The 227,238-nt window shown below is 63.3% G+C and carries 204 protein-coding genes, 1 other RNA gene and 2 pseudogenes (1 of these 207 running past the window's edge); 124 read left to right on the forward strand and 83 right to left on the reverse strand.

What is annotated here, in order from left to right; translation table 11 throughout:
• Positions 1–90: 90 nt before the first annotated feature.
• A complete protein-coding gene (locus tag N805_RS23030; RefSeq protein ID WP_019472731.1) occupies positions 91–1,485 on the reverse strand; it encodes a VOC family protein in 1,395 nt (464 codons plus the stop codon).
• A 221-nt stretch (positions 1,486–1,706) separates the two neighbouring features.
• Positions 1,707–2,597 (reverse strand): LysR family transcriptional regulator, encoded by an 891-nt coding sequence (locus N805_RS23035; protein WP_019472732.1) that lies wholly within the window; start codon positions 2,595–2,597, stop codon positions 1,707–1,709.
• A gap of 135 nt (positions 2,598–2,732) precedes the next feature.
• Here N805_RS23035 and N805_RS23040 point away from each other — a divergent pair, with 135 nt between their 5' ends.
• Together N805_RS23040 and N805_RS23045 are read left to right on the forward strand one after the other, a co-directional pair.
• Entirely contained in the window at positions 2,733–4,223 is a 1,491-nt protein-coding gene (locus N805_RS23040; RefSeq protein ID WP_019472733.1) for an aldehyde dehydrogenase family protein, read from the forward strand.
• Between the two features lie 162 nt (positions 4,224–4,385).
• Positions 4,386–5,672, forward strand: a complete 1,287-nt coding sequence (locus N805_RS23045) for an NAD(P)/FAD-dependent oxidoreductase (protein WP_019472734.1) — start codon at positions 4,386–4,388, stop codon at positions 5,670–5,672.
• Positions 5,673–5,848: 176 nt separating this feature from the next.
• On the opposite strand, the gene N805_RS23050 is transcribed toward N805_RS23045, so the two are convergent.
• A complete protein-coding gene (locus N805_RS23050; RefSeq protein ID WP_019472735.1) occupies positions 5,849–7,276 on the reverse strand; it encodes a mechanosensitive ion channel family protein in 1,428 nt (475 codons plus the stop codon).
• 319 nt (positions 7,277–7,595) lie between these two features.
• Between N805_RS23050 and ycaC (N805_RS23055) the strand changes: the two genes are divergently transcribed.
• From ycaC (N805_RS23055) to N805_RS23070, 4 genes are all read left to right on the forward strand, one after another.
• Entirely contained in the window at positions 7,596–8,225 is a 630-nt protein-coding gene (gene ycaC / locus N805_RS23055) for an isochorismate family cysteine hydrolase YcaC (protein WP_019472736.1), read from the forward strand.
• A gap of 116 nt (positions 8,226–8,341) precedes the next feature.
• Complete coding sequence (locus N805_RS23060; RefSeq protein WP_019472737.1) at positions 8,342–8,650, forward strand: hypothetical protein; 309 nt, start codon at positions 8,342–8,344, stop codon at positions 8,648–8,650.
• Between the two features lie 39 nt (positions 8,651–8,689).
• Entirely contained in the window at positions 8,690–9,508 is an 819-nt protein-coding gene (locus N805_RS23065; RefSeq protein WP_019472738.1) for an alpha/beta fold hydrolase, read from the forward strand.
• Between the two features lie 377 nt (positions 9,509–9,885).
• A complete protein-coding gene (locus N805_RS23070; RefSeq protein ID WP_196305303.1) occupies positions 9,886–11,727 on the forward strand; it encodes an amidohydrolase in 1,842 nt (613 codons plus the stop codon).
• Positions 11,728–11,866: 139 nt separating this feature from the next.
• Here the strand turns inward: N805_RS23070 and N805_RS23075 are convergent, their stop codons facing one another.
• The gene (locus N805_RS23075) at positions 11,867–12,778 is read right to left on the reverse strand and encodes a LysR substrate-binding domain-containing protein (protein WP_019473573.1); all 912 of its coding nucleotides are present in this window, start codon (positions 12,776–12,778) and stop codon (positions 11,867–11,869) included.
• Positions 12,779–12,913: 135 nt separating this feature from the next.
• On the opposite strand from N805_RS23075, the gene ycaC (N805_RS23080) reads away from it, so the two are divergent.
• Positions 12,914–13,543, forward strand: a complete 630-nt coding sequence (ycaC, locus tag N805_RS23080; RefSeq protein WP_012274792.1) for an isochorismate family cysteine hydrolase YcaC — start codon at positions 12,914–12,916, stop codon at positions 13,541–13,543.
• Between the two features lie 351 nt (positions 13,544–13,894).
• On the opposite strand, the gene N805_RS23085 is transcribed toward ycaC (N805_RS23080), so the two are convergent.
• The 3 genes from N805_RS23085 to N805_RS23095 all read right to left on the reverse strand — a co-directional run bounded on the left by N805_RS23085 (position 13,895) and on the right by N805_RS23095 (position 18,354).
• Complete coding sequence (locus tag N805_RS23085) at positions 13,895–14,188, reverse strand: hypothetical protein (protein ID WP_019473574.1); 294 nt, start codon at positions 14,186–14,188, stop codon at positions 13,895–13,897.
• Positions 14,189–14,878: 690 nt separating this feature from the next.
• The gene (locus N805_RS23090) at positions 14,879–16,666 is read right to left on the reverse strand and encodes a monovalent cation:proton antiporter-2 (CPA2) family protein (RefSeq protein ID WP_019473556.1); all 1,788 of its coding nucleotides are present in this window, start codon (positions 16,664–16,666) and stop codon (positions 14,879–14,881) included.
• 197 nt (positions 16,667–16,863) lie between these two features.
• Positions 16,864–18,354: a YifB family Mg chelatase-like AAA ATPase gene (locus N805_RS23095; protein ID WP_019473555.1), complete on the reverse strand. Its 1,491-nt coding sequence runs from the start codon at positions 18,352–18,354 to the stop codon at positions 16,864–16,866.
• Between the two features lie 257 nt (positions 18,355–18,611).
• On the opposite strand from N805_RS23095, the gene N805_RS23100 reads away from it, so the two are divergent.
• Complete coding sequence (locus N805_RS23100) at positions 18,612–20,630, forward strand: DUF4034 domain-containing protein (RefSeq protein ID WP_019473554.1); 2,019 nt, start codon at positions 18,612–18,614, stop codon at positions 20,628–20,630.
• A 95-nt stretch (positions 20,631–20,725) separates the two neighbouring features.
• Here the strand turns inward: N805_RS23100 and N805_RS23105 are convergent, their stop codons facing one another.
• On the reverse strand, positions 20,726–20,989 hold the full coding sequence (locus N805_RS23105; protein WP_026034671.1) for an accessory factor UbiK family protein: 264 nt from the start codon (positions 20,987–20,989) through the stop codon (positions 20,726–20,728).
• Positions 20,990–21,350: 361 nt separating this feature from the next.
• On the opposite strand from N805_RS23105, the gene glnK reads away from it, so the two are divergent.
• From glnK to sutA, 3 genes are all read left to right on the forward strand, one after another.
• On the forward strand, positions 21,351–21,689 hold the full coding sequence (gene glnK / locus N805_RS23110) for a P-II family nitrogen regulator (protein ID WP_002555808.1): 339 nt from the start codon (positions 21,351–21,353) through the stop codon (positions 21,687–21,689).
• 46 nt (positions 21,690–21,735) lie between these two features.
• Positions 21,736–23,067: an ammonium transporter gene (locus N805_RS23115; RefSeq protein ID WP_016502193.1), complete on the forward strand. Its 1,332-nt coding sequence runs from the start codon at positions 21,736–21,738 to the stop codon at positions 23,065–23,067.
• A 429-nt stretch (positions 23,068–23,496) separates the two neighbouring features.
• Positions 23,497–23,826: a transcriptional regulator SutA gene (sutA, locus tag N805_RS23120; RefSeq protein WP_019473552.1), complete on the forward strand. Its 330-nt coding sequence runs from the start codon at positions 23,497–23,499 to the stop codon at positions 23,824–23,826.
• 258 nt (positions 23,827–24,084) lie between these two features.
• Here the strand turns inward: sutA and N805_RS23125 are convergent, their stop codons facing one another.
• Genes N805_RS23125 through lptM form a run of 6 tightly spaced genes read right to left on the reverse strand, consistent with a single transcriptional unit; the run spans position 24,085 to position 28,704 of the window.
• A complete protein-coding gene (locus N805_RS23125; protein ID WP_019473714.1) occupies positions 24,085–24,780 on the reverse strand; it encodes an HAD family hydrolase in 696 nt (231 codons plus the stop codon).
• Positions 24,777–25,676 (reverse strand): tyrosine recombinase XerC, encoded by a 900-nt coding sequence (gene xerC / locus N805_RS23130; RefSeq protein WP_019473713.1) that lies wholly within the window; start codon positions 25,674–25,676, stop codon positions 24,777–24,779. Before xerC ends, N805_RS23125 begins: the two co-directional genes overlap by 4 nt.
• Positions 25,676–26,386: a DUF484 family protein gene (locus N805_RS23135; protein ID WP_019473712.1), complete on the reverse strand. Its 711-nt coding sequence runs from the start codon at positions 26,384–26,386 to the stop codon at positions 25,676–25,678. The genes xerC and N805_RS23135 overlap by 1 nt, the downstream gene beginning before the upstream one ends.
• A gap of 13 nt (positions 26,387–26,399) precedes the next feature.
• Positions 26,400–27,230 carry a diaminopimelate epimerase gene (gene dapF, locus N805_RS23140; RefSeq protein WP_019473711.1) on the reverse strand — a complete coding sequence of 277 codons (831 nt, stop codon included), beginning with the start codon at positions 27,228–27,230 and terminating at the stop codon, positions 26,400–26,402.
• A gap of 4 nt (positions 27,231–27,234) precedes the next feature.
• A complete protein-coding gene (gene lysA, locus N805_RS23145; RefSeq protein WP_019473710.1) occupies positions 27,235–28,482 on the reverse strand; it encodes a diaminopimelate decarboxylase in 1,248 nt (415 codons plus the stop codon).
• A gap of 9 nt (positions 28,483–28,491) precedes the next feature.
• Positions 28,492–28,704, reverse strand: a complete 213-nt coding sequence (lptM, locus tag N805_RS29435) for an LPS translocon maturation chaperone LptM (protein WP_016502186.1) — start codon at positions 28,702–28,704, stop codon at positions 28,492–28,494.
• Positions 28,705–28,894: 190 nt separating this feature from the next.
• On the opposite strand from lptM, the gene cyaY reads away from it, so the two are divergent.
• From cyaY to rnk, 3 genes are all read left to right on the forward strand, one after another.
• Positions 28,895–29,227 carry an iron donor protein CyaY gene (gene cyaY / locus N805_RS23155; protein ID WP_019473709.1) on the forward strand — a complete coding sequence of 111 codons (333 nt, stop codon included), beginning with the start codon at positions 28,895–28,897 and terminating at the stop codon, positions 29,225–29,227.
• 1 nt (position 29,228) lies between these two features.
• A complete protein-coding gene (locus N805_RS23160; protein ID WP_019473708.1) occupies positions 29,229–29,456 on the forward strand; it encodes a DUF1289 domain-containing protein in 228 nt (75 codons plus the stop codon).
• A gap of 144 nt (positions 29,457–29,600) precedes the next feature.
• Positions 29,601–30,011 carry a nucleoside diphosphate kinase regulator gene (gene rnk / locus N805_RS23165; RefSeq protein WP_016502183.1) on the forward strand — a complete coding sequence of 137 codons (411 nt, stop codon included), beginning with the start codon at positions 29,601–29,603 and terminating at the stop codon, positions 30,009–30,011.
• Positions 30,012–30,139: 128 nt separating this feature from the next.
• Here rnk and N805_RS23170 read toward each other — a convergent pair whose 3' ends face one another.
• Entirely contained in the window at positions 30,140–32,989 is a 2,850-nt protein-coding gene (locus N805_RS23170; RefSeq protein ID WP_019473825.1) for a class I adenylate cyclase, read from the reverse strand.
• Positions 32,990–33,156: 167 nt separating this feature from the next.
• On the opposite strand from N805_RS23170, the gene N805_RS23175 reads away from it, so the two are divergent.
• A complete protein-coding gene (locus N805_RS23175) occupies positions 33,157–33,609 on the forward strand; it encodes a YaiI/YqxD family protein (RefSeq protein ID WP_019473824.1) in 453 nt (150 codons plus the stop codon).
• Between the two features lie 127 nt (positions 33,610–33,736).
• On the opposite strand, the gene elbB is transcribed toward N805_RS23175, so the two are convergent.
• The gene (gene elbB / locus N805_RS23180; protein WP_019470984.1) at positions 33,737–34,405 is read right to left on the reverse strand and encodes an isoprenoid biosynthesis glyoxalase ElbB; all 669 of its coding nucleotides are present in this window, start codon (positions 34,403–34,405) and stop codon (positions 33,737–33,739) included.
• Positions 34,406–34,517: 112 nt separating this feature from the next.
• Here elbB and N805_RS31085 point away from each other — a divergent pair.
• Positions 34,518–35,096: pseudogene (locus tag N805_RS31085) on the forward strand (sterol desaturase family protein); the annotation flags it as partial.
• A gap of 549 nt (positions 35,097–35,645) precedes the next feature.
• On the opposite strand, the gene N805_RS30245 reads toward N805_RS31085, so the two are convergent.
• Positions 35,646–36,290 (reverse strand): DedA family protein, encoded by a 645-nt coding sequence (locus N805_RS30245; protein WP_019470982.1) that lies wholly within the window; start codon positions 36,288–36,290, stop codon positions 35,646–35,648.
• Positions 36,291–36,503: 213 nt separating this feature from the next.
• On the opposite strand from N805_RS30245, the gene ppk1 reads away from it, so the two are divergent.
• The gene (ppk1, locus tag N805_RS23195) at positions 36,504–38,759 is read left to right on the forward strand and encodes a polyphosphate kinase 1 (RefSeq protein WP_019470981.1); all 2,256 of its coding nucleotides are present in this window, start codon (positions 36,504–36,506) and stop codon (positions 38,757–38,759) included.
• Here ppk1 and ppx read toward each other — a convergent pair.
• Positions 38,746–40,248, reverse strand: a complete 1,503-nt coding sequence (gene ppx, locus N805_RS23200) for an exopolyphosphatase (protein WP_019470980.1) — start codon at positions 40,246–40,248, stop codon at positions 38,746–38,748. The genes ppk1 and ppx overlap by 14 nt on opposite strands.
• A gap of 254 nt (positions 40,249–40,502) precedes the next feature.
• Between ppx and trxA the strand changes: the two genes are divergently transcribed.
• From trxA to N805_RS23235, 7 genes are all read left to right on the forward strand, one after another.
• Positions 40,503–40,832: a thioredoxin TrxA gene (trxA, locus tag N805_RS23205; RefSeq protein WP_019470979.1), complete on the forward strand. Its 330-nt coding sequence runs from the start codon at positions 40,503–40,505 to the stop codon at positions 40,830–40,832.
• 227 nt (positions 40,833–41,059) lie between these two features.
• Positions 41,060–42,319 carry a transcription termination factor Rho gene (gene rho / locus N805_RS23210; protein WP_003253661.1) on the forward strand — a complete coding sequence of 420 codons (1,260 nt, stop codon included), beginning with the start codon at positions 41,060–41,062 and terminating at the stop codon, positions 42,317–42,319.
• Between the two features lie 213 nt (positions 42,320–42,532).
• On the forward strand, positions 42,533–42,853 hold the full coding sequence (locus N805_RS23215; protein ID WP_019470978.1) for a type II toxin-antitoxin system RelE/ParE family toxin: 321 nt from the start codon (positions 42,533–42,535) through the stop codon (positions 42,851–42,853).
• Positions 42,850–43,164, forward strand: coding sequence for an addiction module antidote protein (locus tag N805_RS23220; protein ID WP_019470977.1), 315 nt, complete (start codon positions 42,850–42,852; stop codon positions 43,162–43,164). Before N805_RS23215 ends, N805_RS23220 begins: the two co-directional genes overlap by 4 nt.
• Before the next feature lie 123 nt (positions 43,165–43,287).
• Entirely contained in the window at positions 43,288–44,754 is a 1,467-nt protein-coding gene (ubiD, locus tag N805_RS23225; protein ID WP_016502174.1) for a 4-hydroxy-3-polyprenylbenzoate decarboxylase, read from the forward strand.
• The gene (locus N805_RS23230; protein WP_019470976.1) at positions 44,754–45,722 is read left to right on the forward strand and encodes a CDP-6-deoxy-delta-3,4-glucoseen reductase; all 969 of its coding nucleotides are present in this window, start codon (positions 44,754–44,756) and stop codon (positions 45,720–45,722) included. Before ubiD ends, N805_RS23230 begins: the two co-directional genes overlap by 1 nt.
• 246 nt (positions 45,723–45,968) lie before the next feature.
• Positions 45,969–46,619, forward strand: a complete 651-nt coding sequence (locus N805_RS23235) for a gamma-glutamylcyclotransferase (RefSeq protein WP_019470975.1) — start codon at positions 45,969–45,971, stop codon at positions 46,617–46,619.
• A gap of 116 nt (positions 46,620–46,735) precedes the next feature.
• On the opposite strand, the gene N805_RS23240 is transcribed toward N805_RS23235, so the two are convergent.
• The gene (locus tag N805_RS23240; protein ID WP_019470974.1) at positions 46,736–47,713 is read right to left on the reverse strand and encodes an NADPH:quinone oxidoreductase family protein; all 978 of its coding nucleotides are present in this window, start codon (positions 47,711–47,713) and stop codon (positions 46,736–46,738) included.
• A gap of 157 nt (positions 47,714–47,870) precedes the next feature.
• Between N805_RS23240 and N805_RS23245 the strand changes: the two genes are divergently transcribed.
• Positions 47,871–48,275 carry a flagellar basal body-associated protein FliL gene (locus N805_RS23245; RefSeq protein ID WP_019470973.1) on the forward strand — a complete coding sequence of 135 codons (405 nt, stop codon included), beginning with the start codon at positions 47,871–47,873 and terminating at the stop codon, positions 48,273–48,275.
• A 582-nt stretch (positions 48,276–48,857) separates the two neighbouring features.
• On the opposite strand, the gene N805_RS23250 is transcribed toward N805_RS23245, so the two are convergent.
• From N805_RS23250 to N805_RS23265, 4 genes are all read right to left on the reverse strand, one after another.
• Positions 48,858–49,970, reverse strand: coding sequence for an ABC transporter permease (locus N805_RS23250; RefSeq protein ID WP_019470972.1), 1,113 nt, complete (start codon positions 49,968–49,970; stop codon positions 48,858–48,860).
• A gap of 1 nt (position 49,971) precedes the next feature.
• Complete coding sequence (rbbA, locus tag N805_RS23255) at positions 49,972–52,692, reverse strand: ribosome-associated ATPase/putative transporter RbbA (protein WP_019470971.1); 2,721 nt, start codon at positions 52,690–52,692, stop codon at positions 49,972–49,974.
• On the reverse strand, positions 52,689–53,648 hold the full coding sequence (locus N805_RS23260; protein ID WP_019470970.1) for an HlyD family secretion protein: 960 nt from the start codon (positions 53,646–53,648) through the stop codon (positions 52,689–52,691). Before N805_RS23260 ends, rbbA begins: the two co-directional genes overlap by 4 nt.
• A gap of 95 nt (positions 53,649–53,743) precedes the next feature.
• Positions 53,744–54,193 (reverse strand): EVE domain-containing protein, encoded by a 450-nt coding sequence (locus N805_RS23265; RefSeq protein WP_019470969.1) that lies wholly within the window; start codon positions 54,191–54,193, stop codon positions 53,744–53,746.
• 179 nt (positions 54,194–54,372) lie between these two features.
• On the opposite strand from N805_RS23265, the gene N805_RS30825 reads away from it, so the two are divergent.
• A complete protein-coding gene (locus tag N805_RS30825) occupies positions 54,373–54,525 on the forward strand; it encodes a hypothetical protein (protein ID WP_019470968.1) in 153 nt (50 codons plus the stop codon).
• A gap of 19 nt (positions 54,526–54,544) precedes the next feature.
• Here the strand turns inward: N805_RS30825 and N805_RS23270 are convergent, their stop codons facing one another.
• The 4 genes from N805_RS23270 to N805_RS23280 all read right to left on the reverse strand — a co-directional run bounded on the left by N805_RS23270 (position 54,545) and on the right by N805_RS23280 (position 55,935).
• Complete coding sequence (locus N805_RS23270) at positions 54,545–55,153, reverse strand: 5-formyltetrahydrofolate cyclo-ligase (RefSeq protein ID WP_026034408.1); 609 nt, start codon at positions 55,151–55,153, stop codon at positions 54,545–54,547.
• Positions 55,154–55,238: 85 nt separating this feature from the next.
• A non-coding RNA gene (gene ssrS, locus N805_RS30250) (6S RNA) lies at positions 55,239–55,418 on the reverse strand.
• 17 nt (positions 55,419–55,435) lie between these two features.
• Positions 55,436–55,756 carry a cell division protein ZapA gene (locus N805_RS23275; RefSeq protein WP_019470966.1) on the reverse strand — a complete coding sequence of 107 codons (321 nt, stop codon included), beginning with the start codon at positions 55,754–55,756 and terminating at the stop codon, positions 55,436–55,438.
• Positions 55,753–55,935 (reverse strand): TIGR02449 family protein, encoded by a 183-nt coding sequence (locus tag N805_RS23280; protein ID WP_029886233.1) that lies wholly within the window; start codon positions 55,933–55,935, stop codon positions 55,753–55,755. Before N805_RS23280 ends, N805_RS23275 begins: the two co-directional genes overlap by 4 nt.
• A gap of 181 nt (positions 55,936–56,116) precedes the next feature.
• Here N805_RS23280 and N805_RS23285 point away from each other — a divergent pair, with 181 nt between their 5' ends.
• The 10 genes from N805_RS23285 to gcvP all read left to right on the forward strand — a co-directional run bounded on the left by N805_RS23285 (position 56,117) and on the right by gcvP (position 68,544).
• Positions 56,117–56,671, forward strand: a complete 555-nt coding sequence (locus tag N805_RS23285; RefSeq protein ID WP_019470965.1) for a YecA family protein — start codon at positions 56,117–56,119, stop codon at positions 56,669–56,671.
• Between the two features lie 21 nt (positions 56,672–56,692).
• On the forward strand, positions 56,693–58,027 hold the full coding sequence (gene pepP / locus N805_RS23290; RefSeq protein WP_019470964.1) for a Xaa-Pro aminopeptidase: 1,335 nt from the start codon (positions 56,693–56,695) through the stop codon (positions 58,025–58,027).
• Positions 58,024–59,223, forward strand: a complete 1,200-nt coding sequence (gene ubiH / locus N805_RS23295; RefSeq protein WP_019470963.1) for a 2-octaprenyl-6-methoxyphenyl hydroxylase — start codon at positions 58,024–58,026, stop codon at positions 59,221–59,223. Before pepP ends, ubiH begins: the two co-directional genes overlap by 4 nt.
• Positions 59,220–59,702 (forward strand): DUF4442 domain-containing protein, encoded by a 483-nt coding sequence (locus N805_RS23300; protein ID WP_016489741.1) that lies wholly within the window; start codon positions 59,220–59,222, stop codon positions 59,700–59,702. Before ubiH ends, N805_RS23300 begins: the two co-directional genes overlap by 4 nt.
• A gap of 9 nt (positions 59,703–59,711) precedes the next feature.
• Positions 59,712–60,929: a 2-octaprenyl-3-methyl-6-methoxy-1,4-benzoquinol hydroxylase gene (locus tag N805_RS23305; protein WP_177313746.1), complete on the forward strand. Its 1,218-nt coding sequence runs from the start codon at positions 59,712–59,714 to the stop codon at positions 60,927–60,929.
• A gap of 120 nt (positions 60,930–61,049) precedes the next feature.
• Complete coding sequence (locus N805_RS23310; RefSeq protein ID WP_016489739.1) at positions 61,050–62,051, forward strand: extracellular solute-binding protein; 1,002 nt, start codon at positions 61,050–61,052, stop codon at positions 62,049–62,051.
• Between the two features lie 160 nt (positions 62,052–62,211).
• Positions 62,212–63,834 carry an ABC transporter permease gene (locus N805_RS23315; protein WP_019470961.1) on the forward strand — a complete coding sequence of 541 codons (1,623 nt, stop codon included), beginning with the start codon at positions 62,212–62,214 and terminating at the stop codon, positions 63,832–63,834.
• Between the two features lie 123 nt (positions 63,835–63,957).
• Entirely contained in the window at positions 63,958–65,040 is a 1,083-nt protein-coding gene (gcvT, locus tag N805_RS23320; RefSeq protein WP_019470960.1) for a glycine cleavage system aminomethyltransferase GcvT, read from the forward strand.
• Positions 65,041–65,091: 51 nt separating this feature from the next.
• Positions 65,092–65,475 (forward strand): glycine cleavage system protein GcvH, encoded by a 384-nt coding sequence (gene gcvH / locus N805_RS23325; RefSeq protein WP_019470959.1) that lies wholly within the window; start codon positions 65,092–65,094, stop codon positions 65,473–65,475.
• A gap of 195 nt (positions 65,476–65,670) precedes the next feature.
• On the forward strand, positions 65,671–68,544 hold the full coding sequence (gene gcvP, locus N805_RS23330) for an aminomethyl-transferring glycine dehydrogenase (RefSeq protein ID WP_019470958.1): 2,874 nt from the start codon (positions 65,671–65,673) through the stop codon (positions 68,542–68,544).
• Positions 68,545–68,654: 110 nt separating this feature from the next.
• On the opposite strand, the gene N805_RS23335 is transcribed toward gcvP, so the two are convergent.
• The 3 genes from N805_RS23335 to N805_RS23345 all read right to left on the reverse strand — a co-directional run bounded on the left by N805_RS23335 (position 68,655) and on the right by N805_RS23345 (position 71,252).
• Complete coding sequence (locus N805_RS23335) at positions 68,655–68,969, reverse strand: DUF2388 domain-containing protein (protein WP_016502153.1); 315 nt, start codon at positions 68,967–68,969, stop codon at positions 68,655–68,657.
• An 88-nt stretch (positions 68,970–69,057) separates the two neighbouring features.
• The gene (locus tag N805_RS23340; RefSeq protein ID WP_019470957.1) at positions 69,058–70,731 is read right to left on the reverse strand and encodes a GspE/PulE family protein; all 1,674 of its coding nucleotides are present in this window, start codon (positions 70,729–70,731) and stop codon (positions 69,058–69,060) included.
• A gap of 215 nt (positions 70,732–70,946) precedes the next feature.
• Positions 70,947–71,252: a hypothetical protein gene (locus N805_RS23345; protein ID WP_019473414.1), complete on the reverse strand. Its 306-nt coding sequence runs from the start codon at positions 71,250–71,252 to the stop codon at positions 70,947–70,949.
• A gap of 126 nt (positions 71,253–71,378) precedes the next feature.
• Here N805_RS23345 and N805_RS23350 point away from each other — a divergent pair, with 126 nt between their 5' ends.
• Entirely contained in the window at positions 71,379–71,849 is a 471-nt protein-coding gene (locus N805_RS23350) for an Lrp/AsnC family transcriptional regulator (protein ID WP_003253717.1), read from the forward strand.
• Between the two features lie 54 nt (positions 71,850–71,903).
• Here N805_RS23350 and N805_RS23355 read toward each other — a convergent pair whose 3' ends face one another.
• Positions 71,904–73,271 carry a CYTH domain-containing protein gene (locus tag N805_RS23355; protein ID WP_019473413.1) on the reverse strand — a complete coding sequence of 456 codons (1,368 nt, stop codon included), beginning with the start codon at positions 73,269–73,271 and terminating at the stop codon, positions 71,904–71,906.
• A 115-nt stretch (positions 73,272–73,386) separates the two neighbouring features.
• Between N805_RS23355 and argE the strand changes: the two genes are divergently transcribed.
• Both argE and argA read left to right on the forward strand, forming a co-directional pair.
• On the forward strand, positions 73,387–74,529 hold the full coding sequence (argE, locus tag N805_RS23360; RefSeq protein WP_019473412.1) for an acetylornithine deacetylase: 1,143 nt from the start codon (positions 73,387–73,389) through the stop codon (positions 74,527–74,529).
• A gap of 124 nt (positions 74,530–74,653) precedes the next feature.
• Complete coding sequence (argA, locus tag N805_RS23365) at positions 74,654–75,952, forward strand: amino-acid N-acetyltransferase (RefSeq protein WP_016502147.1); 1,299 nt, start codon at positions 74,654–74,656, stop codon at positions 75,950–75,952.
• 149 nt (positions 75,953–76,101) lie between these two features.
• On the opposite strand, the gene N805_RS23370 is transcribed toward argA, so the two are convergent.
• Positions 76,102–77,478 (reverse strand): glutamine synthetase family protein, encoded by a 1,377-nt coding sequence (locus tag N805_RS23370; protein ID WP_019473411.1) that lies wholly within the window; start codon positions 77,476–77,478, stop codon positions 76,102–76,104.
• A gap of 574 nt (positions 77,479–78,052) precedes the next feature.
• Between N805_RS23370 and N805_RS23375 the strand changes: the two genes are divergently transcribed.
• The 7 genes from N805_RS23375 to N805_RS23405 all read left to right on the forward strand — a co-directional run bounded on the left by N805_RS23375 (position 78,053) and on the right by N805_RS23405 (position 86,351).
• Positions 78,053–79,411: a glutamine synthetase family protein gene (locus N805_RS23375; RefSeq protein ID WP_016489727.1), complete on the forward strand. Its 1,359-nt coding sequence runs from the start codon at positions 78,053–78,055 to the stop codon at positions 79,409–79,411.
• 48 nt (positions 79,412–79,459) lie between these two features.
• A complete protein-coding gene (locus tag N805_RS23380) occupies positions 79,460–80,821 on the forward strand; it encodes an aspartate aminotransferase family protein (RefSeq protein ID WP_019473410.1) in 1,362 nt (453 codons plus the stop codon).
• A gap of 169 nt (positions 80,822–80,990) precedes the next feature.
• Positions 80,991–82,088, forward strand: a complete 1,098-nt coding sequence (locus N805_RS23385; RefSeq protein ID WP_019473409.1) for a polyamine ABC transporter substrate-binding protein — start codon at positions 80,991–80,993, stop codon at positions 82,086–82,088.
• 158 nt (positions 82,089–82,246) lie between these two features.
• Complete coding sequence (locus N805_RS23390) at positions 82,247–83,341, forward strand: polyamine ABC transporter substrate-binding protein (RefSeq protein WP_019473408.1); 1,095 nt, start codon at positions 82,247–82,249, stop codon at positions 83,339–83,341.
• A gap of 60 nt (positions 83,342–83,401) precedes the next feature.
• Entirely contained in the window at positions 83,402–84,544 is a 1,143-nt protein-coding gene (potA, locus tag N805_RS23395) for a polyamine ABC transporter ATP-binding protein (protein WP_019473407.1), read from the forward strand.
• Positions 84,541–85,461 (forward strand): ABC transporter permease subunit, encoded by a 921-nt coding sequence (locus N805_RS23400; protein ID WP_019473406.1) that lies wholly within the window; start codon positions 84,541–84,543, stop codon positions 85,459–85,461. The genes potA and N805_RS23400 overlap by 4 nt, the downstream gene beginning before the upstream one ends.
• On the forward strand, positions 85,458–86,351 hold the full coding sequence (locus tag N805_RS23405) for an ABC transporter permease subunit (RefSeq protein ID WP_016489721.1): 894 nt from the start codon (positions 85,458–85,460) through the stop codon (positions 86,349–86,351). Before N805_RS23400 ends, N805_RS23405 begins: the two co-directional genes overlap by 4 nt.
• Positions 86,352–86,415: 64 nt before the next feature.
• Here the strand turns inward: N805_RS23405 and N805_RS23410 are convergent, their stop codons facing one another.
• The gene (locus N805_RS23410) at positions 86,416–86,871 is read right to left on the reverse strand and encodes an REP-associated tyrosine transposase (RefSeq protein ID WP_028614094.1); all 456 of its coding nucleotides are present in this window, start codon (positions 86,869–86,871) and stop codon (positions 86,416–86,418) included.
• Between the two features lie 296 nt (positions 86,872–87,167).
• Here N805_RS23410 and N805_RS23420 point away from each other — a divergent pair, with 296 nt between their 5' ends.
• From N805_RS23420 to N805_RS23505, 18 genes are all read left to right on the forward strand, one after another.
• Positions 87,168–88,256 carry an efflux RND transporter periplasmic adaptor subunit gene (locus tag N805_RS23420; RefSeq protein ID WP_019470555.1) on the forward strand — a complete coding sequence of 363 codons (1,089 nt, stop codon included), beginning with the start codon at positions 87,168–87,170 and terminating at the stop codon, positions 88,254–88,256.
• Complete coding sequence (locus N805_RS23425) at positions 88,253–89,320, forward strand: efflux RND transporter periplasmic adaptor subunit (RefSeq protein ID WP_028614096.1); 1,068 nt, start codon at positions 88,253–88,255, stop codon at positions 89,318–89,320. Before N805_RS23420 ends, N805_RS23425 begins: the two co-directional genes overlap by 4 nt.
• Positions 89,317–92,370, forward strand: coding sequence for an efflux RND transporter permease subunit (locus N805_RS23430; protein ID WP_028614097.1), 3,054 nt, complete (start codon positions 89,317–89,319; stop codon positions 92,368–92,370). Before N805_RS23425 ends, N805_RS23430 begins: the two co-directional genes overlap by 4 nt.
• Positions 92,371–92,619: 249 nt before the next feature.
• Positions 92,620–92,802 carry a sulfur starvation response protein OscA gene (oscA, locus tag N805_RS23435; protein WP_016489716.1) on the forward strand — a complete coding sequence of 61 codons (183 nt, stop codon included), beginning with the start codon at positions 92,620–92,622 and terminating at the stop codon, positions 92,800–92,802.
• Between the two features lie 48 nt (positions 92,803–92,850).
• Complete coding sequence (locus N805_RS23440) at positions 92,851–93,858, forward strand: sulfate ABC transporter substrate-binding protein (protein WP_016502136.1); 1,008 nt, start codon at positions 92,851–92,853, stop codon at positions 93,856–93,858.
• A 187-nt stretch (positions 93,859–94,045) separates the two neighbouring features.
• Positions 94,046–94,864, forward strand: coding sequence for a sulfate ABC transporter permease subunit CysT (gene cysT / locus N805_RS23445; RefSeq protein ID WP_012274724.1), 819 nt, complete (start codon positions 94,046–94,048; stop codon positions 94,862–94,864).
• Positions 94,865–94,875: 11 nt separating this feature from the next.
• Positions 94,876–95,748 carry a sulfate ABC transporter permease subunit CysW gene (cysW, locus tag N805_RS23450; protein WP_016502135.1) on the forward strand — a complete coding sequence of 291 codons (873 nt, stop codon included), beginning with the start codon at positions 94,876–94,878 and terminating at the stop codon, positions 95,746–95,748.
• A 3-nt stretch (positions 95,749–95,751) separates the two neighbouring features.
• Positions 95,752–96,741, forward strand: a complete 990-nt coding sequence (locus tag N805_RS23455; RefSeq protein ID WP_046811336.1) for a sulfate/molybdate ABC transporter ATP-binding protein — start codon at positions 95,752–95,754, stop codon at positions 96,739–96,741.
• Positions 96,742–97,124: 383 nt separating this feature from the next.
• Positions 97,125–97,925, forward strand: a complete 801-nt coding sequence (locus tag N805_RS23460) for an energy transducer TonB (RefSeq protein WP_028614098.1) — start codon at positions 97,125–97,127, stop codon at positions 97,923–97,925.
• 30 nt (positions 97,926–97,955) lie between these two features.
• The gene (locus tag N805_RS23465; RefSeq protein WP_019472476.1) at positions 97,956–98,675 is read left to right on the forward strand and encodes a MotA/TolQ/ExbB proton channel family protein; all 720 of its coding nucleotides are present in this window, start codon (positions 97,956–97,958) and stop codon (positions 98,673–98,675) included.
• Between the two features lies 1 nt (position 98,676).
• A complete protein-coding gene (locus N805_RS23470; RefSeq protein WP_019472477.1) occupies positions 98,677–99,078 on the forward strand; it encodes an ExbD/TolR family protein in 402 nt (133 codons plus the stop codon).
• Between the two features lie 294 nt (positions 99,079–99,372).
• Entirely contained in the window at positions 99,373–99,954 is a 582-nt protein-coding gene (locus N805_RS23475; protein ID WP_019472478.1) for an alpha/beta hydrolase, read from the forward strand.
• Between the two features lie 64 nt (positions 99,955–100,018).
• Positions 100,019–100,849 carry a sigma 54-interacting transcriptional regulator gene (locus N805_RS23480; protein WP_019472479.1) on the forward strand — a complete coding sequence of 277 codons (831 nt, stop codon included), beginning with the start codon at positions 100,019–100,021 and terminating at the stop codon, positions 100,847–100,849.
• Positions 100,850–101,024: 175 nt separating this feature from the next.
• Positions 101,025–101,810 carry a MetQ/NlpA family ABC transporter substrate-binding protein gene (locus tag N805_RS23485; RefSeq protein ID WP_019472480.1) on the forward strand — a complete coding sequence of 262 codons (786 nt, stop codon included), beginning with the start codon at positions 101,025–101,027 and terminating at the stop codon, positions 101,808–101,810.
• 325 nt (positions 101,811–102,135) lie between these two features.
• Complete coding sequence (locus tag N805_RS23490; RefSeq protein WP_019472481.1) at positions 102,136–102,801, forward strand: amino acid ABC transporter permease; 666 nt, start codon at positions 102,136–102,138, stop codon at positions 102,799–102,801.
• Positions 102,782–103,441, forward strand: coding sequence for an amino acid ABC transporter permease (locus tag N805_RS23495; protein WP_019472482.1), 660 nt, complete (start codon positions 102,782–102,784; stop codon positions 103,439–103,441). Before N805_RS23490 ends, N805_RS23495 begins: the two co-directional genes overlap by 20 nt.
• A complete protein-coding gene (locus tag N805_RS23500) occupies positions 103,438–104,211 on the forward strand; it encodes an amino acid ABC transporter ATP-binding protein (protein ID WP_019472483.1) in 774 nt (257 codons plus the stop codon). Before N805_RS23495 ends, N805_RS23500 begins: the two co-directional genes overlap by 4 nt.
• A complete protein-coding gene (locus N805_RS23505) occupies positions 104,208–105,080 on the forward strand; it encodes a transporter substrate-binding domain-containing protein (protein ID WP_019472484.1) in 873 nt (290 codons plus the stop codon). Before N805_RS23500 ends, N805_RS23505 begins: the two co-directional genes overlap by 4 nt.
• A 133-nt stretch (positions 105,081–105,213) precedes the next feature.
• On the opposite strand, the gene N805_RS23510 is transcribed toward N805_RS23505, so the two are convergent.
• Positions 105,214–107,577: a penicillin acylase family protein gene (locus N805_RS23510; RefSeq protein WP_019472485.1), complete on the reverse strand. Its 2,364-nt coding sequence runs from the start codon at positions 107,575–107,577 to the stop codon at positions 105,214–105,216.
• A gap of 86 nt (positions 107,578–107,663) precedes the next feature.
• Here N805_RS23510 and N805_RS23515 point away from each other — a divergent pair, with 86 nt between their 5' ends.
• Positions 107,664–108,230, forward strand: coding sequence for a sugar O-acetyltransferase (locus N805_RS23515; protein ID WP_019472486.1), 567 nt, complete (start codon positions 107,664–107,666; stop codon positions 108,228–108,230).
• On the opposite strand, the gene N805_RS23520 is transcribed toward N805_RS23515, so the two are convergent.
• The gene (locus N805_RS23520; protein WP_019472487.1) at positions 108,209–108,778 is read right to left on the reverse strand and encodes a DUF6436 domain-containing protein; all 570 of its coding nucleotides are present in this window, start codon (positions 108,776–108,778) and stop codon (positions 108,209–108,211) included. The genes N805_RS23515 and N805_RS23520 overlap by 22 nt on opposite strands.
• Before the next feature lie 216 nt (positions 108,779–108,994).
• On the opposite strand from N805_RS23520, the gene N805_RS23525 reads away from it, so the two are divergent.
• The gene (locus N805_RS23525; protein WP_019472488.1) at positions 108,995–109,921 is read left to right on the forward strand and encodes an alpha/beta hydrolase; all 927 of its coding nucleotides are present in this window, start codon (positions 108,995–108,997) and stop codon (positions 109,919–109,921) included.
• On the opposite strand, the gene N805_RS23530 is transcribed toward N805_RS23525, so the two are convergent.
• Positions 109,922–110,674, reverse strand: a complete 753-nt coding sequence (locus N805_RS23530; protein WP_019472489.1) for a DUF2059 domain-containing protein — start codon at positions 110,672–110,674, stop codon at positions 109,922–109,924.
• Between the two features lie 113 nt (positions 110,675–110,787).
• Here N805_RS23530 and N805_RS23535 point away from each other — a divergent pair, with 113 nt between their 5' ends.
• Together N805_RS23535 and N805_RS23540 are read left to right on the forward strand one after the other, a co-directional pair.
• On the forward strand, positions 110,788–111,420 hold the full coding sequence (locus tag N805_RS23535; protein ID WP_026034581.1) for a 2OG-Fe(II) oxygenase: 633 nt from the start codon (positions 110,788–110,790) through the stop codon (positions 111,418–111,420).
• Positions 111,407–111,910, forward strand: coding sequence for a DUF523 domain-containing protein (locus N805_RS23540; protein WP_019472491.1), 504 nt, complete (start codon positions 111,407–111,409; stop codon positions 111,908–111,910). The genes N805_RS23535 and N805_RS23540 overlap by 14 nt, the downstream gene beginning before the upstream one ends.
• Positions 111,911–112,032: 122 nt before the next feature.
• Here the strand turns inward: N805_RS23540 and N805_RS23545 are convergent, their stop codons facing one another.
• Positions 112,033–112,521, reverse strand: coding sequence for a transporter substrate-binding domain-containing protein (locus tag N805_RS23545; protein WP_019472492.1), 489 nt, complete (start codon positions 112,519–112,521; stop codon positions 112,033–112,035).
• Positions 112,522–112,744: 223 nt separating this feature from the next.
• Between N805_RS23545 and N805_RS23550 the strand changes: the two genes are divergently transcribed.
• On the forward strand, positions 112,745–113,221 hold the full coding sequence (locus N805_RS23550; protein ID WP_019472493.1) for a DUF4399 domain-containing protein: 477 nt from the start codon (positions 112,745–112,747) through the stop codon (positions 113,219–113,221).
• A gap of 47 nt (positions 113,222–113,268) precedes the next feature.
• Here the strand turns inward: N805_RS23550 and serA are convergent, their stop codons facing one another.
• The gene (serA, locus tag N805_RS23555; protein WP_019472494.1) at positions 113,269–114,498 is read right to left on the reverse strand and encodes a phosphoglycerate dehydrogenase; all 1,230 of its coding nucleotides are present in this window, start codon (positions 114,496–114,498) and stop codon (positions 113,269–113,271) included.
• Positions 114,499–114,668: 170 nt separating this feature from the next.
• Between serA and N805_RS23560 the strand changes: the two genes are divergently transcribed.
• The 4 genes from N805_RS23560 to N805_RS23575 all read left to right on the forward strand — a co-directional run bounded on the left by N805_RS23560 (position 114,669) and on the right by N805_RS23575 (position 118,790).
• On the forward strand, positions 114,669–116,066 hold the full coding sequence (locus tag N805_RS23560; protein ID WP_019472495.1) for an FAD-binding oxidoreductase: 1,398 nt from the start codon (positions 114,669–114,671) through the stop codon (positions 116,064–116,066).
• Positions 116,067–116,091: 25 nt separating this feature from the next.
• Positions 116,092–116,757 (forward strand): fumarylacetoacetate hydrolase family protein, encoded by a 666-nt coding sequence (locus N805_RS23565; RefSeq protein ID WP_019472496.1) that lies wholly within the window; start codon positions 116,092–116,094, stop codon positions 116,755–116,757.
• A 120-nt stretch (positions 116,758–116,877) separates the two neighbouring features.
• Positions 116,878–117,798 (forward strand): SdiA-regulated domain-containing protein, encoded by a 921-nt coding sequence (locus N805_RS23570; protein WP_019472497.1) that lies wholly within the window; start codon positions 116,878–116,880, stop codon positions 117,796–117,798.
• 89 nt (positions 117,799–117,887) lie between these two features.
• Entirely contained in the window at positions 117,888–118,790 is a 903-nt protein-coding gene (locus N805_RS23575) for an SdiA-regulated domain-containing protein (protein ID WP_019472498.1), read from the forward strand.
• Positions 118,791–118,894: 104 nt separating this feature from the next.
• On the opposite strand, the gene rpiA is transcribed toward N805_RS23575, so the two are convergent.
• Positions 118,895–119,569 (reverse strand): ribose-5-phosphate isomerase RpiA, encoded by a 675-nt coding sequence (rpiA, locus tag N805_RS23580; protein ID WP_019471122.1) that lies wholly within the window; start codon positions 119,567–119,569, stop codon positions 118,895–118,897.
• Positions 119,570–119,703: 134 nt separating this feature from the next.
• On the opposite strand from rpiA, the gene ilvA reads away from it, so the two are divergent.
• Both ilvA and N805_RS23590 read left to right on the forward strand, forming a co-directional pair.
• Entirely contained in the window at positions 119,704–121,218 is a 1,515-nt protein-coding gene (gene ilvA, locus N805_RS23585) for a threonine ammonia-lyase, biosynthetic (protein WP_019471123.1), read from the forward strand.
• Between the two features lie 38 nt (positions 121,219–121,256).
• Positions 121,257–121,682 carry a DUF2269 domain-containing protein gene (locus N805_RS23590; RefSeq protein WP_019471124.1) on the forward strand — a complete coding sequence of 142 codons (426 nt, stop codon included), beginning with the start codon at positions 121,257–121,259 and terminating at the stop codon, positions 121,680–121,682.
• A gap of 129 nt (positions 121,683–121,811) precedes the next feature.
• On the opposite strand, the gene N805_RS23595 is transcribed toward N805_RS23590, so the two are convergent.
• Positions 121,812–122,468, reverse strand: coding sequence for an HAD family hydrolase (locus N805_RS23595; protein WP_026034424.1), 657 nt, complete (start codon positions 122,466–122,468; stop codon positions 121,812–121,814).
• Positions 122,469–122,609: 141 nt separating this feature from the next.
• On the opposite strand from N805_RS23595, the gene N805_RS23600 reads away from it, so the two are divergent.
• Together N805_RS23600 and ptsP are read left to right on the forward strand one after the other, a co-directional pair.
• Positions 122,610–123,089, forward strand: coding sequence for an RNA pyrophosphohydrolase (locus N805_RS23600; protein WP_003249017.1), 480 nt, complete (start codon positions 122,610–122,612; stop codon positions 123,087–123,089).
• Between the two features lie 22 nt (positions 123,090–123,111).
• Entirely contained in the window at positions 123,112–125,391 is a 2,280-nt protein-coding gene (gene ptsP / locus N805_RS23605; protein WP_019471126.1) for a phosphoenolpyruvate--protein phosphotransferase, read from the forward strand.
• A gap of 134 nt (positions 125,392–125,525) precedes the next feature.
• On the opposite strand, the gene N805_RS23610 is transcribed toward ptsP, so the two are convergent.
• The gene (locus N805_RS23610; protein ID WP_019471127.1) at positions 125,526–126,272 is read right to left on the reverse strand and encodes an NRDE family protein; all 747 of its coding nucleotides are present in this window, start codon (positions 126,270–126,272) and stop codon (positions 125,526–125,528) included.
• Between the two features lie 129 nt (positions 126,273–126,401).
• On the opposite strand from N805_RS23610, the gene N805_RS23615 reads away from it, so the two are divergent.
• The 3 genes from N805_RS23615 to N805_RS23625 are packed head-to-tail and all read left to right on the forward strand — an operon-like array spanning position 126,402 to position 129,030.
• On the forward strand, positions 126,402–127,184 hold the full coding sequence (locus tag N805_RS23615; RefSeq protein ID WP_016502104.1) for a sulfite exporter TauE/SafE family protein: 783 nt from the start codon (positions 126,402–126,404) through the stop codon (positions 127,182–127,184).
• Positions 127,185–127,200: 16 nt separating this feature from the next.
• Positions 127,201–128,010, forward strand: coding sequence for a prolipoprotein diacylglyceryl transferase (lgt, locus tag N805_RS23620; RefSeq protein WP_019471128.1), 810 nt, complete (start codon positions 127,201–127,203; stop codon positions 128,008–128,010).
• A gap of 48 nt (positions 128,011–128,058) precedes the next feature.
• Positions 128,059–129,030, forward strand: a complete 972-nt coding sequence (locus tag N805_RS23625) for a thymidylate synthase (protein WP_019471129.1) — start codon at positions 128,059–128,061, stop codon at positions 129,028–129,030.
• Positions 129,031–129,153: 123 nt separating this feature from the next.
• On the opposite strand, the gene cadR is transcribed toward N805_RS23625, so the two are convergent.
• On the reverse strand, positions 129,154–129,597 hold the full coding sequence (gene cadR, locus N805_RS23630; RefSeq protein WP_016489679.1) for a cadmium resistance transcriptional regulator CadR: 444 nt from the start codon (positions 129,595–129,597) through the stop codon (positions 129,154–129,156).
• Positions 129,598–129,680: 83 nt separating this feature from the next.
• Between cadR and N805_RS23635 the strand changes: the two genes are divergently transcribed.
• The 5 genes from N805_RS23635 to N805_RS23655 all read left to right on the forward strand — a co-directional run bounded on the left by N805_RS23635 (position 129,681) and on the right by N805_RS23655 (position 136,867).
• Entirely contained in the window at positions 129,681–131,933 is a 2,253-nt protein-coding gene (locus N805_RS23635) for a heavy metal translocating P-type ATPase (RefSeq protein WP_019471130.1), read from the forward strand.
• A 9-nt stretch (positions 131,934–131,942) separates the two neighbouring features.
• Positions 131,943–132,812, forward strand: a complete 870-nt coding sequence (locus N805_RS23640; RefSeq protein WP_028614099.1) for a LysR family transcriptional regulator — start codon at positions 131,943–131,945, stop codon at positions 132,810–132,812.
• A gap of 229 nt (positions 132,813–133,041) precedes the next feature.
• Entirely contained in the window at positions 133,042–134,100 is a 1,059-nt protein-coding gene (locus N805_RS23645; RefSeq protein ID WP_019471132.1) for a putative 2-aminoethylphosphonate ABC transporter ATP-binding protein, read from the forward strand.
• A 1-nt stretch (position 134,101) separates the two neighbouring features.
• Positions 134,102–135,823, forward strand: a complete 1,722-nt coding sequence (locus tag N805_RS23650) for a putative 2-aminoethylphosphonate ABC transporter permease subunit (protein WP_019471133.1) — start codon at positions 134,102–134,104, stop codon at positions 135,821–135,823.
• A gap of 18 nt (positions 135,824–135,841) precedes the next feature.
• Complete coding sequence (locus tag N805_RS23655) at positions 135,842–136,867, forward strand: putative 2-aminoethylphosphonate ABC transporter substrate-binding protein (protein WP_019471134.1); 1,026 nt, start codon at positions 135,842–135,844, stop codon at positions 136,865–136,867.
• Positions 136,868–136,981: 114 nt separating this feature from the next.
• Here the strand turns inward: N805_RS23655 and N805_RS23660 are convergent, their stop codons facing one another.
• Both N805_RS23660 and N805_RS23665 read right to left on the reverse strand, forming a co-directional pair.
• Positions 136,982–138,346 (reverse strand): GTPase/DUF3482 domain-containing protein, encoded by a 1,365-nt coding sequence (locus tag N805_RS23660; RefSeq protein WP_019471135.1) that lies wholly within the window; start codon positions 138,344–138,346, stop codon positions 136,982–136,984.
• Positions 138,339–139,730: a DUF2868 domain-containing protein gene (locus N805_RS23665; protein WP_019471136.1), complete on the reverse strand. Its 1,392-nt coding sequence runs from the start codon at positions 139,728–139,730 to the stop codon at positions 138,339–138,341. The genes N805_RS23660 and N805_RS23665 overlap by 8 nt, the downstream gene beginning before the upstream one ends.
• Before the next feature lie 54 nt (positions 139,731–139,784).
• Here N805_RS23665 and N805_RS23670 point away from each other — a divergent pair, with 54 nt between their 5' ends.
• Positions 139,785–140,300 (forward strand): dihydrofolate reductase, encoded by a 516-nt coding sequence (locus N805_RS23670; protein ID WP_019471137.1) that lies wholly within the window; start codon positions 139,785–139,787, stop codon positions 140,298–140,300.
• A gap of 35 nt (positions 140,301–140,335) precedes the next feature.
• On the opposite strand, the gene N805_RS23675 is transcribed toward N805_RS23670, so the two are convergent.
• The gene (locus N805_RS23675; RefSeq protein ID WP_019473235.1) at positions 140,336–141,727 is read right to left on the reverse strand and encodes an L-cystine transporter; all 1,392 of its coding nucleotides are present in this window, start codon (positions 141,725–141,727) and stop codon (positions 140,336–140,338) included.
• 244 nt (positions 141,728–141,971) lie between these two features.
• Between N805_RS23675 and N805_RS23680 the strand changes: the two genes are divergently transcribed.
• Positions 141,972–143,027 carry a phosphorylcholine phosphatase gene (locus tag N805_RS23680; RefSeq protein WP_019473234.1) on the forward strand — a complete coding sequence of 352 codons (1,056 nt, stop codon included), beginning with the start codon at positions 141,972–141,974 and terminating at the stop codon, positions 143,025–143,027.
• 174 nt (positions 143,028–143,201) lie between these two features.
• Here the strand turns inward: N805_RS23680 and ilvD are convergent, their stop codons facing one another.
• Entirely contained in the window at positions 143,202–145,043 is a 1,842-nt protein-coding gene (gene ilvD / locus N805_RS23685; protein ID WP_019473233.1) for a dihydroxy-acid dehydratase, read from the reverse strand.
• A 271-nt stretch (positions 145,044–145,314) separates the two neighbouring features.
• On the reverse strand, positions 145,315–146,511 hold the full coding sequence (locus tag N805_RS23690; protein WP_019473232.1) for a class I SAM-dependent rRNA methyltransferase: 1,197 nt from the start codon (positions 146,509–146,511) through the stop codon (positions 145,315–145,317).
• Positions 146,512–146,743: 232 nt separating this feature from the next.
• On the opposite strand from N805_RS23690, the gene N805_RS23695 reads away from it, so the two are divergent.
• Together N805_RS23695 and mutM are read left to right on the forward strand one after the other, a co-directional pair.
• Positions 146,744–147,562, forward strand: coding sequence for an HDOD domain-containing protein (locus N805_RS23695; RefSeq protein WP_177313769.1), 819 nt, complete (start codon positions 146,744–146,746; stop codon positions 147,560–147,562).
• A gap of 3 nt (positions 147,563–147,565) precedes the next feature.
• Positions 147,566–148,378, forward strand: coding sequence for a bifunctional DNA-formamidopyrimidine glycosylase/DNA-(apurinic or apyrimidinic site) lyase (gene mutM / locus N805_RS23700; RefSeq protein WP_019473230.1), 813 nt, complete (start codon positions 147,566–147,568; stop codon positions 148,376–148,378).
• A 135-nt stretch (positions 148,379–148,513) separates the two neighbouring features.
• Here the strand turns inward: mutM and N805_RS23705 are convergent, their stop codons facing one another.
• The 3 genes from N805_RS23705 to N805_RS23715 form a co-directional block, all read right to left on the reverse strand.
• Positions 148,514–148,765, reverse strand: a complete 252-nt coding sequence (locus tag N805_RS23705) for a YfhL family 4Fe-4S dicluster ferredoxin (protein WP_019473229.1) — start codon at positions 148,763–148,765, stop codon at positions 148,514–148,516.
• A gap of 94 nt (positions 148,766–148,859) precedes the next feature.
• A complete protein-coding gene (coaD, locus tag N805_RS23710; RefSeq protein WP_019473228.1) occupies positions 148,860–149,354 on the reverse strand; it encodes a pantetheine-phosphate adenylyltransferase in 495 nt (164 codons plus the stop codon).
• 151 nt (positions 149,355–149,505) lie between these two features.
• Positions 149,506–150,936: a coniferyl aldehyde dehydrogenase gene (locus N805_RS23715; protein ID WP_019473227.1), complete on the reverse strand. Its 1,431-nt coding sequence runs from the start codon at positions 150,934–150,936 to the stop codon at positions 149,506–149,508.
• A 150-nt stretch (positions 150,937–151,086) separates the two neighbouring features.
• Here N805_RS23715 and N805_RS23720 point away from each other — a divergent pair, with 150 nt between their 5' ends.
• Entirely contained in the window at positions 151,087–151,752 is a 666-nt protein-coding gene (locus N805_RS23720; RefSeq protein WP_026034649.1) for a TetR/AcrR family transcriptional regulator, read from the forward strand.
• A 35-nt stretch (positions 151,753–151,787) separates the two neighbouring features.
• Positions 151,788–152,642: a sulfurtransferase gene (locus N805_RS23725; protein WP_019473225.1), complete on the forward strand. Its 855-nt coding sequence runs from the start codon at positions 151,788–151,790 to the stop codon at positions 152,640–152,642.
• Between the two features lie 138 nt (positions 152,643–152,780).
• Here N805_RS23725 and N805_RS23730 read toward each other — a convergent pair whose 3' ends face one another.
• The 6 genes from N805_RS23730 to N805_RS23755 form a co-directional block, all read right to left on the reverse strand.
• Positions 152,781–153,773, reverse strand: a complete 993-nt coding sequence (locus N805_RS23730; protein WP_019473224.1) for a hydrolase — start codon at positions 153,771–153,773, stop codon at positions 152,781–152,783.
• A 60-nt stretch (positions 153,774–153,833) separates the two neighbouring features.
• Positions 153,834–155,207 carry a M16 family metallopeptidase gene (locus N805_RS23735; protein WP_026034648.1) on the reverse strand — a complete coding sequence of 458 codons (1,374 nt, stop codon included), beginning with the start codon at positions 155,205–155,207 and terminating at the stop codon, positions 153,834–153,836.
• Positions 155,200–156,501 (reverse strand): M16 family metallopeptidase, encoded by a 1,302-nt coding sequence (locus N805_RS23740; RefSeq protein ID WP_019473222.1) that lies wholly within the window; start codon positions 156,499–156,501, stop codon positions 155,200–155,202. Before N805_RS23740 ends, N805_RS23735 begins: the two co-directional genes overlap by 8 nt.
• A gap of 94 nt (positions 156,502–156,595) precedes the next feature.
• On the reverse strand, positions 156,596–157,198 hold the full coding sequence (gene rsmD / locus N805_RS23745) for a 16S rRNA (guanine(966)-N(2))-methyltransferase RsmD (protein ID WP_019473221.1): 603 nt from the start codon (positions 157,196–157,198) through the stop codon (positions 156,596–156,598).
• Positions 157,198–158,688: a M16 family metallopeptidase gene (locus N805_RS23750; RefSeq protein WP_028614100.1), complete on the reverse strand. Its 1,491-nt coding sequence runs from the start codon at positions 158,686–158,688 to the stop codon at positions 157,198–157,200. Before N805_RS23750 ends, rsmD begins: the two co-directional genes overlap by 1 nt.
• Positions 158,681–160,036, reverse strand: a complete 1,356-nt coding sequence (locus N805_RS23755; protein WP_019473528.1) for a M16 family metallopeptidase — start codon at positions 160,034–160,036, stop codon at positions 158,681–158,683. The genes N805_RS23750 and N805_RS23755 overlap by 8 nt, the downstream gene beginning before the upstream one ends.
• Before the next feature lie 231 nt (positions 160,037–160,267).
• On the opposite strand from N805_RS23755, the gene ftsY reads away from it, so the two are divergent.
• From ftsY to rpoH, 4 genes are all read left to right on the forward strand, one after another.
• Positions 160,268–161,830: a signal recognition particle-docking protein FtsY gene (ftsY, locus tag N805_RS23765; RefSeq protein ID WP_028614101.1), complete on the forward strand. Its 1,563-nt coding sequence runs from the start codon at positions 160,268–160,270 to the stop codon at positions 161,828–161,830.
• Between the two features lie 2 nt (positions 161,831–161,832).
• Positions 161,833–162,504 (forward strand): cell division ATP-binding protein FtsE, encoded by a 672-nt coding sequence (ftsE, locus tag N805_RS23770; protein ID WP_012274659.1) that lies wholly within the window; start codon positions 161,833–161,835, stop codon positions 162,502–162,504.
• Positions 162,501–163,526 (forward strand): permease-like cell division protein FtsX, encoded by a 1,026-nt coding sequence (gene ftsX / locus N805_RS23775; RefSeq protein WP_019473971.1) that lies wholly within the window; start codon positions 162,501–162,503, stop codon positions 163,524–163,526. The genes ftsE and ftsX overlap by 4 nt, the downstream gene beginning before the upstream one ends.
• Before the next feature lie 111 nt (positions 163,527–163,637).
• Positions 163,638–164,492: an RNA polymerase sigma factor RpoH gene (gene rpoH, locus N805_RS23780; RefSeq protein ID WP_003249083.1), complete on the forward strand. Its 855-nt coding sequence runs from the start codon at positions 163,638–163,640 to the stop codon at positions 164,490–164,492.
• Between the two features lie 179 nt (positions 164,493–164,671).
• Here the strand turns inward: rpoH and mtgA are convergent, their stop codons facing one another.
• Positions 164,672–165,382 carry a monofunctional biosynthetic peptidoglycan transglycosylase gene (gene mtgA / locus N805_RS23785; RefSeq protein ID WP_026034526.1) on the reverse strand — a complete coding sequence of 237 codons (711 nt, stop codon included), beginning with the start codon at positions 165,380–165,382 and terminating at the stop codon, positions 164,672–164,674.
• Positions 165,383–165,446: 64 nt separating this feature from the next.
• On the opposite strand from mtgA, the gene N805_RS23790 reads away from it, so the two are divergent.
• The 4 genes from N805_RS23790 to trmB all read left to right on the forward strand — a co-directional run bounded on the left by N805_RS23790 (position 165,447) and on the right by trmB (position 167,720).
• Positions 165,447–165,818 carry a DUF423 domain-containing protein gene (locus tag N805_RS23790; RefSeq protein ID WP_019472079.1) on the forward strand — a complete coding sequence of 124 codons (372 nt, stop codon included), beginning with the start codon at positions 165,447–165,449 and terminating at the stop codon, positions 165,816–165,818.
• Between the two features lie 102 nt (positions 165,819–165,920).
• The gene (thiS, locus tag N805_RS23795) at positions 165,921–166,121 is read left to right on the forward strand and encodes a sulfur carrier protein ThiS (protein ID WP_033692437.1); all 201 of its coding nucleotides are present in this window, start codon (positions 165,921–165,923) and stop codon (positions 166,119–166,121) included.
• Between the two features lie 54 nt (positions 166,122–166,175).
• A complete protein-coding gene (locus tag N805_RS23800; RefSeq protein ID WP_016489647.1) occupies positions 166,176–166,988 on the forward strand; it encodes a thiazole synthase in 813 nt (270 codons plus the stop codon).
• Between the two features lie 9 nt (positions 166,989–166,997).
• Positions 166,998–167,720, forward strand: coding sequence for a tRNA (guanosine(46)-N7)-methyltransferase TrmB (trmB, locus tag N805_RS23805; protein ID WP_004575478.1), 723 nt, complete (start codon positions 166,998–167,000; stop codon positions 167,718–167,720).
• 630 nt (positions 167,721–168,350) lie between these two features.
• Here trmB and N805_RS23810 read toward each other — a convergent pair.
• The 9 genes from N805_RS23810 to N805_RS23850 all read right to left on the reverse strand — a co-directional run bounded on the left by N805_RS23810 (position 168,351) and on the right by N805_RS23850 (position 174,909).
• A complete protein-coding gene (locus N805_RS23810) occupies positions 168,351–168,677 on the reverse strand; it encodes a DUF3392 domain-containing protein (RefSeq protein WP_019472081.1) in 327 nt (108 codons plus the stop codon).
• A gap of 9 nt (positions 168,678–168,686) precedes the next feature.
• Positions 168,687–169,862, reverse strand: coding sequence for a radical SAM family heme chaperone HemW (hemW, locus tag N805_RS23815; protein WP_019472082.1), 1,176 nt, complete (start codon positions 169,860–169,862; stop codon positions 168,687–168,689).
• Positions 169,859–170,455 (reverse strand): RdgB/HAM1 family non-canonical purine NTP pyrophosphatase, encoded by a 597-nt coding sequence (gene rdgB, locus N805_RS23820; RefSeq protein WP_019472083.1) that lies wholly within the window; start codon positions 170,453–170,455, stop codon positions 169,859–169,861. Before rdgB ends, hemW begins: the two co-directional genes overlap by 4 nt.
• Positions 170,452–170,886, reverse strand: coding sequence for a DUF4426 domain-containing protein (locus N805_RS23825; protein WP_019472084.1), 435 nt, complete (start codon positions 170,884–170,886; stop codon positions 170,452–170,454). Before N805_RS23825 ends, rdgB begins: the two co-directional genes overlap by 4 nt.
• Positions 170,887–170,908: 22 nt before the next feature.
• On the reverse strand, positions 170,909–171,529 hold the full coding sequence (gene metW, locus N805_RS23830) for a methionine biosynthesis protein MetW (RefSeq protein ID WP_003249106.1): 621 nt from the start codon (positions 171,527–171,529) through the stop codon (positions 170,909–170,911).
• 7 nt (positions 171,530–171,536) lie between these two features.
• Entirely contained in the window at positions 171,537–172,676 is a 1,140-nt protein-coding gene (gene metX / locus N805_RS23835) for a homoserine O-succinyltransferase MetX (protein WP_019472085.1), read from the reverse strand.
• Between the two features lie 88 nt (positions 172,677–172,764).
• Positions 172,765–173,355, reverse strand: coding sequence for a YggT family protein (locus N805_RS23840; RefSeq protein WP_019472086.1), 591 nt, complete (start codon positions 173,353–173,355; stop codon positions 172,765–172,767).
• A gap of 10 nt (positions 173,356–173,365) precedes the next feature.
• Positions 173,366–174,184 carry a pyrroline-5-carboxylate reductase gene (gene proC, locus N805_RS23845; protein ID WP_019472087.1) on the reverse strand — a complete coding sequence of 273 codons (819 nt, stop codon included), beginning with the start codon at positions 174,182–174,184 and terminating at the stop codon, positions 173,366–173,368.
• Positions 174,185–174,222: 38 nt separating this feature from the next.
• Entirely contained in the window at positions 174,223–174,909 is a 687-nt protein-coding gene (locus N805_RS23850; RefSeq protein ID WP_019472088.1) for a YggS family pyridoxal phosphate-dependent enzyme, read from the reverse strand.
• Positions 174,910–174,974: 65 nt separating this feature from the next.
• Between N805_RS23850 and N805_RS23855 the strand changes: the two genes are divergently transcribed.
• The gene (locus N805_RS23855; RefSeq protein WP_019472089.1) at positions 174,975–175,973 is read left to right on the forward strand and encodes a type IV pilus twitching motility protein PilT; all 999 of its coding nucleotides are present in this window, start codon (positions 174,975–174,977) and stop codon (positions 175,971–175,973) included.
• A gap of 111 nt (positions 175,974–176,084) precedes the next feature.
• On the opposite strand, the gene N805_RS23860 is transcribed toward N805_RS23855, so the two are convergent.
• Complete coding sequence (locus tag N805_RS23860; RefSeq protein WP_019472090.1) at positions 176,085–176,711, reverse strand: C40 family peptidase; 627 nt, start codon at positions 176,709–176,711, stop codon at positions 176,085–176,087.
• 166 nt (positions 176,712–176,877) lie between these two features.
• Here N805_RS23860 and N805_RS23865 point away from each other — a divergent pair, with 166 nt between their 5' ends.
• Positions 176,878–177,294 (forward strand): NINE protein, encoded by a 417-nt coding sequence (locus tag N805_RS23865; protein WP_016489634.1) that lies wholly within the window; start codon positions 176,878–176,880, stop codon positions 177,292–177,294.
• 66 nt (positions 177,295–177,360) lie between these two features.
• Here N805_RS23865 and N805_RS23870 read toward each other — a convergent pair whose 3' ends face one another.
• The 3 genes from N805_RS23870 to N805_RS23880 all read right to left on the reverse strand — a co-directional run bounded on the left by N805_RS23870 (position 177,361) and on the right by N805_RS23880 (position 182,204).
• The gene (locus N805_RS23870; RefSeq protein WP_019472091.1) at positions 177,361–178,059 is read right to left on the reverse strand and encodes an SPOR domain-containing protein; all 699 of its coding nucleotides are present in this window, start codon (positions 178,057–178,059) and stop codon (positions 177,361–177,363) included.
• 1 nt (position 178,060) lies between these two features.
• Positions 178,061–179,797: an arginine--tRNA ligase gene (gene argS / locus N805_RS23875; protein WP_019472092.1), complete on the reverse strand. Its 1,737-nt coding sequence runs from the start codon at positions 179,795–179,797 to the stop codon at positions 178,061–178,063.
• Positions 179,798–179,984: 187 nt separating this feature from the next.
• On the reverse strand, positions 179,985–182,204 hold the full coding sequence (locus N805_RS23880; protein WP_019472093.1) for a primosomal protein N': 2,220 nt from the start codon (positions 182,202–182,204) through the stop codon (positions 179,985–179,987).
• Positions 182,205–182,371: 167 nt separating this feature from the next.
• On the opposite strand from N805_RS23880, the gene rpmE reads away from it, so the two are divergent.
• From rpmE to N805_RS23895, 3 genes are all read left to right on the forward strand, one after another.
• A complete protein-coding gene (rpmE, locus tag N805_RS23885; protein ID WP_016489630.1) occupies positions 182,372–182,587 on the forward strand; it encodes a 50S ribosomal protein L31 in 216 nt (71 codons plus the stop codon).
• A gap of 2 nt (positions 182,588–182,589) precedes the next feature.
• A complete protein-coding gene (locus tag N805_RS23890) occupies positions 182,590–183,411 on the forward strand; it encodes a thermonuclease family protein (protein WP_019472094.1) in 822 nt (273 codons plus the stop codon).
• Positions 183,412–183,589: 178 nt separating this feature from the next.
• Positions 183,590–184,858 carry a malic enzyme-like NAD(P)-binding protein gene (locus N805_RS23895; RefSeq protein ID WP_026034527.1) on the forward strand — a complete coding sequence of 423 codons (1,269 nt, stop codon included), beginning with the start codon at positions 183,590–183,592 and terminating at the stop codon, positions 184,856–184,858.
• Positions 184,859–185,082: 224 nt separating this feature from the next.
• Here N805_RS23895 and N805_RS23900 read toward each other — a convergent pair whose 3' ends face one another.
• A complete protein-coding gene (locus N805_RS23900; protein ID WP_371113227.1) occupies positions 185,083–187,533 on the reverse strand; it encodes a penicillin-binding protein 1A in 2,451 nt (816 codons plus the stop codon).
• A gap of 193 nt (positions 187,534–187,726) precedes the next feature.
• Between N805_RS23900 and pilM the strand changes: the two genes are divergently transcribed.
• From pilM to N805_RS23955, 12 genes are all read left to right on the forward strand, one after another.
• Positions 187,727–188,608, forward strand: a complete 882-nt coding sequence (pilM, locus tag N805_RS23905) for a type IV pilus biogenesis protein PilM (RefSeq protein WP_019472097.1) — start codon at positions 187,727–187,729, stop codon at positions 188,606–188,608.
• Positions 188,605–189,141, forward strand: a complete 537-nt coding sequence (locus tag N805_RS23910) for a PilN domain-containing protein (RefSeq protein ID WP_019472098.1) — start codon at positions 188,605–188,607, stop codon at positions 189,139–189,141. The genes pilM and N805_RS23910 overlap by 4 nt, the downstream gene beginning before the upstream one ends.
• Positions 189,138–190,154, forward strand: coding sequence for a pilus assembly protein PilP (locus N805_RS23915; RefSeq protein WP_026034528.1), 1,017 nt, complete (start codon positions 189,138–189,140; stop codon positions 190,152–190,154). Before N805_RS23910 ends, N805_RS23915 begins: the two co-directional genes overlap by 4 nt.
• Complete coding sequence (locus N805_RS23920) at positions 190,078–191,346, forward strand: type IV pilus secretin PilQ (RefSeq protein ID WP_019472100.1); 1,269 nt, start codon at positions 190,078–190,080, stop codon at positions 191,344–191,346. Before N805_RS23915 ends, N805_RS23920 begins: the two co-directional genes overlap by 77 nt.
• Before the next feature lie 4 nt (positions 191,347–191,350).
• The gene (aroK, locus tag N805_RS23925; protein WP_026034530.1) at positions 191,351–191,869 is read left to right on the forward strand and encodes a shikimate kinase AroK; all 519 of its coding nucleotides are present in this window, start codon (positions 191,351–191,353) and stop codon (positions 191,867–191,869) included.
• Positions 191,870–191,966: 97 nt separating this feature from the next.
• Entirely contained in the window at positions 191,967–193,064 is a 1,098-nt protein-coding gene (gene aroB, locus N805_RS23930) for a 3-dehydroquinate synthase (RefSeq protein WP_026034531.1), read from the forward strand.
• Between the two features lie 15 nt (positions 193,065–193,079).
• Positions 193,080–194,684 (forward strand): SPOR domain-containing protein, encoded by a 1,605-nt coding sequence (locus N805_RS23935; protein WP_019472103.1) that lies wholly within the window; start codon positions 193,080–193,082, stop codon positions 194,682–194,684.
• A 130-nt stretch (positions 194,685–194,814) separates the two neighbouring features.
• The gene (locus N805_RS30610; RefSeq protein ID WP_132844974.1) at positions 194,815–195,039 is read left to right on the forward strand and encodes a hypothetical protein; all 225 of its coding nucleotides are present in this window, start codon (positions 194,815–194,817) and stop codon (positions 195,037–195,039) included.
• A gap of 19 nt (positions 195,040–195,058) precedes the next feature.
• Positions 195,059–199,504, forward strand: coding sequence for a glutamate synthase large subunit (gltB, locus tag N805_RS23940; protein WP_019472104.1), 4,446 nt, complete (start codon positions 195,059–195,061; stop codon positions 199,502–199,504).
• Positions 199,505–199,627: 123 nt separating this feature from the next.
• A complete protein-coding gene (locus N805_RS23945) occupies positions 199,628–201,046 on the forward strand; it encodes an FAD-dependent oxidoreductase (protein ID WP_019472105.1) in 1,419 nt (472 codons plus the stop codon).
• 237 nt (positions 201,047–201,283) lie between these two features.
• The gene (gene hemE, locus N805_RS23950; RefSeq protein ID WP_019472106.1) at positions 201,284–202,348 is read left to right on the forward strand and encodes a uroporphyrinogen decarboxylase; all 1,065 of its coding nucleotides are present in this window, start codon (positions 201,284–201,286) and stop codon (positions 202,346–202,348) included.
• Between the two features lie 115 nt (positions 202,349–202,463).
• On the forward strand, positions 202,464–202,811 hold the full coding sequence (locus N805_RS23955; protein WP_016502036.1) for a YgiW/YdeI family stress tolerance OB fold protein: 348 nt from the start codon (positions 202,464–202,466) through the stop codon (positions 202,809–202,811).
• A gap of 81 nt (positions 202,812–202,892) precedes the next feature.
• On the opposite strand, the gene N805_RS23960 is transcribed toward N805_RS23955, so the two are convergent.
• Entirely contained in the window at positions 202,893–204,170 is a 1,278-nt protein-coding gene (locus tag N805_RS23960) for an MFS transporter (RefSeq protein ID WP_371113226.1), read from the reverse strand.
• 75 nt (positions 204,171–204,245) lie between these two features.
• Here N805_RS23960 and N805_RS23965 point away from each other — a divergent pair, with 75 nt between their 5' ends.
• From N805_RS23965 to N805_RS23980, 4 genes are all read left to right on the forward strand, one after another.
• Positions 204,246–205,145, forward strand: coding sequence for a LysR family transcriptional regulator (locus N805_RS23965; RefSeq protein ID WP_019472108.1), 900 nt, complete (start codon positions 204,246–204,248; stop codon positions 205,143–205,145).
• Between the two features lie 76 nt (positions 205,146–205,221).
• On the forward strand, positions 205,222–205,995 hold the full coding sequence (locus N805_RS23970) for a ParA family protein (RefSeq protein WP_016502033.1): 774 nt from the start codon (positions 205,222–205,224) through the stop codon (positions 205,993–205,995).
• A gap of 69 nt (positions 205,996–206,064) precedes the next feature.
• The gene (locus N805_RS23975) at positions 206,065–206,373 is read left to right on the forward strand and encodes a type II toxin-antitoxin system HigB family toxin (protein ID WP_016502032.1); all 309 of its coding nucleotides are present in this window, start codon (positions 206,065–206,067) and stop codon (positions 206,371–206,373) included.
• Positions 206,363–206,719: a helix-turn-helix domain-containing protein gene (locus N805_RS23980; RefSeq protein ID WP_019472109.1), complete on the forward strand. Its 357-nt coding sequence runs from the start codon at positions 206,363–206,365 to the stop codon at positions 206,717–206,719. The genes N805_RS23975 and N805_RS23980 overlap by 11 nt, the downstream gene beginning before the upstream one ends.
• Positions 206,720–206,722: 3 nt before the next feature.
• On the opposite strand, the gene trxC is transcribed toward N805_RS23980, so the two are convergent.
• The 7 genes from trxC to betI form a co-directional block, all read right to left on the reverse strand.
• Positions 206,723–207,157 (reverse strand): thioredoxin TrxC, encoded by a 435-nt coding sequence (gene trxC / locus N805_RS23985; RefSeq protein ID WP_019472110.1) that lies wholly within the window; start codon positions 207,155–207,157, stop codon positions 206,723–206,725.
• A 136-nt stretch (positions 207,158–207,293) separates the two neighbouring features.
• Complete coding sequence (selO, locus tag N805_RS23990; RefSeq protein ID WP_019473141.1) at positions 207,294–208,754, reverse strand: protein adenylyltransferase SelO; 1,461 nt, start codon at positions 208,752–208,754, stop codon at positions 207,294–207,296.
• Between the two features lie 45 nt (positions 208,755–208,799).
• The gene (mscK, locus tag N805_RS23995; protein ID WP_019473140.1) at positions 208,800–212,108 is read right to left on the reverse strand and encodes a mechanosensitive channel MscK; all 3,309 of its coding nucleotides are present in this window, start codon (positions 212,106–212,108) and stop codon (positions 208,800–208,802) included.
• A gap of 35 nt (positions 212,109–212,143) precedes the next feature.
• Entirely contained in the window at positions 212,144–213,886 is a 1,743-nt protein-coding gene (locus tag N805_RS24000; protein ID WP_019473139.1) for a potassium/proton antiporter, read from the reverse strand.
• 267 nt (positions 213,887–214,153) lie between these two features.
• On the reverse strand, positions 214,154–215,851 hold the full coding sequence (betA, locus tag N805_RS24005) for a choline dehydrogenase (protein WP_028614102.1): 1,698 nt from the start codon (positions 215,849–215,851) through the stop codon (positions 214,154–214,156).
• A 77-nt stretch (positions 215,852–215,928) separates the two neighbouring features.
• Positions 215,929–217,401 (reverse strand): betaine-aldehyde dehydrogenase, encoded by a 1,473-nt coding sequence (gene betB, locus N805_RS24010; protein ID WP_016502024.1) that lies wholly within the window; start codon positions 217,399–217,401, stop codon positions 215,929–215,931.
• A gap of 39 nt (positions 217,402–217,440) precedes the next feature.
• Positions 217,441–218,097, reverse strand: coding sequence for a transcriptional regulator BetI (betI, locus tag N805_RS24015; RefSeq protein ID WP_019473137.1), 657 nt, complete (start codon positions 218,095–218,097; stop codon positions 217,441–217,443).
• A 534-nt stretch (positions 218,098–218,631) separates the two neighbouring features.
• Here betI and N805_RS24020 point away from each other — a divergent pair.
• Positions 218,632–220,578, forward strand: a complete 1,947-nt coding sequence (locus tag N805_RS24020) for a BCCT family transporter (protein WP_229609090.1) — start codon at positions 218,632–218,634, stop codon at positions 220,576–220,578.
• A gap of 210 nt (positions 220,579–220,788) precedes the next feature.
• Here the strand turns inward: N805_RS24020 and N805_RS24025 are convergent, their stop codons facing one another.
• The 4 genes and pseudogenes from N805_RS24025 to gpmI all read right to left on the reverse strand — a co-directional run bounded on the left by N805_RS24025 (position 220,789) and on the right by gpmI (position 226,032).
• Positions 220,789–221,556: a divergent polysaccharide deacetylase family protein gene (locus N805_RS24025; RefSeq protein WP_026034640.1), complete on the reverse strand. Its 768-nt coding sequence runs from the start codon at positions 221,554–221,556 to the stop codon at positions 220,789–220,791.
• Between the two features lie 8 nt (positions 221,557–221,564).
• Positions 221,565–222,880 (reverse strand): annotated as a pseudogene (locus tag N805_RS24030) (S41 family peptidase).
• A 78-nt stretch (positions 222,881–222,958) separates the two neighbouring features.
• A complete protein-coding gene (locus N805_RS24035) occupies positions 222,959–224,266 on the reverse strand; it encodes a murein hydrolase activator EnvC family protein (protein ID WP_019473134.1) in 1,308 nt (435 codons plus the stop codon).
• 230 nt (positions 224,267–224,496) lie between these two features.
• The gene (gpmI, locus tag N805_RS24040; protein WP_019473133.1) at positions 224,497–226,032 is read right to left on the reverse strand and encodes a 2,3-bisphosphoglycerate-independent phosphoglycerate mutase; all 1,536 of its coding nucleotides are present in this window, start codon (positions 226,030–226,032) and stop codon (positions 224,497–224,499) included.
• Positions 226,033–226,238: 206 nt separating this feature from the next.
• Between gpmI and N805_RS24045 the strand changes: the two genes are divergently transcribed.
• The 3 genes in view from N805_RS24045 to secB are tightly spaced (at most 39 nt apart) and all read left to right on the forward strand, a layout consistent with a single transcriptional unit that may run on beyond the window.
• A complete protein-coding gene (locus tag N805_RS24045) occupies positions 226,239–226,652 on the forward strand; it encodes a rhodanese-like domain-containing protein (protein WP_016502017.1) in 414 nt (137 codons plus the stop codon).
• A 1-nt stretch (position 226,653) separates the two neighbouring features.
• The gene (gene grxC / locus N805_RS24050; protein WP_003249204.1) at positions 226,654–226,908 is read left to right on the forward strand and encodes a glutaredoxin 3; all 255 of its coding nucleotides are present in this window, start codon (positions 226,654–226,656) and stop codon (positions 226,906–226,908) included.
• Between the two features lie 39 nt (positions 226,909–226,947).
• On the forward strand, positions 226,948–227,238 hold the 5' portion of the coding sequence (gene secB, locus N805_RS24055) for a protein-export chaperone SecB (protein ID WP_016489596.1). It continues 195 nt past the right edge of the window; only the first 291 of its 486 coding nucleotides appear in the window; the start codon lies at positions 226,948–226,950; its stop codon lies beyond the right edge, outside the window.

A 227,238-nucleotide genomic window follows, 5' to 3' on the forward strand; every position in this document is an offset into this window, starting at 1 on the left:
GGCTCGCCCGCTCCCACAGGGATCGCACAGGCTTTAATACTGTGCATTACCTGTGGGAGCGGGCAAGCCCGCGAAGAGGCCCGTACGGTTTTACATCGAACCCAGGTTCAACGCCTGCGCACAGGCCTGCAGCGAGCGGCGCTCGCTTTGTGCATACAGCGCCAGCTCATCCTGCACCTGCAGCCCCAGCGCCGCTTCGAACGCATCGCGGTTGGCATTGCTGCCGTACTCGGCCTGCGCATCGTCGCCCAGGTTGGACTGGAAGATCCCCGCTGCGCTCACCGGCAGGAAGTCCTCGTACACCAGCGCCTCGAAGTGCACATGGCCAGCGTCGATCAGCCCTTGCAGGGTGGTCGGGCGGCCTTCCTGGTCGCGCGCAGCCAGGCCTTTTTCAGTAGCGAAGTAGCGGAAGTACGCCAGGCCCTGTTCACGCATCTGCGCCAGGTCATCCGGGAATTCGGCAAAGGTATCTTTGAGCAAGGTCATGTAGCGCTCGGCATTGGCTTCGGCCGGTGCGCCACCCAGGGCAGCGCGGGTGGCGTCGAGCAGCTTGTCGTACAGCTGGCGACCTTTTGGGGTCAGGGCTGCACCGCGTTGCTCGATTTCGCCAAAGCGCGCGGTGTGGCTGCCTTCGCTACCCTGCTGGTCGCTGAACGCGACCTTTTCCTGCAAGGCCTTGAAGCTGGTCTGGCGCAGCAGGATCGGGTGGCGGCGGGTGGGCGGGCCTTCGACCACGGCCTTCGGCGGGATGCCCTTGGCCGGCATGCCGAGCTGGATTGCATCGATGTCCAGGGTGCGTGGGGTCAGGTGGTTGATGTGCGGGCCCTTGAAGGCCACCACATCGGCAATCAGGCGGTGCTGGTCGTGCAGTTGCTGGTACTGCTCGGCGGTGACGGTGGCGTCCTGGTGCCAGCGGAAGGTGTGTAGCGCTTCCTGCACGAACGCTTCGGCATCGGCTGCGTTCAGGCCGCCATCGCGTTCGCACTGGGCGATCAGTTCGAGGGCACGGGTGGTGAAGATCTGGCGCTTGGCCAGGATGCTCTGAGCCAGCTCACGCAGCTGCGGGTTGTCGATCAGCTCCAGGCGCAGCAGCGAGGTGAACACACGGAACGGGCTGACGTGCAGCGACTGCTCATGTACCGCGCGAAAAGCGGTGGAGTGCACCGGCACGCCGGCGGAGCTGAGGTCGTAGTAGCCGACCGGCTGCATGCCCATGACGGCGAACAGGCGGGCGATGGTGGCCAGTTCTTCGGCGGTGCCGACGCGGATGGCGCCGTGGCGCTCGTGGTCCAGGCGCTCGATTTCGCCGGTCCAGCGCAGGGCCTCGGCAACCTTGGGCTGCTGGGCCATGACCTGCTGGTTGATTTCGCTCACCAGCTCCAGCAGCGTGCCGTACAGCGGCACTTCCTGTTTGTACATGAGCGACATGGCGGCAGAGAACTGCGCGCGAATGCTGTCTGGGCTGACGAAATCGTGGGCGGGCATCGCTAGCTTCCTGGTTGGGTTCGGACGCTTACATGAAAGCTGGGAATGCACTTGGCTCACAAGCGAAAAAAAGTGAGTGTGTCATTCCTTTTTTGATCGACCTTCAGGGCCCTATCGCCGGCAAGCCAGCTCCCACAGGCACAGCACAAGTTTCAGCAACTGTGCTGTTCCTGTGGAGCTGGCTTGCCGGCGATAGGGCGCGCAAAGCGGCCTCGGCAATCTCAAGGCTGAAGCTGCTCGTGAATCCACTCCACCAACGCCCGCACCTTGGGCACTTCCGCCGCATGCTCGGCATACGCCAGGTAATGCGCCCCGGCACTGGGCATGGCATGGTTCCACGGCACCACCAGGCTACCCTCGGCCAACTCCTTCGCCGCCAGGTAACGCGGCACCAGCGCCACCCCGCACCCAGCCTGCGCCGCGCTCAAGGCCATATAGAACGTATCAAAGCGTGGCCCGTGGTAGGCGCTGACGCTCTGCAGCCCCAGCTCCAGGAACCACTCATGCCAGGCCTCGGGCCGTGAGGTGCTTTGCAGCAGCACCAGGTCGGCCAGTTCTGCAGCATCGCCCAGCGTGCGTCCGGCCAGCAGCTCCGGCGCACACACCGGCACCACCTCTTCGCGGAACAGCTCCACGCAGGTGGCCCCCGGCCAGGTGCCCTGGCCATAGAAGAACACCACGTCCGCCGAGCCCTGCAGCAGGGCGAACGGCTCCATCTCGTTGCGGATGTCCAGGTGGATGTTGGTGTGGCGCTTGCCAAAACCCTTCAGGTGCGGGATCAACCAGCGCACGCCAAAACTCGGTTGAGTGGCTACTTTCAATATCTCGGTCTGCTCGCCGTAGGTGAGCACGTAGCGGCTGGACATATCCACCTGGGTGAGGATCTTGTTGACCTCGGCCAGGTACAGGCTGCCGGCCGGGGTCAGTTGCAAGCGCCGGCGGATGCGCAGGAAAAGGTGGTGGCGCAGCATGTCTTCAAGCTGCGCCACCTGCTTGCTGACAGCGCTCTGCGTCAGGTGCAGTTCTTCGGCGGCACGGGTAAAGCTCAAATGGCGGGCTGCAGCCTCAAAGCACTGCAGGGCGGTCATGGAAGGCACCAGGCGTTTGGACATAGCGGTCTCTGCGGCTCAAATCATTACCTGACGGAATGATATGCGGAATAAAGGTCGTTTGTTGTACCTATGTGATCGGATTAATACTGATCCACATCATTTTTCCACCCCATCACCGATGTAGGAGATGCACAAATGGTTGCTGGATTGCTCGAGCGCCTTGGCGTTGCCGCCGAGGCTTACACCCAGGGCGACTACCCTGTTCACACGCCGATCGACGGCAGCCAGATCGCCTCGGTAAAACTGCTCGGCAAGGCCGAGACCATCGCCCGCATCGACCAGGCCCAGAGCGCTTTCGACGCCTGGCGCACTGTGCCGGCCCCGCGCCGTGGCGAACTGGTGCGCCTGTTCGGCGAAGTGCTGCGTGAGCACAAGGCCGACCTGGGCGAGCTGGTCTCGATCGAAGCCGGCAAGATCACCCAGGAAGGCCTGGGCGAAGTGCAGGAAATGATCGACATCTGCGACTTCGCCGTTGGCCTGTCGCGCCAGCTGTACGGCCTGACCATCGCCTCCGAGCGCCCGGGCCACCACATGCGTGAAACCTGGCACCCGCTGGGCGTGGTTGGCGTGATCAGCGCCTTCAACTTCCCGGTCGCCGTCTGGGCCTGGAACACCGCCCTGGCCCTGGTGGCCGGTAACTCGGTGGTGTGGAAACCGTCTGAAAAGACCCCGCTGACCGCCCTGGCTTGCCAGGCGCTGTTCGAAAAAGCCCTGAAAGCCTTCGGCGATGCCCCGGCTGGCTTGGCACAACTGGTGATCGGCGGCCGTGAAGCCGGCGAAGCCATGGTCGATGACCCGCGCGTACCACTGGTCAGCGCCACCGGCAGCACCCGTATGGGTCGCGAAGTCGGCCCACGTGTGGCTGCCCGCTTTGGCCGCAGCATCCTCGAGCTGGGCGGCAACAACGCCATGATCCTGGCGCCGAGCGCCGACCTGGACCTGGCCGTGCGCGGCATCCTGTTTTCGGCTGTCGGCACCGCCGGCCAGCGTTGCACCACCCTGCGCCGCCTGATCGTGCACCGCTCGATCAAGGACGAAGTGGTTGCCCGCGTCAAAGCCGCCTACGGCAAAGTGCGTATCGGCGACCCGCGCAAGGACAACCTGGTGGGCCCGCTGATCGACAAGCTGTCGTTCGACGCCATGCAGGGCGCGCTGGCCAAGGCCCGCGACGAAGGTGGCCAGGTGTTTGGTGGCGAGCGTCAGCTGGCCGACCAGTACCCGAACGCCTACTACGTGTCGCCTGCCATTGCCGAAATGCCGGCGCAGAGCGAGGTGGTGCGCCACGAAACCTTCGCCCCGATCCTCTATGTGCTGGCCTACGACGACTTCGAAGAGGCCCTGCGCCTGAACAACGAAGTGCCACAAGGCCTGTCGTCGTGCATCTTCACCACCGACATCCGTGAGGCGGAGCGCTTCCAGAGTGCTTCGGGCAGCGACTGCGGTATCGCCAACGTCAACATTGGTACCAGCGGCGCCGAGATCGGCGGTGCGTTTGGTGGCGAGAAGGAAACCGGCGGTGGTCGTGAGTCGGGTTCGGATGCCTGGAAAGGCTACATGCGTCGCCAGACCAACACCGTGAACTACTCGCGCGAGCTGCCGCTGGCGCAGGGTATCGTGTTCGACTGATTCGATGCTGCATGGCCGGGGGCATAGCCCCCGGTTCGCGGGTAAACCCGCTCCCACAGGGACAACACAGTTTTCGGAACCTGTGATGACCCTGTGGGAGCGGGTTTACCCGCGAATGGGCCGCCCCGCGGCCCCAACAAGAACAAATTGCTGGAGCCGGCCATGTCCGAACTGCGTCAACAATGCTTGTGGGAATTCGTCAGCAAACCGACCGTTGCCGCCCAGGCCCTGGCCGGTGAGCACAAGGCCGATGTCTGCGTGATCGGCGGTGGCATCACTGGTCTGTCGGCGGCCATCCACCTGCTCGAACAGGGCAAATCGGTGATCCTGCTGGAGGCCTGGAAGATCGGCCACGGTGGCTCCGGGCGCAACGTCGGCCTGGTCAACGCCGGCACCTGGATCCGCCCCGACGACGTCGAGGCCACCCTCGGCCAGAAGCAGGGCAGCCGCCTGAACAAGGTGCTCGGCGAAGCCCCAGGTGAAGTGTTCGCCATGATCGAGCGCCTGGGCATCGACTGCCAGGCCCAGCACAAAGGCACGTTGCACATGGCGCACAACGCCACCGGCATCGCTGACCTCGAAGCCCGCCACGAACAATGGCGCCGCCGTGGTGCCGACGTGGAGCTGCTGACCGGCGCCCAGTGCCAGGAATACTGCGGTACCAACAAGATTTCCGCCGCGCTGCTCGACCGCCGCGCCGGCACCATCAACCCCATGGGCTACACCCAGGGCCTGGCGGCTGCCGTGGCGCGCCTGGGGGGCAAGCTGTTCCAGCAGTCTTCGGTCGAAGGCCTGGAACGTGATGGCGATGGCTGGCGGGTGAAGACTGCGCGTGGCTCGGTGCGCGCCGACAAGGTGGTGATTTCCACTGGCGCCTACACCGAAGGCGACTGGAGCAACCTGCAGAAGCAGTTCTTCCGTGGTTACTACTACCAAGTGGCGTCCAAGCCGCTGCAGGGTGCAGCAGCCGACAAGGTGCTGCCACATGGCCAAGGCTCGTGGGACACCCGTACCGTGCTCAGCAGCATCCGCCGCGACGACCAGGGCCGCCTGCTGCTCGGCAGCCTGGGCCGGGTCGACAACAAGCCGGCGTGGTTTGTGCGCAGCTGGGCGGACCGCATCCAGAGCCACTACTACCCGGAGCTGGGCAAGGTCGAGTGGGAAATGCACTGGACCGGCTGTATCGACTTTACCCCTGACCACCTGATGCGCCTTTTCGAGCCGGCGCCGGGGCTGGTCGCGGTTACGGGTTACAACGGGCGGGGCAACACCACGGGTACCGTGATCGGCCGTGCGTTTGCCGAGTTTCTGCTCAAGGGTGAGGCGGACAGCCTGCCGATTCCGTTCTCGCCAATGAGCGGCGTGAGTGCGCCTTCGCTGCGGACTGCGTTCTACGAATCCGGCTTCTCGCTGTACCACGCGGGGCAGTGCCTGAGGGTTGTCCTGTAAGACCTGCACTGCTTTTGTAGGAGCGGCCTTGTGTCGCGAAAGGGGTGCATAGCGCCCCCAGGATCTCAGCTTCGCCGCATGAACTGCTGGGGCCGCTTTGCGGCCCTTTCGCGACACAAGGCCGCTCCTACATGGACCGTACCGGCCGGTAGGGAAAGGTTTGGGCCGGCGCAGGCCTACTTGTGCAACCAGCTGAGGAAGCCGCCTTTCTTGATCAGGGCCGGCTTTTGCAGCAACAACGACTCCCGGCTTTGCCGGCGGAACCGCTGCAGTTTGCTCAACGCCGTCTGCACCTCGCCACGCTGCTGCAAACAGCTCTTCACCTGTTCCTTTTCGATGCGGTACAGCACGCAACCGGTCAGTGTGCGGAACTCGGCGAACGAGTCATCCTCATCGATGATCCCCTCGATCCCCAGCACTTCACCCGGCCCCATGCGCCCAGCCTCGATCCGCTTGTCGCCATCACGCACCGACGCCGACACCACCCCGCTGCCAATCACCAGCAGGTGCTCGGAATGCTCGCCCACGCCCAGGATCACCTGGTCCGCCAGGTACTCCACCGCCGTCATGCGCTGGCTCAGCGCGTCACGCTCCTCATCGCTTAGCGAGCGGAAAACCCGCACTTCGTCCAGCACCTCGCGCTGGCGGCTGCGCGGCGGCAGGGCGAGGTCCACGTTCCACATCACCCCGCTGGCCTCCAGGTGCCGATGGGCAAGGTCGAACAGCTGATTGCGCGCGTCGCCCTTGGCGCCCGCATCGGCCACGAAGCCGCTGGCCTCGTACTCCACGGACTCCAGCGTCGAGGCCTTCACCGTCACCTTCGGCTTTGGGGTCGCAAGGATGGCACTCACGCCCTGCAATGCCTTTTCCAGCGCATCGAACACTCGCTTGGGCCGCACCTTGGCCGGCACCACCACGCTGATCGACACCCCATGCACATCGGCCGGGCGGCTGTGGTTGAGCAGCCGCGCCTTGGCCGCGACCGAGTTGGGGATCACCGCCAGGCTGCCGGTGCCGGTCAGCAGCCGCGTGGCGCGCCAGTCGATGTCCAGCACCTTGCCTTCGGTGCCGTCGATGGAGATTGAATCGCCAATCTGATAAGGCCGCGTGGTGTTCAGCACGATGCCGCTGAACACGTCGGCCAAGGTGCTCTGTAGTGCCAGGCCGATGACGATGGCCATCACCCCGGACGTGGCCAGCAGGCCTTTCACCGGCAGTTGCATCACATAGCCCGCGGCAGCCACTACAGCGACCAGAAAGATCAACGCCCCCAGCACATCCTGCAGCAACCGCCCGCCGTGGCTGCCACGGGCCACCAGCAGCAGGCCGAACACCACCGTGACCGTGCGCGCGCCAAACAGCCACCAGCCGATGGCCAGCACCGTGGCCATGAGGTTGCGCGAAACATCGTCGGGCCAGGGTGGTGGTTGCAGCGGGCTCATGCCGGCGGCCACCAGCACCGAGCTGAACAGCAGGAATATCACCAGGCGCGTGCCGATGCGCCAGGCACGGCGCTGCATGGGGATGACTTGCCAGAGCACGAGGTCGAGCAGGATGAGGGTAGTGCCGAGCAACAACGGGGACGACTGGATGAACGCCAGCATGGTGGTCTCGGGGGTGAGGGGAGGGCTGTGGGTAGTAATAGAGCAGGTTGCTGCTGCAGGCAATGGGGCCTGCACTGGCCCCTTCGCGGGTAAACCCGCTCCCACAGGGACTGCGAATGACTTGCAGGATGCGCGAACCCTGTGGGAGCGGGTTTACCCGCGAAGAGGCCAGCAAAACTAACGCCAATCTATCGTTCCTAAAACAGAACGCTAAAGCCAAAAACCGCTATCTACCGCTCCAAAGGTGATGGTTTTAATCTTCTCCCATCAACGCGAAACACCCACTTACTGAAGACATAAACCCTTAGGAGCAACGACCATGACCAACTTCAAATACAACCGCCTGAACAAAGACGACGCCGCCGTACTGCTGGTCGATCACCAGGCTGGCCTGCTGTCCCTGGTCCGCGACATCGAGCCGGACGCGTTCAAGAACAACGTGCTGGCCCTGGCTGACCTGGCCAAGTTCTTCAACCTGCCGACCATCCTCACCACCAGCTTCGAGCAAGGCCCCAATGGCCCACTGGTGCCGGAACTGAAAGCCCTGTTCCCGGACGCCCCGTACATCGCCCGCCCAGGCCAGATCAACGCCTGGGACAACGAAGACTTCGTCAAGGCAGTTAAGGCCACCGGCAAGAAGCAGCTGATCATCGCCGGCGTCGTGACGGAAGTGTGTGTTGCCTTCCCGGCCCTGGCGGCCCTGGAAGAAGAGTTTGATGTGTTCGTGGTGACCGACGCCTCCGGTACCTTCAACGCCATGACCCGCGACGCCGCCCATGACCGCATGAGCCAGGCCGGTGCGCAACTGATGACCTGGTTCGGCGTAGCGTGCGAGCTGCACCGCGACTGGCGCAACGACGTTGAAGGCCTGGCCGCGCTGTGCTCCAACCACATCCCGGACTACCGCAACCTGATGACCAGCTACAACGCCTTCAACGCCGGCAAGTAAGCCGACCGCCCCGGGCACCGCCAGTCGGTGCCCGCCAAGGGCAGCACACCCATCCAATCCTCCGCCCGTCCAACGTTGCACAGTGGATGCGGGCAAGCTCATCCCAAGGAACGCCGATGAACACCGCACTCCAGCACAACCGTGAAGTGGTGACCGTATGCCTGCAACACCAGGTTCTCGCTAGCCCGACGGGCGCCACGCCGGCCCAGCCGCCGCGCTGGAAGCAGGCGCTGCTGACCTACCTGGTGATCTGCCCGATGACCATGGTCATTCCGCAACTGCTGGCGCCGTTGTTTGCACGCTTCCCGCAGCTGGGCGGCCCGATTACCGGCAACCTGATCGTCAACCTGTTCGTCATCCTGCCCGTGGTGTTCTACATCATGCCTTGGGTAACCCGCCGCTGCGCCAACTGGCTGCGCGGCTGAGCGGCGCCTTTACCTCAATACTTTCAAGGAGATACCGACATGAGCACGTTCGTTACCCGCGATGGCACTTCGATCTATTTCAAGGACTGGGGCAGCGGCAAGCCAGTGCTGTTCAGCCACGGCTGGCCACTGGATGCCGACATGTGGGATTCGCAGATGGAGTTCCTGGCCAGCCGCGGCTACCGCGCCATCGCCTTCGACCGGCGTGGGTTCGGCCGTTCGAGCCAGCCGTGGAACGGTTACGACTACGACACCTTCGCCGATGACATCGCCCAGCTGATCGAATACCTCGACCTGCGCGACGTGACCCTGGTGGGCTTTTCGATGGGTGGCGGCGATGTCAGCCGCTACATCGCCCGCCACGGCAGCGAGCGGGTGGCCGGGTTGGTGCTGCTGGGTGCGGTGACGCCGGTGTTCGGCAAGCGCGAAGACAACCCTGAAGGGGTCGACCTGTCGGTGTTCGAGGGTATCCGTGCCGGCCTGCGTGCCGACCGTGCGCAGTTCATCGCCGATTTCGCGACGCCGTTCTATGGCCTGAACCATGGGCAGCAGGTGTCCCAGGGCGTGCAGACGCAGACGCTGAACATCGCGCTGATGGCGTCGATCAAGGGCACGCTGGATTGCGTGACGGCGTTCTCCGAGACCGACTTCCGGCCGGACATGGCCAAGGTCGATGTGCCGACTTTGGTGATTCATGGTGACGACGACCAGATCGTGCCATTCGAGACCACCGGCAAGCAGGCGGCGGAGCTGATTCGTGGGGCTGAGCTCAAGGTGTATGCCGGGGCGCCGCACGGGTTTGCGGTGACCCATGCGCAGCAGTTGAACGAGGACTTGCTGGCGTTTCTCCAGCGGTAATTGTGCGAGGCATTCGCGGGCTCGCCCGCTCCCACCAGTACTGCACAGCATCTGAAACCTGTGATTTCCCTGTGGGAGCGGGCAAGCCCGCGAAGAGGCCAGCCCTGGCAGCACAAATGTTGATCAGGGCTAACCTTCTACAGCCCACCGCACATCCATCCAAGCCCTGACCCAGCATCAACCGGCATGCTCCGCAGTTGCGCCTGCCGCTGCCGCACCCAGAGACGGAGAACACCATGTCCCAGGACCGCAACGACAAGACCCGTCGCCAGTTCCTCGCCACCAGCACCGTGCTCGGTGCTGCCGGCGCGCTCTGGTCCGCATTGCCTTTCACCGGCCAAGCCGGTTCCGCTCACGCATCCACCCAAGGAGGTTCCATGACCGCCGACCTGATTCTGTTCAACGGCAAACTGCACACCGTTGACCGCGAAAAGCCCACCGCGACCGCCGCCGCCATCAAGGACGGCCGTTTCATCGCGGTGGGCAACGACGCCGAGGCCATGGCCCACAAGGGCGCCACCACGCAGATCATCGACCTCAAGCAGCGCACGGTCATCCCCGGCCTGAACGACTCGCACCTGCACCTGATCCGCGGTGGCCTGAACTACAACCTGGAGCTGCGCTGGGAAGGCGTGCCGTCGGTGGCCGATGCCCTGCGCATGCTCAAGGACCAGGCCGCGCGCACGCCAACCCCGCAGTGGGTGCGGGTAGTCGGTGGCTGGAACGAATTCCAGTTCGCCGAAAAACGCATGCCCACCCTGGAAGAAATCAACCAGGCTGCGCCCGACACCCCGGTGTTCCTGTTGCACCTGTATGACCGCGCGCTGCTCAACCGCGCCGCGCTAAAGGCTGTCGGCTATGACAAGGCCACCCCGAACCCGCCGGGTGGCGAAATTCAACGCGACAAGTTCGGCAACCCGACCGGCATGCTGATCGCCCGCCCGAACGCGATGATTCTCTACGCCACCCTGGCCAAAGGGCCGAAGCTGCCGCTGGAGTATCAGGTCAACTCGACGCGCCAGTTCATGCGTGAGCTGAACCGCCTGGGCCTGACCAGTGCCATCGACGCCGGCGGCGGTTACCAGAACTTCCCCGACGACTATTCGGTGATCCAGGAGCTGGCCGACAACAACCAGCTGACCGTGCGCATCGCCTACAACCTGTTCACCCAGAAGCCCAAGGAAGAGCTGGACGACTTCAAGAAGTGGACCTCCAGCGTAAAGCTGCACAGCGGCACCGACTTCCTGCGCCACAACGGCGCAGGCGAAATGCTGGTGTTCTCCGCCGCCGACTTCGAGGACTTCCTCGAACCGCGCCCGGACCTGCCACAGACCATGGAAGAAGAGCTGGAGCCGGTGGTGCGTCACCTGGTCGAGCAACGCTGGCCGTTCCGCCTGCACGCCACCTACAACGAATCGATCACGCGGATGCTTGACGTGTTCGAGAAGGTCAACCGCGACATCCCGTTCAACGGCCTGCCGTGGTTCTTCGACCACGCCGAAACCATCACCCCCCAGAACATCGAGCGCGTGCGGGCGCTGGGTGGTGGTATTGCCGTCCAGGACCGCATGGCCTTCCAGGGTGAGTACTTTGTCGACCGCTACGGCGCCAAGGCTGCCGAGCAGACCCCGCCCATCAAGCGCATGCTCGACATGGGCGTGCCGGTGGGTGCCGGTACCGATGCCACCCGCGTGTCCAGCTACAACCCGTGGACCTCGCTGTACTGGCTGGTCAGCGGCAAGACCGTCGGCGGCATGGAGCTGTACCCGGAAGGCCTGGACCGCGACACTGCACTGCAACTGTTCACCCAGGGCAGCGCGTGGTTCTCCAGCGAGCAGGGCAAGAAGGGCCAGATCAAGGTGGGCCAACTGGCCGACCTGGCGGCGCTGTCGCTGGACTTCTTCAGTGTCGATGAAGAGGCGATCAAGGGCATCGAGTCGGTGCTGACCATCGTCGATGGCAAGGTGGTGTACGGCGCTGGCGAGTTCGACAGGCTCGGCCCGCCGCAGGTGCCGGTACTGCCGGAGTGGTCGCCGGTGGCCAAGGTGCCGGGGCACTGGCGCGTCGGTACGCCATCGTTGGCAGCCGCCGTGCACCAGTGCAGCGGGCCATGCGGGGTGCATGCGCACAGCCATGAGAAGGCACGGCATTCGAGTGTGCCGGTGAGTGACTTCCAGGGCTTCTGGGGTTCGCTGGGTTGTTCCTGCTTTGCTTTCTGAGCTTCTTTGCCTGCATAAATGACGGCCGCTTCGCCGGACAAGCCCGCTCTCACAGGTTCACCACCCATCCCGAGGGCAGTGGGGTAACTTGTGGGAGCGGGCTTGTCCCGCGAAAGGGCCGTTACTGTCAGCAACCGACTCAAGCCATGTCGCTGATCGCGAACTCCTCAGCCAGGTGATCGATCAGCGCCCGCACCGATGGCAGCAGCCCGCGGCGCGACGGGAAGATCGCATGCACGATGCCACACCGCGGGTGCCAGTCCGGAATCAGCTCAACCAGCCGCCCTGCCGCCAGGTCCTCGCGCACCGCCACCCGCGGCAAGTGCGCGATTCCCACCCCGGCCACCACGAAATGGCGCAAGGCAAACAGGTCGTCAGTCACCATGCGCGGCGTATGCGGGATGACGATACTGCGGCTGTTGTCCTCACCCTGGAACAGTTCCCACTGGTACTCGCGCTGGGCGCTGCCCCAATGCACGCTGGGTAGCGTGCCCAGCAGCTGTGGGTCAAACCCTTTGGGTAGTTGCGCCAGGTAGTGCGGCTGGCCGACCAGGCACTGGGTGCTGTTACTCAGCACCTTCATCACCATGTCGGTGTTCTCCAGCGGCGGAAAGCGCACGCGCAGGGCGATGTCGAAGCCCTCATGCAGCAGGTCGACACGGCGGTTGGTGCTCTCGATGAACAACTCCACCTGCGGGTACTTGAGCATGTAGCGGGTCAGCATCGGCCCGACCCAGGAGTTGAGCAGGGTGGTGGGGCAGCTGATGCGCACCAGCCCGCGTGGCTCGCTGCGGTTGCGCTCGATGATTTCCGCCGCGCCCTCGGCCTCCACGCGCATGGCCAGGCAACGGTTGTAGTAGGCCTGGCCGATCTCGGTCAGCGAGCAGTGCCGGCTGGTGCGGTGCAGCAGCCGCACGCCCAGGCGGTCTTCAAGGTCGGCGATGCGCCGGCTGAGTTTCGACTTGGGCATGTCCAGCGCCCGCCCGGCCGGGGCGAAGCCGCCGTGCTCCACGACTTGGGTGAAGTAGTAGAGGGAGTTGAGGTCTTCCAATGATCGTTCTCCAAACGGAACGCTAAGGACGGTTTTCGCAGTCTAGTGCAGCAAAGGTGATGATTTTAATCTGTGCCCATCAACGCGAAACACCCCGGATTGCTTAAAAATTCATAACCCTTAGGAGCACAGACCATGAGCAAATTCACCTACAACCGCCTGAACAAAGACGACGCTGCCGTACTGCTGGTCGACCACCAGGCTGGCCTGTTGTCCCTGGTGCGTGACATCGAGCCGGACAAGTTCAAGAACAACGTACTGGCCCTGGCTGACCTGGCCAAGTTCTTCAACCTGCCAACCATCCTCACCACCAGCTTCGAGCAAGGCCCTAACGGCCCGCTGGTGCCAGAGCTGAAAGCGCTGTTCCCGGATGCGCCGTATATCGCCCGCCCAGGCCAGATCAACGCCTGGGACAACGAAGACTTCGTCAAGGCGGTGAAGGCCACTGGCAAGAAGCAGCTGATCATTGCCGGTGTGGTGACTGAGGTCTGCGTAGCCTTCCCGGCGCTGTCGGCGCTGGAAGAAGAGTTTGATGTGTTCGTCGTGACCGATGCCTCCGGCACCTTCAACGAAATGACCCGCGATGCTGCCCATGACCGCATGAGCCAGGCCGGTGCGCAGCTGATGACCTGGTTCGGCGTGGCCTGCGAGCTGCATCGCGACTGGCGCAACGATGTCGAAGGGCTGGCTGCGCTGTGTTCCAACCACATTCCGGATTATCGCAACCTGATGACCAGCTACAACGCGTTGACTGCGGGGAAGTAATCAACCAATAGCGGTACGCACAAAGGCCGGCTCTCTCTATAGGGGGCCGGCTTTTTTTGTTGCACTTTGTTCCATTCGTTGACCTGTATGGGCGGCGTTGTTAGCGTTTCACTTGAGCGCGAAGCCAGTTGTCATTCAGCGGCAGTAACTGGTTCAGGAACCCCATCGATGGCTGAATCATCAGTGTAGGGTGAGACCTCCACACCCCGGCTTGAGGTGTGTATATGAATAGCAAGCATCTGATGGGGCCACTGGAAACAGTGGCCCTTTTCTGTGGCTGGTGCTGACATCCGGATCAACGCGGTCCCTGTGGGAGCGGGTTCACCCGCGAAGAAGGCGATACAGGCAGCATCAATTCATGGGCTGTGACTCAATCCCATCCAGCAGTGCCTCGACCAACCCTTCTGCCATTTCGAGTGCATTCAGGTTGCTCCAGAACAGGCTTTTGCCGGTGTCATCCAGATGCTCCAAGGCTTTGTAGCCGCAGTCGTAGGCGCCGCGCAGGTACTGGGCGACATGCACCAGGGCATCGTGGGCGGAGATGCCCGGGTTTACTGTGAACAATGGGGGATGGCCGGCATCGCAGCGGCTGAAAGGGCGTTGTGTGGTTTCGGGAAGGGGTGGATCGGGGACGATTCTTTTCATTGCAGTGACCTCACAGGGTTGACCTGCAACCATCCGTTTCCACACGAAGGGTGGCAGCTGTACGCGGGGTGGAAAACCGGTCGGAGGCAACCCGGTAGGCCATACGGCCTCCCGCGCACAGCTGCCATTGAAGACAGCACCTCAGATCAGACGGGTTTCCACACCCGATCGCTGAACCGACAGCGACCCGGTCAGCCTAGAGAGCAGGCCTTCCCCGGACAATCAGACGGGCGTCGACACGGTGTGTAGGATAAATCCTCGGGGGCGGCGTTAACGTAGGAAATGGTTGGCCGGGAAGTAGGACCTTGCTGAGAATCGGACGATTCTGTGATGGTTTTTTTGGGGGCGCGTAATGGCGGCGAGGTGATCGTCAGGAGGTTGCAGGATGGCCTCCAGGTGCCAGGCGATAGTTTTTTGGCGCCTGTCAGATCGAGCGCCGCCCGCGCGGCGCATCGCGAGCGAAGCTCGCTCCTACGTTTGTTTCGGGCCAGTTTCGCCTGTGACAGGCGCGCGCGACCGCCTTGTTTGTATGACGCGATATCGAGCCATGCACCAAGGCGTTCGCGCGCAATTCCCACAGGAATAATTGGCCCGAAACAAACGTAGGAGCGAGCTTCGCTCGCGATGCGCCGCGCGGGCGGCGCTCGATCTCATAGGCGCCACAACCCTCAAGGCGTACGACAAAAACCCTCAATCCGCATCCGAATCAAACAACCGCTCCAGCTCCACCCGCGCCTCCTTGGCCGTCTGCATCACCTTGGCCCGGTCATCGCGTACCTGCCCCTGGGCCACCAGCACTTCTTCGTCATGCTGGGTAAACCGGGCGATACGGTCCGCCGCCTGTTCATCGCTCAAGCCCAACCCCACCAGTGCCCTGCGGGTCATTTCCAGGCTGGAGTAGAACGTCTCGCGAATCGGCTCGGCGCCTGCATCCACCAACTTGTGCACATGCTGGCGGTTACGTGCCCGGGCCAGCACTTTCAGGTGTGGGTACAGGCGTTTCACCCGTTCAGCGGTATGAATGGCCGCTTCTGGGTCATCGATGGTGATGATGAAGTACTCCGCTTCACCCACCTTGGCGGCGTGCAGCACCTCGGGGCGCAGCGGGTCGCCGTAGAACACCGGCACCTGTTCGAACATGCGGGTCATCTCGATGGCGTCCACCGAGGTTTCCAAGGCTATGAACGGGATTTTCTGTGCCCGCAGGATGCGCGCGACGATCTGGCCCATGCGGCCCATGCCGACGATCACCACCCGCGGCGTATCCGTCTGGATCTGCTTGTACTGCTCGGGCACTTCACGCGCCGGTTGCGGGCGTTTGAGGGCGCGGGCGCAGCCCAGCATCAGCAGCGGGGTGATGGCCATGGACAGGGTAATGGTCATCAGCAGCAGGTCGTAGGTCTGGGTGTCGAACAGGCCTTGGTCCTTGCCCAGCTTGAACACCACAAAGGCGAACTCGCCACCCGCCGCCAGCACCATGCCCAGGCGTAGGGCGCTGGCGCTGTTCAGGCCACCGACCAGGCGGCCGACGCCTAGCAGCAGCACCAGCTTTACCGCCACCAGCAGCAGCGTCAGGCCTAGTACCACCAGCGGCATGTCCAGCAGCAGGCGCAGGTTGGCACCCATGCCCACGCTGATGAAGAACAGCCCCAACAGCAGGCCCTTGAACGGTTCGATCTGAGATTCCAGCTCGTGACGGTATTCCGAGTCGGCCAGCAGCAGGCCGGCGAGGAAGGCGCCAAGGGCCATGGAGATGCCGGCTTCTTCCATCAGCCAGGCTGTGCCGATCACCACCAGCAGCGCGGTGGCGGTGGACACTTCCGGCAGGCCGGTGCGGGCCACGGTGCGGAACACCGGGCGCAGCAGGTAGCGGCCACCGACGATCACCACGGCGATGCTGGCGAATACCTTCAGGCCGTGTTGCAGGCTGTCGCCATGGCTGGTGTCCGGACCACTGGCGGCCAGTAGCGGCACCAGGGCGATCAGCGGGATCGCGGCGATGTCCTGGAACAGCAGGATGGCGAACGCCAGGCGGCCGTGCGGGGCGTTGAGCTGCTTGCTCTCGGCCAGGCTTTGCAGGCCAAGGGCGGTGGACGACAGCGCCAGGCCCAGGCCGAGCACGATGGCTGCCGGCAGCGTCTGGCTGAAGCCGAACAGGGCAATGGCACCGATCAGCGCGCCGGTCAGCAGCACTTGGGCGGTACCCACACCGAACACCGACTTGCGCATCAGCCACAGGCGCTTCGGCGACAGCTCCAGGCCAATGATGAACAGCAACAGGACCACGCCCAGCTCGGAGATATGCGCCACGCTTTCGGTGTCGTGGATCAGGCCAAGTGCTTGCGGGCCGATGGCCACACCGGCCAGCAGGTAGCCGAGCACGGCGCCCAGTTGCAGGCGCTTGGCCAGGGGGACGGCGACGACTGCGGCAAGCAGAAAGATCACCGCAGTTTGCAGAAGGCTGCCTTCGTGTGGCATCGGCTCTTACTCCATGAGCTGCCGGGGCAGCGTTTGAACAGTTTGGCCGACGATTCTGAGGGGTGAGGTGGCGTCAGACAATCAGCTGTCCGGGAGAAATATTGTCCCGTAAAAAGGGACAGTTACCGCAGGCCGCTTTCAATTGCAGATTCTGCTGGTGGGGCAAAATTTCGGGGCCGCTTTTCAGCCCCGGTAATCTAACTGCTCCCCGGCCGATATTGCAGGGCCTCGGCCAGATGTGGCCGGCCGATCGCCTCACAACCCTCCAGGTCCGCCAGTGTTCGTGCCACTTTCAATAACCGGTGCGCCGCCCGCAACGACAAGGTCAACCGTTCGCAGGCCCCCTCCAGCCACGTCTGATCCGCCGCCGTCAATCCGCAATGGCGGCGCAACCCTTCGAGGTCGAGAAACGCATTCACACACCCTTGGCGGCGCTGCTGTACCTCCCGCGCCTGCGCCACCCTGGCGGCCACATCGGCACTGGCTTCACCACAGGGCTGGTTGTTCAGCGTGGTGCTCTCGCGGGCCACGGTCAGGTGCAGGTCGATGCGGTCCAGCAGCGGCCCGGACAGCTTGTTGCGGTACCGCGCGATCTGCTCGGTGCTGCAGCGGCAGCGGCCAGTGGGGTCGCCCAGGTAGCCGCAAGGGCACGGGTTCATCGCCGCCACCAGCTGAAAGCGCGCCGGAAAGCGCACCTTGTCGCGGGCCCGGGCAATCACGATTTCGCCCGACTCCAGTGGCTCGCGCAGCACTTCCAGCACGCGCCGCTCAAACTCTGGCAGTTCATCGAGAAACAGCACGCCATGGTGGGCGAGGGTGATTTCGCCCGGTTGCGGCCGGCTGCTGCCACCGACCAGTGCCGGGCCGGATGCGGAGTGGTGAGGGTGGCGAAACGGTCGCTGCGGCCAACTGCTCAGCGGTGTATGCCCGCTGACCGACTGGATGGCCGCCACCTCAAGCGCCTCGTGCTCGTCCAGCGGTGGCAGCAGCCCGGGCAGGCGGCTGGCGAGCAAGGTCTTGCCGGTGCCGGGTGGCCCGGTGAACAACAGGTTGTGCGCCCCAGCCGCCGCTAGCATCAACGCGCGCTTGGCCGCCAGCTGGCCCTGTACCTCGCTCAGGTCGGGGTAGGGGCGTTGATGCAGGATCAAGCCATTGGCCGCGTATGGCGGCAATGGCACCTGGCCGTTCAGGTGGGCGACCAGCTCCAGCAGGTGGCCCACCGCATACACCACCAGCCCGCCGGCCAGGCTGGCTTCCTCGGCATTCTCGCGCGGAACCACCAGCGCCCGGCCCGCCTCGCGTGCCGCCAGGGCCGCCGGCAGCACGCCTTGCACTGCCCGCAATTTGCCCGACAACGCCAGTTCGCCCAGGCACTCGACTTCTGCAAGGCTGGCCGTTGGCACCTGGCCGTCGGCGGCAAGGATGCCCAGGGCAATGGCCAGGTCGTAGCGCCCGCCATCCTTGGGCAAGTCGGCGGGGGCCAGGTTCTGGGTAATGCGCCGCTGCGGGTAGTTCAGCCCGGAGTTGACGATGGCGCTGCGTACGCGGTCCTTGCTTTCCTTGACCGTGGTTTCTGGCAGGCCGACCAGGGTGAGATGGGGCAGGCCGTTTGCCAGGTGGGTTTCGACGCTGACCGAAGGTGCCTGCACACCTACCTGGGCGCGGCTGTGGACGAGGGCTAGGGACATGGACGCTCCGTTGTCGCTGAAAGGGGCCGCTTCCTGCGGCCTGGTCAAGGATAGCGATGGTTGCCACGGCAGGCGCAACAAGTGTGCGTCGTGGTTTTACAGGGCAGGGTTTTTCCCTGTGTTTTCTTAAAATTCGGCAAAAAATGGATCCAATAATCTTTGCGCAGGTGCCCGGTATGGCTTAGTGTTGTTCGGCAAATGCCGTTGCCATGGGATGGCACAGCGTCTTCTTTCAAATGGACTTGAGGTATTGCGCCGTGCAAACGCTCACCCGCACGCGCCAGGTCATCCGCGAACTGGTGCAGGCCAATTCATTCATTGAACTCACCCGCTTTTTCGACAGCCTTGAGGCGCAATGGCGCCAAGCCGCGCCTGGCGAATTTCCGGCCTACCTGGCGGCCATCGAAGGGCACATGCTGGTTGACCTGGAAAACCAGGGTGACAGGGCCCTGAGCCAAGTGCTCAAAGCCTGGATTGATGCCTGCCCCAAGGCTTACCACCCGCAGGTGGTAATGGGCATGCACTGCTTCCACCGGGCCTGCCAGGTGCAGGATGGCGGCCAACGCAACGCTGCACGCTTGCTGGCCGTTGAGCAAATGTGTGAAACCGCGACCGCGCACCTGTTGCGCGCAATGGACCGCTGCGCACAACCCGTGGCAGCGGCCATTGGCATGCTGCGTGTCAGTGCGCATCTACGCGAGCCTGGCTGGTTGATCGAACTGTTTCAGGGGCAACCTGCGCGGTACAGGCCCAGTGCCCATGCCGATGTGGAAGTGCAGGAAGCCGCGGCACCCTTACTGGTGAAGCACGGGCTGCTGCCCCTGGCCGAGCTGCCCCAAGCGTTACCGGCATGCCTGAGCAGGCGGGCAGATCACGAAAACGAAGCACCGCGCTATTACTGGTTGCGCCATGCGCTGGTGGCGCGCCCAGGTTGTTTCGAAGCGGTCCAGGCCCTCGCCGTTTACCTGCTGCCCCGTTGGGGTGCCAGTTTCGATGCGCTGGAGTTGTTGGCTGATGGACCGTTGTGCGAGGCATGGGACGAAGCGCTGCGCAATGCGTTGCGCTGGATGGCCGTCGAAGAACGGCTGAAGCTGCCGCATGCCGAGCAGTTGCAGGCCGTCGCCGGTTGGCAGCAACTGTTCGATGCCTGGTTGCAACGCCCGCTAAGGCCCAGGGAAAGCGCCGTCGTGCTGGCTTGGCGTGGCGCGCTGCGTAGCAGTGCCTTGCAAGACCATGCCGGCGGTATGCGCGATTTCGCCGCGAGCTTGGCCTGCAACGCCGATCACGGTGCCATCCCAGCCATGGGCGAGCCCTTTCGCTGTTTGGTCGGGCTGATACTGTGCGATGGCATGGCAGATGAACATCAACTGTTGCGCACCGCCATCGAACGCCTGTGTGAAGGCCGCACGCATGCTGGCGCCTGTGCAATGCGTGCTGCCGGTCATCGCTTCGGCCTGTGGGGGCTGCCACGCTCGGCCGAGCAGGCAAGGCTGTGGTCGCAGGTGGCGGTGAAGCGCCAGCGCGCGGGCCTCGCGCCAGGCTTCGAGGTGCTCGCTGTGGCGCGGCTGCTGTGGGCTGCCAACCGGCATGAGGTGGCTTGTTACCTGTATGAGCGCTGTGCCGAGCTGAGCTTGCCGGGGGCTGCCCTTGGCTTGTACGAGCTGCACAGCGGCGGCCTGGGCAACACCCCGGCGGACTATCTGGATGACGAGGCGGCTGAGCATTGGCTGCAGCGTGCGGTAGAGGCGGGCAGCAGGCAGGCCAAGTACAACCTCGCCTGCCTGCGCATGGAGGGCGATGAGGACCTGAATGAGCGAAGTGCCATGCTGGCCGTCAGGCGCCTGCTGGTCGATGCGTTGGGTAATCCGCAGACCAATGCGCGTGCGCGCTTGCACCTGGGTATTCTGTTGCGCCAATTTGGCGAAGCTCAAGAGCGGGCCGAGGCCGTCGCCTACCTGTCGAGCCTTGTCGAGCACCCGGACCCGTGGGTTGCCGGGCGCGCCAGCGCCGAACTGGGGTTGGCCTGGATGCAGGGGCGCGGCACCCGCAAGCAGAGCCGTTTTGCTGCCATCGAATGGGCCAACCGGGCAGTCAGCTTGCAGCCAGGGGATTCGGCCATTGAAGGCATCCAGGCTGAAATCCTCAACTCACACAACCGGGTGAAGACGTTGGTTACCCAGTGTGGTGCGGCCCTGTTTCGCGGCACCTTGCATCCCAGCGAGCTGCCGCCGAAACAGGCAGTACCCGAGCCGGCACGCCTGCGAGCCTCGGCCTGATACCGTGGCATTGACCGCGCCGGGCTGAACGTTGGTGACTTTACCTTAAACATTATGTGCGCTGACTTTCATGGGAACGCACTGTGTATCGCATGTTAGTCCTGCGCTTCGGGGGGCATCCGTGCTTCCAGCTCGGCTACTTGTTTTTCCAGCGCCTCGAGGCGAGCGCGGGTGCGCGCCAGCACGACCATCTGGCTGTCGAATTCGTCACGGCTGACCAGGTCCAGCTTGCTGAAGGCACCTTGCATCAGCACCTTGAACTGGCTTTCCAGTTCTGCACGGGGCTGGGCGGTATCGCTGCTGAACAGGCGCGAGGCCTGGTCGCTCAGGGCATCGAGAAGGGCTTTGGGCGCAAGCATGGGGCAGTCCAATGAAACTGAGAATGGCCGGCAGTGTAGCACGCACAAACCGGACGTTTGGGTGCACGTTTTTCGCGCAATGCGCCCTGCCGGTGCGCACCGAAACTGTGCATGTTTCCCATGCTGGCGACTGGCCAATCCCGACCCTTTCGCATAACTCGCTGTTTTCCGGTGATTTGCCGGAACTGGCAAGGTTTCTGCAAAGACCTGTACGAGCCATGCACTGATGCAGTTCCTTGTGACCAAGCAGTGCGCACGCGGAGCCGGATGCCGACGACGCGTTACAAAGCCAACCGCTGCGCTTAGACTTGAGACGGGTTTGTTTTCCTGGGGCAAGTCCACCAAATCGGGAGAGAGTTTCATGAAGCTAGTCACAGCCATCATCAAGCCGTTCAAGCTGGACGACGTGCGCGAGTCGCTGTCGGAAATCGGCGTGCAGGGCATCACTGTTACTGAAGTCAAAGGCTTCGGCCGGCAGAAGGGCCACACCGAGCTGTATCGCGGTGCTGAATATGTGGTCGATTTCCTGCCCAAGGTGAAGATCGATGTCGCCATCGATGACAAGGACCTTGATCGGGTAATCGAAGCCATCACCAAGGCAGCCAACACCGGCAAGATTGGTGACGGCAAGATTTTCGTGGTGAATCTGGAGCAGGCGATCCGCATCCGTACCGGCGAAACCGATACCGACGCGATCTAAGCAATAACAACGCCTCACCAAACCCAACGCCCCAGGAGAAAACAACATGACTCTGCGTAAGATCGCAGGGCTAGGAGCCCTATTGTCCCTCGTAATGCCCGGGCTTGCCCTGGCAGAGGAAGCTGCCCCAGCGCTGAACTCCGGCGACACCGCCTGGATGCTGACTGCAACGGCGCTGGTGCTGTTCATGACTATCCCGGGCCTGGCCCTGTTCTATGGCGGCATGGTGCGTTCCAAGAACGTGCTGTCGGTGATGATGCAGTGCTTTGCAATCACCGGCCTGATGAGCATTCTGTGGGTCGTCTACGGCTACAGCATGGCCTTCGATACCACCGGTATGGAAAAGGGCGTGCTCAACTTCAATTCCTTCGTCGGCGGCTTCTCCAAGGCCTTCCTCAGCGGCGTCACGCCCGAGAACCTGACGTCGGCCACTGCACTCTTCCCTGAGGCGGTATTCATCACCTTCCAGATGACCTTCGCCATCATCACCCCGGCACTGATCGTGGGTGCCTTCGCCGAGCGCATGAAGTTCTCCGCGATGCTGGTGTTCATGGGCATCTGGTTCACCCTGGTGTATGCGCCGATCGCGCACATGGTGTGGAGCGGTGACGGTGCACTGATGTGGGACTGGGGCGTACTGGACTTCGCCGGCGGCACCGTGGTGCACATCAACGCCGGTATTGCAGGCCTGGTCTGCTGCCTGGTACTGGGCAAGCGCAAGGGCTACCCGACCACCCCGATGGCCCCGCACAACCTGGGCTACACCCTGATGGGCGCGGCAATGCTGTGGATCGGCTGGTTCGGCTTCAACGCAGGCTCCGCCGCCGCCGCCAACGGCACCGCTGGCATGGCCATGCTGGTCACCCAGATCGCCACCGCTGCTGCTGCACTGGGCTGGATGTTCGCCGAGTGGATCGGTCACGGCAAACCCAGCGCCCTGGGCATCGCTTCGGGTGTGGTTGCCGGCCTGGTTGCCATTACCCCGGCTGCAGGCACCGTGGGCCCTATGGGCGCCCTGGTGATCGGCCTGGCTTCGGGTGTGATCTGCTACTTCTGCGCCACCACCCTCAAGCGCAGGCTCGGCTATGACGACTCGCTGGATGCCTTCGGCGTGCACGGCATCGGCGGCATCATCGGTGCGATCCTTACCGGTGTGTTCGCAGCCCCGGCGCTGGGCGGCTTCGGTACCGTTACCGACATCGGCATGCAGGTCTGGATCCAGGCCAAGGGCGTGATCTTCACCGTGGTCTACACCGCCATCGTCACCTACGTGATCCTCAAGGTCCTGGATGTGGTGATGGGCCTGCGGGTCAACGAAGAAGAAGAGTCGGTCGGCCTCGACCTGGCTCAGCACAACGAACGCGGCTACAACCTGTAACTGCGACGCGGTAAAAACTTGCCCGGCTTGCCGGGCATTTTTTTGCCAGAATTTCAGCATTTCGCGCTTGGCAAACGGTTTATCCGTCACGTTCGCGACGTAGGTAAAAAACTTACAAGTCGTAGGGCGTTTATGGAGCTTTGCTTTTTCCACGGGCGCGCTAGAATGCGCGCCGAAGGGTGTTTGACGTGTAGTCCACACACTTCGCCAGCCTTTGCTAGGCTTGCCAATAGCGTGTGGCCAGCAGGGGCTAGATGGATTTGTCAGGTCCTGCCAGGAGCAGGGCCTGCTGGGTGCCGCCTCCCATCAGGAGCGCCGACCCAAGGGCAGTGGCCTAACCCACGGCCAGTTGAATTTTCACTGGTGGCTGCCGGTCTACGGCTGCACTGGTCTATAACTAACCTGCTTTCGCAAGTCATGAGGTAGAACATGAGCGACGACGATCTGGAAAACGACGACCTCGAAGTAGGCGATGAAGACGAGGCTGATGAGGGCCTCGAAGCGGCGGCTGACGACGGCGTTGAAGACGCTGGCGATGACGACAGCAGCCCGGCACCTGCTGCCAAGGGCAAATCCAAGGCGGCTGTCTCGGTAGACGAGATGCCGAGCATGGAAGCCAAGCAGAAAGAGCGTGATGCACTGGCCAAGGCGATGGAAGAATTCCTTTCGCGCGGTGGCAAGGTGCAGGAAGTCGAGGCCAACGTGGTCGCCGACCCGCCCAAGAAGCCGGACAACAAATATGGCAGCCGCCCTATCTGAGTGGCTGAACGCAAAAAAGCCCGCCGTCGCTGCGGGCTTTTTTGTGCCTGTGAGTTTTGTGCTGGCTGTACTGGCCCTATCGCCGGCAAGCCAGCTCCCACAGGATCACCGAGGGCTTCAGCCTTGCGCGATCCCTGTGGGAGCTGGCTGTACTGGCCCTATCGCCGGCAAGCTCCCACAGGATCACCGAGGGCCTCAGCCTTGCGCGATCCCTGTGGGAGCTGGCTTGCCGGCGATAGGGCCGCACAGCGGCCCCTGTCAGCGCCAGCGCGAAAGGACGTCGGGCAGCTGCGACAGGCGCTGGATCTCGGCATCCGGTGCCTGTTCACCGGTCCAGGCCTTGCCCTGGGGGTTGAACCATACGGCCCGTAGCCCGGCGCGCTGGGCGCCTGCGATGTCATCGCCGGGGTGGTCGCCGATGTGAACGGCGGTGCTGGCGTCCGCCTCGCCGCGGCGCAGGGCTTCCAGGAACGGTGCCGGGTCCGGCTTGCCAATGCCGAGGTCCTCGGCGCACAGGGCAAAGCGGAAGTAGTCCGCCAGCCCCAACCGGCTCACGTCGGCGTTGCCGTTGGTGACCACGCCCAGGATGTAATGGTGACGCAGGATCTCCAGCACCGGCTGTACCTCGGGGAAGATCTCCACCTGGTGGCGAGCATGCAGGAATACTTCAAAGCCTTCGTTGGCCAGCGCCTGCGCTTGCTTCTCGCTGTAGCCGACTTCTTCCAGGGCATGGAACAGCACCCGTCGGCGCAGGGCGCTGATGCGGTGCTTGAGGCCGGGCTCGGCCTGTACCAGGCGCTCGCGGATGGCAAACAGGTGCTCCACCGGCACGCCGCCCAGGATCGGGGCGTTGGCTTCGAGCCAGTCGCGCAGCACGACTTCTGCGCTGGCAATGACCGGCGCGGTGTCCCACAGGGTGTCGTCGAGGTCGAATGTGATCAGCTTGATGCTCATGAGTCTGTGCCTTTGCTGCGTTTGGCCCGAGGGTGGGCGCTGTCGTACACCGCGGCCAGGTGCTGGAAGTCCAGGTGGGTGTAGATCTGCGTGGTGCTGATGTCGGCATGGCCGAGCATCTCTTGCACCGCCCGCAGGTCCTGGGACGATTCCAGCACATGGCTGGCGAAAGAATGGCGAAGCATGTGCGGGTGCAGGTGCTGGCCCAGCTCGCGCTCACCCGCCTTCTTCACCCGTTGCTGCACAGCCCGTGGCGTGATGCGGTTGCCCTGGCGGGTGATGAACACCGCGCGGTCACGCGGGTTGCCGATGCCGCGCAGGCGGTACCAGGCCTGCAGCGCCTCGCGGGCCTTGCGGCCAACCGGCAGCACACGCGCTTTGCCACCCTTGCCCAGCACCTGCACCAGGCCGGCGGCGAGGTCGATGTGATCGAGGTCGAGGTTGGTCAGCTCGGACAGGCGCAGGCCAGACGAATAAAACAGTTCAAGAATGGCCTGGTCACGGCGGGCGATGAAGTCGTCGTCGACGCCGCCATCAAGCAGCTGCAGGGCGCGGTCGGTGTCCAGCACCTTGGGCAACCGGCGCTCACCCTTGGGCGCGCTCAGGCCGGTGGCCGGGTCGTGCTGGCACAGGCCTTCGCGGTTGAGGTAGCGGTACAGGCCGCGCACCGCCGACAGCAGCCGGGCCAGGCTGCGTGAAGACTGGCCGTGGTGGTGCAGGCGGGCGATCAGCTGGCGCAGTTGCTGGATCTGCAGCGCCTGCCAACCGGCAATGCCGTGTTCCTTGCAGTAGCCGATGACCTTGTCCAGATCGCGACGGTAGCCCACCAACGTGTGCTCCGACACCTGGCGCTCGTTGCGCAGGTGTGCGCAATAAGCCTCCAGCTGGCGTTCCATCAGCGTACCGAGCGCAGGGTCTGGGTAACGCGCGGTACAACGCGGCCGAGCACTTCGGCGATGTAGCCGAGGAACAGGGTGCCGACGCTGCTCTTGTAGTGTTGCGGGTCGCGGCTACCGATAGCCAGCACCCCGTGCAGCCCCTGATATTCGAGGGTGGCCACGGCGCTGGAACCCACCTCCCGGCGCTGTTCTTCACCGAACAGGAACGCCAGCTCGTGTTCACGCAGGTTGCCACTGACCGTCTTGCCGCCGCCCAGCAGGGCACCGATGGCCTGTTGCGCCTCGGTGTTGCTGACCCAGCGCCCGACCGGCGCAACGTTGTCGCCGAACAGGATGAGGCTGACGAAGGGCACCTGGAATTCCTGGCGCAGGCTGTCTTCGACCGCCATCACCACTTCTTCCAGGGTGCCGGCATCGAGCAGGTCGAGGATCAGCCGTCGAGTCTTGTCGAACAGCCGGTCGTTGTCACGGGCCACGTCCATCAGTTGCGACAAGCGATGGCGCATCTCGATGTTGCGGTCGCGCAGCAGCTTGAGCTGGCGTTCCACCAGCGACACGCTGTCGCCACGCTGGTGCGGGATGTGCTGTTCGATCAGCAACTCGTCGTGCTCGGCGAAGAAGGTGGGGTGGGCGCGCAGGTAGGCGACCACCGCTTCGGCATCGAGCTCGGCGGACTGCTGGGGTACAACCTTGGGCTGATCGGTCATGGCGGTTACTCGCTTAGAGACGAACCTGTCCTTCGTAGACGCGCACGGCAGGGCCGGTCATCAACACGGGCTTGCCGGGGCCGGCCCATTCGATGTGCAGGCGGCCACCGGGCAGGTCGAGGGACACCGGGGAATCCATCCAGCCTTGGCTGATCGCTGCTACGGCCGCGGCGCAAGCGCCGGTGCCGCAGGCCTGGGTTTCGCCCGCGCCGCGTTCCCACACGCGCAGGTTGGCGCGGTGGCGGTCGATGACCTGGAGGAAGCCGGCATTCACCCGCTGCGGGAAGCGTGGGTGGTTTTCGATCTTCGGGCCCAGCTCATGCACGGGGGCAGTATGCACGTCGTCGACGCGCAGCACGGCATGCGGGTTACCCATGGACACGGCGGCAATCGAATGCAGCTGGCCGTCGACTTCCAGTGGGTAGTTTGGCGCCTGCGCGTCAGCGACGAAGGGGATTTCGGCAGGGATGAACCGCGGTGGGCCCATGTCGACACTCACCTGGCCGTCGTTCTGCACGTCCAGCACGATGATGCCGCTTTTGGTTTCCACGCGGATGCGCTTTTTCGCGGTCAGGCGCTTGTCCAGCACGAAACGGGCGAAGCAGCGCGCACCGTTGCCGCATTGCTCCACTTCAGAGCCGTCGGCGTTGAAGATGCGGTAGCGGAAGTCCACTTCCGGGTTGTTCGGTGCCTCGACGATCAGCAGCTGGTCGAAGCCGATGCCGGTATGCCGGTCACCCCATTGCTTGGCGTGCTTTGGCTGGATATGCGCGTGCTGGCTGACCAGGTCGAGGACCATGAAGTCGTTGCCCAGGCCATGCATCTTGGTAAAACGCAGCAGCATGGGCTTACTCCGGCAGCAGGCTTTCGCCAGCATACAGTTCGGCGATGGTCTCGCGGCGGCGAACTTCGAACGCCTGGTCGCCGTCGACCAGGATTTCAGCGCAACGGCCACGGGTGTTGTAGTTGGAGCTCATGACAAAACCATAGGCGCCCGCCGACTGTACGGCCAGCAGGTCGCCTTCGGCCAGGTTCAGCACACGGTCCTTGCCGAGGAAGTCGCCGGTCTCGCAGATCGGGCCGACCAGGTCGTAGGCACGGCCTTCGCCCTCGCGTGGGACGACCGGGCTGACACCCATCCAGGCCTGGTAGAGGGCCGGGCGAATCAGGTCGTTCATCGCTGCATCGATGATGGCAAAGTCCTTGTGTTCGGTGTGCTTGAGGTATTCCACGCGGGTCAGCAGCACGCCGGCGTTGGCCACGATGTAGCGGCCCGGCTCGAACACCAGGGCCAGGTCACGCTTGCCCACGCGCTCGCGAATAGCCTTGATGTAGTCGGCCACCAGCGGGGGTTCTTCGTCGCGGTAGCGCACGCCAACGCCGCCGCCCAGGTCCAGGTGGCGCAGGTGGATGCCGCAGTCGGCGAGGCGATCGACCAGGTCCAGCAGGCGGTCGAGGGCATCGAGGAACGGCTCCACAGTGGTCAGCTGCGAGCCGATGTGGCAGTCGACACCGACCACTTCCAGGTTCGGCAGCTGCGCGGCACGCACGTAGATGGCCTCGGCGTCGGCGATGGCGATGCCGAACTTGTTTTCTTTAAGGCCGGTGGAGATGTACGGGTGGGTACCGGCGTCAACGTCCGGGTTTACCCGCAGCGACACCGGGGCAACCTTGCCCATCTCGGCGGCCACGACTTGCAGGCGCTCCAGCTCGTCGGTGGACTCGACGTTGAAGCAGTGCACGCCCACTTCCAGGGCGCGGCGCATGTCTTCGCGGGTTTTGCCAACGCCGGAGAACACCACGCGGTCGGCGCGCCCGCCAGCAGCCAGCACGCGCTCCAGCTCACCGCCGGAGACAATGTCGAAACCTGCGCCCAGGCGCGCCAGCACGTTCAGCACGCCAAGGTTGGAGTTGGCCTTGACCGCGAAGCACACCAGGTGCTCGGCGCCTTGCAGGGCGTCGGTGTAGCTGCGGTACTGGGCCTCGATGTGGGCGCGCGAATACACATAGGTGGGGGTGCCGAAACGTTCGGCGACGGCCGACAGGGCCACCCCTTCCGCGAACAGCTGACCGTCGCGGTAGTTGAAAGCGTTCATCTGGTTTCCTTACTGCGCAGGCGACTGCTCGGGCTCGGACTGCAGCTCGGGCTGCTGCGCTGGCGCCGGGGCCGGCTTGGCTTTTGGCTGGTGCTGGTGCGACTTGTGCGCTTTGCCGTTATCGCCGTCTTCAGGCAGATACAGCGGGCCTTTCTGGCCGCAGGCCGAAACGAGGCAGGCAACAGCGACCAGCGCCGCGAAGGAGGAAATCAGGCGCTTCATGGGTGAAATCCTTAGAAAAATGCAGTATTGCGCCCGAGTATACCGAGCGACCGGCGGCTTGCCTATGCAAGGGCCGGTCCGCCGGGCGGGCTATTCTTACCGCCTTCAATGGCTAATCTTTGCATTCGGCGCCAAGCGCCCGTATCTTGCCCGGCTTGCCTGTAACGCAGCCAATTTCGAGGTTCCTGCAATGAGTTTGAGTGAAGCGCGTTTCCATGATCTGGTCGACGCGACCCAACAGGCCCTGGAAGACCTGTTCGACGAGAGCGGCATGGACCTGGACATGGAGAACTCCGCCGGTGTTCTCACCGTCAAGTTCGAAGGTGGCGCCCAGCTGATCTTCAGCCGCCAGGAACCGCTGCGCCAGCTATGGCTGGCCGACCGTTCGGGTGGTTTCCACTTCGACTACGACGAAGAGAGCAAGAAGTGGGTGTGCGAGAAGAGCGACGAGCTGTTGGGCGAGATGCTCGAGCGCATCGTCTGGGAGCGGGCTGGCGAGAAGCTGGACTTCGACGAGATCTGACATGAGCAGCGTCCAGGCCCGGCCACCCAAGCCGCTCTACAGCAACGTCAGCCCCGCCGTGCCATCGCCGTGCATCAGCGTTTGCCGGCTGGACGAGCAGCGGGTGTGCACCGGCTGCCAGCGGCATGTGGAGCACATTCGCGAGTGGCGTTCCGCCGATGACGAACGGCGTCGGCAGATCTGCCGCGAGGCCCAGGCCCTGCGCGACCAGGCTAAGCCACACTCATAGCAAGGGCTTGAGTATTTGCCCGGCTGTGGTAGTGTCGGGTTTCTGCGTCGGTGACGCCAAAGCCTTCACAAACCCCGCCCTTGGGCGGGGTTTTGCTTTATCTGCACGACGAAAATCGCCTGTTCAAAGGAGTCTGACTGGATCATGAGCACCAAGCCTTCCCTCATCCTCACCCGATTGGACGTACAGCGTCTGGAGCGTCTGATCGACAGCCTCGACGAGAGTACGCCGGGTGTGCTCGCCCTGCAGGACGAGCTGGACCGCGCCGAGCAGGTGGTCGGTCACGAGGACGTGCCAGCGGGCGTGGTGACCATGAACTCGCGCGTGCACTGCCGTGAGGAAGCCAGCGGCAAGGACTACCACCTGACGTTGGTCTATCCGAAGGACGCAGGGCCGGAAGGCAATGTCTCGGTCCTGGCACCGATCGGCTGCGCTTTGCTGGGGCTTTCGGTGGGCGAGCAGATCGACTGGCCGGCACCGGGTGGCAAGACCCTCAAGCTGAAGCTGCTGGAAGTGGAGTACCAGCCAGAAGCGGCGGGCGATTACGACCTGTAAGGGCAAGGGGGCCGCTGCGCGGCCCATCGCCGGCAAGCCAGCTCCCACAAGGGTTGCACAAGGCCCGAGGCCGGCACCGTACCTGTGGGAGCTGGCTTGCCGGCGATGGGCTGCAAAGCAGCCCCCGATCACTCACTTAGCACCTGCTCCAACCCCTCATTCAACGCCTGCTCCAGCACCCGCTTGTAGCTCAGGTACACCTGCGTCGCCCCCAGCCGATCATCCAGCAACTCGGACAAATCCAGGTCGGTGATGTAGCACCGGTACTGTCCGGCCCCGCGCCGTTGCCCGATGATCTGCCTGGCCACCACCGCATACAGCTGCCCACCATGCTCCAGCTCGGAAAACTCTTGCTGGTCGCAGTACAGCGTCACATGCGCCGCACCCGCCACGCCGGCCTGGATGATGGCCTGCACCTCATAGTAAGGCTGGCCGCTGCCTTCGACCGGAGCCTGGCGCGGCTCGATGCTGCGCGCCTTGCCAGCGCCGGAAGGCAACAGTTGTGCGTAGTGGATGTCCAGCGAGGCAGCGCGCTGGGTATCCAGCGGCAGCCGGGCATCACGGCGCATCACCACCGAACGCAGGAAACGCTGCAGCGGCAGCAGCAGGTGGGCTTCGTCATGCAGGGGAAGGCGCTGCTGCCACAGGGCATTGTACTCATCCAGCACATACAACTCGGCCCAGCCACCCTGCAGGCGATAGAACACCTGGATGCAAGCCGGGCGGCCCTGTTCCAGCACCAGGCGCAGGTCATGGTCCAGCAGGGCATTGGTATCCAGGTACAGCGGGCTGTAGGCGCTACGCTCTTCGCCCAGGTGGGCCAGCAGTGCCTCGTGCTCGGCCAGGGTGGCCAGGCCTATGTGCCCGGCCATCAGCTCCAGCACATGGGTGTGCTGAGCCACCTCTAGCAGGTAACGGTGGTTGGCGCCCTGGTCCAGCAGCAGCTGCACCGTGTCGAAAATTTCCTCCACGCGCTGGCCGATGGCTTGTGCGCGACTCTGGCAAAAGCAGCGCACCCGCACCCGTGGTCGGTGGCCGCGCAGCACCGGGCTGTTGAGGAAGTCGCGCAAGCAACGCACCAGTGCATGTTCGCCGTCGTAGCGCTGGACCAGCACTTCGTTCCAGCTGTTCAGGGTGACCTGGTCCAGGGTCAGGACCAGGTTCTCGCGCACGCCTGCGTAGCTCAACGAGTCGGTACGCTCGGTGGTCATCAGGATGTTCAGGTCGCGGTGATGGCGCAGCGGGTCGATGGCGACGTTGACCAGCAACAACACCTCGTCGGCAACGCTGGGCTGCAGCAGGCGCACTTCGCTGACGATCGGCAAGGGCAGGGGAATACTGTGCTGCAGGCAACCGATCAGGTTGAACAGCTCGAATTCACTGAGGTCGCTGGCGCCCGGGTGCAGCGCCACGCGCGTGCTGCTGTCGATCACGCCGTTGCGATGGGCCCACGCCAGCAGCTCCAGCAGCTCGCGGCAGCGTTTTATCGGGCTGAAGTGCTCCACCTCGTGGGTGCTCAGGTTGCCGCTGTACAGCTCCCAGTGGTAGCTGCCGGGTTCCTTGCGGTTGGGCGCCTGGACCAGCGTCACGGTGCCTTCGGCGAGGTCCGGGGCGATGCCGGGGTTGATCACCTCGACCTTGCCGGCGCGGCGCTCAAAGGCCGCATACAGGCGCCGGCCCAGCACATTGAGGTCGCGCTGCTCGGCGCGGCTGCTGGCGTTTTGGGTGCTGGCGAACTGGCTGAGGAAGCGGTAGCTATGGTTCAGCTCCGCCACCAGTTCGCGGCGCTCGACAGCGACTTGTTGCACTTTCCACTGGCTACGGCTGTCCAGCAGGGCCAGCTGGCGCTCGTCCCAGCCCCACTCGTCTGCCAGCCGTTGCAACAGCCGGCGCTGCCAGCCATTGGTGCGGCCCTGGTCGCTGAGCTTTTTGTTCACCTTCAGGTACAGGCTGCGCCTCACCAGCTCCAGGCGCGCGGGCTCGCCACGTTGCAGCAGGTAACGTTCGATGCGTCGGTACACCATCACATACGGGTCCAGCTCGTCGAGGTCGAGCTGGTTGGCGAACACCGCCTGCTTGTAATCCAGGCTCAGGCAGCGGACGGCCGGGTGCTCACTGGCGTAGGCCTCGGTCAGCAGCAGCTTGAGTAGCGACTTGTAGGGCGAATCGATGCCCTTGAACAGTTGCCACAGGCCGGCACCGACGAACTCGCCGGGCGGAACGTGCGCCAGGTTGCCCAGGTCGAGGGCGTCCTGGCTGCGGATGAAGCGCTTGGTCAGCAGGGTCTGGGTGTAGGTGTGGTAATTGTGTTCCTGGTAGACGGGTACCAGCCACCACAGTGGTGTACGCCCTGCCAGCCATAGGGTAGTGCGATAGAACTCGTCCAGCAGCAGGTAGTGTTGAGTGGTGCCGCAGTCGTCGGAGCCCAGTTGGCCATCGCGCTGGCCTTGGGCAAAGCCTTGCGTGTCGATCAGGAAGAAGTGCGCCTCGGCGCCCAGGCTTGCCGCCCAGTCCTCCAGCAATTGGCACTTGCGGCGCAGTTCTCCCAGCAAGTGCTCGGGCAAGCCGGGCGCATGGCACACCCACAGGTCCATGTCGCTGTGCTCGGCCTGGGCCAGTGAGCCCAGGCTGCCCATCAGGTACAGGCCATGGATCGGGCGTGGCGGGTTGCCATGGCGGGCCTTGTAGGTGAACGAGCGGGCCAGGCGCTGGGCCTCGACCACCAGCTCGGCACCTGGCTCGTAGCCCGATACGCCCGCAGGCGTGCTGCCCGAGACGTAGCCCGGCAACAAGGGGTGGTTCACGTGAAACAGCAGCGGCAGCAGCGTCAGTACTTGCTGCTGGCGTGTCGACAAACCTTCCATTGCCCGTTGCAGGCGCCCCTGGTTCAGCTGCAGGAAACGCGCACGCAATGTCGCCAGGACCTTGCGATCGATGCCTTCGTCCAGGTCGGGGCGGATTTCGTGAGGGTGGTTCATTGTGCGCTCGGGCAGGCCAGTAAAGCTGTGGCGAGTTTAGCTTGAGTGGCGGGGCCGGATAAGCGGTAATTGGGATTTTTGGCGCCATTTTCCCAGCGCTCGCCTGCTCCAGCTTTCGCTGCGCTTCAGGCATTATGGGCGCGTTGAGTTCATGTAGAGAATTTCCGATGCGTGTATGGATCGATGCCGACGCCTGCCCTAAGGCGGCCAAGGATCTGATCGTCAAGTTCGCCCTCAAGCGCAAGTTTGAGGTGGTGATGGTTGCAGGGCAGGCCGTGGCCAAGCCGGCGTTCGCGATCGTGCGCCTGATCGTGGTACCCAGCGGCATGGACGCAGCCGACGACTACCTGGTCGAACACGCCGTGCCGGGCGAGCTGGTGATCTGCAGTGATGTGCCGCTGGCTGACCGCCTGGTTAAAAAGGGCGTGACCGTGCTGGACCCGCGCGGGCGCGAATTCGACGAGCGCAACATGGGCGACCGCCTGGCGGCGCGCAACCTGTTCACCGAGTTGCGTGAGCAGGGCCAGGTGGGGGGAGGGCAGGCGGCTTATGGTGAACGTGAAAAGCAGGCGTTTGCCAATGCGCTGGACCGGATCATTGCCCGGCTGAGTAAAACCTGATGCGGGGCTGCTTTGCAGCCCATCGCCGGCAAGCCAGCTCCCACCTCGACCGCGTTGACCTCAAGCCATGCCCTATTGCTGTAGGAGCTGGCTTGCCGGCGATGGGCTGCGCAGCGGCCCCAAGGGCTTACTGGTCACCCTCGTGCGTGAGTTCCAGGATTCGGTCCACCAGCTTGTAGATCCCGCCCGCCGCTTCGCTGATCGACTTGGCCTCCATGTAAGCCGGGGTAGTCACCAGCTTGCGCTGGGTGTCTTCGACAATGTCGTGTACATCGCACTCTTCATGGGTGCCGCCCATTTTCTCGACAGCCGCCGCAGTGCCTGCGTCGCTACCGATGGTGCAGACCACGCCCGGCCCGTAGATCTTCGCGGCCAGTGCCGGCGAAATGCAGATCAGGCCAACCGGCTTGCAGGCGTCGGCAAAGGCTTCGGCCAGGGCGAGCACGTCTGGGTTGACGCTGCAGTTGGCGCCTTCCACGGCGAAGTTGGACAGGTTTTTCGCCGCCCCGAAACCGCCCGGCACGATCAGCGCATCGAAGTCATCAGCCTTGGCTTCGCGGATGTCCTTGACCTCGCCGCGGGCAATGCGGGCAGACTCCACCAGCACATTGCGCGACTCGGGCATTTCCTCGCCCGTCAGGTGGTTGATGACATGCATCTGCGCAATGTTCGGCGCGAAGCACTGCACCTGCGCACCGCGCTGGTCGAGGCGCAGCAGGGTGATCACGCTTTCGTGGATTTCGGCGCCGTCATACACGCCACAGCCGGAAAGAATCACCGCTACTTTTTTTGTCATGCTCATTACTCCAGTGTCGAGGCGCTAAATGTCCTCTAGTTTGGCAGATGTCGCCATAGGGGTTGCCGCAGGTGCGGCCTAATCTTGATGGATACCGCCTGAGGCCGTACCCATGGACCTGATACTGCTGGCCGTGCCGTTCTTCTTCGTGCTGATCGCCGTGGAGCTGGTGGCCGACCGTGTGCGTGGCCAGCGCAACTTTACCCTGGCCGACTCGATCAACAGCCTGAGCACTGGCGCGCTGTCGACCAGCACCGGGTTGCTGACCAAGGGGGTAGGGCTGCTGACCTACGCCCTGGCGTTCGAGCACCTGGCGCTGTTGCGCCTGCCGCCCGAAGCCTGGTGGGTATGGCTGCTGGCCTTCGTGCTGTACGACTTCTGCTACTACTGGCTGCACCGCCTGGGCCATGAACGCAACGTGCTGTGGGCCGCGCATTCGGTGCATCACCAGAGCGAGGAGTACAACCTCACCACCGCGCTGCGCCAGACCAGTAGCGGGTTCATCTTCTCGTGGGTCTTCTACCTGCCGCTGGCGTTGCTGGGCGTGCCGCCACTGGTGTTCATCACCGTGGCATCGCTCAACCTGCTGTACCAGTTCTGGGTGCATACCCGGCACGTTCCCAAGCTTGGCTGGCTTGAGTGGGTGTTGATCACGCCTTCCAACCATCGCGTCCACCATGCGCAAAACCCTGCTTACTTGGATCGCAATTACGGCGGCGTGTTCATTCTCTGGGACCGTCTGTTCGGCACCTTCAAAGAGGAAGACCCGGCCGAGCCGGTGGTGTTCGGGGTAACCACGCCGCTGGCCAGCTGGAACCCGCTGTGGGCCAATTTGCAGTTCTACGCCCAGCTCTGGCATGACGCCCGGCGCACTGCCAGCCTGTGGGACAAGCTGCGCATCTGGTTCATGCCCACTGGCTGGCGCCCGGCCGATGTGGCCGCACGCTATCCTCAGGCCAAACAGGACCTGACGGTGTTTCGCAAGTTCGAGATTGCCCTGGACCGCCCGCAACAAGCCTACGTGGCCATGCAGTTCGTGGTCTATGTGGCCTTGGGCAGCTACCTGATGGACGTAGCCGAAGGCGTGCCGGTCGCCGCGCTGGTGCTCGGCTGGTCGCTGATGGCGTTTGGTCTTTTCGTATTGGGCGCGTTGCTGGAGAACCGGCCCTGGGCTGCACGCCTGGAGCTGGCGCGGCTGGTGGTGAATGCGCCGGCGCTGTACCTGGCCGGCGCACTCGGCCTAGCGGTGGTCGCGCCGCTGGCCTGGTTCCTTCTCGTGGTCTACAGCCTTCTCAGCCTCTGGGGCCTGGGCCTGGTCCGCCGCCTTGCGCTCCGCGCGCAGGGCACGGAAGCGCCTGCGCAGCCACAGCAGGGCGCCCAGACCCAGCAGGCCACCGAGCACCCATAGCTCGTAACGCTTCACGTTGCCCAGCAGGCCTTCGAGGATAGCGCCGAAGTGGTAGGCGGCCGCGCCCAAGGCAATTGCCCAGATGGCCGCGCCAATACCATTGAGCAGCAGGTAACGGCGCGGCGGGTAGCCCGACAGGCCAATGGCCACGGGCATGACCGTACGTAGGCCATAAACGAAACGGAAGCTCAGCACCCAGATGTCGGGGTGGCGGCGGATGTGGTCCAGCGCCCGGTCACCCATTGCTTGCCAGCGCGGCTTGCGCGCCAGGATCCTGCGCCCGTGGCGGCGGCCCATGAAGTACCACAGCTGGTCGCCGGCATAGCTGCCCAAGAACGCCACCAGGCACACCAACTTGATGTCCATGTACCCACGGAACGCAAGAAAACCCGCAAGCACCAGGATGGTCTCGCCTTCGAAGAAGGTGCCTAGAAAAAGGGCAAAGTAGCCGAAATCCTGCAGGAATTGTTGAAGCATTTTCTGAGGTGCTGGCGAAATGAACGCGCAGCCTACCCCTTCGCGCGCATTCGTGAAAGTGTCCAAATGTGTCTCGACGTGAACAATTCCTACACAGACAATGCCAGAGGCCACGCGCCATGGCTTGCCCTGGTGTGTAACACAGGCGTCATAATGGGCGCTTATCTTGCCGCTCAATTGATGATAGGGCGTTAACGTCCTCAGGAACGCCAGATGAATAACGAAGTGCTCACCCCTGTCGCGATCAAGGAAGCCCAGGAGCTCCCAGAAGAGATGGTGCAGACCCCGCCAGACCTGCCGCCGGCGCCCGAGCCCGAGCCCGTGGAGGAGCAGCTGGCCGAGCCTGTGGCTGCGGCACCCGCGCCCGCGCCGGCCCCGGCAATCGCCGTCCCTGGCCTGGACGACAGCAGCCTGTACATTCATCGCGAACTCTCGCAGCTGCAGTTCAACATCCGGGTGCTGGAACAGGCCCTGGACGAGAGCTACCCACTGCTCGAACGCCTCAAGTTCCTGCTGATCTTCTCCAGCAACCTCGACGAGTTCTTCGAGATCCGCGTCGCCGGCCTGAAGAAGCAGATCAACTTCGCCCGTGAGCAGGCCGGCGCCGACGGCCTGCAGCCGCACCAGGCGTTGGCGCGCATCAGCGAGCTGGTGCACATCGAGGTGGAGCGTCAGTACGCGATCCTCAACGACGTGCTGCTGCCGGAGCTGGAAAAGCACCACATCCGCTTTATTCGCCGCCGTTACTGGACACCCAAGCTCAAGACCTGGGTGCGCCGCTATTTCCGCGACGAAATCGCCCCGATCATCACCCCGATCGGTCTGGACCCGACCCACCCGTTCCCGCTGCTGGTGAACAAGAGCCTCAACTTCATCGTCGAGCTGGAGGGGGTCGATGCCTTCGGCCGCGACTCGGGCCTGGCGATCATCCCGGCGCCACGCCTGCTGCCGCGGGTCATCCGCGTGCCTGAAGAGGTTGGCGGCCCGGGTGCCAACTACGTGTTCCTGTCGTCGATGATCCACGCCCACGCCGACGACCTGTTCCAGGGTATGAAGGTGAAGGGCTGCTACCAGTTCCGCCTCACCCGTAACGCCGACCTGGCGCTGGACTCCGAAGAAGTCGACGACCTGGCCCGCGCCCTGCGCGGCGAGCTGTTCTCGCGCCGTTACGGCGACGCCGTGCGCCTGGAAGTGGCCGACACCTGCCCGAAACACCTGTCGGACTATTTGCTCAAACAGTTCAGCCTCAGCGAAAGCGAGCTGTACCAGGTCAATGGCCCGGTCAACCTTACCCGCCTGTTCAGCATTACCGGCCTGGACAGCCACCCGGAGCTTCAGTACACGCCGTTCACCCCGGCGATCCCCAAGCTGCTGGTGAACGCCGACAACATTTTCAGCGTGATCAGCAAGCAGGACATCCTGCTGATGCACCCGTTCGAGTCCTTTACCCCGGTGGTCGACCTGCTGCGCCAGGCCGCCAAGGACCCGCACGTGCTTGCCGTGCGCCAGACCCTGTACCGGTCCGGGGCCAACTCGGAAATTGTCGATGCCCTGGTGGATGCTGCGCGTAACGGCAAGGAGGTCACCGCGGTGATCGAATTGCGCGCGCGCTTCGATGAAGAGTCCAACCTGCAGATGGCCAGCCGCCTGCAAGCGGCTGGTGCGGTGGTCATTTACGGGGTGGTCGGCTTCAAGACCCACGCCAAGATGATGTTGATCCTGCGCCGCGAGCAGGGCGAGATCGTGCGTTATGCGCACCTGGGCACCGGCAACTACCACGCTGGCAACGCCCGCCTGTACACCGACTACAGCCTGCTGACCTCTGACGATTCCCTCACCGAGGACGTTGGCAAGCTGTTCAGCCAGTTGATCGGCATGGGCAAGACGCTGCGCATGAAAAAGCTGCTGCACGCACCGTTCACCCTGAAGAAGGGCATGCTCGACATGATCGCGCGGGAAACCCAGTTTGCCCTCGAAGGCAAGCCGGCGCACATCATTGCCAAATTCAACTCGCTGACCGACGCCAAGGTTATCAAAGCGCTGTACAAGGCCAGCCAATCGGGTGTGAAGATCGACCTGGTGGTGCGTGGCATGTGCTGCCTGCGCCCAGGTATTCCGGGGGTTTCACACAATATCCAGGTGCGCTCGATCATCGGCCGCTTCCTTGAGCATACGCGGGTGTTCTACTTCCTCAATGGCGGTGAGGAGCAGATCTACCTGTCCAGTGCCGACTGGATGGAGCGCAACCTCGACAAGCGCGTCGAGACCTGCTTCCCGGTGGAAGGCAAGAAGCTGTTGCTGCGGGTGAAGAAGGAGCTGGAAAGCTACCTGACCGACAACACCCACGCATGGACCCTGCAGCCAGACGGGCGCTACGTGCGCAGCACCCCGACCGGCAACCAGAACCCGCGCAGTGCCCAGGCGACCCTGCTGGAGCGCCTGAGCAACCCGGTCCTCAACGTACGCTGAGGACGAAGCCTACCCGGGCCAGCCACTCCGCCTCGTTGGCGAAGTCGGCCTGGGTCAGCTGGTTCTGCTCCAGCCAACCTTCAGGGAAGACGACATCCAGGCTGTTGTCCCCGCCCTTCAGTACGACCTTTGGCATCTGTTGGGTGCCGCGGATGTGGTGGAACAGGATGGCAAAGCGCAGCAGCACGCACAGGCGCAACAGCTTGACTCCTTCGTCACCCAGTTCGGCGTAACGGTCTTTGGGAATGTTGCGGCGGTGGCCGCGAACCAGCAGGGCCATCATCTGCTGATCTTCCCTGGAAAAGCCCGACAGGTCGGAGTGTTCGATCAGATAGGCGCCGTGCTTGTGGTAGTGGTAATGGGCAATGTCCAGCCCGATTTCGTGCACTTTCGCTGACCATCCCAGAAGATCGCGCCAGTTTCCGTCTTTCAGGTCCCAAGCGTCGGCCACTTGGTCGAAGGCATGCAAAGCCTTGCGCTCGACCCGTGCAGCCTGGCCCTGATCCACGTGGTAGCGCTCCATCAGCGAGTTAAGGGTGCGCTCGCGCACGTCCTCGTGGTGGTGGCGGCCAAGCAGGTCGAATAGCACGCCTTCGCGCAGGGCGCCGTCGCAGTGGTCCATGCGCTGCAGCTCCAGCGCGTCGAAGATCGCTTCGAGAATGGCCAGGCCTGCGGGGAAGATGGTGCGGCGGTCCGGCTTGACGCCGTCGAAGTCGATCTTGTCGACCTCGCCCAGCTTGAACAGCTTGCGTTTGACCCAGGCCAGGCCCTCGGCGTTGACCTCACCATTGCCCAGGCCACCGGCCTTGATGGCGGCGCCGATGGCGCGAATGGTGCCGGACGAGCCGATGGCCTCGTCCCAGGTCAGGCGATGCAGGGCATGCTCGATGCTCATCAGTTCCAGGCGCGCGGCCGTGTAGGCCTGGGCGTAGCGGGCCGGGGTGATCTTGCCGTCGCGGAAATAGCGCTGGGTGAAGCTGACGCAGCCCATCTGCAGGCTTTCGCGCAGCAGCGGTTCGAAGCGCTGGCCAATGATGAACTCGGTGCTTCCGCCGCCTATGTCCGCCACCAGGCGTTTGCCAGGGGTGTCGGCCAGGGTGTGCGACACGCCCAGGTAGATCAGGCGCGCCTCTTCACGGCCGGAGATGACCTCCACAGGGTGGCCGAGGATGGCTTCGGCGCGCTGGATGAACTCGTTACGGTTGCGCGCTTCGCGCAAGGCATTGGTACCGACGATACGCACGGCGCCTGCCGGCATGCCGTTGATCAGCTGGGAAAAGCGCTTGAGGCAATCCAGGCCTCGTTCCATTGCCTCTTCACTGAGTTTGCGCTCTTCGTCGATGCCGGCGGCAAGCTGAACCTTCTCGCCGAGCCGCTCGAGAATGCGGATTTCTGTATGGTGGGCCTTGGCCACGACCATGTGAAAACTGTTGGAGCCAAGGTCGATGGCGGCGATCAGGGACAGGTTCTTCGCGATGGTATGCGGCATGATCTGGTTGTTCTCGGTCGTTAACCCGGCAATCGTGCCACGATAGCAGGCTGTCGCCAACGCGTGACACGCAGCCGATGTGCTGGCCTTGATGCAAGGCAATGTGCCATTCGATTCTATGACGGCTGTATGACAGTTTCGATTCGCGGCGTCTTGCACAACTATAGTTACACTCAATCGTCCGCGGCTTCCTGTAGGCGGCGGGTGCGGCTATGATGGGCAACGTTTTTTTGCTTACGACCCTGGAGATATCCATGAGCAGCGATCTGATCAAACATGTCACCGACGCCACCTTCGAGGCCGAAGTCCTGAAAGCCCAAGGCCCGGTGCTGGTCGACTACTGGGCTGAATGGTGCGGCCCATGCAAGATGATCGCGCCAGTCCTGGACGACATCGCTACCACCTACGAAGGCAAGCTGACCGTCGCCAAGCTGAACATCGACGAAAACCAGGAAACCCCGGCCAAGCACGGCGTGCGTGGTATCCCGACGCTGATGCTGTTCAAGAACGGCAACGTCGAAGCCACCAAGGTTGGCGCGCTGTCCAAGTCGCAGCTGGCCGCATTCCTCGACGCCCACCTGTGATGTAAAAAAGCCCCGCAAATGCGGGGTTTTTCTTTTTCAGAGCACTAGACGCAGAAAAAAGCAAGTGTTACATTCGGCCTCGCACTGCTTTTCCGGTGCCCTCTACACGCCGTCGCCGAAGCATCCCTAATTCGAATCAGTACGCGATCCTGTCGCCATCTAGCGGCGCGGCCTCATTAAGCCAGAAGCTTAATTCTCCCTTCTTACATGATTACGTCACTCCCCTTATGAACCTGACTGAACTCAAGCAAAAGCCGATTACCGATCTTTTGGAAATGGCCGAACAGATGGGCATCGAGAACATGGCCCGTTCGCGCAAACAGGACGTGATTTTCGCCCTGCTGAAGAAGCATGCGAAGAGCGGCGAAGAGATTTCGGGTGACGGCGTGCTGGAGATTCTCCAGGATGGTTTCGGTTTCCTGCGCTCGGCTGATGCGTCCTACCTGGCCGGCCCGGACGATATCTACGTCTCGCCCAGCCAGATCCGCCGTTTCAACCTGCGTACCGGCGACACCATCGTCGGCAAGATCCGCCCGCCGAAGGAAGGGGAGCGTTACTTCGCTCTGCTGAAGGTTGATACCATCAACTTCGACCGTCCGGAAAACGCGAAGAACAAGATCCTGTTCGAAAACCTGACGCCGCTGTTCCCGAACAAGCGCCTGAAGATGGAGGCCGGTAACGGCTCCACCGAAGACTTGACCGGTCGCGTCATCGACCTGTGCGCCCCGATCGGCAAAGGCCAGCGTGGCCTGATCGTCGCCCCGCCAAAAGCGGGCAAGACCATCATGCTGCAGAACATCGCGGCCAACATCACCCGTAACAACCCCGAGTGCCACCTGATCGTCCTGCTGATCGACGAGCGCCCGGAAGAAGTGACCGAAATGCAGCGCACCGTGCGCGGCGAAGTGGTTGCCTCCACCTTCGACGAGCCGCCAACCCGCCACGTGCAGGTTGCCGAAATGGTGATCGAAAAGGCCAAGCGCCTGGTCGAGCACAAGAAGGACGTGGTCATCCTGCTGGACTCCATCACCCGTCTGGCGCGTGCCTACAACACCGTGATCCCAAGCTCCGGCAAGGTACTGACCGGTGGTGTCGACGCCCATGCCCTGGAGAAGCCGAAGCGCTTCTTCGGCGCCGCGCGTAACATCGAAGAAGGCGGTTCGCTGACCATCATCGCCACCGCGCTGGTCGAAACCGGCTCGAAGATGGACGAAGTGATCTACGAAGAGTTCAAGGGCACCGGCAACATGGAGCTGCCACTGGACCGCCGCATCGCCGAGAAGCGCGTGTTCCCGGCCATCAACATCAACCGTTCCGGTACCCGCCGCGAAGAGCTGCTGACCGCCGACGACGAACTGCAGCGCATGTGGATCTTGCGCAAGCTGCTGCACCCGATGGACGAAATCGCCGCCATCGAGTTCCTGGTCGACAAGCTCAAGCAGACCAAGACCAACGACGAGTTCTTCTTGTCGATGAAGCGCAAGTAAGCTTCGCAGGCATCACGCAAAAGCCGGGGAAACCCGGCTTTTTGCTGTTTGTCACAAAAGACCGTTCGCCAGCACGCCGAACGAAGGCCAACATGCTGCTTGTGGCGTGGGGGCCTGCCTGATCCAGGCATTTGCCTCCTGCCTCCCGAAGACCAGCGAAGCCGGGCTGGTTGATGAATCGTCACACGGATGTCTCTTATAAGGTACACTTGGATGTACGCAGTTCATCACGTTCTATCCGCTAATGATGTGGATGTTTACCAGGCATGGCTGAACACCATTCGTGACACAAGGGTGAAGGCGCGAATCACTACAAGGGTCGACCGGGCGGCGCAGGGCTATTTTGGCGTGACCCAACCAGTGGGTGATGGCGTGTTCGAGATGAAACTGGACTTCGGGCCAGGCTATCGCGTCTATTACGCCATCTCCGGGCGGAAGATCATTTTCCTGCTCGGAGGTGGCACGAAAGACCGGCAGCAGGCCGATATTGATCAAGCCAGATCTCTGTGGCAGAGGCATAAGGTAGCGCTATGACCGGCACACGCTCGCATGAAGAAAGTGTTCTCGAAATGCTCCGCAAGGATGAGTCTTTCGCCATCGATTATCTTGCGGTTGCGCTTGAAGAAATCGATGAACCTGGTGGCGCCGCAGGTTTTCTGACGGCGGTTCGACGCGTAGCGGAAGCGCGTGGTGGGATGGCTAATCTGTCCCAGGCCACGGGGCTTGCGCGTCCAAACCTCTATCGAGCCTTGGCTGCTGATGGGGACCCAAGATTGTCGACTGTGTTGAAGGTGCTGCAGGCCCTTGGAATCGGGTTGTCAAAGGTTGTATCGCATAATCGGTGAGGCGCAAGGTAAGCGTCCCGACCAAGGCCTGAAGCGGCCACCAATGCATTTTTGCCCCCAAACAATGCCCGAACGGCGCTACACTCTGCACCCCGACCGATACGGCCAACACGAGGCTTTTGCATGCAGTATCGCGACTTGCGCGACTTCATCCGTGGCCTGGAACAGCGCGGCGAGCTCAAGCGCATCCAGGTTCCGATCTCCCCAGTCCTGGAAATGACCGAGGTCTGCGACCGCACTCTGCGTGCGAAGGGCCCGGCATTGCTGTTCGAAAAGCCCACCGGCTTTGACATCCCGGTGCTGGGCAACCTGTTCGGCACCCCCGAGCGCGTGGCCATGGGCATGGGCGCCGAGTCGGTCGAAGAACTGCGCGAAATCGGCAAGCTGCTGGCCTTCCTCAAGGAGCCAGAGCCGCCGAAGGGCCTGAAGGACGCCTGGTCCAAGCTGCCGATCTTCAAGAAGGTCGTGTCGATGGCGCCGAAGGTCGTCAAGGACGCGGTATGCCAGGAAGTGGTGGTCGAGGGTGATGATGTCGACCTCGGCGCACTGCCGATCCAGCACTGCTGGCCAGGCGACGTGGCGCCGCTGATCACCTGGGGCCTTACCGTTACCCGCGGCCCGAACAAGGACCGCCAGAACCTGGGCATCTACCGCCAGCAGGTCATCGGCCGCAACAAGGTCATCATGCGCTGGCTGAGCCACCGTGGCGGCGCCCTCGACTACCGTGAGTGGTGCGAGAAAAACCCCGGCCAGCCGTTCCCGGTTGCCGTGGCCCTGGGGGCTGACCCGGCGACCATCCTGGGTGCCGTGACCCCGGTGCCGGACACCCTCTCCGAGTATGCCTTCGCCGGCCTGCTGCGCGGCAATCGCACCGAGCTGGTCAAGTGCCGTGGCAGCAACCTGCAGGTACCGGCCACCGCCGAAATCATCCTGGAAGGCGTGATCCACCCGGGCGAAATGGCCCCGGAAGGCCCGTATGGCGACCATACCGGCTACTACAACGAAGTGGACAGCTTCCCGGTGTTCACCGTCGAGCGCATCACCCACCGGCAGAAACCGATCTACCACAGCACCTACACCGGCCGCCCGCCAGATGAGCCGGCGATTCTCGGTGTGGCGCTGAACGAAGTGTTCGTGCCGATCTTGCAGAAGCAGTTCCCGGAAATCACCGACTTCTACCTGCCGCCAGAAGGCTGCTCGTACCGCATGGCGGTGGTGACCATGAAAAAGCAGTACCCAGGCCACGCCAAGCGCGTGATGCTGGGTGTGTGGTCGTTCCTGCGACAGTTCATGTACACCAAGTTCGTTATTGTCACCGATGACGATATCAACGCCCGTGACTGGAACGATGTGATCTGGGCCATCACCACACGCATGGACCCCAAGCGTGATACGGTGATGATCGACAACACGCCGATCGACTACCTGGACTTCGCGTCGCCGGTATCGGGGCTGGGGTCGAAGATGGGCCTGGACGCCACGCACAAGTGGCCGGGCGAGACTACACGCGAATGGGGACGGGTCATCGTCAAGGACGAAGCCGTCACCCGCCGTATCGATGAGCTGTGGGATCAGTTGGGAATAGATTGATGCAGGTAACGTTGCAGCCGTCCGGGGCGGTGCTGGCGCTCGAACCCGGGGAACGGATCCTGGATGGAGCGCGGCGGTTGGGCTATGACTGCCCGAATAGCTGCCGCAATGGCAATTGCCATGTCTGCGCCGCGTTGTTGGTCGAAGGGCGGGTACGCCAGGACGGCGAAGTCCGTGACCATGGCGAGCTGTTCACCTGCATTGCCGAGCCGCTGGAGGACTGTGTGTTGCTCTGGGATGGTGTGCTCGCCCTGGGTGAGTTGCCGGTGCGCAAGCTGGCGTGCAGCGTCACTGAGTGCGTCGACGTGGGTGGCGATGTCTGGCGGGTGCGCCTGCGTGCACCAGCCGGCAAGCCACTGCGTTACCACGCCGGGCAGTACCTGATGATCGAGCGCGAGGGCGGCAAGCCGGCCGCGTTTTCGCTGGCCTCCGCACCCCACGCCGGGCGTGAGCTGGAGCTGCACGTGCTGGCCCGTGAGCCCAGTGCATTGCAACTGATCGAGCAGCTCAAGCGTGACGGCCTGGCACGCATCGAAATGCCGTTTGGCGACACCCACCTGGCCGAGCTGCCCGACGGGCCGCTGGTATTGATTGCCGCCGGCACCGGCATGGGCCAGATGCACAGCCTGCTCGAGCATTGCCGAGCCAACGGTTTCAAGTACCCGGTACACCTGTACTGGGGTGTGCGCCGGCCCGAAGACTTCTACCAGATCGAGCACTGGGACGAATGGCAGCGCCTGCCCAACCTGTTCCTGCACCAGGTCGTCAGTGACCTGTGCGGCTGGGAGGGCCGTTGCGGCATGCTGCATGAGGCGGTCTGCGAGGACATCGCCGACCTCAATACGGTGCATGTGTATGCCAGCGGTTCACCGAACATGATCTACGCCACCCTCGACGCCCTGGTCGAAGCCGGCATGGATGCACACCGCATGCGTGCGGATGTGTTTGCCTACGCCCCACGCGGTTAATAACCGAAGTTGGAACAAGTGGGTATAAGGCGGTAATTGTTACCGCCTTGGCTAATAACTTTAACCGTTGCCGAAACAGTACTTCCCCAGTCGTCGGAACCGCGCATTAAAGTATTGCCCCAGGGCTTGAGTATTCCTGCATTTCTGGCCTATGGTTACTGCAAGCGCCCTTGGTACACGGCTTGGGGCCGCAGTTTGAGCGAATCTCGCTACATCTGTAGTTCACAGGGATAATGGCGGCAGCTTATGTCGGCAATTGAAAGTATGTCTTGGCAAGTTTCATATCCTCCTTCACTCGACTTTGGTCAGCAACATACTCGCGACCAGTTGTTCAACTCCATGAAGACGACCATGTCTCGACATCAGGGCGGGCCGGTGTGGCTGTTTGCCTACGGTTCGCTGATCTGGCGCCCGGAGTGCAATTCGGTGGAGCGCCAGCGCGCGCGGGTACATGGATATCACCGTGGCCTGTACTTGTGGTCGCACGAGCATCGCGGCACCCCGGAAACACCCGGCCTGGTGTTCGGCCTGGACCGTGGTGGTTCCTGCAGCGGTTTTGCCTACCGGCTGGAGGAGAGCAACCTGGACGACTCGCTGATGGCCCTGTGGCAACGCGAGATGCCGTACCCGGCCTATCGGCCGCACTGGCTCAATTGCCGGCTGGGCGATGGCAGCAAGGTACAGGCCTTGGGCTTTGTGCTGGAGCGGCATTTGCCTTGCTATGCGGGCAACCTGCCGGATACCTTGCTCAGCCAGATCCTGGCCAGTGCCAAGGGGCGTTATGGCACCACGCGCGACTATGTCGAGCAGACCTTGAATGCCTTGCGCAGCCACCAGATGCCCGATCGCAACCTGGAGGCGCGGTTCAGGCGTTGCCATAACCTGCGTGAAGTTTGAGTTTTTGGGGCCGCTGTGCGGCCCATCGCGACACAAGACCGCTCCTACAGGGATTTGCGTTGCGCTGTAGGAGCGGCCTTGTGTCGCGATAGGGCTGCAGGGCAGCCCCAGAAAAATCAATGCATCCGCACCACCAACTTACCCACAGCCTGCCGCTGCCCCAGCTTCTCGATGGCAGCCCCGGCCTCGGCCAGTGGATAAGTCTGCGACACCAGCGGCTTCAACTTACCTTCGGCATGCCAGGCAAACAGCTGCTTGAAGTTGGCCGCATTATCCTCGGGCTGGCGCTGTGCGAACGCGCCCCAGAACACCCCCAGCACCGCCGCGCCCTTGAGCAGCACCAGGTTGGTCGCCAGTTGTGGAATGCTGCCGCTGGCAAAACCCACCACCAGCAGCCTGCCATTCCAGGCCAGCCCGCGCACTGCCTGCTCGAACAGCTCGCCGCCGACCGGGTCGTAGATCACATCCACACCCTGGCCGCCGGTCAGGCGCTTGATTTCTTCGCGCAGGCTGGCTTGGCTGTAGTCGATCAGCTCATCTGCCCCGGCCGCCTTGGCCACGGCCACTTTTTCGGCACTGCTGGCCGCCGCGATCACCCGCGCACCCATGGCCTTGCCGATTTCCACCGCCGCCAGACCGACCCCGCCGGATGCGCCCAGTACCAGCAGTGTCTCGCCTGCTTGCAATTGGCCGCGCTGGCGCAGGGCGTGCATCGAGGTGCCATAGGTCATGCCAAACGCTGCAGCGGTGGTGAAGTCCATGCTGGCCGGAATTGGCATCACGTTGTAGAACGGCACCGCCACCTGCTCGGCGAACGCACCCCAGCCGGTGAGTGCCATGACCCGGTCGCCGACCTTGAACGCGCCGGCTTTTTCCCCAACCGCGGCCACCACGCCCGCGGCTTCGCCGCCGGGTGAGAACGGCAGTGGTGGCTGGAACTGGTATTTACCTTCGATGATCAGGGTGTCGGGGAAGTTGACACCGGCGGCCTGCACATCCAGCAGAATCTCGTTTTTCTTCGGCAGCGGGCTGGCCACGTCTTCCAGTACCAGATCACGCGCCGGACCCAGGGTTTTGCACAACACAGCTTTCATCGGGGCTATTCCTTTGCGGGTAGTGGCCGATAAGTGTAGGAGGGCCGCTTGCCGGGTCAACGAGCATGGCCCGCCCTGATGGGCCGGCATAAGCCCCGGCTTGGGTTTGAGCGGCGTGCTGGGTAAGCTGGCGCCAACTGTATTGAGGAGCGAATTCGTGAAAGCGTGGATCTTGATGGTGCTGGCGCTGCTGCTGCCGGCTGCGGCCATGGCCGAAGAAGCCAAGGAAGGGGCGCCCAAGGTTGCTTACATCAGCCTGAGCCCACCCTTTGTGGGTAACTATGCCCTCGACGGCGGCCCGCGGCTGCGCGTGTACAAGGCCGACGTGGCCCTGCGCGTGACCGGCGACGAAGCGGCCAAGGCGGTGAAGCATCACGAACCGCTGATCCGCAACCAGCTGGTGGCACTGTTCACCCAGCAGACCGTGGACAGCATGAGCAATGTCGAGTCCAAGGAGCACCTTCGCCAGGAGGCGCTGAAGCAGGTGCAGCAGGTGCTGGAAGCGGAAGAGGGCAAGCCGATCGTCGAAGACCTGCTGTTCAACAACCTGATCGTGCAATGAACTGAAACCTTATGAGGCCAATCGCCGCTGCAACACGGTGATAGCGGCCTCGTTACGGCGCTGGTATTCCAACCGGCAACGGAAAAAGCATTCAGGCCGAAGCGAGGTGAGCTCCGGTTGTAGGCGTTTTCTGTCTTATCTGTAAGCCCGCCAGTTTTCAGTTTCTGATGCCATAGCCACGTTAAATTGTGGCTTGTCTCCAGTTGCTCGAGAGTATTGGCGATCGCTAGACTGGACAGGTGTCAGGTCAAGTCACGGCATGGTGGTGGTCGGGAATTCCTCACCTTCACAATGAGGCCTGAGCATTTCGCGGCAGTAAGGGCTGCTGTTGGCTTCAGCCTGGGCTTCACATATCCGGCAACAGTGCCGGCTGTTGTCAGTGGTGCGCTGGATACGCAATAATCGCCCTGTTCCCGCAAGGGACTTGCGAGACTCTGTGGATCCTGGTTCAACCAGCTATTACAGAGCCGGGCAGGTAAATGGCGATGACAAGCCAACCTGTCTGTGATCAGGGCGCCGAAAGGCGCCCTTTGTCTTTGTGCCAGTTTTCCAATTTCCTGACCGGAATGATATCGCACGCCCTCATGACGCCAGGCTACGGCGAAACCGCGTCAGGGCGACGCTGAAAAACACCAGGCCGATCAGCGCCAGCGCCAAAATATCCGGCCATACCACCGCCCAGCCGGCATCCCGGAACAGGATCGCGGTACCCAGGCTGACAAAGTGCGTCGACGGCGACCCCTGCATCACCCATTGCAGCCATTGCGGCATGCTGTCCAGCGGTGTGCTGCCGCCAGACAACAACAGCATCGGGATGATCACCGGGATGGCCAGCAGGCCGAACTGCGGCGTCGAGCGTGCCAGGGTGGCGAGGAAGATGCCCAGCGCGGTACTGGCGAACAGGTACAGCGCGGTCACGGCCAGAAACAACCCCATCGAGCCGGACAGCGGCACACCCAGCGCGCCTTTCACGACCACCACCAGCGAAACCCACGTGCAGATCACCACCACCAGCGCGTTGCTGCCGATTTTTGCCAGCATGATTTCCAGTGCGGTGAGCGGCAGCACCAGCAGGTGGTCGAGGGTGCCATGCTCACGCTCGCGCAGCAGCGCGGTGCCGGTGAGGATGATCGCCAGGATGGTGATGTTGTTGACGATCTGGATCACCGCCAGGAACCAGCCCCCCTCAAGGTTGGGGTTGAACAGCGCCTTGGGGTTGATCAGCACCGGGCTTTGCACGTTGCCGCGCTGGCTGTAGTCGAGCAGCTCGCGCTCGAAGATGCGGCCGATGTAGCCGGCGCCCATGAACGCCTGGCTCATGGCCGTGGCGTCGACGTTGACCTGCAGCTCCGGCGAGCGCCCGGCCAGCAGGTCGCTCTGGAAGTTCACCGGTACGTTGATCACGAAGGTGTACTCGCCGCTGTCCATGGCCTGGTCCAGGCGTGTTGCGGGCAGCGGCACGGCGGGTTGGAACTCGGGCGGTTGCAGGGCTTGGGTCAATTTGCGCGACAGCAGGCTGTGGTCTTCGTCCACTACCGCGACGCTGGCGTTGTGTACGCCGATCACCGAGCCGGCGGCCGGCATGTAGATCGCCACGCTGAAGGCATACAGCAGGAACAGCAGCAGCACGCTGTCATGGCGCAGGCTGGTCAGTTCTTTCAAGCCCAGGCGCAGGGTGTGGTTAAGGCGCGACATGTCAGGCCTCCTGCTTCTTCAACATGGCCAGGCTCAGGCCGGTGAACGCAGCGAAGAAGCCCAGCAGGATCAGGCACTGCGGCCACAGCTCGCGCAGCCCCAGCGCCTTGGTGAAGGTGCCGACCGCGATGTCGAGAAAGTAGCCCGCCGGGAACAGCTGGCCCATCACCGCCGCTGCGCCGTCCAGCGACGAACGTGGCACGATCAGCCCGGAAAACTGGATGGTCGGCAGGCTGGTGATGATCATGGTGCCCAGGATGGCCGCGATTTGGGTGCGGGTGAAGGCCGAGATCAACAGCCCCAGGCTGGTGGTGGCCAGCAGGTAGGCCACGCCACCACAGGCCAGGGCCAGCACGCTGCCCTTGAGCGGCACGGCGAACAGCCAGCAATTCATGGCCACCAGCAGCGCCAGGTTGACCAGGCTTACGATCAGGTAAGGCATCTGCTTGCCCAGCAGAAACTCCAGGCGGGTGAGGGGCGTGGCATAGAAGTTGGTGATGGAGCCGAGTTCTTTCTCGCGGACAATGCCCAGCGCGGTGAGCATGGCCGGAATGAAGGCCAGGATCAGCGCCATCACGCCCGGGCCGATGGCATTCACGCTGACCACGTCCTGGTTGTAGCGAAAACGCGTTTCCAGGCGCACCAGGTCCTGGCGCGGCTGCGGCTGGGGGCTGGCCTTTGCCAGTTGCTCAAGGTTGGCCTGGTGCACGGCTTCCACGTAGTTGCGGCTGGTTTCGGCGCGGAACGGCATGCCGCCGTCGAGCCAGGCCGCCACCACCGGTTGGCGCCCGGCGTACAGGTCGCGACCAAAGCCGGGCGGAATCTCCAGCGCCAGTTTGATTTCCGAGCGCTGCAGGCGCTGGTGCATCTCGCGGCTGTCACGGATCGGCGCCTGTTCGGCAAAATAGCGTGAGCCCCGGAAGGCTTCGAGGTAGGTGCGGCTTTGTGGGCTCTGGTCCTGATCGTGCACGGCGAAGGCAAGGTTTTCCACATCCAGCGAAATGCCGTAGCCGAAGATCACCATCATGAACAACGCGCCTGCCAGGGCGAAGGCCAGGCGCACCTTGTCGCGCAGCAGTTCCTTGCCCTCGCGGCTGGCCACCGCCAGCAGGCGGCGCAGGCTGAAGCCCTGGCGCAGTGGCGGGGCGGCCGTGGCTGGCTGCTCCAGCACGGCGTTGTCCGTGGCTGGCGGCGCGAGCTCCTGGGCCTGCTCCAGGCAGCGCACGAACGCGTCCTCCAAAGTGTCACCGTGGTACTGGCGCTGCAGGGCATCGGGGGTGTCGCAGGCCAGTACCCGCCCGGCATGCATCAACGAGATGCGGTCGCAGCGCTGGGCTTCGTTCATGAAGTGGGTGGAGAGGAAAATGGTCACGCCCTGTTCGCGTGACAGTTCCACCAACAGGCGCCAGAAGTCGTCGCGAGCGGCCGGATCGACGCCGGAGGTCGGTTCATCGAGGATCAGTACTTCCGGGCGATGCAGCACCGCCACCGCCAGCGACAGGCGCTGGCGCAGGCCAAGGGGCAGGGCGCCGGACGGCTGGTCGGCGATAGCGGCCAGGTCGAAGCGCTCGATCAGCTCATCGATGCGCTGGGCGCTCTCGGCTTTGGGCAAGTCGAACAGGCGGGCATGCAAGGCCAGGTTCTGCCGGGTGCTGAGCTCGCCATACAGCGAGAAACTCTGCGACATGAAACCGACCCGTTTGCGCGTGGCCAGGTCACTGGCGTCCACCGGGCGCCCCAGCAGGCTGGCGCTGCCCTCGCTGGCCGGCATCAGCCCGGTGAGCACTTTCATGGTGGTGGTCTTGCCGCAGCCGTTGGAGCCGAGGAAGCCGAAGATCTCGCCACGGCCAATGGCGAAACTGACCTTGTTTACCGCTGTGAAGTCGCCAAAGCGCAGGGTCAGGTCGTGAGCCTCGATGGCGACCGGGCCATCTGTGGCCGGGCGCGGCGGGATGTGCAACGGTTGATGCTGCGCCTTGCCCGCACCTTGGTAATGGGTGAAGGCGTCGTCCAGCTTGCCGCTGGGGGTGACTGCGGCCAGTTCGTGGCTTGGGCCTGCGGCCAGCAGTCGGCCGCCATCGAGCATCAGGCAATGCTCGAACTGTTCGGCTTCTTCCATGTAGGCGGTAGCCACCAGCAGGGTCAGTTGCGGGCGCTGTGCGCGAACCTGCTCGACCAGCTCCCAGAAGCGCCGCCGCGACAGCGGGTCGACGCCGGTGGTGGGTTCGTCGAGGATCAGCAGGTCCGGCTCGTGAATCAGCGCGCAGCACAGGCCCAGCTTCTGCTTCATGCCACCTGACAGCTTGCCAGCCGGGCGCTGGGCAAAGCGCTGCAGGTCGGTGGCCTGCAACAGGTTGGCCATACGCTGTTCACACTCGCGGCGGCCCAGGCCGAACAGGGTGGCAAAAAAGCGTATGTTCTCGCTGATCGACAGCTCCGGGTACAGGTTGTTGCCCAGCCCTTGTGGCATGAACGCCACTTTCGGGTACAGCGCCGCGCGATGACGGCGCTGGCGGATCGAGCCACCCAGCACCTGCAGCTCGCCCTGTTGCAGGCGTTTGACCCCTGCAATCAACCCCAGCAAGGTCGATTTGCCCGCGCCATCAGGGCCGATAAGCGCGCAACGGGTGCCCGCAGGCAGGCTGAAGCCGAGGGTGTGCAGGGCCACCAGGTCGCCGTAGCGGTGGCGGATGCCCTCGGCCAGCAGTGCCGGGGCGTTCATTGCAGGTTGGCCGGCCAGTCCACCTCAGCCGTGCGCACATAGCCGGCGCCTGGCATACCCGGTTTTGCTTGTGGCACTGCGCCGGGGTCGGTCAGGCGAAGCTTGACCCGGAATACCAGCTTTTGCCGCTCGTCGCGGGTTTCGACCTGTTTGGGGGTGAACTGGGCCTTGGCTGCGACAAAGGCCACCTTGGCCGGCAGAGCGCGTTCGGGCAGGGCGTCCAGCACGATGCGCGCCTGGTCACCTACGGTCAGCTGGCCACTGGCGGCGGCCGGCAGGTACAGGTTCATGTACTGGTCGCTAGGGTCGATCAGCATCAGCACGCGGCCGCCGGCACCCAGCACTTCACCGGGCTCGGCCAGGCGCAGCTGAATGATGCCGTTGATGGGCGCCCGCAGGCTGCTGTCGTCGATTTCGCTGGTGAGCTGGGCGACCTGGGCTTGGGCGGCGCCGATGGCGGCCTTGATCGCTGCCAGCTGGGCGCGGGCGGCGACCACGGCGGCGTTGGCGGTGTCAAAGCGTGCCTGTTGCTGGTCGAGCAACTGTTGGCTGGCGTACTTGCGCTGGAAAATTTCGCGCACGCGCTTGAGTTCCTGGCTGGCCAGCAACAGTTCGCTTTGCCGCAGCTGCACACTTGCCTGGGCAGCGGCGTAGTTTTCCCGGGCGCGCAGCACTTCGGCTTCGGCCTGGGTGCGCTGGGCTTGCATGGTGCGGGTGTCGATACGTGCCAGCAGCTGGCCGCGGGTGACTTTGTCGCCTTCGTCGACCAGCACTTCGGCCAGACGGCCGGGGATTTTACTGGCGATCTGTACTTCGGTGGCTTCGAGCCGGCCGTTGCCCATGCTCAGGCCGTCGGGCAGCTGGTCGTGGAGCGACTTCCAGTACCCCAGCCCTGCGGCTGCAGCGAGCAGTGCGATCAGCGCGGCGGCGAATATTCTGGGGGCGTATCGGTTCATCGTTCTGCATCCTTGCGCTCATCCACACTACATCATGGCGCGGGGCCGTTCGTGGCGTGTTGATATCGGTCAAACCCTTGACCTTGGCCACTGTTTCAACGCAGCGCGACAATCACCGCCCATTGTTCGGGGGTGACCGGCATCACCGACAGGCGGCTGCCCTTTTGCACCAGCGGCAATTCGGCCAGGCCGGCCTGCTGCTTCAGCCAGCCCAGCTCCAGTACCCGTGGCAGGGTTTGCACATGGGCCACATCCACCGCGCTCCACGGGTTCTTGTCGGCCGTGGCCTTGGCGTCGTAGTAGTGGCTTTGTGGGTCCAGCGCGGTGGGGTCGGGGTATGCCGCACGGGTGATTCTGGCAATACCGGCAATGCCCGGTTGCGGGCAGCTGGAGTGATAAAAGAAGAATTCGTCACCCACGTTCATGGCCCGCAGGAAATTACGCGCCTGATAGTTGCGCACGCCGTCCCAGCGCGCTTCGCCCAGGCGGCTGAGGCCTTCGATGGAGAGTTCGTCGGGCTCGGATTTCATCAGCCAGTAGGCCATGGATGCTGCTCCTGAAAAGGTTTGAAATAACCTGTTGCACGAAACCGACAGCCGGTTGGCGTCAAGGTTTGCTTGCGGACGCAGGTTGTCGGAAAATGCGCCCCGTTTAAAGCGCGACGCGCTGGCGATACCCTGAAAATCGCCGAGCACTGAACAGTTTGCCTGGGGGGCAATCTTCGATGAATCAACGCAAAAAGCCGGATCTGCTGTGGATCCTGGTGTTCATTTTTGGCCTGGGTGTGGTCACTACCGGTTATGCGCAGGGTTTGTGGGAGCGCAAGCTGGACAACGCCTACCAGATGCCGGTCGACGCCAGCCAGCCACAACGTTGATGCCCCCCGCTGGCGCCGCTCAACGCGGTGCCAGGTACCAGCTACGGTCCGAGACCGTCCCCTGCAGCGGTACATCCCAACTGGCCTGCGCCAGCCGCTCGACTTTCTGGCATTCGTGCGCCAGCCCCAGCAGCAACGGTTTTTTCCAGGTTTGCCGACGCGCCTGGTAGGCCAGGCTGCGATCATAAAAGCCGCCACCCATGCCCAGGCGCCCGCCCACTTCGTCAAAACCGACCAGCGGTAGCAGGATCAGGTCCAGCGCCCAGACCGGCCGCTGACGCCTGCGGTCCGTGACCGGCTCGGGAATACGAAAGCGGTTGGGCTTGAGCTTTTCGCCCTGCTCGAACCGCTGGAACACCATGTGCGTGCGCGGCCAGGCGTGCAGCACCGGCAGGTAGGTGCGTTTGCCGCGACGCTGGGCTTCGCGCATCAGCAGGCCAGGGTCGATTTCGCCGTCGTTGGGCAGGTACAAGGCAATATGCCGGGCGCGGCGGAACAATGGGTGTTGCGCCAGCTGGCGGTACAGGCCGAGGGTGGCCTGGCGTTGCTGGGCAGGGGTGAGGGCGCGGCGGGCATTGCGAAGCAGGCGACGGAGCTGGGGGCGGGTGAGCGGCGCGGTGTCGGTCATGGCACGGGCGATCCCAGGATTGCTGGCCGGCACTGGAAGGTCGGCCAAAACGAATTGCCCGCCTGAGGGGCGGGCAAAAAAATTCAGGCTCCCCGGTCAGACCGCTGTCGGTGTAGCCCTTGAACCCGAAAGTTCAAGGTGGAGATTGCAGGGGGCGTTAAGGCTTTCCGTCGGGCGGACATGCACACCGGCCCCAGCGTGCAACCCCCGTGGTTGTGCGTATCGGCTCAGGGACATAACCGACTGGCGCATCCACCAGGGAGTGGCGCCAGTATACCAATCTCAGCCAATTTTGGTATCCGTGTCGTCGGACAATGCCTTATCTACCCGATCCAGCAGGTCGCGCACCTGTTCGCGGTTGGTGCCGCTGACCGGGGCATCGGTGCGGTCTTCCTGGCGGTGCAGCATTTCGTGGGTAATGTTCAATGCCGCCATGACCGCGATGCGGTCGGCGCCAATCACCTTGCCGCTGCTGCGGATCTCGCGCATCTTGCCGTCCAGGTAGCGCGCGGCGCTGACCAGGTTGTTGCGCTCCTCCGGCGGGCAGATGATCGAGTATTCTTTGTCGAGGATCTGCACGGTGACGCTATTGCTTGAACTCATGAGTCTTGCTCCAGAGCCTTGAGGCGTAAGATCATCGACTCGACCTTGCGCTTGGCGATCTCGTTCTTTTCGATGAGGTGGGCGCGCTCTTCGCGCCAGGATTTTTCCTGAGCTACTAGGAGTGCATTTTGCCGTTTTAGTTGCTCGACGCGTTCGATCAGCAACTCGAATCGGCTCATCAGTGCCTGAAGGTCGTTCTCTTGCGTGGGTTGCACTCGATTCGCTCCGTCGTTGAGTCACCTGGCGATGATGCCTCTCCCTGGGCCGCGACAGCCAGTGCCGATGGTCTTGGCGCGCCTGCCGGTGCTAGGATACAAGGTCTCCATTCTAGTCATTGCGCCGTCTGGCGCCTAGCTGCCCATGCCCAATACCCAATCGCCTTACATCGCCTTCGCCATGCTGCTCTCGAGCAATGGTCATCCTGTCACCCCGGCCGAACTGCACGGCCTTTTGATCGGCCGCAGCTGCGCCGGTGCCGGTTTCGACGCCGATGCCTGGCTGGCCGATGCCGCGCAGTTGCTGGAAACCGAGCCCGGTGACACCGTGCGCAACGCCCTGATCGGCCTGCAGGAAATGGTCAAGGGTGAACTGACCAGCGACGACATGGCCATCGTCCTGCTGCTGCCTTCCGACGACGCCGCCCTGAGCGACCGCGCCACCGCGCTGGGCCAGTGGTGCGAAGGCTTCATTACCGGCTTTGGCCTGAATGCCGGCGGCAAGGACTTGTCTGACGAAGCCAAGGATGTGCTGCAGGACCTGGTGGCCATTTCCCAGGTACAGGAAGCCCTCGAAGAGTCCGAAGACGGCGAGAGCGACTACATGGAAGTCATGGAATACCTGCGCGTGGCGCCTCTGCTGCTGTTCTCCGAGCTGGCCAAGCCGGCCGCACCCGCGCCCAAGCCATCGCTGCACTGATCAACCGGGGGTAGTCTGCCCATGAGCCACATTCCCAAGGGCGAGTATGCCCGTCGGCGCAAGGCGCTGATGGCGCAGATGGTCCCCAACAGCATCGCCATCCTGCCCGCTGCCGCAGTTGCCATCCGCAACCGCGACGTCGAGCACGTATACCGCCAGGACAGCGACTTCCAGTACCTCAGCGGCTTTCCGGAGCCTGAGGCGGTCATTGCGCTGATCCCGGGGCGTGAACATGGCGAGTACGTGCTGTTTTGCCGTGAGCGCAACCCGGAGCGCGAGCTGTGGGACGGGCTGCGGGCCGGCCAGGAAGGCGCAGTGCGCGATTTCGGCGCCGACGATGCCTTCCCCATCACCGACATCGACGAGATCCTGCCGGGCCTGATCGAAGGCCGCGAGCGTGTGTACAGCGCCATGGGCAGCAACCCCGAGTTCGACCGGCGGCTGATGGACTGGATCAACGTGATCCGCTCCAAGGCCCGCCTGGGCGCCCAGCCGCCGAACGAGTTCGTTGCGCTGGATCATCTGCTGCACGACATGCGCCTGTATAAATCGGCAGCGGAAGTGAAGGTGATGTGTGCCGCTGCAGCCATCTCGGCGCGGGCGCACGTGCGGGCCATGCAGGCCTGCCGGGCAGGGCTGCACGAATACAGCCTGGAAGCCGAACTGGACTATGAGTTCCGCAAGGGCGGCGCAAAGATGCCCGCCTACGGCTCGATTGTCGCGGCCGGGCGCAATGGCTGCATCCTGCACTATCAGCAAAATGACGCCCCGCTCAAGGATGGCGACCTGGTACTGATCGACGCCGGTTGCGAAATCGACTGCTACGCCAGCGACATCACCCGCACCTTCCCGGTCAGCGGGCGCTTTTCGCCCGAGCAGAAGGCCATCTACGAACTGGTGCTCAAGGCCCAGGCCGCGGCGTTTGCCGAAATCGCCCCGGGCAAACACTGGAACCACGCCCACGAGGCGACCGTGAAGGTCATTACCGAAGGCCTGGTCGAGCTTGGCCTGCTTTCGGGCGAGGTGCAGGCGCTGATCGACAGCGAGGCCTATCGCGCCTTCTACATGCACCGTGCCGGGCATTGGCTGGGCATGGATGTGCACGACGTGGGCGAGTACAAGGTGGGTGGCGAGTGGCGTGTGCTGGAGCCCGGCATGGCGCTGACCGTCGAGCCGGGCATCTACATAGGCGCCGACAATCAGGCCGTGGCCAAAAAATGGCGCGGCATTGGTGTAAGGATCGAGGACGACGTGGTAGTGACCAGGCAAGGTTGTGAAATCCTGACTTCGGGCGTGCCGCGCACGGTTGCCGAGATCGAGGCGCTGATGCAGGCCGCCCGCAAGGACGCGGCATGAGTCGCGTGAACCTGGCGATCATTGGCGGTGGCCTGGTAGGCGCAAGCCTGGCGTTGGCCCTGCAGGCCGGGGCCAAGGCGCGCGGCTGGAAGATCTTGCTGATCGAGCCGTTCGCACCCGGTGACAGCTTTCAGCCCAGCTACGATGCGCGCTCCTCGGCGTTGTCGTTCGGCACCCAGCAGATCTACCAGCAGCAGGGCCTTTGGCAGGCCATCGGCCGGCGTGCCGAGCCGATCCGGCAAATTCACGTGTCTGACCGTGGTCGCTTCGGCGCCACCCGTCTGGATGCCCAGGAAGAAGGCGTACCGGCGCTGGGCTACGTGGTGGAAAACGCCTGGCTTGGCCAATGCTTGTGGCAAGGGCTGGACAGTGACGTGGTGAGCTGGCGCTGCCCGGCGGAAGTGACCTCGATGCAGGCGATCGAAGGCGGTTACCGCCTGGGGTTGAATGACGACACCCAGCTGGAATGCGACCTGGCGGTACTGGCCGACGGTGGCCGCTCCGGCCTGCGCGAGCAGTTGGGCATTCACGTACGCCACACGCCGTACCAGCAGAGTGCGTTGATCGCCAACATCACCCCGGGTGAAGCCCACGGTGGCCAGGCGTTCGAGCGCTTCACCGAAGAAGGCCCCATGGCCCTGCTGCCGTTGCCGGATAACCGCTGTGCACTGGTGTGGACACGCCAGGGCATGGATGCGCGGCGCCTGGCCGACATTGATGAGCGCAGCTTCCTGCGCGAGCTGCAAGGCGTGTTTGGCTATCGCCTGGGCGCGTTGCGCCAGGTCGGCGCCCGGCACCTTTACCCCTTGTCGCTGATCGAGGCCCAGGAGCAGGTGCGGCCGCACCTGGTGGTCCTGGGTAATGCCGCGCACAGCCTGCACCCCATTGCTGGCCAGGGCTTCAACCTGTCGCTGCGCGATGTGCAGTCGCTGGCCGACGCATTGCTGGCCGGCCCGCAGCAGCCTGGCGACCTGGCCACGCTGCAGGCTTACGCCCAGCGCCAGCGCCTGGACCAGGCCGTGACCATCGGCTTTTCCGACCAGGTCACCCGCCTGTTCGGCAGCAACCAGCCGTTGCTGGCCGCAGGGCGCAACCTTGGCCTGCTCGGGCTCGACCTGCTGCCGCCGGCCAAAAGCTGGTTCGCCCGCCAGGCCATGGGCCTGGGCACCCGCCCCGATCCGCGGGGGCAGGCATGAGCAACCCGCGTAAACTGGCACGCCGTGCGCGTATGTTGCGCTGGATGCTCAACCTGTACCCGCCGTACCTGGGCGCTGGTATCCGCGTGCAGTCCATCAGCCCGGACCTGCGCAGCGTCAAGGTAGCGATGAAGCTGACCCGCTGGAACCGCAACTATGTCGGCACCCAGTTCGGCGGCAGCCTGTATTCGATGGTCGACCCTTTCTACATGTTGCTGCTGATCGAGCAGTTGGGCCGCGACTATATCGTCTGGGACAAGGCCGCCAGCATCGATTTCATCTCGCCGGGCAAAGGCCCGGTGTATGCCGAGTTCCACGTCGATGACGCGCTGCTGGACGACATCCGCCAGCAGACCGCCACCGGCAAGAAGTGCCTGCCGCGATTGCAGGTCGATATCCGCGATGGCGCCGGCGAGCTGGTAGCGCGGGTCGATAAAACCCTATACGTGCGGCTCAAGCCGCAAGCGAGGCTGGCGTAAGGCATGGAAATGCGCGCAGATCTGTTGATTGTCGGTGCCGGTATGGTCGGCAGCGCACTGGCCCTGGCGTTGCGCCACAGTGGCTTGCAAATCCTCTTGCTCGATGGCGGCCCGCTGACGGTCAAGCCCTTCGACGCCCAGGCGCCGTTCGAGCCACGTGTCAGCGCGCTGTCGGCGGCCAGCCAGCGCATCCTCGAGCGCCTCGGCGCGTGGGACGGCATCGCCCAGCGGCGTGCTACGCCGTATTCCGACATGCAGGTGTGGGATGGCAGCGGCACCGGGCAGATTCACTTCTCGGCCGCCAGCGTGCACGCCCAGGTGCTTGGCCATATCGTCGAGAACCGGGTGGTGCAGGATGGCCTGCTGGAGCGCCTGCACGACAGCGACATCGGCCTGCTGCCCAACGCGCGGCTGGAGCAGTTGCGTCGCTCGGGGGACGAGTGGTTGCTGACCCTGGCTGATGGCCGGCAACTGCGTGCACCGCTGGTGATCGCCGCCGACGGTGCCAATTCGGCGGTGCGGCGCCTGGCTGGCTGCGAAACCCGCGAATGGGATTACCTGCACCATGCCATCGTCACCAGCGTGCGCTGCAGTGCCGGGCATCAGGGCACGGCCTGGCAGCGCTTCACCGATGAGGGGCCGTTGGCGTTTCTGCCGTTGACCCGCGATGGCCAGCAGGATTGGTGCTCGATTGTGTGGTCGACCACCCCGGAGCATGCCGAGCAGTTGATGGCACTGGATGACGCCGCCTTCCTGCAGGCCCTGGAGCGTGCTTTCGAGGGGCGCCTGGGTGACGTGCTGCAGGCCGACCCGCGGGTGTGCGTGCCGCTGCGCCAGCGCCACGCCAAGCGCTATGTGGATGAAGGCCTGGCCTTGATCGGCGATGCTGCGCACACCATCCACCCGCTGGCGGGGCAGGGCGTCAACCTGGGCTTCCTCGATGCTGCGGTGCTGGCCGAAGTGCTGGTCAATGCCTGCGAGCGCGGTGAGCGGCTGGCAGATGTGAAGGTGTTGAGCCGTTACGAGCGGCGGCGCATGCCGCACAACCTGGCGCTGATGGCGGCCATGGAGGGCTTTGAGCGGTTGTTCCAGGCCAACCCGCTACCGTTGCGCTGGTTGCGTAACAGCGGGTTGAAACTGGTGGAGCAGATGCCGGAGGCCAAGGCGGTATTCGTGCGCCAGGCGCTGGGGTTGAGTGGCGATCTGCCGGATCTGGCCAAAGCCTGAAGGCTGCTCCTGCAATGGGCGGTGCAAGCTCTGCAACATCCGGTAACTGCTAGGTAGATGAGCCAGAAAATGGGATTCACTACCATTCGCACCTCTCAAACGATCCGAGGAGTGCTTCCCATGTTGCCACGCAAGCCCCTACTGGCCGCCCTGGCCCTGACCCTGTTCGGTGGCACTGCCCAAGCGGCGGACGAAGTGGTGGTGTACTCCTCGCGCATCGACGAGCTGATCAAGCCGGTGTTCGATGCCTATACCGCCAAGACCGGGGTCAAGATCAAGTTCATCACCGACAAGGAAGCCCCGCTGATGCAACGCATCAAGGCCGAGGGCGACAACGGCGTGGCCGACCTGCTGTTGACCGTCGATGCCGGCAACCTGTGGCAAGCCGAGCAGATGGGCATCCTGCAGCCGATCAAGTCCGACATCATCGACCAGAACATTCCGCCGCAGTACCGCGCCTCGTCCCATGACTGGACCGGCCTGAGCCTGCGCGCCCGCACCATCATCTACTCCACCGAGCGGGTCAAACCCGAGGAGTTGAGCACCTACGAAGCCCTGGCTGACAAACAGTGGGAAGGCCGCCTGTGCCTGCGCACGGCGAAGAAGGTGTACAACCAGTCGCTCACCGCCACCCTGATCGAGACCCATGGCGAGGCGAAGACCGAGCAGATCGTCAAAGGCTGGGTCAACAACCTGTCCACCGACGTGTTCTCCGATGACAACGCGGTGATCCAGGCCATCGAGGCCGGCCAGTGCGACGTGGGCGTGGTCAACACCTACTACTACGGCCGCCTGCACAAGCAGAACCCGAACCTGCCGGTGAAGATCTTCTGGCCCAACCAGGGTGACCGTGGCGTGCACGTCAACCTGTCGGGTATTGGCCTGACCAAGCACGCGCCACACCCGGAAGCGGCGAAAAAGCTGGTGGAATGGATGACGGGCGAAGACGCGCAAAAGCTGTTTGCCGACATCAACCAGGAGTTCCCGGCCAACCCGAAGGTGAAGCCTTCCGAGGAGGTGGCGGCGTGGGGCAGCTTCAAGGCTGACAGCATTCCAGTGGAAATTGCCGGCAAGCGCCAGGCCGAAGCCATTCGCCTGATGGATCGCGCTGGCTACAACTAAGCGCCAGGCCTTATCCTTCCGGGGCCTTTCAGGGCCTCTTCGCGGGTGAACCCGCTCCCACAGGGATCGCACAATACTTGTATCTTGTGCAGCCCCTGTGGGAGCGGGTTCACCCGCGAACGACCGCGCAGCGGTCGCCATCGCACTCGAGATTTCAGCCTTGCCCCACACCCCCCAACGCCGCTGGTACTTCCCGGTCTCCCTGATCGCCGCCCTGGTGCTGCTGCCCTTGAGCGTCCTGCTGTTGTCCTGGCAGTCGATCGATATGCAGATCTGGTCGCACCTGCTCGACACTCAGATGAGCCGCCTGTTGGGCAATACCCTGACGCTGGTGGTGGGCGTAGGTATCGGCGTCACCCTGTTGGGGGTCAGCCTCGCCTGGCTCACCAGCCTCTGCGAATTCCCCGGCCGGCGCTGGCTGGACTGGGCGCTGATGCTGCCGTTCGCCATCCCGGCCTATGTGCTGGCGTTTGTCTTCGTCGGCCTGCTGGACTTCGCCGGCCCGGTGCAAAGCGCCCTGCGCGAAGCGTTCGGGCCGATGCGCCTGCCGCGGGTGCGCTCCACCGGCGGGGTGATCATCGTGCTGGTGCTGGTGTTCTACCCGTACGTCTACCTGCTGGCGCGCACGGCCTTCCTGGCCCAGGGCAAGGGCCTGATGGAGGCGGCGCGCGTACTCGGGCTATCGCCCCTGCAGGCATTCTGGCGTGTGGCCTTGCCGATGGCCCGGCCGGCCATCGGCGCCGGCATTGCCCTGGCCTTGATGGAAACCCTGGCCGACTTCGGCGCGGTGGCCGTGTTCAATTTCGACACCTTCACCACCGCCATCTACAAGACCTGGTACGGCTTCTTCAGCCTGTCCAGCGCCGCCCAGCTGGCCAGCCTGTTGTTGCTGGCAGTGATGCTGGTGCTGTACGGCGAGCGCCGTGCCCGGGGTGCCAGCCGCAGCGGCAACGAGCGGCCGCGGGTGCAGGCGTTGTACCACCTGCGTGGGGTGAAGGCGTTGCTGGCCAGTGGCTGGTGCCTGCTGGTGTTTGCCTGCGCCTTCGTCATCCCGCTGCTGCAGCTGCTGGTGTGGTTCTGGCAACGCGGCCGGCATGACCTGGACGAGCGCTATGTCGGCCTGGTGTTGCACACCCTGTACCTGGGCAGCATGGCGGCACTGGTCACGGTGAGCGTGGCGCTGGTGCTGGCCTTTGCCCGGCGGCAGGCGCCGACGGGGGGTATCCGCGCCGGGGTCGGCCTGGCCAACCTGGGCTATGCCTTGCCCGGCTCGGTGCTGGCAGTGTCGATCATGCTGGCCTTCAGTTACCTCGATAACCACTTGGTCATCCCGCTGTCCAGCTGGTTGGGCGGGGCAGGCAAGCCGCTGCTGCTGGGCAGCCTTGCCGCCTTGCTGTTGGCCTATCTGGTGCGCTTCATCGCCGTGGCCTACGGGCCGCTGGAAAGCAGCCTGGAGCGTATCCGCCCGTCACTGCCCGAGGCCTCCCGTAGCCTGGGCGTGGGTGGGCCCAGATTGTTTTTCAATGTGTATCTGCCGCTGCTGGTGCCCGGTGCCCTCAGCGCCGCCTTGCTGGTGTTCGTCGACGTGCTCAAGGAAATGCCGGCCACCTTGCTGATGCGACCGTTCGGCTGGGACACCTTGGCGGTACGGGTGTTCGAGATGACCAGCGAGGGCGAATGGGCACGTGCCTCACTGCCCGCACTGACGCTGGTGCTGGTGGGCCTGCTGCCGGTCATCGGCCTGATCCGCCGTTCGGCACATCGACCCGGTCGCAGTCACTGAGGGTGCCAGCCTGCGTCCTTGCGGCTACAATGCGCGGCATTCGCGCGGTGGGTCCTACAAGAAGAGCTGACGATCAAACGTCATCGACCGCCGCCGCTTCGCCACGCCCGGAAGGAGAAACCCATGGGACAGCGCACGCTTTTGTATGACCTGCACCTGGCGCTTGGCGCCAAAACGGTCGATTTCGGTGGCTGGGACATGCCCCTGCACTATGGCTCGCAGGTCGAGGAGCACCACCAGGTGCGCAGCGATTGCGGGGTTTTCGATGTGTCCCACATGACCGTGGTCGACGTCGATGGCAGCGACGCCACTGTCTGGCTGCAACGCCTGCTGGCCAACGACGTGGCCCGCCTCGACGAAACCGGCAAGGCGCTGTACAGCCCGCTGCTCCATGCGCAGGGCGGGGTGATCGACGACTTGATCGTCTATCGCACGGAAAACGGCTACCGCCTGGTCACCAACGCCGCCACCCGGGCCAGAGTGCTCGATTGGCTGCAACAGCAGCGGGCCGGGTTTGCCGTGGACTTCCAGGTCCGCCCCGATCTTGCCATTCTCGCCATCCAGGGCCCGCGTGCCCGCGAAAAGGTGGCAGCCCTGCTCAGCCCCACGCGCGCAGCACTGATTCGCGAACTGCGCCCGTTCGAAGGCGTCGCCGAGGGTGACTGGTTTATTGCCCGCACCGGGTATACCGGTGAAGACGGCCTGGAGATCATGTTCCCGGGCGATCAGGCGGTGGCATTCTTTAACGACCTGGTCGGCGCCGGCATCGCCCCCAGTGGCCTCGGCGCCCGTGACACCCTGCGCCTGGAAGCCGGCATGAACCTGTACGGCCAGGACATCGACGAAGCCCACACCCCGCTGACCTCCAACCTGGGCTGGAGCATCGCCTGGGAGCCAGCCGAGCGCGACTTCATCGGCCGCGCCGGCCTGCTGGCGGAAATCGAACAGGGTGTGCAGGAAAAACTGGTCGGCCTGGTGCTGGAAGAGCGCGGCGTGCTGCGTGCCCATCAGGTGGTGCGTGTGGCCGGGATTGGCGAAGGGGAGATCACCAGTGGTAGTTTCTCACCTACGCTGAGCAAGTCCATTGCCCTTGCGCGCGTACCCATGGCTACCGGTGACCGGGCCGAGGTGGAAATCCGCGGCAAATGGTACCCGGTGCGGGTGGTCAAACCGACCTTCGTGCGCCACGGCAAAATCCTGATCTGAACATTTTTTAACCGGCGGGCCTACCGCTGAGCCAATCGAGGAATTCAAGACATGAGCAATATCCCCGCCGACCTGCGTTTTGCCGAAAGCCACGAGTGGGCTCGCCTGGAAGCCGACGGCAGCGTGACCGTGGGTATCAGCGACCACGCCCAGCAAGCCCTGGGTGACGTGGTGTTCGTGGAGCTGGCTGAAGTCGGCAAGGTATTCGCTGCTGGCGACGCTGCTGGTGTGGTCGAGTCGGTCAAGGCTGCGTCGGACATCTACGCCCCGATCGGTGGCGAAGTGATCGCAGTCAACGAAGAGCTGGCCGACAGCCCGGAGCAGCTCAACGAAGAACCTTACGCAGCGTGGATCTTCAAACTGAAGCCAAGCAACCCGGCCGAGCTGGACAAGCTGCTGGATGCTGCTGGTTACAAGGCCGCCATCGGCGAGTAAGACCGCGTCGCCTGCTTCGCGGGCGCGCCCGCTCCCACAGGGATAGTGCCCGCCGCTGGCCTTTGATTAACCTGTGGGAGCTGGCTTGCCGGCGATAGGGCCGGCACTGGCAAAGCAAGTTTCCCCGCAGAATCGGCAATCCCTTCCTAGACTTGTAAGTCTCCATGAGACCTGGTCTAGGAAGAGAGCGTCGTCATGTCCCAGTCGCCATCCCTGCATCAACTGCAAGAGCTCAACCCTTTCCTGCGTCGCCACCTGGGCCCCGATGCCGCAGAGCAGCAGGCCATGCTCAACGTGCTGGGTGTCGCCAGCCGCAATGAGCTGATCGAGCAGACCGTACCGCCAGACATCCGCCTCAATCGCCCCCTCGACCTGCCAGCGGCACTGGACGAACAGGCCGCCCTGGCCAAACTTGCCGGCTACGCCGCGCAGAACCAGGTCTGGACCAGCCTGATCGGCACGGGCTACCACGGCACCATCACCCCCACGGTCATCCTGCGCAACGTGCTGGAAAACCCCGGCTGGTACACCGCCTATACGCCGTATCAACCCGAAATCGCCCAAGGCCGCCTGGAGGCGCTGCTGAACTTCCAGCAAATGGTCATCGACCTTACCGGGCTGGCGCTGGCCAATGCCTCGCTGCTCGATGAAGCCACCGCTGCTGGCGAGGCCATGGCCCTGGCCAAGAGGGTGGCGCGCAACAAGAGCAATGCCTTCTTCGCCGACCAGCACTGCCACCCGCAGACCCTGTCGGTGCTGAAGACCCGCGCCGAGGGCTTTGGCTTCGAACTGATCGTCGACTCTGTGGATAACCTTGGTAATCACGCCGTGTTCGGCGCTTTGCTGCAGTACCCCGACACCCACGGCGAGGTGCGCGACCTGCGCCCGCTGATCGACCATCTGCACAGCCAGCAGGCACTGGCTTGTGTGGCTGCCGACCTGCTCAGCCTGGTGGTGCTGGCGCCCCCCGGCGAGCTGGGCGCCGATGTGGTACTGGGCTCGACCCAGCGCTTTGGCGTGCCGATGGGCTACGGCGGCCCCCACGCGGCCTACTTCGCCTGCCGCGACGACTACAAGCGTGCCATGCCGGGGCGCATCATTGGCGTGTCGCGCGATGCCCGTGGCAACACGGCGCTACGTATGGCCCTGCAAACCCGCGAGCAGCATATCCGCCGCGAGAAGGCCAACTCCAACATCTGCACGGCCCAGGTGCTATTGGCCAACATTGCCGGCTTCTACGCGGTGTACCACGGCCCTGAAGGCCTGCAGCGCATCGCCCAGCGCGTGCACCGGCTGACATTCATTTTGGCTGCGGGCCTTGAAGCCAAAGGCATCCAGCGGCTCAACCAGCATTTTTTCGACACCCTCACCCTGGATGTCGGCGGCACCCAGGCAGCCATCATCGAAAGCGCCGAAGCTGCGCACATCAACTTGCGCATTCTTGGGCGCGGGCACCTGGGCGTGAGCCTGGACGAAACCTGTAACGAGCACACGGTGCTGCGCCTGTTCGATATCTTCCTGGGTGTGGACCACGGCCTGGAGATTGCCGCCCTCGACCAGCTGGCCCTGCCCGAAGGCATTCCCGCCGGCCTGGTGCGGCGCACGCCGTTTCTCGCTCACCCGGTGTTCAACCTGCACCACAGCGAAACCGAGATGCTGCGCTACCTCAAGCAGCTGGAGAACAAGGACCTGGCCCTGAACCAGTCGATGATCCCGCTGGGGTCGTGCACCATGAAGCTCAACGCCACCAGTGAGATGATCCCCATCACCTGGCCCGGCTTTGCCCAGATGCACCCCTTCGCGCCGGCGGCCCAGGCCACGGGTTACAAGGCGATGATCGATGAGCTGGAAAGCTGGCTGTGCGCAATCACCGGCTTCGACGCCATCTGCATGCAGCCCAATTCTGGTGCCCAGGGCGAGTACGCAGGGCTGATGGCCATTACTCGCTACCATCGCAGCCGCCATCAGCCACAGCGCACGTTGTGCCTGATTCCCTCGTCAGCCCATGGCACCAACCCGGCGTCGGCGCAAATGGCGGGCATGGAGGTGGTGATTGTGGATTGCGACGACCACGGCAACGTCGACCTGGCCGACCTCAAGGCCAAGGCCCACGCGGCCGGGGAGCGCCTGTCGTGCCTGATGGTCACCTATCCGTCCACGCACGGGGTGTACGAAGAGGGCATTCGCGAAATCTGCGAAGTGGTCCACCGGCACGGCGGCCAGGTGTACATGGATGGCGCCAACCTCAATGCCCAGGTGGGCCTGACGCGTCCGGCCGACATGGGTGCCGATGTCTCGCACATGAACCTGCACAAGACCTTCTGCATTCCCCACGGCGGTGGGGGCCCAGGCATGGGGCCGATCGGCATTCGCGCGCACCTCACGCCGTTCGTTGCCAGCCACCCGGTGGTACCGGTGCCCGGCCTGGACCCGAACAACAGCGCGGTCAGCGCCGCGCCCTGGGGCAGCGCGAGCATCCTGCCGATCAGCTGGATGTACATTGCCATGATGGGGCCGCAGCTGGCCGATGCCAGCGAGGTGGCGATCCTGTCGGCCAACTACCTGGCCAGCCAGCTGGGCGGCGCCTTCCCGGTGCTCTACCGTGGGCGCAACCAGCGGGTGGCGCATGAGTGCATCCTCGACCTGCGGCCGTTGAAGGCACTGACTGGCATCAGCGAGGAGGACGTGGCCAAGCGCCTGATGGACTATGGTTTCCATGCCCCGACCATGTCATTCCCGGTGCCGGGTACGCTGATGGTGGAGCCGACCGAAAGTGAGTCGAAGGCCGAGCTGGACCGGTTCGTCGAGGCGATGCTGGCGATTCGGGCAGAGATTGGCGAGGTGCAGGAGGGCAACTGGCCGGCGGAGAACAACCCGCTCAAGCATGCGCCGCATACCCTGGCTGATGTACTGGGAGTGTGGGACAGGCCGTATAGCCTGGAGCAGGCGGTGGCGCCCAGTGCTCACGTGCGCCAGCACAAGTACTGGCCGGCGGTAAACCGGGTGGACAACGTGTATGGGGACCGGAACCTGTTCTGCGCGTGTGTGCCGGTGGAGGCATATCGCTGAGATTGGTGCTGGGTTTTTCGCGGGCTTGCCCGCTCCCACAGGCATTGCACAAGACTCAGCCTTGTGCGGTCCCTGTGGGAGCGGGCAGGCCCGCGAAGCAGGCGACGCGGTTACTCGGCTACCGCATTCTTGGCCAGGATGGCATTGGCCAGCTCCATGTCGGAAGCTTGCATGCCTGGGTGCTCTGCCCGCGCCTGGCGCATGGCCGCTTCCAGGAACGGCCCGCGGATCGCGCCTTCGCTGGCGACGAAGCTGCTGGCGTCATCCTGCGCGGCCACAACCAGTTTGTGATCCCGCGAAGTCAGGTAGCTCGATGCCGTGGTTGCACCGGAAGTCATCACGTTACGCCAGAAGGTATCGGCCATGGCCGAGCCGATAGGCAGCGAAAGCAAGGCAGCGGCAGCGATGGCGGTTTTGAGACGCATGTTGAAACACCTCGAAGGGTGAGGGTTGAAGATGCGCGGTTGGATCTTTCCGGGCAGGGCAAGTTCCTTGAATACAAAGGACTTTTCGTCAGCTGCAGACGCGCAGCACTTCCTCGGTACGGGTTTGCCCACAAGCCACTTTGGCCTCGCCGCAACGGTGCAGGTCAACCAGGCCATCGGCCAGCGCCTGGCGCCGCAATTGGGTCAGGTCGGCGGTCGGGCCAATCAATGCCCGCAGGCTTTCGCTGGGCTGCAGCAGCTCGAACAGCCCCGTACGCCCATGAAAACCGGTGCCACGGCAGGTTAGGCAACTGGCTGATGGATTCGCCACACAGTCTGGGCACACAGTACGCACCAGGCGCTGGGCCATGACCCCGACCAGCGTGGCCTTGATCAGGTAGTCGGCCACACCCAGCTCTTGCAGGCGGGTGATTGCAGCGCAGGCGTCATTGGTATGCAGGGTCGACAGTACCAGGTGCCCGGTCAGGGCGGCCTGCACCGCCACCAAGGCCGTTTCGCGGTCGCGGATTTCGCCAACCATGATGATGTCCGGGTCCTGGCGCAGCATGGCCCGCACGGCACTGGCAAAACCCAGGTCCAGCGCGGGCTGCACCTGCAGCTGGTTGAAGGCCGGCTCCAGGCGCTCGATCGGGTCTTCGATGGTGCACAGGTTGACCTGCGGCGTGGCCAGCAGCTTGAGGCTGGCGTACAGCGTGCTGGTCTTGCCGGAGCCGGTGGGGCCGGTGACCAGGATGATGCCCTGACGCTGGCGCAGCAGGCCTTGCCACTGAGCCAGCAGCGGCCCTTCCAGGCCGAGGCGGTCGAAGCCCTCGTGCAATTGGTGTGGGTCGAACAGGCGCAGTACCAGCTTTTCGCCGAACGGGGTCGGCAGGGTCGACAGCCGTAGTTCCACTTCACCGCCGCCCGGCAGCCTGCTTTGCAGGCGGCCGTCCTGCGGCCGGCGCTTTTCTGCAACGTCCATGCGGCCCAGGTGTTTCAGGCGGCTGACCAGCGCCAGGGTGACCCCGGCGGGGAAGGCATACACGGTGTGCAGCAGGCCATCGATGCGGTAGCGCAACTGGCCCTGTTCGCGTCGGGGCTCCAGGTGGATATCGCTGGCGCGCTGCTCAATGGCGTATTGCAGCAGCCAGTCGACGATATGCACGATGTGCGCGTCGTCGGCGCTGGCTTCGGTCTGGCGCTTGCCCAGTTCCAGCAACTGTTCGAGTTCGCCCAGGCTGGCCGATTGCTGGTGCTGCGCGCGCTTTACCGACTGGGCCAGGCGGTGAAACGCCTGCCCTGACTGGCGGATCTGTATCGGGCTGGCCAGCACGCGACGAATCGGCCGACCCAGGCTGCGGGCCAAGTCTGCGTGCCAGTCGTCCTGATAGGGCTGGGAGCTGGCCACGCTGATGCCGGAGGAGTCGTCGGCGACGATAAGGATGCCGTGGCGTTGGGCGAAAGCAGGGGATACCAGGCCGGCGACCTGGGGCAGGTCGAGTTGCATGGGGTCGATGCGCAGGTAGGGTTGGCCGACCTTGTTGGCCAGCCATTGGCAGAGGCTGTCCAAGTCCAGCAGTTGGCCGGGCTGTCGGCGGTCTTCCAGGCAGCAGGCGGCGACTTGTTCCAAGGGATGGGCGGTGGGGTGTGCGGCGGCGTGTTCGAGCACTTGCAGGGTGTCGGTGGCGTGCAGGTACTGGTCGGCGAGCAGGGCCTGGAGCACGTGCTTCAGGTCGAGTTCCAGGTTGTCGGGGGTGTGCATGGTTGGCGTCCGTGCCTGATGGGGAAGTGCTGATCAAGGCTAGCCGGGCAGCGGGAGGGCATCGAAGGTGAAGGATTTCAGGGTTTTGCAGCGCCTGTGCCGGCCTCTTCGCGGGTAAACCCGCTCCCACAGGTACTGCACAGGTTACGAGGTCTGCGCGATCCCTGTGGGAGCGGGTTTACCCGCGAAGAGGCCGGCGCAGGACAGCAGAGGGTTCAGACCACTGCCAACGCCACCCGATGCACATTTGTCAGGCTCACTTCACCCACACACACCAAGTTACGCAGTTTCTGCGCAATCACTTCGGCCCGGTGCCAGCTCAGGCCGCCAATGCCGACTTCGATATCCAGCCAGTCATCCTGCTGGCTGACGTGCACGCTGTGCGGGGTCAGGAACTGCAGGGCAAACAGGTTGAGCACGCGGCACAGGGTGTCGGGCTCGGCGTCGGCCTGCAGGCGGTAGTGCACGGTGCTGTGGGCGTTGCTGGCGGCCCAGGCGTCGGTACGGGGTTGTGCGTTCATGCTGGTCTCCGCAAATGTGGGAGAAATTCTTGCACGTCAGCGGCGGCATTTTTTCGCTATGATTTGATCATTTTGCTGTATTGATGAATTGATCAATTCGGATAATGCCGCTCAGGAGGTTGAATAATGCATAGCGAGCTGGACGCCTACGACCGCCGTATTCTCGAACTGCTGCAAGAGGACGCTTCGCTGTCCAGCGCGCAGATCGCCGAGCGCGTGGGGCTGTCGCAATCGCCGTGCTGGCGACGTATACAGCGCTTGAAGGAAGAGGGGGTGATTCGCGGGCAGGTAACCTTGCTGGACCGCAAGAAGGTCGGCCTGAACACGCAGATTTTCGCCGAAGTAAAGCTCAATGCTCACGGGCGCTCCAACTTCACCGAGTTCACCGAGGCGATCCGCGGGTTTCCGGAGGTACTGGAGTGTTACGTGCTGATGGGGGCGGTGGACTTTCTGCTGCGCATCGTCACGTCGGACATCGAGGCCTACGAGCGGTTCTTCTTCGAAAAGCTGTCGAACGTGCCGGGCATTCAGGAAGTGAACTCGATTGTGGCGCTGTCGGAGATCAAGTCCACCACCAGCCTGCCGCTGTCGCGGTGAGGCCATTCGCGGCAAGTCGGGGCGCCGAACCGCCGCGAAACAGGCGACGCGGTATCAAGCCTTGAGCAGGTGCTTCCAGCCGCGGCTCTGATCCACTGCCCGGGCCTGTTCGATACGTGCTTCCAGCACTTCATCGCTGATTGGCAGCTCGGCCAGCTCGTGCAACTTCTTCAGGTCGCCATACAGGCGGTCCATCTGCGGCGCTTCCAGCACCTGGCGGGCGTGGTGCAGCCAGCCCAGCAGTTGCTCGATACGTGGCAGCTGCTCGGCCAGGTCTTCCGGGCGCTGGGTGTACAGCGGCAGCTTCAACGCACGGCCTTCCTCGCCCAGCAGGTGTGCCAGCCAGCTGGCCAGCTGCGCCTTGCCCTGACGCTCGCCACGGCCTTTGCGCTCCACGGTCCAGGCACGGGCCAGCAGCCAGCGCGAGGTTTCCAGCGAAAACTGGCCCCAGCGCACGTCTTCCAGTTCTTCGGCGAACTGCTCGGGGGCGGCGCGGCGGATGTCTTCGTCGTCGTTGCCGGCCTGCACCAGCGGGCGCCAGTCTTCCAGCAGGGCATCGAGGCTGCTGCGCAGGTCACGGGTGCTGGCACGCGGCGCGGCCTGGCCAAGGCTGGCGGTGAGTGCGCGCAGTTCGCTCAGGCACTCGACCCAGTCCTGCAGCAGGCGCCAGTGGCCGTTGTGGCGGTACTGCTCGGCCAGGCGCTGGCTGCTGCCCAGCAGTTGCCAGGCCAATGCGGCGTAGGCGTCGTCCAGGGCCATTTCGGCTTCCAGCTCGGTGTGCGGCAGGCCCAGCTCGTAGCTGTCCGGCTCCAGCAGGCGGTAGCCACGCTCGGCCTTGCTGATGTCGCAGGGCATCAGCGGCAGGCTGGCGGCCAGCTCGGCGGCCAGCTCCAGCAGCGCTTGCGGGTCACCTTCGCGCAGTTCCAGCTCCAGCTCGCAGATCTCTTCCTTACGCTTGCCGGCAATCACGAAGCCCTGGTCCAGCGCGGCCTCGATCACCACTTTGCTCTTGCCACGGCCCCAGGCAATTTCGGCGTATTCACGGCTGAAGTCGGTGGTGAACAGCGGCTTGATGGTTTTCTTGTCCAGGCCTGCCAGTTGCTCGGGCCAGCAGGTGGCGTCCAGTTTCTTCAGGTCGAGCTTGACCTTGTCCAGATTCCATTCGTATTCGTTGCGCTCGGACAAGCCCGCCACGCTGGTGCCGCGGCACTTGAGGGTCTGGATGACGGCATCGCCATCGCGGCGCAGGCGCAGTGCGACACGGGCGGCGGACAGCTCACGCTCGGGGGTGTCGAAGTACTGGTTGAGCAGTTCACGGGTCTGCCAGCCGGACTTGTTGCGCTTTTTCAGCAGAGGGTGCTCGCGCAGGGCGGCAAGGGTCTCGCGGCTGGCGCGGAGCTTCAGTTCGGTTTCTTTGTGCATCACAGACTCGAAAGAGGGGCGTGGTTGGCGGAGAGTCTACAGCAGTCAGCCGCCAACGGTTTATTCCAGACGGCGGATAGTCCTATGATGGGCAACGCTTCCGAGGAGTATGTGCATGCCGTTGCCGACGCTGAAAGACCAGTTTGCCGCCTTGATCGCCGCGCCTTCGGTCAGTTGCACCCAGCCCGCGCTGGACCAGTCCAACCGCCAGGTCATCGACCTGCTGGCGGGGTGGCTGGGCGACCTGGGGTTCACATGCGACATCCAGCAGGTCACGCCGGGCAAGTTCAACCTGCTGGCCAGCCGTGGCAGCGGCCCAGGTGGCCTGGTGCTGGCCGGGCACAGCGACACTGTGCCCTATGACGAACAACTGTGGGCCAGCGACCCGCTGAAACTGACCGAGGTCGATGGCCGCTGGGTCGGCCTGGGCAGTTGCGACATGAAGGGCTTTTTTGCCCTGGTCATCGAAGCTGTCATCCCGCTGTTGGAGCACGACTTCAAGCAGCCACTGCTGATCCTCGCCACCTGCGACGAAGAAAGTTCCATGTCCGGTGCCCGCGCCCTGGCCGAGGCCGGCCAGCCGCTGGGCCGTGCGGCGGTCATCGGCGAGCCTACCGGGCTGCGGCCGATCCGCATGCACAAGGGCATTCTCATGGACCGCATCGACATCCTCGGGCGCAGCGGCCATTCGTCGGACCCAAATCTGGGCCGCAGCGCCATGGAGGCCATGCATGCGGTAATGGGCGAGCTGATGGGCCTGCGCCAGCAATGGCAGCAAACCTATCGCAACCCACAGTTCACCGTGCCGACGCCGACCATGAACTTTGGCTGCATCCACGGCGGCGACAACCCCAACCGCATCTGCGGCCAGTGCGCGCTTGAATTCGACCTGCGGCCGCTGCCGGGCATGGATGTAGAGCAACTGCGCGCAGCCATTCGCGAGAAGCTGGTGCCCGTGGCCGAGCGCCATGATGTGCGCATCGACTACGCGCCACTGTTCCCGGAGGTGCCGCCGTTCGAGCAGGCTGCCGATGCCGAGCTGGTGCAAGTGGCGGAACGCCTGACCGGCCATCGCGCCGAAGCGGTGGCGTTTGGCACCGAAGCGCCTTATCTTCAGCAGCTGGGCTGCCAGACCATCGTGCTGGGCCCTGGCGACATCGCCTGTGCCCACCAGCCCGGCGAATACCTTGAAATGTCACGAATCGAGCCTACCGTGCGTCTATTGCGTGACCTGATCCGGCACTATTGCCTGCACTAAACGTCAATCGAATTGATTCGTTCCTGCCTAGAGGAGACCGCGCGTGACCGCAAGCCTGTTCCGACGATGATCTTGAACGCCCCTTGTATCGCCGTTCTCCGTCCACTTATCCACAGGCCCTGTCATGCCCGACTACGTCAACTGGCTGCGTCATGCCTCCCCGTACATCAATGCCCATCGCGACTGCACCTTCGTGGTCATGCTCCCTGGCGATGGGGTGGAACACCCTAATTTCGGCAACATCGTCCACGACCTGGTGCTGCTGCACAGCCTTGGCGTGCGCCTGGTACTGGTGCATGGCTCGCGCCCGCAGATCGAAAGCCGATTGGCCGATCGGGGGCTGACCCCGCACTACCACCATGGCCTGCGTATCACCGATGCCGCCACCCTGGACTGCGTGATCGATGCCGTTGGCGCCCTGCGCCTGGCCATCGAGGCGCGCCTGTCGATGGACATCGCCGCTTCGCCGATGCAGGGCTCGCGCCTGCGCGTGGCGTCCGGCAACCTGGTCACCGCGCGGCCGATCGGCGTGCTTGAAGGGGTGGACTACCACCACACCGGTGAAGTGCGCCGGGTCGACCGCAAGGGCATCAGCCGCCTGCTCGACGAGCGCTCCATCGTGCTGCTGTCGCCGTTGGGCTACTCGCCTACCGGCGAAATCTTCAACCTGGCCTGCGAAGACGTGGCCACCCGTGCCGCCATCGAGCTGGGCGCCGACAAGTTGCTGCTGTTCGGCGCCGAGCCGGGCCTGCTGGACGCCGACGGCAAGCTGGTGCGGGAACTGCGCCCGCAGCAGGTTGCCCCGCACCTGCAGCGCCTGGGCAGCGACTACCAGGGCGAGCTGCTGGATGCCGCCGCCGAGGCCTGCAAGGGCGGCGTGGCACGCAGCCACATTGTCAGTTATGCCGAGGACGGCGCGCTGCTCACCGAGCTGTTCACCCGTGGCGGTGGCGGTACGCTGGTGTCGCAGGAGCAGTTCGAAGTGGTGCGTGAGGCGACCATCGAGGATGTGGGCGGCTTGCTGGAGCTGATCAGCCCGTTGGAAGAGCAGGGCATCCTGGTGCGCCGCTCGCGTGAAGTGCTGGAGCGCGAGATCGAGCAGTTCAGCGTGGTCGAGCGCGAGGGCATGATCATCGCCTGTGCGGCGCTGTACCCGATTGCCGACTCCGAAGCAGGGGAGCTGGCGTGCCTGGCGGTGAACCCGGAATACCGCCACGGCGGGCGCGGGGATGAATTGCTGGAGCGCATCGAGAGCCGGGCGCGGCAGATGGGGTTGAATACCCTGTTCGTGCTGACGACGCGTACTGCGCACTGGTTCCGCGAGCGCGGTTTTGCACCCAGCGGCGTGGAGCGCCTTCCGTCGGCGCGGGCCTCGCTGTACAACTACCAGCGCAACTCCAAGATTTTCGAGAAGCCCCTGTAAACCTGTGCCGGCCTCTTCGCGGGTAAACCCGCTCCCACAAGGACCTCGCAGGTTCTGAATGCTGTGCAATACCTGTGGGAGCGGGTTTACCCGCGAAGCAAGCGGCGCGGTCCGGAATGAAAAACGCCGCCCTTGTGGGCGGCGTTTTTTTACACGGTGTGCAGGTACCAGTTGTACTCGAGGTCGGAGATCGAGTGCTCGAACTCCTCCAGCTCGCTTTCCTTGCACGCGACGAAGATGTCGATGTACTTCGGATCGATGTACTTGTTGAGGATCTCGCTGTCGTCCAGCTCGCGCAGGGCATCGCGCAGGTTGTTCGGCAGGCTCTGCTCCAGCTGCTCGTACGAGTTGCCTTCGATCGGCTTGCCCGGTTCGATCTTGTTGGTCAGGCCGTGGTGCACGCCGGCCAGCACGGCCGCCATCATCAGGTACGGGTTGGCATCGGCGCCGGCTACCCGGTGCTCGAGGCGCACGGCATCTGCCGAGCCTGTTGGCACACGCAGCGCTACGGTGCGGTTGTCCAGGCCCCAGCTTGGCGCGTTCGGTACATAGAACTGCGCGCCAAAGCGGCGGTACGAGTTGACGTTCGGGCAAAGGAACGCCATGGACGCGGGCAGGGTCTCGAGCACACCGCCGACAGCGTGACGTAGCGCGGCGTTCTGCTCGGGATCCTCGCTGGTGAAGATGTTGTTGCCATCTTTGTCCAGCACGGAAATGTGTACATGCAGGCCGTTGCCTGCCTGGCCCGGGTAGGGCTTGGCCATGAAGGTGGTGTCCATTTCATGGTCGTAGGCAATGTTCTTGATCAACCGCTTGAGCAGTACCGCGTAGTCACAGGCCTTGAGCGCGTCAGGGACGTGGTGCAGGTTGACTTCGAACTGCGCCGGGGCGCTTTCCTTGACGATGGCGTCGGCCGGGATGCCTTGTTCTTTCGCGCCTTCGAGGATGTCCTGCAGGCAGTCGGCATATTCGTCGAGGTCGTCGATCAGGTACACCTGGGTCGACTGCGGGCGTTTGCCCGAAATGGGCGAGCGCGGCGGCTGCGGGCGGCCGTTCACGTTCTCCTGGTCGATCAGGTAGAACTCCAGCTCGAATGCAGCGCAAATGGTAAGGCCCAGCTCGTCGAACTTGCTCACCACCTGACGGAGCACTTCACGAGGGTCGGCGAAGAACGGCTCGCCTTCGATCTCGTGCATGGTCATCAGCAGTTGGGCAGTGGGACGCTTTTGCCACGGCTCATTACAGAGCGTGTCGGGGATCGGGTAGCAGATGCGGTCAGCATCGCCGATGTCCAGGCCAAGCCCGGTGCTTTCGACGGTGGAACCGTTGATGTCCAGGGCGAAGAGGGAGGCCGGCAGGTTGATGCCTTTCTCGTAAACCTTGTGGAGGCTGGTGCGCTCAATGCGCTTGCCGCGCACCACACCATTCATATCTGCAATCAGAAGGTCAACGTAGAGAACCTCAGGATGTTCCTTAAGGAACGCGTTCGCTTCGTTAAGCTGAACGGCACGCGGGGGTACCGACATGATGCAACACCTTTGTTGTTAAAAATATCAATCAAGGGGGGCTTGCAGGACCAGTCAATCGAAAAGCCATACTGATGTCAAGCCAACCCCATGATGCCCTGAAATGGCACATCTACGGCAGATTTGCTGCAAATCGGGGCGTGCCATTATCCGCTATTTCACCTGCGAAGGGCTATCTCAAGCGTGCCGTCTTTTATTTTTTACGCGGGTGTTGTGTAAAAAAATGAACAAGGCTAAGCTCGGTCACAACCCAGAACACAATAATACGAGGGTCACATGGTCCGCTTGCCGCGACCTGAAAGCACTGCCTGCGCAGTGCCAACGGGTACCTCTGTCGTTTTTGCAAGCTTCGTCAATGGCGTGGTCGCCCTGGCCGCAATAATTGACGTTTGGCGTATCCGGGCCCGCCCTCGTAGCGGCTTGCCGCCCTTCGCTTCGTCTTCCTGCCCTTCCAACTCATTATGGACACACTTGTTTTCAGTGTATCCACTGCGGCGCTGCGCGGGGGTTTTTGCTTTAGCAATCTACTCCATCCAGAATCAATGCGCGGCCCACCTTACCTCCTGAGGTATTTATGAGTAACAACCTCGACCAGCTCACCGATTGGTTGAAAGAGCACAAGATCACCGAAGTCGAATGCATGATCAGTGACCTGACTGGCATCACGCGCGGCAAGATTTCGCCCACCAACAAATTCATCGCCGAAAAAGGCATGCGTCTGCCCGAGAGCGTGCTGCTGCAGACCGTGACCGGCGACTACGTCGACGACGACATCTATTACGAACTGCTCGACCCGGCCGACATCGACATGATCTGCCGCCCCGACGAGAACGCCGTGTTCCTTGTACCGTGGGCCATCGAGCCGACTGCGCAGGTGATCCACGACACCTACGACAAGAAGGGCAACCCGGTCGAACTGTCGCCGCGCAACGTGTTGAAGAAAGTCCTCAAGCTCTACGCCGACAAGGGCTGGCAGCCGATTGTCGCGCCCGAGATGGAGTTTTACCTGACCAAGCGCAGCGAAGACCCGGACTTCCCGCTGCAGCCGCCGGTAGGCCGTTCGGGCCGCCCGGAAACCGGCCGCCAGTCGTTCTCGATCGAAGCCGCCAACGAATTCGACCCGCTGTTCGAAGACGTCTACGACTGGTGCGAACTGCAGCAGCTGGACCTGGACACGCTGATTCACGAAGACGGCACGGCGCAGATGGAAATCAACTTCCGTCACGGCAACGCCCTGCACCTGGCCGACCAGATCCTGGTGTTCAAGCGCACCATGCGCGAGGCCGCGCTCAAGCACAACGTGGCCGCCACCTTCATGGCCAAGCCGATGACCGGCGAGCCTGGCAGTGCCATGCACCTGCACCAGAGTGTGGTCGACCTGGCCACCGGCAAGAACATCTTCAGCAATGAAGACGGCAGCATGAGCGAGCTGTTCCTCAACCACATTGGTGGCCTGCAGAAGTTCATCCCCGAGGCGCTGCCGCTGTTCGCCCCGAACGTCAACTCGTTCCGCCGCTTCCTGCCCGACACGTCGGCGCCGGTGAACGTGGAATGGGGCGAAGAAAACCGCACCGTCGGCCTGCGCGTACCGGATGCCGGCCCGCAAAGCCGTCGGGTCGAGAACCGCCTGCCGGGTGCTGACGCCAACCCTTACCTGGCCATTGCCGCCAGCCTGCTGTGTGGCTACATCGGCATGGTCGAAGGCATCGAGGCCAGCGCGCCGGTGCAGGGCCGTGGCTACGAACGCCGCAACCTGCGCCTGCCGCTGACCATCGAAGATGCCCTGGAACGCATGGAAAACAGCCGTGCGCTGGTGCAGTACCTGGGCAAGAAGTTCATCACCGGCTACGTCGCCACCAAGCGCGCCGAGCACGAAAACTTCAAGCGTGTCATCAGTTCCTGGGAGCGAGAGTTCCTGCTGTTCGCTGTCTGATAAACCCTGGGGCCGCTGGAGCGCGGCTGTCGAACAACGGAGAAGCACATGAGCACCAACAACCCGCAAACCCGTGAATGGCAAACCCTGAGCGGGGAGCACCATCTCGCACCTTTCAGTGACTACAAGCAGCTGAAGGAGAAGGGGCCGCGCATCATCACCAAGGCCCAGGGCGTGCATTTGTGGGACAGCGAGGGGCACAAGATCCTCGACGGCATGGCGGGCCTGTGGTGCGTGGCGGTCGGTTATGGCCGTGAAGAGCTGGTGCAGGCAGCAGAAAAGCAGATGCGCGAGCTGCCGTACTACAACCTGTTCTTCCAGACGGCCCACCCGCCTGCGCTGGAACTGGCCAAGGCCATTACCGATGTGGCGCCCGAGGGCATGACCCATGTGTTCTTCACCGGCTCCGGCTCCGAAGGCAACGACACCGTGCTGCGCATGGTGCGCCACTACTGGGCGTTGAAGGGCAAGCCGCACAAGCAGACCATCATCGGCCGTATCAACGGCTACCACGGCTCCACCTTCGCCGGTGCCTGCCTGGGCGGCATGAGCGGCATGCACGAGCAGGGCGGCCTGCCGATCCCGGGCATCGTGCACATCCCGCAGCCGTACTGGTTCGGCGAAGGCGGTGACATGACCCCGGATGCGTTCGGTATCTGGGCGGCCGAACAGCTGGAGAAGAAAATCCTCGAAGTGGGCGAAGACAACGTCGCCGCCTTCATCGCCGAGCCTATCCAGGGCGCAGGCGGCGTGATCATCCCGCCAGAAACCTACTGGCCGAAGGTGAAGGAGATTCTCGCCAAGTACGACATCCTGTTCGTTGCCGACGAAGTCATCTGTGGTTTCGGCCGTACCGGCGAGTGGTTCGGCTCTGACTACTACGACCTCAAGCCCGACCTGATGACCATCGCCAAGGGCCTGACCTCCGGTTACATCCCCATGGGTGGTGTGATCGTGCGTGACAAAGTGGCCAAGGTGATCAGCGAAGGCGGTGACTTCAACCACGGCTTCACCTATTCGGGCCACCCGGTAGCGGCCGCGGTGGGCCTGGAAAACCTGCGCATCCTGCGCGACGAGAAAATTGTCGAGAAGGCGCGCACTGAAGCGGCACCGTATTTGCAAAAGCGTTTGCGTGAGCTGCAGGACCACCCGCTGGTGGGTGAAGTGCGCGGCCTTGGCATGCTTGGCGCGATCGAGCTGGTCAAGGACAAGGCCACCCGCAGCCGTTACGAGGGCAAGGGCGTGGGCATGATCTGCCGCACTTTTTGCTTCGAAAACGGCCTGATCATGCGTGCGGTGGGGGACACCATGATCATCGCGCCGCCGCTGGTCATCAGCCATGCGGAAATCGACGAACTGGTGGAAAAGGCACGCAAATGCCTCGACTTGACCCTTGAGGCGATTCGGTAAGCATTTGCTAGGCTAGCGATGTGACATTAAGTCGTTACAAGGCTCTGCTTTCCTTGAAACAGAGCCTTGTAACTTGCCAGACTAGCGACTGATTCAGTCGCCGCGCGCTCTGCACCGTAGGTCCTGGCTGCTGAACAGATGGCTAAATAAAAATTCTGGAGCATGACGCATGAATAAAATGGGCAAGACGTTGCTGGCCGCAGCCCTGATGGGTGCCATGGCTACTGCTGCACAGGCTGACGACAAGGTGTTGAACGTCTACAACTGGTCGGACTACATCGCGCCGGACACCATCGCCAAGTTCGAGAAGCAGACCGGTATCAAGGTCAAGTACGACGTCTTCGACAGCAACGAAACCCTCGAAGCCAAGCTGCTGGCAGGCAAGTCGGGCTACGACATCGTGGTGCCGTCCAACAACTTCCTGGCCAAGCAGATCAAGGCGGGGGTGTACGAGGAACTGGACCGTTCCAAGCTGGCGAACTGGAAAAACCTCGACCCGGACCTGCTCAAAGCCGTTGGCGATGCCAGCGACAAGGACAACAAGCACGCCTTCCCGTACATGTGGGGCTCGATCGGCATCGGCTACAACCCGGAGAAGGTCAAGGCCGCCCTGGGCGTGGACAAGATCGACTCGTGGGACGTCGTGTTCAAGCCTGAGAACATCGCCAAGCTCAAAAGCTGCGGTGTGAGCTTCCTGGATGCACCGACCGAAATGATCCCGGCCGCGCTGCACTACCTGGGCCTGCCGAGCGACAGCACCAAGAAAGAAGACCTGAAGGCCGCCGAGGACCTGTTCCTCCAGATTCGTCCTTCGATCACCTATTTCCACTCCTCCAAGTACATCGGCGACATGGCCAACGGCAACATCTGTGTAGCCGTCGGTTACTCGGGTGACCTGGAGCAGTCCAAGGCCCGCGCCCACGAAGCCGGCGACAAGGTCAAAGTGGACTACGTCATTCCGAAAGAAGGCGCCGGTACCTTCTATGACATGGTCGCCATCCCTAAAGATGCCGAGCATAAAGATGCCGCCTACCAGTTCATGAACTTCCTGCTGCAGCCGGAAATCATGGCCGAGATCACCAACGCCGTGCGCTTCCCGAACGGCAACCAGGCTGCCACTGCGCTGGTGGATAAAGACATCAGCGGTGACCCGAGCATTTACCCGCCTGCCGAAGTGAAGAAGCAGCTGTACGCGATCGCTGCGCCTGACGCTTCTGTGCAGCGTGTGATCACCCGCAGCTGGACCAAGATCAAGTCGGGCAAATAAGCCCGATGCGACACCTCTGGGCCGGGCTTTACCGGCCCAGAGCCAGTGAAAGGCAATTGTTGATTGCGGCATCGAAGCTGCGAAGGTAAGTTGCGCGCCGGTTTTGCGTGTGCGGCAGCATTGTCGCGACCCAGGCACTGATTGTGAGGAGCACCCACTTGTCTATTTCTGTATTCCGCAAGGCCTTGATGGCTGGCGCGGGCCTGACGCTGGCATGCAGCGTCCAAGCGGCGCCTACGGTGCACTTCTACAACTGGTCCGACTATATCGGCCCGACCACCCTCGCGGACTTCGAAAAAGCAACGGGCATCAAGCCCGTGCAGGACGTGTTCGACTCCAACGAGACCCTGGAAGGCAAGCTGCTGGCCGGTAATACCGGCTATGACGTGGTAGTGCCGTCCAACCATTTCCTTGGCAAGCAGATCAAGGCGGGCGCGTTCCAGAAGCTCGACAAGAACCTGCTGCCCAATTATTCCAACCTGGACCCGGCGTTGATGAAACGTCTGGAAAAGAACGACCCGGGCAACCAGTACGCCGTGCCTTACCTGTGGGGCACCAACGGCATCGGTTACAACGTCGACAAGGTAAAGGCCGCGCTGGGCGTGGACACCATCGACTCCTGGGCCATGCTGTTCGAACCCGAGAACATGAAGAAACTCTCCAAGTGCGGCGTGGCCTTCCTCGACTCGGCGGACGAAATGCTGCCGGCGGTGCTCAACTACATGGGCCTCAACCCCAACAGCACCGACCCCAAGGATTATGCAAAAGCCGAGCAGAAGCTGCTGGCCGTGCGCCCGTACGTGACCTACTTCCACTCGTCCAAGTACATCACCGACCTGGCCAACGGCGACATCTGCGTCGCGGCAGGCTTCTCCGGCGATATCTTCCAGGCCAAGGCCCGCGCTGAAGAAGCGAAGAAGGGCGTGAACCTGGCCTACGCGATTCCCAAGGAAGGCGGCAACCTCTGGTTCGACGTGCTGGCGATCCCCGCCGACGCCAAGAACGTCAAAGAGGCCCACGCCTTCATCAACTATTTGCTGAAACCTGAGGTTATCGCCCAGGTCAGTGATTACGTCGGTTACGCCAACCCGAACCCCAAGGCTGGCGACCTGATGGACCAGGCCGTGAGGACTGACGCCGCGGTTTACCCACCGCAGGAAGTGCTGGACAAGATGTTCGTCAACAGTGAGTTGCCACCCAAGGTGCAACGTTTGATGACCCGCAGCTGGACCAAGGTCAAGTCGGGCAAGTAACAATCCAGGCCCGCCGCAAAAGCAGGGGCGGGCACACAAATCTTGTTGGGAGTTTCACTCATGGCAGTTGCCTCCGGTGCCTATAAGAAAGCCCTCGAGGGTGGCCAGCAACCCAAGCAGGTGCTGGTCAAGATCGACCGGGTCACGAAAAAATTCGACGAAACCATCGCCGTAGACGATGTGTCGCTGGAAATCCGCAAAGGCGAGATCTTTGCCCTGCTGGGTGGCTCCGGTTCTGGCAAATCGACCTTGCTGCGCATGCTGGCCGGCTTCGAGCGCCCGACTGAAGGGCGGATCTTCCTCGATGGCGTCGACATCACCGACATGCCGCCCTACGAGCGGCCGATCAACATGATGTTCCAGTCCTATGCGCTGTTCCCGCACATGACCGTGGCGCAGAACATCGCCTTTGGCCTGCAGCAGGACAAGATGGCCAAGGCCGAGATCGATGCCCGCGTGGCCGAGATGCTCAAGCTGGTGCACATGACCCAGTACGCCAAGCGCAAGCCGCACCAGTTGTCCGGCGGCCAGCGTCAGCGTGTGGCGTTGGCCCGCTCGTTGGCCAAGCGCCCCAAGCTGCTGCTGCTCGACGAGCCGATGGGTGCGCTGGACAAGAAACTGCGTTCGCAGATGCAGCTGGAACTGGTGGAGATCATCGAGCGCGTGGGCGTGACCTGCGTGATGGTGACCCACGACCAGGAAGAGGCCATGACCATGGCCCAGCGCATCGCCATCATGCACCTGGGCTGGATCGCCCAGATCGGCTCGCCTGTGGACATCTACGAAACGCCGACCAGCCGCCTGGTGTGCGAGTTTATCGGCAACGTCAACCTGTTCGAAGGTGACGTGGTCGACGACGCCGAAGGCCACGCGATCATTGCCAGCCCGGAGCTGGAGCGCAAGATCTACGTCGGCCACGGCATCACTACGTCGGTGGAAGACAAGCACATCACCTACGCCCTGCGCCCGGAAAAGATGCTGGTCACTACTCAGCAACCGACCTGCGAGCACAACTGGTCGCGCGGCAAGGTGCACGACATCGCCTACCTGGGTGGCCACTCGGTGTTCTACGTGGAGCTGCCGAGCGGCAAGGTTGTCCAGTCGTTCGTCGCCAACGCCGAGCGCCAGGGCACCCGCCCGACCTGGGGCGATGAAGTGTACGTGTGGTGGGAAGACGACAGCGGCGTGGTACTGCGGTCATGAAACTGCGCAAGCTCAAGCGAGCCTTCCAGCGCCTTACACCGAAGGGGCGGCACGTAGTGATCGGCGTGCCGTTCATCTGGCTGTTCCTGTTCTTCATGCTGCCGTTCTTCATCGTGCTGAAGATCAGCTTCGCCGAAGCCGACGTGGCGATCCCGCCGTATACCGAGATCTACAGCTACGTCGAAGACAAGATCCAGTTGGTGCTCAACCTGGCCAACTATGGCTTGTTGACCGAGGATGAGCTGTACCTCTCGGCTTACCTGGGCTCGCTGAAGATGGCGTTCTTCAGCACCCTGCTGTGCCTGCTGATCGGCTTCCCGATGGCCTACGCCATCGCCAACGCCAAGAAGGAAACCCAGACCGTCCTGCTGCTGCTGATCATGATGCCGACATGGACCGCGATCCTGATCCGCGTCTATGCCTGGATGGGTATTCTGAGCAACAACGGCCTGCTTAACGGCTTCCTGCTGTGGACCGGGTTGATCGACCAGCCTTTGCAAATCCTCAACACCAACCTGGCGGTGTACATCGGTGTGGTCTATTCGTACCTGCCGTTCATGATCCTGCCGCTGTTCGCCAACCTGGTGAAGCATGACCCGAGCCTGCTCGAAGCTGCATCCGACCTGGGGTCGAGCACGTTCAACAGCTTCTGGAAGATTACCGTGCCGCTGTCGAAGAACGGCATCATCGCCGGCTGCATGCTGGTGTTCATCCCGGTGGTGGGCGAGTTCGTCATTCCTGAACTGCTCGGCGGCCCGGAAACCCTGATGATCGGTAAAGTGCTGTGGCAGGAGTTCTTCAACAACCGTGACTGGCCGGTAGCCTCTGCGCTGGCGGTAGTGATGCTGGCGATCCTGATCGTGCCGATCCTGCTGTTCAACCGCAGCCAGGCCAAAGAAATGGAGGGCCGCGCATGAAACGCTTCAGTTTCTCCAAGCTGATGCTGGTGCTCGGCTTGCTGTTCATCTACCTGCCGATGCTGATCCTGGTGATCTACTCGTTCAACGCCTCCAAGCTGGTGACGGTATGGGGGGGCTGGTCGATCAAGTGGTACGTCGGCCTGCTCGACAACACCCAGCTGATGGGGTCGGTGATGCGCTCGCTGGAAATCGCCTGCTACACGGCGGTGGCGGCGGTGGCGCTGGGTACCCTGGCGGCCTTCGTGCTGACCCGGGTCACCCGCTTCAAGGGCCGCACGCTGTTCGGTGGCCTGGTCACCGCGCCGCTGGTAATGCCTGAAGTGATTACCGGCCTGTCGCTGTTGCTGCTGTTCGTGGCCATGGCGCAGATGATCGGCTGGCCGCAGGAGCGCGGCATCGTCACCATCTGGATCGCCCACACCACGTTCTGTGCGGCGTATGTGGCGGTGGTTGTATCGGCGCGGCTGCGTGAGCTGGACCTGTCGATCGAAGAAGCGGCAATGGACCTGGGTGCCAAGCCGTGGAAGGTGTTCTTCCTGATCACCATCCCGATGATCGCGCCGTCGCTTGCGGCGGGCGGCATGATGTCGTTCGCGCTGTCGCTGGACGACCTGGTGCTGGCCAGCTTCGTGTCCGGCCCGGGTTCGACCACCTTGCCGATGGAAGTGTTCTCGGCAGTGCGCCTGGGCGTGAAGCCGGAGATCAACGCCGTGGCCAGCCTGATCCTGCTGTCGGTGTCGCTGGTGACCTTCTTTGTCTGGTACTTCAGCCGCCGCAGCGAAGAGCGTCGTCGCAAGGCGATTCAGCAGGCGATCGAGGAAGGCGCCGCGGCCAATGCTTCGCAGCCGCAGGTCAAGCGCCCGACGCAGGTAGCTGCGTCGGCCTGACCCGGCCCTTTCGCGGCGGTTCGGCCCTTTCGCGCCGAACCGCCGCGAAGGCTCCAGCATCGAATCAAAGCCATACTGCATCCCAGTGTGGATATTCCCGGACACTTCTGACCAATCCAGCCCTCAATGGATTGGCAACAATGTACCGGGCTGCGTGCACCATGCTTTCCTCCCTTCTCAATGCCCGGTCCTGATACCCAGGCTGCCATACCGGGTCATGCTCAACCCCTGCCTGATGTAATGCGAGACTGGAGCGGGACTTGAACCTGCGCATCAGGGTACCTAGTGTTGTTCCTTTCAGCTCGATCAGCCAATGCAGATGGTCTGGCATCAGCACCCACGCCAGTGAGCGGCAGGCGTGCTCCTGATCGGCTTGCCGCAATTGGTGAATGACTAACCGGGCATGGTGGAAGTCATCGAATAGCGGCTTGCGCTGATGGGTAACAGTAGTCAGCAGATACAGCCTGCCAAGTTCTGAATAGCGACCACGACGAAGCAGATGGGATTGGGCCCTGGGCATCAGGTTCTTCCTTGAATAGAGATCAACATCCCAAGGTAGTGGCTGTGTTGCACCCCCAGGGAAGCGGATGATTTCTGGATATGGCAGGACCGGCCCTTTCGCGGGTGAACCCGCTCCCACAGGTACTGCACAGGATTCAGCATATGCACGATCTCTGTGGGAGCGGGTTCACCCGCGAAGAGGCCGGCACAGGCTGTGAAAATGCCGAACTGATCCGCGTCAGTGATGTTTATCGAACCCTGAACTACGCTCACAGTCGCATTCCACAATCATTTGTGCACAAGCAAGGAGCCAGCATGGCGTTGATGCGTCCGCTGTCGGTCGTCTGCCTGGGGCTGCTTTACATGCTCACCGGCTGTAGCAAGGAAGAGGTCCCCGAGACGTTGCCTCGGGTAGGTGTGCAGCAGGTCCAGCCCACCGACTTCGCTGCCAGGGTCACCCTGACCGGCGACGTACAGGCGCGGGTGCAGACCGATTTGTCGTTCCGCGTCGGCGGCAAGATCATTTCGCGCAGTGTGGACGTGGGCGATCACGTCAAGGCCAACCAAGTGCTGGCCCGGCTGGACCCGAAAGACCTGCAGAACAACGTCGACTCGGCCAAGGCCGAGGTGTTTGCCGCTCAGGCGCGGGTCACCCAGACCAGCGCCGCCTTCGTGCGCCAGCAAAAACTGCTGCCCAAGGGCTACACCAGCCAGAGCGAATACGATGCTGCCGAAGCCGCGCTGCGCAGCAACCAGAGCGCGCTGAAGGCCGCCCAGGCCCAGCTGGCCAACGCCAACGAGCAACTCAGCTACACCGCACTGGTCTCCGAGGCCGCCGGGGTTATCACCGAGCGCCAGGCCGAAGTCGGCCAGGTGGTGCAGGCGACCATGCCGATCTTCAGCCTGGCCACCGATGGCGACCGCGATGCAGTGTTCAACGTCTACGAATCGCTACTGATAGCGCCGCCCAGCGATGCAGGGGTGATCGTCAGCCTGCTGGACGACCCCAAGGTCCAGGCTCAGGGCTTCGTACGCGAAATCACCCCCACGGTGTCGGCGCAAAGCGGCACGGTGCAGGTCAAGGTCGGCCTGAAGGACGTGCCAGCAGGGATGCAACTGGGTGCACCAGTGACCGCCACCACCAATGCCCAGGGCCGGCCCAGCATCGAACTGCCGTGGTCGGCGCTGACCAAGGCCCTGCATGAGCCCGCTGTGTGGGTGGTGGGCGAGGGCGACAAGGTGGAATTGCGCAAAGTGGAAGTCAGCCGTTACCTCACCGGCAAGATTGTGGTCGCCAGCGGCCTGAAGGGCGGCGAAACCGTGGTGGTCACTGGCGGGCAGTTGCTGCACCCCGGCATGCAAGTGCAGAAGGTCGACGCCAAGGCCCAAGGGGGTGAGCTATGAAACGCCTGCTGCTGATGCTGTCGGCCGGCGTATTGCTGGCTGGCTGCAGTAGCGAAGAAGAAGCACCAGAGCCGATTCGGCCGGTGCTGTCGGTCAAGGTCGAACCCCAGGTGCAGTCGCAACTGGGCCGCTTCGCCGGCAGTATCCAGGCGCGTTTCGAAAGTACCCTGGGCTTTCGTGTTTCCGGGCGCATTGCCCGGCGTTGGCTGGATGTGGGCGCCCAGGTGAAGCCGGGCGACACCTTGGCCACTCTCGACCCGACCGACCAGCAGAACCAGCTGCGCGCCGCCGAAGGCGACCTGGCCAAGGTTCAGGCACAGTGGATAAACGCCCAGGCCGATGCCCGTCGCCAGCAACAGCTGTATGACCGTGGCGTTGGCGCCCAGGCCCAGCTGGATATCGCCCAGACCAACCTGAAAACCACCAGCGCGGCGCTGGAGCAGGCGCGCTCTGCGCTCAGCCAGGCACGTGACCAGCTTGACTACAGCACCCTGCGCTCCGACCACGCCGCCGTGATTACCGCCTGGCAGGCCGAAGCCGGGCAAACCGTAACGGCCGGGCAAGCCGTGGTGACACTGGCCCGACCGGATGTGAAGGAAGCGGTCATCGACTTGCCAATCGGCCTGGCCGAGCAGTTGAGCAAAAGCCTGACCTTCACCGTGGCCTCGCAACTGGACCCGACCATCAGCACCACGGCAAGCCTGCGCGAACTGGAGCCCCAGGCCGATGCCACCACCCGTACCCGCCGCGCCCGCCTGACCCTGGCCAGCACGCCGGCGGCCTTTCACCTCGGCACCGCCATCAGTGTGACCCTCAGCTCGCAAATATCCCCGCGCAGCGAATTGCCCTTGAGTGCCTTGCTCGAGCGCGACGGCAAGACCCAGGTGTGGGTGATCGATACGCAGCAGAAGACCGTGGCCACCCGCGACGTGACGCTGATCGGCCGCACCGCTGACAGCGTCGTGGTGAGCGCCGGCGTGCAGCCCGGTGAGCGCGTGGTCACCGCGGGCGTCAACAGCCTCAAGCCTGGCCAGAAGGTCACCTTCGACGAGGATGCGCAATGAAAGGAAGCTTCAACCTGTCCGACTGGGCACTCAAGCATCAATCGTTCGTCTGGTACCTGATGTTCGTTGGCTTGTTGATGGGGATATTCTCCTACTTCAACCTGGGCCGTGAGGAAGACCCGTCGTTCACCATCAAGACCATGGTCATCCAGACCCGCTGGCCCGGCGCGACCCAGGACGAAACCCTGTACCAGGTCACCGACCGCATCGAGAAGAAGCTCGAAGAACTCGACTCGCTCGACTACACCAAAAGCTACACCCGCCCCGGTGAATCCACGGTCTACGTGTACCTGCGCGACACCACCAAGGCCAAGGACATCCCGGATATCTGGTACCAGGTGCGCAAGAAGATCCAGGACATTCGTGGCGAATTCCCGGCGGGCATCCAGGGGCCGGGCTTCAACGACGAATTCGGTGATGTATTCGGCTCCATCTATGCCTTTACCGCCGACGGCCTGACCTTGCGCCAGCTGCGTGACTACGTGGAACAGGCGCGGGCCGAGGTCCGCGATGTACCCAACATTGGCAAGATCGAGCTGGTCGGCACCCAGGACGAAGTGCTCTACCTGAACTTCTCCACCCGCAAGCTGGCTGCCCTGGGCATTGACCAGCGCCAGGTGATGCAGGCACTGCAAGCGCAGAACGCGGTGACGCCGGCCGGCATGATCGAAGCCGGCCCGGAGCGTATCTCGGTGCGAACATCCGGGCAGTTTGCCTCGGAAAAGGACCTGCAAACCGTCAACTTGAGGATCAACGATCGCTTCTTCCGCCTGGCCGATATCGCCGACATCGAGCGTGGCTACGTCGACCCGCCTTCGCCCATGTTCCGCTACAACGGCCAGACGGCCCTTGGCCTGGCCATCGGCATGAAGGCCGGCGGCAATATCCAGGTGTTTGGTGCGGCACTGAAAAAGCGCATGGACCAGGTAATCGAAGACCTGCCGGTAGGTGTCGGGGTACACACCGTCTCCGACCAGTCAGTGGTGGTCAAGGAGGCGGTCGGCGGCTTTACCAGCGCGCTGTTCGAGGCGGTGGTGATCGTGCTGGCAGTGAGTTTCGTCAGCCTCGGCGTACGCGCCGGCCTGGTGGTTGCCTGCTCGATTCCGCTGGTGCTGGCCATGGTGTTCGTGTTCATGGAGTACAGCGGCATCACCATGCAGCGGATTTCGCTGGGTGCGCTGATCATTGCGCTTGGCCTGCTGGTGGACGATGCGATGATTACCGTGGAGGTGATGGTCACGCGGCTGGAAATGGGCGAAAGCAAGGAGCAGGCGGCGACGTTCGCCTACACCTCTACAGCCTTCCCCATGCTTACCGGCACCTTGGTGACCGTGGCTGGGTTCGTGCCCATTGGCCTCAACGCCAGCTCTGCGGGTGAATACACCTTCACGTTGTTCGCGGTGATCGCCGTGGCGCTGATCGTGTCCTGGGTGGTGGCGGTGTTCTTCGCGCCAGTGCTCGGGGTGCATATCCTCAAAGGCGACAAGCTCAAGGCCCACGACGCCGAGCCTGGCCGGGTCGGGCGGGCATTTGAGGGCGGGTTGCTGTGGTGCATGCGCAACCGCTGGTTGACCATCATCGGCACCGTAGTGCTGTTCGCCCTGTCGATCTTCTGCATGCGCTTTGTGCAGAACCAGTTCTTCCCGTCCTCGGACCGCCCGGAAATTCTCGTCGACCTCAACCTGCCGCAGAACGCCTCGATTGAGGAAACGCGCAAGGTGGTCGACCGCCTCGAGGCGCGGATCAAGGACGACCCGGACCTGGTGCGCTGGAGCACCTATATCGGGCAAGGCGCGATTCGCTTCTACCTGCCCCTCGACCAGCAACTGCAGAACCCGTACTACGCGCAGTTGGTGATCGTCAGCAAGGGCTTCGAAGAGCGCCAGGGCATGATCGACCGCCTGCAGAAGATCCTGCATGAAGACTTCGTCGGCATCGGTACCAACGTGCAGTCGCTGGAGATGGGCCCGCCGGTGGGCCGGCCGATCCAGTACCGGGTCAGCGGCGCCAACATCGACCAGGTGCGCAAGCACGCCATCGAGCTGGCCACCTTGCTCGACCAGAACGAGCACATCGGCGAGATGATCTACGACTGGAACGAGCCGGGTAAGGTGCTGCGCGTGGAAATCGCCCAGGACAAGGCCCGCCAGCTGGGGCTGTCGTCAGAAGACGTGGCCAATGTGATGAACAGCATCGTCAGTGGCGTGCAGATCACCCAGGTCAACGACAACATCTACCTGGTGGACGTGGTCGCCCGCGCCGAAGACAGCGAGCGCGGCTCGCCCGATACGCTGCAAAACCTGCAAATTCTTACCCCCAACGGCACCTCGATCCCGCTGCTGTCGTTCGCCACCGTGCGTTACGAGCTGGAGCAACCGCTGGTGTGGCGCCGTGACCGCAAGCCGACCATCACCATCAAGGCTTCGGTCAATGGCGAGATCCAGCCCACAGACCTGGTGGCGCAGCTCAAGCCGAAGATCGATGAGTTCGCCAGCCAGTTGCCGGTCGGTTACGAAGTGGCCACGGGCGGTACGGTGGAGGAGAGCAGCAAGGCCCAGGGCCCTATCGCCAAGGTGATTCCGCTGATGCTGTTCCTCATGGCGACCTTCCTGATGATCCAGCTGCACAGCGTGCAGAAACTGTTTTTGGTGGTCAGCGTGGCGCCGCTGGGATTGATCGGCGTGGTGCTGGCGCTGGTGCCCACGGGTACACCGATGGGCTTTGTGGCGATTCTTGGCATCCTGGCGCTGGCGGGCATCATCATTCGTAACTCGGTGATCCTGGTAACCCAGATCGACGAGTTCGAAGCCCAGGGCTTCTCGCCGTGGGATGCGGTGGTGGAGGCCACCAACCATCGTCGTCGGCCGATCCTGCTGACCGCAGCGGCGGCGAGCCTGGGCATGATCCCGATTGCCCGCGAGGTGTTCTGGGGGCCGATGGCCTACGCCATGATTGGCGGGATCATCGTGGCAACGCTGCTGACCCTGCTGTTCCTGCCGGCGCTGTATGTGGCCTGGTACAAGATTCGCGAGCCGCAGAAACAAAACTGAAGCCTTGTACGCACCCTGTGGGAGCGGGTTCACCCGCGAATGCGACGGTAGCTCCACCATCGCATTCGCGGGTGAACCCGCTCCCACAGGGCTTTGCGTCGGCTGCAGAATCGCGATTTTAATTTGGTTATATAAACATTCTTAAACAGTATTTTTAAGAATAACTCCGCCTCACTACTATTGCCCTCAAGCCAGGCGCAAATCCCCTTCAAACCTCTGCCCGGCACCCTCACTCCAAGGAGAACGAGCATGAGTGCATCTCTGCGTAGCATCGACGGTCAGGACGAAGCCACCATTCTGCGTGAAATCCAGAGCGCCTTGCGCGACCTGCGGTTTGGTGCGGTGGAGATCACTGTGCACAACGCTCAGGTCGTACAGATCGAGCGCAAGGAGAAGTTCCGCCTGCAACAGCCCGGCAACAAGTCCGGCTGATCGCGCCTCACCTCCAAAATTAGAAAAATGCCAATCGGGAGCTTCACCATGTCCATCCGCCGTTATGCGCTCGCCGCCCTGGCCAGTGCTGTTTTTGCCGGTTCCGCCATCGCCAAGGACTACGAACTGCTGAACGTGTCCTACGACCCGACCCGCGAGCTGTACCAGCAGTACAACGCCGAGTTCATCAAGCACTGGCAGCAGGCCCACCCGGGCGACAAGGTGAAGATCCAGCAATCCCATGGCGGCTCGGGCAAGCAGGCCCGTGCGGTGATCGACGGCCTGCGCGCCGACGTGGTGACCCTGGCCCTGGCCGGCGACATCGACGAAGTGGCCAAGCTTGGCAAGACGCTGCCGGACAACTGGCAGACCCGTCTGCCGGACGCCAGCACCCCGTACACCTCGACCATCGTGTTCCTGGTGCGCAAGGGCAACCCGAAAGGCATCAAGGACTGGGGCGACCTGATCAAGAAGGACGTTTCGGTCATTACCCCCAACCCGAAAACCTCCGGCGGTGCGCGCTGGAACTTCCTGGCGGCCTGGGCCTATGGCCTGAAAGCCGGTGGTAGCGAAGACAAGGCCAAGGCCTACGTGCAGGAGTTGTTCAAGCACGTGCCGGTGCTGGATACCGGCGCCCGTGGCTCGACCATCACCTTCGTCAACAACGGCCAGGGCGATGTGCTGCTGGCCTGGGAAAACGAAGCCTTCCTGGCGCTGAAGGAAGACGGTGGCGCCGACAAGTTCGACATCGTCGTACCGTCGCTGTCGATCCTGGCCGAACCGCCCGTGGCGGTGGTGGACAAGAATGCCGAGAAGAAGGGCAATACCGACATTGCCACCGAATACCTCAAGCACCTGTACAGCCCGGCCGGGCAGAAGATTGCCGCCGAGAACTTCTACCGCCCGCGTGACGAGAAGGTCGCTGCCGAATTCGGCAAGCAATTCCCGAAACTGGACCTGGTAACCATCGACAAGGACTTCGGTGGCTGGAAAACTGCACAACCCAAATTCTTCAATGATGGCGGTGTGTTCGACCAGATCTATCAGGCACAGTAAGGGCCAAGAAAAGCGGGGGCCGCTTTGCGGCCCTATCGCGACACAAGGCCGCTCCTACAGGGGATACGCGTTCTACTTGTAGGAGCGGCCTTGTGTCGCGATGGGCTGCAAGGCAGCCCCAGGATTTCAGAAGCTAGCACCGGCCCGGGATTGATTCCGGGCTTCGTGCGTTCAACCAGGGATACTTATGTCGCGTCGTATTTCCCCCGTCATACCCGGCTTCGGGCTGACGCTGGGCTACACCTTGGTGTACCTCAGCCTGATCGTGCTGATACCGCTGGCAGCCATGTTCATTCATGCCTCGCAGCTGACCTGGGAGCAGTTCTGGAACATCATCAGTGCGCCGCGGGTGATCGCCGCGCTCAAGCTGAGTTTCGGCACCGCCCTGTTCGCCGCCATCATCAACGGGGTGATCGGCACCCTGCTGGCCTGGGTGCTGGTGCGCTACACCTTCCCTGGGCGCAAGATCATCGACGCGATGATCGACCTGCCGTTCGCCTTGCCCACCGCCGTCGCCGGTATCGCCCTGACCGCCCTGTACGCGCCTGCGGGCTGGGTTGGCCAGTTCGCCACCGACCTGGGCTTCAAGATCGCCTACACCCCGCTGGGCATCACCCTGGCGCTGACCTTCGTCACCTTGCCGTTCGTGGTGCGCACGGTGCAGCCGGTACTGGCCGACATCCCGCGTGAAGTGGAGGAGGCCGCTGCCTGCCTGGGGGCCAAGCCGCTGCAGGTGTTCCGCCACATACTGGCGCCAGCCCTGCTGCCGGCCTGGCTCACCGGCTTTGCCCTGGCCTTCGCCCGCGGCGTGGGCGAGTATGGTTCGGTAATCTTCATTGCCGGCAACATGCCGATGAAGACCGAGATCCTGCCGCTGCTGATCATGGTCAAGCTCGACCAGTACGACTACACCGGCGCGACCGCCATCGGCGTGCTGATGCTGGTGGTTTCCTTCATCCTGCTGCTGCTGATCAACCTGCTGCAGCGCCGCATCGAAACCCCTTGAAGGAGGCCGGCATGTCCAGTTCATCCCTGAGTGCAAGCGCCGCCGCCAACGCCGCCCGCCGTGGCAGTGCTACGTCGCGGCGCATTCTTATCGGCCTTGGCTGGCTGGTGTTCGCCCTGTTCCTGCTGCTGCCGCTGGTGATCGTGGTGTCGCAGGCGCTGAAGAACGGTTTTGGCACCTTCTTCGAGGCGATCTTCGAGCCTGACGCGTTGTCGGCGCTGAAGCTGACTCTGCTCGCCGTAGCCATTTCGGTACCGTTGAACCTGGTGTTCGGTGTCAGCGCCGCCTGGTGCGTGAGCAAGTACACCTTCCGCGGCAAAAGTATCCTGGTCACCCTGATCGACCTGCCGTTCTCGGTGTCGCCGGTAATCGCCGGCCTGGTCTACGTGCTGATGTTCGGCGCGCAGGGCCTGTTCGGGCCCTGGCTGCAGGACCATGACATCCAGATCGTCTTCGCCCTGCCGGGCATCGTCCTGGCGACCATCTTCGTCACCGTGCCGTTTGTGGCCCGTGAGCTGATCCCGCTGATGCAGGAGCAGGGCACGCAAGAAGAGGAGGCCGCGCGCCTGCTCGGTGCCAATGGCTGGCAGATGTTCTGGCACGTGACCTTGCCCAACATCAAATGGGGCCTGATCTATGGCGTGGTGCTGTGTACCGCACGGGCCATGGGCGAGTTTGGCGCGGTGTCGGTGGTGTCGGGCCACATTCGTGGCGTGACCAACACCTTGCCGCTGCACGTAGAGATCCTCTACAACGAGTACAACCACGTCGCGGCCTTCAGCGTGGCCAGCCTGTTGCTGATCCTGGCGCTCTTCATCCTGCTGCTCAAGCAGTGGAGCGAGAACCGTATTAACCGCCTGCGCCACAGCGCCGCGGAGGAATGATTCATGTCGATCGAAGTTCGTAATGTCAGCAAGCGCTTCAACAGCTTCCAGGCCCTGAACAACATCAACCTGGACATCAACAGCGGCGAGCTGGTGGCGCTGCTGGGCCCGTCCGGCTGTGGCAAGACCACCCTGTTGCGCATCATCGCCGGCCTGGAAACCCCGGACCAGGGCAACATCGTGTTCCATGGCGAGGATGTGTCTGGCCATGACGTGCGTGACCGCAACGTCGGGTTCGTATTCCAGCACTACGCGCTGTTCCGCCACATGAGTGTGTTCGACAACGTCGCCTTCGGCCTGCGCATGAAGCCCAAGGGCGAGCGCCCGAGTGAGAGCAAGATCGCCGAAAAAGTGCACGAGTTGCTGAACATGGTGCAGCTGGACTGGTTGTCCGACCGCTACCCGGAGCAGCTGTCTGGCGGCCAGCGTCAGCGTATTGCTCTGGCCCGCGCCCTGGCAGTGGAGCCCAAGGTGCTGCTGCTGGACGAGCCGTTCGGTGCGTTGGACGCCAAGGTGCGCAAGGAGCTGCGTCGTTGGCTGGCGCGGCTGCACGAGGATATCAACCTGACGTCGGTGTTCGTCACCCACGACCAGGAAGAGGCCATGGAAGTGGCTGACCGCATCGTGGTCATGAACAAGGGCGTGATCGAGCAGATCGGCTCGCCGGGCGAGGTGTACGAGCAGCCGGCCAACGATTTCGTCTACCACTTCCTGGGCGACTCCAACCGCCTGGCGGTGAGCGAAGGGCACCATGTGCTGTTCCGCCCGCACGAGGTGTCGCTGTCGCGGCATGAGACCGAAGGGCACCATGCTGCCGAGGTGCGGGATATCCGGCCGTTGGGCGCTACCACGCGGGTGACCTTGAAGGTGGAAGGGCAGAGCGAGTTGATCGAGGCCGAGGTGGTCAAGGACCATGACAGCCTGACCGGGCTGGCGCGGGGCGAGACGTTGTTCTTCCGGCCGAAGGTTTGGCAGAAGGTGGCGGATATCTGAGCCGCGCTTGATGAGAAAAAGCCCGGGCTTGGTTCCGGGCTTTTTTTTGCCTGACGGATTGCCGGGGCTGCTTTGCAGCCCATCGCGACACAAGGCCGCTCCCACAGGGAACTGCAATCTCCTGTGGGAGCGGCCTTGTGTCGCGATCGAGGGCGCAGCCCTCGCGGCAATCTCATGCCTTACGCGAATATTTTGCATGCCCCCAATGCATCGCGTTTAAACCCGACAGCCGCAGCCCGCGCAGTTCGTGGCTTCCACGGCCTTCCTGAAAAACAATATTCAATTCAGTTCTAACCATAATTTTAAACATTACTTTAAGAGATAAGCCTCTGGCCCCGATGATTCAGCCACACACCTGAATCGAGACCCCAGGAGTTTGATCAATGGGTAATGTCCAGTCGGCCGTCAGGGCCTACGACCAGCCATGGCGCCCGGCCCCGGGTGACCTGGTCGAGCTTGGACGCACGCTTCGCCTCCCGCTTGGCCAGCTGCGCCTGCAACGCACGCCCGTCAGCGGGCTCAAGCGCCGCGACAAGCTGGTGTTGGGCCTGCTGGTGCTGGTGCTGCATGGCGCTGCAGCGTACTGGGTCAGCCAGGCGCCAACACCCGAGCTGCCAGTGGTGCCGCCACAGGTGCCGCCCATGACCATCGAGTTCGCAGCGCCAGCGCCGCCCGTGGTCGAGCCTCCGCCGCCAGCGCCCGCGCCGCCCGTGGTCGAGCCGCCACCGCCGCCACCGGTAGTCGACGAACTGGCCGCCAAGCCCAAACCCAAGCCAAAGCCCGTGCCTAAGCCTGTGGTCAAGCAAGCGCCCAAGCCACAGCCCAAGCCGGTCGAGGCACCACCGCCAGCGCCGGTGGCCGCCCCCGCACCGCCTGCGCCAGCGCCACCCGCGCCGGCTCCGATAACCCCGGCATCGGCCAACGCCGCGTACCTGAAGAACCCGGCACCGGAATACCCGCAAATGGCCCAGCGCCGTGGTTGGGAAGGCACCGTGCTGTTGCGCGTAGAGGTGCTGCCAAGCGGCAAGCCCGGGCAGATCCAGGTACAGAAAAGCAGTGGCCGTGACGCCCTCGACGCTGCCGCGCTGGCCGCGGTCAAGCGCTGGAGCTTCGTACCCGCCAAGCAGGGCGACGTGGCCCAGACTGGCTGGGTCAGCGTGCCGATCGATTTCAAGCTTCGCTAACTATTTCGCAGAACACAGGAAGACACCATCATGAGCCTGCTGGCATCCCCCCTCGAATCCGTTGAAAGCGCAGTCATCTGGCTGCTGGTCGGTTTCTCTGTCGTCACCTGGGGCCTGGCCCTGGTCAAGGTTGCGCAGTTCGTGCGGCTGAAAAACCAGGACAAGCGCTTCCACAAGCAGTTCTGGGCGGCCTCCAGCCTGGATTCGGCCGCCGAACTCAGCCATGAGCTGCCCGGCCCGGCTGCCCGTGTTGCCCAGTCCGGCTACGCCGCGATTGCCGTTGGCGAGACCCAGGCCAATGACCTGAGCCACGCCATCAACCACCAGGACCGCCTGGAACGCGCCCTGCGTCAGCAGATCGTGCGTGAGCGCCGCTCGCTGGAAACCGGCCTGGCGGTGGTTGCCAGTATCGGCAGCACCTCGCCCTTCATCGGCCTGTTCGGCACCGTGTGGGGCATCATGGAAGCGCTAAAGGGCATCAGTGCGGCTGGCTCCGCCAGCCTGGAAACCGTCGCCGGGCCAATCGGTGCGGCACTGGTGGCTACCGGTGTGGGTATCGCCGTCGCAGTGCCGGCAGTGCTGGTGTACAACTACTTCCTGCGTCGCCTCAAGCTGACCGCTGCCGACCTGGATGACTTCGCCCACGACTTCTACAGCCTGGCGCAGAAGAGTGCCTTCCGCGTGCTGGTACACCCTGCCGTGCAAAAAGCCCAGGCTGGTTTCACCCAGCCGGTGAAGGAGGCGTCCTGATATGGCCTTTTCGACCCAGGACAGCGACGAAGTCCTCAGTGAAATCAACGTCACGCCCTTGGTAGACGTCATGCTGGTGCTGCTGGTGGTGTTCATCGTCACCGCGCCGCTGCTGACCAACGCCATCCCCATCAACTTGCCCAAGACCGAGGCTGTGGCCCCGGTGGAGCAGAAGGATCCGTTGGTGGTCAGCATCGACGGCGACGGCAAGCTGTTCATCAACAAGGATCAGATCCAGCCCGACCTGCTGGAAACCAACCTCAAGGCCGCCAAGGACAAGGACGCGGATGTGCGCGTGCAGCTGCAGGCCGACGACGGCGTGAACTACGGCGAAGTGGCGCGAGCCATGGCAGCCATCGAACGTGCGGGGATCAGCAAGCTGGCGGTGATAACCGCGCGCTGATCCCTGCAAAACCTCTTCAGGCAAGTGACTCTCGCAAGTGCGTTGGGGCCATATCTCTTGGCAGGGGATGGCCCTTTTTTTTGCCTGATCCCTGTGGGAGCGGGCGTGCCCGCGAACACGGGCGAAGCCCGTGCCATCCACCGCGGTGCTTGCTTCGCGGGCATGCCCGCTCCCACAGGGATCGCACAAGCTATTGGTGTTTTGGTTATTAATAAATAGCTTCTTATTCCTTTACGAATATAACTCCCTCCCTATACTTGTCTCCAAGCACGCAAACTTACTGGAGGCGTCCCCATGCGCAATGAGTCAATTCGTTACCTGATTGTGCCGGGCTGGCAAGGATCGCCAGACAACCATTGGCAAAGTCACTGGCAGCGCACCCTGCCCAACAGTGCGCGGGTCGAGCAGCACGATTGGCTCACCCCGCAACGGCAGGACTGGGTGCAGGCGCTGGAGCAGGCGGTGGCCGCCGAGCGTTCGCCGGTGATCCTGATTGCCCACAGCCTTGGCTGCATCACGGTCGCCCATTGGGCCGCGCAGGCCAGCCCGGCCTTGCGGCGCAGGGTGCGGGGTGCACTGCTGGTAGCGCCGGCAGACGTCGAGCGGCCCACCTGTGCGCCAGCGCTGCGTAACTTTGCGCCGATCCCGGCCGAGGCGCTGCCGTTCCCCAGCCAGGTCGTCAGCTCGGACAACGACCCGGCCGTGAGCGTGCCGCGGGCGCTGTACCTGGCCCAGGCCTGGGGTGCCGAAGCGGGGTTGCTGAGCAATGCCGGGCACATCAACGTCAAGTCCGGCCATGAGCGCTGGGAACAAGGCTTCGCCTACTTGTATCGCTTGCAGAGCCGGGTCGAGCAGCGCGCACTGCGTCGCGCCTGACAGCCCTTGTTGTTTACCGTTTACCTGACGCCCGGCCAATGCAGGCCTGGGGCGGGAGTTCGTCATGACGTTTCAAAACCCGTTTGGCCAGCCACTGCTGACCTTCCCCGAGCTGGACAAGAGCCCGCTGAGCATCCGTGCCAAGGCCTTGGTGTTCATCGACCCGCGTTCGCAGCAGTTGCGCGAAGACCTTGAGCGTCTGGCACCGCAACCCTTGCCCGTGCTGATCCGTGGCGAAACCGGCACCGGCAAGGAGCTGCTGGCCCGGCAGATCCATCGTGCCAGCGACCGTGGTGGGCTGTTCGTGTCGGTCAATTGCGCAGCCATCAGCCCCACTTACGCTGATGCCGAGCTGTTCGGCTATAGCGCTGGCAGCCAGGGCGGCACTGCCAGCAGCCGCGCCGGTTGGTTCGGTTCGGCCAACGGCGGCACGCTGTACCTGGACGAGATTGCCGACTTGCCGCTGGCCATTCAGGGCAAGTTGCTGGCGGCCTTGGAAAACCGCGAGGTCACCCGGGTGGGCGCGCAGCAGCCACAGCCGGTGGATGTGCGCCTGGTCGCCGCCACCAGCATCGACCTGACGCGCGTGGTACGGGCGGGGCGCTTCAACGAGCGGTTGCACCAGTACCTGCGCGAGGGCGCGCTGGAACTGCCGCCGCTGCGCGAGCGGCCGGGCGATATCCTGCCGCTGGCCGAGTACTTTGTGGGTATCTACAGCGTGCGCCTGCAGCGGCCTGTGCCGTTGGTAAGCGAGGCGGCGCAGCAGGTGCTGGAAGCGCATTTCTGGCCCGGCAATACCCGCGAACTGGAGAACGTCATCCACTTTGCCTTGCTGGTGAATGACGGCGCAGAGATCCAGCCAGAAGACCTCGACTTGCCCAACCCCGCGCGCTAGACATCGCTCATAAGCAAAGTGGCTGGTGGCATTTTGTTTTTGGAATAAGCAGCTAAGTAAAAGATATTGTTACGGAATAAAAAATCTAGGTATTGTCCGCCTCACGCCCGCTGGTGAACCGGTTGGGCACCCGATTCGCCATCGCCGATGGCCCAGATTCAGAACAAGGACCACCATGAAGAAGACCCTGCTGACCACCGCCCTGGCCGCTGCCCTGTCGTTTTCCGGCCTGGCCGCCGCCGCTGAAAAACTGGTGGTTGCCGCTACTCCGGTACCCCACGCCGAAATCCTCGAGCTGATCAAGCCTGCTCTGGCCAAGGAAGGCGTTGACCTGGAGATCAAGGTCTTCACCGACTACGTGCAGCCGAACGTGCAGGTGGACCAGAAGCGTCTGGACGCCAACTACTTCCAGACCCTGCCCTACCTGAAGAGCTTCAACGAAGGTAAAGGCACCCACCTGGAAACGGTCATTGGCGTACACGTCGAACCCTTCGGTGGCTACTCGAAGAAGATCAAGAACCTGTCCGAGCTGAAGGAAGGCGCTACCGTTGCCATCCCTAACGAAGGCAGCAACAGCGGCCGCGCCCTGATCCTGCTGCAGAAGGCTGGCCTGATCACCCTGAAAGACCCGAAGAATGCCCTGGCCACCCCCAAGGACATCGCCGAGAACCCGAAAAAGCTGAAGTTCCGCGAGCTTGAGTCGGCCATGCTGCCGCGTGTGCTGGACCAGGTCGACCTGGACATGATCAACACCAACTACGCCCTGGAAGCCGGCCTGAACCCGGCCAAGGATGCGCTGGTGATCGAAGGTGCCGACTCGCCGTACGTGAACTTCCTGGTTGCCCGCCCGGACAACAAGGACAGCGAAGCCATCCAGAAACTGGCCAAGGCCCTGACCAGCCCGCAAGTGAAGGAATTCATTGCCAAGAAGTATCAGGGCGCTGTGCTGCCGGCGTTCTGATTCGCTTGCGATACACTGCATAACCCAACGCCGACACCCCTGTGTCGGCGTTTTCATTTCCGGGATCATGCATTTGGGTGAGATGCGATCCCCCTGTAGGAGCGGCCTTGTGTCGCGAAAGGGGTGCGAAGCGCCCCCAGGATGTTTGCGTTAAACCTGCCATCGCCGGGGCCGCTTTGCGGCCCTTTCGCGACACAAGGCCGCTCCTACAAAGGGCGTGTTTGCCTGTACTATGCATATGCAATAAAGATATTTATTAAAAAGTTTTTAGATCATTAGAGTCTAGTGATTGTGCCCTCGCGCACCCTGCAGACTTGCTCTACCCATGACTCTCGACACCGCATTCATCCTCAGCACGCTACCCGCCTTCCTCAAGGCCGTGGGTGTGACCTTGCAGGTAGGCCTGATCGCCATTGCCACCTCGCTACTGGTCGCCCTGTTCAATGCCACCCTGCTGGTACTACGCACCCCCTACCTGTGGCGCCTGGTCAAAGCCTACGTGGAGCTGGCGCGCAACACGCCGCTGCTGATCCAGCTGTTCTTCGTCTACTTCGCACTGCCCAGCCTGGGCCTGAAGATTTCCGGTTTTTCCGCTGCGATCATCACCATGACCTTCATGGGCGGTGCCTACCTCACCGAGGTGTTGCGGGCCGGCATCGAGGCCGTGCCGCGTGCCCAGCTTGAGTCCGGGCGCTCCATCGGCCTGTCCGAGGGCCAGCTGCTGCGCCATGTGGTGCTGCCCCAGGCCGGTATCCTCAGCCTGCCGGCACTGTTCGCCAATTTCATCTTCCTGCTCAAGGAAACCACCGTGGTGTCGGCGGTGGCCGTGCCGGAAATCCTCTACACCACCAAGAACTACATCGCGCTGTACTACAAGACCTACGAAATGCTCACCGTGCTGACCCTGCTCTGCGTGCTGCTGTTCCTGCCGCTTTCGTTGCTGCTGCGCTATGTGGAAAGGAGGCTGCAACATGGCCAGTTCGGGATTTGACCTGTTGCTGCAGGCGTTGCCGCAGCTGGCCGGCGGCGCCGGGCAGACCTTGGCCATCTCGGCGCTGGGCATTCTGTTCGCAACGCTGGGTGGCGTGCTGTACGGCGTGCTGGCAACCCTGGGCAACCGTGCCCTGAACATCGCCTTGCAGGTGTACCTGGAGCTGTTCCGCGCCATCCCGGTGCTGGTCTGGCTGTACCTGGTGTTCTTCGGCCTGCCGATCTTCTTTGCCCTGAGCATCCCCAGCTTCTGGTGCGCCGTGCTGGTACTGGCCCTGTGGGGCGCCAGCGAGGTGGGCGAGGTGGTGCGCGGGGCCCTGGCTTCGCTGCCGCGAGGCCAGCGCGAGGCCGGGCTGTCGATCGGCCTGGCCGGCTGGCAGCTGTATGGCTACGTGTTGCTGCCGCAGGCACTCAAGCGCATGACCCCACCGACTATCAACATCTACACGCGGATCATCAAGACCAGCTCGCTGGCGGTGTTGATCGGCGTGGTCGAGGTGATCAAGGCCGGCCAGCAGATCATCGAACGCACCTACGAATCGGTGCTGATCTACGGCGCCTTGTTTCTGTTCTTCTTCATCGTCTGTTATCCGCTGTCCGCCGCTTCGCGCGTGCTGGAACGCCGTTGGGCACACTCATGAGCGCATTGATCGAATTCCAGGGTTTCAACAAGTTTTTTGGCGAGCACCAGGTACTCAAGGACGTCGACCTCAAGGTGGCGGCCGGCGAAGTGGTGGTCATCCTCGGCCCCAGCGGTTGCGGCAAGAGCACGCTGCTGCGCTGCCTCAACGGCCTGGAGCAGGCCCACAGCGGCCACCTGCGGCTGGCCGGGCAAGAGCTGCTCGACCCGCGCACCGACTGGCGCGACGTTCGCCAGCGGGTGGGCATGGTGTTTCAGAGCTATCACCTGTTCGGCCACATGAGCGTGATCGACAACCTGCTGCTTGGCCCGCTCAAGGTGCAAAAGCGCGAGCGTGCCGAAGCGCAGGCCCAGGCCGAGGCACTGCTGGCGCGGGTCGGCCTGCTGGACAAACGCGACGCCTTCCCGCGGCAATTGTCCGGGGGCCAGCAACAGCGCATCGCCATCGTGCGCTCACTTTGCATGAACCCCGAGGTGATGCTGTTCGACGAGGTTACCGCCGCACTCGACCCGGAAATGGTCAAGGAAGTGCTGCAGGTGATCCAGGGCCTTGCCCGCGACGGCATGACCCTGCTCATCGTTACCCACGAAATGGCCTTCGCTCGCGCGGTGGCCGACCGCATCGTGTTCATGGAGGCCGGCAGGATCCTTGAACAAGGCGACCCCGAGAGCTTCTTCACCAAACCGCAGACCGCACGCGCGCAGCAGTTCCTGGAGAAATTCTCCTTCGTAGAAAGCCTGCCAAAGACACTGCACAAGGAACTGTCATGAAAACTGCCAACCTCACCAAACTGCTGGCGCCGTTGTTCGGCCTGGCCCTGCTGGCCGGCTGCAACAAGGCCGAAGAACCGCCCAAGCCGGCAGCGGCGTCGCCAGCCACCAGCTACCTGGAAACCATCAAGGCCCGCGACAAGCTGATTGTCGGGGTGTTCACCGACAAGCCGCCGTTTGGCTTCGTCGATGAAAAAGGCCGCTATGTGGGCTTTGACACCGACATTGGCCGCCGGCTGGCCAAGGACCTGCTGGGTGATGAAAACAAGGTCGAGTTCGTTGCCGTGGAACCGGCCAGCCGTATTCCATTCCTGCAGAGCGACAAGGTCGACCTGATCCTCGCCAACATGACCGTGACCCCGGAGCGCAAGGAAGCGGTGGACTTCACCAACCCCAACCTGCGCGTTGCCGTGCAGGCCATTGTGGCGGATGGCAGCCCGGTGCAGAAGCTCGACGACCTGGCCGACAAGACCATCATCGTCACCACCGGCACCACAGCCGATATCTGGCTGACCAAAAATCACCCTGACTGGAAACTGCTCAAGTTCGAGAAGAACAGCGAGTCGCTGCAAGCCCTGGCCACTGGCCGTGGCGATGCCTATGCCCAGGACAACCTGATCCTGTTCAGCTGGGCCAAGCAGAACCCGGGCTACCGCGTGCTGCCGCAGCTGCTGGGTGACGAAGCGCCGATTGCGCCGGCGGTGAAGAAGGGCAACACCGAGCTGCGTGACTGGGTGAACGCCGAGCTGGCCAAGCTTGGGGAAGAGAAATTCTTGCTGAAACTGTATGACCAGTATGTGCGCAAGGAACTGAGCGATGACACCAAGCCGGAAAGCGTGATTGTCGAAGGCGGCAAATGGCAGGGATAAAAGTTTGAATGGGGCCGCTTCGCGGCCCATCGCCGGCAAGCCAGCTCCCACAGGTACTTCACAAGTCGTCAGGCCTACGCCGAACCTGTGGGAGCTGGCTTGCCGGCGATGGGCTGCGCAGCAGCCCTCTGGCTCATTGGCCTGGTACTAACCGCAAGGTACTTTGCGCCGGAATCACCCCCATCTGCGCCCGCTGGTACTGCCCCTGCACATACCCCTTGGCCTGGTCTGCATAATACCTGTCGAACGGCACGCCACTCTGCCCGACAGGGTTGATGGTCAGTGCCTGCCCGGCATCGGCAAAGTCGATCAGCCGGCGGGTCGATGGCCCATAGGTGACCGGCCATGGCGCCGGGCCGATCTTCGCCGAGAGGTTGTTCGGCACTTCATGGGTACCGGGTGCGGCGAACGGCCCGACGTTGAACAGCAGGTTCAGTGGCTTTTTCACCCCCAGCGGGTGGTTGTGGGTCAGGGTATGCGCCTTGCCCCATTGCCAGCTGGCCGGGTCGCTGCCCAGAGCGTCACGCAGGTGCTTCAAACTGCTCTGCCAAGCCGTGCGCACGATGGCGGTCCGGTCGGTGCGCAGGTTGCCTCCGCGGGTGTTCCACCAGGGTGAATTGGCATCCGCCGCCAAGCGCGGCAAGGCGGCATCGATGGCACGGGTGCTGATCAGTACCGGGAACCACGTGTCACCCAGTTCGTCATGCAGGGCAGCAAATGCCAGTTCGTAGAGGAACTGGTTGAACAGCGTGGCGCTGGTCGAGTCCAGCGGGTAGTCGCCGCGCCAGGCAGCCAGTTGCTCGACCAGTTCCTTCTCTTCGTCACCTTCGGCCACCGCGCGCAGCGTTGCCAGCAGCGGGGCTAGGGTGCGCGGGCCATGGTCGCTGGCGGTGTCCAGCTGCAGTGCCTGGCTGTTCTGCGTGTCCCATTTCACCTCAGGGTTGGCCAGTTGGCGGTCGAGCTGGCGGCCACGGTCGGGCAAGTTGTAGTAGCCCGGTATCGGCACCGCTGCCGGGGGCTGATAGTTGGCCGAGACGATATAGCCGCGGGCCGGGTTCTCCTGCTGCGGGTTGACGTTGAAGGGGTAGAAACCGAGTTTGTCGGCCTGCACGCTGGCGCCGTCGAGGATGAACGCGGGGTCGACGCCGTCTGGGCGGATTGGCAGCTTTGCCGCCGCCCACCAGCCGATATCGCCACGGGCATTGGCCCAGACAAAGTTCAGCCCCGGCGCGTGGACCTTGGCAGCGGCTTCGCGCATCTTGCCCAGGGTATCGGCGCGGTTGAGCTGGTAAAAACCTTCGAGGATCGGGTTTTCGGTTTCCAGAAACGCCCACCACATGGCGATTGGCGTGGGCCCGGCCGTGGCGCCCAGCACGTCGTTGACGATCGGGCCATGGGGCGAGCGGCGCAGGCTTAGGGTGACCGGCGCTTCGCCTTTCACCGCGATCTGCTGTTCGGTCTTTTCCAGCGCCTGCCATTTGCCGTCGACCATGACCTGGTTGGCGTCGGCCGGGTTGGTGCGCTCGGCGATCAGGTCGACGTCGTCGTTCTGGAACATGGTCAGGCTCCAGCCGAAGTCGCGGTTATGGCCCAGCAAGGCGAACGGGTTGAGCGCCTGGAAGTAGCCATACAGGTTGAAGCCGGGCGCCGACAGTTCGGCCTCGTACCAAACTGCAGGTACCGCGAAGCCGATATGCGGGTCGCCGGCCAGCAGCGGCTTGCCACTGCGGGTGTGGCTGCCGGCCACCGCCCAGGCGTTACTGCCTTCGAACTGCGGGATACCGGCGTCGCCCAGTGCTTCATGGCTGAGCCGGGCGAGGGATTCCAGGCTTTGCCAGTCGGCAGCAGCCAGTGGCGTGCCCAAGGCGCCTTCGGGTTGCCAGCCGAGGTCGAAGATGTTCAGGTATTCAGGCCCTAGCTGGTCGCGAATGTAGGTGAGCGCGGGCTCGGTGCGAAACGCGGCGGCGAAGCTGTAGGCCAGGTAACCGGCGATACTCAGGGTGTCTTCGGCGGTGAACGGGCGCGGGGTGATGCCGAGCAGGTCGAACTCCATGGGCTTGGCATGGCTGGCCTGCCAGCTGTTGACCCCGTCGAGGTAGGCTTGCAGGGCCTGCCAGGCAGGTGATTGCGGGTCCTGACGCTTGGCCATCAGTGCGGCCTGTTCGCGAATGCGCAGGCTGCGGAACAGGGTATCGGTGGGCAGCAGCTTGTCGCCCAGCACTTCGGCCAGTTCACCACGGGCCAGCCGGCGCAGGATCTCCATCTGGAACAGCCGGTCCTGGGCATGCACATAACCCAAGGCGCGATACAGGTCTGGCTCGCTCTGCGCCTGCAGGTGCGGCACGCCGCGGCCGTCGTAGCGCACAGTGACCTGCGCTTGCAGGCCGGCCATGGCCACCTCGCCCTCGCGCTGTGGCAGTTTGCCCTGCACGTACCAGTAACCGGCGCCAGCGGCCACGGCCACAACCACGGCCAACAGGGTCAGGCTGCGCTTCATGCAGACTCCTTGTGCGTTCAAGCAAAAAATGTGGTCCGATCATCGGCGGATTCGCGAACAGAGCATAGCCCCAGGAAGGAGTTTCCATGTCCCTCAGCGAAAAACAGAAAATGCTGGCCGGCCAGCTCTACCACGCTGGCTGCCCGCAGCTGCAGGCCGAGCAGATCGCCAACAAGCACTGGATGCACCGCTACAACAGCAGCGTCGAACTGCTCAACGATGCCCGTCACGGGCTGTTGGCCGAACACTTCGATGAAGTTGGCGCAGGCGCGGTGATCCGCCCGCCGTTCTATTGCGACTACGGCTACAACATCAGCGTCGGTCGCAATACCTTCATGAACTTCAACTGCGTGATCCTCGACGTAGTACAGGTGCGTATCGGCGACGATTGCCAGATCGGCCCGAACGTGCAGATCTACACCGCCGACCATCCGCTTGACCCCGAGGTGCGACGCAGCGGGCTGGAGAGTGGGCGGCCGGTGACCATTGGCAACAACGTGTGGATTGGCGGTGCGGCGATCATCCTGCCGGGGGTGACCATTGGCGACAACGCCGTGGTGGGCGCCGGCAGTGTGGTGACGCGGGATGTGCCCGCGGGTGTGACGGTGGTGGGTAACCCGGCGCGGGTGCGTCAGCCCGCCCAAGGGCAGTAGCAGCCCACTGCAAGGGTATTGGAGGCGCTGACCTGGCGGCCGTCGAGCAGGGCCTTGAGGATGGGCTCGACGAAGCTGTTGCTGGCGTTGCACACCGCGCCTTCGCTGTATGGGCCAAAGTACGCCAGGCGGCCTTGCCGGTCCCAGATGGCCACGGCTGGGGAGGCGGGCAGGTGCTCGCTGCCGGGCAGGTTGGCGATAGGCTTGAGGGCGGTGAGGTTGGCGGGCAGTTGGCCGTGGCTGCCGGGCTTTTGCAGCACGTGGAAGGTAACGCCGTGGCCTGCGAACTGGCTGACCAGGTCGCCCAGGTGTTGCTGGTTGCCGACATTGCACGGGCACGCCGGGTCCCAGAAATGCACCACACGAACCGGGCCGGGGCCGGCCAGTTCGGCAGGGAGCTGCAGCTGGCTGCCGTCGAACAGCGTGGCTTGGTTGTCGAACGGGCGCAGGTAGCGGGCCTGGAAGGTGGTGTAGGCCTGCCAGGCCAGAGCGGTGCAGAGTGGCAGGGCAAGGGCAATCAAGATTGGTTTGACGAGTCGCGTCTGCATGGATGTCTGCGGATATCTTGTGGTGGGTTCACTGGCCCTATCGCCGGCAAGCCAGCTCCCACAGGTTATCCGCTGACCTCAGGCCCGAGGATAACCTGTGGGAGCTGGCTTGCCGGCGATAGGGCCAGTTCAGGTGAAACATAGCCCAAGCTTGCCATGACGCCGGCCAGAGCTGAAGATTCCAGATCAATACTTGCATCAATGTGGATGTGCTCGATGCCTGCTGCTTTTCACCCCGACCTCCTGCGCACCCGCCTGGCGCCATTGGCCGCTCGCCAGCCGTTGACGACCGAGGCGCAGGCCTACCAGCGCTTCTACGGCCTGAACCTGCCGGTACACAGCTGGCTGGGCGGTTTTCAGGCGGCGGGCTTCGACCTGGTCGGGCAGGCCTGGTTGCCCAAGCAGCCAACCGCGACGCTGTTCTTGCTGCACGGCTACTACGACCACATGGGCCTTTACCGGCATGTGATCGAGTGGGCACTCAAGCAGGGGTTCGCCGTGATCAGCTGCGACCTGCCCGGCCACGGCCTGTCCAGCGGGGAGCGGGCCAGCATCAGCGATTTTGCGGTGTACCAGCAGGTGCTGGAGGCCCTGTTCGAACAGGCGCGCCTGCTGCAACTGCCGTGCCCCTGGCACCTGTGCGGGCAGAGCACGGGCGGCGCCATTGCCGTGGACCATTTGCTGCATCAGGGGGCGCGCAGCCCGGTCAACGGTCAGGTCATCCTGTTGGCACCGCTGGTGCGGCCGTGTTCCTGGCGTTGGTCGAAGTTCAGCTACCGGGTGCTGCGGCATTTCGTCAACGGCATCGAACGGCGCTTCAGCGAAAACACCAACGACCCGGCCTTCCTGCCGTTTCTGGAGGCCGACCCGCTGCAACCGCGTCGCTTGCCAACTGCCTGGGTGGGCGCACTGATCGCCTGGGTCAAACGCATCGAGGCCGCGCCGCGCAGTTCGCGGCAGCCGTTGATCGTGCAGGGGGAGGCTGATGGCACAGTGGACTGGCCCTACAACCTCGAAGTGCTCAAGGCCAAGTTTGCCGAGCCGCAAATCCTGATGCTGCCCGAAGCCCGCCACCACCTGGCCAACGAGCTACCGGGCATCCGCCAGCGCTACTTCGATTTCATCGACCAGCGCCTGGGCTGATCATTTCAGGTCGTTGGCGCTCTGGCCAACTGCCAGACCGGCACGCACAGCGGCCAGGGCCGCCTGGTAGTAGGCCTTGCCGTCGGCCGACTCGGCAAAGGTGGCGAACTGTTCCAGCTCGGCATCGGACAGGTCGCGGTAGACGTACAGCAGCGTGTTGTTGAGGTCTTCGCCAATCTGCCCCATCAGCCGCTGGCGCTGGCCGTCGAGCAGGCCCTGGGCCTGGCCGCCGCCGAACAAGCCCGGGATCATCGAGCTGAGGCTATCGGCTGCGACGCCGGCGATGGCCAGGCTCACTTCGGCGCCGGCTTCACGCGCTGGCAGGGCCTGGGCCAGGTGGCCGATGACCAGCAGGCGGTCGTCGCTGGCCTGGATCTTCGGCAAGCCTTTGGCGTTCTTGGCCAACTCGTCTTTGCGGGTGGCCTTGAGTTCGGCGGCTACCACCTTGCGCCCCAGCGGTGACTGGAAGAACGCCAGGGCCGGAGCCGGGTTGGCCAGGGTGGCGCGCAGCTTTGCCTGGGCGCGGCGGTCCACCGCCTGGGCCTGGAAGCGCTGGTTGCTGTTGTTGACCAGCGCCTGGTAGACGGCGGGTGGCAAACTGTTGCGGTAGCGTTCCTGGGCGGCGCTCAGGGCATCGATGAAGTGGGCGCGCTGGTCGGGCCAGCCGGCGGCCTTGTACAGTTGATCCAGGTTGTCTGCCCAGACAGGCATGGTGCAGATCATCAGCAGAATCAGGGAAAACAGACGGCGCATTCAGGACTCCTGTCGGCAGGTGGCTATTGTCCTTGCCCCGGCGCCGGTTTGTCGAGATATCCGCGTGTTTCTCGGCCAAGTGGCGCTGTGCGGCGACAGGGCGAATGGATATGATGCGCGCCATGCACATCTCCCCTGAACACCCGATGCTTGCGGCCGTCGTCGACGATCTGGCCACCCATGGCTGGTCCCGGCAGGCGCTCTTTCTGCCTGGCGAACTGGTGCGCGCGCTGGCGGCCGAATGCCGGCGGCGTGATGCCGAAGGCGAGCTGAACCCTGCGGGGGTTGGGCGCGGTGTTACCCAAGAGGTGCGCGAAGCCATTCGCGGCGACCAGATCCAGTGGATCGACCCGGGGCAGGCCGAGGCCTGCGACCAGTACCTGTCGGCCATGGACCAGCTTCGCCTGGCCATCAACCAGGGCCTGTTCCTGGGCCTGGAAGACTTCGAATGCCATTTTGCCCTGTACCCACCTGGGGCGTTTTATCGCCGGCACCTGGACCGCTTTCGCGACGATGACCGGCGCATGGTCTCGGCCGTGCTGTACCTGAATGAAGGCTGGCAGCCGCAGGACGGTGGCCAGTTGCGCATGTTCCTGGCAGGCGACGTGGAACTCGACGTCGAGCCTGTGGCGGGTTGCCTGGTGGTGTTTCTGTCGGGTGAAGTGCCCCACGAAGTGCTGCCGGCCGGCCGTGAGCGGCTGTCGTTGACCGGTTGGTTCAGGCGCCGTGGCAATGACCCGTTCTGATTTGCCCAAGGTGCTGGTCAGCGCCTGCCTGCTGGGGCAGCCGGTGCGCTATGACGGCCGGGCCAGCGGGCACCCGGACCTGTTGCAGCAATGGCAGGCCGAAGGGCGCGTGGTGCCGTTGTGCCCAGAGGTGGCCGGTGGCTTGCCCACCCCGCGCCCGCCAGCGGAGATTCCGGGCGGGCAGGGCGGCGAGGTGCTTGATGGCACTGCACAGGTGCTGACGGTAACGGGCGAAGATGTCAGTGCCGAATTTCTGGCCGGGGCGCAGCTGGCGCTGGAACTGGTGCGTCGGCATGGCATCCGTGTGGCGGTGCTGAAGTCGGGTAGCCCTTCGTGTGGTAACCGGTTGACCTACGACGGCACGTTCAGTGGCGTGAAGGTGGCGGGGGAAGGGGTGACCACGGCGCTATTGCGGCGGGCCGGGGTGCAGGTTTTCAGTGAGCTGGAGCTTGCGCAAGCGCAGGCTGTGCTGGCTGGGCTTTCTGCTTAAGCCTGTACCGGCCTCTTCGCGGGTAAACCCGCTCCCACAGGATCACCACATGACTCTTGGCCTGTGGAATACCTGTGGGAGCGGGTTCACCCGCGAAAGGGCCGGGGCAGGCAATAAAAACCTTACTGCCCGGCCGCAGTCTCCTGCACACCCTTGAACCACTTCTGCTCAAGCTCGGCCGTGCGGCCACTGTCTTTCAAGCGCTGCAGCGCATTGTTCACCGCACTTTCAAACGCCGGGTTGTCCTTCTGGAACGGGATCACCAGTTTCTTCTCGGCAAACGGCAGGCTCACATCAAGCGGGCCGTCGCCCTTGGGCGCCTCACTCGATGGCGTGAGTGCAATGTCGTACTTGCCACTCTCGACACCTGTCAGTACTTCATCAGCCGGGGCTTCGACGAACTCGGCGCGCAAGTCCAGCTCCCTGGCCAGGTCCTGGCCAAACTCGATGTCGAAACCCGTCAGGTGGTCATCTTGTTTGAAGGCGTACGGCGAGTTGTCCGCCTGTACGGCAATGCGCAGTTCGCCCCGGTCGGCGATTTCGTCGATCAGCTCCGCCTGGGCCAATGGACTGATCAGTACTGCCAGCAGTACCCCTATGGTCGAACGCATGATTGCCCCTTTTCTTTTAACAGATTGAAAACTTTCGTCACGGCTTTCTTCCTCGCCGTGATCGAGCGCAGCCTATGACCTTGAAGCCTCGACATTGTTTAACCCTGACTGAAATTTTTCTGTCAGGCAATGTGAACACCTTGGCGATTATTTCAACTAAGGTGAACTACCGTCGCCGCCGGATGAAGGGTGGCGGTCAATAAGTGAATCACAGGAGAAGTGAATGAACAGCCTATTTTCGCGCGCTGCCGTTGCCGGTCTGCTAATGGGAGCGTCGGTTTTCGCCGTTGCTGCGGACGCCCTGAAGAGCCAGGAGCCGCCCAAGGATGCCAAGGTCTTCATCGTTTCCCCCGCCGATGGTGCCACGGTCGACAAGACCTTCACCGTCAAGTTCGGCATCGAGGGTATGGCACTCAAGCCTGCGGGTGACCAGACCCCGCACAGCGGCCACCACCACCTGCTGGTGGATGTGGATAAAGACCCCGTGGCCGACATGCCGCTGCCGACCAGCCTGATGCCAGAAGCTGGCACCGCACTGCCGGCGGGCCCGCAAGTGCTGCACTTCGGCAAGGCGCAGACCGAAACCAGCATCACCCTGACGCCAGGCAAGCACACCCTGCAACTGATCCTGGGTGACCAGTATCACGTGCCGTTCAAGCCAAGCGTAGAATCGAAGAAGATCACTGTTGAAGTGAAATAAAAAAAGGGAGGCCACCAGGGCCTCCCTTTTTCATGCTGCAAGCAAACTTAGAACAGGACGCGGGAACGGATGGTGCCCTTGACCTGCTGCAGCTTCTCTTGCGCCAGGTCCGAGTACTCGGCGTCGACGTCGATCACCACGTAACCGACTTTCTCGTTGGTCTGCAGGAACTGACCGGAAATGTTGATGCCGTTCTCTGCGAAGACCTTGTTGATCTCGCTGAGCACGCCCGGGATGTTTTCGTGGATGTGCAGCAGGCGGTGCTTGCCTGGGTGAGCTGGCAGGGCCACTTCCGGGAAGTTGACCGAGGACACCGAGGTACCGTTGTCGCTGTACTTGACCAGCTTCTCGGCCACTTCCAGGCCGATGTTGGCCTGGGCTTCAGCAGTGGAACCACCGATGTGCGGGGTCAGGATCACGTTGTCCAGGCCGCGCAGCGGGCTCTCGAACTCTTCATCGTTGGAGCGCGGCTCAACCGGGAACACATCGATGGCGGCGCCAATCAGGTGCTTGTCCTTGATGGCGGCGGCCAGGTGGTCCAGCTCGACCACGGTGCCACGGGCGGCGTTGATCAGGATCGCGCCCTTCTTCATTGCGCGAATTTCTTTTTCGCCGATCATCCACTGGGTGGATGGCAGCTCAGGCACGTGCAGCGAAACGATGTCGGCAAGGCCCAGCAGCTCGTTCAGGCTGGTGACCTGCACCGCGTTGCCCAGCGGCAGTTTGGTGAGCGGGTCGTAGAAGTACACCTGCATGCCCAGGTTTTCGGCCAGTACCGACAGCTGTGTACCGATCGAGCCGTAGCCTACGATGCCCAGTTTTTTACCGCGGATTTCGAACGAGTTGGCCGCGCTCTTGATCCAGCCGCCACGGTGGCAGGAGGCGTTCTTCTCAGGGATACCGCGCAGCAGCAGGATGGCCTCGGCCAGCACCAGCTCGGCCACCGAACGGGTGTTGGAGTACGGTGCGTTGAATACGGCGATACCGCGCTCGCGGGCAGCTGCCAGGTCGACCTGGTTGGTGCCGATGCAGAAGCAGCCAACGGCTACCAGTTTCTTGGCGCAGTCGAAGATCTCTTCGGTGAGCTGGGTGCGCGAACGGATGCCGATGAAGTGGGCATCGGCGATCTTTTCCTTCAGCTCGGCTTCCGGCAACGAACCAGTGAGGTATTCGATGTTGGTGTAGCCGGCGGCCTTGAGGGTATCGACCGCGTTCTGGTGCACACCTTCAAGAAGAAGGAACCGGATCTTGCTCTTGTCGAGAGAAGTCTTGCTCATCTGCGTAAACCTGTATCCCGGAGAAAAAATGGCGAGGGGTGATGCCAGGCGCGAGGGCAGCCTTAGCATGAACAGCGGGAGGGCTATGCTAGCATACGCGACACAATCTGAGCTTATCCCGACAGGTGAAGAGTGCTCAGGGTGACTATGAATAAGTCGAGAGTCCAGCGATGACCCACCCCGCTGTTATTGAAGAACTGATGACCCTTGTCGACCCTGGCAAGGTCCTGACCGACGCGGCTTCCCTCGAAGCGTATGGCAAGGATTGGACCAAGCATTACCCCCCGGCGCCCAGCGCCATCGTCTTCCCCAAGACAGTAGAGCAGGTGCAGGCCATTGTGCGCTGGGCCAATGCGCACAAGGTGGCCCTGGTGCCATCGGGCGGGCGCACCGGGCTTTCTGCCGGCGCCGTGGCGGCCAATGGCGAGGTTGTCGTTTCATTCGACTACATGAACCAGATTCTCGCCTTCAATGCCTTCGACCGCACCGTGGTCTGCCAGCCGGGGGTAATTACCCGGCAGCTGCAAACCTACGCCGAAGAGCAGGGCCTGTATTACCCGGTGGACTTCGCTTCCAGCGGCTCCAGCCAGATTGGCGGCAACATCGGCACCAACGCGGGCGGCATCAAGGTGATTCGCTACGGCATGACCCGCAACTGGGTGGCCGGGCTGAAAGTGGTCACCGGCAAGGGCGAGTTGCTGGAGCTGAACAAAGACCTGATCAAGAACGCCACCGGCTATGACCTGCGCCAGCTGTTCATTGGCGCCGAAGGCACGCTGGGCTTCGTGGTCGAGGCCACCATGCGCCTGGACCGTGCCCCGCGCAACCTCACTGCCATGGTGCTTGGCACGCCGGAGTTCGATTCGATCATGCCGGTGCTGCACGCCTTCCAGGGCAAGCTGGACCTTACAGCCTTCGAGTTCTTCTCCGACAAGGGCCTGGCCAAGATCCTCGCGCGCGGTGATGTACCCGCCCCGTTCGCGACCGACTGCCCGTTCTATGCACTGCTGGAGTTCGAAGCCAGCACTGAAGAAGTCGCCAACGAAGCGTTGGCTACCTTCGAGCATTGCGTCGAGCAGGGCTGGGTGCTGGACGGGGTAATGAGCCAGAGCGACACCCAGCTTAAAAACCTGTGGAAGCTGCGCGAGTACCTGTCGGAAACCATCTCGCACTGGACGCCCTACAAGAACGACATTTCCGTCACCGTGTCGAAAGTGCCCGCGTTCCTGCGTGATATCGACGCCATCGTCGCAGAGCACTACCCGGATTACGAAGTCGTGTGGTACGGCCACATCGGCGATGGCAACCTGCACCTGAACATCCTCAAGCCCGAGCACATGAGCAAGGACGACTTCTTTGCCTCGTGCACCAAGGTCAACAAGTGGGTGTTCGATATCGTCAAGCACTACAACGGCTCGATCTCGGCCGAGCACGGTGTGGGCATGACCAAGCGCGACTATTTAGGCTACAGCCGCTCGCCGGAAGAAATCGCCTGCATGAAGGCAATAAAGGCCGTCTTCGACCCTAACGGCATCATGAATCCGGGTAAGATCTTCGCACCTGAATAAAAAGCAGTATCCAGAGGAGTCGGCCATGAGTTACCAGCACCAGTACGTAGACGGCACGCGCATTCACTTCCCGCTGGGCAAGGTGGTGTGTATTGGCCGTAACTATGCCGAGCATGCCAAGGAACTGGACAACCCGATCCCCACCGAGCCGCTGCTGTTCATCAAGCCGGGCAGCTGCGTGGTGCCTGCCGAGGGCGGCTTCAAGATCCCGGTCGAGCGTGGTTCGGTGCACTACGAGGCCGAAATTGCCGTGCTGCTGGGCAAGCCGCTGTCGACCCATCCGAGCGAGGAAGAGGTGCTGGACGCCATTTCCGGTTATGCCCCGGCGCTGGACCTCACCCTGCGCGACGTGCAGGCCAAGCTGAAAGAGAAGGGTCTGCCGTGGGAGCTGGCCAAGTGTTTTGACGGCGCTTGCGTGCTGCCGCCGTTCGTCTCCGCTGCCAGCTTCGAGGACGTGACCGACATCCCGGTGCGCCTCACCGTCAACGGCGAAGTGCGCCAGGACGGCAACAGCGCGATGATGCTGAACCCGATCGTGCCGATGATCCAGTACATGGCGGCGCATTTCTCGCTGCAGGCGGGGGATGTGATCCTCACCGGCACCCCGGCGGGCGTGGGGCCATTCAATGTCGGTGACGAGCTGGTGCTGGAGCTGCCGGGCGTGAGCCGCTTCGAAAGCCGGGTGCTTTAACTCGACACCGCGTCGCCTGCTTCGCGGGTTTACCCGCGAAGAGGCCGGTCCTGTTTACTGATTTTTCACACCTGATCCGGATAATGCGCGGACCTACACCCATTCCTCCAGGAAGCCCGCATGCCATCACCCTCCAGCGCCCCGGCAACTCCCAAGCGTCGCTTCTACCTGCGCTGGCCCTTCGGCCTGGCCGTGGCGGCGGTGATCGGCTATGGCGTCGCGGTGGCCATGCACTGGGATGACCGCGGCGCGCTGTGGCTGAAGGAAGGTTTCGAAAGCACCGCCGAACGCAGCGAAAGCGTGTGGTTGCCGGACTATCAGGTCGACATCGATGCCAAACCGTTACCGGGCATGGACGATGACGAAGCCTCGGATGTGGCCTTCAACCCGCATACCCGCACCCTGTTCGTGGTCATGGGCAAGAACCCGATCCTGGTCGAGCTGAGCCTGGAGGGCGATGTACTGCGCAAGATCCCGCTCAACGGCTGGAACAACCCGGAAGGCGTCGCGGTGCTGGAAGACGGCAACATTGCCATCACCGACGAGCGCCTGCACGACCTGACCGTGGTCAAGGTAGACGAGAAGACCACGGTGCTGAACCACGACGACTTCCAGAGTCACGACCTGGGCCCGTCGGTCAAAAGCAACAAGGGCTTCGAGGCGGTGGCCTGGGACCCGCTGCGCCAGCGCCTGATCATCGGCGAGGAGCGCCCGCCCAAGCTGTACACCTGGAACAGCGATGGCCGCAGCCCGCTCAAAGGGGAGAAGCAGCCGTTGCCTAGCGAAGAACTCGACCTGCGCAACCTGTCTGCCTTGGGTGTCGACCCGCGTACCGGCCACCTGCTGGTGCTGTCGGCCGACTCCAACATGCTGCTGGAGCTGGACGAGCAGGGCCAGCAGGTCAGCTTCATGACCTTGCTGGGCGGCTTCAACGGGCTTGAAGACACCATTCCGCGCGCCGAAGGGGTAGCCATGGACGACAAGGGCAACCTGTACATGGTCAGCGAGCCGGCGCTGTTTTATCGCTTCAAGAAAAACTGACAACATCATCAGAATTGTCTGACGCTGGCATTAAGCTTTGCTTCAGCCGTTAATGGTTAGATTCGCCACCCCCATGTCGAGTCTGCCCCATGCGTCGTCTTATTCGCCTGTTTCTTGCCCTGGCTGTTATCGGTCTGCTCCTGCTCGGCTGGGCCGGGCAGGAGTTTCGCCTGTTCGAGCGTGGCTGGTTCAACCTCAAGACCTGGTGGCAGCCCGCCGAGCAGAGCATCGGCCTGGACCGCTACCGTGTGGTGGTGGAGGCGCAGCCGGTCGAGGGGCTGGATGACGATATCTCCGCGCTGACCTACGACCCTGACCGCAAGACCCTGTTCACCGTCACCAACGCCCGCTCGGAGCTGATTGAACTGTCGCTGGAGGGCCGTATTCTGCGCCGCATACCGCTGACTGGCTTCGGCGACCCGGAAGCGGTGGAGTATGTGGGGCCTGACAGCTATGTCATCACCGACGAGCGTCAACAACGGCTGATTCGTGTTCGGCTGGAAGACGACACGATGTTCCTCGACGCCGGTGATGCCGAACAGCTCAGCCTGGGCATTGGCCTGAATGGCAACAAAGGCTTCGAGGGCCTGGCCTACGATTCGGCGGGCAAGCGCCTGTTCGTGGCGAAGGAGCGTGACCCGATGTTGATCTACGAGGTGCATGGTTTCCCCCATGACAACCCGGAAAAACCCTACGCCGTGCATGTGGTGCAGGACCGCAAGCGCGATTCACGGCTGTTTGTGCGGGACTTGTCGAGCTTGCAGTTCGATGAGCGCAGTGGGCACCTGCTGGCGCTGTCGGACGAATCGCGCCTGATGCTGGAGCTGGATGTGGAGGGCAGGCCGCTGAGTACCTTGTCGTTGCGCAAGGGCTTTCATGGGTTGCAGGCGACAGTGCCGCAGGCGGAGGGGATTGCGATGGACGAGGCGGGGACCATCTATCTGGTCAGTGAGCCTAATCTGTTCTATGTGTTCAAGCAGCCGGCGGAGTGATTGCCTGTGAGGGCCCTATCGCCGGCAAGCCAGCTCCCACAGGTACTGCGCTGAGCCTGAAACCTGTGCAGTACCTGTGGGAGCTGGCTTGCCGGCGATTGCCATCACTCGGCCTTGAGGGTTTTCACACCTTCAGAGGTACCCAGCAGCAGCAGGTCCGCCGGCCGCGCCGCGAACAGGCCGTTGGTCACCACACCGACGATGGCGTTGATCTGCGCTTCCAGCTCCACCGGGTTGGTGATCTTCAGGTTGTGCACGTCGAGGATCACGTTGCCGTTGTCGGTGACCACGCCTTCGCGGTACACGGGGTCGCCGCCCAGCTTGACCAGCTGGCGTGCCACATGGCTGCGAGCCATCGGGATCACTTCGACCGGCAGCGGGAAAGCACCCAGTACCGGCACCAGTTTGCTGCCGTCGGCGATGCAGATGAAGGTCTTGGCCACGGCCGCGACGATCTTCTCGCGGGTCAGGGCCGCACCGCCGCCCTTGATCAGGTTCAGGTGCGCGTCGCTCTCGTCGGCGCCGTCCACGTAGAATTCCAGCTCGCTGACGCTGTTCAGCTCGTACACCGGGATGCCATGACCCTTCAGACGCTGGGCAGTGGCTTCGGAGCTGGCGACTGCGCCGTCGAAGGCGGTCTTGTGCTGAGCCAGGGCGTCGATGAAGAAGTTGGCAGTCGAACCGGTACCGACGCCGACGACGCTCTTTTCATCCAGCTTGGGCAGAATGAAGTCGACAGCGGCCTGGGCGACGGCCTGTTTGAGTTGGTCCTGGGTCATGCGGGCTCCGAATGGGGCAGGGCGGTTTTCAAAGTTGCCTAGTATAACGGCTTGGGCGGCTTTGCTGTGGTCGCCCGACGTAGCGCTGGGGTAGACTCGCAGCCCTTGTCCCGCGGCCCAGTGATGCTTTCCCGATGCTCGAACAGTACGTCAAGAAGATCCTCACCTCACGCGTCTATGACGTTGCCGTCGAAACCCCGCTGCAGAGCGCCGGGCAGCTGAGCAAGCGCCTGGGCAACCAGATTTTGCTCAAGCGTGAAGACCTGCAGCCGGTGTTCTCGTTCAAGATCCGCGGCGCCTATAACAAGCTGGCGCAGCTGACGGCAGAAGAACTGGCCCGTGGCGTGGTCACCGCCTCGGCTGGTAACCACGCCCAGGGCCTGGCCCTGGCTGCGCGCGAGATGGGCATCAAGGCCACTATCGTGATGCCCAAGACCACCCCGGAGATCAAGATCGAAGGTGTGCGCTCGCGCGGTGGCAAGGTCGTGCTGCATGGCGACTCATTCCCCGAGGCGCTGGCCTATTCGCTGAAACTGGTCGAGGAGAAGGGCTTCGTCTACGTCCACCCGTACGACGACCCGCACACCATTGCCGGGCAGGGCACCGTAGCCATGGAAATCCTGCGTCAGCATCCTGGCCAGCTGGACGCCATCTTCGTGCCCGTGGGCGGGGGTGGCCTGATCGCCGGCATTGCCGCCTATGTGAAGTACCTGCGCCCGGAAATCAAAGTGATCGGTGTCGAGCCCGACGATTCCAACTGCCTGCAGGCCGCGATGGCTGCCGGTGAGCGTGTGGTGCTGCCACAGGTCGGGTTGTTTGCCGACGGCGTGGCGGTGGCGCAGATCGGCCAGCACACATTCGATATCTGCCGCCACCATGTGGATGAAGTGGTGACGGTCAGCACCGACGAGATCTGTGCAGCTATCAAGGATATCTACGACGATACCCGCTCGATCACCGAGCCTGCCGGCGCCTTGGGCGTGGCGGGCATCAAGAAATACGTCGAGCTGTATGGCGTGACCGGGCAGACGCTGGTGGCCATCGACTCCGGCGCCAACGTCAATTTCGACCGCCTGCGCCATGTGGCCGAGCGTGCCGAGCTGGGTGAGAAGCGCGAGGCGATCATCGCAGTGACCATCCCGGAGCGCCCGGGCAGCTTCAAGGCCTTCTGCGAGGCTATCGGCAAACGCCAGATCACCGAATTCAACTACCGCAAGCACACCTCCGACGAGGCGCACATCTTCGTCGGTGTGCAGACCCACCCTGAAAACGACCCGCGGGCGGCGCTGGTGCAGCATCTGACCGAGCAGGGCTTTCCGGTTACCGACCTGACCGACAACGAACTGGCCAAGCTGCACATTCGTCACATGGTTGGCGGCCATTCGGCCGGTGCCAGCGATGAAATGGTGTTGCGCTTCGAATTCCCCGAGCGGCCGGGGGCGTTGTTCAATTTCCTCAACAAGCTGGGCGGGCGCTGGAACATCTCGATGTTCCATTACCGCAACCATGGCGCGGCTGACGGGCGCGTGGTGGCGGGGCTGCAGGTGCCGGAGGAGGAGCGCCACCTGGTGCCGGCGGCGCTGGCCAAGATCGGCTACCCCTATTGGGACGAGACCGAGAACCCGGCGTACAAGCTGTTCCTGGGCTGAGCGGCTAAGCTTGGCTTATCGCTCAAGGATGTGAAGACATGGAACACCTGACCACCCTCAAGACCCTGCACATCATCGCCACCGCACTGCTGTTTCTGGGCGCCCTGGGCCTGGCAGTGTGGACGGTGCGCGCCCGCCGACGGGGCGATACCGAGGCCTATGCCAAGCTGTTGCGCCGGCCGTTGGTGTTTGTCTGGCTGGTGATGGGCCTGTGCCTGGTGAGCATGCCGTTTACAGGCTGGTGGCTGGTGCACCTGGTGGGCTGGCCGCTGGGGCAGACCTGGGTACTGGCGTCCAGCGTCATCTATACCGTCGGCGCCTTTGCCGTGTGGTGGCTGCTGGTGCGGCTGAACCGGCTGCGCAAGGCTGAAGTGGTGGGGCTGCGGTTTACCCTGGCGTTGGCGGTGTTCAGCGGGGTCTGCTTCCTGTCCATTGCCGGGCTGATGGGCGCCAAGCCAGTCTGACAGTCCTGGGTTGCCCGTACCGGCCTCTTCGCGGGTAAACCCGCTCCTACAGGGACTGCACAAGGCCTGAGGGCAGCGCAGTACCTGTGGGAGCGGGTTCACCCGCGAAAGGGCCGGCCCAGGAAAACCTCAATCCCGCAGCGAAACCACCGGCCACCCGCGCTTCTCGGCCTCGGCCCGCAGGTTCGGGTCCGGGTCCACCGCCACCGCATGCGACACCTGCTGCAACAGCGGTAAATCGTTCATCGAGTCGCTATAGAAGTAGCTGTCTTCCAGGTCAAAGCCGTTCTCCAGCATCCAGCGCTCCAGCCGCGTCACTTTGCCTTCACGGAAACACGGTATATCGGTACTGCGCCCGGTATAGCGGCCGTCGCGCATTTCGCATTCGGTTGCCAGCAACACTCGCACCCCCAGGCGTCGGGCAATCGGGGCGGTCACGAAACGGTTGGTGGCGGTAATGATCACCAGCTGGTCGCCCGCCTCGCGGTGCTGCTGCAGCAAGGCCAGGGCCTTGGGCAGGATGATTGGCTCGATGCAGTCACGCATGAAGTCGCGGTGCCATTCGTCGAGCTTGGCCACAGGCGTTGCCGCCAGGATCTCCATGGAAAAGGCCAGGTAGGCCTGCAGGTCCAGGGTGCCGTTGAGGTATTCCTGGTAGAAGCCGTCATTGCGTTGCTTGTAGGCGACCGGGTCGAGAATGCCGCGCTCGCAAAGGTAGTCACCCCAGGCATGGTCGCTGTCGCCACCGAGGAGGGTATTGTCCAGGTCGAATAAAGCCAGGCGCATCGCGGTCACTCGCATCAGCCACAGGGTAGGCCCGCAGAATACGGAGTTTTCACGCTGCTGCACATAAGCTTGGCGGGCGCGTTGCTGCGCTCGCAAGCTTTGTGGAACAATGCGGTGACATGCGTTTGCGAGGTTGCTGCCGTGATCGACCCGGATGGTTTTCGCCCCAATGTCGGGATCATTCTCACGAATGATGCCGGGCAGGTGCTATGGGCTCGACGGATCAACCAGGATGCCTGGCAATTCCCCCAGGGTGGTATCAACCCTGACGAGACGCCGGAAGACGCCCTGTACCGCGAGCTGAACGAAGAAGTTGGCCTTGAACGCGACGATGTGGAAATTCTTGCCTGCACCCGTGGCTGGTTGCGTTATCGTTTACCCCAGCGATTGGTACGTACCCACAGCCAGCCGCTGTGCATTGGCCAGAAGCAGAAGTGGTTTCTGCTACGGCTGGTCAGCAACGAACAACGGGTGCGGATGGACCTGACCGGCAAGCCGGAGTTCGACGGCTGGCGCTGGGTAAGCTATTGGTATCCGCTGGGCCAGGTTGTGACATTCAAGCGCGAGGTGTACCGACGCGCCCTGAAAGAGCTAGCACCGCGTCTGCTGACGCGCGACTGACGACGGAGTTCGACCCCGAGCCATGCTCAATACGCTGCGCAAGATCGTCCAGGAAGTAAACTCCGCCAAAGATCTCAAGTCGGCGTTGGGGATCATTGTCTTGCGCGTCAAGGAGGCCATGGGCAGCCAGGTCTGCTCCGTCTACCTGCTCGACCCGGAAACCAACCGCTTCGTGCTGATGGCCAGCGAAGGCCTGAACAAGCGCTCCATCGGCAAGGTCAGCATGGCCCCCAACGAAGGCCTGGTTGGCCTGGTAGGTACGCGGGAAGAGCCGCTGAACCTGGAAAACGCCGCCGACCACCCGCGTTACCGCTACTTTGCCGAAACCGGTGAAGAAAAATTCGCCTCCTTCCTGGGTGCACCGATCATTCACCACCGCCGCGTGGTCGGGGTGTTGGTCATCCAGCAAAAAGAGCGCCGCCAGTTCGACGAAGGCGAAGAAGCCTTCCTGGTCACCATGAGCGCCCAGCTCGCCGGGGTAATTGCCCACGCTGAAGCCACTGGCTCGATTCGTGGCCTTGGCCGCCAGGGCAAGGGTATCCAGGAAGCGCGCTTCGTTGGTGTGCCTGGCTCGCCTGGCGCTGCCGTGGGCCGCGCGGTGGTGATGTTGCCGCCAGCCGACCTGGAGGTGGTGCCGGACAAGGCCGTCGATGACATCGACGCTGAACTCAAGCTGTTCCAGAACGCCCTTGAGGGCGTGCGCGCTGACATGCGCAAGCTGTCGGCCAAGCTGGCCACGCAGCTGCGCCCTGAAGAGCGCGCATTGTTCGATGTGTACCTGATGATGCTCGAAGATGCAGCGCTGGGTGGCGAGGTGACCGAAGTCATCAAGACCGGCCAGTGGGCGCAGGGCGCCCTGCGCCAGGTGGTGGGCGAGCACGTCAGCCGCTTCGAGCTGATGGACGATGACTACCTGCGCGAGCGCGCCTCCGACGTCAAGGACCTGGGCCGGCGCCTGCTGGCCTACCTGCAGGAAGCCCGCTCGCAGTCGCTGGTGTATGCCGACAACACCATCCTCGTCAGTGAAGAGCTGACACCGGCCATGCTCGGCGAAGTGCCGGAAGGCAAGCTGGTGGGCCTGGTCTCGGTACTGGGTTCGGGCAACTCCCACGTCGCAATCCTCGCTCGCGCCATGGGCATCCCCACGGTGATGGGCCTGGTCGACCTGCCGTACTCCAAGGTCGACGGTATCGAACTGATTGTCGACGGTTACAAGGGCGAGGTGTTCACCAACCCCAGCGAAGTGCTGCGCAAGCAGTACAGCGAAGTGGTCGAGGAAGAGCGCCAGCTGGCCCAGGGCCTGGATGCCTTGCGCGAACTGCCGTGCGTCACCCCCGACGGCCATCGCATGCCGCTGTGGGTAAACACCGGCCTGCTGGCCGACGTCGCCCGTGCCCAGCAGCGCGGCGCCGAAGGGGTAGGCCTGTACCGCACCGAAGTGCCGTTCATGATCAACCAGCGCTTCCCCAGCGAGAAAGAGCAGCTGGCCATCTACCGTGAGCAGTTGGCGGCCTTCCACCCGCTGCCGGTAACCATGCGCACCCTCGACATCGGTGGTGACAAGGCGCTGTCGTACTTCCCGATCAAGGAAGAAAACCCGTTTCTGGGTTGGCGCGGCATCCGCGTCACCCTCGACCACCCGGAAATTTTCCTGGTGCAGACCCGCGCCATGCTCAAGGCCAGCGAGGGCCTGAACAACCTGCGCATCCTGCTGCCGATGATTTCTGGCATCCACGAGCTGGAAGAAGCGCTGCACCTGATCCACCGCGCCTGGGGCGAAGTGCGTGACGAAGGCACCGACGTGCCGATGCCGCCGGTGGGCGTGATGGTGGAAATCCCTGCGGCGGTGTACCAGACCAAGGAACTGGCGCGGCAGGTGGACTTCCTGTCGGTCGGCTCCAACGACCTGACCCAGTACCTGCTGGCGGTGGACCGCAACAACCCGCGGGTTGCCGACCTGTACGACTACCTTCACCCGGCGGTGCTGCAAGCGCTGAGCACTGTAGTGCGCGACGCCCATGGCGAAGGCAAGCCGGTGAGCATCTGCGGTGAGATGGCCGGTGACCCGGCAGCGGCGATCCTGCTGATGGCCATGGGCTTCGACAGCTTGTCGATGAACGCCACCAACCTGCCGAAGGTGAAGTGGATGCTGCGTCAGGTGAACATGAGCAAGGCCAAGGAGTTGCTGGCCGAGGCCTTGAGCCATGACAACCCGCAGGTTATCCACAGCTCGTTGCAGCTGGCCCTGAAGAACCTTGGGTTGGCGCGGATGATCGGGCCAGGGGCCAACAAAACCCTCTGAAATTAGGGTTGCCGGTTCCGGCCTCTTCGCGGGCTTGCCCGCTCCCACAGGGATCGCACAAGGCCTGAGACCTGTGGGGTTTCTGTGGGAGCGGGCAAGCCCGCGAAGAGGCCGGCACAAGCAGCATCAAATGATCAGACCAGCACTTCAATCTCACCCAAATGAGCCCCAAAGGGCCCGAAACTGCGCTCGATCAGCCGCCTTCGCCCCTGATCATCCACGATCAGCACCGTACTCGCCCGGGTCCCGTAGTTCTGGCTGGCGATGAATACGCTCGACAGCAATTTCTCGGTCGCCACCCCCACGCCTGTCTCAGGCAGGTCGCCATCCGCCGCCGGCTCGTTATCCGCCAGCAAAGCCAGCAGCCGATCCGGCTCCGGCGTTTCCAGCAGGCCCTCCAGCCCGCTACGTGCCTTCACCAGCTTTGGCCACGGCGTATCCAGCCCTGCGTTGGATAACCCGTACACCCCAGCGTCCAGCAGGCACGGCGTGGCGTCACGGGCGTGCAGGTAACCCAGCTGTCGCCCATCACCCACCAGCAGGTTGAACCCCGAATACTGCCCGCTGCGGCTGGCCACCTGGTCCAGGTAAGCCTCGACACCAAGTTCACCCTGCAGGTATGCCGCCACCAGTTCCCCCCGCGAGCGCGGGCCCAGTGCCTGGCCCGGATCGCGGATGTTGGTCAGCGCGGCAAAGCGCCCCTGCGGGCCTACCCCCAGCCAGGTACCCCCGGCTTCCAGGTCGCGCCCGGCATGCACCCCAGGCGTATCCTCCCAGGCCGCCAAGGGCTGGGTAGGGCGGGCATAGAACTCGTCGCGGTTGGCCGCCACGATCAGCGGCAGGGTGTGCCCCGGCCGCCAGGCAAATACGATCAGGCACATCGGTTGGGCCTCTGTGTTTTTTGTCACTGTACCCACAGCAGCGGGGCGGATCCATCCTGACACAGAGTTCACTAGAGCCCCGAGCCCGGCTTCCGTTACCATGCCGGATTGATTTTTCGGGGAAGCCGAATGGAATTCGTGCTCTATCTGCTGTTGGGCGCCTGTGCCGGTGTGCTGGCCGGGCTGTTCGGCGTGGGCGGCGGCATCATTATCGTGCCGGTGCTGGTGTTCAGCTTCACCTTGCAGGGCTTCGATGCTTCGGTGCTGACCCACCTGGCAGTCGGCACGTCACTGGCAACCATCGTGTTCACTTCGATCAACGCTGTGCTTGAGCACCATCGCAAGGGTGCGGTGCAATGGCCGATCTTCGCCTGGATGACCCTCGGCATCCTCCTGGGGGCAGGTGTGGGGGCCAAGACCGCCTCGCTGATCCAGGGCCCGCTGCTGCAAAAGATCATTGGCGTGTTCGCCCTGGTCATCGCCGCGCAGATGGCGCTGGACCTCAAGCCCAAGGCCAGTCGTGGCATTCCCGGCAAACCTGCATTGATCGGGGCCGGCGGGGTAATCGGCTGGGCGTCGGCCATTTTCGGCATCGGCGGTGGTTCGCTGACCGTGCCGTTCCTGACCTGGCGCAGCCTGCCCATGCAGCAGGCGGTGGCCACGTCCTCGGCCTGTGGCCTGCCGATTGCCGTGGCCAGTGCCCTGAGCTTCATGCTGCTGGGTTGGCACGAGGAGCACCTGCCGGCCCACAGCCTGGGTTACGTATACCTGCCGGCGATGGTCGGCATTGCCGTGACCAGCATGTTTTTCGCCCGCTTTGGCGCGCGCCTGGCGCACAAGCTGTCGCCCCGTTTGTTGAAACGCCTGTTCGCAGCGCTGCTGTTCTGTGTCGGCCTCAGCTTTTTGATTTGAATCGAGAGGAAGTTCCATGCTGCCTTACCCGCAGATAGATCCCGTGGCCTTGGCCATCGGGCCGCTGAAAATCCATTGGTACGGGCTGATGTACCTGATCGGCATCGGCGGCGCCTGGCTGCTGGCTTCGCGCCGGCTGCACCGCTTCGACCCCACCTGGAGCCGCGAGAAGCTGTCCGACCTGGTGTTCTGGCTATCGATGGGGGTGATCGTCGGTGGCCGCCTGGGTTATGTGCTGTTCTACGACCTGCATGCCTACCTGGCCAACCCGACGCTGATCTTCGAGGTGTGGAAGGGCGGCATGTCGTTCCACGGCGGCTTCATCGGGGTGATGCTGGCGGCCTTGTGGTTCGGCAAGCGCAACAACAAGTCGTTCTTCGAGCTGATGGACTTCGTTGCCCCGCTGGTGCCGATCGGCCTGGGTGCCGGGCGTATCGGCAACTTCATCAACGCCGAGCTGTGGGGCAAGGCGACCGACGTACCGTGGGCGATGGTGTTCCCGCCGTTCAGCGACCCTGCCCAGTTGCCCCGTCATCCGTCGCAGCTGTACCAGTTTGCCCTGGAAGGTGTGGCATTATTCGTGATTCTCTGGTTGTACTCGCGCAAACCGCGCCCGACCATGGCCGTTTCCGGCATGTTCGCGCTGTTCTACGGCATTTTCCGCTTTATCGTGGAGTTTGTGCGGGTGCCTGATGCCCAGCTTGGCTACATTGCCTTCGGCTGGTTGACCATGGGTCAGTTGCTCTGCGTGCCGATGATCGTCGGCGGCATCTTCTTGATCTGGTTGGCCTACAACCGCAAACCTACGGCAAATCCAGCCGTATGATTTTCACGGCAGGGGCGATCCTCCTGCCGTTCTTGTTACAGGAAAGTCATGAAACAGTATCTAGATCTGGTCCGTGAAGTCATCGAGAACGGTACGTTGCAAGGCAATCGCACCGGCATCCGTACCATCAGCATGCCGGGCGCCATGCTGCGCTTCGACCTGCAGAAGGGCTTCCCGGCCATCACCACGCGCAAGCTGGCGTTCAAGTCGGCGATCGGCGAGATGGTCGGCTTCCTGCGGGGCGTGAAAAACGCCGGTGAATTCCGTGAGCTGGGCTGCAAGGTCTGGGACCAGAACGCCAACGAGAACGCCCAGTGGCTGGCCAACCCGTTCCGCCAGGGCCATGACGACCTGGGCGAGATCTACGGCGTGCAATGGCGCCAGTGGCCAGGCTACAAGCGCATCCCGCTTAGCAACCCGGCCGCTGTCGAAATGGCCGAGAAGGCAGGCTTTCGCCGTATCGCCCAGGACGAAGAGGACGGCGTCGCCTTCGTCATTCTGTACAAGGCCATCGACCAAGTGCGCCAGTGCCTGGACACCATCGCCAACGACCCGGGCAGCCGCCGCATCCTGTTCCACGGCTGGAACTGCGCGCAACTGGACGAAATGGCCCTGCCGCCGTGTCACCTGCTGTACCAGTTCCACCCGAATGTAGAGACCAAGGAAATTTCCCTGACCCTTTACATCCGCTCCAACGACCTGGGCCTGGGCACACCGTTCAACCTCACCGAAGGCGCGGCGCTGCTGTCGCTGTTCGGCCGCCTGACCGGTTACACCCCGCGCTGGTTCACCTACTTCATCGGCGATGCCCATGTGTATGAAAACCACCTGGACATGCTGAACGAGCAGCTCAAGCGCGAGCCACTGGAAGCGCCGAAGCTGGTGATCAGCGACCGTGTGCCGGCGTTTGCCGAGACTGGCAAGTATGAGCCGGAGTGGTTGGAGAAGATCGAGCCGAGTGATTTCTGGCTGGAAGGCTATGAGCACCATGCGCCGATGACAGCGCCGATGGCGGTGTGATTTTCTAGATTATTGGGGGCGCTTTGCGCCCCTTTCGCGACACAAGGCCGCTCCTACAGGCGATTGCGCCCCCTGTAGGAGCGGCCTTGTGTCGCGATGGGCTGCAAAGCAGCCCCGGCGACTTCAATGCCCATGGCTTCGCCCGACATGCGAATGCTCGGTATCCGGCACCGATACCGCCCCGTTCGTCTCCAGTTGCTGCAAGATCGCGCACTCACTGCCCTGCGCATTGCAGCGCCGCCGCAGCTCCACCAGCTGTTCTTGTAACGCCACCAAGCCATCGATCCGCGCCTGCACATGCTCGATGTGTTCGTCGATCAGCGCATTGACGCTGCCGCACGAGTCGTCGGGGCTGTCGCGCAGGCGTAGCAGGCTGCGGATTTCGTCCAGGGTCATGTCCAGGGTTCGGCAGTTGCGGATGAAGGTCAGCCGTTCCACGTGGGCCTGGGTATACAGCCGGTAGTTGCCTTCTGTACGGGCAGGCTCGGGCAGCAGGTTTTCACGCTCGTAGTAGCGGATGGTTTCCACCGCGCAGTCTGTGGCTTTGGCCAGTTCTCCGATCTTCATCACGAAATCTCCAACAAGTGGCTTGACCCTATAGTGGCTACAGGGTGTTCACTTGGCAACAGGCTCACTTTAAGGACGACCCCATGAACCAGCCTGTCAGCCACGAACACAAGCACCCGCACGATCACGCCCATGGCGATGACGACCATGGGCACGCCGCCCACGGCCACAGCTGCTGCGGGGCCAAAGCCGCGCCGGCGCTGGTGCAGTTGACTGAAACGGCCAGTGCCCAGGCACAGCTCAGCCGCTTCCGCATCCAGGCCATGGACTGCCCCACCGAGCAAACCCTGATCCAGGACAAGCTGGGCAAGCTGGCGGGTATTGAGCAGCTGGAATTCAACCTGATCAACCGCGTGCTTGGCGTGCGCCACACGTTGGACGATACCGGCGATATTGAGCGGGCCATCGACAGCTTGGGCATGAAGGCCGAGCCGCTGGACGCCGAAGGCGACAGTAGCGCCGCCGCGCCACAACCGGCCAGGACCCGCTGGTGGCCGCTGGCATTGTCGGGTGTCGCCGCCATCGCCGCCGAAATCGTGCACTTTGCCGCGCTGGCCCCGGAGTGGCTGGTGGCCGCACTGGCGCTGGCAGCCATTCTTGGCTGCGGCCTGGGCACCTACAAGAAGGGCTGGATTGCCCTGAAAAACCGCAACCTCAACATCAACGCCCTGATGAGTATTGCCGTGACCGGCGCGGTGCTGATCGGCCAATGGCCGGAAGCGGCCATGGTCATGGTGCTGTTCACGGTTGCCGAGTTGATCGAAGCGCGTTCGCTGGACCGCGCGCGCAATGCCATCAGCGGGCTGATGCAACTGACCCCGGACATGGCCACGGTGCAGCAGGCCGATGGCCAATGGCGCGAGGTGGAGGTGCGCGAGGTGGCCATCGGCGCCTTGGTGCGGGTGCGCCCCGGCGAACGCATCGGCCTGGACGGTGAAGTGGTCAATGGGCAGTCCAGCGTCGATCAGGCGCCGATCACCGGCGAAAGCCTGCCTGTGGAGAAGGCCGTAGGCGACAAACTGTTCGCCGGTACCATCAACCAGGCGGGTGCGCTGGAGTTTCGCGTTACCGCTGGCGCGGGGCAATCGACCCTGGCGCGGATCATCAAGGCTGTGGAGGAAGCGCAAGGCGCGCGGGCGCCTACCCAGCGCTTCGTCGACCAGTTTTCGCGTATCTATACCCCGGTGGTGTTTGCCATCGCCCTGGCCGTGGCGGTGATCCCGCCGCTGTTCATGGCCGCAACCTGGTTCGACTGGGTGTACCGCGCCTTGGTGCTGCTGGTGGTCGCGTGCCCGTGCGCCCTGGTGATCTCCACCCCGGTGACCATCGTCAGCGGCCTGGCCGCTGCTGCGCGCAAAGGCATCCTGATCAAGGGCGGGGTGTACCTGGAGGGCGGCCGCCACCTGGACTACCTGGCCTTGGACAAGACCGGCACCATCACCCACGGCAAGCCGGTGCAGACCGACGCCAAGGTACTGGTGGCGCTGTTCGAAGACCGCGCCCAAGCGCTGGCCGCCAGCCTGGGCGAGCGTTCGGACCACCCGGTTTCCCACGCCATTGCCCAGTTCGGCAAGGCGCAGGGCCTGGCCTTGAGCGAGGTCGACGACTTCGCCGCCCTGGCCGGGCGCGGCGTGCGTGGCACCATCGCTGGCGAGGTCTACCACCTGGGCAACCACCGCCTGGTGGAGGAGCTGGGGCTGTGCTCACCCGAGCTGGAAGCCCAGCTGGATGCGCTAGAGCGCCAGGGCAAGACCGTGGTCCTGCTGCTTGACCGCAGTGGCCCGCTGGCCCTATTCGCTGTGGCCGATACGGTCAAGGACAGCAGCCGCCAGGCCATTGCCGAGCTGCATGAGCTGGGCATCAAGACTGTCATGCTGACCGGTGACAATCCCCATACCGCCCAGGCCATCGCCGCCGTGGTGGGTATCGACCGCGCCGAGGGCAACCTGCTGCCAGGCGACAAGCTCAAAACCATCGAAGCCTTGTACGCACAGGGCCATCGCGTGGGCATGGTGGGTGACGGCATCAACGACGCCCCGGCCCTGGCCCGTGCCGAGATCGGTTTTGCCATGGCCGCTGCCGGCACCGACACCGCCATCGAAACGGCCGATGTGGCGCTGATGGACGACGACTTGCGGAAAATCCCGGCCTTCGTCAGGCTGTCGCGCCAAAGTGCGGCGATCCTCATGCAGAACATTGTTCTGGCGTTGGGCGTCAAGGCGATATTCCTGGCGATTACCTTTGCCGGCATGGCCACCCTGTGGATGGCGGTGTTCGCCGACATGGGCGTGAGCTTGCTGGTGGTGTTCAACGGCTTGCGCCTTTTGCGCAAATAGAGGATGTGCATGCTGAGTTCGGAGCTAAAAGCCTTTTACATGGTGGCCCGCCTGGGCAGCATCACCCTGGCGGCGAAGAAGCTCGGGCTCAGCCAGCCCACGGTGACCACGCAGATCCGCAACCTGGAAAGCCACTACGCGGTAGAGCTGTTCTACCGGGGCGGGCGGCGCCTGGTGCTGAGCGAAGAGGGCGTGCGACTGCTGCCGATGGTCAAGGCGCTGCTGCAACAGGAGGCCGACATCGAGTTCGAGCTGCGCAACAGCGGCCAGGCCCAAGGCAGCTTGCGCATCGCCGCCACGGCGCCTTACTACATTCTCGACCTGGTGAAGATCTACCGCGAACGCTTGCCGCAGGTGGATGTAGCGGTGGAGATCGGCAACTCGCAGCAGGTGCTGGAAATGCTCGAAGACTACCGGGTGGATATCGCCGCGTCGTCGCAACTGGTGGAGGACGCCCGGCTGGTGCGGCGGGTGCTGGGCACCGATCCACTGGTGGTGGCGGTGCACCGCAACCACCCGTTGGCCCATCGCCAGACGGTATCCATCGACGTGGTGGCCGGGCATTGCCTGTTGATGCGCGAAAAGGGCTCGACCACCCGCAAGCTGACCGAGCAGATGATGCAGGAGGCCGGGGTCCAGGCTGGCGCTTTGCTGGAAATCGGCAGCCGCGAGTCGATCCGCGAGGCGGTGCTGCGCAACATCGGCATCAGCGTGATTGCCCGCCACGAGGTGCCCCACAACCCGGAGCTGCGGGTGCTGGCGCTGGAGGATGCGCCGGTGATGCATGAATACCTGTATTGCCTGAAAGAACGGCGCCAGGCCCGGTTGCCGGCTGCCTTTCTTGGGGTGGCGCAGGAAGTGGCCGGCTCGCACTTCTGATAATTCTTTAATGGCTGTACTGGCCCTATCGCCGGCAAGCCAGCTCCCACAGAGACTGCATAGCTCTCAAGGGCGCAGGTGTACCTGTGGGAGCTGGCTTGCCGGCGATAGGGCCCTCACAGCCAGTACAAAATCTGCCTATACCACTATCACCGGCTTTTGCCTTAAAGCCACAGAACCTTCGCACAGCCTTCCTAGCATGGCCCCATCTCTTCGATGAGGCCCTGCCATGAACCACACCACCCCCGGCGCACAGATGCAAGTGCGCAACATCCACAAGCGCTTCGGTGCCTTTACGGCGCTCAACGATGTATCGCTGGACATCGCCGCCGGCGAACTGGTGTGCCTGCTTGGCCCGTCCGGCTGTGGCAAAACCACCCTGCTGCGCTGCATAGCCGGCCTGGAGCGCCAGGACCGCGGCACGCTGTACATCGGCGAGCGTGATATCTCCGAGCTGCCGCCCCAGGCCCGTGACTACGGCATTCTGTTCCAGTCCTACGCGCTGTTCCCCAACCTTACCGTCGAAGCCAACATCGCCTACGGCCTGACCGGCAGTGGCCGCGAGCAGACCCGCCAGCGGGTGGCCGAAATGCTCGAACTGGTAGGCCTTTGCGGCAGCGAGAAGAAGTACCCAGGCCAGCTCTCCGGCGGCCAGCAGCAACGTGTGGCCCTGGCCCGGGCGTTGGCGCCGTCGCCGTCCCTGCTGCTGCTCGATGAGCCGATGTCGGCGCTGGACGCCCGGGTGCGCGAGCACCTGTGCACCGAACTGCGCCAGCTGCAACGCCAGCTGGGCATCACCACCTTGATGGTGACCCACAACCAGGACGAGGCCATGCTGATGGCCGACCGCATAGCGGTGATGAACAACGGCCAGGTCGAGCAGTACGCCACCCCGCAGGAAATCTACGACCAGCCGGCCACGCCGTTCGTCGCCGAGTTCGTCGGCCAAGGCAACTGGCTGCCGTTCCAGCGCAGCGGCGACAGCCATGCCCAGGTCGGCGACATGAACATGCGCCTGGCCCCGGGGGCGGCCCAGGCCAGCAGCGGCCGGCTGTTCTGCCGCCCGGAGGCGATCACGGTCAACCCGGTGGTACACGAAGAAAACCTGTTCCCGGCCATGGTCCGCGAAATCACCTTCCTCGGTAACCGCTGCCGCATGAGTTTTGAGCTCAAGGCCCTGCCAGGCCATGCCCTGCTGGCCGAGGTGGCCCCCGAGGCCATGCCGCGCCTGGGTTCGCAGGACATCTGGGTGGCGCTGCCGCCGCAGAGCCTGCAGGTGTTTGCCTGAGATGGCCGCGCCAATGTCCCTGCCGCTGAGCCAGGCCAAAGCCGCGCGTGCTGGCGTCGCCCTGGGTGACCGGTTGTTCGTCGTCGGCGGCAAGAGCCTGCTGCTGGTCCTGTTGGTGCTGGCCGTGCTGATGCCGCTGCTGGCGATCTTCTGGCGTGGCTTCAGCGCTGACGCGGGCCAGGGCGGCGGCTTGCTGGCAGCCCGTGAACTGTTCGCCAGCGACAACTTCCACTGGTTGCTGGGCAACAGCTTGTCGGTGGCTTTCACCGTCGCGGCCATCGTGGTGCCGCTGGCCTACTTGTTTGCCTATGCCCTGCAGCGCACGCTGATCCCGGCCAAGGGCCTGTGGCGGGGGATTTCGCTGCTGCCGCTGCTGGCGCCGTCGATGCTGCCGGCCATCGCCCTGGTCTACCTGTTCGGTAACCAGGGGCTGCTGCGCGGGCTGCTCAGCGACAACATTTACGGCTTCTGGGGCATCGTGCTGGGCGAGGCCATCTACACCTTCCCGCATGCGCTGATGATTCTGCTGTCGGCGCTGTCGCTGGCCGATGCTCGGCTGTTCGATGCTGCCTCCAGCATGGGCGCCGGCCCAGGTCGGGCGTTCACCAGCATCACCTGGCCGGCCACGCGCCAGGCGGTGTTTGCGGCGTTCTGCCTGGTGTTCACCCTGACCATCACCGACTTCGGTGTGCCGGTGGTGGTTGGTGGCGACTATCAGGTGCTGGCGCTGGAGGCCTACAAGGCGGTTGTCGGCCAGCAACAGTTCGGCCGTGGTGCGCTCATCGGCATGGTGCTGTTGTTGCCGGCCCTGTTCAGCTTCAGCGTCGACGCCTGGCTGCGCCGGCGCCAGGGCGAGGCCATGAGCGGCCGTGCCCAGGTGTTCGAGCCCAAGCCATCGCGTGGCCGCGATGCCTGCTTCCTGGCCATTGTGCTGCTGGTGTGCGCGGTGTTGCTGCTGGTGATCGGCATGGCGGTGTATTCGTCGCTGGTCACGTTCTGGCCGTACAACCTGTCATTGTCGCTGCGGCACTACATGTTCGAAGACACCGCAGGTGGCGGCTGGCTGGCCTACCGCAACAGCGTGAGCATGGCCATCGGCACCGCGCTGATCGGCAGCATCGTGATCTTCACCGGTGCCTACCTGATGGAGAAGACCCAGGGCCAGCGGCTGCTCAACCAGGTGCTGCGCCTGCTCAGCTTCATCCCCATGGCCGTGCCGGGCCTGGTGCTGGGCCTGGGTTACGTCTTCTTCTTCAACCTGAACGGCAACCCGCTGCATGTGCTGTACGGCAGCATGGGGCTGTTGGTGGTGTGCACCATCGCCCATTACCTGACCACTGCGCAGATGACCGCAACCACCGCGCTGCGCCAGCTTGATGGCGAGTTCGAGGCCGCCGCGCTGTCGCTGAAGGCGCCGCTGTACAAGCACTTCCTGCGCGTGACCGTACCGATCTGCCTGCCGGCGCTGCTGGACATCATCCGCTACCTGTTCGTTTCGGCGATGACCACCGTGTCGGCGGCGATCTTCCTGTACAGCCCCGACACCATCCTGGCGGCCGTTGCCGTGCTGAACATGGATGACGCCGGCAACGTTGGCGGTGCCGCCGCCATGTCCACCCTGATTCTGCTGACCAGTGCCGGCGCTTCACTGCTGCTGGCCGCAGCCTCACGCGGCCTGCTGCGCCGCTCCCAAGCCTGGCGCCAACGCGCCGCGACCGTCTGACCTGTAAGGAACCTACCCATGTACAAGCACCTTGCACTTGCCGCTGCCGTTTGCGCCGTGTTCAGCCTGCAGGCTTCGGCCGCCGGTACCCAGCTGACGGTCTACACCGCGCTGGAAGCCGAGCAGCTCAAGAGCTACAAGCAGGCCTTCGAGAAGGCCAACCCTGACATCGAGATCAAGTGGGTCCGCGATTCCACCGGCATCATCACCGCCAAGCTGCTGGCCGAAAAAGACCGCCCGCAAGCCGACGCGGTGTGGGGCCTGGCGGCGTCCAGCCTGGCCATTCTTGACCAGAACGGCATGCTGGAAGCCTATGCACCCAAGGACCTGGGCAAGATTTCCGGCAACTACCGCGACGCTGCCAACCCACCAGCCTGGGTGGGTATGGACGTGTGGGCCGCGACCATCTGCTTCAACACCATCGAGGCCGAGAAGCAGGGCCTGAGCAAGCCGGTGAGCTGGCAGGACCTGACCAAGCCTGAGTACAAGGGCAAGATCGTCATGCCGAACCCGGCCTCGTCGGGTACCGGCTTCCTTGACGTGAGCGCCTGGCTGCAGACCTTTGGCGAGCCGCAAGGCTGGGCCTACATGGACGCGCTGCACCAGAACATCGGCCAGTACGTTCACTCCGGCTCCAAGCCATGCAAGCTGGCGGCTGCGGGCGAGTTCCCGATCGGTATCTCGTTCGAGTACCCGGCCGTGCAGCTCAAGCGCCAGGGCGCGCCGCTGGACATCGTGCTGCCCAAGGAAGGCCTGGGCTGGGAGATCGAGGCGACTGCGGTGATCAAGGGCTCGCCCAAGGCGGATGCGGCCAAGCGCCTGGCTGATTTCTCGGCCAGCCCGGCGGCCATGGAGCTGTACAAGGAAAACTTCGCCGTGCTGGCCGCGCCGGGCATCGCCAAGCCACAGACCGAGCTGCCGGCGGACTATGAGCAGCGCCTGATCAAGAACGACTTTGCCTGGGCATCGCAGAACCGTGACCAGATTCTGGCCGAGTGGCGCAAGCGCTACGACGGCAAGTCGGAGAAGGTGGCCCAGCAGTAACCTGTACCGGCCTCTTCGCGGGCATGCCCGCTCCCACAGGTACTGCGCAGGTCCATGGCTGTGCGCTATCGCTGTGGGAGCGGGCGTGCCCGCGAAGGGGCCAGACCTGGCCACTCAAAATTGGGAAACCAGTGCCTCCAGCTGTTCCTGCCGCTCAGCCTGATTCAGCTTTGCCCCTGGGTTGAGGGTGGACCACTGCGGATGCGCCCGGGCCTTCACCAGTGCCTCTGGCAACTTGCCCTCGCGCCAGGCCTTCTCATCCAGCTCACCCAGCCTGATGCTGTCTTGCGCCGCATGCCCGCGGTTATCCAGCGCCACCATCAACTGCTGCTGACGCAAAGCCAGCAGGCGCAATACCGTGTCGTCCACGGTCAGCTCGCGCTTGCCCTTGAGCTTGCCCAGCAACCGCGAGCCATAGTTGCGCGCCGTCTGCAGCGCGCCGCCGGCAATCGCCCCGGCCAGCGCTGCCGCGCCGAGGGTAAGCCCGCCGACCAGCAGATCGACCCCGGCCCCGGCTGCAGCTCCGGCCGCCACGCCGCTGCCCAGGCGCACGCCCAGCAGCTTCAGGGTTTCAGGATTGAACAGGTCATCGCCCCAGCGGCCATCGAGCAACGGCAAATCGCTGGCATGGGCATCTTCACGGCGGAAGGCATACAGCTTGAGCAAGGCTTCGACACAACGCTGTTCACGTTGGCGTATGTCCTGGCGCAGCGCCTCTATGGCACGCGCTTCGGCCGCAGGTTCGGCCTCTACACTGCGCCGGCAGGCGGCGCAGTCCAGCAGCAGCTCAGCGATCAGGCGCTTGCCACTGTGCTGGCGGGCCAGGCGCTGTGCCTGCTGGTCCTCGATCAGCCGTTGCAGGGCTGGGCGGGCGTCCTCCAGCAGCAGGGCCAGGCTTTCGTACAAGCGGCGCTCGCCATCCTCGGGAGGGGCCACGCTGTCGAACCGCACCAACGCGTGAAGGCCAAGCCGGGCAAGGGCTTCACGCCATTGCGGCTCGCGGTGCTGGTGGCTGGCGACGAAGTTGAGCACCGGCAGCAATGGCTTGCCGCAGCTGGCCAGCACTTCCAGTTCATCGCGGTACTTGGCCAGCACCGGCTCGCGCGCATCGATTACATACAGGCCGGCATCGCTGGCCAGCAACTGGCGCAGCACCTTGGCCTCCTGCTCGAAACGCTGGCGCGCTTCGCTGCCCTGCAGAAAGCGCTCCAGGCGGGCCGGGCCGTCCAGGCGCTCGCCCGGGCGTTCCAGCCGCTCGAGGTAGTCGAGCAGGGCAATGGCGTCCTCCAGGCCCGGGGTGTCGTACAGCTCCAGCAAGGGTTCGCCGTCCACCGACAAGCGCGCACCTTCTACATGGCGGGTGGTACTGGGGCGGTGGGACACTTCGCCAAAGCCGACGTCACGGGTCAGCGTGCGCAGTAGCGAAGTCTTGCCGACGTTGGTATGGCCGACCACGGCCAGTTTCAGTGGCTCAGTCATGGCCATGCTCCAGCCAGGTCAGTGGTGAGGTGTCGGCATGCTGCAGGCCAAGGCGGTCCAGGGCTTCGTGCCAATCGCCGAGGCGCTGGGCATCGACGGCCTGGCCCGGTGCAGCCTGCAGCAGCCAGATACGGGTTGCGCCGGCATTGCGTGCCAGTTCGGCGAGCAGCGCCAGGCTGCCGCGGTCGGGCGAGCGCCGGGGGTCGCAGGCGATGGCCAGGCGTGCCGGGGGGAAGCGGCTGAGTTGTTCGAGCAGCCGGTTGCGCGACTCGCGGCTGTCGAGCACGCCGGCATCGATCACGCTTTTCGGCAAGGCGGGCGGCCAGGGGCGCTGGTCGTCCAGTTCCAGCCCCACCAGCAGGGCACCGCTGCTGCCGCTTTCCAGCTGGCCGGCGGCAAACTGTGGCAGGGCCTCGGGCGCGGCGTCCTGCACGCCGATGCGTTCGCTGCGTGGCATCAGTGCATCACGCAGTTGCGCGTAGCCGGGCAGGCTCAGGTCCAGCGCCAGGCGCTCGCGGCCCTGGCGCCAGCGCCACAGGCACAATGCGGCCAGTACCAGGCGTGGTAACAGGCCATACACCAGCACCACCCCTAGCAACCAGCTGGCCCAGGCCTGCCGGGCTTGCTCCAGGGCCGGCATGGTGTCGCCGCTGGCGCGGATCATGGCTTCGTCGGGCACGGCAAAGCCCAGCAGTGAAGGCAGGGCACCCAGCGCTTGGGTCAGGTGGATGAACGGGTCGGCGGCAAGCAGCGTGGTTTCCCAGACAAAGCCATAGCGCCGAGTCGCCAGCAAGGCCAGCAGCATGCCCAGGGCGGTGAGCATGGCCAGCAGCCACAGGCCATGCACCAGCAGGCCAAGCAGCCAGCGGTTAAGGCGTTGGCGTTGCAGCAGCACCAGCAGTGCAGGTGCCAGGTGTGCGGCCTGGGCATCGCGGGCAAAGCGTTCACTCAGCCATAGCCACAGGCGCCCCAGCCCCGCGCCATGCTCGCCGCTCAGGGCAAAACCGATGGCCCAGCCCAGCAGCATCAGCAGGTTCAGCCCGAGCAGGCTGCCCAGGGCCCAGAATACGTTTACCGGTCGCTGCCCATCACCCAGGGCGGCCAGGGCCAGGCCCGCGCCGCTGAGCACGGCCATCACCAACAAGGCCAGCAGCGCCAGGCGCGCACCTTGCTTCCAGTGGCGCAGGGCGGCGCTCATGCCGTCGCGTTCGGCCAGGAACAGTGCACGGGTTTCGATGCGGGCCGCCAGGTCGCCGCCCAACTGGCGGGCGCGGCGGTTGGCTTCCTGGTCCTCCAGGGGGCCGGCGTGTTCCTCGCGCAGGCGTACCGCTTCGGTGAGCCAGCGCTTGTCCAGTGGAGTCGGTTCAGTCACATGGTCTTCCATTGCACAGGTCAGGGCAGAAGCATAACCCACACGCCCGGTGCTATCCTCGCTGGCATGAATACATCACTCCCCCTTAGCCTGATCGCGGCTTACGCCGAGAACCGCGTGATTGGCATCGACAACTCCATGCCCTGGCATTTGCCGGGGGATTTCAAGTACTTCAAGGCCACCACCCTGGGCAAGCCGATCATCATGGGGCGCAAGACCTGGGATTCGCTGGGGCGGCCGCTGCCTGGGCGGTTGAATATCGTCGTCAGCCGCCAGCCCGGCCTTGAACTGACAGGCGCGGAGGTATTTGCGTCGCTTGAAGAGGCGCTGGTGCGGGCCGAGCAGTGGGCGCGCGAGCAGGGCGTTGAAGAACTGATGCTGATTGGCGGGGCGCAGTTGTATGGGCAGGCGCTGGAGAAAGGGCTGGTCAGCCGCATGTACCTGACGCGGGTGGAAATGGCGCCGGAAGGGGATGCCTGGTTCCCTGCGTTTGATGAGGAGCATTGGACGCTGGAGTCGAGTGAGGCACAGGCTGAGGAAGGTAAGCCTGCTTATCACTTCGAGGTTTGGGACAAGGTTTGAGATTGTCGGGGGCGCGAAGCGCCCCCGGCGATCTGTCAGGAGTGGCTCAATTCGGCATGCTCATCGCCGGCCAGCACGTCCTTGTCGGTCTCTTTCAGCAGCTGGCTGGTGACCACGCCCGCGGTCATCGAACCGTTCACGTTCAGCGCCGTACGCCCCATGTCGATCAGCGGCTCCACCGAAATCAGCAACGCCACCAGCTCCACCGGCAAGCCCATGGCCGGCAGCACGATCAGCGCGGCAAAGGTGGCACCGCCACCCACGCCGGCAACCCCAGCCGAACTCAACGTGACGATGGCGACCAAGGTAGCGATCCACAACGGGTCGAAGGTATCGATGCCCACTGCCGGTGCCACCATCACCGCCAGCATGGCGGGATAGAGGCCGGCGCAGCCGTTCTGGCCAATGGTGGTGCCGAACGATGCGCTGAAGCTGGCGATCGACTGCGGCACACCCAGGCGGCGGGTTTGCGCTTCGATGTTCAGCGGAATGCTGGCGGCGCTGGAGCGGCTGGTGAAGGCGAAGGTCAGCACCGGCCATACTTTGCGGAAGAAGCGCAGCGGGCTCACACCGGTCGCAGCCAGGATCACGGCATGCACCACGAACATCAGCCCCAGCCCCAGGTACGACACCACCACAAAGCTGCCCAGCTTGAGGATGTCTTCCATGTTCGAGCTGGCCACCACCTTGGTCATCAACGCCAGCACGCCATACGGGGTCAGTTTCATTACCACCCGCACCAGGCGCATCACCCAGGCTTGCAGGGTGTCGATGGCCGACAGGGCGCGCTCGCCTTTCTCGGCATCGTCCTTGATCAGCTGCAGCGCGGCCAGGCCGACGAACACGGCGAAGATCACCACGCTGATGATCGACGTCGGCTTGGCCCGCGCCAGGTCACCCACCGGGTTGCTGGGGATGAACGACAGCAGCAACTGCGGGATATTCAGGTCGGCGACCTTGCCGGCGTAGTCGCTGTGGATAACCTGCATGCGCGCGCTTTCCTGCACACCGGCCACCAGGCCTTCGGCACTCAGGCCGAACAGGTTGGTCAGCACGATGCCGATCAGCGCGGCAATGGCGGTGGTCAGCAGCAGGGTGCCGATGCTCAGTACGCTGATGCGGCCCAGCGACGAGGCATTGTGCAGGCGCGCAACGGCGCTGAGGATCGAGGCGAAGATCAGCGGCATGACAATCATCTGCAACAGGCCGACATAGCCGTTGCCGACCAGGTCGAGCCAGGCGATGGTGGCCTTGAGCACGGGGTGGCCAGCGCCGTAGATCGTGTGCAGGGCGAGGCCGAAGACGACGCCCAGCACCAGGCCCAGCAGTACCTTCTTGGCCAGGCTCCAGTCGGTGCGGCGGGTTTGTGCCAGGCCCAGCAACAGGGCCAGGAACGCCAGCAGGTTAAGTGACAGCGGCAGGTTCATTGAAGCTCCAGCAGAAAAAAGCAGAGGTGGCATCGCCTCTGTGAGCGATTGCGAACGGAAATGCTAACAGCCTGAAAACAAACGAATTTATACCCAAATGGAATTTGCATAGTCGTTTATGGAATAACGAAGTGTCGCGGATTGCAATGAACGCGGCGTTTGCGGCTGTATAGAGGTCGTTATCGAGGGTTGGCAGTGGGGATTGTTGCACTAGCGTTTCTGGGTCATTTCAGGAGATTCGTACATGAAAGTCGCTGTGAAAGCCGCCGCCATCGGCCTGTCCCTGCTGTTCAGTATCGAAACCTTCGCCACCGAGCTCAAACATTGGCCTGCTGAGGCCGCCCGGCAGCTCGACAGCATGATTGCAGCCAACGCCAACAAGGGTAACTACGCGGTGTTCGACATGGACAACACCAGCTACCGCTATGACCTTGAAGAAGCCTTGCTGCCGTTCATGGAAAACAAGGGCCTGCTGAGCCGCGACAAGCTTGACCCGTCGCTGAAGCTGATGCCGTTCAAGGACACTGCCGAGCACAAGGAAAGCCTGTTCAGCTACTACTACCGGTTGTGCGAAGTCGACGACATGGTCTGCTACCCGTGGGTGGCCCAGGTGTTCTCGGGTTTTACCCTGAAGGAGTTGAAGGTGCAGGTGGATGAACTGATGGCTTCTACCAAGCCGATCCCCAGTACTTATTACGAAGGCGACCAGGTCAAGACCATCGAGGTACAGCCGCCCAAGGTCTTCAAGGGCCAGGCCGAGCTGTACAACAAGCTGATGGAGAATGGCATCGAGGTGTACGTGATTTCGGCGGCCTCCGAAGAGCTGGTGCGCATGGTCGCCTCGGACCCCAGGTACGGCTACAACGTGAAGCCGCAGAACGTGATCGGCGTGAGCCTGCTGCTAAAGGACCGCAGTAATGGCCAACTGACCACGGCACGCAAGCAGATCACTGCTGGCCACTACGATGCCAAGGCCAACGAAGGGCTGGAGCTGACCCCGTACCTGTGGACCCCGGCTACCTGGATGGCGGGCAAGCAGGCGGCCATCCTGACCTACATCGATGAATGGAAGAAGCCGGTGCTGGTGGGCGGCGACACGCCGACCAGCGATGGCTACATGCAGTTCCACGGGGTGGATGTGGGCAAAGGTGGCATCCACCTGTGGATAAACCGCAAGGCCAAGTACATGGACCAGCTTAACGGCATGATTACCAGGAATGCGGCGGCGCAGGCCAAGGAAGGGTTGCCGGTGACGGCGGACAAGAACTGGGTGATCGTGACGCCGGAGCAGATTCAGTAGTTGTTGTGTTGTCTGTTCCGGCCTCTTCGCGGGTGAACCCGCTCCCACAGGTGCGCCACAGAATCTGAAATCAGTGTAGTACCCGTGGGAGCGGGTTTACCCGCGAAGGGGCCGGAACAGGCATAAAAAAACCGGCACCCAGGGCGCCGGTTCTTCTTTCACGCTAAAAAAGCCTCAGAGCCCTTCCAGCATCGCCTTGTTGCGCACCGCACCCTTGTCGGCACTGGTCGCCAGCAGGGCGTAGGCCTTCAGCGCGGTGGTCACCTTGCGTGGGCGCACTTCAGCGGGCTTCCAGCCCTTCTTGTCCTGCTCGATGCGGCGCTCGGCCAGCTCTTCGTCGCTGACCAGCAGGTTGATCGAACGGTTGGGGATGTCGATCAACACCTTGTCGCCATCACGGACCAGGCCGATGGCGCCGCCAGCAGCGGCTTCCGGCGAGGCGTGGCCGATCGACAGGCCCGAGGTGCCGCCCGAGAAGCGGCCGTCGGTGAGCAGGGCGCAGGCCTTGCCCAGGCCTTTGGACTTCAGGTACGAGGTCGGGTACAGCATTTCCTGCATGCCCGGGCCGCCTTTCGGGCCTTCGTAGCGGATGATCACGATGTCGCCGGCCTTCACTTCGTCGGCGAGGATGCCGCGCACGGCGCTGTCCTGGCTCTCGAAGATCTTGGCATTGCCTTCGAACACGTGGATCGATTCGTCGACACCGGCGGTTTTCACCACGCAACCGTCAACGGCGATGTTGCCGTACAGCACAGCCAGGCCGCCTTCTTGCGAGTAGGCGTGCTCGAAGCTGCGGATGCAGCCGTTTTCGCGGTCGTCATCAAGGGTTTCCCAACGGGTCGACTGGCTGAACGCAGTCTGGGTCGGGATACCGGCAGGGCCGGCCTTGAAGAAGGTGTGCACGGCTTCGTCATCGGTCTGGGTGATGTCCCATTTGGCGATGGCTTCTTCCATGCTGCGGCTGTGCACGGTCGGCAGGTCGGTGTGCAACAGGCCGCCACGGGCCAGCGAACCGAGGATGCTGAAGATGCCGCCGGCGCGGTGCACGTCTTCCATGTGGTACTTCTGGATGTTCGGCGCCACTTTGCACAGTTGCGGCACTTTACGCGACAGGCGGTCGATGTCCCGCAGGTCGAATTCGACTTCGCCTTCCTGGGCTGCGGCCAGCAGGTGCAGGATGGTGTTGGTCGAGCCGCCCATGGCGATGTCCAGCATCATGGCGTTTTCAAACGCCTTGAAGTTGGCGATGCTGCGCGGGAGGACCGACTCGTCGTTCTCGCCGTAGTAGCGCTTGCACAGCTCGACAATGGTGCGGCCGGCAGTGAGGAACAGCTGCTCGCGGTCGGCGTGGGTGGCCAGGGTCGAACCGTTGCCCGGCAGGGCCAGGCCCAGGGCCTCGGTCAGGCAGTTCATCGAGTTGGCGGTGAACATGCCGGAACACGAACCGCAGGTCGGGCAGGCGCTGCGCTCGTATTCGGCGACTTTTTCGTCGGACGCCGTGGAGTCGGCGGCGATGACCATGGCGTCGACCAGGTCCAGGCCGTGGCTGGCCAGTTTGGTCTTGCCGGCTTCCATCGGGCCACCGGAAACGAAGATCACCGGGATGTTCAGGCGCAGGGCCGCCATCAGCATGCCGGGGGTGATCTTGTCGCAGTTGGAGATGCACACGATGGCGTCGGCGCAGTGGGCGTTGACCATGTATTCCACGGCGTCGGCAATGATCTCGCGGCTTGGCAGCGAGTACAGCATGCCGTCGTGGCCCATGGCGATGCCGTCATCGACCGCGATGGTGTTGAATTCCTTGGCCACGCCACCGGCGCGTTCGATTTCGCGGGCAACCAGCTGGCCCAGGTCCTTCAGGTGCACGTGGCCCGGGACGAACTGGGTGAACGAGTTGGCGATGGCGATGATCGGTTTCTTGAAATCTTCGTCCTTCATCCCGGTAGCGCGCCACAGGGCACGGGCGCCGGCCATGTTGCGGCCTTGGGTGGAAGTCTTGGAACGATAATCAGGCATGAAACACTCCTGGCGGCTTAATCAGGTCACATAAAGGGGAGTGAGCTTCTCTTGTCCTTTGTGCCGCAGGCCGGTTGCCACTGGCACGGATGGGGCCGAAGACAGCACGGGATCGCCGCGTGCTTGGCCAGAGCTCATAAACCCGCCGGGGATGACTGGCGATGAATAGGCCGATTCTACACCGCTGGCGCGGTGAGGGAATGCAGATATGGATGGTTGGCGGGGAGTTTGCAGCAGGAAAGGGCCGCTGGGCGGCCCTTTGTAGCAGATATCAGCTATTTGGCAGCAAGCGGCACGTGATGCTCTTGATGTAGCGGGTTTCGGCGATGGCCGGGTGCACCGGGTGGTCCGGGCCCTGGCCGCCGCGCTCGAGCAGCTGCATGTTGCGGTCCAGGTGGCGGGCGCTGGTCAGCAGGATGTTGTTCAGGTCGTCCTCGGGCAAGTGCATCGAGCACGAAGCGCTGACCAGGATGCCGTCCTTGTTCAGCATGCGCATGGCCTGTTCGTTCAGGCGGCGGTAAGCCGCTTCGCCGTTTTTCAGGTCCTTCTTGCGCTTGATGAAGGCGGGTGGGTCGGCAATGATCACGTCGAAGCGCTCTTCGGCAGCCTTGAGCTCGCGCAGGGCTTCGAACACGTCGCCTTCGATGCAGGTCAGCTTCTCGCTGATGCCGTTCAGTGCCGCGTTACGCTCCACGCCATCGAGGGCAAAGCCCGAGGCATCGACACAGAACACTTCGCTGGCGCCGAAGGCACCGGCCTGCACGCCCCAGCCACCGATGTAGCTGAACAGGTCGAGTACACGCTTGCCTTTCACGTACGGCGCCAGGCGCGCGCGGTTCATGCGGTGGTCGTAGAACCAGCCGGTTTTCTGGCCTTCACGCACCGGGGCTTCGAACTTGACGCCGTTCTCTTCCAGCGCCACCCAGTCCGGTACTTCGCCGTAGACGGTCTCGACATAGCGCTGCAGGCCTTCGGCGTCACGCGCGGCGGAGTCGTTCTTGAACAGGATGCCGCTGGGCTTGAGCACCTGCACCAGGGCCGCGATCACGTCGTCCTTGTGCGCTTCCATGGTGGCCGAGGCCAATTGCACCACGAGGATGTCGAAGAAGCGGTCGACCACCAGGCCCGGCAGCAGGTCGGAATCGCCGTAGACCAGGCGGTAGCACGGCTTGTCGAACAGGCGCTCGCGCAGCGACAGGGCGACGTTCAGGCGGTGCACCAGCAGCGACTTGTCCAGCGGCAGCTTGATGTCGCGCGACAGCAGGCGGGCGCAGATCAGGTTGTTGGGGCTGAGTGCGACGATGCCCAGCGGCTTGCCGTTGGCCGCCTCGAGAACGGCCTGCTGACCGGCCTGAAAGCCTTGCAGCGGGGTCGCGGTGACGTCGACTTCGTTGCTGTAGACCCACAGGTGGCCGGCGCGCAGGCGGCGGTCGGCATTGGCTTTGAGGCGAAGGCTGGGCAGGGACATGACGTCGCTCCGGAAAAAAGAGCGGGAGTATAGCGTGTCTGCGGTGCTTTCGCCTTTAGAGGTGCAGCGCCTGGGAGATCGAGCGCCGCCCGCGCGGCGCTCGATTTCCCAGGCGCTGCACCTGTCACGGCGAGCGCAGAGAGGGTTAAAATCCCCGGTCCTAAACGAGTGTGCACGTATGTCCCAAGAACTCAGCGCCGAACAGATCCAGCAAGCCTTGCAAGGCATCACCATCCCGCCGCAACCGCAGATCATGGTCGACCTGCAGTTCGAGCAGTACATGCCTGACCCGGACCTGGAAACCATCGCCAAGCTGATTTCCCAGGACCCGGGGCTCTCGGGCGCCTTGCTCAAGCTGGTCAATTCCCCGCACTTCGGCCTTTCCAACAAGATCGGCTCGATTCAGCGCGCGGTGAACCTCCTGGGCAGCCGTTCGATCATCAACCTGATCAATGCCCAATCGATCAAGGGCGAGATGAGCGACGAGACCATCGTCACCCTCAACCGCTTCTGGGACACCGCCCAGGATGTGGCGATGACCTGCCTGACGCTCGCCAAGCGCACCGGTATCCAGCCCGCGGACGAGGCTTACACCCTGGGCCTGTTCCATGACTGTGGCGTGCCGCTGATGCTCAAGCGCTTCCCCGACTATATGGATGTGCTGGTGCAGGCCTATGCCCAGGCCGACGAAGAAACGCGGGTGGTCGACACCGAAAACCGCGTGTTCAACACCAACCATTCGGTGGTCGGTTATTTCACCGCCAAGTCGTGGCGCCTGCCTGAGCACCTCACGGCAGCCATCGCCAACCATCACAACGCCCTGGCGGTGTTCCGCGACGAGAGCTCGCGCAATGCCCAGAGCCAGCTGAAAAACCTGCTGGCGGTACTGAAGATGGCCGAGCACATCTGCGCGTCCTACCGGGTGCTCGGCAACCAGGCGGTGGACCACGAATGGAACGTGGTCGGCCCGCTGGTGCTCGATTACATCGGTCTGTCGGAATACGATTTCGAAAACCTCAAACAGAACATTCGCGAGCTGAGCGGGCACTGACACATGCCGGAATTGCCAGAAGTTGAAACCACCCGGCGCGGTATTGCGCCCCACCTGGAGGGCCAGCGCGTCAGCCGCGTGGTGGTGCGTGACCGGCGCTTGCGCTGGCCAATCCCGGAAGACCTGGATGTGCGCCTGTCGGGGCAGCGCATTGTCAGTGTCGAGCGGCGCGCCAAGTACCTGTTGATCAATGCCGAGGTTGGTACGCTGATCAGCCATCTGGGCATGTCGGGCAACTTGCGGCTGGTCGAGCTGGGTTTGCCGGCGGCCAAGCATGAACATGTCGACATCGAGCTGGAGTCGGGGCTGATGCTGCGCTACACCGACCCGCGCCGCTTTGGTGCCATGCTGTGGAGCCTGGACCCGCTGAACCACGAGCTACTGCTGCGCCTCGGCCCTGAGCCGCTGACGGATCTGTTTGACGGTGAGCGCCTGTTCCAGCTGTCCCGCAGGCGGTCGATGGCAGTCAAACCGTTCATCATGGACAACGCGGTGGTGGTGGGGGTGGGCAACATCTACGCCACCGAAGCGCTGTTTGCCGCAGGTATCGACCCACGTCGGGAGGCGGGCGGGATTTCACGGGCGCGCTACCTGAAGCTGGCGATCGAGATCAAGCGGGTGCTGGCGGCGGCGATCGAGCGCGGTGGTACCACCCTGCGCGACTTCATCGGTGGCGATGGGCAGCCGGGGTACTTCCAGCAGGAATTGTTCGTCTACGGACGAGGCGGGCAGCCGTGCAAGGTGTGCGGCACGGAGTTGCGCGAGGTGAAGCTGGGGCAGCGGGCGAGCGTGTATTGCCCGCGCTGCCAGCGGTAAGGCTGGGGGCCGCTTTGCGGCCCAATTCGCGGGTAAACCCGCTCCCACAGGTACGGTGCAGGCCTGTAGGCCAGTGAGTTACCTGTGGGAGCGGGTTTACCCGCGAACAAGGGCGAAGCCCTTGCCAGACGGCGATCAGGCCTTGCCGGTAATCCGGCGGTACTTGGCCATCAGCTGTTCTTCGCTTTCCGGGTGCGCTTCATCCAGCGGGATGCAGTCGACCGGGCACACCTGCTGGCACTGAGGCTCGTCGTAATGGCCCACGCACTGGGTGCACAGGTTTGGGTCGATCACGTAGATCTCTTCGCCTTGGGAGATGGCCTCGTTCGGGCACTCGGGTTCGCAGACGTCGCAATTGATGCAATCGTCGGTGATTATCAGGGACATGGGGACTCCGGCCGGGGCTCATCGCCTGGGCATGTTCAACGCAATGGGCACAATTGTGCCGCATTCGCGCCCGCAGTGCACGCGGGCGCGATAATCAGGCGCTCGGGCTTGCTTTCTTGAAGCGTTCAGTCAGCGCTTCGGCCACCACCGGGTGGACGAATTTACTGATATCACCGCCCAGTGCAGCGATTTCCCGGACCAGGGTCGAGGAAATGAACGAATAACGCTCCGAAGGCGTCAGGAACAGGCTCTCGACATCGGGGGCCAGTTGCCGGTTCATGTTCGCCAGCTGGAACTCGTACTCGAAGTCGGACACCGCACGCAGGCCACGCAGGAAGACGTTGGCGCCCTGTTCCTTGGCGAAATGCGCCAACAGGGAGGAGAAGCCGATGACTTCGACATTGGGCAGGTGCTTGGTGACCTCACGGGCTAGCGCCACCCGCTGCTCCAGCGGGAACAGGGGGTTTTTCTTCGGGCTGGCCGCCACCGCGATGATCACGTGGTCGAACAAGCGCGAGGCGCGCTCGACCAGGTCTCCATGGCCTTTGGTAATGGGGTCGAAAGTACCCGGGTACAACACTCGGTTCATCGCGTCATCCTGGCTGGAGTGCGTTGGGGAGTCGGATGGTAGCGCAGCGATTGCGCCCGGCCAAGTCATGCGGCCAGCTGATGGCACTATAGACAGGCGCCGTATTCGTTGTCATGCGCTGTGTGCCACGGGGCAGTGCACGGGCAGGTGGTTAGCGGATGAACAGCTTGTAGACCAGGCGCTGCAAGGTTTTGCCGTAAGGTGGGTAGATCAGCCGTGCGGCGTTGAAGCGTTGCTTGGCGAGTACCCCCTTGGCCTTGCTGAAGGTCAGAAAACCGTCGTGGCCATGGTAGTGGCCCATGCCCGACGGGCCGATGCCGCCGAAGGGCAGATCGTCCTGGGCTACATGCAGCAGGGTGTCGTTCAGGCATACCCCGCCGGAGTGGGTATTGCGCAGCACATGTTCCTGCCCGGCCCGGTCGTAACCGAAGTAGTACAGCGCCAGAGGGCGCGGGCGTTGGTTGATGTAAGCCAGCGCCTGGTCGAGGCTGTCGTAGGGCACCAGCGGCAGCAGCGGGCCGAAGATTTCGTCCTGCATCACCTGCATGCTGTCGTTCACGTCCAGCAGCAGGTGGGGTGGCAGGCGCCGGCCCTGGCGGGTTTCACCAGGGTACAGGTCAAGCACCTGCGCACCTTTGTCGCGGGCATCGTCCAGCAGGTGCTGCAAGCGCTGCAGCTGGCGGGGGTTGATGATGGCGGTGTAGTCGGGGTTGTCGGCAATGCGTGGGTACAGGCGGCGCACGGCGCGCTGGTAGGCGTCGCTGAAGGCGGCCAGCCGGTCGCGTGGCACCAGCACATAGTCGGGGGCGACGCAGGTCTGGCCGGCGTTCAGGGTCTTGCCGAAGGCGATGCGCTCGGCGGCGCTGGCCAGCGGCACGTCGGCCGACACGATGGCCGGTGACTTGCCGCCCAGCTCCAGGGTGACCGGGGTGAGGTTCTGCGCCGCCGCCAGCATGACCTGCCGGCCCACACTGGTGGCACCGGTGAACAGCAGATGGTCGAAGGGCAAGCGGGCGAAGGCCTGGCCAACCTCTACCTCGCCCAGCACCACACTGACCAGGTCGGTGGGAAACACCTGCTCCAGCAGGTGTTTCACGGCCTGGGCACTGGCGGGCGTGGCTTCGCTGAGCTTGAGCATGACCCGGTTTCCGGCGGCCAGGGCGCAGGTCAGCGGGCCGATGGCGAGGAACAACGGGTAGTTCCACGGCACGATGATACCGACCACCCCGAGCGGCTGATAACGCACGTGCGCGCTGGCCGGCTGAAAGGCCAGGCCAACACGCCGCGGGCTTGCGCGCATCCAGCGGTGCAAGTGCCTTTCGGCGTGGCGCAGGCCCTGTATCGAGGGCAGCAGCTCGGCCAACAGGGTTTCGTCGGCGCTACGCCCGCCAAAGTCCTCGCTGATGGCCTCGATCAATCCAGCCTGGCCGGCCAGCAAGGCTTCGCGCAGGCTTCTTAGCCATTGCAGGCGCTGGGCAACCGGCGGCAGGGGGGCGCCGGCAAAGGCCTGGCGCTGGGCAGCGAACACCGCCGCGAGGTCGAGGTCGGATGGCACAGGGGGCAAGGCACTGGGCGCGTTCATGGCAGCGTCTGATCCGGGCAGTGAGTTTCTAGAGCCTATACTCTAGTCTGCACGATGGTACGACTTTTTCCGTGCCGCCGAACGGTGCTTCCACCTGTAATACGCCGTAAGATGACCCTTTGATGAATGCCTGCAGACTGGGAGCTGAGCATGGCCCCGCGCATGAAGACCCGAGAGCGCATCGTGCAGAACAGCCTGGAGCTGTTCAACCAGCAGGGCGAACGCAGCGTCAGTACCAACCACATCGCCGCACACATGGAAATCTCGCCCGGCAACCTGTATTACCACTTCCCCAACAAGCAGGCGATCATTGCCCTGTTGTTCAGCCAGTATGAAGAACTGGTAGACAGCTTCTTGCGCCCGCCGCAAGGCCGCAAGGCAACCGTGGAAGACAAGCGCTTCTACCTCAAGGCCCTGTTGGCGGCGATGTGGAACTACCGCTTTCTGCACCGCGACCTGGAGCACCTGCTGGACAGCGATGCAGAACTTGCCGCCCGTTACCGGCGTTTTTCCGAGCGCTGCCTGCGCCAGGGCCAGGCGATCTACCGCGGCTTTGTCGACGCGGGCATCCTGGCCATGGTGCCGGCGCAAATCGAATCGCTGACCATCAATGCCTGGATTGTGCTGACGTCCTGGGTTCGTTTTCTAAGCACGACGCGTGAACATTCCGCGCACCTGGGTGAAGAAGCCTTCAAGCGGGGCGTCTACCAGGTGCTGGTGCTGGAACTCGGCTACGTCACCGAGAGTGCGCGCACTGCTGTTGACGCCCTGTGCCAGGAATTCCATGTACCGTTCAACCAGGCTCTGGAAACGTAACCCAGGGCCCTAGTGCCATCGATCAGGAGATTGTCATGCCCCTTGCGCAATTGATCACCCCGCAGCAGTTGGCCGAGCGTCTGGGCTCGCCCAAGTTGGTGATCCTCGACTGTCGCTTTGCCCTCGAGGATGTGGACTATGGCCAACGCAGCTATGCCCAGGGCCATATCGCCGGGGCGCATTTCGCCGACCTGGACCGCGACCTCAGCGGGCCGGTGAGCAAGGGGCGCACCGGGCGCCATCCATTGCCCGATGCGCACCGGCTGGTGGAGCGTCTGCGCGAGTGGGGCCTGGACAACGACAGCGAGGTGGTGCTTTACGACGACGGCCCCGGCGCCTTTGCGGCCAGGGCCTGGTGGCTGCTGGCCTGGTTGGGCAAGCGCAACGGCGTGGCGATCCTCGATGGTGGCCTGAAGGCCTGGCATGCGGCGCACCTGCCGTTGAGCCTGGACTCACCGCCCAAACGCGAAGGCACCTTCAGTGGTGAGCCGGATGCCAAGTTGCTGATCGATGCCGACCACTTGGGCAAGCGCCTGGGTAGCCCAGACCTGACCTTGATCGATGCGCGAGCCTTGCCGCGGTTTCGCGGTGAAGTGGAGCCGATCGACCCGGTGGCGGGGCATATTCCCGGGGCCCAGTGCGCGGCGTTTACCGACAACATTGGGGCAGATGGGCGCTTTCTGCCAGCGGATCAGCTCAAGCAGCGTTTTGCCGAAAAGCTCGGTGGGCGGGCGCCGGAGCAGCTGGTGTCTTACTGCGGATCAGGGGTGACGGCTTGCCATAACCTGTTTGCCATGGCACTGGCGGGGTACCCGCTGGGCAAGCTGTATGCGGGGTCGTGGAGCGAGTGGATCAACAACCCGCAGCATGCCGTGGCCACCGGCGAGTAAGCAAGCGCGCTCTGCAAGGCTATCTTGGCTCTTGTGGGAGCGGGTTTACCCGCGAACACCGGCGAAGCCGGTGCCATCCTCCGCGCCGGATTCTTCGCGGGTGAACCCGCTCCCACAGGGTGTTGGGCAGGCCTTCAGTCACTGGCCGTCTACTAGCCACTGCGGAATCCGCCGCTCCAGGTAGTACCCAGGGTTACGCAGGCTGCCATCGACAAAGCCCACATGCCCGCCGCGGCGGTGCAGTTCGAAGCGGGTCTGGGGTGCCAGTTCACGGGCCGTAGGCAGGCTATGGCCGGACACGAACGGGTCATCGCTGGAGTGGATGATCAGCGTCGGCGTGCGGTTCTGGCCGAGGAAGAAGTGGCTCGATGAGCGGCGATAGTAGTCGTGCGCATCGCGAAAGCCGTTGAGCGGTGCAGTGACCTTGCCGTCGAAATCCCAGAACGTGCGCAAGTTGCCCAGCTGCCCCAGGCGCTCCAGCGCCGCCAGCCGCTCATGCTGGCCCTGGTCGTGGAAGTGGCGCTGCTTGAGCTGAACATACGCCAGCATCTCGCGCATGAAATGCGCCTGATACACCTTGGAGAACCCCTGGCCGATACGGTCGGCACAGTGGTCCAGGCGAAAGGGCACCGACACGGCAACTGCCGCCTCCAGCTGGCTGGCAACGCCGCTTTCGCCCAGGTATTTCAACAGCACATTGCCACCCAGCGAGTAACCCACCGCATACAGCGGCGCCAACGGGCGCTGGGCGCGCAGGTGGCTGACAATTTCTGCCAGGTCTTCGCTGGCGCCGGAATGGTAGCTGCGCGGCAACAGGTTGGGCTCGCCTGAACAACCACGCCAGTTCACCGCCACGCTGGCCCAGCCGCGACCTTGCAACGCTTGCTGCAAGCCTTTCACGTAGGGTGATTGAGACGAACCGGTCAGCCCATGCAGCACCAGCACCAGTGGCGCATGTGGCTGGTGCGGGCCGTGCCAGTCGAGGTCGATGAAGTCGCCGTCGGCCAGCCACAGGCGCTCGCGGTTGCGCTGCAGCTCAGGCAGCTTGCGCCACAGCGGGCCCCACAAGGTCTGCAGGTGGGGATTGGACAGGCCGATGGCCGGACGGAAGGTGGCGCTTGGGCTGGGCATGCTGGGCAACTCGTGATGTGCCTGCCTAGAGTGCCATGAAAAAGCGCCACAGTACCTGCGCTATTGGTCGGTGGCTGGCAGTGCTTGTTGCTCGGCGTGTGGGCCGACACTGACGCGTACTGCCTGGCTCAAATCAAGCCGGCGCTGCATGACGGCGCGGACATCTGCCGGTGTCAGCATGGCAAGGCGGTCGATGCAGGTGTCGAGATAATTGGCGGGCTGGCGTTGATAGGTGAGGTGCGTGAGCAAGGCTGCCAGGTTCTTGTTCTGTGCCACCTCGCGCAGCAGTTGCCCTGCCAGTTGCTTGCACGCCATTTGCAGCTCGGCCTGGGTTGGCCCTTGGTCGATGAACTCGCGCAGCAAGGTTTCTACCAGTACGTTGGAACCTTCGACGTACTCTGGCGCGATGTCCCATTCGACGCTGAACAGGCCACCAGCGCTCAATGCATTTACCCGGGTATAGATGCCATACGTCAACCCGCGGCGGTGCCGCAGTTCATTCATCAAGCGTGACGCGATTCCCGACCCCAATACCTCATTGGCCAACACCATGGCCGGGTATTCCGGATGATTGGCTGGCACGCCCATGGGTAGTGCAATCAGGACGGCACTGCTCGCGCCAGGCTGTTCGACGTTGAACGTGGTGCCGGCTGCTGGAGTGGCGGCCGGCAGCTCGATTGCGGACCAGCCTTGCGGCAGTGCCTGACTGATCCGTTGTGAAACGGCCTGGGCCTGTGCAAGGGAAAGGTCCCCCACTACTACGATGTCCAGGTTACTGGCGCAGTAGGCGCGTTGGTGGAAGCGCCTCAGATCCTCAGGGGTAGCCTGGTCTATCCCTTGCTGAGTGCTGCCCAATGGGTTGCCATATTGATGACCACTGAACATATGCCGAAAGGCTTCGCTACGCGCCCTCAAGCGGGGGTGGTGCTCGCGAGATGCATTGTGCCGCAGCAGTTGGCTTTTTATCTTGGCTAGCGCGTCAGCGGTGAAGGCAGGGCGTGCTACAACGTCAATGAAAAGCGCCAGGGCCGGGTCGAGCAGCGCTTCGGTGCTCAAGCTTCGCAGGCTCAGGGTCGCGTGCTCCAGGCGTATCTGTTTTTCCATGACCGCGCCCAGGCGCTCCAGTTGCTCTGCTTGCTGGGTGGCTGTGTGCTGCTGGCTGCCTTCGTCGAGCATGTAGAACGCCAGGGATGCCAGGCCCGGGAGCACGGTGTCCTGGACCGTACCGGCCTTGAATCGCAGCACGATATCGACAATTGGCAGCCCCCGGGCCTCGACGAATTTCACCCCTGTGCCGCTGTCCGTCGTCCATTCCTGCATTTGGGTATCAATAGGTTCGAAGAGGTCCAGATCAACCCCCTGTGCCGAAACCAGCCCGCCATGAACAGGGTTGTCTGCAGCGGGTTGTTGCGGATTTGAATTCGAGTCATTCATCAGCGCTTGCCTTGTGATGCGTAAAGGTGATGGTGGTCCGGGATTCGGTCAGGAAGTCATAGGCGGCCAGGCCGACCTGCTCGGCTGTCACGGCTTCGATGGCGTGCCGTTCATCCTCCAGTGCAACAGGGTCCAGGCCGCAGGCAGCCTGCTTGCCGATGGCTTCTGCCTGCTTGCTGATATCGTCCCTGTCGAATAATTGCTCGGCCAGAAGCCGTGCCTTGGCGCGCTGGAGGTCTTCTTTGCTGGGCGCTGACTGGCGGAACGCTTCGATTTCCATCAGCAGCCGTTCTGCCGCCGCCTCGGGTGCAACCTGCGGGCTGCAGAACGCGTAAAACGTCAGCAGGCTGTCACCACGTTGCCAGGGCTCATAGTCCGACCACACACCTTGCAGTACCGGTTCATCGCGCACGAGCAGGCGCTGGAGGATGCTCGCCTGGCCTTGGGCAAGAATCTGGGGCAGCAGACGCAGTGCATACGCTTGTGAGTCAGACAGGGCGGTGCATTGACTGGGGAGGTTGAAACTGATGATCACGCCCGTGCGCAGGCCGTGCTGGCGCAAGGTTTGAACGCGCCGAACCAGGCTGGAGGGCTCTACAGGTATTTGCCGGGCCGGCAGGCGATGAGCGGGGATCGTTGCAAAGTGTCGCGTTACCAGCGTTTGCAGTTGCGCCAAGGTAATGTCGCCGGCCACTGCCAGCGTCGCGTTGTTGGGGTGGTACCAGGTCCGGTACCACGTGCGTGCCGCGGCAGGTGTCATGTGGCCGAGGTCGGTCTTGTAGCCGATCACGGGCGTGCCATAGCCGCTGTTGTCATAGGCCAGCAGCAGGTGATGTTCCAGGGCCAGCGACCATGGGTCGTTATCGATATCCTCGCGTCGCTCGGCCATGACAACCGCCAGTTCGCGGGCAAAAGGTGCATCGCTGAGGGTGGCGCTGGCCATGATATCGGCCATGGCTTCCAGGGCGATCTCCAGGCGGCTGGCGGGCAACGTCAGCGGAAAGGCTGTGGCATCCGTGAGGGTGAATGCATTTGCCTCACCACCCAAGTGGGTCATGAGGGCGGAGTATTGGCCTCCGGCCAGTTTGCTGCTGCCTTCGAACAACAAATGTTCAAGGGCATGTGACAGGCCGGTGTGGCCTTCGGGCTCGTAGCTGGAACCCACGTGATACCAAAGCTGCACGCTGACCAGAGGTGCGCGGTTGTCTTCACGCAGACAGACGCGCAGGCCATTGGCGAGGGTAAAGGCATTTACCCGGCTAGCCGGTGTGGGCGGGGAGGGGCGTTCGGTCATGGTTGAAGTGCTCCTTCAAGAAACAAAGGAGCAGCTTCAGCCACGCAGGCGGTGGGAGTGCGGTAACTAAGTAAGCCAAACCCGGTTTACGGGGTCATCCTCGCTGCCAGAGCGCGTAATGCACCTGGCCGGTTTTCTTCTCGCGGTGCAGGCGCCAGTTGCCGGGCATCGGCAGCGTCGACGGCGCCGCTTCGCTTTCGGTGTAGATCAGCGCCTGTTCGCCCAGCCACTGGTTCTGCTCCAGCAGGTTGCAGGTGTTGGCCAGCAGGTCCTGGTGGAACGGTGGGTCGAGGAACACCACGTCAAACTGCTGCTTGGCCGGGCCTTGCAGGTAGCGCAGGGCATCGGTTTGCAGGATTTGCCCGCGCGGGCAACGCAGGATCTCGAGGTTGTTCTTCAGGTTGCCGATCGCCGCCGGGTTGCTGTCCAGTGCCACGGCATCCTTGGCGCCGCGAGACAGGGCCTCGAGCACCAGGGCGCCGCTGCCGGTGAAGGCATCCAGTACCCGGGCACCCTCGATGTGCGGCGCCAGCCAGTTGAACAGGGTTTCGCGCACGCGGTCAGGCGTTGGCCGCAGGCCTTCGCCTTCCGGTACCGCCAGGCGGCGGCTACGCCACTCGCCGGCGATGATGCGCAGGTGGCCCTGGCCCTTGCTTTGGCCCGATTGCGGGCGGGCGGGAGGGGTGGATCTTGGCATTAGTGCTCCGGTACCCCGAGCGCTTGCTCGGAGGGCTTGTCAGTGGGTGCTGGCAGCGGTTTTTGTGGCACTTTCGGGCCTACGGTGACGATCACCAGTTTATCGGCTGACAGGTGTTTGTTCATGGCCGCCCTGACCTGCTCGACGGTGAGGGCCTGGGACTGCTGCATGAAGTCCTCCAGCCAGGTCAGTGGCAGATTGTAGAAGCCGATTGCGCCCAACTGGCCGACGATGCTGGCGTTGCTGGCATTGGACAGCGGGAAGCTGCCGGCCAGTTCGCGCTTGGCGTCGTCCAGCTCTTGCTGGGTGGGGCCTGTCTTGAGGTAGTCGGCAAGAATGTCCTGCACCAGCTTGAGCGTGCCTTCACTGAGCTCGGCACGGGTCTGCAGGTTGATCATGAACGGGCCGCGCACCTGCATGGGGCTGAACACCGAGTACACGCCGTAGGTCAGGCCACGCTTTTCACGCACTTCGCTCATCAGCCGGGTACCGAAGGCGCCACCACCGAGGATCTGGTTACCCAGCGACAAGGCTGGCCAATCCGGGTCCTGGCGGTCGATACCAAGCTCGGCCAGCATGAGGTGAGTCTGTTTGGACGGGAAGTCGATGTGGGTCAGGCCGGCCTTGGCTTCACTGGGCTGGGCCGGTGCGGCAAGCGCCGGGCCCTTGGGCAGGCCCGCGGAAACCTGGGCGGCGATGGCTTCGGCCTCGGCACGGCTGAGGTCGCCGACCAGGGCGATTACTGCGTTGCCGCCGGTATAAGCCTTGGCGTGGAAGGCGCGCAGTTGTGCCAGGGTAATGCCGTTGATGGTGTCTGCGGTGCCATCGCTTGGGTGGGCGTAAGGGTGGTCACCATAGAGGTTGCCGAACAGCGCCTTGCCAGCGATTTTGCCGGGGTTCTGCTTCTCGTATTCGAAGCCGGCCAGCATCTGGTTCTTGATGCGCTTGAGGGCGTCCTCAGGGAAGGTCGGCTTGCCGGCCACTTCGGTAAACAGCTTGAGCGCAGGTTCGCGCTTGTCCTTGATGCTGAGGCTGCGCAGCGATGCCACGGCCATGTCGCGGTAGGAGCCGTTGCCAAAGTCTGCGCCCAGGCCTTCGAAACCTTCGGCGATGGCGGTCACGTCCTTGCCGGCCACACCCTCGTTGAGCATGGCGTTGGTCAGTGCCGCCAAACCGGGTGTTCCGGCGTCCTGGCTGCTGCCGGCGGCGAAGGTGACGCGCAGGTCGAACATCGGCAGTTCGCGGGCCTCCACGAACAACACCCGGGCACCCTCAGCGGTGCTCCAGTGCTGGATGTTCAGCTGGCGTCGGCTGGGTGCCTTGCCATCCAGCTCGGCCAGCGACTGCAAGGTGTTGGCCGGGCGGGCGGCGCTGGTGTCCGCCTTGGCGGCGTTGTCGGCCATGGCCGGGGCGGCCAGCACTGCCGCCAGTGCCAGGGCGCGGATGCCCGTGGCCAGCAGGGTTGGGCGCGGTGCGCGACGATCACTCATGAGCGGACTCCTCGGGCAGTACATGGGCAACGCTCAGGCGTTCACGGGTGAAATAGGTGCGCGCGGCGTTCTGGATGTCCTGCGGGGTGACACGCTTGAGCTCGTCCAGCTCGCTGTCGATCAGTTTCCAGGACAGGCCGACGGTTTCCAGCTGGCCGATGGTGGTGGCCTGGCTGCTGATGGAGTCGCGGTCGTAGACCAGGCCGGCAATGACCTGGGCGCGCACGCGTTCGAGCTCTTCAGCGCTGGGCGGGGTGGTCTTGAGTTCTTCAAGCAACTGCCAGATGCCTTTCTCGACATCGTCGAGGGTTTTCTGCTTTTGCACATTCGGCGTGGCCGAGATCAGGAACAGGCTGTCGCCGCGGGTGAAGGCGTTGTAGCTGGACGAGGCGCCGGCCACCAACTCCTGGCCACGCTCCAGGCGTGCCGGCATGCGGGCGCTGTAGCCGCCGTCGAGCAGTGCCGAGATCAGGCGCAGGGCATGCACAGTGCGCGGGTCCTTGGCGGTGGGCAGGCCGGGCACGTTGAAACCATAGATCAGGCTGGGCAGCTGGGTGCGTACGTGCAGGGTCAGCTGGCGCTGGCCAGGCTCGGCCAGCTCCAGTGGCAGCTTGGCCGGCGGTACGGCACGCTTTGGAATGCTGCCGAAGTACTTCTGCGCCAGGCCCTTGACCTCGTCAGCGGTGACATCGCCGACCACCACCAGGGTGGCATTGTTGGGGGCGTACCAGGATTCATACCAGTGGCGCAGTTCCTCGACCTTCATGCGCTCCAGATCCGCCATCCAGCCGATGGTCGGCGTGTGATAGCCGCTGGCGGGGTAGGCCATGGCGCGGAACAGCTCGAACGCCTTGGAGTTGGGCTGATCGTCGGTGCGCAGGCGGCGTTCTTCCTTGATTACCTCGATTTCACGGCTGAACTCGTCGGCCGGCAGGCGCAGGCTGGCCAGGCGGTCGGCCTCCAGCTCCAGGGCGACCGGCAGGCGGTCGCGGGCCAGCACCTGGTAATAGGCGGTGTAGTCGTCGCTGGTAAAGGCGTTTTCTTCGGCACCCAGGTCACGCAGGATGCGCGAAGCTTCGCCGGGGCCGACCTTGGCGCTGCCCTTGAACATCATGTGTTCCAGCGCATGGGACAAACCGGTCTGGCCCGGGGTTTCGTAGCTGGAGCCGACCTTGTACCAGATCTGCGAGACCACCACCGGGGCGCGATGGTCTTCGCGCACGACCACCTTCAGGCCATTGTCGAGGATGAATTCGTGGGTGGGTTGCACATCGGCGGCGAAGGCCGCAAGCGGCAGGCAGAGCGTGCCGAGCAACAGGCCAGCGGCGCGGCGGGCTAGAGCATTCATAAGGTGTTTAACCTGTTCGGCGGCCCGCTGGGTTTAGCGTCGGCGGGCCAGGAGGTGCTAGGATACTGATCCGGTTGCCTGGCGACCATGCCTGTCGCCGTTCTGGCCCACAGGACACTAAGACAAAACGTTGCGCATGAACCAGCCGGCTTCAAGATAGTCTGTTCTGCGTAGAGAGAATTCCCGATGTGCCATTGCTGGCTCATCGCTACCCTGAGATAGCCGTCCTCCATGTTTGGTTCCAACGACGACAAGAAAGCGCCGGCCGAGGCTGGCGAGAAGAAAGGCCTGTTCAGCTGGTTTCGCAAGAAGCCGCAGCAACCTGTCGCCGAACAGCCACAAGCCCCTGAATCCCAGGCCACAGAGCCGGTAGCGCCGCCATCCGCCGTCGAGCACGCTGAAGCTGCTCCGGTCGAGCCGGTGGTTGCTGAAGCACCTGCACCTGCAGCTGAGGCCCCTCTGGCTGCTGAGCCAGCAGTGGCCCCTGAGCCTGTACCTGCCCCGGTGGTCGCGCCAGTCTTTGAGCCTGCACCTGCTCCGGTGGCTGCCCCGGTCCCTGAGGCTGCGCCTGCGCCAGTAGTGGTCACCCCAGCGCCTGAGCCTGCCCCCACCCCTGTGGGAGCGGGCGTGCCCGCGAATGCGGAGCCTGCCGCCCCGCAGCTCGAAACCCCTGCGCCAGTAGCAGCCCCGGCCATTCAAGCCGTCGAACCCCCGGTCAGCAACCTGGTACTGCCCGTTGCCGAGGAGCCCGTCGCTCTCGTCCCTGACCTGGAGCCAAAAGCCCCGCCAGCGATCCCCGAGCGTCCGGCAGCAGAGCCGGTGCAACCAGAGCCCGAGCCTGTGGCTGCGGCCGTTACCGAACAAGCCAAACCCGGCTTCTTTGCCCGCCTGAAGCAAGGCCTGTCCAAGACCAGCGCCAGCATCGGCGAAGGCATGGCCAGCCTGTTCCTCGGCAAGAAGGTCATCGACGACGACCTGCTCGACGAAATCGAGACCCGCCTGCTGACCGCCGACGTGGGTGTGGAAGCCACCTCGGCCATCGTCCAGAACCTGACCCAAAAGGTTGCCCGCAAGCAGCTGGCCGACGCCGACGCGCTTTACAAGTCGCTGCAGGAAGAACTGGCCGCGTTGCTGCGCCCGGTCGAGCAGCCGCTGAAAGTGCAGGCGCAGAACAAGCCCTATGTCATCCTCGTGGTTGGCGTGAACGGCGCCGGCAAGACCACCACCATCGGCAAACTGGCGAAAAAGCTGCAGCTGGAAGGCAAGAAAGTCATGCTGGCTGCGGGGGACACCTTCCGTGCCGCAGCGGTCGAGCAGCTGCAGGTGTGGGGTGAGCGTAACCAGATTCCGGTGATCGCCCAGCACACCGGCGCCGACTCCGCGTCGGTGATCTTCGACGCCGTGCAGGCCGCCAAGGCCCGTGGCGCCGACGTGCTGATCGCCGACACTGCCGGCCGCCTGCACACCAAAGACAACCTGATGGAAGAGCTGAAGAAGGTCCGCCGGGTCATCGGCAAGCTCGACGCCGATGCGCCCCACGAGGTGCTGCTGGTGCTTGATGCCGGTACCGGCCAGAACGCCATCAGCCAGGCCAAGTACTTCAACCAGAGCGTCGAACTGACCGGCCTGGCCCTGACCAAGCTGGACGGCACTGCCAAAGGCGGGGTGATCTTCGCCCTGGCCAAGCAGTTCAACATCCCGATCCGCTTCATCGGTGTCGGTGAAGGCATCGATGACCTGCGCACCTTCGAAGCCGAGCCGTTCGTCAAGGCTCTGTTCGCCGAGCGAGACTGACCATGATCCGATTCGAACAGGTTGCCAAGCGCTATCCCAACGGTCATGTGGGTTTGCATGAGCTGAGTTTCCGGGCGCGCCGGGGCGAATTCCTGTTCGTCACCGGCCACTCGGGTGCCGGCAAGAGCACCTTGCTGCGTCTGTTGCTGGCCATGGAGCGCCCGACCAGCGGCAAGCTCATGTTGGCCGGGCAGGACCTGGGCCAGATCAGCAATGCGCAGATCCCGTTCCTGCGTCGGCAGATCGGCGTGGTGTTCCAGAACCACCAGCTGTTGTTCGACCGCACGGTGTTCAACAACATCGCCTTGCCACTGCAGATTCTCGGCTTGTCCAAGGCCGAGATCGCCAAGCGAGTGGATTCGGCGCTGGAGCGCGTTTCGCTGTCTGACAAGGGCGAACTGTTCCCCGCCGACCTGTCCACCGGGCAGCAGCAGCGGGTGGGTATCGCCCGGGCCATCGTTCACCAGCCGGCCCTGCTGCTGGCCGACGAGCCCACCGGTAACCTCGACCCGCGCCTGGCAGCAGAGATCATGGGTGTGTTCGAGGACATCAACCGGCTGGGGACCACGGTATTGATCGCCAGCCACGACCTGGCACTGATTGCGCGCATGCGCCACCGCATGCTGACCTTGCAGCGCGGCCGCTTGATCGGCGATGGGGAGGCCGGGCAATGAGCACTATACGTACGCCAAAGGTTTCCGAGCGGGTTGCGCCAAAGCCGGCCGACCCGCAACCGGAGAAGAAAAAGCGCGGCGAGGACGATGACGGCCCTGATTTCCGCACACTGCTGCATGCCTGGCTGGAAAGCCACCGTGCCAGCATGGCCGACAGCCTGCGCCGTCTGGGCAAGCAGCCGATCGGCAGCTTTTTCACCTGCCTGGTGATGGCGGTGGCGCTGAGCATGCCCATGGGCCTGTCGTTGCTGCTGAAGAACGTCGAGCAGCTGGGCGGTTCGTGGCAGCGCGCTGCGCAGATTTCGCTGTACCTCAAGCTCGATGCCGGCAGCCGCGATGGTGAAGCGCTGCGCGACGAGATCAAGGGCATGCCTGGGGTGGCGGACGCGCAATTTGTCAGCCGCGAGCAGGCGCTGGAGGAATTCCAGCAGCAGTCCGGCTTGGGCGAGGCCTTGCGCGAACTGCCCGACAACCCGCTGCCTGGCGTGGTGGTGGTAACCCCGACCGAGGTCGACAAGCCCGCCCTGGATGCCTTGCGTCAACGCCTGTCGGAGCTGCCGCGGGTGGAAGTGGCGCAACTTGACCTGGTGTGGGTCGAGCGCCTGGCGGCCATCCTCAAACTGGGTGACCGCTTCGTCTTCGGCCTGGCCGTGATGCTGATTTCTGCCCTGCTGTTAGTAATCGGTAACACAATTCGTCTACACATTGAAAACCGCCGTGTCGAGATCGAAGTGATCAAGTTGGTAGGCGGCACTGACGCCTACGTGCGCCGGCCTTTCCTGTACATGGGCGCCTTGTACGGCCTGGGTGCGGGGCTGCTGGCGTGGGGTATCCTGGCGTTTGGCCTGAACTGGCTCAACGACGCGGTGGTAGGGCTTTCCGGGCTGTACGGCAGTGACTTCGCCCTGGGCGGGGTGCCGGCGTCCGATGGTCTGTCGCTCTTGATCGGAGCGGTGCTGTTGGGGTATATCGGTGCATGGATTGCCGTCGCTCGTCATCTGAACGAGCTGGCGCCGCGATAGTTTTTACGTGCCAGCATTGACATTTTCTTCACTACGGAACTTGTACCGTCGTTCCAGGTCAATGTTGGCAGCGCCCACAAGGCGCGAGTTTAGTAAGTCGGAGGTTCTTGAATGACCACATCGTTGCAACCTGCCTATGCCCTGGTACCCGGTGCAAACCTGGAAGCCTATGTGCACACGGTCAACAGCATCCCGCTGCTGACGGTCGAGCAGGAGCGTGATCTGGGCGAGCGTCTCTATTATGAGCAGGATGTCGAGGCCGCTCGTCAAATGGTGATGGCCCACCTGCGTTTCGTCGTACACATCGCCCGTAGCTATGCCGGCTACGGTCTGGCACAGGCTGACCTGATCCAGGAAGGCAACGTCGGCCTGATGAAGGCCGTCAAGCGCTTCAACCCGGAAATGGGCGTGCGCCTGGTGTCGTTCGCCGTGCACTGGATCAAGGCAGAGATCCACGAGTTCATCCTGCGCAACTGGCGCATCGTCAAGGTGGCCACCACCAAGGCCCAGCGCAAGCTGTTCTTCAACCTGCGCAGCCAGAAGAAGCGTCTGGCCTGGCTGAACAACGACGAAGTGCATCGCGTGGCGGAAAGCCTCGGCGTCGAACCGCGTGAAGTGCGCGAGATGGAAAGCCGCCTCAGCGGCCAGGACATGGCCTTCGACCCGGCAGCAGAAGCTGACGACGACAGCGCCTTCCAGTCGCCTGCGCATTACCTGGAAGACCACCGTTACGACCCGGCGGTGCAGCTGGAGGATGCCGACTGGAGCGACAACTCCACCAGCAACCTGCACGAAGCGCTGCAAGGGCTGGACGAGCGTAGCCGCGATATTCTCTATCAGCGCTGGTTGGCGGAAGAGAAGGCCACGCTGCATGAGCTGGCCGACAAGTACAGCGTATCGGCTGAGCGGATTCGCCAGCTGGAGAAAAATGCGATGAACAAGGTCAAGGCATTGATCGCTGCCTGATCGAGCCTGGCTGCAAACAGAGCCGCTTGCCTGGATAAGGTGAGCGGCTTTTTTTTGCCGGTGAGATTTTGCGGCCGCTTTGCGGCCCATCGCGACACAAGGCCGCTCCTACACGGGGTCGCGGTCGCCTGTGGGAGCGGCCTTGTGTCGCGATGGGCTGCGCAGCAGCCCCAAAAAGCTCAAAGCTTGCGCGAAGTATCGAGCTGCATCAGGTAGCTGGGCCCGCCCAACTGGCTCATCTGCCGGCGAATCCACCCCGCCCGGCTAGCCACATAGGCGCTCGGCCGGCTGGCACTCCACTTGATCGGGCTTGGCAGCACTGCGGCCAGTTGTGCGGCCTGCTGGCGGCTGAGCCGGCTGGCATCGACACCAAAGTGATAACGCGCCGCCGCCTGGGCACCAAACACGCCCTTGCCCCATTCGGCACTGTTCAGATAAACCTCGAGAATGCGCTCTTTCGACCAGAACAGCTCGATCAGCGCGGTGAACCAGGCCTCCAGCCCTTTACGGAACCAGCTGCGTCCGGACCACAGGAACAGGTTCTTGGCCACTTGCTGGGTCAGGGTGCTGGCACCGCGCACACTGCCGCCACGCTCGTTGTAGGCCAGTGCGGCCTGGATAGCCGGGATGTCGAACCCCCAGTGGCTGGCGAACTTCTGGTCCTCGCCCGCGATAACGGCAACCTTCAGCTCATCGGAGATGTTCTCCCACGGCTCCCAGTCGCGCTGCAGGTCGATCGGCTCGCCATTGACCCAGGACTGGACCTTGCGCTCGACCATCAGCGCCGTGCCGGGCGGTGGCACCCAGCGGAACACCAGCACCAGCACGATGCTGCCGGCAGCGAACCAGAGCAGGGCGCGGGAGAGGCGACGGATAAGGGTTGGCAGCATGTCGATGGCTTGGCCGTACGGGTGGAAGGGGCCATTATACAGACCCGATACAAGGAGTCGTCCCATGCTTCGCAGCTTCCTGATGCTTGCCGCCTTTTTCGGCTTTACCGGGGTCGCCCTGGGTGCCTTCGCTGCCCACGGCCTGAAAAGCCGGTTGACGGCAGACTACCTGGCGATCTTCCACACGGGCGTGACCTACCAGCTGGTGCATGCCTTGGCGATCTTCGGTGTCGCCGTGCTCTCGGTGCACCTGCCCGGGCGCCTGATCGGCTGGGCTGGCGGCCTGTTTGCCTTAGGCATCGTGCTGTTCTCCGGCAGCTTGTACCTGCTGACCCTCAGCGGCCTGGGCAAGCTGGGCATCATCACGCCGATCGGCGGCCTGTGCTTCCTGGCCGGCTGGCTGTGCCTGGGCCTGGCAGCCTGGCGGCTGGGCTGACCGAGTGGTCCACAATCGCGACTAATGGCGTGCACCGGCCTTGGGTTGCAGGTGGGTTCGGCGCTAGAATGCGGGCCCCAAAGAACAATGGTGGCCGTGCGCATGCGCATTCAACTGAACGGTGAACCTTACGAACTGCCTGCTGGCGAAAGCGTTGCAGCCCTGCTGACGCGCCTGGAGCTGACCGGGCGCCGTGTGGCAGTAGAGCTGAACCTGGACATCGTGCCGCGTAGCCAGCACGACAGCACGCTGCTGAACGACGGCGACCAGGTCGAAGTGGTCCACGCCATCGGTGGTGGCTGACAGCAGCCCGGCGGTTTACAAGCAAGCCCAGCAACCTATTCCCGAGGAACAACGATGAGCAACGTTCGTAGCGACAAGCCCTTCACCCTGGCCGGGCGTACTTTCCAGTCGCGCCTGCTGGTCGGCACCGGCAAGTACCGTGACATGGAAGAAACCCGCCTGGCCACCGAGGCCTCGGGTGCCGAAATCGTCACCGTCGCCGTGCGCCGCACCAACCTTGGCCAGAATGCGGGCGAGCCGAACCTGCTCGACGTACTGTCGCCCGACAAGTACACCATCCTGCCGAACACTGCAGGCTGCTTTGACGCGGTGGAAGCGGTACGCACTTGCCGTCTGGCGCGCGAACTGCTCGATGGGCGCAAGTCGCACGAATCCCGCACGCTGGTAAAGCTGGAAGTGCTGGCCGACCAGAAAACCCTGTTCCCCAACGTGATCGAAACCCTCAAGGCCGCCGAAGTGCTGGTCAAGGAAGGTTTCGACGTGATGGTGTACACCAGCGACGACCCGATCATCGCCCGTCAGCTGGCTGAAGCCGGCTGCATCGCGGTCATGCCGCTGGCTGGCCTGATTGGCACCGGCCTGGGTATCTGCAACCCCTACAACCTGCAGATCATCCTGGAAGAGTCCAAGGTGCCGGTGCTGGTCGATGCCGGTGTGGGTACCGCTTCCGACGCCACCATCGCCATGGAAATGGGCTGCGAGGCGGTGCTGATGAACTCGGCCATCGCCCACGCCCAGCAGCCGGTGCTGATGGCCGAAGCCATGAAGCACGCCATCGTCGCCGGTCGCATGGCCTACCTGGCCGGCCGTATGCCGAAGAAACTCTATGCCAGCGCCTCTTCGCCGCTGGATGGTCTGATCAAGTAAGAGCTCCTGATGACTGAATCGCACGATACGCCGATCACCCCCGACGGCGAAGCCCGCCCACACCGCCGCATCAAGAGCTTCGTGATGCGCGCCGGGCGCATGACCGAAGGCCAGCAACGCGGCCTGGACCAGGGCGGCCCGCTGTACATCCTGCCGCTGGCCGACAGCCCGGTGGACTACGACCAGGTGTTCGGCCGTTCGGCGCCGCGCACCCTGGAGATCGGCTTCGGCATGGGCCATTCCCTGCTGGAAATGGCGGCTGCCGCGCCTGAGCAGGATTTTATCGGTGTAGAAGTGCACCGCCCGGGTGTCGGCGCGCTGCTCAACGGCGTACTGACCCAGGGCCTGAAGAACCTGCGGGTGTACGACTGCGATGCCATCGAAGTGCTGAACCGCTGCGTGGCGGACAACAGCCTCGACCGCCTGATGCTGTTCTTCCCCGACCCTTGGCACAAGGCGCGCCACCACAAGCGCCGTATCGTCCAGCTGGAGTTTGCCGAGCTGGTACGTCGCAAGCTCAAGCCCGGTGGCGTGTTCCACATGGCCACCGACTGGGAGCCGTATGCCGAGTACATGCTGGAAGTGATGAGCGCAGCCCCGGGCTATCGCAACCGTGCGGCCGACGGCACCTACGTGCCACGCCCCGAAGAGCGCCCGATCACCAAGTTCGAACGCCGCGGCGAGCGGCTTGGGCATGGGGTGTGGGATTTGAAGTTCGAGAAGGTGGATTGATCGGCTAATCTGGCCTTTCGATGTGCTGGTGCTTGCAGAAATGCGGGCGAAAAAAAACCGCCTTGAGAAAGGCGGTTTTTTTGTGAGCGACAGGACTGAGTATCCTTCGCTCTGGGACCTCACCGAAAACGCCCCCACAGTCAGGGGATCATAAGCAGCCAAAAAGGGCGCGTCAACGATCAGAAATATCCAGCATCACGTGTGTCTGCGCGGTTAACAGCTTTGATTGCGCATCCCAATTATCATCGTGTTGCTCCTGTGGGGAAAAATTCGGTGATGGGTCGGGTAGGAGAAGAATTCTGCTTTCCGGCCCCTTCGACATGGCCTGAGAACCGTGCCGGTAACTGACTTCGAAGGGCCATTAACCTGGCCACTTCACCGAAAACGTCCCCAGAGTTTTCGAAGGCATCGAAGTGCCGGTTAGATGCTGGAAGATTGGCCCGCCAACACGGAGGCCAAGGCATATGAAGCGTTTGCTTGATGCGCTGAGCCGCGTCTGGAAGCTCATTCGGATCTTGATTGTGCTCAAGACCGTTCGGGACTTCATGCGTGACCACTTCGATGATGCCCGTTAAGGGCTAGTCAGGTGGTAGGGCTGCCCTGGTTTCCCGGGGCAGCTTTTTGCAACCGTTAGCCTCGGCGATCAGCCACCACACCAATCAACACCAGCACCACCAGCAACACCGGCGCCAGCGCGTAGTTGTTGAACTGTGCCAACCCCTTCACCACCCACGGCGTGGCATAGATCAGCGCCGCACCGCTGCCGATCATCACCATCAGCGCCATGAACGGCACCCGCAGTGCACCCGCCAGGCCACCCAGGCGTTGTTCGGCCCAGGCTTTCACATCGCTGCCGAACAGCACCAGCAGGCAGCCTACCAAGGCCAGGGAAATCTCCGACAGGTTGCCGCGGCTCCAGCGGGAAACCGTCGCGAGCAGATCAAGTACCAGATCCATGGGTCATCCTTAGGTCAAGAAATACTGCAGCAGGTCATTGAGGAACAACTGGCCCCTTGGCGTGGCTACCAGTCGATCCGGTTCGACCTGTAAAAGGCCTTTTTGTTCGGCGGCGCGGCGTGCCTCGCGCAGCTGTGCCAGCGGCAAACCGGTGCGCTGGGTGAACAGTTCCGCTTCCACGCCATCGGTAAGCCGCAAGGCGTTCATCAGGAACTCGAACGGCAGCTCGTCGACCGGCAGCAACTTCTCGCCGGCCTTGAACGGCTTGGCCAGGTTCAGGTAGTCCTTGGGCAGGCGGGTTTTCCAGGTGCGCAGGATGCGCCCGTCGGCGAAGGTCAGCTTGCCGTGTGCACCGGCACCAATGCCGATGAAGTCGCCAAAGCGCCAGTAGTTGAGGTTGTGCTGGGCTGCGCGGCCCGCCTGGGCATAGGCCGAGACCTCGTATTGGCGATAGCCGTGCTCGGCCATCAGTGCCTGGCCGGCCTCCTGGATATCCCAGAGGATGTCGTCTTCGGGCAGCTCTGGCGGCTGGTTCCAGAACACCGTGTTCGGTTCCACGGTCAGCTGGTACCACGACAGGTGCGTCGGGCCCAGGTCGATGGCCTGGCGCAGGTCGTCCAGTGCGTCATCCAGAGACTGGTCGGGCAGGCCGTGCATCAGGTCCATGTTGAAGTTGTCGAAGCCGGCAGCACGCGCCATGCCGGTAGCACGGACCGCTTCGTCGCCATTGTGGATGCGTCCCAGCGCCTCCAGCTTGGCGGCCTGGAAGCTCTGAACGCCGATGGAGAGGCGGTTGATGCCGGTTTGCCGGTAGGCCTTGAACTTGTCCTGCTCGAACGTGCCCGGGTTGGCCTCCAGGGTGATTTCGATGTCTGGCGCGAACGGGATGCGTTGTTCCACGCCGCGCAGCAGCCGGCCCAGGGCATCGGCACTGAACAGGCTGGGCGTACCGCCACCAAAGAAGATCGAGCTGATCGGGCGGCCCTGTACGGCGGCCAGCTCCTGGTCGAGGTCGTCCAGCAGGGCTGTGACGTACGCGTCTTCCGGCAGTTCAGGCCCGGCAGCGTGGGAGTTGAAGTCGCAGTAAGGGCATTTGCGTACGCACCACGGGATGTGGATGTACAGCGCCAGCGGCGGCAGGCTGGTAAAGGCCGCCGCGCCGGGGGAAGACAGCATTTCGATCATGCCAGGCCCAGACGTTGGCGCAGCAGGGCCATGGCACGGGCGCGGTGGCTGAGCTGGTTTTTGTCCACAGGGGCCAGGTCGGCGCTGGAGCAGTTGCGCTCCGGTACCCAGAACAGCGGGTCGTAGCCGAAACCGTGCTCGCCGCTAGCCTCGAACAGGATGCTGCCGTGCCACAGGCCTTCGCACAGGATCGGCAGTGGGTCGTCGGCATGGCGCACCAGCGCCAGGACGCAGACGAACTGCGCGCCGCGCTCGGCCTCGGGCACGTCTTTCAGGGCCTCGAGCAGCTTGGCGTTGTTCGCTGCGTCACCCTTGCCGTCGGCATAGCGTGCCGAGTAGATGCCCGGCGCACCCCCGAGGAAGTCCACGGCCAGGCCGGAATCGTCGGCCAAGGCGGGTAGGCCGGAAATACGCGCGGCGTTGCGTGCCTTGAGGATGGCGTTCTCGACGAACGACAGGCCGGTTTCTTCCGGCTCGATCTGGCTGAACTCGCCAATCGAGCGCAGCTGCACGGACTGGCCAAGCATGGCCTGGAGTTCCTTGAGTTTGCCGGCGTTATGGCTGGCCAATACGAGTTGCTGGAAATTCATCATTCGCCTGGGAACACTTCCTGGTTGAAGCTGAGGGAGTTGCTGATGCCGCCGGTTTCGATGTTCAGGTCGAAGGTGACGGTTTCTGGCTGGTCGATCTTGAACTGGGCGATGTAGTACACCGCGCCCTGTTCGGTAACCTGCTTGAACGACAGCGGGCTGCTGCGCCCGGTCAGGTCCTTGACCGTGCCGCTGACCACCGCCGTGGCAGGTTTGTCGGCCTTGAGCACGGCAATGTTGAGCACGCCCTGGTTCTTGCTGCGTACCAGGCCGGTGGCTGCGGCCACCTCGGGTGTAAGCATGCTCGACGTGAATGCGCTGTAATGCACCGTCACGTTGCCAAACACTTCCTTGCGCTCGGGCCGGGCGGCATCGGCAGCCAGTGCCGGCAATGCCAGGCACAGGCTGATCAGGAACAGGGCTAGGCGACGCATGGGGCGATTCCTCCGGTGGGCGTCAGACAGCCAGCTGGTGCTCTTGCAGGCCGGGGCTGCTGACGCGGTAGATGCCGATCTCACCTAGAAGATTAGGCCATAGCCGGCCACCCCACCCGTTGCGGTGCAGGTGGTCGACGGCCAGGCGGTCCAGGACCTTGGCCCTGCGTTCGTGCACCAGCTCTTCGAAGTCGGCGAAGGTGCAGAAGTGGATGTTCGGCGTGTTGTACCAGGTATACGGCATGAAGTCCGATACCGGCATGCGGCCTTTGGTCGCCAGGTACCAGCGGCAGCGCCAGTGGCCGAAGTTGGGGAAGGTGATGATGCACTGGCGGCCCACGCGCAGCATCTCGTCGAGGATGCGGTCGGGGTACTCCACGGCCTGCAGGGCCTGGGTCATGATCACTACGTCGAAACTGTTGCTGGCGAAGTTGCCCAGGCCCTTGTCCAGGTCCTGCTCGATGACGTTGACGCCCTTGGCCACGCAGGCGGCGATGTTGTCGGCGTCGATCTCCAGGCCATAGCCGGTGACCTGTTTGCGGTCACGCAGCGAGGCCAGCAGTTCGCCGCTGCCGCAGCCCAGGTCGAGTACCCGGCTGCCGGCGGGGATCCAGTCGTGGATGATTTCCAGATCGGCTCTCATGCTGTCCTCAGATGGCAATGCGGTTCATGTAGTTCGAGAAACCCTGCATGTAGCGAGGCGTGGGGATCAGGAAGGCATCGTGCCCGTAAGGCGATTCGATCTCCAGGTAGCAGACGTTCTTGCGCGCAGCCATCAGGGCGTCGACGATCTCGCGCGAGCGGGCCGGCGAGAAGCGCCAGTCGGTGGTGAACGACATGATGCAGTAATCCGCCTTGACGTGAGCCAGGGTGGCAGCCAGATCGCCGCCTTGGGCAGCAGCCGGGTCGAAGTAGTCCAGCGCCTTGGTCATCAGCAGGTAGGTGTTGGCGTCGAAACGGCCGGAAAATTCCTCGCCCTGGTAGCGCAGGTAGCTTTCGACCTGGAACTCGACGCTGTGGAAGTCGTAGTTGAGCTTGTCGCTTTTCAGCTCACGGCCAAATTTTTCACCCATCGAGTCGTCGGACAGGTAGGTGATGTGGCCGACCATGCGTGCCAGCATCAGGCCGCGCTTGGGAATGACGCCTTGGTCCTGGAACGAACCACCATGGAATTCGGGGTCGGTGAGGATGGCCTGGCGAGCCACTTCGTTGAAGGCGATGTTCTGCGCCGACAGCTTGGGTGCCGAGGCGATGTCGACGCAGTGGCGCACACGCTCCGGGTAGCTGATGGTCCATTGCAGTGCCTGCATGCCGCCCAGGCTGCCGCCGACGACAGCGGCCCATTGCTGGATGCCCAGGCGCTCGCCCAGGCGCACCTGGCTGTGTACCCAGTCCTCCACGGTCAGTACCGGGAAGTCGGCGCCGTAAGGCTTGCCCGTGGCCGGGTTGACGCTGCTGGGGCCGGTGCTGCCGTTGCAGCCGCCGAGGTTGTTCAGGCTGACCACGAAGAAGCGGTTGGTGTCGATCGGTTTGCCAGGGCCAATGCAGCTGTCCCACCAGCCCGGTTTGCGGTCAGTGGCGGCATGGTAGCCGGCGGCATGGTGGTGGCCGGACAGGGCATGGCAGATCAGCACCGCGTTGCTCGCGCTGGCGTTCAGGGTGCCATAGGTCTCGTAGACCAGCTCGTAACTGGCCAGGGAGCGGCCACAAGCCAGTGCCAGCGGTTCATCGAACCGGGCGGTTTGCGGTACTACCAGACCGACGGAATCTTCGGGAAAGACAGTGGACATCGACCCTGCTCACGCTTGACGGAGGCGTAAGTCTAAAGAGCGCTACCCCCAGCGGCAAGCAAAGGCTTGCCGCTGGAAGCAACCAGGGTCAGATCATGCGCCACAGTTCTTGTGGCATGCCCGCGTAGGCGGCCAGCGGGGGCATGACGAACGACTGGAGCACCTGGATCGCCAGGAAGGCGAAGATCGGCGAGATGTCCATGCCGCCCAGGTTGGGCACGATGCGGCGGAACGGTGCGAGCACCGGCTCGCTGATCTGGTAGGCCAGTTCGGCTGCCGGGTTGTGGCTGTTGGGGGCGACCCACGAGACGATCACCATGACGATCATCGCCACCCAGAAGATCTTCAGGAACAGCGAAGTGATACCAATGATCGCCCACATCAGCAGGTGCAGGACATCACCGAAGGTGCCGTAGGTGACCATCAGCACGAAGCCCATCAGCAGGGCCTGGATGATGACCGCCAGCAACAGCGACGAGGTATCCAGCCCGCCGATGCTGGGGATGATCCGGCGGATCGGCTTGAGCAGCGGCTGCGTGGCGCGCACCGCGAACTGGCACAGCGGGTTATAGAAGTTGGCTTTGACCAGTTGCAGGACAAAACGCAGCAGGACGATCACCAGGTAGAGGCTGACCAGGGTTTGCACCACGAAGATCGCAGCGCCGGACAGTGCATTCATCTAAAGCTCCTTATTTGCCCAGTTGTTCGGCCAGCTCGGCGGAGCGCGTGGCCGCAGCCTGCAGCGCCTGCTCGACGATGGCTTCGAAGCCGCTGGCCTGGAACGACTTGATCGCAGCTTCGGTGGTGCCGGCGGGCGAAGTGACGCGGCGGCGCAGCTCGGCGGCATCGACATCGCTGGCAACCGCCATGCGGGCAGCACCCAGGGCGGTCTGCAAGGTCAGCTGGGAAGCGGTTTCACGTGGCAGGCCGAGTTTTTCGCCTGCGGCGGTCATGGCCTCGATCAGCAGGAAGAAGTACGCAGGGCCACTGCCGGATACAGCGGTCACTGCGTCCAGTTGTTGTTCCTGCTCCAGCCACAGGGCGGTGCCGACGGCCGACAGCAGTTGTTCGGCCTGCTGGCGCTGCTCGTCCGACACTTCAGCAGTGGCGTACAGGCCGCTTACGCCCTGGCGCAGCAGCGCAGGGGTATTGGGCATGCAGCGCACCACCGGGCGAGTGCCCAGCCAGCTTTGCAGGCTGGCACAGGTGATGCCGGCGGCGATGGAAACGATCAGCTGGCCATCCTGCAGGTTGGGTTGCAGGGCCTGGCACACGGCTTTCATGACCTGCGGCTTGACCGCCAGCACGATGACGTCGGCGCCGTCGATGGCCTGGGCGTTGTTCTCGAACGTTTCGATGCCGTGCTCGGCCTGGATGCGGGTGCGGGTCTCGGCGCCCGGGTCGCTGGCGCGGATCTGCGAGGCGTCCAGGCCCTGGGCACGCAAACCACCGATCAGGCTGGCGGCCATGTTGCCGGCGCCGATAAAGGCAATACGTGTCTTGCTCATGTCAGGTCCTTGTGGGGAAGAGTGAGTAAAGCATGGAGTCAGTTTTGGCCGTAGTCGCGAGCACCGAAAAGGGCGGTGCCGATGCGTACCCAGGTCGCACCTTGTGCAATAGCCGCTTCCAGGTCGTGGCTCATGCCCATGGACAGGGTGTCCAGGCCAAGACCCAGGCTTTCCTGCAACTGGCGCAAGCGGGCGAAGGCAGCTTCCTGTGCAGCGCGGTCGTCGGTGGGCTCGGGGATTGCCATCAGCCCACGCAAGCGCAGGTTGGGCAGCCCGGCAACTGCCTTGGCCAACGCCGGAAGGTCAGCGGGGGCGCAGCCAGACTTGCTGTCTTCGCCGCTCACGTTCACTTGCAGGCAGAGGTTCAGTGGCGCCAGGCCGGCAGGGCGCTGCTCGGACAGGCGTTGGGCAATTTTCAGGCGGTCCACGGAATGCACCCAGTCGAAATGCTCGGCGATGGCTTTGGTCTTGTTCGACTGAATGGGGCCGATGAAGTGCCAGATCAAGGGCAGGTCGCTTAGGGCCTGCTGCTTTGTCAGCGCTTCCTGTAGGTAATTTTCCCCGACATCGCGCACGCCAGCGGCGTGGATCTCGCGAATGGCGCTGGCGGGCTTGGTCTTGCTCACAGCCAGCAACTGGACGCTGGCCGGATCGCGCCCGGCAGCCTGGGCAGCGCTGGCGATACGGGCGGAAATAGCGGAAAGGTTGTCTGCTAGGGTGGACATGGACGGATGCCGGCGGCTGTAGGGTCTGCGGCATTCTACCTACTTGAAGGCCTTTGGGGAGTCTCATGGATGTGACCGACCTGTTGGCCCGGGCCGTAAATGCGGGGGCTTCGGACCTGCACCTGGCGGCGGGCCAGATCCCGATGCTGCGCCTGGAGGGTGACTTGCAGCGCATGAATTTCCCGGCGCTGGTGCCGGCAGACCTGGCCGAGGGCATGGCGCCCTGGCTGGCTGAACACCAAAGGCGGCAGTGGGCCGAGGGCGATGAGCTGGACCTGGCGCTTGAGTTGCCGGCGCTTGGCCGCTTTCGGCTGAACCTGTTTCGCCAACTGAACGGCCCTGGGGTTACCTTTAGGCTGATCCCGGGGCGGATCGCCACGCTGGATGAGCTCGACCTGGGGGATGTGTATCAAGCTGTTGCGCAATGCACTGATGGCCTGATCCTGGTAGGTGGGCCTACCGGCAGTGGCAAGTCCAGCACCCTGGCGACGTTGATCGACCAGCTGAACCGCGACCGGGCGCTGCACATCGTCACCCTCGAAGACCCGGTCGAAGTTATCCACAGCAGCCAGCGCAGCCTGATCAACCAGCGTGAGATTGGCCGCCATAGCGGCGGCTTCGCCCAGGGGCTGCGCAGTGCGCTGCGCCAGGACCCGGATGTGATCATGATCGGTGAGCTACGTGACCTGGAGAGCGTTCGCCTGGCCTTGCGCGCAGCCGAGACCGGGCACCTGGTGCTGGCGACCGTGCATACGCGTTCGGCGGCCAGCAGCATTGACCGGCTGGTGGAGGTGTTTGCTGCCGAGGAAAAGCCCTTGGTGCGGGCGATGGTGGCCGAGTCGCTGCGCCTTGTGGTGGTGCAGACGCTGGTCAGGCGTGTGGGCGGTGGGCGGGTGGCGGCGCGGGAAGTACTGGTGGCGACGCCGGCGGTGCGCAACCTGGTTCGGGAGGGGCGAATGGCGCAGTTGTGTTCGGTGATGCAGGCGGGTGGTGCAGAAGGGATGCGGACGATGGAGGGGGCAATGCGGGAGCTGAGAGAGAAGGGGCTGATCAAAGACCTATAGTGCCTGTTCTGGCCTCTTCGCGGGTAAACCCGCTCCCACAAGTACGAAGCAGCCTTTGAAGACTGTGCGGTCCCTGTGGGAGCGGGTTCACCCGCGAAGAGGCCGGACCTGTTAGCGCTTGGCCAGGTTCAGCTGCTGCTGTTCCTTCGGCAGCACACGCTTGGCCACTACGTAGTGTTTCTGCCAGTAGGGCTTGCTCAGGTTGTCGATGCTCACCCGCTTGCCACGCCGTGGTGCGTGGATGAAGCGGTCGTTGCCCAGGTAGATGGCAACATGGTTTACCCGGCGGCTCTTGATGTTGAAGAAGATCAGGTCACCAGGCTTCAGGTCACCCTTGGCTACCTTGACGCCGTGGCCTTGGGCCATGGCATTGGAGGTGCGCGGCAGGTCGACGTCTGCGACATCGTTGAAGGCGTATTTCACCAGCCCGCTGCAGTCAAAGCCTTTTTTCGGGCTGCTGCCACCCCAAACATAAGGGGTACCGAGCACATTCACCGCACGGCTAAGCACATCGCTGCTCTGCTTCGGCGACATGGCCGCGACTGGCAAGCCGCGGTTGCTGGCGGCATTGGCTGGGCGCGCGCGCAGGGCGGACTGCTTGACCGGCGCGTGTTTCACCGAGGCATTGGTGGTATAGCCGGTGAAACCATTGGGAAGACGTTGCTCACGATTGGTGGCGTGGGCGGCCAGGGGCAATAATAGACAGAGGGTCAGCCATGTCTTGAATAAAGGCGGCATAGATGAAGCTCTTATGAATAGTTATGTGTTGGGCGCGCAACTTTATAACAGCTTTTTGATCAATATTTGATCCGTTGGTCGATTGCCCCGCTGCCGTACGTCGGCCGGAGACGAGAAAGTCACATTTTTTTTTAGAAAATTTTCGGATAACCCTCGAGGGCTATGCATGAACAGTTATCAACAGGGGGCGCCCTTTCACGACACGCACAGCAAGACCATTGGCTACCTGCTGTGGATTTTTGGCTTCACCGGGTCGCATCGTTTCTATTACGGCAAGCCGATTACCGGGACCCTTTGGTTCTTTACCTTCGGCCTGCTGGGCATCGGTTGGCTGATCGACCTGTTTCTGATCCCGTCCATGGACCGTGAAGCCGATCTGAGGTTCCAGTCCGGCCGTATCGACTACAACATCGCCTGGGTTCTGCTGACCTTCCTTGGGGTGTTTGGCCTGCATCGGCTGTATCAGGGCAAGTGGATCACCGCCATCATCTACTTCTTTACCGGCGGCTTGTTCCTGGTGGGCGTGCTGTACGACTTCTGGACCCTGAACAGCCAGGTGTCCGAGCGCAACGCCTTGCGTTGAAATGCTTCCCGGGTAATGAAAAAGGCCTTGTCGCACCGAAGCGACAAGGCCTTTTTTGTTGCTGGGTTACTGACGCGTCTGCCGCTGTTGCAGCAACAGATTGCTGAACCCGGCCCCGGCCAGTTGCTTCTGCGCCCCGGTCAGTTGCTCACGGTTGCTGAACGGCCCGACCAGTACGCGGTACCAGGTCTCGTCCTTGACCGTACCCGACTCCACCTTCACCGACTGCCCCAGCAGGATGATCTGCGCGCGGACCTTGTCGGCATCGGCCTGCTTGCGGAACGAGCCAGCCTGCAGGAAGTACTGGGTGGTCGCTGCTGGCTTGATCACCGGCGGCGGCGGTGGCGGGGTCTGGCCCAGCAACGCCGCCTGGGCGCGCGCGGTGTCGATTTTTGCAGCTTCTGCCGGCGTCACCGGGGTCACCGGCTGGGCGGGTACCGGCGGTGTCTTCTCGGGCACGGCCTCCGGCGGCACGATCACCTCGGACTCCGGCAGCAGGGTGTAGAAGTCGTACTTCGGCTTCACCGGCTGCTGTGGGGTGGCCTGCGCAGGCTTGCTGGCTTCGGCCACTTTCTCCGGCTTCTGCTGCTCGGGCTTGGCGCGCTTGATGTCTTCGCCACCGGGCTCAAGCTTCATCAGGAACACGATGAACGCGCCGACGGTGAGGCCGACGGCCATCCATACCCAACCAGGGATCGGCTGTTTGGCCGGCGCCGTCTGGCGGCTGGCGCCGCGTTTGGGGGCGGGTTTTTTCTTGGCAGCCAACTTACATGCGCTCCAGGGTTTCCAGGCCGAGCAGTTCCAGACCTTGTTTGAGGGTGCGGCCGGTCAGGGCGGCGAGGCGCAGGCGGCTCTGCTGTTGCTCCGGGGTTTCGGCGGCGAGGATCGGGCAGTTCTCGTAGAAGCTGGAGAACAGGCCGGCCAGGTCGTACAGGTAGCTGCACAGCACGTGTGGCGTGCCTTTTTCGGCGACGCTGTTGAGGGTTTCGCCAAACTGCGCCAGGCGGGCAGCCAGGTCCTGCTCATGGTCGGCCTGCAACACGATCTTGCCGTCGACTTCGTCAAAGCTTTTGCCCAGCTTGCGGAATACGCCGGCTACGCGGGTGTAGGCGTACAGCAGGTACGGGGCGGTGTTGCCTTCGAAGTTGAGCATCAGCTCGAAGTTGAAGCTGTAGTCGCTGGTGCGGTGCTTGGACAGGTCGGCGTATTTCACCGCGCCAATGCCCACCACTTCGCCGATGTGTCGCAGGTCTTCGTCGGCCAGGCTCGGGTTCTTTTCCTTGACCAGCGCGTAGGCGCGCTCCTTGGCCTCGGTGAGCAGGTCGATCAGCTTGACGGTGCCGCCGTCACGGGTCTTGAACGGGCGGCCGTCGGCGCCGTTCATGGTGCCGAAGCCCATGTGCTCCATCTGCATCGGGTGGCCGACAAAACCTGCACGGCGTGCCACTTCGAATACCTGGTTGAAGTGCAGGGCCTGGCGCTGGTCGACGAAGTACAGGGCGCGGTCAGCGTTGAGCACGTTGCTGCGGTAGCGCACGGCGGCCAGGTCGGTGGTGGCGTACAGGTAGCCGCCGTCGGCTTTTTGCACGATCACCGGCAGGGGTTCGCCTTCGCTGTTTTTGAATTCCTCGAGGAATACGCACTGGGCGCCTTGGTCCTCGACCAGCAGGCCCTTGGCCTTGAGGTCAGCTACCACGTTGGCCAGGTCGTCGTTGTAGGCGCTTTCGCCCATCACATCGGCCATGGTCAGTTTGACGTTGAGCAGCTCGTAGGTCTTCTGGCAGTGCGACAGCGAGATGTCCTTGAAGCGGGTCCACAGGGCCAGGCACTCAGGGTCGCCGGCCTGCAGCTTGACCACCAGGCCACGGGCGCGCGTGGCGAACTCTTCGGATTCGTCGAAGCGTTTCTTCGCCGCCCGGTAGAAGTTTTCCAGGTCTGACAGCTCGTCACTGGTGATCGGGTTTTCCTGCAGGTAGGCCATCAGCATGCCGAACTGGGTACCCCAGTCGCCGACGTGGTTCTGGCGGATGACGTTGTCACCCAAGAATTCCAGCACGCGTGCGACGCTGTCACCGATGATGGTCGAGCGCAGGTGGCCGACGTGCATCTCTTTGGCCAGGTTTGGCGCCGACATGTCGATGACGACCTTTTCGCGCGGGCCGGCCTTGCGCACGCCCAGATGGTCATCGGCCAGGGCGGCATCCAGGCGGTTGGCCAGGGCTTCGGTGTTCTGGAAGAAGTTGAGGAAGCCGGGGCCAGCGATTTCCACCTTGCTGATGTCGGCGCTGGCCGGCAGGGCGGCGATCAGTTTTTCGGCCAGGTCGCGTGGCTTCATGCCAGCCTGCTTGGCCAGCATCATGGCGATGTTGCTGGCGAAGTCGCCGTGGGTCTTGTCCCGGGCGTTTTCCACCTGGATCGCCGGCGACAGCCCGTCAGGCAGCACACCGTCGGTGACGAGTTGGGTGAGGGCTTGCTGGATCAGCTGGCGAATGGTGTCTTTCATGGGGATCTCTTTTCGACCGCAAGCGCGGTGAGCGCCTGGATGCGCAGGTGGAAAAACTGGGCATTATCCGTTGCCGGGAGCGGGTTGCCAACCTTTGAGCGGCAAGCTGCAAGCCACAAGCTGCAAGAAAAAGCGGCATCGCATCCGCCATGCTCTTGCTTGTGCCTTGTAGCTCGTAGCTTGCAGCTCAATAGAGGTCGACCGGGTCGACGTCCAGCGACCAACGTACCTGGCGCCCGCTGGGCATCTGCTCCAACACTAGCAACCAGGCGCTGATCAGTCGATGCAAAGGCGCCCGGGTATTGGCCTGTATCAACAGTTGTGCGCGGAAGCGTCCGGCGCGGCGCTCCATGGGTGCCGGCACCGGGCCCAGCAGTTCGATGCCCGGCAGGCGCTGTTCGGCCACCAGGCGCTCGGCGGCGGCGCAGGCTTCGTCGAGAAAACTTTCAGCTTGCCCGGGCTTGTGTGCTTCGGCACGCAGCAAGGCCAGGTGGGAGTAAGGCGGCAGCCCGGCGGCGCGGCGCTCATCCAGGGCCTGTTCGGCAAAGGCGAAGTAGCCCTGCTCGGTAAGCTGCACCAGCAGCGGGTGGTCGGCCAGGTGGGTCTGGATGATCACCTTGCCTGGCTCTTCGGCCCGCCCGGCCCGCCCGGCCACCTGTACGATCAGCTGCGCCATGCGCTCGCCGGCGCGGAAATCGCCCGAGAACAGCCCGCCATCGGCATCGAGGATGGCCACCAGGGTCACCCGCGGGAAGTGGTGCCCTTTGGCAAGCATCTGCGTACCGACAAGGATGCTCGGCTGGCCCCGTTGAATGGTACTGAACAGGTTGTGCATGGCGTCCTTGCGCGCCGTGCTGTCGCGGTCCACCCGCAGGATCGGGTAGTCCGGAAACAGCACTTTCAGGCGCTCTTCGGCGCGCTCGGTACCCGCGCCGACCGGGCGCAGGTCAACGTGGTTGCACTTCGGGCACTGGTGCGGCAGGCGTTCGTCATAGCCGCAATGGTGGCAGCGCAGCACGGCCGAGCGCTGGTGCACGGTCATGCGAGCATCACAGCGTGGGCACTCGGACAGCCAGCCACAGTCGTGGCACAGCAGGGTCGGGGCGAAGCCGCGACGGTTGAGGAATACCAGCACTTGCTGGCCTGCCTCCAGGGTCTGGCGGATGGCTTGTTGCAGTGGGCCGCTGATGCCGCTGTCCAGTGGCAGGCTCTTTACATCCAGGCGCAGCATGCGCGGCGGGCGGGCTCCACCAGCGCGCTGGTTCATGCGCAGCAGGCGGTAGCGGCCGGTAAGGGCGTTGTGCAGGGTCTCCAGCGACGGCGTGGCAGAACCTAGCAGGATCGGGATGTTCTCCTGGTGGGCGCGCACCAGTGCCAGGTCGCGGGCGTGGTAGCGCAGCCCTTCCTGCTGTTTATAGGAGCCGTCGTGCTCTTCGTCGATGATGATCAGGCCGGGGTTTTTCATCGGCGTGAACAATGCCGAGCGGGTGCCGATGATGATGTCGGCCTCGCCGTCCCGGGCAGCCAGCCAGGCGTCCAGGCGCTCACGGTCGCTCACTGCCGAATGCAACAGGGCGATGCGGGCGTTGAAGCGTTGCTCGAAGCGCGCCAGGGTCTGCGGGCCCAGGTTGATCTCCGGAATCAGCACCAGCGCCTGCTTCCCGGCTTCGAGGGTTTCACGAATCAGCTGCAGGTAGACCTCGGTCTTGCCGCTGCCGGTGACGCCGGCCAGCAGGAAAGCACCAAAGCCCCCAAAACCTTCGCGCACCGCGTCAAAGGCGTCGCGTTGCTCCTCGTTCAGCGGCAATTCCGGCTGCGCCAGCCAGTGTTCGTGGCGTAGCGCCGGCAGGTGCCGGCGAACTTCAATCTGTACCAGTTCCTTGGCCAGCAGCAGGTCGAGGCTGTCCTTGTTCAGGTTGAGCTTGGCCAGCAGGCTGTGGGCCACGCCGTGCGGGTGCTGGGCCAGGGTCTTGAGGGCGTCGCGCTGGCGCGGCGCGCGGGCGATGCGCGGGTCTTCCAGGCGGGCGCCGGGGGCGACGTGCCAGAAGCGCTCCTGGCGCATCTCGGCAGGTTCGCCCTGGCGCAACAGCGTCGGCAGGGCCCAGCTCAGGGTGTCGCCCAGGCTGTGCTGGTAGTACTGGGCGGTCCACAGGCACAGCTTGAACAGCGATGGCGGCACTGGTGACACCGGGTCGAGCAGGGCGCTGGCCGGCTTGAGCTTGTCGGCGGGCACCTCGCTCTGCGCGCACACCTCCACCAGCACGCCGATCATTTCGCGGCGGCCGAAGGGCACGCGTATGCGCATGCCTGGGCTCAAAGCCTGGCGCGCCATGCTCGCGGGTGCCTTGTAGTCGAACAGGCGACGCAGCGGGGAGGGCAGGGCAAGGCGCAGGATGACGTCGGGCACGCGGAAGGTCTCGGAGGGCGTATCAAAGACTGGCGAGCCTAGCAGACGACGGTCGGTGCAAGCGACAACTTGCACTGACGCAGCGCTCTGGTATTATTTGCCGCCTAATTACGTGCGGTATTCAACAATTGGTGTTGGATGGCGGCACGCAGCTCGAGGAAGCGACCATGAAAGAAGGTATCCACCCGAACTATGAAGTAGTTGCAGTCACCTGCAGCTGCGGCAACAAGTTCGAAAGCCGTTCGACCCTGGGCAACACCCTGTCGATCGACGTTTGCAACCTGTGCCACCCGTTCTACACCGGTAAGCAGAAAGTCCTGGACACCGGTGGTCGCGTACAGAAGTTCGCCGATCGCTTCGGCATGTTCGGTGCCAAGAAGTAATCATGCGCATGGCGAACCCCTCGGGTTTCGCATTGCTGCTCAAAAAAGCGCCCCTTGTGGGCGCTTTTTTCATGGGCGTCATCTGGCATTTCCCTGCCCTGGCGTTCTGCCCGCTGCCGCAGCAGCCCCAGCAAGTGCTGGTGCGCCAAGTGGTTGATGGCGACACCTTGCGCCTGGTCGATGGCCGCAGCGTGCGCCTGATCGGTATCAATGCCCCGGAAATCGGCCGCAAGGGGCGTACCAGCGAACCCTATGCCGAGGCCGCCAGGCGACGCCTTCAAGCATTGGTAAACGCCAGTGACGGGCGTGTCGGGCTGGTGCCGGGCGTTGAGGAAAAGGACAAGTACGGCCGCACACTGGCGCATATTTACGGCCGCAGTGGAGACAATCTGGAAGCTCGGTTGCTCAGCGAGGGGCTGGGCTACCGCGTGGCAGTCGCCCCCAATGTAAGCCTCAGCGGCTGCCAGCAGGTTGCCGAGCAAGCGGCGCGCAAGGGCGGCGTTGGTGTGTGGCGGCGCTCGCCCGTGGTGCCGGCAGGTGCTGTCAGGCAGTCGGGTTTCGCTGTGATCGGTGGCCGCATCACGGGTATCGAGCGCAACCGTGGCGGGGTCTGGCTGACCCTGGACGACACGGTGGTCCTGCAGGTTCCCGCTCGTCTGCAACGCAACTTCCCCGCCAGCTTCTTCGATAACCTCAAGGGACGCCAGGTCGAAGCACGTGGCTGGGTGCTGGACCGTTCCCGCAAGGGCGGGCTTAAGCCTGGGCAGCGACGCTGGGTGTTGCCATTGACCGATCCGAGCATGTTGGAGCGTTTTTCAGGCTAAAAGATGTAGACATTTCGCTATTGGATTGTACACACTGTGAGCCGTATGCCCCCGTGGGTTATAGCGTAAAGTCGTAGGCTAAAGGCCTTGACACAAGTGACCGACCAGTCTTGTGACTCCCCGGCTCTTTGCGTATCCTCGGCGGTCCGTCAGAACAGTAAATAGCGGAATGCCCACCATGTCAGACCTGAAAACCGCCGCTCTCGAATACCACGCTCAACCTCGTCCGGGGAAACTGAGCGTCGAACTCTCCAAGCCCACTGCCACCGCCCGTGACCTCGCCCTGGCCTACAGCCCAGGTGTTGCTGAGCCCGTGCGTGAAATCGGCCGTGATCCAGAGCTGGCTTACAAATACACCGGCAAAGGCAACCTGGTTGCGGTGATTTCCGATGGCACCGCCATCCTCGGTCTGGGTGACCTCGGCCCACTGGCTTCCAAGCCGGTCATGGAGGGCAAGGGTGTTCTGTTCAAGCGTTTCGCTGGTATTGACGTGTTCGACATCGAAGTCGAATCAGAAAGCCCGCAAGCGTTCATCGACACCGTTCGCCGTATCTCGATCACCTTCGGTGGCATCAACCTCGAAGACATCAAGGCACCTGAGTGCTTCGAAATCGAGCGCACCCTGATCGAACAGTGCGACATCCCGGTGTTCCACGATGACCAGCACGGTACCGCCATCGTTACCGCGGCCGGCATGATCAACGCCCTGGAAATCGCCGGCAAGAAGCTCGAAGACGCCAAGATCGTCTGCCTGGGTGCCGGTGCTGCCGCCATCTCCTGCATGAAGCTGCTGGTGAGCATGGGTGGCAAGGTCGAAAACATCTACATGATCGACCGCAGCGGTGTCATCCACGCTGGCCGTGACGACCTGAACCAGTACAAGGCCCAGTTCGCCCACGCTACCGACAAGCGCACCCTGGCTGACGCACTCAACGGTGCTGACGTGTTCGTAGGCCTGTCCGGCCCGAACCTGCTGAGCCCTGAAGGCCTGAAGTCGATGGCTGCCAACCCGATCGTGTTCGCCTGCTCGAACCCGGATCCGGAAATCTCGCCTGAGCTGGCGCACGCCACTCGCAACGATGTGATCATGGCCACCGGTCGTTCCGACTACCCGAACCAGGTCAACAACGTACTGGGCTTCCCGTTCATCTTCCGTGGTGCCCTGGACGTTCGTGCCAAGCGTATCAACGAAGAAATGAAGATCGCCGCCGCCATCGCCCTGAAGGACCTGGCCAAGCTGCCAGTGCCGAAAGAAGTGTGCGAAGCCTACGGTGTCGAAGGCCTGGAGTTCGGTCGTGAGTACATCATTCCGAAGCCGCTGGACGCACGCCTGATCACCGTCGTTTCCGACGCAGTGGCCAAGGCCGCTATCGAATCCGGCGTGGCTACCCTGCCGTATCCGAAGCACTACCCGCTGACCAGCGTGGATGACGTGTTCAACGGCTGATTGCCGCTGTAGCGACACAAAAAAGCCCCGGCTCGCATGAGCCGGGGCTTTTTGTTGGCCGTTGTCCCGATTAACGTGGTCCCTGTAGGAGCGGCCTTGTGTCGCGAAAGGGGGGCGAAGCGCCCCCAGATCTATGCATCAAGCAGAAATTGCAGGGGCCGCTGTGCGCGGCCCTTTCGCGACGCAAGGCCGCTCCTACAGGGACCGCGTTGGTCGGGCGGGTATCAGAACAGGTCCATCGGCGCTGCTTCATCGGCCGGCAGCGGGCTGCCCGGTGCTGCGCCATTACCCAGTTCATCCACCGAGGGTGGCGAATCTTCGGCCTTGAACAGCTCGAAGAAGGCATTGGGCGTGCTCGGGGAGGCAGCGCGGCCGCTGATCGGGTCGACGCGCAGGCTGAGGATGCCTTCCGGTTCTGCTGGCGCATGCGCCGGCTTGTCCTTGAGCGCCGCGCCCATGAAGCTCATCCAGATCGGCAGCGCCGCCGTGCCGCCGTACTCGCGGCGGCCGAGGGTTTCCGGCTGGTCGAAACCAACCCATACCGTGGTCACGTAATCGGCGTTGTAGCCGGAGAACCAGGCGTCCTTGGACTCGTTGGTGGTACCGGTCTTGCCCGCCAGGTCGGTGCGGCCCAGGGCCAGCGCCCGGCGGCCGGTACCGCGCTTGATCACGTCCTGCAGCATGCTGGTGAGGATGTAGGTGGTGCGCCCGTCGATGATCTGTTCAGCCACAGCCGGCGTTTGCGGAGCAGCGGCCACCTGGTTGAAGGCGGATGGCGCCTCACCTGGCATGGCCGCAGTGCTGATCGGCTGTTCGGGTGCCGCCAGGCCAGCCTGGTCCTCGGTGCCCTGGGGTACGCGGGCCGGGTTGGCGGTGAACAGTGTTTCGCCGCTGCGGCTTTCGATGCGGTCGATCAGGTACGGGGTGACCTTGTAGCCGCCGTTGGCAAAGGTGCTCCAGCCTGTGGCGATTTCCATCGGGGTCAGGGTGGCGGTGCCCAGGGCCAGCGACAGGTTGCGCGGCAGGTCCTGCTTGTTGAAGCCGAACTTGGCGATGTAGTCGATGGTGCGGTCTACACCCATGGCCTGCAGCAAGCGGATCGACACCAGGTTGCGCGACTTGTACAGCGCTTCGCGCATGCGGATCGGGCCGAGGAAGGTATTGGTGTCGTTCTTCGGCCGCCACACTTTGTCCACGGACTCGTCGACGAACACGATCGGCGCATCGTTGACCAGGGTGGAGGCGGTGTAGCCGCTGTCCAGTGCAGCGCTGTAGATGAACGGCTTGAAGCTGGAGCCCGGCTGACGCTTGGCCTGCATGGCGCGGTTGTAGTTGCTTTGCTCGAACGAGAAGCCGCCAACCAGCGCACGAATGGCGCCGTTGTAAGGGTCGAGGGTGACCAGGGCACTTTGCGCGCCGGGCACCTGGCTGAACTTGAACTTGCCGTCTTCCAGGCGCTGCAGGCGCACCAGGTCACCGACCTGTGCCACGTCGGCCGGCGACTGTGGAGCGCGGCCCTGGGCGTTACTGTTGATGAACGGGCGCGCCCACTTCATGGTGTCCCAGGCAACTTCGGCTTGCTGGCCGTCCCGGGTCAGTACCTGTAGGCCGGCTTTGTCGACATGGGTGACGATGGCTGGCTCCAGGCCACCCAGGGTGCGCTGCTTGCCCAGTTCCTGCAGCCAGGCTGCCTGGGTGCGGCCCGGGAAGCGTGCTTCCGGGCCACGGTAGCCGTGGCGTTCGTCGTAATCGGACAGGCCTTTGAGGATGGCTGTGTTGGCCATTTCCTGCATGTCGCTGGGCACCGTGGTGGTGACGCGGAAGCCTTCGGTATAGGCCTCGCTGCCGTAGCGGCCGACCATTTCGGCACGGGCCATTTCGGCGATGTAAGGCGCATTCACCTCAGGCGTCGGCACGTGGTAACTGGCATTGAGCGGCTCGGCCAGGGCAGCCTGGTAGCTGGCCTGGTCGATCTTGCCCAGCTTGTACATGCGGCCCAGGATCCAGTCGCGGCGCTCTTTGGCGCGCACCGGGTTGGCCAGCGGGTTGAAGCGTGACGGTGCCTTGGGCAGGCCGGCGATCATCGCCATCTGCGCCAGGCTCACATCGCGGATCGATTTGCCGTAGTACACCTGCGCGGCGGCATCGATGCCGTAGGCGCGGTTGCCCAGGTAGATCTTGTTCACGTACAGCTCGAGGATTTCGTCCTTGGTCAGCTCACGTTCGATCTGCAGGGCCAGCAGGATCTCGTTGGTCTTGCGGGAGAAACTGCGTTCGCTGGTGAGGAAGAAGTTCTTCGCTACCTGCATGGTGATGGTGCTGCCGCCGGTCTGGATATGCCCGGTTTTCACCAACTGGGTCGCTGCGCGCATCAGGCTGCTGGGGTCGACACCGTAGTGATTGAGGAAATTGTCGTCCTCGGCTGACAGAAGCGCCTGAATGAACTGTGGCGGAATTTCCGCGAAACGGATCGGCGAGCGGCGCATTTCGCCGAATTCGGCAATCAGTTTGCCGTCGCTGCTGTACACCCTGAGGGGGATCTGCAACTGGATGCTTCTGAGGGACTCGACCGAGGGCAGGCTGGGGCTAAGATACAGAAACGCACCGCTCACACCGAGTACGAGCGCGCAAATGACTGCGACGGAAGACCACCAGAAGAACTTCAGCAGACGTATCAAGGCTTTTCGGTGTCCAGGTTGAGAGTGGGTTGCACGCAGGCCCGGCGGACCAGAAAGCGCTGGGCATTATAAGCATTTTTTCGCCTCTCCGGGTTACCGGCCAGGCTGCCCGTCGCCTCGATGGGCAGGCCGGGCCTAGTGTTGACGCGGGGTGGCGACCGACCGCTGCAGCAGGCAGCAAGGAAGCCGCATGTTAGGACGCTTTGGCAAGGATGCCAGTTCACTCGTGGGGGTGGAAATTGCCCCTGACGCTGTTCGTGTTGTGCAGCTTCAGCGGCGCAATCAGCGCTGCCGGGTGCTTGCATCGGCACAAGAGCCGTTCGAATTACTGGCAGGCAAGGATTGGGTCGCGGAGCCCGCTACCGTGGTGGCAGCCCTGCGCCGTGCCTACCTGCGCAGCGGCCTCAGGCAGCGTCGGGTAGCGTTGGCGTTACCGGCCAGCCAGGTGATCTGCAAGCGGTGTCATTTGCCGGTGGAGCAGGTCGGGGTTGAACTGGAGACGCAATTGCTGGCCGATGCCGAGCGGCTGTTTCCGTTCCCATTGGAGGACCTGGCCCTGGATTTTCAGGTCTTGGGGGTATCCCGCACGCAACCGGGGTGCGCCGAGGTGCTGGTGGCCGCGTGTCGGCAAAGTGCGTTGGCGTCACTTGATGCCATCGTCGAGCAGGCCGGGTTGCAACTGGAGGCCATCGAGGTCGACAACATTGCCTTGTGCCGCATGTTGCCCGAGGGCTGCCTTGAGGGTTCGGCACTGCTGCGTGTCGAAGCGCGCAGCGCAGTGCTTTATGACTGGCAGCCCGGCCGGCCCTACCAGCGTCGTGAACTGCAAACGCAGGGGCTGAAGGCCACGGGCCAGCTCTCGGAGCGCCTGCAAGCGCTGCTTGCGGATGAGCATTTGCCTGCAGGCCTGTGGATTACCAGTGGTTCACCGGTAGAGCCGGGCTGGTTGCAAGACCTTGGCCGCCAGCTGAATACGCCGTGCCGGCATTTACCTGGCCTGGAGGGGCTGGAACACGTGGATGGCACGATGCTCCTGGCGTGCGCGCTGGCACTTGGAGGGTTGCGCCCATGATGCGGCTTAACCTGCTGCCCTGGCGTGAACGGCAGCGCGAGGCGGCGCTGCGGCGCTTTCGCACCCAGCTGATTGCCGGCGCACTGCTAGCGCTGTGCGCCGTGACGCTGGTCGACCAGTTGGCCCGACAGCGCGGGCAGCAGCAGGCGCTGGCCAATGCCCAGCAACAGGCCGCCCTTGAGGTGCTGGCCGAGCAACTGCAGCCGCTGGCTGATGTGCGTGCCCAGCATGATGCACTTATCGCCCGTTCGGCTGCGCTGGAGGGCTTGCGCGCCCAGCAGGGTGTTCTGGGCGATGTGTTCGCTGGCCTCGAATGCGCGCTGCCGTTTGGCGTCCAGCTGCTCGACCTCAGCCTGGAAAACGGCCACTTGCAAATGACCGGGCTGGCTACGTCTGGCGCCGTGGTTGCGCAGTTCATGCGCGATCTGGAGCGGTCGGGTGTTTTGGTGGATCTGGCGCTCAAGCGGGTCAGGAGCCTGCCGGGTGGCGATGAGTTTCTGCTGGTTGCGCGCGTTTCGGCGTTCTGGTCGTGAATGCAGCGCCGGTCCTTGCCTGGCGCGCGATAGCCGAGCGCTCCAGAAGCATCAGGCTTATCGCCCCAGTGCTGGTCGCCGGGCTGGTGTTCGGCCTGGGTTGCGCGTTTCGCCTGCCAGCGGCGTTGCAGCAGCAGGCGCACGAAGCGGCCAGGCAGGCCACATTGAACGAGCAGCAAGCAGTCACTACCGCACAGCTGGTCGAGCTGGAGTTATTGCAGGCGTCTTTGGCTGTTGCCGAGCGGCGGTTGCTGGAGGCTCACTGGCACTTGGCCGCCGGGGAGGGCATGAGTGACCTGCTTGACCGCCTGGCGGCTTCGGGGCATGCGCATGGCTTACTGGTCGAGCGGTTCGACGTGCAGGAAGCCGAGCAGCAGGCAGGCTATCAAAAAGTACCTTTGCAGGTGCGAATGGTGGGGCGTTACGTGGACTTGCGTCAGTGGCTGGGCGACTGGCTGGGCCAGGCACGCCTGATGCGCAGCGGTGACATGACACTGGCCGCAGTCGAGGGGCAGCCCGGGCTTTTGCGTCTGCAACTGCGGGCCGATGCCTTTCAGACCCCCGCGCCCGTACCGGCACCCGATGCGCTCGCGCATATGCCGGCCAAGGCCGCCACGCCAGTCCCTGTGGTCGACCCCTTTGCGCCAAGGGCGACACGAATGGCTGGCTCCGGGCTGGCCAGCGTGCCGCTGGCACAACTGGAAATGGTCGGCAGCCTGTCGCGAGGGGCGGCGCATGAGGCGCTGGTGATGGCGGCTGGCAGGCTCTACCGCGTGCGGGCAGGTGAGCGGTTGGGGCGTAACCACGGTGTGGTGGCGCGGATTGATCAAGACCAGGTCGAAGTGCGTGAACGGCTATTCATGGCGGGGGTATGGCACGAGCGCACGGCGTTCATCACCCTTGCAAAGCGCCTGGGCAAGGAGGCCCGGAACCCGTATGAAGAACGTGATGAAATGGGTGTTGGCAGCCCTGCTGCCGATCCCGCTGGCGTCGGCGGCCCCTTATCAGGGTGAGCCCCTGTCATTGAACTTCCAGGATGTAGAAGTGCGCTCGGTGCTGCAGGTGCTGGCCGACTATGCGGGCGTCAACCTGGTTGCCAGCGATGACGTGCAGGGCAACGTGACCTTGCGGTTGCAGGACGTGCCCTGGGACCAGGCCCTTGACCTGGTGCTGCGCAGCAAGGGCCTTGCTCGGCAGCAGGAGGGCAATGTGCTGCTGGTGGCGCCTGCGGCAGCGTTTGCCGCGCAGTCGTTCGATGCTCATCTGGGCCTGTTGCCGGAGGTGCAGTTGCAGCCGTTACGCCGTGAATTGATACCGATCCACCATGCCAACGCTGCCGATCTGGTTGAGCTGTTGATGACCAGTCTGGCGGATGACAGTACCCTCGCCGTTCGTGGCAGCCTGGGTGTCGATGAGCGCACCAACACCTTGGTGGCGCACCAGCCCGCCGAGCGCCTGGCTGAATTGCGGCAACTGGTTGCGCAGCTGGATGTGCCGGTGCGCCAGGTGGCGATCGAGGCGCGTATCGTCGAGGCCAACGTCGATTACGAAAAAAGCCTGGGGGTGCGCTGGGGCGGGCCGCTGTACGGTGAAAACCTGCGGCCGGGCAAGGAACTGTTCATCGACCTGGGCGTAGAGCGGGCGGGCAGCAGCGTCGGCCTGGGCCTTCTGCGCGGCGACGTGCTGCTCGACCTGGAGCTCAGTGCCATGGAAAAAAGCGGCAACGGCGAAATCATCTCGCAGCCCAAGGTGGTCACGGCCGACAAGGAAACGGCCAGGATCCTCAAAGGCACCGAGGTGCCTTACCAGGAAACCAGTAAGAGCGGCGCCACCTCGGTCGCCTTTCGCGAAGCCTCGCTGTCGCTGGAGGTGACCCCGCAAATTACCCCGGACAACAAGGTGATCATGGCGGTCAGGGTGACCAAGGATGAGCCGGATTACGTCAATGCCTTGAACAACGTACCGCCGATCCGCAAGAACGAGGTCAACGCCAAGGTTCGTGTGGCGGACGGTGAAACGATCGTGATCGGTGGCGTGTACTCGACTTCGCAAAACAATGTGGTCGACAAGGTGCCATTTTTGGGCGATCTGCCGTATGTTGGGCGGCTGTTTCGACGCGATGCATTACAAGAGAAAAAATCCGAGCTGCTGGTCTTCCTGACTCCGCGTATCATGAGTGACCAGGCGATTGCTGTGAGTCGTTGATTCTGTGCGAAATTTGATACTTGTGGGGCCCATGGGCGCTGGTAAAAGCACCATAGGACGCCTATTGGCCAAAGAGCTGCGCCTGCTGTTCAAGGATTCCGACAAGGAAATCGAACTGCGATGCGGCGCCAACATCCCGTGGATTTTCGACAAGGAAGGCGAGCCGGGTTTCCGTGAGCGCGAGCAGGCGATGATCGCCGAACTGTGCGCACTCGACGGCGTTGTCCTGGCGACCGGCGGTGGCGCGGTGATGCGCGAAGCCAACCGCCAGGCATTGCGCCGGGGTGGGCGGGTTATCTACCTGCATGCTTCGGTGGAGCAGCAGGTTGGCCGGACCGCGCGTGATCGCAATCGCCCGCTGCTGCGCACCGCCAACCCCGAGGCGACCCTGCGCGCCTTGCTGGAAGCCCGCGACCCGCTCTACCGCGAGATCGCCGATGTGGTAGTGGAAACCGACGAGCGGCCGCCACGCATGGTGGTGATCGATATTCTCGACCGCTTGCAGCAGTTGCCGCCCCGTTAGCCCGGGACTATTCTCGGCCACCAGCGCCGAGGCGAGGTTCAACGTTAGCGCGCAGGTTGCCCGAACGGCGCCGCGCTCAAGTACATTGTGGGGATACATGCAGACACTTAAGGTCGACCTGGGCGAGCGCAGCTACCCGATCTACATTGGCGAAGGCCTGCTGGACCAGCCCGAGCTGCTGGCGCCGCACATTGCCGGCCGGCAGGTCGCCATCGTTTCCAACGAGACCGTCGCGCCCCTGTATCTCGAACGCCTGAGCAAGACCCTGGGTGCCTACTCGGTGCTGCCGGTGGTATTGCCCGATGGCGAAGCCCACAAGAACTGGGAAACCCTGCAGCTGATCTTCGATGGGCTGCTCACAGCCCGCCATGATCGTCGCACTACCGTGGTTGCCCTGGGCGGCGGCGTGATCGGTGACATGGCCGGCTTCGCTGCCGCCTGCTACCAGCGCGGTGTCGACTTCATCCAGGTGCCGACCACCCTGCTTTCCCAGGTCGACTCGTCGGTGGGCGGCAAGACCGGTATCAACCACCCGCTGGGCAAGAACATGGTGGGTGCCTTCTATCAGCCCAATGCGGTGCTGATCGACACCACCAGCCTCAAGACCCTGCCAGCGCGCGAGCTGTCGGCGGGCCTGGCCGAAGTGATCAAGTACGGCCTGATCTGCGACAAGCCGTTCCTGGGCTGGCTTGAAGACAATATGCAAGCCCTGCGCGCCCTCGACTCGGCAGCCCTGACCGAGGCCATCCGCCGCTCGTGCGCGGCCAAGGCCGCAGTGGTGGGTGCCGACGAGCGCGAGTCCGGCGTACGGGCCACGCTGAACCTGGGGCATACCTTTGGGCATGCCATCGAGACCCACATGGGCTACGGCGTGTGGCTGCACGGCGAAGCCGTGTCGGCGGGCACGGTGATGGCCCTGGAAATGTCCATGCGCCTTGGCTGGATCGACCAGGCCGAGCGTGATCGCGGAATCCGCCTGTTGCAGGACGCAGGTTTGCCGGTGGTGCCACCACAGGAAATGACCCCGGCGCATTTCATGGAGCACATGGCGGTCGACAAGAAAGTGATCGACGGTCGCCTGCGTCTGGTGCTGTTGCGCCAGATGGGCGAGGCCGTTGTGACCGACGACTATCCGAAAGAGATTCTACAGGCCACGCTGTCGGCGGATTACCGCGCGATCGTGGCCCAGCTTTGAGGTTGTGACAGCGCAATGACCAGTTTGCATGCCGATGAGGCCTTTCTCGACCATTATCAGTTGAGCCACGATCCGTTCGCGCCCCGTGTGCCCGGCTTCAAGTTCTTCCCTGCCCAGCGCAAGCCTGTGCTTGGCCAGCTGCACCATCTGGCGCGCTACAGTCAGCTGATGCTGGTGGTCAGCGGCCCGTTGGGCAGCGGCAAGTCGCTGCTGCGCCAGGCCCTGGTGGCCAGCACCAACAAGCAGGCTGTGCAGAGCGTGGTGGTATCTGCCCGCAGTGCCAGCGATGCCTCCAGCATGCTCGCCCAGGTCGCGCAGGATCTGGGCGTGGCCCAGCCCGAGGTTCAGGCGATCCTGTCCAAGGTGGTGCAGCTGGCACTGACCGGGCAGGAAGTGTATTTGCTGGTGGACGATGCGGAACAACTCGACGAGTCGGCACTCCAAGCGTTGCTGGAGTTGGCGGCGGGGGTACCGGAAGGGCGCCCGCACGTGTTCCTGTTCGGTGAGCCTTCACTGATTGCCGGGCTGGACGAGCTCAATGTCGAGGAAGAACGCTTCCACATCATCGAGCTTGCCCCCTACAGTGAAGAAGAAACCCGCGAGTACCTGGAGCAGCGCCTGGAAGGGGCTGGCCGGGGCATCGAGGTGTTCAGCCGTGAACAGATCGTCGATATCCATGAACACTCCGACGGCTGGCCTGGCAACATCAACCAGGTCGCCCGTGACACTTTGATCGAAGCCATGATCGCCAGCCGTTCGACGGCCAAGCGACCATCCATGGGGTTCAAGATGCCTAAAAAACATGTGCTCGCGCTGTCCGCTGTGGTCGTGGTCGCCGTTGCGGCTGCGGTGTTGATGCCCAAGAAAGGCGACAAGGCCCCCGCCGAAGCGCCGGCCGCCCAGGCTCAGCTGCCGCTTGGCGAAGGCAAGCCTGGGGCTGCCATCGAATTCTCCGGCTCGTCCCAGCCGATGCCACTGCCACTGGTTGGCCAGTCCCAGCCTGTAATGCGCGAGCCGCTGGCCCAGGCCGCTGGCATGGGTGAGGGTGAAGAAGGCAGCCCGGCGGGCGACACCGCCCTGCAGCCTGGCAACCCGCCGCCAACCGTGACCACCATTGCGCCGCCGCAAGGTGTGCCGGCTGGCCCGGCGCCTGCGCCTGCACAGCCTGTGGCCACTGCGCCGGTACAGCCGGTTGCGCCTGCGCCAAAGCCTGTTGCAACCCAGCCTGCGAAGCCGGTTGCACCTGCCAAGCCTGCACCTGCGCCAACCCAGGTCGCCGTGGCCAAGCCTGCCGCCAAACCTGCCGAGAAACCCGCCGCCACTGGCAGCGGCAACAGCGGCTGGTACTCCGGGCAGAAACCGGGCAATTACGTGGTGCAAATCCTGGGTACCAGCTCCGAGGCTTCGGCCCAGGCGTTCGTGAAAGCCCAGGGTGGCGACTATCGCTACTTCAAGAAAAACCTGCAGGGCAAGCCACTGTACGTAGTCACCTACGGCAGCTTCGCCAACCGCGATGCAGCGATTGCGGCAATCAAGAACTTGCCAGCGAAGGTCCAGGCTGGTAAACCTTGGCCACGAACCGTCGGCAGCGTCCAACAAGAGCTGGCCACGGCCCGCTGATACCTTCCGGGCGGCATCACCCCGCCGCCCAGTTGCTGAGCGATTTACTGACTTTCGACTAGCCTGCTGCGTTTCAACGCGGCAGGCTTTTCTGTCCCAGACTGCCGGCCACAAGCCCCTAGTTGCAGTCATGGCTGAAACGCTTCAGACTCATGCCAAGCCGCTATCACGGCGCATGGCGCAAAAACATTCAAAATTGCGACATAAATTTTCAATGGTGAGACATGAAAATTTGTGGGCATCGCTGTCGCTGTGCAACAATGGTTTTCCATGGCCACCGCAAAAAAGCTGGCGTTTGATCGGCGTGGATGGTAAGTGGTTGTTAAAAAAGAGATTTACCTCCGTTGAGAGGTGAACCTGGTGAGAATGTGTCTATGAAAACAGGTCTGTACCATCCCGAAGAATTCAAGGACAACTGTGGTTTTGGCCTGATCGCCCATATGACGGGCGAACCGAGCCACCACCTTCTGCAAACCGCCATGCAGGCGCTGACTTGCATGACCCACCGCGGCGGTATCAACGCCGACGGCAAGACCGGTGACGGTTGCGGTCTGCTCATGCAGAAGCCCGATCAATTCCTGCGAGCCGTGGCCCAGGAACACTTTGCCGTCGAGCTGCCCAAGCAGTACGCCGTCGGCATGGTGTTCTTCAACCAGGACCCGGTGAAAGCTGAAGCTGCCCGCGCCAACATGGACCGCGAGATCCTCGCCGCTGGCCTGAAACTGGTCGGCTGGCGCAAGGTACCGATCGATACCAGCGTACTCGGCCGCCTGGCCCTGGAGCGCCTGCCGCAGATCGAGCAGGTGTTCATCGGTGGTGAAGGCCTGAGTGACCAGGAATTCGCCATCAAGCTGTTCAGTGCCCGTCGCCGTTCGTCGGTGGCCAACGCCCACGATAGCGACCACTACATCTGCAGCTTCTCGCACAAGACCATCATCTACAAAGGCCTGATGATGCCGCGCGATCTCGCGGCGTTTTATCCAGACCTGGGTGACGAGCGCCTGCAAACAGCGATCTGCGTGTTCCACCAGCGCTTCTCCACCAACACCCTGCCGAAATGGCCGCTGGCGCAGCCGTTCCGCTTCCTCGCCCACAACGGCGAGATCAACACCATCACCGGCAACCGCAACTGGGCCATGGCCCGTCGCACCAAGTTCGCCAATGACCAGATCCCTGACCTCGAAGAGCTCGGCCCGCTGGTCAACCGCGTCGGTTCCGACTCGTCGAGCATGGACAACATGCTGGAGCTGATGGTTACCGGTGGCATCGACCTGTTCCGCGGCGTGCGCATGCTGGTACCGCCAGCCTGGCAGAACGTCGAGACCATGGACGCCGACCTGCGCGCCTTCTACGAATACAACTCCATGCACATGGAGCCGTGGGATGGCCCGGCCGGTATCGTGATGACCGAAGGCCGCCACGCGGTGTGCCTGCTCGACCGTAACGGCCTGCGCCCGGCGCGCTGGGTCACCACCACCAATGGCTACATCACCATCGCCTCGGAAATTGGCGTATGGGGTTACCAGCCTGAGGAAGTGCTGGCCAAGGGCCGTGTCGGCCCGGGCCAGATCCTTGCCGTGGACACTGAAACCGGCCAGATCCTCGACACCGACGCCATCGACAACCGCCTGAAGTCGCGCCACCCGTACAAGCGCTGGCTGCGTCAGCACGCCACCCGTATCCAGGCGACGCTGACCGACGACCAGGGCGCGGCCAGCTACGACGCTGACCAGCTCAAGCAATACATGAAGATGTTCCAGGTCACCTTCGAAGAGCGTGACCAGGTGCTGCGCCCGCTGGGTGAGCAGGGCCAGGAAGCCGTTGGTTCGATGGGTGACGACACGCCGATGGCCGTGCTGTCGCAGCGTGTGCGTTCGCCGTTCGACTTCTTCCGCCAGCAATTTGCCCAGGTGACCAACCCACCGATCGACCCACTGCGCGAAGCCATTGTGATGTCGCTGGAGATCTGCCTGGGCGCCGAGCGCAACATCTTCCAGGAGTCCCCGGAGCACGCTTCGCGGGTCATCCTCAGCTCCCCGGTCATTTCGCCCGCCAAGTGGCGTTCGCTGATGAACCTGGAGCGTGAAGGTTTCGACCGTCAGCTGATCGACCTCAACTATGAGCAGAGCGTCGGCCTGGAAGCGGCCATTCGCAACATCGCCGACCAGGCTGAAGAAGCCGTGCGCGCTGGCAAGACCCAGCTGGTGCTGAGCGACCGCTACATCGCCCCGGGCAAGCTGCCGGTGCACGCATCGCTGGCCGTTGGCGCGGTGCACCACCGCCTGACCGAACAGGGCCTGCGTTGCGACAGCAACATCCTGGTAGAAACCGCTACTGCCCGTGACCCGCATCACTTCGCCGTGCTGCTGGGCTTTGGTGCCTCGGCTGTGTACCCGTACCTGGCGTATGAAGTACTGGCTGACCTGATTCGTACCGGCGAAGTGCTCGGCGACCTGGACGAAGTGTTCAAGTACTACCGCAAGGGCATCTCCAAGGGCCTGCTGAAGATCCTGTCGAAGATGGGTATCTCTACCATCGCCTCGTACCGCGGTGCGCAGCTGTTCGAAGCCATCGGCCTGGCCGAGGAAGTGGTCGGCCTGAGCTTCAAGGGCGTGTCCAGCCGCATCAAGGGTGCGCGCTTCGTAGACCTGGAAAGCGACCAGAAGCTGCTGGCGGCCGAAGCCTGGAGCGCGCGCAAGCCGATCCAGCAAGGTGGCCTGCTGAAGTTCGTCCACGGTGGCGAATACCACGCCTACAACCCGGACGTGGTCAACACCCTGCAAGCCGCCGTGCAGCAGGGCGACTATGCCAAGTTCAAGGAATACACCACGCTGGTCGACCAGCGTCCGGTGTCGATGATCCGCGACCTGCTGAAGGTGAAAGTGGCCGATCAGCCACTGGCGCTGGAGCAGATCGAGCCGCTGGAGGCCATCCTCAAGCGTTTCGACTCCGCGGGTATCTCGCTGGGCGCACTGTCGCCGGAAGCCCACGAAGCGCTGGCCGAGGCCATGAACCGCCTGGGCGCGCGTTCCAACTCGGGTGAAGGCGGTGAAGACCCGTCCCGTTACGGCACCATCAAGAGCTCGAAGATCAAGCAGGTGGCCACCGGCCGCTTTGGTGTGACCCCGGAATACCTGGTCAATGCCGAAGTGCTGCAGATCAAGGTCGCCCAGGGCGCCAAGCCTGGTGAGGGCGGCCAGCTGCCGGGCGGCAAGGTCAACGGCCTGATCGCCAAGCTGCGTTATGCGGTACCGGGCGTGACCCTGATCTCGCCGCCGCCGCACCACGACATCTATTCGATCGAAGACCTGGCCCAGCTGATCTACGACCTCAAGCAGGTCAACCCGCAGGCCCTGGTCTCCGTGAAGCTGGTGGCAGAAGCCGGCGTGGGCACCATCGCCGCTGGCGTGGCCAAGGCCTATGCCGACCTGATCACCATCTCCGGTTATGACGGGGGTACCGGTGCTTCGCCGCTGACCTCGATCAAGTACGCCGGCGCCCCGTGGGAGCTGGGCCTGGCCGAAACCCACCAGACCCTGCGCGGCAACGACCTGCGCGGCAAGGTACGGGTACAGACCGACGGCGGCCTGAAAACCGGCCTGGACGTGATCAAGGCGGCCATCCTCGGCGCCGAAAGCTTCGGCTTCGGTACCGCGCCAATGATCGCCCTGGGCTGCAAGTACCTGCGCATCTGCCACCTGAACAACTGCGCCACCGGCGTGGCCACCCAGAACGACAAGCTGCGCAAGGACCACTACATCGGCACCGTCGACATGGTGATCAACTTCTTCACCTTCGTCGCCGAAGAAACCCGTGAGTGGCTGGCCAAGCTGGGTGTGCGCAGCCTGGGCGAGCTGATCGGCCGTACCGACCTGCTCGAAATGCTGCCAGGCGATACCGAGCGCCAGCAGTACCTGGACCTGTCGCCGCTGCTGGGCAGCTCGCACATTCCGGCAGACAAGCCGCAATTCTGCGAAGTCGACAAGAACCCGCCGTTCGACAAAGGCGAGCTGGCCGAGAAGATGGTGGATATGGCCCTGCCGGCGATTCGCGATCAGGCCGGTGGCGAGTTCAGCCTCGATATCTGCAACTGCGACCGCTCCATCGGCGCCCGTATCTCTGGCGAAATCGCCAAGCTGTACGGCAACCAGGGCATGGCCGCCAACCCGATCACCTTCCGCTTCAAGGGTACTGCGGGCCAGAGCTTCGGCGTGTGGAACGCCGGTGGCCTGAACCTGCACCTGCAAGGCGATGCCAACGACTACGTGGGCAAGGGCATGACCGGTGGCAAGGTCACCATCGTGCCGCCAGCCGGCAGCCCGTTCGAAACCCAGCACAGCGCCATCGTCGGCAACACCTGCCTGTACGGTGCCACTGGCGGCAAGCTGTTTGCCGCGGGTACTGCGGGCGAGCGCTTCGCTGTGCGTAACTCCGGCGCCCACGCTGTTGTCGAGGGCACTGGCGATCACTGCTGTGAGTACATGACCGGCGGCTTTGTCTGCGTCCTGGGCAAGACCGGTTACAACTTCGGTTCTGGCATGACTGGCGGCTTCGCCTACGTGCTCGACATGGACAATAGCTTCGTCGACAAGCTCAACCACGAGCTGGTGGAAATCCAGCGTATCAGTGGTGAAGCGATGGAGGCTTACCGCAGCCATCTGGCGCGCGTTCTTGGCGAGTATGTGGAAGAAACCGGCAGTGAGTGGGGGCGTGAGCTCTCGGAGAACCTGGACGACTACGTGCGGCGCTTCTGGCTGGTGAAGCCGAAGGCAGCCAACCTGAAGCAACTGTTGTCCAGCACACGTGCCAACCCGCAGTAAAAACAGCTGCAAGTGGCAAGCCTCAAGCTGCACGTAAAGGCAGTACGAGGTTTGCCCGGCTTAAGTGATCGTCTTGCGGCTTGCAGCGTGTAGCTTGCAGCTGCTGTAAAGAGGTTTTGAAAAATGGCTGAACGTCTGAACAACGACTTCCAGTTCATCGAAGTGGGCCGCAAGGACCCGAAGAAAAAGCTGCTGCGCCAGCGCAAGAAGGAGTTCGTGGAAATCTACGAACCGTTCAAGCCGCAGCAGTCTGTAGACCAGGCGCACCGCTGCCTGGGCTGCGGTAACCCGTATTGCGAATGGAAGTGCCCGGTGCACAACTTCATCCCCAACTGGTTGAAGCTGGTGTCCGAAGGCAACATCCTGGCTGCGGCCGAGCTGTCGCACCAGACCAACACCCTGCCGGAAGTGTGCGGCCGCGTGTGCCCGCAAGACCGTCTGTGTGAAGGTGCCTGCACCCTGAACGACGGCTTCGGCGCGGTGACCATCGGTTCGGTGGAGAAGTACATCACCGACACCGCTTTCGCCATGGGCTGGCGCCCGGACATGTCCAAGGTCAAGCCAACCGGCAAGCGCGTCGCCATCATCGGCGCCGGCCCGGCTGGCCTGGGCTGCGCCGACGTGCTGGTGCGCGCTGGGGTAACCCCGGTGGTGTTCGACAAGAACCCGGAAATCGGTGGCCTGCTGACCTTTGGCATCCCTGAGTTCAAGCTGGAAAAGACCGTGCTCAGCAACCGCCGCGAAGTGTTCACCGGCATGGGCATCGAGTTCCGCCTGAACACCGAGGTGGGCAAGGACGTGACCATGGAACAGCTGCTCGCCGAGTACGACGCAGTGTTCATGGGCATGGGTACCTACACCTACATGAAGGGCGGCTTCCCGGGCGAAGACCTGCCGGGCGTGCATGACGCACTGGATTTCCTGATCGCCAACGTCAACCGCAACCTGGGCTTCGAGAAGTCGCCGGAAGACTTCGTCGACATGCAGGGCAAGAAGGTAGTGGTACTGGGCGGTGGTGACACCGCGATGGACTGCAACCGCACCTCGATCCGCCAGGGCGCCAAAGCGGTGACCTGCGCCTATCGCCGTGACGAAGCCAACATGCCGGGTTCGCGCAAAGAGGTGAAGAACGCCAAGGAAGAGGGCGTGAAATTCCTCTACAACCGCCAGCCTATCGCCATTGTCGGCGAGGACAAGGTTGAAGGTGTGAAGGTGGTCGAGACCCGTCTCGGCGAGCCGGATGCCCGTGGTCGCCGCAGCCCTGAGCCGATCCCGGGTTCCGAAGAAATCCTGCCGGCCGATGCCGTGGTGATCGCCTTCGGCTTCCGCCCAAGCCCCGCGCCGTGGTTCGAGCAGCATGATATCCAGCTGGACAGCCAAGGCCGTGTGGTAGCGCCGGAGAAGGGCAAGTTCAAGCACCAGACCAGCAACCCGAAAGTGTTTGCCGGTGGCGACATGGTGCGTGGTTCGGACCTGGTGGTAACGGCCATCTTCGAAGGGCGTACGGCTGCCGAAGGTATCCTGGACTATCTCGAAGTCTGATCCATTGCCGGGGCCGCTTTGCGGCCCATCGCGGCACAAGGCCGCTCCTACAGGAGATATGCGATTCCCTGTAGGAGCGGCCTTGTGCCGCGATAGGGCTGCAAAGCAGCCCCAGGGCATTTTTTGTATACAAAAACGCTTGATCTGCGGCATCCAATAGACAAAACGCATGGCCATGGCCGTGCCTTTTGCGCTGGCGTCTGAGAAAATGCCCGCACTATTTTTCCGGATGCCGACATGACTGCCCTGAAGAACGACCGTTTCCTGCGTGCTCTGCTCAAGCAACCCGTAGACGTCACCCCGGTGTGGATGATGCGCCAGGCTGGCCGCTACCTGCCGGAGTACCGCGCCAGCCGCGCCAAGGCCGGTGACTTCATGAGCCTGTGCATGAACCCGCAGTTTGCCTGCGAGGTCACCCTGCAGCCGCTGGAGCGCTACCCGCTGGACGCGGCGATCCTGTTCTCGGACATCCTCACCATCCCTGACGCCATGGGCCTGGGCCTGTACTTCGAAACCGGCGAAGGCCCGCGTTTCAAGAAGGTCATCAGCACCCCGGCTGACATCGAAGCGCTGCCGATCCCCGACCCGCAGAAAGACCTGGGCTATGTGATGGACGCGGTCAGCACCATTCGCCGGGAGCTCAATGGCCGCGTGCCGCTGATCGGCTTCTCCGGCAGCCCGTGGACCTTGGCCACCTACATGGTCGAAGGCGGCTCGTCGAAGGACTTCCGCAAGACCAAGGCCATGGCCTACGACAACCCGCAGGCCCTGCACCTGCTGCTGGACAAGCTGGCCCAGTCGGTCACCAGCTACCTGAACGGCCAGATCCTGGCCGGCGCCCAGGCCGTGCAGATCTTCGACACCTGGGGCGGCAACCTGTCGGCGGCGGCTTACCAGGAATTCTCCCTGGCCTACATGCGCAAGATCGTCAGCGGCCTGATCCGCGAGCACGAAGGGCGCAAGGTGCCGGTGATCCTGTTCACCAAGAACGGTGGCCTGTGGCTGGAAAGCATCGCCGACGCCGGGGCAGACGCCCTGGGCCTGGACTGGACCTGCGAGATCGGCGATGCGCGCCGCCGTGTGGGTGACAAAGTGGCGCTGCAAGGCAACATGGACCCGACCGTGCTGTACGCCAAGCCCGAGGCTATCCGCCAGGAAGTGGCGCGTATTCTGGCCAGCTATGGCCACGGCACCGGCCACGTATTCAACCTTGGCCATGGCATCACCCCGGAAGTCGACCCGGAGCATGCCGGCGTGTTCATCAACGCCGTGCATGAGCTGTCGGCGCAGTACCATCAGTAATCTGATCGCTGAAAGCAAAGCCCGGCCCTGAGCCGGGCTTTTTGTTGCATTAAGTTTTGATTCAGCGAACGTCGCTAATCTGGTCCCATCGAAACCGAAACAGGACCCGATCCTCATGAAAGCACGTTACCTCGCCCTGATCCTTGCCCCTCTGTTCAGCACCGCTGCTCTGGCCGCAACCTATACCGGCCCTGGCGCCCAGTCGGTAACCACCGTGGCAGCTGCCAACGACGCTGCAGATGACACGCCTGTGGTGCTGCAGGGGTATGTGACCAAGAAGATCAACAACGACGACAAGTACGAGTTCAAGGACAACACCGGCACCATCACTGTTGAAATCGACGACGAAGACCTGCCGCCGACCCCGTTCAACGACAAGACCAAGGTCAAGCTGACCGGTGAGGTGGAGAAGCACCTGATGAGCCGCGAAGTGGATGTGGATATTGTCGAGATCATCAACTGATCTGATGGCCTCTTCGCGGGCACGCCCGCTCCCACAGGGACTGCACCGAACCCTGTGGGAGCGGGCGTGCCCGCGAATGCTTCACGCCGCTTTGGGTGGTAACTTGCTCAGGTGCAACGCCACCAGCAATGCCACCGCCAGCAAGCTGCCAATGAACAGCCCGATACCGCTCCAGCCCCACTGGTGCCAGAACACCCCGCCCGCCGTACCGGCCACGCTGGACCCTGCGTAATAGCTGAACAGGTACAGCGACGATGCCTGCCCCTTGGCCTTCAGTGCCCGGCGGCCGATCCAGCTGCTGGCCACCGAGTGCGCGCCAAAGAACCCGAAGGTGAACACCAGCATGCCCACAATCACCATCGCCAGCGGGCTCGCCAGGGTCATCAACAAACCACCCGCCATTACCACGATACTGGCCCAGAACACCTTGCGCCGGCCCAGCTTGTCCGCCAGCGCGCCGACTTGCGCCGAGCTGTAGATGCCAGACAGGTAGACCACCGACAGCAAGCCGACCAGCGCCTGGTTCATGTGGTAAGGCTCGGCCAGCAAGCGGTAGCCGATGTAGTTGAACAGGGTGACGAAGGCGCCCATCAGCAGGAAGGCCTCGAGGAACAGCCAAGGCAGGCCGGCATCCTTGAAGTGCATGACAAAGCCGTCCAGCAGGCTGCGTGGGCTCATCATCTGCGGGCGGAAGTTGCGCGATTCGGGCAGCACCTTCCAGAACACCAGGGCGGCGACCAGGGCCAGGCCACCGATGGTCAGCATGGCCGTGTGCCAGCTGACGAAGTCGATCAGCACGCCGGTGATCAGCCGTCCGCTCATGCCGCCAATGGCGTTGCCGCCGATGTACAGGCCCATGGCCAGGCCAATGTGCTGAGGGTGGATTTCTTCGCTCAGGTAGGTCATGGCCACAGCAGCCAAGCCGCTCAGTGACAGGCCAACCAGGGCGCGGGTGGCCAGTACCAGTTCCCAGCTTGGCATCACCGCGCTGGCCAGGGTGGAGAGGGCGGCGCACACCAGGGCAAAGACCATCACCGGCTTGCGCCCGATGCGGTCAGAAATGGGGCCGGTGATCAACAGGCCGAACGCCAGCATGGCGGTGGAAACCGACAGCACCAGGCTGCTCTGCGCCGCGTTGATGGCAAATTCTTTCGATAGCAGCGGCATCATCGGCTGCACGCAGTACAGCAGGGCGAAGGTGGCGAAGCCGCCGCTGAACAGGGCCAGCACGGTCTTCATGAAGGCGGGGGTGCCTTTTTCGATCCACATTTCGTTCAGTAGGGCAGGTTCTGGCTCGGCGGGAAGGGGGGCTGCAGCAATTTTCACGGGCGGGTACCTCTGGCGCAATGAAAAAAGCATATAGCTGGCTAATGATTAGATCCAATATATTGTTCGACCTATTTAAGACGTTTTGCGACCTGTTGGGAGCCGATCATGGAACTGCGCCATCTGCGTTACTTCATCGCCGTGGCCGAAGAGCTGCACTTTGGCCGTGCCGCCCAGCAGCTGGGCATTTCCCAGCCGCCCCTGAGCCAGCAGATCCAGGCCCTGGAGCAGGAACTGGGGGCGCGGTTGTTCGAGCGCACCAATCGTCGGGTCGAGCTGAGCGAGGCGGGGCGGCTGTTCCTTGAAGAGGCCCGCCAGGTGCTGGCGCAGGTGGAGAAGGCCGCAGATGTGGCCCGGCGGGCACAGCTGGGTGAACTGGGCGAAATGAAGATCGGCTTTACCTCGTCTGCGCCATTCACCTCGAAGATCCCCAAGGCCATCCATGCCTTTCGTCAGCGGTTCCCGGCGGTGCACCTGAACCTCAAGGAAATGAGCAGCCGCGATGTCGCCGAAGGGGTGTTCGACGAGTCCATCGAAGTGGGGCTGATGCGACCGATGCCGTTGCCGGAAGGCTTGTTGGCCACCGAGCTGTTCCGCGAGCCGCTGGTGGCGGTGATCAACGCCTCGCACCCGCTGGCTGAAGGCACTGAACAAGGGGTGCACATGGCGGCGCTGGCCCACGAGCCGTTCGTATTCTTCCCGCGCAGTTATGGCAGCGGCCTGCATGCGCAGTTGCTCACCCTGGCGCGTCAGGCAGGCTTCAGCCCGCACTTTGCCCAGGAGGCTGGGGAGGCAATGACCATCATCGGCCTGGTGTCGGCGGGGTTGGGGGTGTCGGTGTTGCCGGCGTCGTTCCAGCGCATGCGCATCGAAGGGGTGGTATACCGCACGCTGCTGGACGAAGGGGCGATGTCGGCGGTGTGGCTGGTGCAGCGCGAGCGCGGCAATTCGGTGATGGCCAAGGCGTTTGCCGAGCTGTTGACGGGGCAGGTGGTCGGCCAGGGATAATACGGGTCAAATGGCGCTGGCCATTGCCGCAGTGGCGCCACATACTCGGGCATTCGTTGATACACGGAGGTCTCTCATGCGGCGCGTGGTGTTCAATCAGAAAGGTGGCGTGGGCAAGTCGAGCATCGCCTGCAACCTGGCGGCGGTCAGTGCCAATGAAGGCTACCGGACCCTGTTGATCGACCTGGATGCCCAGGCGAATTCGACCCAGTACCTCACCGGCCTGACCGGCGAGGACATCCCCATGGGTATCGCCGACTTCTTCAAGCAAAGCCTGTCCAGCGGGCCGTTCAGCAAGAAGAACAAGGTCGACATCTACGAAACCCCGTTCGACAACTTGCACGTGGTCACGGCCACTGCCGAGTTGGCCGACCTGCAGCCCAAGCTTGAGGCCAAGCACAAGATCAACAAGCTGCGTAAGTTGCTCGACGAGCTGGACGAGGACTACGAGCGTATCTACATCGATACCCCGCCGGCACTTAACTTCTACGCGGTTTCCGCGTTGATCGCCGCTGATCGTGTGCTGATCCCCTTTGACTGCGACAGCTTCTCGCGCCAGGCCCTGTACGGCCTGCTGGCCGAGATCGAAGACCTCAAGGAAGACCACAACGAAGACCTGATGGTCGAAGGCATCGTGGTCAACCAGTTCCAGTCCCGTGCCAGCCTGCCGCAGCAAATGCTCGACGAGCTGCTGGCCGAGGGCCTGCCGGTGCTACCGGTGTACCTGGGCAGCTCGGTGAAGATGCGCGAATCGCACCACGCCAGCCTGCCGCTGATTCACCTGGAACCGCGGCACAAACTGACACAGCAGTTTGTCGAGTTGCACGATTTGCTTGAGCGCAGCGAATAGCGCCTGCCTGACGCTTGCACTGTATCCAAGTCCCAAGCATAATCTCCCAAAACGGGAGATTATGCTTGGATGCGCGTCATTGCCAAAAGCAGCTTGGTGAAGTTCTGGGAATTGCCTGGGCATGAAGATGCCAAAGCGGCCTTGGAAAGCTGGCACGATATGGCGCTCAAAGCTATCTGGCGAACGCCACAGGATGTAAAAGATCAGATTGGCAACGCCAGCATCTGCGGCAAGAACCGCGTGGTTTTCAACATCGGGGGGAACAAGTATCGGCTTGTGGTCGAGATGCAGTATCGAGCCGGTATTGCCTGGGTGAAGTTCGTAGGTACGCACAAGCGCTACGACGAGATTGACGTGGAGACAGTCTGTGAATATTAAGCCGATCCGCAATGATGACGACCTTCGAGCCGCGTTCCAGCGGCTCGAGGCCATTTTCCAGGCAGAAGCGGGCACGCCAGAAGCTGATGAAATGGAGGTGCTTGTGACACTGATTGAAGTGTACGAAAACAAGCACTATCCCATTCATCCCGCCAATCCCATCGAGGCCATCAAGTTCTGCATGGATCAGCAGGGCCTTACCCCACGTGATCTTGAGCCATTCATCGGCCCAAGCGGCCGAGTATCGGAAGTATTGAATGGGAAGCGTGGGCTAAGCCTTTCGATGATCAAGCGCCTGCATGATGGCCTTCGTATTCCCTATGAGTCGCTACTGGCAAATGCCTGAGAATTAGACCCCTTGGCTACGCACCCACTCCAGCAACGACTGAAGTGGAAACGCCCCGGCTTGGCGGCTGATTTCTCGCCCGTTCTTGAACAGCAGCAGGCTGGGGATCGAGCGGATGCCCAGTTGCCCGGCGAGGTTGCGGTTGGCTTCGCTGTCGAGTTTGGCCAGGCGGCAGCGGCCAGTGAGTTGGCGGGCGGCCTGTTCGAAAGTGGGCGCGAAGGATTTGCAAGGGCCGCACCAGTCGGCCCAGATGTCGACCAGCAGCGGCAGGTCGCCTTTGATCTGGCTGGCGTAGCTGGCTTCGGTGAGCTCGAAGGGGGTGCTCAGCAGCACGTCCTGTTTGCAGCGGCCGCATTTCGGTGCATCGCCCAGGCGCTCGGCGGGCAGGCGGTTCAGGCCGTTGCAGTGGGGGCAGGGGACTACCAGTGGGTCGGACATATCAATTCCTTGTGTTGTTTGTTCGGGCCCTATCGCCGGCAAGCCAGCTCCCACAGGGGTACCGCTTGCCTCAAGTCTGGCGCGTTACCTGTGGGAGCTGGCTTGCCGGCGATAGGGCCGGTAGAGCAATCATCAATCAGGAAGAGCAGCTGATTTCCAGGTGCTTGCCCCATTCCGGCGGCCGCTCGGCGTAGGCCTGCATCCCGGGCTGTTCCTCGAAGGGGCTGGTCAGTACCTTGTGCAATTGCCGCACTTCACTGTAATCCCCCGCTTCAGCCGCTTCGATGGCTTTCTGCGCCAGGTAGTTGCGCAGCACATACAGCGGGTTCACCGCATGCATCCGTTCACGGCGGCCTTCGGCATTGCCGGGTTCACGTTCACAGCGGGCCAGGTAGTCTGTACCCCAGGCATCGAAGCCAGCCAGGTCGATGAAGTCGTCGCGCACCACCTTCAGCGCATCGGCCACCGGCTGCTCACCGAGTTTTCGGAAGAACAGGCTGTAGTCCACGCCACCACGCTGCATGCACTGCAGCAGGCGCTCGACCAGTGCCATGTCGTCGTCCTCGGCAGTGGTCAGGCCCAGACGCCGGCGCATCAGGTCCAGGTAGTGGGCCTGGTACAGCGGCAGGAACAGCCCCAACGCTTCCTTCAACGGCTCAACCTCGATCACGGTGGTCAGTGCCTGGGCCAGCGCGCTGAGGTTCCAGTGGGCGATGGGCACCTGGTTGGCGTAGCTGTAGCGGCCACGGTCGTCGGAGTGGTTGCAGATGAAGTTGGCGTCGAAGTCGTCGAGGAAGGCGTACGGGCCGAAGTCGAAGGTAATGCCCAGGATCGACATGTTGTCGGTGTTCATCACCCCGTGGCAGAAGCCATAGGCCTGCCAGCGGGCGATCAGTTCGGCGTTGCGCTCGACGATGGTGCGGAACATGGCCAGGTAGGGTTGTTCGTCGTCACGGCATTCGGGGTAGTGTTGCTCCAGCACATGGTCGATCAGCACACGCTGCTGCTCGGGCTGTTTGGTGTAGTAGAAATACTCGAAATGGCCGAAACGCACGTGGCTCTGCGCCACGCGGGTGAGCATGGCCGCGCTTTCACGGGTTTCGCGCCACACCGCGGTGCTGGAGCCGATCACGCACAGCGCCCGGCTGCTGGGGATGCCGAGGGCGTGCAGGGCTTCGGAGGCAAGGAATTCGCGGATCGACGAGCGCAGCACGGCGCGGCCGTCGCCCATGCGTGAATACGGGGTCTGGCCGGCGCCCTTGAGGTGCAGGTCCCAGTGCTCGCCTTTGTTGTTGAGCACTTCGGCCAGCAGCAGGCCGCGGCCATCGCCCAGGCGTGGGTTGTACGAGCCGAACTGGTGGCCGGAATAGACCATCGCCCGTGGGTCGGCTTCTTCCCACAGCTTATGGCCGCTGAACAGCTCGGCGAAAACCGGCAGGTCGGCCTGGGCGGGGTCGAGGTCGAGCAAGGCCATGGCCGACTCGCTGGCTACCACCAGGCGCGGGTCTGCAATGGGCTCGGGCAGCACCTGGGTGGAGAACGCATCGCCCAGGCGGGCGAAGCGGTTGTCGAAGGTGAGTTGGTCGAGGGCTTTCACGGGCTGCTCCTGAGGTTCAGCACAGAATAAAGCATTCGAGCCCACTCAGGCCTGTGCAGTGCCATCCGGTTTAGGTTGCTCCAGCGGAATCAGCTGCTGCTTGCCGCCCTTCTGGTCCATCAGGAACACCTCCACCTGGCGTACCGAGATCTTGATGTTGTGGGCCTTGAACTCGCGGTTGATGTAGCGGTTGATCTCGTCCAGCGTCGGGTTGCGGTCGCCCAGGTCGCGCACGTGCATGCGCAACTCGTGGTCCAGCGAGCTTTCACCAAAGTTGAGGAAGTACACGATCGGCTCCGGGTCCTTGAGCACGCGCGGGTTTTCGTGTGCACCCTTGAGCAGCAGGTCGCGTACCAGGTCCAGGTCGGAGCCGTAGTCGATGCCCAGCTTCAGCGTCACCCGGGTGACCGTGTCGGTCAGCGACCAGTTGATCAGCTGGCCGGTGATGAAGGTCTTGTTGGGGACGATGATGTCCTTGCGGTCGAAGTCGGTGATGGTGGTGGCACGGATGCGGATCTTGCTCACCGTGCCGGACAGGTTGCCGATGGTGATGGTGTCGCCAATCCGTACCGGGCGCTCGAACAGGATCATGATGCCGGAGATGAAGTTGGCGAAGATTTCCTGCATGCCGAAGCCCAGGCCCACCGACAACGCGGCCACCAGCCATTGCAGCTTGTCCCAGCTTACCCCCAGGGTCGACAGGGTACTGACGATACCGATGCCGACAATGGTGTACGACAGCAGCGTGGTGGTGGCATAGGCGCTGCCTTGCGCCAGGTTCAGGCGTGACAGCACCAGCACCTCGAGCAGGCCCGGCAAGTTGCCGGCCAGGGCGAAGGTGATGCCGACGATCACCAGCGCACCCAGCAGGTCGCCGAGGCTGATCGGCACCATGCTGGCGGCCGCGCCGGTGCCGCTGGTGTATTCGTACAGGACGAAATTGTTGAGGTAGGCAAACACCGAGATCAGGTCTGCCCACACCCAGTACAGGCCGGCGATGAAGCCGCCGAGCAGGGCCAGGCGGATCAGGCGCAGCGACTGCTGGTTGACCTGCTCGATGTCCAGCGTCGGCTCTTCGGTGAAGACTTCGCCATCCAGCCCTTCCTTGGCCGCAGCCCGTTTGCTGAGCGCGCGCTGGTAAGCCAGGCGCCGTGCCGCCACCGACAGGCCGCGCACGAACGCAGCCTCTATCACCAGCCAGAACAGCAGCAGGTACAGGGTATAGATGAGTCGGTCGGTGAGCTTCAGCGCGGTGTAGTAGTAGCCGAAGCACACGGCGACGAACAGGGCGATGGGCAGGGCGGTGAACGCTACGCCCACGGCCCTGCGGAACAGCGAGGTGTCGCGGTGTGCGGGGCTGCTGAGCAGCAGGCGGCTGAGCAGCCAGGCCATCAGTGCGTAGCAGGTCAGCACTACGCCGATACCCAGCACGTCGTCGGCCAGTGCCGAAGGCTGGTGTTCGGCCACCGCCACCACGCCGACCAGCGCCAGCACCACGGTGCCCAGGCGGCGCACCCAACCCCGTAGGAACTCGACCTGCGGCTTGTGCCAGCGGAAGTGGATTTCGGCCACGCCACCGGGGGCGAGGATGCGGTAGGCGGTGTAGAACACCAGCCAGGCCTGGGCCAGTTGCCAGAGTGCGGCGCCGAGGTTGGCGTTTTGCCCGCGGGCGTCGATCTGCAGGGCGTAGCTGCACAGCGCCAGGCCAAGGCTGACCGGCATCGCCAGGAGGATGTTGATAAGGATCGCCTGGGGTGTGTGCCATTGGCTGTCACGGCGGAAGTGGCCGATGTCCTGGTGCACCTTGCCCAGCCGTTGATACAGGTACTTGCGCCGCCACAACAGCGCGCCGATCACCAGCAACAGCGGCAGGAACAGCAGTGGGCGCTGGCTCAGGCCGTCGGTCAGCTCTTTCAGGCCCGAGCCCCACGGCAGGTTGGCGACCTGGTCGGCCAGGCGCTCGGGTACATAGCTCAGCCAGTCCCAGTCCAGCGGCTTGTTGCTGGGGATCCAGAACATCTGCTCGTCGAGGGTGGTACGCAGGTTCTGTGCGGTGCCCAGCAGTTGCTTCTGGTTCAGCTGCAAGGTGATCGATTCGTTGAGCAGTGCCGACAGTTCGCGGTTCAGCCGCTCCAGCAGGTCACTGCGGGTGATCGCCACGTCCAGCAAGGCCTTGCGCAGTTGCGGGTTCACATCTTCCTGCGCCTGGACGGCGAGCAGCTTGTCGACGTAGGTGACCGGGCTGCTCATCTGTTCGCGTTGCTGGTTGACCTCGAACTGGTACAGGCGGGTGTCGGCGATCTGGTCGGCCAGGTCGCGGTCGACTTTCAGGTGCGGCAGGGTCTGCTTCTGCTTGTAGAGGATCTTCGACAACAGCAGGCTGCCCTTGAGCACGTTGATCTGCTCGTCCAGCGCCTGGTCGGCCTGGGTCAGGCTGTCCAGCTGCTGCTTGGTGCGCAGGTTCTGCTGGGTCAGCTCGTTGAGGCGGTCGGTGCTTTTCAGCAGGTAGTCGGAGAGCTTGAGGTTGATCGCGCTTTCGGTGGCCAGCAGGCTGCTGCCACCGGCCTTCTGGGCCTCGATCGACTGCTGGGTGACCGCTTCCTGGGACTGGGCCAGGCGCTTGCCGTTGATCAGGGTCTGCAGGTCCTGGATTTCCTGCTCCAGGCGCGCGGCGCGCTCGATCAGCAAATCATGACGAGCATTGCCCAGGTCTTGCAGCAGGCTGTTGCCGGCCAGTTCCTGGCGGCGCAACAGGGTCAGCGCATTGAGCGAGGCGAGTTCGGCATTGAGCTGGTTGCGCTGGTCGGCGTTGATCGACTTGCCGCCGTCCTTGCCGGTTTTAAGGATGTTGTTGATCTGCTGGGCGCGGGCCTGGCTGTTGCTGATTTCGGCCTGGGCGCGTTCCGGGCGGGTTTGCGAATTGATGATCAGGCTGTTGGCTTCGGACAGCGCCTTCTGTAGCTCGCCCTGCTGGGTGTTGCGTTCGCTGAGCATTTGCTCGAGCTGGGGCACCGAGAGTGCAGCGTAGCGTTGGGCGACGGGCTGCGCCTTGCTTTCCTTGAGCCTGGCCAGCTCCTTCTGGCTGTCACTGGTTTCCTTGGGGGCACTGGTCAGCTGCTGCTTGAGGGCGGCGAGCTTCTTTTCGTTGTCTTCCTTGCTGGCAAGCAGGCTCAACGTCTGTTCGAGCACTTGCTGCAGGGCTTTCTGGTCAGCCTCGGGCAGTTTGCGCTCGGCGATCTTGTCGAGGCTGTTCTGGATGCTGGCGGTGGTCGGGGCCTCTGCTGCGGTGGCCGCAAAGGAAAGGGACAGGCACAGCCCGAGCAGGGCTGTGCGAAGGTACGCGCGCAGGGACATAGGCAAACTACTTGTGGATCCGGCAGAAACGAAGTTTAGAGGAACAATCCTGGTCCGGGTCGCGTTCCTTCGGGGAATCTGACGCCCACTTTCTGGATCTTGTTCCCGTCCATGGTTGCCACGGTCCAGATCGTGCCATGCCAATCGACCTGGTCACCTACTACTGGAGCGCCTCCGACCTTCTGTCGGATGAACTGCGCCAACGGCATTTTCGCGTCCAGGCCATCGAGTTTCAGGCCGTAAAGCGCAGCCACGGCACCCAGTTCGGCATCGCCTTCGAGCACGAAGTCGCCAAAGAAACGCAGGTCCAGGCCACGCTGTGGCGCCTGGCTGAACAGCTTGCCCAGGGCCGGCAGGTTGTGCTCGTGGCCGATCACGCAAAGCATGTCGCCCACTTCCAGCACGGTACTGCCCGATGGGTGCAGCAGTTGCTCGCCACGGAACAGGGCGGCAATCCGGGTGCCTTCGGGCATTTTCAGCTCGCGCAGGGCGGCACCGATGCACCATTTTTCGGCGCCCAGGCGGTAGACGAACATTTCCCACTCACTGGTGATGTGCACTTCCAGGGCTGAGCGGGAGATCGGTGCCGGGTCTGGCGGCACGGTCACTTTCAGCAGTTTGGCCATCCACGGCAGGCTGGTGCCTTGCACCAGCAGTGACACCAGCACGATGAAGAACGCCAGGTTGAAGAACAGCTGGGCGTCTGGCAGCCCGGCCATCAGCGGGAACACCGCCAGAATGATCGGCACCGCGCCGCGCAGGCCGACCCAGGAGATAAAGCCCTTTTCGCGGCCATGGAAGGCCTTGAACGGCAGCAGTGCAGCGACCACCGACAGCGGCCGTGCCACCAGAATCATCCACAATGCCAGGCCTAGCGCCGGCAAGGCGATAGGCAGCAGGTCGTGGGGCGTGACCAGCAGCCCCAGTACCAGGAACATGCCGATCTGGGCCAGCCAGGCCATGCCGTCGAGCATGTGCAGGATGCCGTGGCGGCTGCGGATAGGCTTGTTGCCCAGCACCAGGCCGCACAGGTAAACGGCAAGGAAGCCGCTACCGTGCAGGGCGTTGGTCAGCGAGAACACCACCAGGCCGCCGGCTACCACCAGGATCGGGTACAGGCCACCGGCCAGGTTGATGCGGTTGACCAGCTGCAGCATCACCCAGCCGCCACCCAGGCCCAGCAGCCCGCCAATGCCGAACTCGCGCAACAGGTGGCCCAGCAGGCCCCAGTGCAGGCCGGTCTGGCCGCTGGCGATCATGTCGATCAGGGTGACCGTGAGGAACACCGCCATCGGGTCGTTGCTGCCTGATTCGATCTCCAGGGTGGCGGTAACCCGCTCGTTCAGGCCTTTGCCGCCCAGCAGCGAGAACACTGCAGCGGCATCGGTGGAGCCGACGATGGCGCCGATCAGCAGGCCCTGGATGAGGCTCAGGTTGAACAGCCAGGCGGCAACCAGGCCGGTGAGGGCGGTGGTGATCATCACCCCGACCGTGGCCAGCGACAGCGCCGGCCACAGCGCCACGCGGAAGCTTGCCACCCGCGTGCGCAGGCCACCGTCCAGCAGGATCACGGCCAATGCCAGGTTGCCCACCAGGTAGGCGGTCGGGTAGTTGTTGAAGATGATACCGCCACCATCGACACCGGCGACCATGCCGACGGCGAGGATGATGACCAGAATAGGGATGCCCAGGCGCGATGACAGGGAACTGACCAGGATACTTGCGCCCACCAGCAATGCGCCGATCAAGAACAGGCTGTTGATGGTGCTTGCATCCAAAGGCAGGTACTCCGGGACAGCGCGGGGAAATAGGACTAGATAGCATGCTGCTAGCAGGTCGCGTGCCAATCGATTCTAACCTGATGAATTGGCAGCATGTAAAGCGTTTCTGCAGATGTAGAAAAGGCACCGCGATGGGTGCCTTTTCTGGTGTTGCCTGGGCGGGCCTCTTCGCGGGCACGCCCGCTCCCACAGGTTTCTCACAATATTCGAAATTTGTGATGTACCTGTGGGAGCGGGCATGCCCGCGAAGAGGCCGATGCAGCTTTACGCCTGCTTCACTTCACGCATCGGCTTGCCTTTCACCGGCGCATCACCTGCCACATAGTACTTGGCAGTGCTGCGCGGCAGCGGCTTGCGGCCACGGATCTTGTCCGAGATCTTCTCGGCAATCATGATCGTGGTGGCGTTGAGGTTGCCGGTGATGATCAGCGGCATGATCGAGGCATCGACCACACGCAGGCCTTTCATGCCATGCACGCGGCCTTCGCCGTCAACCACTGCCATGTCGTCGGTGCCCATCTTGCACGAGCAGGACGGGTGGAAGGCGGTTTCGGCGTGCTCGCGGATGAACTTGTCCAGCTGCTCGTCGGTTTGCACGTCGGCGCCCGGGCTGATCTCGCGGCCACGGTACGGGTCCAGCGCCGGCTGGGCCATGATCTCGCGGGTCAGGCGGATGCCGTCGCGGAATTCCTGCCAGTCCTGCTCGGTGGACATGTAGTTGAACAGGATGCTCGGGTGCTGGCGCGGGTCTTTCGACTTGGCCTGAATGCGACCACGGGCAGGCGAGCGCATGGAACCCATGTGCGCCTGGAAGCCGTGTTCCTTCACGCCGTTGGAGCCGTTGTAGTTAATGGCCACCGGCAGGAAGTGGTACTGAATGTTCGGCCACTTGAATTCAGGGCGGGTACGGATAAAACCGCCAGCCTCGAACTGGTTGCTGGCGCCGATGCCGGTGCCGTTGAACAGCCACTCGGCACCAATGGCCGGCTGGTTCCACCACAGCAGCGATGGGTACAGCGATACCGGCTGGGTGCAGGCGTACTGCAGGTACAGCTCAAGGTGGTCCTGCAGGTTTTCACCAACACCTGGCAGGTCGTGTACAACCGGGATGTCGAGGCTTTCCAGCAGGTGACGCGGGCCGACGCCGGAGCGCTGCAGCAGCTGCGGCGACGCGATGGCGCCGGAGCTTACGATCACTTCCTTGCGGGCGCGGGCTTCAACACGCTCTTCGCTGTCGCCAACCAGGTAGGTCACGCCAACGGCGCGCTTGCCGTCGAACAGGATACGGTCGCTCAGGGCATGGGTGACGATGGTCAGGTTCGGGCGCTTCTTGGCCTGGTCCAGGTAGCCACGGGCGGTGCTGGAGCGGCGGCCGTTCTTGGTGACCGAACGGTCCATCGGGCCGAAGCCTTCCTGCTGGTAGCCGTTGAGGTCTTCGGTGCGCGGGTAACCAGCCTGCACGCCGGCCTCGACCATGGCGTGGAACAGCGGGTTGTTGCCGGCCTTTGGCGTGGCAACGCTGACCGGGCCTTCACCACCGTGGTAATCGTTCGGGCCGATGTCGCGGGTTTCGGCTTTACGGAAGTACGGCAGGCAATCCAGGTAGGTCCAGTCTTCCAGGCCTGGCATTTCTGCCCAGCCGTCGAAGTCCATGGCGTTGCCGCGGATGTAGCACATGCCGTTGATCAGCGACGAGCCACCCAGGCCCTTGCCGCGGCCACATTCCATGCGGCGGCCGTCCATGTGCGGCTCCGGGTCGGTCTCGTAGGCCCAGTTGTAGCGGCGGCCCTGCAGCGGGAAGGCCAGGGCGGCTGGCATCTGGGTGCGGAAGTCGAAGCGGTAGTCAGGGCCACCGGCTTCCAGCAGCAGGACGGTGACGCCGGCGTCTTCGGTCAGGCGGGTGGCCAGGGTGTTACCGGCCGAACCGGCACCGACGATGATGTAATCGAATTCTTGGGACATGAAAGTACCCTCGTGTTGGCGGTGATCAGGGAGCGGGAACGCCCGTGCACAGCGGCACGGGCGTGGCTAGACAGGGCTTAGAAAACCGAGTTGTAGCCGCCCAGCTCTACCTGGACCGACTTGATGCGAGTGTATTGAGCCAGCGAGCTGACGCCGTTCTCACGGCCGACGCCCGACTGCTTGTAGCCACCGACCGGCATTTCGGCCGGCGATTCACCCCAGGCATTGATCCAGCAGATACCGGCTTCCAGCTTGTGGATGATGCGGTGGGCGCGGGTGATGTCGTTGGTGCACACACCGGCGGCCAGGCCGTACTCGGTGTCGTTGGCACGACGGATCACTTCTTCTTCGGTCTCGTAGGACAGGATGCTCATGACCGGGCCGAAGATTTCTTCCTTGACGATGGTCATGTCGTCGGTGCAGTCGGTGAACACGGTCGGGGCCACGAAGGCGCCCTTGGCGAAGTCACCTTCGGTCAGACGCTCGCCGCCGCACAGTACGCGGGCACCTTCTTCTTTACCCTTGGCGATGTAGCCCAGCACGTTTTCCATGTGGGCGAAGCTGACCAGCGGGCCGAAGTTGGTGTTTTCGTCTTCCGGGTTGCCAACGCGGATGCGGGCAACACGCTCGGCGATCTTGGCTTCGAAAGCAGCTTTCATTTCAGCCGGGATGAACACGCGGGTGCCGTTGGTGCACACCTGGCCCGAGCTGTAGAAGTTGGCCATCATGGCGATGTCGGCGGCCTTGTCCAGGTCGGCGTCGGCGCAGATGATCAGTGGCGACTTGCCGCCCAGTTCCATGGTGACTTCCTTCAGCGAGGAGCTGGAGGCGCTGGCCATGACTTTTTTGCCGGTGGTGGTGCCGCCGGTGAAGGAGACTTTTTCGATGCGCGGGTGCTCGGTCAGCCAGGTGCCGACTTCGCGGCCGCTGCCGGTCAGCACGTTGAACACGCCATTTGGCAGGCCGGCTTCGGTGTAGATCTCGGCCAGTTTCAGGGTGGTCAGCGAGGTGACTTCCGACGGCTTGAAGATCATCGCGTTGCCGGCGGCCAGGGCCGGGGCGGATTTCCACAGGGCGATCTGGATCGGGTAGTTCCAGGCGCCGATACCCACGGTCACGCCCAGCGGCTCGCGGCGGGTGTAGACGAAGGACGATTCGCGCAGCGGGATCTGCTCGCCTTCAATGGCCGGTACCAGGCCTGCATAGTATTCCAGCACGTCGGCGCCGGTGACGATGTCGACGTAGCGGGTTTCGGAGTACGACTTGCCGGTGTCCAGGGTTTCCAGCTGGGCCAGCTCATCGTTGCGCTCGCGCAGGATGTCGACGGCGCGGCGCAGGATGCGCGAACGCTGCATGGCGGTCATCGCAGCCCAGACTTTCTGGCCGCGCTCGGCGCTTTCCACAGCCTTCTCGACGTCGGCCTCGGTAGCACGCTGTACGTGGGCGAGGACTTCGCCAGTGGCCGGGTTGATGGCTTCGAAGGTGGCGTCGCTGCCAGCGTCGACGTAAGCGCCATCAATGTAGAGTTTTTGCGTTCCGAAACGGGCCATAGTGTCCTCGCAAGTGCAGTGTGTGGTTTGGCTTGCGCGTCACGCTCCTGCCGGGTTGGCAAGGGCCGTGCGTGCTGGTTCAGCGGCCTGGTCGTTTGTGCCCAGGGTGTGCTGTTTAGCCAGTTGTAGATCCATGTATTCGTAAGCAATCCGTATCGCCTGGTCGGTGTCGAATGCATCACCCGACAGGGCGCCACGCAGCCACAGGCCGTCGATCAGGGCTGCCAGGCCGCGGGCTGCCTTACGCGCATGATAGAGCGGCAGGGCGCGGCGGAACTGGCAGCACAGGTTGGAATACAAGCGGTGGTCGTTGATCCGCTGCAACCTGTGCAAATCGGGCTGGTGCATGCTGGAAGCCCAGAAGGCCAACCAGGTTTTCATTGCCGGGCCGTTCACCTGGCTGGCATCGAAGTTGCCCTCGATGATCACTTTCAGGTGAGCGCGCGGGCTGTCGTCCGTCAGGGCCTGACGGCGTGCTCTGACGCCTTCGTTGAGCATGCTCATGATGTAACCCATCGTCGCTGCTATCAGGCCGTTCTTGTCCCGAAAGTAGTGACTGATGATGCCGTTCGACACACCGGCCAAACGGGCAATCAGCGCAATGCTGGCGTCCCCCAGACCGACCTGATCGACCGCCTGCAACGTGGCTTCGATCAACTGCTGGCGGCGGATGGGTTGCATACCGACCTTGGGCATCTTGCTATCTCCTCAGGCCTGCGAGCAGACGACGGGCGGCTGACTCGGCGAAGGCCAGTCTATTTTGTTTTGATTGAACGTTCAATCAATAAAGAATAAGCTCTGCGACAATTTGTGCCATTGACAGCTTACAAGGCGGTCGAAATGGCACGGATTGACACCCCAGGAAATCGTGTAACCCCCGGAATACAAGGCGTTGACGGGCATGAGCGATGCGAAATGCAGATTCTGCCGTACGGTCTCTGGCCCTGCGACAGGCCCTTGGAGCGGGCGGGGTGATCTGTGACGAATGCGCGCACCTCTGCGGATGCGTGGGCATTTTCAGCAGGCCACCTGTCTGTTTTTTTGCAACGTATCGATTCGGGATCACGGTTTCCAGGGTGCTTTTATAACACCTGACGCAGTGGGGATATTCCACCAATTGCTCGGGAAACACTGATTAGCCTCCATAGCCGTACTGCCCGGAGCATTCGTGCAATGAGTTCTGCCTCACTTACCAAGCCCCCCGCCGAGAGGGTACGGGTCAACCGCGTGGTGTTCTTCACCTCCGCGCTGATGATCCTTGTTCTGACTGCCTTGCTGATCGCTGTACCCGATACCGCCGGCCAGGTGCTGGGCGTGGCCCAGAAATGGCTGACGCGTACCTTTGGCTGGTACTACATGCTGGTGATCTGCGGTTACCTGCTGTTCGTCGTCTACCTGGCCTTCTCCGATTACGGCAAGCTCAAGCTGGGCGGCAAGGACGACCAGCCTGACTTCAGCTACGGCGCCTGGGCCGGCATGCTGTTCTCTTCCGGTATTGGCATTTCGCTGCTGTACTTCGGCGCTTCCGAGCCGCTGGACCACTACTTCAACCCACCGGAAGGTACCCCGGCCAGCCTCGAAGCGGCGCGCCAGGGCCTGCAACTGACCTTCCTGCACTGGGGCCTGCATGGCTGGGCGATCTACGCCCTGGTCGGCCTGGCCGTGGGTTACTTTGCCTACCGTCACAACCAGCCGCTGGCACTGCGCTCGGCGCTGTACCCGCTGGTGGGTGAGCGTTGGGTCAAGGGTGCTGCCGGCAACGCGGTGGACATCTTCGGCATGTTCGTGACCCTGCTGGGCCTGGTGACCAACCTGGGGATCGGCTCGATGCAGGTGTCCTCGGGCCTTGAATACCTGTTCGGCATGGAGCACAGCCAGACCAACCTGCTGGTGGTGATCCTGGTCATGGCGGGCGTGGCCACCGTGGCGGCGGTGTCGGGCGTGGAAAACGGCATTCGCCGGCTGTCCAACCTGAACATCCTGCTGTTCAGCGGCCTGCTGCTGTTCGTGCTGCTGGCGGGCAACACCCTGCACCTGTTCAACGGCTTTGTGCAGAACGTTGGCGACTACCTCAACGGCATCGTGCTGAAAACCTTCGACCTTTACGTGTACGAAGGCGAAGCCGGCAAGTCCGAGCGCTGGCTGGGCCTGTGGACCGTGTTCTACTGGGCCTGGTGGATCTCCTGGGGGCCGTTCGTCGGCATGTTCATTGCCCGTATCTCCAAGGGCCGTACCGTGCGCCAGCTGGTCAGCGGCGTGCTGTTGATCCCGTTGGGCTTCACCTTGGCCTGGCTGTCGATCTTCGGCAACACCGCACTGGACCTGGTGATCAACCAGGGGGCGGTCGAGCTGGGCAAGACCGCGCTGGAACAGCCGTCAATGTCGATCTACCAGCTGCTGGAATACTTCCCGGCGGCGAAAATCGTGATTGGTGTGGCGGTATTTGTCGGCTTTGTGCTGTTCCTTACCCCGGCCGACTCCGGTGCGGTGATGATGGCCAACCTGTCGTGCAAAGGCGGCAAGGTGGATGAAGACGCCCCGCACTGGATGGTGGTGTTCTGGTCGGTGGTCATCACCCTGGTCACCATCGGCCTGCTGTTCGCCGGTAACTTCGAAGCCATGCAGACCATGGTCGTGCTGGCAGGCCTGCCGTTCTCGGTGGTGCTGGTGCTGTTCATGTTCGGCCTTTACAAGGCCATGAAGCAGGACGTTGCAGTAGAAAGCGAACGCGCCGAGCTGGCCGCCCGTGGCCGTCGCGGTTTCAGCGAGCGCCTGACCCAGCTGGAGCTGCAGCCGACCCAGGCTGTGGTTCAGCGCTTCATGGACAAGCAAGTCAGCCCGGCGCTGAAAGAAGCGGCCGCGCAGTTGCAGACCCTGGGCTTCGAGGTGGAAACCCGCGTTGGCCAGTCGCGCAACATGATGGGCCTGCGGGTGATGATGGACGAGGGTAACCCGTTCGTTTACGAAGTGAGCCTGGACGGCTACATGGCCGCGCCGAGCGAGGCGCCGGTTGAAGGCGAACCGGAAGTGCGTCAGCGCTACTACCGCGCCGAGGTGTACCTGCACGACGGCAGCCAGGAGTATGACCTGATGGGCTTTGCGCCGGAGCAGATCGTGCGTGATGTGCTGGATCAGTTCGAAAGCCATCGCCAGTTGCTGGGGCGTGTGTATAGCTGATTGCTGTTGATGCAAATAAAACCCCGCTCACTGAGCGGGGTTTTTTTATGCCTTGAAGGTTGCGCGGTCGATTGTAGGAGCGGCCTTGTGTCGCGAAAGGGCTGCGAAGCAGCCCCGGCAATGTCTGCATCAATGCTGAAACCTTGGGGCCGCTGCGCGCCCCTTTCGCGACACGAGGCCGCTCCTACAAAGAGCGCGGAGGTGCTGAAATCAGCGATTGGTGTAGCGGCCATTCTTGCCATGCCCAGGCATCGCCTGATTGCTGCGCACGGCAATCATCTGGCTGAGCCTGATCAGTTCGACGCCCTGGGCCTTGAGCTGTGGCAGTGCCCGTTCCAGCACGTCGAGGGTTTGTGGGTAAGGATGCCCGATCAGTACCGCAGACCCTTGCTTGCGCGCCAGGGCGATGCCTTGCTGCAACTGCCCGGTGATCGCCTCGGTGGTGCGCACATCGTCGAGGAACACATCCCGCGAAACGTGGGCCAGGCCGATGCGCTGGGCCTCGGCTGCGGCCACGGTGGCGGCGCTGGTACGGCTGTCGACGAAGAACAGGTGACGTTGCTGCAGTTCACCCATCAACCAGGCCATGGGCTCACGCTGTGCCGTCATGCGGCTACCCATGTGGTTGTTGATGCCGGCGGCGTAGGGCACCTTCGCCAAGGCCGCATCCAGCCGGCGGGCCAGTTCGTCGATGGCGATGCCCGGGTGCCAGGCATAGGGCCCGGTGGCTGGGTCCATGGGCATGTGCAGGATCACGGTCTTGCCGGCCTTGTGGGCCTGGCGGGCGAAGTCGGTGGCATGCGGCGTATCGGGCATGATCGCCATGGTGACCGGGCCGGGCAGGGCCAGGGTGCGGCTGTCGCGCTCCGTGCTCTGGCCCAGGTCGTCGATGATGATGCTCATGTAGGCCTTGCCGGTCGGCGCCGCTTGCGCGACGCCGGCCATCAGGCAGAACAACAGACACAGCAGGTAACGCATCGTGTTGATCATTTGCCCGAGGTGATGTTCAGCCCTTTGAGCAGGCTCAGGGCCTGGCTCAGCTGGAAGTCATCGTCCTGCGGGCGTTCCTTGCGTTTGCTGCTGCCGGTCGGGCGGTCGGCGCCGCCGTTGCCGTTGCCCAGGTGGCCCTGCAGGTCGGCTTCCTTGAAATTGTCGGTGTCGACTTCGGCGGTGAGTTTGGCCGGGCGCACTTCGATATCGGGGACGATGCCCTGGGCCTGGATCGAGCGGCCGTTGGGGGTGAAATACAGCGCAGTGGTCAGCTTCAGGGCGCGGTCGTTGGCCAGCGGCAGCACGGTCTGTACCGAACCTTTGCCGAAGCTGTCGGTACCCATCAGCACCGCGCGTTTCTGGTCTTGCAGGGCGCCGGCGACAATTTCCGAGGCCGACGCGCTGCCGCCGTTGATCAGCACGACCAATGGCACGCCGTCGCTGGCGTCGGCCGGGTCGGCGGAGAAGCGCAGTTCGGAGTTGGCGATGCGGCCCTTGGTGTAGACGATCAGGCCCTTGGTCAGGAAGTGGTCGGCCACTTCCACCGCCGACTGCAGCACGCCGCCCGGGTTGTTGCGCAGGTCCAGCACTACCCGCGCAACTTCTTGCCGTTGTCCTTGCGCAGCTTGGCCAGCGCCTTGCCCACTTCGTCACCGGTCTTGACCTGGAACTGGGTGATGCGGATGTAGCCGTAGTCGTTCTCCAGCAGCTGGCTCTTCACGCTCTTGACCTGGATGACGGCGCGGGCCAGTGTCACGTCGAACGGGTTGCCGCCGTCGCGCACCAGGGTCAGGGTGATCTTCTCGCCGATCTTGCCGCGCATCTTGTCGACCGCTTCGGTCATGGTCTGGCCACGGGTCGGGGCGCCGTTGATCTTGACGATCAGGTCGCCCGCCTGCACGCCGGCACGCGAAGCCGGGGTGTCGTCGATTGGCGAGACGACCTTGATGAAGCCGTCTTCCTGGCCCACCTCGATGCCCAGCCCGCCGAACTCGCCGCTGGTGCTTTCCTGCAGCTCCTGGAAGTCCTCGGGGCCGAGGTAGGCGGAGTGCGGGTCGAGGTTGCTGAGCATGCCCTTGATGGCGTTTTCCAGCAGGGTCTTGTCATCCACCGGTTCGACGTAGGCAGCCTTGATGCGGTCCATCACCTCGGCGAAGGTGCGCAGCTCTTCCAGCGGCAGCGGCGCCTTGGCGGTCACCTCGGTGGCTGGCACTGCGGCGGCCTTGGCCGGCTCTGCGGCGGTGGCCAGGGGCGCGCCGACCGCCAGGGCGATGGACAGGGCCAGCTGGGTGAGACGAGGCGAGTGCAGCATGTCGAACGAACTCCTGATCCTGTAAGCGCTCCCTGGGGAGCATCGGCGCAGCACTCAGTCTACGCCGTATAAATTTGACTAGCCCCTGCACCACTGCGAAGGGTCGGTAGGCCGGCCCTGCTGGCGAATGGCGAAGTACAACCCTGCCGCATCCTGGCCACCGCTGTCGCCAACGGTGGAAATGGCTTCACCGGCCTTGACGATATCGCCGGCGCTCTTGAGCAGGCTCTGGTTGTGGCCGTACAGGCTCAGGTAACCGTTGCCATGGTCGAGAATGACCAGAAGCCCGGCGCCGCGCAACCAGTCGGCGAACACCACGCGCCCGCCGTGCACCGCACGTACCTGGGTGCCCGGGTTGGCGCTGATCATCACACCATCCCACTTGGCACGGGCGTCGCTGCCGCGGGCATCACCGAAGCGTGCCAGCAATCGACCGTTCACTGGCCATGGAAGTTTTCCCCGCGCCGAAGAAAATGCGCCGCCGTAGCTTGCGCCGTCGGTGGAAACCATCGGGCCGAGGGTGGTGCGGGCCTTTTTCGGTGGTTCCACGGGTTCCTTTGCCTGTTCGCGGGCAGCGGCGGCGGCCAGGGCTTCCTGCTGGCGGCGTTTTTCCGCTTCCTGCTGGGCCAGCAAGGCTTTCTTGCGCGCTTCTTCAGCTTCGCGGGCCTGCCGGGCCAGGGTTTCCTCAATGGTCTTGAGGACTTTGGACAGGTCGGCCTGGTCCTGCTCGCGGGCCTGCAACTTCTGGTCGCGGTCTTTCATGTCGCCGTTGAGCTTGGCCAGCACCTGCTGGCGCTTGCCGCGCTCAGCTTCCAGCGCCTGGCGGCGGCTGTCGAGGTCGGCGCGCTGGGCCAGCAGCTGTTGCTGCTGGCCGGCTATTTCCTGCTCGACGTTGGCCAGCTGGCGCAAGGTCTCGTTGAAGGTGCGCAATTGCTCCAGGCGCGCCTTGCTCAGGTAATCGTAGTAGGTGAGGGTGCGGGCGAACTTCTCGGGGTTCTGCTGGTTGAGCAGCAGTTTGAGGTATTCCTCGCGGCCGTTGTTCTGGTAGGCCGAACGGGCCTGAATGGCGATCAGCCGCTGTTGTTCAATGCGGGCGCTCTGGAGTTTTTTTTTCTCGGTATCAAGGCGCTCCAGATCGCCCTCGGTCTTTTTTAGTTCTTGCTGCAGAGCCTCCACCTGCTTTTCGAGGTTGCCGATGTCGGTCTCGGTGGCTTTGAGGTCCTTTTGCACACCGGCCTTTTCTTCCTGAAGCTTGCCCAGCGTCTTCTTGAGCTCGGCAATATCCTGGCGGGTGGCGTCCAGTTGCTGCTGGGTCTGCACACGCTCATCGGCGAAGGCCGGGCTGAGCAGGCAAGACAGGGCGAGTAGGATCAGGGCGCGAAGCATGGGGTTTGGCGTACCAAGGATGGAGACTGGCCTAGTATGCCCGCCCGGGCAGGCAAAAAAAACGCCTCGCTGCGGGTGCAGGGGGGCGTTGGTCTGGAATTCATGTGCAATCGGGGCCGCTTCGCGGCCCTTCGCGGGCATGCCCGCTCCCACAAAAGCAGCGAGTGCAGCCGGTTTTGTGGGAGCGGGCGTGCCCGCGAAGGGGCGCCAAGCGGCCCCGATACACCGAATCAGGCGTCGACCAGGATCGACGTACCGGTCATTTCCACCGGCTTTTCCAGCCCCAGCAGCTTCAGCATGGTCGGCGCCACGTCGGCCAGCACACCACCATCGCGTACCTTGACGTTGCGCTTGCCCACATAAATGAACGGCACCGGCTCGGTGGTGTGCGCGGTGTGCGCCTGGCCGGTACATTCGTCTTCCATCTGCTCGACGTTGCCGTGGTCGGCGGTGATCAGCGCTTCGCCGTCTACCTTCTCCAGCGCTTCGACAATGCGCCCTACGCAGGTATCCAGCGCTTCGACCGCCTTGACCGCCGCCTCGAACACGCCTGTGTGGCCAACCATGTCGCCGTTGGCGTAGTTGACCACGATCACGTCGTAACGCTGCTGTTCGATAGCTTCGACAATGCGATCGGTCACTTGCGGTGCGTTCATTTCCGGCTGCAGGTCGTAGGTGGCGACCTTCGGCGACGGGATCAGGATGCGTTCTTCGCCTTCGAACGGCTCTTCACGCCCGCCCGAGAAGAAGAAGGTAACGTGGGCGTACTTCTCGGTCTCGGCGATGCGCAGCTGGGTCTTGCCGTTCTTGGCCAGGTACTCGCCCAGCACATTGTTCAGGCTGGAAGGTGCAAAGGCCGCCGGGGCCGGGATCTTGGCCGAGTACTGGGTCAGGCCGATATAGGCCGCCAGTTTTGGCAGGCGGGCACGCGGGAACTCGTTGAAATCGGTTTCGACGAACGCACGCGACAGCTCGCGAGCGCGGTCGGCGCGGAAGTTCATGAAGATCACGGCATCGCCGTCTTCAACCTTGACCGCTTCCCCAATGCGCGTGGCCTTGACGAACTCGTCGCTCTCGTCACGGGCGTAGGCCGCTTCCAGGCCGGCCTGGGCGGTGTCGGCGGTGTACTCCGCGGCGCTATCGACGATCAGGTTGTAGGCGGCGCTGACGCGGTCCCAGCGGTTGTCGCGGTCCATGGCAAAGTAGCGGCCGATCAGGGTGGCGATGCGGCCCTTGCCCAACTTGGCGAAAGTGCCGTCGAGCAGTTCGATGGACGACTGCGCGCTGCGTGGCGGGGTGTCGCGGCCGTCGAGGAAGGCGTGCAGGTAGATTTTTTCTGCGCCGCGCTGCGCAGCCAGTTCGGCCATGGCCACCAGGTGGTCCTGGTGGCTGTGCACGCCACCATCAGACAGCAGGCCGAGGATGTGCACGGCCTTGCCGGCACTGGTTGCCTGGTCCACGGCGCCGGTGAGCACCGGGTTTTCGAAAAACTCGCCATCGCGGATCGCTTTGGTGACGCGGGTGAAGTCCTGGTAGACGACGCGGCCGGCCCCCAGGTTCATGTGACCGACTTCGGAGTTGCCCATCTGCCCGTCCGGCAGGCCGACATCCATGCCCGAGCCGGAAATGAGGCCATGCGGCCGGGTGGCGCGCAGGCGATCATAGACCGGTGTGTTGGCGGCAAAGATGGCGTTGTGTTCGGGGATATCGCTGTGGCCGAAGCCATCCAGGATGATCAGGACCAGGGGTTTGGGCGTACTCGTCATCAATCAAACTCACGGTTGTTCAAAGATGATAAAGACACGCATTTTAGGGCAAATACGCCAGCTGCGGCGAATAATCGTCCTGTTCCCTGACCAGCGCGGCCAATGCGGCAACATGAAGGTACCTTTGCGGCCGGCCCGTCGGGCTTTGGTGGTACTGGGGGGCTGTGTATACTGGCCGGCATTTTCAATCGCCTGGAACACCGCTGATGGTTGCTCACCTGATTCAATTCGCGACAGATCACTACATCCTAGTTGCGATCTTCGTTGTTCTGCTGGTCCTGCTGCTGCTCAATGAAATCCGCCGTGGCGGCCAGAGCCTGAGCAATGGCCAACTGACCGCCCTGGTCAACGCCGACAAGGGCCTGGTCATCGACATCCGTACTGCCAAGGAATACGCCGCCGGCCACATCGTCGGTGCCATCAACATCCCGCAGGACAAGCTGGCCGCCCGCATGAGCGAGCTGGACAAGCACAAAGAGAAGACCCTGATCGTCGTCGACGCAATGGGCCAGCAGTCCGGCACCCACTGCCGCGAACTGCTCAAGGCTGGCTACACCGCCGCCAAACTGAGCGGTGGCGTTTCCAGTTGGAAAGCCGATAACCTGCCCCTGGTGAAGTGATATGAAGCCCGTCATCGTCTATTCCAGCGACTACTGCCCCTACTGCATGCGCGCCAAGTACCTGCTCGAGAGCAAGGGCGTGGCTTTCGAGGAAATCAAGGTCGACGGCAAGCCGCAGGTTCGCGCCGAGATGAGCCAGAAGGCCGGCCGTACGTCGGTGCCGCAGATCTGGATCGGCAGCACCCATGTCGGTGGATGCGATGACCTCTATGCCCTGGAGCGCGCCGGCAAGCTCGACGCGCTGCTGGCGGCCTGATTTGCACTGCATTCAAAAACATTAGGATAAGGACCTGCCATGACTGACCAACAGACCAACGGCGCTGCTGCAGAAGACAACAGCCCTCAGTTCTCCCTGCAGCGCATCTATGTGCGCGACCTGTCGTTCGAGGCCCCGAAAAGCCCGCAGATCTTCCGCCAGACCTGGGAGCCGAGCGTAGCCCTGGACCTGAACACCAAGCAGAAAGCCCTGGAAGGTGACTTCCACGAAGTGGTGCTGACCCTGTCGGTAACCGTCAAGAACGGTGACGAAGTGGCTTTCATCGCTGAAGTGCAGCAGGCCGGTATCTTCCTGATCGCCAACCTGGAC

This window comes from Pseudomonas putida S13.1.2 (genome assembly GCF_000498395.2).
Taxonomy (GTDB): domain Bacteria; phylum Pseudomonadota; class Gammaproteobacteria; order Pseudomonadales; family Pseudomonadaceae; genus Aquipseudomonas; species Aquipseudomonas putida_Q.

Excerpts from the sequence above, each read along its gene's own strand:
- N805_RS23030 (WP_019472731.1), bottom strand. The coding sequence starts at position 1,485 with ATGCCCGCCCACGATTTCGTCAGCCCAGACAGCATTCGCGCGCAGTTC.
- N805_RS23035 (WP_019472732.1), bottom strand. The coding sequence starts at position 2,597 with ATGTCCAAACGCCTGGTGCCTTCCATGACCGCCCTGCAGTGCTTTGAG.
- N805_RS23040 (WP_019472733.1), top strand. The coding sequence starts at position 2,733 with ATGGTTGCTGGATTGCTCGAGCGCCTTGGCGTTGCCGCCGAGGCTTAC.
- N805_RS23045 (WP_019472734.1), top strand. The coding sequence starts at position 4,386 with ATGTCCGAACTGCGTCAACAATGCTTGTGGGAATTCGTCAGCAAACCG.
- N805_RS23050 (WP_019472735.1), bottom strand. The coding sequence starts at position 7,276 with ATGCTGGCGTTCATCCAGTCGTCCCCGTTGTTGCTCGGCACTACCCTC.
- ycaC (WP_019472736.1), top strand. The coding sequence starts at position 7,596 with ATGACCAACTTCAAATACAACCGCCTGAACAAAGACGACGCCGCCGTA.
- N805_RS23060 (WP_019472737.1), top strand. The coding sequence starts at position 8,342 with ATGAACACCGCACTCCAGCACAACCGTGAAGTGGTGACCGTATGCCTG.
- N805_RS23065 (WP_019472738.1), top strand. The coding sequence starts at position 8,690 with ATGAGCACGTTCGTTACCCGCGATGGCACTTCGATCTATTTCAAGGAC.
- N805_RS23070 (WP_196305303.1), top strand. The coding sequence starts at position 9,886 with ATGACCGCCGACCTGATTCTGTTCAACGGCAAACTGCACACCGTTGAC.
- ycaC (WP_012274792.1), top strand. The coding sequence starts at position 12,914 with ATGAGCAAATTCACCTACAACCGCCTGAACAAAGACGACGCTGCCGTA.
- N805_RS23085 (WP_019473574.1), bottom strand. The coding sequence starts at position 14,188 with ATGAAAAGAATCGTCCCCGATCCACCCCTTCCCGAAACCACACAACGC.
- N805_RS23090 (WP_019473556.1), bottom strand. The coding sequence starts at position 16,666 with ATGCCACACGAAGGCAGCCTTCTGCAAACTGCGGTGATCTTTCTGCTT.
- N805_RS23095 (WP_019473555.1), bottom strand. The coding sequence starts at position 18,354 with ATGTCCCTAGCCCTCGTCCACAGCCGCGCCCAGGTAGGTGTGCAGGCA.
- N805_RS23105 (WP_026034671.1), bottom strand. The coding sequence starts at position 20,989 with ATGCTTGCGCCCAAAGCCCTTCTCGATGCCCTGAGCGACCAGGCCTCG.
- glnK (WP_002555808.1), top strand. The coding sequence starts at position 21,351 with ATGAAGCTAGTCACAGCCATCATCAAGCCGTTCAAGCTGGACGACGTG.
- N805_RS23115 (WP_016502193.1), top strand. The coding sequence starts at position 21,736 with ATGACTCTGCGTAAGATCGCAGGGCTAGGAGCCCTATTGTCCCTCGTA.
- sutA (WP_019473552.1), top strand. The coding sequence starts at position 23,497 with ATGAGCGACGACGATCTGGAAAACGACGACCTCGAAGTAGGCGATGAA.
- N805_RS23125 (WP_019473714.1), bottom strand. The coding sequence starts at position 24,780 with ATGAGCATCAAGCTGATCACATTCGACCTCGACGACACCCTGTGGGAC.
- xerC (WP_019473713.1), bottom strand. The coding sequence starts at position 25,676 with ATGGAACGCCAGCTGGAGGCTTATTGCGCACACCTGCGCAACGAGCGC.
- N805_RS23135 (WP_019473712.1), bottom strand. The coding sequence starts at position 26,386 with ATGACCGATCAGCCCAAGGTTGTACCCCAGCAGTCCGCCGAGCTCGAT.
- dapF (WP_019473711.1), bottom strand. The coding sequence starts at position 27,230 with ATGCTGCTGCGTTTTACCAAGATGCATGGCCTGGGCAACGACTTCATG.
- lysA (WP_019473710.1), bottom strand. The coding sequence starts at position 28,482 with ATGAACGCTTTCAACTACCGCGACGGTCAGCTGTTCGCGGAAGGGGTG.
- lptM (WP_016502186.1), bottom strand. The coding sequence starts at position 28,704 with ATGAAGCGCCTGATTTCCTCCTTCGCGGCGCTGGTCGCTGTTGCCTGC.
- cyaY (WP_019473709.1), top strand. The coding sequence starts at position 28,895 with ATGAGTTTGAGTGAAGCGCGTTTCCATGATCTGGTCGACGCGACCCAA.
- N805_RS23160 (WP_019473708.1), top strand. The coding sequence starts at position 29,229 with ATGAGCAGCGTCCAGGCCCGGCCACCCAAGCCGCTCTACAGCAACGTC.
- rnk (WP_016502183.1), top strand. The coding sequence starts at position 29,601 with ATGAGCACCAAGCCTTCCCTCATCCTCACCCGATTGGACGTACAGCGT.
- N805_RS23170 (WP_019473825.1), bottom strand. The coding sequence starts at position 32,989 with ATGAACCACCCTCACGAAATCCGCCCCGACCTGGACGAAGGCATCGAT.
- N805_RS23175 (WP_019473824.1), top strand. The coding sequence starts at position 33,157 with ATGCGTGTATGGATCGATGCCGACGCCTGCCCTAAGGCGGCCAAGGAT.
- elbB (WP_019470984.1), bottom strand. The coding sequence starts at position 34,405 with ATGACAAAAAAAGTAGCGGTGATTCTTTCCGGCTGTGGCGTGTATGAC.
- N805_RS30245 (WP_019470982.1), bottom strand. The coding sequence starts at position 36,290 with ATGCTTCAACAATTCCTGCAGGATTTCGGCTACTTTGCCCTTTTTCTA.
- ppk1 (WP_019470981.1), top strand. The coding sequence starts at position 36,504 with ATGAATAACGAAGTGCTCACCCCTGTCGCGATCAAGGAAGCCCAGGAG.
- ppx (WP_019470980.1), bottom strand. The coding sequence starts at position 40,248 with ATGCCGCATACCATCGCGAAGAACCTGTCCCTGATCGCCGCCATCGAC.
- trxA (WP_019470979.1), top strand. The coding sequence starts at position 40,503 with ATGAGCAGCGATCTGATCAAACATGTCACCGACGCCACCTTCGAGGCC.
- rho (WP_003253661.1), top strand. The coding sequence starts at position 41,060 with ATGAACCTGACTGAACTCAAGCAAAAGCCGATTACCGATCTTTTGGAA.
- N805_RS23215 (WP_019470978.1), top strand. The coding sequence starts at position 42,533 with ATGTACGCAGTTCATCACGTTCTATCCGCTAATGATGTGGATGTTTAC.
- N805_RS23220 (WP_019470977.1), top strand. The coding sequence starts at position 42,850 with ATGACCGGCACACGCTCGCATGAAGAAAGTGTTCTCGAAATGCTCCGC.
- ubiD (WP_016502174.1), top strand. The coding sequence starts at position 43,288 with ATGCAGTATCGCGACTTGCGCGACTTCATCCGTGGCCTGGAACAGCGC.
- N805_RS23230 (WP_019470976.1), top strand. The coding sequence starts at position 44,754 with ATGCAGGTAACGTTGCAGCCGTCCGGGGCGGTGCTGGCGCTCGAACCC.
- N805_RS23235 (WP_019470975.1), top strand. The coding sequence starts at position 45,969 with ATGTCGGCAATTGAAAGTATGTCTTGGCAAGTTTCATATCCTCCTTCA.
- N805_RS23240 (WP_019470974.1), bottom strand. The coding sequence starts at position 47,713 with ATGAAAGCTGTGTTGTGCAAAACCCTGGGTCCGGCGCGTGATCTGGTA.
- N805_RS23250 (WP_019470972.1), bottom strand. The coding sequence starts at position 49,970 with ATGTCGCGCCTTAACCACACCCTGCGCCTGGGCTTGAAAGAACTGACC.
- rbbA (WP_019470971.1), bottom strand. The coding sequence starts at position 52,692 with ATGAACGCCCCGGCACTGCTGGCCGAGGGCATCCGCCACCGCTACGGC.
- N805_RS23260 (WP_019470970.1), bottom strand. The coding sequence starts at position 53,648 with ATGAACCGATACGCCCCCAGAATATTCGCCGCCGCGCTGATCGCACTG.
- N805_RS23265 (WP_019470969.1), bottom strand. The coding sequence starts at position 54,193 with ATGGCCTACTGGCTGATGAAATCCGAGCCCGACGAACTCTCCATCGAA.
- N805_RS30825 (WP_019470968.1), top strand. The coding sequence starts at position 54,373 with ATGAATCAACGCAAAAAGCCGGATCTGCTGTGGATCCTGGTGTTCATT.
- N805_RS23270 (WP_026034408.1), bottom strand. The coding sequence starts at position 55,153 with ATGACCGACACCGCGCCGCTCACCCGCCCCCAGCTCCGTCGCCTGCTT.
- N805_RS23275 (WP_019470966.1), bottom strand. The coding sequence starts at position 55,756 with ATGAGTTCAAGCAATAGCGTCACCGTGCAGATCCTCGACAAAGAATAC.
- N805_RS23280 (WP_029886233.1), bottom strand. The coding sequence starts at position 55,935 with ATGAGCCGATTCGAGTTGCTGATCGAACGCGTCGAGCAACTAAAACGG.
- N805_RS23285 (WP_019470965.1), top strand. The coding sequence starts at position 56,117 with ATGCCCAATACCCAATCGCCTTACATCGCCTTCGCCATGCTGCTCTCG.
- pepP (WP_019470964.1), top strand. The coding sequence starts at position 56,693 with ATGAGCCACATTCCCAAGGGCGAGTATGCCCGTCGGCGCAAGGCGCTG.
- ubiH (WP_019470963.1), top strand. The coding sequence starts at position 58,024 with ATGAGTCGCGTGAACCTGGCGATCATTGGCGGTGGCCTGGTAGGCGCA.
- N805_RS23300 (WP_016489741.1), top strand. The coding sequence starts at position 59,220 with ATGAGCAACCCGCGTAAACTGGCACGCCGTGCGCGTATGTTGCGCTGG.
- N805_RS23305 (WP_177313746.1), top strand. The coding sequence starts at position 59,712 with ATGCGCGCAGATCTGTTGATTGTCGGTGCCGGTATGGTCGGCAGCGCA.
- N805_RS23310 (WP_016489739.1), top strand. The coding sequence starts at position 61,050 with ATGTTGCCACGCAAGCCCCTACTGGCCGCCCTGGCCCTGACCCTGTTC.
- gcvT (WP_019470960.1), top strand. The coding sequence starts at position 63,958 with ATGGGACAGCGCACGCTTTTGTATGACCTGCACCTGGCGCTTGGCGCC.
- gcvH (WP_019470959.1), top strand. The coding sequence starts at position 65,092 with ATGAGCAATATCCCCGCCGACCTGCGTTTTGCCGAAAGCCACGAGTGG.
- gcvP (WP_019470958.1), top strand. The coding sequence starts at position 65,671 with ATGTCCCAGTCGCCATCCCTGCATCAACTGCAAGAGCTCAACCCTTTC.
- N805_RS23335 (WP_016502153.1), bottom strand. The coding sequence starts at position 68,969 with ATGCGTCTCAAAACCGCCATCGCTGCCGCTGCCTTGCTTTCGCTGCCT.
- N805_RS23340 (WP_019470957.1), bottom strand. The coding sequence starts at position 70,731 with ATGCACACCCCCGACAACCTGGAACTCGACCTGAAGCACGTGCTCCAG.
- N805_RS23345 (WP_019473414.1), bottom strand. The coding sequence starts at position 71,252 with ATGAACGCACAACCCCGTACCGACGCCTGGGCCGCCAGCAACGCCCAC.
- N805_RS23350 (WP_003253717.1), top strand. The coding sequence starts at position 71,379 with ATGCATAGCGAGCTGGACGCCTACGACCGCCGTATTCTCGAACTGCTG.
- N805_RS23355 (WP_019473413.1), bottom strand. The coding sequence starts at position 73,271 with ATGCACAAAGAAACCGAACTGAAGCTCCGCGCCAGCCGCGAGACCCTT.
- argE (WP_019473412.1), top strand. The coding sequence starts at position 73,387 with ATGCCGTTGCCGACGCTGAAAGACCAGTTTGCCGCCTTGATCGCCGCG.
- argA (WP_016502147.1), top strand. The coding sequence starts at position 74,654 with ATGCCCGACTACGTCAACTGGCTGCGTCATGCCTCCCCGTACATCAAT.
- N805_RS23370 (WP_019473411.1), bottom strand. The coding sequence starts at position 77,478 with ATGTCGGTACCCCCGCGTGCCGTTCAGCTTAACGAAGCGAACGCGTTC.
- N805_RS23375 (WP_016489727.1), top strand. The coding sequence starts at position 78,053 with ATGAGTAACAACCTCGACCAGCTCACCGATTGGTTGAAAGAGCACAAG.
- N805_RS23380 (WP_019473410.1), top strand. The coding sequence starts at position 79,460 with ATGAGCACCAACAACCCGCAAACCCGTGAATGGCAAACCCTGAGCGGG.
- N805_RS23385 (WP_019473409.1), top strand. The coding sequence starts at position 80,991 with ATGAATAAAATGGGCAAGACGTTGCTGGCCGCAGCCCTGATGGGTGCC.
- potA (WP_019473407.1), top strand. The coding sequence starts at position 83,402 with ATGGCAGTTGCCTCCGGTGCCTATAAGAAAGCCCTCGAGGGTGGCCAG.
- N805_RS23400 (WP_019473406.1), top strand. The coding sequence starts at position 84,541 with ATGAAACTGCGCAAGCTCAAGCGAGCCTTCCAGCGCCTTACACCGAAG.
- N805_RS23405 (WP_016489721.1), top strand. The coding sequence starts at position 85,458 with ATGAAACGCTTCAGTTTCTCCAAGCTGATGCTGGTGCTCGGCTTGCTG.
- N805_RS23410 (WP_028614094.1), bottom strand. The coding sequence starts at position 86,871 with ATGCCCAGGGCCCAATCCCATCTGCTTCGTCGTGGTCGCTATTCAGAA.
- N805_RS23420 (WP_019470555.1), top strand. The coding sequence starts at position 87,168 with ATGGCGTTGATGCGTCCGCTGTCGGTCGTCTGCCTGGGGCTGCTTTAC.
- N805_RS23425 (WP_028614096.1), top strand. The coding sequence starts at position 88,253 with ATGAAACGCCTGCTGCTGATGCTGTCGGCCGGCGTATTGCTGGCTGGC.
- N805_RS23430 (WP_028614097.1), top strand. The coding sequence starts at position 89,317 with ATGAAAGGAAGCTTCAACCTGTCCGACTGGGCACTCAAGCATCAATCG.
- oscA (WP_016489716.1), top strand. The coding sequence starts at position 92,620 with ATGAGTGCATCTCTGCGTAGCATCGACGGTCAGGACGAAGCCACCATT.
- N805_RS23440 (WP_016502136.1), top strand. The coding sequence starts at position 92,851 with ATGTCCATCCGCCGTTATGCGCTCGCCGCCCTGGCCAGTGCTGTTTTT.
- cysT (WP_012274724.1), top strand. The coding sequence starts at position 94,046 with ATGTCGCGTCGTATTTCCCCCGTCATACCCGGCTTCGGGCTGACGCTG.
- cysW (WP_016502135.1), top strand. The coding sequence starts at position 94,876 with ATGTCCAGTTCATCCCTGAGTGCAAGCGCCGCCGCCAACGCCGCCCGC.
- N805_RS23455 (WP_046811336.1), top strand. The coding sequence starts at position 95,752 with ATGTCGATCGAAGTTCGTAATGTCAGCAAGCGCTTCAACAGCTTCCAG.
- N805_RS23460 (WP_028614098.1), top strand. The coding sequence starts at position 97,125 with ATGGGTAATGTCCAGTCGGCCGTCAGGGCCTACGACCAGCCATGGCGC.
- N805_RS23465 (WP_019472476.1), top strand. The coding sequence starts at position 97,956 with ATGAGCCTGCTGGCATCCCCCCTCGAATCCGTTGAAAGCGCAGTCATC.
- N805_RS23470 (WP_019472477.1), top strand. The coding sequence starts at position 98,677 with ATGGCCTTTTCGACCCAGGACAGCGACGAAGTCCTCAGTGAAATCAAC.
- N805_RS23475 (WP_019472478.1), top strand. The coding sequence starts at position 99,373 with ATGCGCAATGAGTCAATTCGTTACCTGATTGTGCCGGGCTGGCAAGGA.
- N805_RS23480 (WP_019472479.1), top strand. The coding sequence starts at position 100,019 with ATGACGTTTCAAAACCCGTTTGGCCAGCCACTGCTGACCTTCCCCGAG.
- N805_RS23485 (WP_019472480.1), top strand. The coding sequence starts at position 101,025 with ATGAAGAAGACCCTGCTGACCACCGCCCTGGCCGCTGCCCTGTCGTTT.
- N805_RS23490 (WP_019472481.1), top strand. The coding sequence starts at position 102,136 with ATGACTCTCGACACCGCATTCATCCTCAGCACGCTACCCGCCTTCCTC.
- N805_RS23495 (WP_019472482.1), top strand. The coding sequence starts at position 102,782 with ATGGCCAGTTCGGGATTTGACCTGTTGCTGCAGGCGTTGCCGCAGCTG.
- N805_RS23500 (WP_019472483.1), top strand. The coding sequence starts at position 103,438 with ATGAGCGCATTGATCGAATTCCAGGGTTTCAACAAGTTTTTTGGCGAG.
- N805_RS23505 (WP_019472484.1), top strand. The coding sequence starts at position 104,208 with ATGAAAACTGCCAACCTCACCAAACTGCTGGCGCCGTTGTTCGGCCTG.
- N805_RS23510 (WP_019472485.1), bottom strand. The coding sequence starts at position 107,577 with ATGAAGCGCAGCCTGACCCTGTTGGCCGTGGTTGTGGCCGTGGCCGCT.
- N805_RS23515 (WP_019472486.1), top strand. The coding sequence starts at position 107,664 with ATGTCCCTCAGCGAAAAACAGAAAATGCTGGCCGGCCAGCTCTACCAC.
- N805_RS23520 (WP_019472487.1), bottom strand. The coding sequence starts at position 108,778 with ATGCAGACGCGACTCGTCAAACCAATCTTGATTGCCCTTGCCCTGCCA.
- N805_RS23525 (WP_019472488.1), top strand. The coding sequence starts at position 108,995 with ATGCCTGCTGCTTTTCACCCCGACCTCCTGCGCACCCGCCTGGCGCCA.
- N805_RS23530 (WP_019472489.1), bottom strand. The coding sequence starts at position 110,674 with ATGCGCCGTCTGTTTTCCCTGATTCTGCTGATGATCTGCACCATGCCT.
- N805_RS23535 (WP_026034581.1), top strand. The coding sequence starts at position 110,788 with ATGCGCGCCATGCACATCTCCCCTGAACACCCGATGCTTGCGGCCGTC.
- N805_RS23540 (WP_019472491.1), top strand. The coding sequence starts at position 111,407 with ATGACCCGTTCTGATTTGCCCAAGGTGCTGGTCAGCGCCTGCCTGCTG.
- N805_RS23545 (WP_019472492.1), bottom strand. The coding sequence starts at position 112,521 with ATGCGTTCGACCATAGGGGTACTGCTGGCAGTACTGATCAGTCCATTG.
- N805_RS23550 (WP_019472493.1), top strand. The coding sequence starts at position 112,745 with ATGAACAGCCTATTTTCGCGCGCTGCCGTTGCCGGTCTGCTAATGGGA.
- serA (WP_019472494.1), bottom strand. The coding sequence starts at position 114,498 with ATGAGCAAGACTTCTCTCGACAAGAGCAAGATCCGGTTCCTTCTTCTT.
- N805_RS23560 (WP_019472495.1), top strand. The coding sequence starts at position 114,669 with ATGACCCACCCCGCTGTTATTGAAGAACTGATGACCCTTGTCGACCCT.
- N805_RS23565 (WP_019472496.1), top strand. The coding sequence starts at position 116,092 with ATGAGTTACCAGCACCAGTACGTAGACGGCACGCGCATTCACTTCCCG.
- N805_RS23570 (WP_019472497.1), top strand. The coding sequence starts at position 116,878 with ATGCCATCACCCTCCAGCGCCCCGGCAACTCCCAAGCGTCGCTTCTAC.
- N805_RS23575 (WP_019472498.1), top strand. The coding sequence starts at position 117,888 with ATGCGTCGTCTTATTCGCCTGTTTCTTGCCCTGGCTGTTATCGGTCTG.
- rpiA (WP_019471122.1), bottom strand. The coding sequence starts at position 119,569 with ATGACCCAGGACCAACTCAAACAGGCCGTCGCCCAGGCCGCTGTCGAC.
- ilvA (WP_019471123.1), top strand. The coding sequence starts at position 119,704 with ATGCTCGAACAGTACGTCAAGAAGATCCTCACCTCACGCGTCTATGAC.
- N805_RS23590 (WP_019471124.1), top strand. The coding sequence starts at position 121,257 with ATGGAACACCTGACCACCCTCAAGACCCTGCACATCATCGCCACCGCA.
- N805_RS23595 (WP_026034424.1), bottom strand. The coding sequence starts at position 122,468 with ATGCGCCTGGCTTTATTCGACCTGGACAATACCCTCCTCGGTGGCGAC.
- ptsP (WP_019471126.1), top strand. The coding sequence starts at position 123,112 with ATGCTCAATACGCTGCGCAAGATCGTCCAGGAAGTAAACTCCGCCAAA.
- N805_RS23610 (WP_019471127.1), bottom strand. The coding sequence starts at position 126,272 with ATGTGCCTGATCGTATTTGCCTGGCGGCCGGGGCACACCCTGCCGCTG.
- N805_RS23615 (WP_016502104.1), top strand. The coding sequence starts at position 126,402 with ATGGAATTCGTGCTCTATCTGCTGTTGGGCGCCTGTGCCGGTGTGCTG.
- lgt (WP_019471128.1), top strand. The coding sequence starts at position 127,201 with ATGCTGCCTTACCCGCAGATAGATCCCGTGGCCTTGGCCATCGGGCCG.
- N805_RS23625 (WP_019471129.1), top strand. The coding sequence starts at position 128,059 with ATGAAACAGTATCTAGATCTGGTCCGTGAAGTCATCGAGAACGGTACG.
- cadR (WP_016489679.1), bottom strand. The coding sequence starts at position 129,597 with ATGAAGATCGGAGAACTGGCCAAAGCCACAGACTGCGCGGTGGAAACC.
- N805_RS23635 (WP_019471130.1), top strand. The coding sequence starts at position 129,681 with ATGAACCAGCCTGTCAGCCACGAACACAAGCACCCGCACGATCACGCC.
- N805_RS23640 (WP_028614099.1), top strand. The coding sequence starts at position 131,943 with ATGCTGAGTTCGGAGCTAAAAGCCTTTTACATGGTGGCCCGCCTGGGC.
- N805_RS23645 (WP_019471132.1), top strand. The coding sequence starts at position 133,042 with ATGAACCACACCACCCCCGGCGCACAGATGCAAGTGCGCAACATCCAC.
- N805_RS23650 (WP_019471133.1), top strand. The coding sequence starts at position 134,102 with ATGGCCGCGCCAATGTCCCTGCCGCTGAGCCAGGCCAAAGCCGCGCGT.
- N805_RS23655 (WP_019471134.1), top strand. The coding sequence starts at position 135,842 with ATGTACAAGCACCTTGCACTTGCCGCTGCCGTTTGCGCCGTGTTCAGC.
- N805_RS23660 (WP_019471135.1), bottom strand. The coding sequence starts at position 138,346 with ATGACTGAGCCACTGAAACTGGCCGTGGTCGGCCATACCAACGTCGGC.
- N805_RS23665 (WP_019471136.1), bottom strand. The coding sequence starts at position 139,730 with ATGGAAGACCATGTGACTGAACCGACTCCACTGGACAAGCGCTGGCTC.
- N805_RS23670 (WP_019471137.1), top strand. The coding sequence starts at position 139,785 with ATGAATACATCACTCCCCCTTAGCCTGATCGCGGCTTACGCCGAGAAC.
- N805_RS23675 (WP_019473235.1), bottom strand. The coding sequence starts at position 141,727 with ATGAACCTGCCGCTGTCACTTAACCTGCTGGCGTTCCTGGCCCTGTTG.
- N805_RS23680 (WP_019473234.1), top strand. The coding sequence starts at position 141,972 with ATGAAAGTCGCTGTGAAAGCCGCCGCCATCGGCCTGTCCCTGCTGTTC.
- ilvD (WP_019473233.1), bottom strand. The coding sequence starts at position 145,043 with ATGCCTGATTATCGTTCCAAGACTTCCACCCAAGGCCGCAACATGGCC.
- N805_RS23690 (WP_019473232.1), bottom strand. The coding sequence starts at position 146,511 with ATGTCCCTGCCCAGCCTTCGCCTCAAAGCCAATGCCGACCGCCGCCTG.
- mutM (WP_019473230.1), top strand. The coding sequence starts at position 147,566 with ATGCCGGAATTGCCAGAAGTTGAAACCACCCGGCGCGGTATTGCGCCC.
- N805_RS23705 (WP_019473229.1), bottom strand. The coding sequence starts at position 148,765 with ATGTCCCTGATAATCACCGACGATTGCATCAATTGCGACGTCTGCGAA.
- coaD (WP_019473228.1), bottom strand. The coding sequence starts at position 149,354 with ATGAACCGAGTGTTGTACCCGGGTACTTTCGACCCCATTACCAAAGGC.
- N805_RS23715 (WP_019473227.1), bottom strand. The coding sequence starts at position 150,936 with ATGAACGCGCCCAGTGCCTTGCCCCCTGTGCCATCCGACCTCGACCTC.
- N805_RS23720 (WP_026034649.1), top strand. The coding sequence starts at position 151,087 with ATGGCCCCGCGCATGAAGACCCGAGAGCGCATCGTGCAGAACAGCCTG.
- N805_RS23725 (WP_019473225.1), top strand. The coding sequence starts at position 151,788 with ATGCCCCTTGCGCAATTGATCACCCCGCAGCAGTTGGCCGAGCGTCTG.
- N805_RS23730 (WP_019473224.1), bottom strand. The coding sequence starts at position 153,773 with ATGCCCAGCCCAAGCGCCACCTTCCGTCCGGCCATCGGCCTGTCCAAT.
- N805_RS23735 (WP_026034648.1), bottom strand. The coding sequence starts at position 155,207 with ATGAATGACTCGAATTCAAATCCGCAACAACCCGCTGCAGACAACCCT.
- N805_RS23740 (WP_019473222.1), bottom strand. The coding sequence starts at position 156,501 with ATGACCGAACGCCCCTCCCCGCCCACACCGGCTAGCCGGGTAAATGCC.
- rsmD (WP_019473221.1), bottom strand. The coding sequence starts at position 157,198 with ATGCCAAGATCCACCCCTCCCGCCCGCCCGCAATCGGGCCAAAGCAAG.
- N805_RS23750 (WP_028614100.1), bottom strand. The coding sequence starts at position 158,688 with ATGAGTGATCGTCGCGCACCGCGCCCAACCCTGCTGGCCACGGGCATC.
- N805_RS23755 (WP_019473528.1), bottom strand. The coding sequence starts at position 160,036 with ATGAATGCTCTAGCCCGCCGCGCCGCTGGCCTGTTGCTCGGCACGCTC.
- ftsY (WP_028614101.1), top strand. The coding sequence starts at position 160,268 with ATGTTTGGTTCCAACGACGACAAGAAAGCGCCGGCCGAGGCTGGCGAG.
- ftsE (WP_012274659.1), top strand. The coding sequence starts at position 161,833 with ATGATCCGATTCGAACAGGTTGCCAAGCGCTATCCCAACGGTCATGTG.
- ftsX (WP_019473971.1), top strand. The coding sequence starts at position 162,501 with ATGAGCACTATACGTACGCCAAAGGTTTCCGAGCGGGTTGCGCCAAAG.
- rpoH (WP_003249083.1), top strand. The coding sequence starts at position 163,638 with ATGACCACATCGTTGCAACCTGCCTATGCCCTGGTACCCGGTGCAAAC.
- mtgA (WP_026034526.1), bottom strand. The coding sequence starts at position 165,382 with ATGCTGCCAACCCTTATCCGTCGCCTCTCCCGCGCCCTGCTCTGGTTC.
- N805_RS23790 (WP_019472079.1), top strand. The coding sequence starts at position 165,447 with ATGCTTCGCAGCTTCCTGATGCTTGCCGCCTTTTTCGGCTTTACCGGG.
- thiS (WP_033692437.1), top strand. The coding sequence starts at position 165,921 with ATGCGCATTCAACTGAACGGTGAACCTTACGAACTGCCTGCTGGCGAA.
- N805_RS23800 (WP_016489647.1), top strand. The coding sequence starts at position 166,176 with ATGAGCAACGTTCGTAGCGACAAGCCCTTCACCCTGGCCGGGCGTACT.
- trmB (WP_004575478.1), top strand. The coding sequence starts at position 166,998 with ATGACTGAATCGCACGATACGCCGATCACCCCCGACGGCGAAGCCCGC.
- N805_RS23810 (WP_019472081.1), bottom strand. The coding sequence starts at position 168,677 with ATGGATCTGGTACTTGATCTGCTCGCGACGGTTTCCCGCTGGAGCCGC.
- hemW (WP_019472082.1), bottom strand. The coding sequence starts at position 169,862 with ATGATCGAAATGCTGTCTTCCCCCGGCGCGGCGGCCTTTACCAGCCTG.
- rdgB (WP_019472083.1), bottom strand. The coding sequence starts at position 170,455 with ATGATGAATTTCCAGCAACTCGTATTGGCCAGCCATAACGCCGGCAAA.
- N805_RS23825 (WP_019472084.1), bottom strand. The coding sequence starts at position 170,886 with ATGCGTCGCCTAGCCCTGTTCCTGATCAGCCTGTGCCTGGCATTGCCG.
- metW (WP_003249106.1), bottom strand. The coding sequence starts at position 171,529 with ATGAGAGCCGATCTGGAAATCATCCACGACTGGATCCCCGCCGGCAGC.
- metX (WP_019472085.1), bottom strand. The coding sequence starts at position 172,676 with ATGTCCACTGTCTTTCCCGAAGATTCCGTCGGTCTGGTAGTACCGCAA.
- N805_RS23840 (WP_019472086.1), bottom strand. The coding sequence starts at position 173,355 with ATGAATGCACTGTCCGGCGCTGCGATCTTCGTGGTGCAAACCCTGGTC.
- proC (WP_019472087.1), bottom strand. The coding sequence starts at position 174,184 with ATGAGCAAGACACGTATTGCCTTTATCGGCGCCGGCAACATGGCCGCC.
- N805_RS23850 (WP_019472088.1), bottom strand. The coding sequence starts at position 174,909 with ATGTCCACCCTAGCAGACAACCTTTCCGCTATTTCCGCCCGTATCGCC.
- N805_RS23855 (WP_019472089.1), top strand. The coding sequence starts at position 174,975 with ATGGATGTGACCGACCTGTTGGCCCGGGCCGTAAATGCGGGGGCTTCG.
- N805_RS23860 (WP_019472090.1), bottom strand. The coding sequence starts at position 176,711 with ATGCCGCCTTTATTCAAGACATGGCTGACCCTCTGTCTATTATTGCCC.
- N805_RS23865 (WP_016489634.1), top strand. The coding sequence starts at position 176,878 with ATGAACAGTTATCAACAGGGGGCGCCCTTTCACGACACGCACAGCAAG.
- argS (WP_019472092.1), bottom strand. The coding sequence starts at position 179,797 with ATGAAAGACACCATTCGCCAGCTGATCCAGCAAGCCCTCACCCAACTC.
- rpmE (WP_016489630.1), top strand. The coding sequence starts at position 182,372 with ATGAAAGAAGGTATCCACCCGAACTATGAAGTAGTTGCAGTCACCTGC.
- N805_RS23890 (WP_019472094.1), top strand. The coding sequence starts at position 182,590 with ATGCGCATGGCGAACCCCTCGGGTTTCGCATTGCTGCTCAAAAAAGCG.
- N805_RS23895 (WP_026034527.1), top strand. The coding sequence starts at position 183,590 with ATGTCAGACCTGAAAACCGCCGCTCTCGAATACCACGCTCAACCTCGT.
- pilM (WP_019472097.1), top strand. The coding sequence starts at position 187,727 with ATGTTAGGACGCTTTGGCAAGGATGCCAGTTCACTCGTGGGGGTGGAA.
- N805_RS23910 (WP_019472098.1), top strand. The coding sequence starts at position 188,605 with ATGATGCGGCTTAACCTGCTGCCCTGGCGTGAACGGCAGCGCGAGGCG.
- N805_RS23920 (WP_019472100.1), top strand. The coding sequence starts at position 190,078 with ATGAAGAACGTGATGAAATGGGTGTTGGCAGCCCTGCTGCCGATCCCG.
- aroB (WP_026034531.1), top strand. The coding sequence starts at position 191,967 with ATGCAGACACTTAAGGTCGACCTGGGCGAGCGCAGCTACCCGATCTAC.
- N805_RS23935 (WP_019472103.1), top strand. The coding sequence starts at position 193,080 with ATGACCAGTTTGCATGCCGATGAGGCCTTTCTCGACCATTATCAGTTG.
- N805_RS30610 (WP_132844974.1), top strand. The coding sequence starts at position 194,815 with ATGGCTGAAACGCTTCAGACTCATGCCAAGCCGCTATCACGGCGCATG.
- gltB (WP_019472104.1), top strand. The coding sequence starts at position 195,059 with ATGAAAACAGGTCTGTACCATCCCGAAGAATTCAAGGACAACTGTGGT.
- N805_RS23945 (WP_019472105.1), top strand. The coding sequence starts at position 199,628 with ATGGCTGAACGTCTGAACAACGACTTCCAGTTCATCGAAGTGGGCCGC.
- hemE (WP_019472106.1), top strand. The coding sequence starts at position 201,284 with ATGACTGCCCTGAAGAACGACCGTTTCCTGCGTGCTCTGCTCAAGCAA.
- N805_RS23955 (WP_016502036.1), top strand. The coding sequence starts at position 202,464 with ATGAAAGCACGTTACCTCGCCCTGATCCTTGCCCCTCTGTTCAGCACC.
- N805_RS23960 (WP_371113226.1), bottom strand. The coding sequence starts at position 204,170 with ATGCTTTTTTCATTGCGCCAGAGGTACCCGCCCGTGAAAATTGCTGCA.
- N805_RS23965 (WP_019472108.1), top strand. The coding sequence starts at position 204,246 with ATGGAACTGCGCCATCTGCGTTACTTCATCGCCGTGGCCGAAGAGCTG.
- N805_RS23970 (WP_016502033.1), top strand. The coding sequence starts at position 205,222 with ATGCGGCGCGTGGTGTTCAATCAGAAAGGTGGCGTGGGCAAGTCGAGC.
- N805_RS23975 (WP_016502032.1), top strand. The coding sequence starts at position 206,065 with ATGCGCGTCATTGCCAAAAGCAGCTTGGTGAAGTTCTGGGAATTGCCT.
- trxC (WP_019472110.1), bottom strand. The coding sequence starts at position 207,157 with ATGTCCGACCCACTGGTAGTCCCCTGCCCCCACTGCAACGGCCTGAAC.
- mscK (WP_019473140.1), bottom strand. The coding sequence starts at position 212,108 with ATGTCCCTGCGCGCGTACCTTCGCACAGCCCTGCTCGGGCTGTGCCTG.
- betA (WP_028614102.1), bottom strand. The coding sequence starts at position 215,851 with ATGTCCCAAGAATTCGATTACATCATCGTCGGTGCCGGTTCGGCCGGT.
- betB (WP_016502024.1), bottom strand. The coding sequence starts at position 217,401 with ATGGCCCGTTTCGGAACGCAAAAACTCTACATTGATGGCGCTTACGTC.
- betI (WP_019473137.1), bottom strand. The coding sequence starts at position 218,097 with ATGCCCAAGGTCGGTATGCAACCCATCCGCCGCCAGCAGTTGATCGAA.
- N805_RS24025 (WP_026034640.1), bottom strand. The coding sequence starts at position 221,556 with ATGCGTTACCTGCTGTGTCTGTTGTTCTGCCTGATGGCCGGCGTCGCG.
- N805_RS24035 (WP_019473134.1), bottom strand. The coding sequence starts at position 224,266 with ATGCTTCGCGCCCTGATCCTACTCGCCCTGTCTTGCCTGCTCAGCCCG.
- gpmI (WP_019473133.1), bottom strand. The coding sequence starts at position 226,032 with ATGACGAGTACGCCCAAACCCCTGGTCCTGATCATCCTGGATGGCTTC.
- N805_RS24045 (WP_016502017.1), top strand. The coding sequence starts at position 226,239 with ATGGTTGCTCACCTGATTCAATTCGCGACAGATCACTACATCCTAGTT.
- grxC (WP_003249204.1), top strand. The coding sequence starts at position 226,654 with ATGAAGCCCGTCATCGTCTATTCCAGCGACTACTGCCCCTACTGCATG.